This window comes from Glutamicibacter sp. JC586 (genome assembly GCF_009805585.1).
Classification (GTDB): Bacteria; Actinomycetota; Actinomycetes; order Actinomycetales; family Micrococcaceae; genus Glutamicibacter.
Genome location: NZ_VHIN01000005.1, coordinates 1 through 230,686, shown reverse-complemented (window position 1 = coordinate 230,686; position 230,686 = coordinate 1). Strand labels below are relative to the sequence as shown.

Annotated in this window: 204 protein-coding genes, 5 tRNA genes and 1 other RNA gene (1 of these 210 cut by a window edge); 121 read left to right on the top strand and 89 right to left on the bottom strand. The window is 54.5% G+C overall.

Annotated elements, in window-relative coordinates:
• Together FJV47_RS04595 and FJV47_RS04590 are read left to right on the top strand one after the other, a co-directional pair.
• Positions 1-214, top strand: partial view of a CDP-glycerol glycerophosphotransferase family protein gene (locus FJV47_RS04595; protein WP_159610485.1) — the 3' portion only. 1,061 nt of this gene lie to the left of the window's left edge; only the last 214 of its 1,275 coding nucleotides appear in the window; its start codon lies off the left edge, out of view; it ends in the stop codon at positions 212-214.
• Positions 215-371: 157 nt separating this feature from the next.
• Complete coding sequence (locus FJV47_RS04590) at positions 372-4,019, top strand: CDP-glycerol glycerophosphotransferase family protein (protein WP_159610483.1); 3,648 nt, start codon at positions 372-374, stop codon at positions 4,017-4,019.
• Positions 4,020-4,100: 81 nt separating this feature from the next.
• Here FJV47_RS04590 and FJV47_RS04585 read toward each other — a convergent pair whose 3' ends face one another.
• Together FJV47_RS04585 and FJV47_RS04580 are read right to left on the bottom strand one after the other, a co-directional pair.
• Positions 4,101-5,315 carry a CDP-glycerol glycerophosphotransferase family protein gene (locus FJV47_RS04585; RefSeq protein WP_159610481.1) on the bottom strand — a complete coding sequence of 405 codons (1,215 nt, stop codon included), beginning with the start codon at positions 5,313-5,315 and terminating at the stop codon, positions 4,101-4,103.
• 138 nt (positions 5,316-5,453) lie between these two features.
• Positions 5,454-6,689 carry a CDP-glycerol glycerophosphotransferase family protein gene (locus FJV47_RS04580; RefSeq protein WP_159610479.1) on the bottom strand — a complete coding sequence of 412 codons (1,236 nt, stop codon included), beginning with the start codon at positions 6,687-6,689 and terminating at the stop codon, positions 5,454-5,456.
• A 432-nt stretch (positions 6,690-7,121) separates the two neighbouring features.
• On the opposite strand from FJV47_RS04580, the gene FJV47_RS04575 reads away from it, so the two are divergent.
• From FJV47_RS04575 to mutM, 4 genes are read left to right on the top strand one after another with little or no spacing between them, the layout of a single operon-like run.
• Entirely contained in the window at positions 7,122-7,616 is a 495-nt protein-coding gene (locus FJV47_RS04575; protein WP_159610477.1) for a DUF177 domain-containing protein, read from the top strand.
• A gap of 30 nt (positions 7,617-7,646) precedes the next feature.
• On the top strand, positions 7,647-7,850 hold the full coding sequence (gene rpmF, locus FJV47_RS04570) for a 50S ribosomal protein L32 (RefSeq protein WP_060701450.1): 204 nt from the start codon (positions 7,647-7,649) through the stop codon (positions 7,848-7,850).
• Positions 7,851-7,874: 24 nt separating this feature from the next.
• On the top strand, positions 7,875-8,552 hold the full coding sequence (gene rnc, locus FJV47_RS04565) for a ribonuclease III (RefSeq protein WP_235026339.1): 678 nt from the start codon (positions 7,875-7,877) through the stop codon (positions 8,550-8,552).
• A 9-nt stretch (positions 8,553-8,561) separates the two neighbouring features.
• Positions 8,562-9,485: a bifunctional DNA-formamidopyrimidine glycosylase/DNA-(apurinic or apyrimidinic site) lyase gene (gene mutM, locus FJV47_RS04560; RefSeq protein ID WP_159610474.1), complete on the top strand. Its 924-nt coding sequence runs from the start codon at positions 8,562-8,564 to the stop codon at positions 9,483-9,485.
• Between the two features lie 212 nt (positions 9,486-9,697).
• On the opposite strand, the gene FJV47_RS04555 is transcribed toward mutM, so the two are convergent.
• Positions 9,698-10,513, bottom strand: coding sequence for a serine hydrolase (locus tag FJV47_RS04555; RefSeq protein ID WP_159610472.1), 816 nt, complete (start codon positions 10,511-10,513; stop codon positions 9,698-9,700).
• 149 nt (positions 10,514-10,662) lie between these two features.
• On the opposite strand from FJV47_RS04555, the gene smc reads away from it, so the two are divergent.
• The gene (gene smc / locus FJV47_RS04550; RefSeq protein WP_159610470.1) at positions 10,663-14,244 is read left to right on the top strand and encodes a chromosome segregation protein SMC; all 3,582 of its coding nucleotides are present in this window, start codon (positions 10,663-10,665) and stop codon (positions 14,242-14,244) included.
• Positions 14,245-14,282: 38 nt separating this feature from the next.
• Here the strand turns inward: smc and FJV47_RS04545 are convergent, their stop codons facing one another.
• Positions 14,283-15,890 (bottom strand): lipopolysaccharide assembly protein LapB, encoded by a 1,608-nt coding sequence (locus tag FJV47_RS04545; RefSeq protein ID WP_159610468.1) that lies wholly within the window; start codon positions 15,888-15,890, stop codon positions 14,283-14,285.
• Between the two features lie 290 nt (positions 15,891-16,180).
• Here FJV47_RS04545 and FJV47_RS04540 point away from each other — a divergent pair, with 290 nt between their 5' ends.
• On the top strand, positions 16,181-17,689 hold the full coding sequence (locus tag FJV47_RS04540; protein WP_159610466.1) for a glycosyltransferase: 1,509 nt from the start codon (positions 16,181-16,183) through the stop codon (positions 17,687-17,689).
• Between the two features lie 380 nt (positions 17,690-18,069).
• Positions 18,070-19,578 carry a glycosyltransferase gene (locus FJV47_RS04535; protein ID WP_159610464.1) on the top strand — a complete coding sequence of 503 codons (1,509 nt, stop codon included), beginning with the start codon at positions 18,070-18,072 and terminating at the stop codon, positions 19,576-19,578.
• 97 nt (positions 19,579-19,675) lie between these two features.
• Here FJV47_RS04535 and FJV47_RS04530 read toward each other — a convergent pair whose 3' ends face one another.
• A complete protein-coding gene (locus FJV47_RS04530; RefSeq protein WP_159610462.1) occupies positions 19,676-20,935 on the bottom strand; it encodes an MFS transporter in 1,260 nt (419 codons plus the stop codon).
• Positions 20,936-21,107: 172 nt separating this feature from the next.
• On the opposite strand from FJV47_RS04530, the gene ftsY reads away from it, so the two are divergent.
• The 8 genes from ftsY to FJV47_RS04490 all read left to right on the top strand — a co-directional run bounded on the left by ftsY (position 21,108) and on the right by FJV47_RS04490 (position 32,953).
• On the top strand, positions 21,108-22,280 hold the full coding sequence (ftsY, locus tag FJV47_RS04525; RefSeq protein ID WP_159610460.1) for a signal recognition particle-docking protein FtsY: 1,173 nt from the start codon (positions 21,108-21,110) through the stop codon (positions 22,278-22,280).
• A 406-nt stretch (positions 22,281-22,686) separates the two neighbouring features.
• Positions 22,687-24,264: an SH3 domain-containing protein gene (locus tag FJV47_RS04520; protein WP_159610458.1), complete on the top strand. Its 1,578-nt coding sequence runs from the start codon at positions 22,687-22,689 to the stop codon at positions 24,262-24,264.
• Positions 24,265-24,280: 16 nt separating this feature from the next.
• On the top strand, positions 24,281-24,961 hold the full coding sequence (locus tag FJV47_RS04515; protein ID WP_159610456.1) for a hypothetical protein: 681 nt from the start codon (positions 24,281-24,283) through the stop codon (positions 24,959-24,961).
• Between the two features lie 387 nt (positions 24,962-25,348).
• Positions 25,349-27,457, top strand: coding sequence for an acyltransferase family protein (locus FJV47_RS04510; protein WP_159610454.1), 2,109 nt, complete (start codon positions 25,349-25,351; stop codon positions 27,455-27,457).
• A gap of 180 nt (positions 27,458-27,637) precedes the next feature.
• Positions 27,638-28,297: a lipoprotein gene (locus FJV47_RS04505; protein ID WP_159610452.1), complete on the top strand. Its 660-nt coding sequence runs from the start codon at positions 27,638-27,640 to the stop codon at positions 28,295-28,297.
• 297 nt (positions 28,298-28,594) lie between these two features.
• The gene (locus FJV47_RS04500; RefSeq protein WP_159610450.1) at positions 28,595-29,815 is read left to right on the top strand and encodes an ammonium transporter; all 1,221 of its coding nucleotides are present in this window, start codon (positions 28,595-28,597) and stop codon (positions 29,813-29,815) included.
• Between the two features lie 228 nt (positions 29,816-30,043).
• Positions 30,044-31,606 (top strand): signal recognition particle protein, encoded by a 1,563-nt coding sequence (gene ffh, locus FJV47_RS04495; RefSeq protein ID WP_159610448.1) that lies wholly within the window; start codon positions 30,044-30,046, stop codon positions 31,604-31,606.
• A gap of 141 nt (positions 31,607-31,747) precedes the next feature.
• Positions 31,748-32,953, top strand: a complete 1,206-nt coding sequence (locus FJV47_RS04490) for a hypothetical protein (RefSeq protein ID WP_159610446.1) — start codon at positions 31,748-31,750, stop codon at positions 32,951-32,953.
• Positions 32,954-33,034: 81 nt separating this feature from the next.
• Here FJV47_RS04490 and FJV47_RS04485 read toward each other — a convergent pair whose 3' ends face one another.
• The gene (locus tag FJV47_RS04485; RefSeq protein WP_159610444.1) at positions 33,035-34,747 is read right to left on the bottom strand and encodes an AMP-binding protein; all 1,713 of its coding nucleotides are present in this window, start codon (positions 34,745-34,747) and stop codon (positions 33,035-33,037) included.
• A gap of 230 nt (positions 34,748-34,977) precedes the next feature.
• Here FJV47_RS04485 and FJV47_RS04480 point away from each other — a divergent pair, with 230 nt between their 5' ends.
• Positions 34,978-35,781: an IclR family transcriptional regulator gene (locus tag FJV47_RS04480; protein WP_159610442.1), complete on the top strand. Its 804-nt coding sequence runs from the start codon at positions 34,978-34,980 to the stop codon at positions 35,779-35,781.
• Here the strand turns inward: FJV47_RS04480 and FJV47_RS04475 are convergent.
• The 5 genes from FJV47_RS04475 to FJV47_RS04455 form a co-directional block, all read right to left on the bottom strand.
• Positions 35,778-36,722: a hydroxymethylglutaryl-CoA lyase gene (locus FJV47_RS04475; protein ID WP_159610440.1), complete on the bottom strand. Its 945-nt coding sequence runs from the start codon at positions 36,720-36,722 to the stop codon at positions 35,778-35,780. The two genes, FJV47_RS04480 and FJV47_RS04475, sit on opposite strands and share 4 nt — an antisense overlap.
• Positions 36,719-37,996, bottom strand: a complete 1,278-nt coding sequence (locus FJV47_RS04470) for a CaiB/BaiF CoA-transferase family protein (protein ID WP_159610438.1) — start codon at positions 37,994-37,996, stop codon at positions 36,719-36,721. Before FJV47_RS04470 ends, FJV47_RS04475 begins: the two co-directional genes overlap by 4 nt.
• A 31-nt stretch (positions 37,997-38,027) precedes the next feature.
• Positions 38,028-39,452, bottom strand: a complete 1,425-nt coding sequence (locus tag FJV47_RS04465) for a GntP family permease (RefSeq protein ID WP_159610436.1) — start codon at positions 39,450-39,452, stop codon at positions 38,028-38,030.
• Positions 39,453-39,924: 472 nt separating this feature from the next.
• Entirely contained in the window at positions 39,925-40,779 is an 855-nt protein-coding gene (locus FJV47_RS04460; protein ID WP_159610434.1) for a hypothetical protein, read from the bottom strand.
• 590 nt (positions 40,780-41,369) lie between these two features.
• Positions 41,370-43,076 carry an AMP-binding protein gene (locus tag FJV47_RS04455; RefSeq protein ID WP_159610432.1) on the bottom strand — a complete coding sequence of 569 codons (1,707 nt, stop codon included), beginning with the start codon at positions 43,074-43,076 and terminating at the stop codon, positions 41,370-41,372.
• Between the two features lie 159 nt (positions 43,077-43,235).
• Here FJV47_RS04455 and FJV47_RS04450 point away from each other — a divergent pair, with 159 nt between their 5' ends.
• Complete coding sequence (locus tag FJV47_RS04450) at positions 43,236-44,093, top strand: carbohydrate kinase family protein (RefSeq protein ID WP_159610430.1); 858 nt, start codon at positions 43,236-43,238, stop codon at positions 44,091-44,093.
• A 187-nt stretch (positions 44,094-44,280) separates the two neighbouring features.
• On the opposite strand, the gene FJV47_RS04445 is transcribed toward FJV47_RS04450, so the two are convergent.
• A complete protein-coding gene (locus FJV47_RS04445) occupies positions 44,281-45,414 on the bottom strand; it encodes a thermonuclease family protein (RefSeq protein WP_159610428.1) in 1,134 nt (377 codons plus the stop codon).
• Positions 45,415-45,706: 292 nt separating this feature from the next.
• On the opposite strand from FJV47_RS04445, the gene FJV47_RS04440 reads away from it, so the two are divergent.
• The gene (locus FJV47_RS04440; RefSeq protein WP_159610426.1) at positions 45,707-46,576 is read left to right on the top strand and encodes a VOC family protein; all 870 of its coding nucleotides are present in this window, start codon (positions 45,707-45,709) and stop codon (positions 46,574-46,576) included.
• Positions 46,577-46,599: 23 nt separating this feature from the next.
• Here the strand turns inward: FJV47_RS04440 and FJV47_RS04435 are convergent, their stop codons facing one another.
• The gene (locus tag FJV47_RS04435) at positions 46,600-47,379 is read right to left on the bottom strand and encodes a CatB-related O-acetyltransferase (RefSeq protein ID WP_159610424.1); all 780 of its coding nucleotides are present in this window, start codon (positions 47,377-47,379) and stop codon (positions 46,600-46,602) included.
• 18 nt (positions 47,380-47,397) lie between these two features.
• Positions 47,398-49,218, bottom strand: a complete 1,821-nt coding sequence (locus FJV47_RS04430; RefSeq protein WP_159610422.1) for a glycosyltransferase — start codon at positions 49,216-49,218, stop codon at positions 47,398-47,400.
• Between the two features lie 240 nt (positions 49,219-49,458).
• Here FJV47_RS04430 and FJV47_RS04425 point away from each other — a divergent pair, with 240 nt between their 5' ends.
• Positions 49,459-51,246, top strand: coding sequence for an HNH endonuclease signature motif containing protein (locus FJV47_RS04425; protein WP_159610421.1), 1,788 nt, complete (start codon positions 49,459-49,461; stop codon positions 51,244-51,246).
• 75 nt (positions 51,247-51,321) lie between these two features.
• On the opposite strand, the gene efeB is transcribed toward FJV47_RS04425, so the two are convergent.
• Genes efeB through efeU form a run of 3 tightly spaced genes read right to left on the bottom strand, consistent with a single transcriptional unit; the run spans position 51,322 to position 54,658 of the window.
• Positions 51,322-52,620: an iron uptake transporter deferrochelatase/peroxidase subunit gene (efeB, locus tag FJV47_RS04420; protein WP_159610419.1), complete on the bottom strand. Its 1,299-nt coding sequence runs from the start codon at positions 52,618-52,620 to the stop codon at positions 51,322-51,324.
• Positions 52,621-52,627: 7 nt separating this feature from the next.
• A complete protein-coding gene (gene efeO / locus FJV47_RS04415; RefSeq protein WP_159610417.1) occupies positions 52,628-53,779 on the bottom strand; it encodes an iron uptake system protein EfeO in 1,152 nt (383 codons plus the stop codon).
• 57 nt (positions 53,780-53,836) lie between these two features.
• Complete coding sequence (gene efeU / locus FJV47_RS04410; protein ID WP_159610415.1) at positions 53,837-54,658, bottom strand: iron uptake transporter permease EfeU; 822 nt, start codon at positions 54,656-54,658, stop codon at positions 53,837-53,839.
• 552 nt (positions 54,659-55,210) lie between these two features.
• Here efeU and rpsP point away from each other — a divergent pair.
• The 17 genes from rpsP to FJV47_RS04325 all read left to right on the top strand — a co-directional run bounded on the left by rpsP (position 55,211) and on the right by FJV47_RS04325 (position 69,743).
• Entirely contained in the window at positions 55,211-55,621 is a 411-nt protein-coding gene (rpsP, locus tag FJV47_RS04405; protein WP_159610413.1) for a 30S ribosomal protein S16, read from the top strand.
• A 2-nt stretch (positions 55,622-55,623) separates the two neighbouring features.
• Positions 55,624-55,866, top strand: a complete 243-nt coding sequence (locus FJV47_RS04400) for an RNA-binding protein (RefSeq protein WP_022876627.1) — start codon at positions 55,624-55,626, stop codon at positions 55,864-55,866.
• Positions 55,867-56,016: 150 nt separating this feature from the next.
• On the top strand, positions 56,017-56,550 hold the full coding sequence (rimM, locus tag FJV47_RS04395; RefSeq protein WP_159610411.1) for a ribosome maturation factor RimM: 534 nt from the start codon (positions 56,017-56,019) through the stop codon (positions 56,548-56,550).
• A gap of 4 nt (positions 56,551-56,554) precedes the next feature.
• Positions 56,555-57,412, top strand: a complete 858-nt coding sequence (gene trmD / locus FJV47_RS04390; protein ID WP_159610409.1) for a tRNA (guanosine(37)-N1)-methyltransferase TrmD — start codon at positions 56,555-56,557, stop codon at positions 57,410-57,412.
• Positions 57,413-57,674: 262 nt separating this feature from the next.
• On the top strand, positions 57,675-58,034 hold the full coding sequence (gene rplS, locus FJV47_RS04385) for a 50S ribosomal protein L19 (RefSeq protein WP_159610407.1): 360 nt from the start codon (positions 57,675-57,677) through the stop codon (positions 58,032-58,034).
• Between the two features lie 13 nt (positions 58,035-58,047).
• The gene (gene lepB / locus FJV47_RS04380) at positions 58,048-58,695 is read left to right on the top strand and encodes a signal peptidase I (protein ID WP_159610405.1); all 648 of its coding nucleotides are present in this window, start codon (positions 58,048-58,050) and stop codon (positions 58,693-58,695) included.
• A 433-nt stretch (positions 58,696-59,128) separates the two neighbouring features.
• Positions 59,129-61,363 (top strand): S1 family peptidase, encoded by a 2,235-nt coding sequence (locus FJV47_RS16415; RefSeq protein ID WP_200831942.1) that lies wholly within the window; start codon positions 59,129-59,131, stop codon positions 61,361-61,363.
• Positions 61,364-61,534: 171 nt separating this feature from the next.
• Positions 61,535-62,122, top strand: coding sequence for a hypothetical protein (locus FJV47_RS04370; RefSeq protein ID WP_159610403.1), 588 nt, complete (start codon positions 61,535-61,537; stop codon positions 62,120-62,122).
• Positions 62,123-62,289: 167 nt separating this feature from the next.
• Positions 62,290-62,994 carry a signal peptidase I gene (lepB, locus tag FJV47_RS04365; protein ID WP_235026338.1) on the top strand — a complete coding sequence of 235 codons (705 nt, stop codon included), beginning with the start codon at positions 62,290-62,292 and terminating at the stop codon, positions 62,992-62,994.
• A 1-nt stretch (position 62,995) separates the two neighbouring features.
• The gene (locus FJV47_RS04360; protein WP_159610399.1) at positions 62,996-63,733 is read left to right on the top strand and encodes a ribonuclease HII; all 738 of its coding nucleotides are present in this window, start codon (positions 62,996-62,998) and stop codon (positions 63,731-63,733) included.
• Entirely contained in the window at positions 63,733-64,053 is a 321-nt protein-coding gene (locus FJV47_RS04355) for a DUF2469 domain-containing protein (RefSeq protein ID WP_159610397.1), read from the top strand. The genes FJV47_RS04360 and FJV47_RS04355 overlap by 1 nt, the downstream gene beginning before the upstream one ends.
• Positions 64,054-64,165: 112 nt before the next feature.
• Positions 64,166-64,528 (top strand): YraN family protein, encoded by a 363-nt coding sequence (locus FJV47_RS04350; protein WP_159610395.1) that lies wholly within the window; start codon positions 64,166-64,168, stop codon positions 64,526-64,528.
• Positions 64,525-66,090, top strand: a complete 1,566-nt coding sequence (locus FJV47_RS04345) for a YifB family Mg chelatase-like AAA ATPase (protein ID WP_159610392.1) — start codon at positions 64,525-64,527, stop codon at positions 66,088-66,090. Before FJV47_RS04350 ends, FJV47_RS04345 begins: the two co-directional genes overlap by 4 nt.
• A gap of 10 nt (positions 66,091-66,100) precedes the next feature.
• Entirely contained in the window at positions 66,101-67,345 is a 1,245-nt protein-coding gene (gene dprA, locus FJV47_RS04340; protein WP_159610390.1) for a DNA-processing protein DprA, read from the top strand.
• A gap of 56 nt (positions 67,346-67,401) precedes the next feature.
• Complete coding sequence (locus tag FJV47_RS04335; protein WP_159610388.1) at positions 67,402-68,415, top strand: tyrosine recombinase XerC; 1,014 nt, start codon at positions 67,402-67,404, stop codon at positions 68,413-68,415.
• Positions 68,416-68,557: 142 nt separating this feature from the next.
• Positions 68,558-69,061, top strand: a complete 504-nt coding sequence (locus FJV47_RS04330; protein WP_159610386.1) for a DUF3145 domain-containing protein — start codon at positions 68,558-68,560, stop codon at positions 69,059-69,061.
• Positions 69,062-69,356: 295 nt separating this feature from the next.
• Positions 69,357-69,743 (top strand): VOC family protein, encoded by a 387-nt coding sequence (locus tag FJV47_RS04325; RefSeq protein ID WP_159610384.1) that lies wholly within the window; start codon positions 69,357-69,359, stop codon positions 69,741-69,743.
• Between the two features lie 8 nt (positions 69,744-69,751).
• Here FJV47_RS04325 and FJV47_RS04320 read toward each other — a convergent pair whose 3' ends face one another.
• The 6 genes from FJV47_RS04320 to aceE form a co-directional block, all read right to left on the bottom strand.
• On the bottom strand, positions 69,752-70,327 hold the full coding sequence (locus FJV47_RS04320) for a dihydrofolate reductase family protein (RefSeq protein ID WP_159610382.1): 576 nt from the start codon (positions 70,325-70,327) through the stop codon (positions 69,752-69,754).
• Between the two features lie 183 nt (positions 70,328-70,510).
• Positions 70,511-71,758: a beta-ketoacyl-ACP synthase II gene (gene fabF / locus FJV47_RS04315; RefSeq protein ID WP_159610380.1), complete on the bottom strand. Its 1,248-nt coding sequence runs from the start codon at positions 71,756-71,758 to the stop codon at positions 70,511-70,513.
• A gap of 107 nt (positions 71,759-71,865) precedes the next feature.
• Positions 71,866-72,111: an acyl carrier protein gene (locus tag FJV47_RS04310; protein WP_131088094.1), complete on the bottom strand. Its 246-nt coding sequence runs from the start codon at positions 72,109-72,111 to the stop codon at positions 71,866-71,868.
• A gap of 210 nt (positions 72,112-72,321) precedes the next feature.
• Positions 72,322-73,245 carry an ACP S-malonyltransferase gene (locus tag FJV47_RS04305; RefSeq protein WP_159610378.1) on the bottom strand — a complete coding sequence of 308 codons (924 nt, stop codon included), beginning with the start codon at positions 73,243-73,245 and terminating at the stop codon, positions 72,322-72,324.
• Between the two features lie 176 nt (positions 73,246-73,421).
• Entirely contained in the window at positions 73,422-74,630 is a 1,209-nt protein-coding gene (locus FJV47_RS04300) for a CdaR family transcriptional regulator (protein ID WP_159610376.1), read from the bottom strand.
• Positions 74,631-74,761: 131 nt separating this feature from the next.
• Positions 74,762-77,506, bottom strand: coding sequence for a pyruvate dehydrogenase (acetyl-transferring), homodimeric type (gene aceE / locus FJV47_RS04295; RefSeq protein WP_159610374.1), 2,745 nt, complete (start codon positions 77,504-77,506; stop codon positions 74,762-74,764).
• A 404-nt stretch (positions 77,507-77,910) separates the two neighbouring features.
• Between aceE and FJV47_RS04290 the strand changes: the two genes are divergently transcribed.
• The 3 genes from FJV47_RS04290 (at position 77,911) to FJV47_RS04280 (ending at position 78,930) form a co-directional block, all read left to right on the top strand.
• Positions 77,911-78,285: a DUF3052 domain-containing protein gene (locus FJV47_RS04290; RefSeq protein ID WP_159610945.1), complete on the top strand. Its 375-nt coding sequence runs from the start codon at positions 77,911-77,913 to the stop codon at positions 78,283-78,285.
• Positions 78,285-78,734 (top strand): redoxin domain-containing protein, encoded by a 450-nt coding sequence (locus FJV47_RS04285; protein ID WP_159610372.1) that lies wholly within the window; start codon positions 78,285-78,287, stop codon positions 78,732-78,734. Before FJV47_RS04290 ends, FJV47_RS04285 begins: the two co-directional genes overlap by 1 nt.
• A 120-nt stretch (positions 78,735-78,854) precedes the next feature.
• Positions 78,855-78,930, top strand: a tRNA-Val gene (locus FJV47_RS04280).
• 104 nt (positions 78,931-79,034) lie between these two features.
• Here the strand turns inward: FJV47_RS04280 and FJV47_RS04275 are convergent.
• On the bottom strand, positions 79,035-79,490 hold the full coding sequence (locus FJV47_RS04275; protein ID WP_159610370.1) for a hypothetical protein: 456 nt from the start codon (positions 79,488-79,490) through the stop codon (positions 79,035-79,037).
• Positions 79,491-79,715: 225 nt separating this feature from the next.
• Here FJV47_RS04275 and FJV47_RS04270 point away from each other — a divergent pair.
• Together FJV47_RS04270 and FJV47_RS04265 are read left to right on the top strand one after the other, a co-directional pair.
• A tRNA-Val gene (locus FJV47_RS04270) sits at positions 79,716-79,788 on the top strand.
• A gap of 985 nt (positions 79,789-80,773) precedes the next feature.
• On the top strand, positions 80,774-80,968 hold the full coding sequence (locus tag FJV47_RS04265) for a CsbD family protein (protein ID WP_159610368.1): 195 nt from the start codon (positions 80,774-80,776) through the stop codon (positions 80,966-80,968).
• A gap of 65 nt (positions 80,969-81,033) precedes the next feature.
• On the opposite strand, the gene FJV47_RS04260 is transcribed toward FJV47_RS04265, so the two are convergent.
• Positions 81,034-82,245 carry a glycosyltransferase gene (locus tag FJV47_RS04260; RefSeq protein ID WP_159610366.1) on the bottom strand — a complete coding sequence of 404 codons (1,212 nt, stop codon included), beginning with the start codon at positions 82,243-82,245 and terminating at the stop codon, positions 81,034-81,036.
• A 137-nt stretch (positions 82,246-82,382) separates the two neighbouring features.
• Between FJV47_RS04260 and FJV47_RS04255 the strand changes: the two genes are divergently transcribed.
• The 3 genes from FJV47_RS04255 (at position 82,383) to FJV47_RS04245 (ending at position 85,496) form a co-directional block, all read left to right on the top strand.
• Positions 82,383-82,955, top strand: a complete 573-nt coding sequence (locus tag FJV47_RS04255; protein ID WP_159610364.1) for a TetR/AcrR family transcriptional regulator — start codon at positions 82,383-82,385, stop codon at positions 82,953-82,955.
• Between the two features lie 100 nt (positions 82,956-83,055).
• Positions 83,056-84,225, top strand: a complete 1,170-nt coding sequence (gene argE / locus FJV47_RS04250) for an acetylornithine deacetylase (protein WP_235026336.1) — start codon at positions 83,056-83,058, stop codon at positions 84,223-84,225.
• Complete coding sequence (locus FJV47_RS04245; RefSeq protein WP_159610362.1) at positions 84,222-85,496, top strand: MFS transporter; 1,275 nt, start codon at positions 84,222-84,224, stop codon at positions 85,494-85,496. The genes argE and FJV47_RS04245 overlap by 4 nt, the downstream gene beginning before the upstream one ends.
• Positions 85,497-85,569: 73 nt before the next feature.
• On the opposite strand, the gene FJV47_RS04240 is transcribed toward FJV47_RS04245, so the two are convergent.
• Both FJV47_RS04240 and FJV47_RS04235 read right to left on the bottom strand, forming a co-directional pair.
• Positions 85,570-86,259, bottom strand: coding sequence for a hemolysin III family protein (locus FJV47_RS04240; RefSeq protein ID WP_200831941.1), 690 nt, complete (start codon positions 86,257-86,259; stop codon positions 85,570-85,572).
• A 186-nt stretch (positions 86,260-86,445) separates the two neighbouring features.
• Positions 86,446-86,706, bottom strand: coding sequence for a GlsB/YeaQ/YmgE family stress response membrane protein (locus FJV47_RS04235; protein ID WP_159610360.1), 261 nt, complete (start codon positions 86,704-86,706; stop codon positions 86,446-86,448).
• A gap of 319 nt (positions 86,707-87,025) precedes the next feature.
• Here FJV47_RS04235 and FJV47_RS04230 point away from each other — a divergent pair, with 319 nt between their 5' ends.
• Together FJV47_RS04230 and FJV47_RS04225 are read left to right on the top strand one after the other, a co-directional pair.
• Positions 87,026-87,547 carry a gluconokinase gene (locus FJV47_RS04230; protein WP_159610358.1) on the top strand — a complete coding sequence of 174 codons (522 nt, stop codon included), beginning with the start codon at positions 87,026-87,028 and terminating at the stop codon, positions 87,545-87,547.
• 46 nt (positions 87,548-87,593) lie between these two features.
• The gene (locus FJV47_RS04225) at positions 87,594-89,009 is read left to right on the top strand and encodes a GntP family permease (RefSeq protein ID WP_159610356.1); all 1,416 of its coding nucleotides are present in this window, start codon (positions 87,594-87,596) and stop codon (positions 89,007-89,009) included.
• Positions 89,010-89,114: 105 nt separating this feature from the next.
• Here the strand turns inward: FJV47_RS04225 and FJV47_RS04220 are convergent, their stop codons facing one another.
• On the bottom strand, positions 89,115-89,849 hold the full coding sequence (locus tag FJV47_RS04220) for a FadR/GntR family transcriptional regulator (protein ID WP_159610354.1): 735 nt from the start codon (positions 89,847-89,849) through the stop codon (positions 89,115-89,117).
• A gap of 206 nt (positions 89,850-90,055) precedes the next feature.
• Between FJV47_RS04220 and gndA the strand changes: the two genes are divergently transcribed.
• The 4 genes from gndA (at position 90,056) to FJV47_RS04200 (ending at position 95,464) form a co-directional block, all read left to right on the top strand.
• A complete protein-coding gene (gndA, locus tag FJV47_RS04215) occupies positions 90,056-91,495 on the top strand; it encodes an NADP-dependent phosphogluconate dehydrogenase (protein WP_159610352.1) in 1,440 nt (479 codons plus the stop codon).
• Between the two features lie 197 nt (positions 91,496-91,692).
• A complete protein-coding gene (locus tag FJV47_RS04210) occupies positions 91,693-92,688 on the top strand; it encodes a phosphodiester glycosidase family protein (protein ID WP_159610350.1) in 996 nt (331 codons plus the stop codon).
• Between the two features lie 4 nt (positions 92,689-92,692).
• Positions 92,693-93,790, top strand: a complete 1,098-nt coding sequence (locus FJV47_RS04205) for a bifunctional glycosyltransferase family 2/GtrA family protein (RefSeq protein ID WP_159610348.1) — start codon at positions 92,693-92,695, stop codon at positions 93,788-93,790.
• 66 nt (positions 93,791-93,856) lie between these two features.
• Positions 93,857-95,464: a carbohydrate-binding domain-containing protein gene (locus FJV47_RS04200; RefSeq protein ID WP_159610346.1), complete on the top strand. Its 1,608-nt coding sequence runs from the start codon at positions 93,857-93,859 to the stop codon at positions 95,462-95,464.
• 99 nt (positions 95,465-95,563) lie between these two features.
• Here FJV47_RS04200 and FJV47_RS04195 read toward each other — a convergent pair whose 3' ends face one another.
• Positions 95,564-96,148: a TetR/AcrR family transcriptional regulator gene (locus FJV47_RS04195; protein WP_159610344.1), complete on the bottom strand. Its 585-nt coding sequence runs from the start codon at positions 96,146-96,148 to the stop codon at positions 95,564-95,566.
• 98 nt (positions 96,149-96,246) lie between these two features.
• Here FJV47_RS04195 and FJV47_RS04190 point away from each other — a divergent pair, with 98 nt between their 5' ends.
• Both FJV47_RS04190 and FJV47_RS04185 read left to right on the top strand, forming a co-directional pair.
• Positions 96,247-96,633 carry a DUF1304 domain-containing protein gene (locus FJV47_RS04190; protein WP_159610342.1) on the top strand — a complete coding sequence of 129 codons (387 nt, stop codon included), beginning with the start codon at positions 96,247-96,249 and terminating at the stop codon, positions 96,631-96,633.
• 45 nt (positions 96,634-96,678) lie between these two features.
• Entirely contained in the window at positions 96,679-97,689 is a 1,011-nt protein-coding gene (locus FJV47_RS04185; protein ID WP_159610340.1) for an NADP-dependent oxidoreductase, read from the top strand.
• Between the two features lie 100 nt (positions 97,690-97,789).
• Here the strand turns inward: FJV47_RS04185 and FJV47_RS04180 are convergent, their stop codons facing one another.
• Both FJV47_RS04180 and FJV47_RS04175 read right to left on the bottom strand, forming a co-directional pair.
• Positions 97,790-98,305 (bottom strand): GNAT family N-acetyltransferase, encoded by a 516-nt coding sequence (locus tag FJV47_RS04180; protein WP_159610338.1) that lies wholly within the window; start codon positions 98,303-98,305, stop codon positions 97,790-97,792.
• The gene (locus FJV47_RS04175) at positions 98,302-100,569 is read right to left on the bottom strand and encodes an excinuclease ABC subunit UvrA (RefSeq protein WP_159610336.1); all 2,268 of its coding nucleotides are present in this window, start codon (positions 100,567-100,569) and stop codon (positions 98,302-98,304) included. Before FJV47_RS04175 ends, FJV47_RS04180 begins: the two co-directional genes overlap by 4 nt.
• 426 nt (positions 100,570-100,995) lie before the next feature.
• Here FJV47_RS04175 and FJV47_RS04170 point away from each other — a divergent pair, with 426 nt between their 5' ends.
• On the top strand, positions 100,996-102,279 hold the full coding sequence (locus tag FJV47_RS04170) for a dicarboxylate/amino acid:cation symporter (protein WP_159610334.1): 1,284 nt from the start codon (positions 100,996-100,998) through the stop codon (positions 102,277-102,279).
• 84 nt (positions 102,280-102,363) lie between these two features.
• On the opposite strand, the gene epsC is transcribed toward FJV47_RS04170, so the two are convergent.
• From epsC to msrA, 3 genes are all read right to left on the bottom strand, one after another.
• Positions 102,364-102,948 (bottom strand): serine O-acetyltransferase EpsC, encoded by a 585-nt coding sequence (epsC, locus tag FJV47_RS04165; protein WP_159610332.1) that lies wholly within the window; start codon positions 102,946-102,948, stop codon positions 102,364-102,366.
• A gap of 141 nt (positions 102,949-103,089) precedes the next feature.
• Positions 103,090-104,025, bottom strand: coding sequence for a cysteine synthase A (gene cysK, locus FJV47_RS04160; protein WP_159610330.1), 936 nt, complete (start codon positions 104,023-104,025; stop codon positions 103,090-103,092).
• A 127-nt stretch (positions 104,026-104,152) separates the two neighbouring features.
• The gene (msrA, locus tag FJV47_RS04155) at positions 104,153-104,773 is read right to left on the bottom strand and encodes a peptide-methionine (S)-S-oxide reductase MsrA (protein ID WP_159610328.1); all 621 of its coding nucleotides are present in this window, start codon (positions 104,771-104,773) and stop codon (positions 104,153-104,155) included.
• 39 nt (positions 104,774-104,812) lie between these two features.
• Here msrA and FJV47_RS04150 point away from each other — a divergent pair, with 39 nt between their 5' ends.
• Together FJV47_RS04150 and FJV47_RS04145 are read left to right on the top strand one after the other, a co-directional pair.
• Positions 104,813-105,763 carry a Nif3-like dinuclear metal center hexameric protein gene (locus FJV47_RS04150; protein WP_159610326.1) on the top strand — a complete coding sequence of 317 codons (951 nt, stop codon included), beginning with the start codon at positions 104,813-104,815 and terminating at the stop codon, positions 105,761-105,763.
• A gap of 12 nt (positions 105,764-105,775) precedes the next feature.
• Positions 105,776-106,174, top strand: coding sequence for a VOC family protein (locus FJV47_RS04145; RefSeq protein ID WP_159610324.1), 399 nt, complete (start codon positions 105,776-105,778; stop codon positions 106,172-106,174).
• 106 nt (positions 106,175-106,280) lie between these two features.
• On the opposite strand, the gene FJV47_RS04140 is transcribed toward FJV47_RS04145, so the two are convergent.
• The gene (locus FJV47_RS04140) at positions 106,281-107,060 is read right to left on the bottom strand and encodes a YaaA family protein (RefSeq protein ID WP_159610322.1); all 780 of its coding nucleotides are present in this window, start codon (positions 107,058-107,060) and stop codon (positions 106,281-106,283) included.
• A 123-nt stretch (positions 107,061-107,183) separates the two neighbouring features.
• Here FJV47_RS04140 and rnpB point away from each other — a divergent pair.
• From rnpB to FJV47_RS04125, 3 genes are all read left to right on the top strand, one after another.
• An RNA gene (rnpB, locus tag FJV47_RS04135) (RNase P RNA component class A) lies at positions 107,184-107,539 on the top strand.
• A gap of 200 nt (positions 107,540-107,739) precedes the next feature.
• Positions 107,740-109,197: a glyceraldehyde-3-phosphate dehydrogenase gene (locus tag FJV47_RS04130; protein ID WP_159610320.1), complete on the top strand. Its 1,458-nt coding sequence runs from the start codon at positions 107,740-107,742 to the stop codon at positions 109,195-109,197.
• 127 nt (positions 109,198-109,324) lie between these two features.
• A complete protein-coding gene (locus FJV47_RS04125) occupies positions 109,325-110,371 on the top strand; it encodes a winged helix DNA-binding domain-containing protein (protein WP_159610318.1) in 1,047 nt (348 codons plus the stop codon).
• A gap of 12 nt (positions 110,372-110,383) precedes the next feature.
• Here the strand turns inward: FJV47_RS04125 and def (FJV47_RS04120) are convergent, their stop codons facing one another.
• The 5 genes from def (FJV47_RS04120) to orn form a co-directional block, all read right to left on the bottom strand.
• Positions 110,384-110,956 (bottom strand): peptide deformylase, encoded by a 573-nt coding sequence (gene def / locus FJV47_RS04120; RefSeq protein WP_159610316.1) that lies wholly within the window; start codon positions 110,954-110,956, stop codon positions 110,384-110,386.
• A 24-nt stretch (positions 110,957-110,980) separates the two neighbouring features.
• The gene (locus tag FJV47_RS04115; protein WP_159610314.1) at positions 110,981-112,129 is read right to left on the bottom strand and encodes an acyl-CoA dehydrogenase family protein; all 1,149 of its coding nucleotides are present in this window, start codon (positions 112,127-112,129) and stop codon (positions 110,981-110,983) included.
• A 509-nt stretch (positions 112,130-112,638) separates the two neighbouring features.
• Positions 112,639-112,714 (bottom strand) — tRNA-His (locus tag FJV47_RS04110).
• A 309-nt stretch (positions 112,715-113,023) separates the two neighbouring features.
• Positions 113,024-113,099: transfer RNA gene (locus tag FJV47_RS04105), tRNA-His, on the bottom strand.
• Positions 113,100-113,253: 154 nt separating this feature from the next.
• Positions 113,254-113,868 (bottom strand): oligoribonuclease, encoded by a 615-nt coding sequence (orn, locus tag FJV47_RS04100; RefSeq protein ID WP_159610313.1) that lies wholly within the window; start codon positions 113,866-113,868, stop codon positions 113,254-113,256.
• Positions 113,869-114,080: 212 nt separating this feature from the next.
• On the opposite strand from orn, the gene mptB (FJV47_RS04095) reads away from it, so the two are divergent.
• The 7 genes from mptB (FJV47_RS04095) to FJV47_RS04065 all read left to right on the top strand — a co-directional run bounded on the left by mptB (FJV47_RS04095) (position 114,081) and on the right by FJV47_RS04065 (position 122,634).
• Positions 114,081-115,607 carry a polyprenol phosphomannose-dependent alpha 1,6 mannosyltransferase MptB gene (gene mptB / locus FJV47_RS04095; RefSeq protein ID WP_235026335.1) on the top strand — a complete coding sequence of 509 codons (1,527 nt, stop codon included), beginning with the start codon at positions 114,081-114,083 and terminating at the stop codon, positions 115,605-115,607.
• Positions 115,607-117,124, top strand: a complete 1,518-nt coding sequence (mptB, locus tag FJV47_RS04090) for a polyprenol phosphomannose-dependent alpha 1,6 mannosyltransferase MptB (RefSeq protein ID WP_159610311.1) — start codon at positions 115,607-115,609, stop codon at positions 117,122-117,124. The genes mptB (FJV47_RS04095) and mptB (FJV47_RS04090) overlap by 1 nt, the downstream gene beginning before the upstream one ends.
• A 70-nt stretch (positions 117,125-117,194) precedes the next feature.
• Positions 117,195-118,310 (top strand): VanZ family protein, encoded by a 1,116-nt coding sequence (locus FJV47_RS04085; protein ID WP_159610309.1) that lies wholly within the window; start codon positions 117,195-117,197, stop codon positions 118,308-118,310.
• Between the two features lie 110 nt (positions 118,311-118,420).
• Entirely contained in the window at positions 118,421-119,218 is a 798-nt protein-coding gene (locus FJV47_RS04080) for a DUF2637 domain-containing protein (RefSeq protein WP_159610307.1), read from the top strand.
• Positions 119,219-119,297: 79 nt separating this feature from the next.
• Complete coding sequence (locus FJV47_RS04075; RefSeq protein WP_159610305.1) at positions 119,298-120,395, top strand: GTP pyrophosphokinase family protein; 1,098 nt, start codon at positions 119,298-119,300, stop codon at positions 120,393-120,395.
• Positions 120,396-120,526: 131 nt separating this feature from the next.
• Positions 120,527-122,128 carry an ABC-F family ATP-binding cassette domain-containing protein gene (locus FJV47_RS04070; protein WP_159610303.1) on the top strand — a complete coding sequence of 534 codons (1,602 nt, stop codon included), beginning with the start codon at positions 120,527-120,529 and terminating at the stop codon, positions 122,126-122,128.
• Between the two features lie 200 nt (positions 122,129-122,328).
• Positions 122,329-122,634, top strand: a complete 306-nt coding sequence (locus tag FJV47_RS04065; protein ID WP_159610301.1) for a hypothetical protein — start codon at positions 122,329-122,331, stop codon at positions 122,632-122,634.
• An 18-nt stretch (positions 122,635-122,652) separates the two neighbouring features.
• Here the strand turns inward: FJV47_RS04065 and FJV47_RS04060 are convergent, their stop codons facing one another.
• The 3 genes from FJV47_RS04060 to FJV47_RS04050 are packed head-to-tail and all read right to left on the bottom strand — an operon-like array spanning position 122,653 to position 124,208.
• A complete protein-coding gene (locus tag FJV47_RS04060) occupies positions 122,653-123,558 on the bottom strand; it encodes an SURF1 family protein (protein ID WP_159610299.1) in 906 nt (301 codons plus the stop codon).
• On the bottom strand, positions 123,559-123,810 hold the full coding sequence (locus FJV47_RS04055) for an acetone carboxylase (protein WP_159610297.1): 252 nt from the start codon (positions 123,808-123,810) through the stop codon (positions 123,559-123,561).
• On the bottom strand, positions 123,810-124,208 hold the full coding sequence (locus FJV47_RS04050; protein ID WP_159610295.1) for a DUF3099 domain-containing protein: 399 nt from the start codon (positions 124,206-124,208) through the stop codon (positions 123,810-123,812). The genes FJV47_RS04055 and FJV47_RS04050 overlap by 1 nt, the downstream gene beginning before the upstream one ends.
• A gap of 214 nt (positions 124,209-124,422) precedes the next feature.
• Here FJV47_RS04050 and FJV47_RS04045 point away from each other — a divergent pair, with 214 nt between their 5' ends.
• Positions 124,423-125,145, top strand: a complete 723-nt coding sequence (locus FJV47_RS04045) for a beta-ketoacyl-ACP reductase (RefSeq protein ID WP_159610293.1) — start codon at positions 124,423-124,425, stop codon at positions 125,143-125,145.
• A gap of 67 nt (positions 125,146-125,212) precedes the next feature.
• Positions 125,213-125,962 carry an SDR family oxidoreductase gene (locus tag FJV47_RS04040; protein WP_159610291.1) on the top strand — a complete coding sequence of 250 codons (750 nt, stop codon included), beginning with the start codon at positions 125,213-125,215 and terminating at the stop codon, positions 125,960-125,962.
• A gap of 171 nt (positions 125,963-126,133) precedes the next feature.
• On the opposite strand, the gene FJV47_RS04035 is transcribed toward FJV47_RS04040, so the two are convergent.
• Both FJV47_RS04035 and serB read right to left on the bottom strand, forming a co-directional pair.
• Complete coding sequence (locus tag FJV47_RS04035; RefSeq protein WP_235026334.1) at positions 126,134-127,864, bottom strand: VanW family protein; 1,731 nt, start codon at positions 127,862-127,864, stop codon at positions 126,134-126,136.
• 162 nt (positions 127,865-128,026) lie between these two features.
• Positions 128,027-128,947: a phosphoserine phosphatase SerB gene (gene serB / locus FJV47_RS04030; RefSeq protein ID WP_159610289.1), complete on the bottom strand. Its 921-nt coding sequence runs from the start codon at positions 128,945-128,947 to the stop codon at positions 128,027-128,029.
• 123 nt (positions 128,948-129,070) lie between these two features.
• Between serB and FJV47_RS04025 the strand changes: the two genes are divergently transcribed.
• The 5 genes from FJV47_RS04025 to FJV47_RS04005 all read left to right on the top strand — a co-directional run bounded on the left by FJV47_RS04025 (position 129,071) and on the right by FJV47_RS04005 (position 133,144).
• Entirely contained in the window at positions 129,071-129,856 is a 786-nt protein-coding gene (locus FJV47_RS04025) for an ABC transporter ATP-binding protein (RefSeq protein WP_159610287.1), read from the top strand.
• A 29-nt stretch (positions 129,857-129,885) separates the two neighbouring features.
• A complete protein-coding gene (locus tag FJV47_RS04020) occupies positions 129,886-130,683 on the top strand; it encodes a sulfite exporter TauE/SafE family protein (protein ID WP_159610285.1) in 798 nt (265 codons plus the stop codon).
• A gap of 4 nt (positions 130,684-130,687) precedes the next feature.
• On the top strand, positions 130,688-131,521 hold the full coding sequence (locus FJV47_RS04015) for an RNA methyltransferase (RefSeq protein WP_159610284.1): 834 nt from the start codon (positions 130,688-130,690) through the stop codon (positions 131,519-131,521).
• A 147-nt stretch (positions 131,522-131,668) separates the two neighbouring features.
• Positions 131,669-131,926, top strand: a complete 258-nt coding sequence (locus FJV47_RS04010) for a type B 50S ribosomal protein L31 (RefSeq protein ID WP_159610282.1) — start codon at positions 131,669-131,671, stop codon at positions 131,924-131,926.
• Positions 131,927-132,088: 162 nt separating this feature from the next.
• Positions 132,089-133,144 carry a biotin/lipoate A/B protein ligase family protein gene (locus tag FJV47_RS04005; protein WP_159610280.1) on the top strand — a complete coding sequence of 352 codons (1,056 nt, stop codon included), beginning with the start codon at positions 132,089-132,091 and terminating at the stop codon, positions 133,142-133,144.
• A gap of 80 nt (positions 133,145-133,224) precedes the next feature.
• Here the strand turns inward: FJV47_RS04005 and pepN are convergent, their stop codons facing one another.
• Complete coding sequence (gene pepN, locus FJV47_RS04000; RefSeq protein ID WP_159610278.1) at positions 133,225-135,870, bottom strand: aminopeptidase N; 2,646 nt, start codon at positions 135,868-135,870, stop codon at positions 133,225-133,227.
• 368 nt (positions 135,871-136,238) lie between these two features.
• Here pepN and FJV47_RS03995 point away from each other — a divergent pair, with 368 nt between their 5' ends.
• Positions 136,239-136,802, top strand: a complete 564-nt coding sequence (locus FJV47_RS03995) for a hypothetical protein (protein WP_159610276.1) — start codon at positions 136,239-136,241, stop codon at positions 136,800-136,802.
• Here FJV47_RS03995 and FJV47_RS03990 read toward each other — a convergent pair.
• Positions 136,799-138,211, bottom strand: coding sequence for a PLP-dependent aminotransferase family protein (locus FJV47_RS03990; RefSeq protein WP_159610274.1), 1,413 nt, complete (start codon positions 138,209-138,211; stop codon positions 136,799-136,801). The genes FJV47_RS03995 and FJV47_RS03990 overlap by 4 nt on opposite strands.
• Between FJV47_RS03990 and FJV47_RS03985 the strand changes: the two genes are divergently transcribed.
• The 3 genes from FJV47_RS03985 (at position 138,210) to FJV47_RS03975 (ending at position 140,632) form a co-directional block, all read left to right on the top strand.
• The gene (locus FJV47_RS03985; protein ID WP_159610272.1) at positions 138,210-139,166 is read left to right on the top strand and encodes a DMT family transporter; all 957 of its coding nucleotides are present in this window, start codon (positions 138,210-138,212) and stop codon (positions 139,164-139,166) included. The two genes, FJV47_RS03990 and FJV47_RS03985, sit on opposite strands and share 2 nt — an antisense overlap.
• A 63-nt stretch (positions 139,167-139,229) precedes the next feature.
• Positions 139,230-140,123, top strand: coding sequence for a dihydrodipicolinate synthase family protein (locus FJV47_RS03980; RefSeq protein ID WP_159610935.1), 894 nt, complete (start codon positions 139,230-139,232; stop codon positions 140,121-140,123).
• 65 nt (positions 140,124-140,188) lie between these two features.
• Positions 140,189-140,632, top strand: a complete 444-nt coding sequence (locus FJV47_RS03975; RefSeq protein WP_159610270.1) for a VOC family protein — start codon at positions 140,189-140,191, stop codon at positions 140,630-140,632.
• Between the two features lie 77 nt (positions 140,633-140,709).
• Here the strand turns inward: FJV47_RS03975 and FJV47_RS03970 are convergent, their stop codons facing one another.
• Together FJV47_RS03970 and FJV47_RS03965 are read right to left on the bottom strand one after the other, a co-directional pair.
• Positions 140,710-142,725, bottom strand: a complete 2,016-nt coding sequence (locus FJV47_RS03970; protein WP_159610268.1) for an acyl-CoA dehydrogenase — start codon at positions 142,723-142,725, stop codon at positions 140,710-140,712.
• 47 nt (positions 142,726-142,772) lie between these two features.
• The gene (locus tag FJV47_RS03965; RefSeq protein ID WP_159610266.1) at positions 142,773-143,432 is read right to left on the bottom strand and encodes a TetR/AcrR family transcriptional regulator; all 660 of its coding nucleotides are present in this window, start codon (positions 143,430-143,432) and stop codon (positions 142,773-142,775) included.
• A gap of 73 nt (positions 143,433-143,505) precedes the next feature.
• Between FJV47_RS03965 and FJV47_RS03960 the strand changes: the two genes are divergently transcribed.
• Genes FJV47_RS03960 through FJV47_RS03950 form a run of 3 tightly spaced genes read left to right on the top strand, consistent with a single transcriptional unit; the run spans position 143,506 to position 147,000 of the window.
• The gene (locus FJV47_RS03960; protein WP_159610264.1) at positions 143,506-144,801 is read left to right on the top strand and encodes an acetyl-CoA C-acetyltransferase; all 1,296 of its coding nucleotides are present in this window, start codon (positions 143,506-143,508) and stop codon (positions 144,799-144,801) included.
• Entirely contained in the window at positions 144,801-146,138 is a 1,338-nt protein-coding gene (locus FJV47_RS03955; protein ID WP_159610262.1) for a 3-oxoacyl-ACP reductase, read from the top strand. The genes FJV47_RS03960 and FJV47_RS03955 overlap by 1 nt, the downstream gene beginning before the upstream one ends.
• Before the next feature lies 1 nt (position 146,139).
• Entirely contained in the window at positions 146,140-147,000 is an 861-nt protein-coding gene (locus FJV47_RS03950; RefSeq protein WP_159610260.1) for a MaoC/PaaZ C-terminal domain-containing protein, read from the top strand.
• A 59-nt stretch (positions 147,001-147,059) separates the two neighbouring features.
• On the opposite strand, the gene FJV47_RS03945 is transcribed toward FJV47_RS03950, so the two are convergent.
• The 5 genes from FJV47_RS03945 to FJV47_RS03925 form a co-directional block, all read right to left on the bottom strand.
• Entirely contained in the window at positions 147,060-148,181 is a 1,122-nt protein-coding gene (locus FJV47_RS03945; RefSeq protein WP_159610258.1) for a glycosyltransferase, read from the bottom strand.
• A 134-nt stretch (positions 148,182-148,315) separates the two neighbouring features.
• Positions 148,316-149,293: an alpha/beta fold hydrolase gene (locus FJV47_RS03940; protein ID WP_159610256.1), complete on the bottom strand. Its 978-nt coding sequence runs from the start codon at positions 149,291-149,293 to the stop codon at positions 148,316-148,318.
• A 76-nt stretch (positions 149,294-149,369) separates the two neighbouring features.
• Positions 149,370-149,454, bottom strand: a tRNA-Leu gene (locus FJV47_RS03935).
• A gap of 228 nt (positions 149,455-149,682) precedes the next feature.
• A complete protein-coding gene (locus FJV47_RS03930) occupies positions 149,683-150,330 on the bottom strand; it encodes an NADPH-dependent F420 reductase (protein WP_159610254.1) in 648 nt (215 codons plus the stop codon).
• 75 nt (positions 150,331-150,405) lie between these two features.
• Positions 150,406-151,689 carry an Nramp family divalent metal transporter gene (locus FJV47_RS03925; protein WP_159610252.1) on the bottom strand — a complete coding sequence of 428 codons (1,284 nt, stop codon included), beginning with the start codon at positions 151,687-151,689 and terminating at the stop codon, positions 150,406-150,408.
• A 245-nt stretch (positions 151,690-151,934) separates the two neighbouring features.
• Between FJV47_RS03925 and FJV47_RS03920 the strand changes: the two genes are divergently transcribed.
• From FJV47_RS03920 to FJV47_RS03900, 5 genes are all read left to right on the top strand, one after another.
• Positions 151,935-152,603, top strand: a complete 669-nt coding sequence (locus FJV47_RS03920) for a response regulator transcription factor (protein WP_159610933.1) — start codon at positions 151,935-151,937, stop codon at positions 152,601-152,603.
• Positions 152,600-154,033 carry a sensor histidine kinase KdpD gene (locus FJV47_RS03915; protein WP_159610250.1) on the top strand — a complete coding sequence of 478 codons (1,434 nt, stop codon included), beginning with the start codon at positions 152,600-152,602 and terminating at the stop codon, positions 154,031-154,033. The genes FJV47_RS03920 and FJV47_RS03915 overlap by 4 nt, the downstream gene beginning before the upstream one ends.
• Positions 154,026-155,003, top strand: coding sequence for a TAXI family TRAP transporter solute-binding subunit (locus FJV47_RS03910; protein WP_159610248.1), 978 nt, complete (start codon positions 154,026-154,028; stop codon positions 155,001-155,003). Before FJV47_RS03915 ends, FJV47_RS03910 begins: the two co-directional genes overlap by 8 nt.
• An 86-nt stretch (positions 155,004-155,089) precedes the next feature.
• A complete protein-coding gene (locus FJV47_RS03905) occupies positions 155,090-156,406 on the top strand; it encodes a M20/M25/M40 family metallo-hydrolase (protein WP_159610246.1) in 1,317 nt (438 codons plus the stop codon).
• 42 nt (positions 156,407-156,448) lie between these two features.
• Entirely contained in the window at positions 156,449-157,588 is a 1,140-nt protein-coding gene (locus FJV47_RS03900; protein WP_159610244.1) for an acyl-CoA dehydrogenase family protein, read from the top strand.
• A 31-nt stretch (positions 157,589-157,619) separates the two neighbouring features.
• Here the strand turns inward: FJV47_RS03900 and FJV47_RS16545 are convergent, their stop codons facing one another.
• The gene (locus FJV47_RS16545) at positions 157,620-157,796 is read right to left on the bottom strand and encodes a DUF5703 family protein (RefSeq protein WP_370514949.1); all 177 of its coding nucleotides are present in this window, start codon (positions 157,794-157,796) and stop codon (positions 157,620-157,622) included.
• Positions 157,797-157,903: 107 nt separating this feature from the next.
• Here FJV47_RS16545 and FJV47_RS03895 point away from each other — a divergent pair, with 107 nt between their 5' ends.
• The 3 genes from FJV47_RS03895 (at position 157,904) to mshC (ending at position 160,406) form a co-directional block, all read left to right on the top strand.
• On the top strand, positions 157,904-158,113 hold the full coding sequence (locus FJV47_RS03895; RefSeq protein ID WP_159610242.1) for a hypothetical protein: 210 nt from the start codon (positions 157,904-157,906) through the stop codon (positions 158,111-158,113).
• A 78-nt stretch (positions 158,114-158,191) separates the two neighbouring features.
• The gene (locus FJV47_RS03890; RefSeq protein ID WP_159610240.1) at positions 158,192-159,016 is read left to right on the top strand and encodes an undecaprenyl-diphosphate phosphatase; all 825 of its coding nucleotides are present in this window, start codon (positions 158,192-158,194) and stop codon (positions 159,014-159,016) included.
• A gap of 127 nt (positions 159,017-159,143) precedes the next feature.
• Positions 159,144-160,406, top strand: coding sequence for a cysteine--1-D-myo-inosityl 2-amino-2-deoxy-alpha-D-glucopyranoside ligase (gene mshC / locus FJV47_RS03885; protein WP_159610238.1), 1,263 nt, complete (start codon positions 159,144-159,146; stop codon positions 160,404-160,406).
• A 48-nt stretch (positions 160,407-160,454) separates the two neighbouring features.
• Here mshC and FJV47_RS03880 read toward each other — a convergent pair whose 3' ends face one another.
• Positions 160,455-161,363 carry a PAC2 family protein gene (locus FJV47_RS03880; RefSeq protein WP_159610236.1) on the bottom strand — a complete coding sequence of 303 codons (909 nt, stop codon included), beginning with the start codon at positions 161,361-161,363 and terminating at the stop codon, positions 160,455-160,457.
• A gap of 82 nt (positions 161,364-161,445) precedes the next feature.
• On the opposite strand from FJV47_RS03880, the gene FJV47_RS03875 reads away from it, so the two are divergent.
• The 16 genes from FJV47_RS03875 (at position 161,446) to FJV47_RS03800 (ending at position 180,227) form a co-directional block, all read left to right on the top strand.
• Positions 161,446-162,159 carry an HAD family phosphatase gene (locus tag FJV47_RS03875; protein WP_159610234.1) on the top strand — a complete coding sequence of 238 codons (714 nt, stop codon included), beginning with the start codon at positions 161,446-161,448 and terminating at the stop codon, positions 162,157-162,159.
• On the top strand, positions 162,156-163,283 hold the full coding sequence (locus FJV47_RS03870) for a site-2 protease family protein (protein WP_159610232.1): 1,128 nt from the start codon (positions 162,156-162,158) through the stop codon (positions 163,281-163,283). Before FJV47_RS03875 ends, FJV47_RS03870 begins: the two co-directional genes overlap by 4 nt.
• 44 nt (positions 163,284-163,327) lie before the next feature.
• A complete protein-coding gene (locus tag FJV47_RS03865) occupies positions 163,328-164,383 on the top strand; it encodes a tRNA (adenine-N1)-methyltransferase (protein ID WP_159610230.1) in 1,056 nt (351 codons plus the stop codon).
• Positions 164,384-164,601: 218 nt separating this feature from the next.
• A complete protein-coding gene (arc, locus tag FJV47_RS03860; protein ID WP_159610931.1) occupies positions 164,602-166,239 on the top strand; it encodes a proteasome ATPase in 1,638 nt (545 codons plus the stop codon).
• Positions 166,236-167,852, top strand: a complete 1,617-nt coding sequence (dop, locus tag FJV47_RS03855) for a depupylase/deamidase Dop (RefSeq protein ID WP_159610228.1) — start codon at positions 166,236-166,238, stop codon at positions 167,850-167,852. Before arc ends, dop begins: the two co-directional genes overlap by 4 nt.
• A 62-nt stretch (positions 167,853-167,914) precedes the next feature.
• A complete protein-coding gene (locus FJV47_RS03850; RefSeq protein WP_159610226.1) occupies positions 167,915-168,100 on the top strand; it encodes a ubiquitin-like protein Pup in 186 nt (61 codons plus the stop codon).
• 77 nt (positions 168,101-168,177) lie between these two features.
• Positions 168,178-169,551 carry a Pup--protein ligase gene (gene pafA / locus FJV47_RS03845; RefSeq protein WP_159610224.1) on the top strand — a complete coding sequence of 458 codons (1,374 nt, stop codon included), beginning with the start codon at positions 168,178-168,180 and terminating at the stop codon, positions 169,549-169,551.
• Between the two features lie 119 nt (positions 169,552-169,670).
• Positions 169,671-170,606 carry an FKBP-type peptidyl-prolyl cis-trans isomerase gene (locus tag FJV47_RS03840; protein WP_159610222.1) on the top strand — a complete coding sequence of 312 codons (936 nt, stop codon included), beginning with the start codon at positions 169,671-169,673 and terminating at the stop codon, positions 170,604-170,606.
• Between the two features lie 33 nt (positions 170,607-170,639).
• A complete protein-coding gene (locus tag FJV47_RS03835; RefSeq protein ID WP_159610220.1) occupies positions 170,640-171,035 on the top strand; it encodes an FKBP-type peptidyl-prolyl cis-trans isomerase in 396 nt (131 codons plus the stop codon).
• A 93-nt stretch (positions 171,036-171,128) separates the two neighbouring features.
• Complete coding sequence (locus tag FJV47_RS03830) at positions 171,129-173,126, top strand: YafY family protein (protein ID WP_159610218.1); 1,998 nt, start codon at positions 171,129-171,131, stop codon at positions 173,124-173,126.
• A gap of 48 nt (positions 173,127-173,174) precedes the next feature.
• Complete coding sequence (locus FJV47_RS03825; protein WP_159610216.1) at positions 173,175-173,489, top strand: hypothetical protein; 315 nt, start codon at positions 173,175-173,177, stop codon at positions 173,487-173,489.
• A 32-nt stretch (positions 173,490-173,521) separates the two neighbouring features.
• A complete protein-coding gene (gene tatA / locus FJV47_RS03820) occupies positions 173,522-173,737 on the top strand; it encodes a Sec-independent protein translocase subunit TatA (RefSeq protein WP_159610214.1) in 216 nt (71 codons plus the stop codon).
• 9 nt (positions 173,738-173,746) lie between these two features.
• Complete coding sequence (gene tatC / locus FJV47_RS03815; RefSeq protein ID WP_159610212.1) at positions 173,747-174,613, top strand: twin-arginine translocase subunit TatC; 867 nt, start codon at positions 173,747-173,749, stop codon at positions 174,611-174,613.
• 29 nt (positions 174,614-174,642) lie between these two features.
• Positions 174,643-177,426 (top strand): RNA helicase, encoded by a 2,784-nt coding sequence (locus FJV47_RS03810; protein ID WP_159610210.1) that lies wholly within the window; start codon positions 174,643-174,645, stop codon positions 177,424-177,426.
• Between the two features lie 63 nt (positions 177,427-177,489).
• The gene (locus FJV47_RS03805; protein ID WP_159610208.1) at positions 177,490-179,088 is read left to right on the top strand and encodes an amidohydrolase; all 1,599 of its coding nucleotides are present in this window, start codon (positions 177,490-177,492) and stop codon (positions 179,086-179,088) included.
• 410 nt (positions 179,089-179,498) lie between these two features.
• A complete protein-coding gene (locus FJV47_RS03800; protein ID WP_159610206.1) occupies positions 179,499-180,227 on the top strand; it encodes a polyprenol monophosphomannose synthase in 729 nt (242 codons plus the stop codon).
• A 197-nt stretch (positions 180,228-180,424) separates the two neighbouring features.
• Here the strand turns inward: FJV47_RS03800 and FJV47_RS03795 are convergent, their stop codons facing one another.
• The 6 genes from FJV47_RS03795 to zapE all read right to left on the bottom strand — a co-directional run bounded on the left by FJV47_RS03795 (position 180,425) and on the right by zapE (position 185,060).
• Positions 180,425-180,772, bottom strand: coding sequence for an RNA polymerase-binding protein RbpA (locus tag FJV47_RS03795; protein ID WP_159610204.1), 348 nt, complete (start codon positions 180,770-180,772; stop codon positions 180,425-180,427).
• Positions 180,773-180,952: 180 nt separating this feature from the next.
• The gene (locus FJV47_RS03790) at positions 180,953-181,885 is read right to left on the bottom strand and encodes an SPFH domain-containing protein (RefSeq protein ID WP_159610202.1); all 933 of its coding nucleotides are present in this window, start codon (positions 181,883-181,885) and stop codon (positions 180,953-180,955) included.
• Positions 181,886-181,938: 53 nt separating this feature from the next.
• Positions 181,939-182,415 (bottom strand): NfeD family protein, encoded by a 477-nt coding sequence (locus FJV47_RS03785; RefSeq protein WP_159610200.1) that lies wholly within the window; start codon positions 182,413-182,415, stop codon positions 181,939-181,941.
• A gap of 103 nt (positions 182,416-182,518) precedes the next feature.
• Entirely contained in the window at positions 182,519-183,370 is an 852-nt protein-coding gene (locus tag FJV47_RS03780; protein WP_159610198.1) for a putative RNA methyltransferase, read from the bottom strand.
• The gene (gene def / locus FJV47_RS03775) at positions 183,370-184,011 is read right to left on the bottom strand and encodes a peptide deformylase (protein WP_159610196.1); all 642 of its coding nucleotides are present in this window, start codon (positions 184,009-184,011) and stop codon (positions 183,370-183,372) included. The genes FJV47_RS03780 and def (FJV47_RS03775) overlap by 1 nt, the downstream gene beginning before the upstream one ends.
• The gene (gene zapE / locus FJV47_RS03770) at positions 184,008-185,060 is read right to left on the bottom strand and encodes a cell division protein ZapE (RefSeq protein WP_159610194.1); all 1,053 of its coding nucleotides are present in this window, start codon (positions 185,058-185,060) and stop codon (positions 184,008-184,010) included. Before zapE ends, def (FJV47_RS03775) begins: the two co-directional genes overlap by 4 nt.
• Before the next feature lie 319 nt (positions 185,061-185,379).
• Between zapE and FJV47_RS03765 the strand changes: the two genes are divergently transcribed.
• From FJV47_RS03765 to FJV47_RS03755, 3 genes are all read left to right on the top strand, one after another.
• Entirely contained in the window at positions 185,380-185,730 is a 351-nt protein-coding gene (locus tag FJV47_RS03765) for a metalloregulator ArsR/SmtB family transcription factor (protein ID WP_159610192.1), read from the top strand.
• Between the two features lie 513 nt (positions 185,731-186,243).
• Positions 186,244-186,705, top strand: a complete 462-nt coding sequence (locus FJV47_RS03760; protein WP_159610190.1) for a DUF3817 domain-containing protein — start codon at positions 186,244-186,246, stop codon at positions 186,703-186,705.
• A gap of 418 nt (positions 186,706-187,123) precedes the next feature.
• On the top strand, positions 187,124-187,507 hold the full coding sequence (locus tag FJV47_RS03755; RefSeq protein ID WP_159610188.1) for a DUF3054 domain-containing protein: 384 nt from the start codon (positions 187,124-187,126) through the stop codon (positions 187,505-187,507).
• Here FJV47_RS03755 and FJV47_RS03750 read toward each other — a convergent pair.
• Together FJV47_RS03750 and FJV47_RS03745 are read right to left on the bottom strand one after the other, a co-directional pair.
• Positions 187,487-188,029 (bottom strand): hypothetical protein, encoded by a 543-nt coding sequence (locus FJV47_RS03750; RefSeq protein WP_159610186.1) that lies wholly within the window; start codon positions 188,027-188,029, stop codon positions 187,487-187,489. The two genes, FJV47_RS03755 and FJV47_RS03750, sit on opposite strands and share 21 nt — an antisense overlap.
• Positions 188,030-188,626: a sigma factor-like helix-turn-helix DNA-binding protein gene (locus FJV47_RS03745; protein WP_159610184.1), complete on the bottom strand. Its 597-nt coding sequence runs from the start codon at positions 188,624-188,626 to the stop codon at positions 188,030-188,032.
• A 161-nt stretch (positions 188,627-188,787) separates the two neighbouring features.
• Here FJV47_RS03745 and FJV47_RS03740 point away from each other — a divergent pair, with 161 nt between their 5' ends.
• Complete coding sequence (locus tag FJV47_RS03740; protein WP_159610929.1) at positions 188,788-189,069, top strand: Lrp/AsnC family transcriptional regulator; 282 nt, start codon at positions 188,788-188,790, stop codon at positions 189,067-189,069.
• 79 nt (positions 189,070-189,148) lie between these two features.
• Here the strand turns inward: FJV47_RS03740 and trpD are convergent, their stop codons facing one another.
• Positions 189,149-190,216, bottom strand: coding sequence for an anthranilate phosphoribosyltransferase (trpD, locus tag FJV47_RS03735; protein ID WP_255474740.1), 1,068 nt, complete (start codon positions 190,214-190,216; stop codon positions 189,149-189,151).
• Positions 190,217-190,502: 286 nt separating this feature from the next.
• On the opposite strand from trpD, the gene FJV47_RS03730 reads away from it, so the two are divergent.
• The 4 genes from FJV47_RS03730 to FJV47_RS03715 all read left to right on the top strand — a co-directional run bounded on the left by FJV47_RS03730 (position 190,503) and on the right by FJV47_RS03715 (position 194,804).
• Positions 190,503-191,141 carry a heme-copper oxidase subunit III gene (locus tag FJV47_RS03730; protein WP_159610180.1) on the top strand — a complete coding sequence of 213 codons (639 nt, stop codon included), beginning with the start codon at positions 190,503-190,505 and terminating at the stop codon, positions 191,139-191,141.
• Positions 191,142-191,217: 76 nt separating this feature from the next.
• A complete protein-coding gene (locus tag FJV47_RS03725; protein WP_159610178.1) occupies positions 191,218-192,012 on the top strand; it encodes a c-type cytochrome in 795 nt (264 codons plus the stop codon).
• A 69-nt stretch (positions 192,013-192,081) separates the two neighbouring features.
• Entirely contained in the window at positions 192,082-193,131 is a 1,050-nt protein-coding gene (locus tag FJV47_RS03720; protein WP_159610176.1) for a ubiquinol-cytochrome c reductase iron-sulfur subunit, read from the top strand.
• A gap of 2 nt (positions 193,132-193,133) precedes the next feature.
• Positions 193,134-194,804 carry a ubiquinol-cytochrome c reductase cytochrome b subunit gene (locus FJV47_RS03715; RefSeq protein ID WP_159610174.1) on the top strand — a complete coding sequence of 557 codons (1,671 nt, stop codon included), beginning with the start codon at positions 193,134-193,136 and terminating at the stop codon, positions 194,802-194,804.
• A gap of 343 nt (positions 194,805-195,147) precedes the next feature.
• Here FJV47_RS03715 and FJV47_RS03710 read toward each other — a convergent pair whose 3' ends face one another.
• The 6 genes from FJV47_RS03710 to FJV47_RS03685 all read right to left on the bottom strand — a co-directional run bounded on the left by FJV47_RS03710 (position 195,148) and on the right by FJV47_RS03685 (position 201,177).
• Positions 195,148-195,930, bottom strand: coding sequence for a GntR family transcriptional regulator (locus FJV47_RS03710; RefSeq protein ID WP_159610172.1), 783 nt, complete (start codon positions 195,928-195,930; stop codon positions 195,148-195,150).
• A gap of 109 nt (positions 195,931-196,039) precedes the next feature.
• Complete coding sequence (locus FJV47_RS03705) at positions 196,040-196,441, bottom strand: cytochrome c oxidase subunit 4 (RefSeq protein ID WP_159610170.1); 402 nt, start codon at positions 196,439-196,441, stop codon at positions 196,040-196,042.
• Between the two features lie 2 nt (positions 196,442-196,443).
• Positions 196,444-198,162, bottom strand: a complete 1,719-nt coding sequence (gene ctaD / locus FJV47_RS03700) for a cytochrome c oxidase subunit I (RefSeq protein WP_159610168.1) — start codon at positions 198,160-198,162, stop codon at positions 196,444-196,446.
• A 5-nt stretch (positions 198,163-198,167) separates the two neighbouring features.
• Complete coding sequence (gene coxB / locus FJV47_RS03695; protein ID WP_159610166.1) at positions 198,168-199,049, bottom strand: cytochrome c oxidase subunit II; 882 nt, start codon at positions 199,047-199,049, stop codon at positions 198,168-198,170.
• Between the two features lie 213 nt (positions 199,050-199,262).
• Positions 199,263-199,637 (bottom strand): iron-sulfur cluster assembly accessory protein, encoded by a 375-nt coding sequence (locus FJV47_RS03690; protein WP_159610164.1) that lies wholly within the window; start codon positions 199,635-199,637, stop codon positions 199,263-199,265.
• Positions 199,638-199,767: 130 nt separating this feature from the next.
• Positions 199,768-201,177 (bottom strand): dipeptidase, encoded by a 1,410-nt coding sequence (locus FJV47_RS03685; protein WP_159610162.1) that lies wholly within the window; start codon positions 201,175-201,177, stop codon positions 199,768-199,770.
• A 69-nt stretch (positions 201,178-201,246) separates the two neighbouring features.
• Between FJV47_RS03685 and FJV47_RS03680 the strand changes: the two genes are divergently transcribed.
• On the top strand, positions 201,247-201,840 hold the full coding sequence (locus FJV47_RS03680) for a DUF3043 domain-containing protein (RefSeq protein WP_159610160.1): 594 nt from the start codon (positions 201,247-201,249) through the stop codon (positions 201,838-201,840).
• A 281-nt stretch (positions 201,841-202,121) separates the two neighbouring features.
• Here FJV47_RS03680 and FJV47_RS03675 read toward each other — a convergent pair whose 3' ends face one another.
• Complete coding sequence (locus tag FJV47_RS03675) at positions 202,122-203,186, bottom strand: quinone-dependent dihydroorotate dehydrogenase (protein ID WP_159610158.1); 1,065 nt, start codon at positions 203,184-203,186, stop codon at positions 202,122-202,124.
• Between the two features lie 60 nt (positions 203,187-203,246).
• On the opposite strand from FJV47_RS03675, the gene FJV47_RS03670 reads away from it, so the two are divergent.
• Complete coding sequence (locus FJV47_RS03670; RefSeq protein WP_159610156.1) at positions 203,247-204,287, top strand: alpha/beta hydrolase; 1,041 nt, start codon at positions 203,247-203,249, stop codon at positions 204,285-204,287.
• A 1-nt stretch (position 204,288) separates the two neighbouring features.
• Here the strand turns inward: FJV47_RS03670 and FJV47_RS03665 are convergent, their stop codons facing one another.
• From FJV47_RS03665 to FJV47_RS03635, 7 genes are all read right to left on the bottom strand, one after another.
• A complete protein-coding gene (locus FJV47_RS03665; protein WP_159610154.1) occupies positions 204,289-205,095 on the bottom strand; it encodes an isoprenyl transferase in 807 nt (268 codons plus the stop codon).
• Positions 205,092-205,841, bottom strand: coding sequence for a DNA repair protein RecO (gene recO, locus FJV47_RS03660; protein WP_159610152.1), 750 nt, complete (start codon positions 205,839-205,841; stop codon positions 205,092-205,094). Before recO ends, FJV47_RS03665 begins: the two co-directional genes overlap by 4 nt.
• Positions 205,842-205,974: 133 nt before the next feature.
• On the bottom strand, positions 205,975-207,714 hold the full coding sequence (gene leuA / locus FJV47_RS03655; protein WP_159610150.1) for a 2-isopropylmalate synthase: 1,740 nt from the start codon (positions 207,712-207,714) through the stop codon (positions 205,975-205,977).
• A 297-nt stretch (positions 207,715-208,011) separates the two neighbouring features.
• Positions 208,012-208,974, bottom strand: coding sequence for a GTPase Era (era, locus tag FJV47_RS03650; protein ID WP_159610148.1), 963 nt, complete (start codon positions 208,972-208,974; stop codon positions 208,012-208,014).
• Positions 208,958-210,253, bottom strand: coding sequence for a hemolysin family protein (locus tag FJV47_RS03645; RefSeq protein ID WP_159610146.1), 1,296 nt, complete (start codon positions 210,251-210,253; stop codon positions 208,958-208,960). The genes era and FJV47_RS03645 overlap by 17 nt, the downstream gene beginning before the upstream one ends.
• 4 nt (positions 210,254-210,257) lie before the next feature.
• A complete protein-coding gene (ybeY, locus tag FJV47_RS03640) occupies positions 210,258-210,731 on the bottom strand; it encodes an rRNA maturation RNase YbeY (RefSeq protein ID WP_159610144.1) in 474 nt (157 codons plus the stop codon).
• Positions 210,728-211,756 (bottom strand): PhoH family protein, encoded by a 1,029-nt coding sequence (locus FJV47_RS03635; protein ID WP_159610142.1) that lies wholly within the window; start codon positions 211,754-211,756, stop codon positions 210,728-210,730. Before FJV47_RS03635 ends, ybeY begins: the two co-directional genes overlap by 4 nt.
• Positions 211,757-212,052: 296 nt before the next feature.
• On the opposite strand from FJV47_RS03635, the gene FJV47_RS03630 reads away from it, so the two are divergent.
• Positions 212,053-212,979 carry a GerMN domain-containing protein gene (locus tag FJV47_RS03630; protein WP_159610140.1) on the top strand — a complete coding sequence of 309 codons (927 nt, stop codon included), beginning with the start codon at positions 212,053-212,055 and terminating at the stop codon, positions 212,977-212,979.
• Between the two features lie 80 nt (positions 212,980-213,059).
• Here the strand turns inward: FJV47_RS03630 and FJV47_RS03625 are convergent, their stop codons facing one another.
• The 3 genes from FJV47_RS03625 to hrcA all read right to left on the bottom strand — a co-directional run bounded on the left by FJV47_RS03625 (position 213,060) and on the right by hrcA (position 216,043).
• Positions 213,060-213,833 (bottom strand): 16S rRNA (uracil(1498)-N(3))-methyltransferase, encoded by a 774-nt coding sequence (locus tag FJV47_RS03625; RefSeq protein WP_159610138.1) that lies wholly within the window; start codon positions 213,831-213,833, stop codon positions 213,060-213,062.
• 2 nt (positions 213,834-213,835) lie between these two features.
• The gene (dnaJ, locus tag FJV47_RS03620; protein ID WP_159610136.1) at positions 213,836-214,963 is read right to left on the bottom strand and encodes a molecular chaperone DnaJ; all 1,128 of its coding nucleotides are present in this window, start codon (positions 214,961-214,963) and stop codon (positions 213,836-213,838) included.
• Between the two features lie 66 nt (positions 214,964-215,029).
• A complete protein-coding gene (hrcA, locus tag FJV47_RS03615) occupies positions 215,030-216,043 on the bottom strand; it encodes a heat-inducible transcriptional repressor HrcA (RefSeq protein ID WP_159610134.1) in 1,014 nt (337 codons plus the stop codon).
• Positions 216,044-216,171: 128 nt separating this feature from the next.
• Here hrcA and FJV47_RS03610 point away from each other — a divergent pair, with 128 nt between their 5' ends.
• Positions 216,172-217,041 (top strand): DUF3097 domain-containing protein, encoded by an 870-nt coding sequence (locus FJV47_RS03610; protein ID WP_159610132.1) that lies wholly within the window; start codon positions 216,172-216,174, stop codon positions 217,039-217,041.
• Between the two features lie 91 nt (positions 217,042-217,132).
• Positions 217,133-217,534 carry a DUF4870 domain-containing protein gene (locus FJV47_RS03605; RefSeq protein WP_159610130.1) on the top strand — a complete coding sequence of 134 codons (402 nt, stop codon included), beginning with the start codon at positions 217,133-217,135 and terminating at the stop codon, positions 217,532-217,534.
• Between the two features lie 11 nt (positions 217,535-217,545).
• Here the strand turns inward: FJV47_RS03605 and hemW are convergent, their stop codons facing one another.
• Together hemW and lepA are read right to left on the bottom strand one after the other, a co-directional pair.
• Positions 217,546-218,775: a radical SAM family heme chaperone HemW gene (gene hemW / locus FJV47_RS03600; RefSeq protein ID WP_159610128.1), complete on the bottom strand. Its 1,230-nt coding sequence runs from the start codon at positions 218,773-218,775 to the stop codon at positions 217,546-217,548.
• Positions 218,776-220,623, bottom strand: a complete 1,848-nt coding sequence (lepA, locus tag FJV47_RS03595) for a translation elongation factor 4 (RefSeq protein ID WP_159610126.1) — start codon at positions 220,621-220,623, stop codon at positions 218,776-218,778.
• A 113-nt stretch (positions 220,624-220,736) separates the two neighbouring features.
• Between lepA and FJV47_RS03590 the strand changes: the two genes are divergently transcribed.
• Positions 220,737-221,297 carry a type II toxin-antitoxin system PemK/MazF family toxin gene (locus FJV47_RS03590; RefSeq protein ID WP_159610124.1) on the top strand — a complete coding sequence of 187 codons (561 nt, stop codon included), beginning with the start codon at positions 220,737-220,739 and terminating at the stop codon, positions 221,295-221,297.
• A gap of 170 nt (positions 221,298-221,467) precedes the next feature.
• Entirely contained in the window at positions 221,468-221,728 is a 261-nt protein-coding gene (gene rpsT / locus FJV47_RS03585) for a 30S ribosomal protein S20 (RefSeq protein ID WP_159610122.1), read from the top strand.
• 134 nt (positions 221,729-221,862) lie between these two features.
• Here the strand turns inward: rpsT and holA are convergent, their stop codons facing one another.
• The 5 genes from holA to leuS are packed head-to-tail and all read right to left on the bottom strand — an operon-like array spanning position 221,863 to position 229,275.
• Positions 221,863-222,855 (bottom strand): DNA polymerase III subunit delta, encoded by a 993-nt coding sequence (holA, locus tag FJV47_RS03580; protein ID WP_159610120.1) that lies wholly within the window; start codon positions 222,853-222,855, stop codon positions 221,863-221,865.
• A 34-nt stretch (positions 222,856-222,889) separates the two neighbouring features.
• On the bottom strand, positions 222,890-225,157 hold the full coding sequence (locus tag FJV47_RS03575) for a ComEC/Rec2 family competence protein (protein WP_159610118.1): 2,268 nt from the start codon (positions 225,155-225,157) through the stop codon (positions 222,890-222,892).
• On the bottom strand, positions 225,154-225,822 hold the full coding sequence (locus tag FJV47_RS03570) for a ComEA family DNA-binding protein (protein WP_159610116.1): 669 nt from the start codon (positions 225,820-225,822) through the stop codon (positions 225,154-225,156). Before FJV47_RS03570 ends, FJV47_RS03575 begins: the two co-directional genes overlap by 4 nt.
• A 15-nt stretch (positions 225,823-225,837) precedes the next feature.
• Complete coding sequence (locus FJV47_RS03565) at positions 225,838-226,776, bottom strand: DegV family protein (protein WP_159610114.1); 939 nt, start codon at positions 226,774-226,776, stop codon at positions 225,838-225,840.
• 9 nt (positions 226,777-226,785) lie between these two features.
• Complete coding sequence (gene leuS / locus FJV47_RS03560) at positions 226,786-229,275, bottom strand: leucine--tRNA ligase (RefSeq protein ID WP_200831940.1); 2,490 nt, start codon at positions 229,273-229,275, stop codon at positions 226,786-226,788.
• Positions 229,276-229,560: 285 nt separating this feature from the next.
• Here leuS and FJV47_RS03555 point away from each other — a divergent pair.
• Positions 229,561-230,686: hypothetical protein (locus FJV47_RS03555; RefSeq protein ID WP_200831939.1), on the top strand; the 1,126-nt coding region annotated here is incomplete at its 3' end.

The following is a 230,686-nucleotide window of genomic DNA, read 5'->3' as shown; positions in this document are numbered from 1 at the left end:
TGTAATCGATCAAGAAGCGCTGCCAGAGCTACCCGCTCTTCTTAACGATGCCTGGAGCATTGATGGTCATCGTGAACAGCGCCTTGAAATGCGCAAGTTCTACTTTGGGGATCTCAGCCGTGGTGAATCGACCAAGAAGTTCCAAGAATTCGTGCAGGAACTGATCGTTGAGCGCGAAGCGAACCTGGTCAATTTCCGTGGATGGCACAGCTAGAACGGAGCGCACTTTTCGATCCTTGAAACCAAACGCCAGCTGAGTACTGATTATTTTTTGCTGAGATGTCGTGGCGGTTTTGTCTGATTTCACTGCCCACGAAAGGTAGTCTTGGTCACTGGGTCACATAGTGGTGGTCGGGGTAACAGCAGTTACGATGACCCCACTGATGTTGGTCCTGCATGACTACAAGCTGGTCTTCCGGAAACTTGAACGGAAGGTCAGCCGAAACCTTGAAGGACTTTTCGTGGCAGTTGAAATTCGATCTATGCAAGACATTGCTCAGTCAGCGATGCAGTCTGTGCGTGCCCAACGTTTAAGGCGTAAGAAGTATCGCTACTACAAGGGATATCAAGAACTCGATATTACTGTTCGCGGGGATGCTTTACATCTAGACACCTGCGTCGCACATGATGTGCAGGCTATATCGGTTCTGCATGGTCGCAATATCGTCGATTCACTAACACCACTGTCCTCAAAAGTGGTTAAGGTCAATGAGCGAGAGCTTCATCAAGTCCATGCCGAGATTCCACTAGCGCCGTTGTTGGACCAATGGCACGATTATCGTGAATCGTTGGCCGGCCTCGCCACTACCGAAGAAGCAGATCTGGATCCCACCGACGTTGAAGACGACGACGTGGAATTGGGCGATGCAGAAGTCGAGGAAGCCGAAGACAACGATGTTGTTCTGGAAGATAACTTGTACTCCGGAACCGTTCGTCTTGCGCTGTCATTTACCGTAGATTTTGACGCTCTACCGCTAGGCATTGCTTGGCTGCAGCTGACTGAAGATGGTGAGTTGCTTCGCCGTAAAATTGTCCGTGAACAGTTGAACGCGGGTGAGTTGGTCCTTGACGGTCCAGTGATTGCTCACCGGATTTTGGGGCGGTTCCCTTCAACGCGCGTCAGTCAGGAACTGCTTTACGAGTCCCAAGAACGCAGCGTTGGCCTGTACATCAACAAAAAGGCCGAGGTCGCCTTGGCGATAAATCGTCCGCTGCGTTTTAGGCACCGAATCCGTACCGATATCACTCAGGTCCACGGCGGTACTCTCTCCTTGGGCGGCGTGCTGGATACACAAAGTGATCGCCTCTCTTCGGTAACTTTGCAACTGGTTGGTCGTAAATCGCAGTTCGCCGTTCGGACCCCGGTCAAGCTGAGCTTTGATGAGGATCTGGCCTCAAAGAGGTTCGGCCGCGCTATCTACAACTGGTCGGCTTCCTTGGACTTCGCATCGTTCGACTGGAGCGAGGTGGATCGTGGAGACAACTACGATCTCTATCTGCTGGTGTCCTCTCAAGCAGGAGGTGAGCCATCGCGCCTTCGTGTGACTCGCACTCCCTTCGCGGTTCGAAGCACCACACGGGCCGGTGCCATCACCGTCGGGGAGAAGACGCTTGCGATCTCCCCATACTTCACCTTTAAAGCCAAATCTACTTCGCTCATCCTCGAAGTATTCGACAAAGAGGCTTTTGCGGTATTGAAGGACGCACACCAGCGCAGTTTCCCCATCGACCAGCCGTCGGATGCAAAGCCCATCTGGATCATTGGTGAACTCTCCTATAAAGCTCAAGACAACGCCCTGCATTTGTTTAAGTACCTCCGTAATGAACGCCCAGATATCGATGCCTACTATGTCATCGATCAAAATGCTCCTGATTTGCGCAACTTTGAATCCATGGACCACGTTGTATTCCACGGAAGTAAAGAGCACTTTGAATTGGCGATTCGCGCCCAACGTTTTGTCGGTACTCACCACGCCGACTATCTTTACCCGACGCGGCACCACAGTTTCTCTTCACGGTGCCGAGCGACCCGCGTATTCTTGCAGCATGGTGTCATGGGCACTAAGTGGATGGTTCCGAACTACGGTAAGAATGCGCCAGGCTTCGCCACGGACTTGTTCATGGTTTCCTCGGAACGTGAGAAGCAGTACATCGTCAACGATTTTCTGTATTCGCCAGACGAAGTCAAAGTTACTGGCCTTTCTCGTTTTGATGCACTACTGGCCCCAGAGCCGGCAACCAATGAGAACCTGTTACTGATCATTCCAACCTGGCGTGACTGGTTGCAGAACGAAGAAGTTTTCCTAGAATCCGAATACTTGGAGCAATGGAAAAACCTACTGAACTCTGTTGAGCTCAAGAGACTCGTAGACAAACATGACTTGGAAGTCGTGTTCTGTCTTCATCCGAATATGATGCAGTTCAGGGATCACTTTGCCGGTGCTCCAGCACGTCTGATCGTTCAGGGTGAGGTTGATGTCCAGGAACTGATCAAAACCGCTGCGGTCATGGTGACCGACTATTCATCGGTGAATTTCGATTTCAGCTTCCTGCATAAACCGGTTCACTACTATCAGTTTGATCGTGCGCGTTTCTTGGGCCGCAATGGTTCGCACTTGAACTTGGACGAAGAATTGCCAGGACGCATTGCTTTTGACAGCGAAACGTTGCTTGCTGATCTTTCAGATACGCTGGACCGCGGCAAGGTGATGGAGGAGCAGTACCGTCAGCGTGCTGATGTCTTCCTGACCCATCAGGACCAAAACAACTCTCGTAGAGTCACCGCAGAAATTGAAGCAGCGCAGTTGCGCAGCAAACCAAGCTCAGGCTGGCGTGCTGAACTACCGGTGAGATTGAAGAATAAGTTCCGTCGGCACAAACGGTACTTCGAGATCATGGAAAAGGCTTTTAAGCTATACAAGCTTGCACCGATGGATGAAGACCTGATCATTTTTGAATCTGGTCTGGGCCGTCAGTACGGTGACTCGCCTCGTTATATCTATGAAGAATTAGTGCGACAGGGAGACACCCGTCGTAAGGTGTGGGTCTACTCGGGAAAGCACCGCTTCACCGACCCCTTGACCACAACCGTCAAACGATTATCTCCGGAATACTTCTGGCACTTGGCGCGCGCCAATTACTGGGTCAACAACCAAAATTTCCCTCATTATCTGCAACGCCGCACGAAGGGTGTATTTTTGCAGACGTGGCACGGGACTCCGCTGAAGCAAATGGCATTGGACGTCCGAGAAGTCCATGGCCGTGATGAGGGGTACCTCGAACGTGTCACTCGCGCGACACGTCAGTGGACTCACTTGATTTCTCCCTCGCGCTACACCAGCGACGTTATGCGTTCTGCCTACGCGTTTTCCGGTGAAGCTGTAGAGCTCGGTTATCCGAGAAACGATATCTTGACCGGTGAGGACGCCGAGCAGATTGAGCAACGGGTACGCGATGAACTGGCCATATCAGCTGGGATAAAGACGGTCCTGTACGCTCCGACGTTCCGGGATGACGCTTCTTCGAGCCGTGGCAAGTTCAGATTCGATCTGCCCATGGATTTGGAAGAATTCGACCGGCGTTTCGGCGAGGATACGATCCTGATGCTGCGTATGCACGTTTTGGTATCAAATGCAGTGTCAATTCCCGAGAGCTTACGGCATCGAATTATTGATGTTTCAAGTCATCCTGATATTCAGGAACTGTACCTAGCCTCGGACGTATTGATTACCGACTATTCCTCGGTCTTCTTTGACTACTCTTTGTTGCGTCGCCCGATTATCTTCTATGCATACGACCTAGAAAATTACCGAGACAACCTTCGTGGTTTTTACTTGGACTATGAGAGTGCGCTGCCCGGGCCAATCGTAGAAGAAGAACACGAGCTTTGGGATGTACTAGCTGCTGCCTTGGCTGGGAATGACCTGCCGGGAGTGGACCGAGAAGAATTCATCAGGAAGTTCGCTCCGCACGATGATGGCAATGCAGCACGACGCGTCATCGAACGCTTCTTCAAGTAAGAGGGATGCAAGGATTTCTTCAAATGCCAATGGCGTCAGTTCCTTTAGGGGACTGACGCCATTGGCCTGTAAGAAATTGGACTAGCCTTGCGTGGGGCTAGACTCATTCACTAGGGCGAGTGTTTGGTTGATGAATCGGTTCATGCTCGCACCTGGGGAAACATCACCGAAGTAATGGTTGACCAATTCTTGTTGCTTGAGGTTTTCCTGGCTCAGAGCCTTACGGGCCATCTGGCCAATCTGTTGCACGTCTGAAGCGCGCAGTTCGGGCAGATGCGTCAGCGCTGCCGAGTCGTCCACGGTGGCCTCAGCGGATACCGGTTTCGTGACGAACATGGGTTTTCCCGTGGCGAGGTAATCGTAAGCGACCGCAGAGATATCTGTAATGCAGAGATCCGCTACGGACCACTGCCATCCCCAATGCAGCGAATCGTCAACTATGTATTGAGCCTTAGAAGATTCGTTGTGTGCTTGCAGGCTGCTCGCAATTCGTTCCAACGTCTGCTTGTACGTCGTGCTGTTTTGTCCCGAACGTGGATGAGGCCTAAAGATGATGTTAAAACCGCCATCATTGATCAGCGCGTCGATGAGTTTTTCACCGTGGGACTGCACAGAACCGTATCTCATGGAAGGCCGGTCGCCTTCCCACGTTGGTGCGTAGAGGATGGTTGGCAGTTCGTTGGTGATCTGTACTGGCGCTGGATAGTCTACGTCAATCTGTGGCCGGCCGATTAGGCGGCAACGCGATGACGCATCGAAATTTCGAAGGTGTTTTTCCAAGCGGTCTTTGGCTGCTTGACCGGCAGAAAATACGTAATCGTAGGCCTTGAGCTGGTTGGACCACATATACGCCTTTTCGCTTTCGCCGTGGCAAACGAAAACGTGGTTAGGTTCATTAAAACGCAAGACTTGGAAATTGCGAATGTTCTGGTTGGGGTAGAGCACCACACGAAGATCCTGCGATTTCATCAGCCGCTCAACGTCTTTGATTGAGTCTGCATAGTGAACCGGCAGACGGCACTCCTTACGCAGATGTAATGCTGTCTCAGGGCTGCGCACGATAATGACGACTGGAACAAACTCAGCCAAGGCCATCAACGGTTCGTACCATTGCCGGACTTGATAGGCATTGATCATTTCATCGGGGAAGTGCAAGGCGACCTTGTACCGTCCAGCCCCGACAGGTAAATGGCGTAGTTCTGAAGCATGGGTCTGAATGAACTTGAGGTTCCGTCTTGTTGCGATGCTCGTTTGCATCTTGTCATAGACTTTACCGATGGTGCTTACTATGTTCATTTATGATCCCTCACCACTTAATTAGACGCATAATCAAGCATAATTCCCCAGATCAGTTATTTCGGGATCCTTGTTCAGAGTCGTTGTGTGTGAAGCGTAAATGACTCAGGCATCCGTACCTTCCCACTGAATTTAGTTCTAAGCGGCCCTGCGCAGCGGAAGTTTCTCCGACTGGATCTCGCCAACAACAAGCTTGAGCGATTCGGTAAGGAACCGATGCATGCTTTCGCCGTGCGTGACATCGCCAAAGTAGTACTCCACGATTTCGTTGAAGTCCGCATTCTCTTCCGCTAGGGCTCCACGAACTAACGAAGGAAGATTAGCGGCAACTTCGCAACTCAGCGCTGGGAGTTTGGACAAAGCCGGTGAGTCAGTCACCATGGCTTCACGAGCCACAGGTTTGGTCACGAACATCGGCTTTCCCGTTGCCAAGAAATCGTAGGCAGCGGCCGAAATATCTGTAATGCATGCGTCCGAGGCAGACCATTGCCACCCCCACTGCGAGGAGTCATCGAAGATCAATTGCGCGCCCGAGGCTACGTTGGCGGTTTCGAGCTTCTTGCGAATTCTGTCCACTGCTTTGCCGTAGGCATCAGAACTCATACCTGAGCGTGGGTGCGGACGGAAGATGATGTTGAACCCGCCGTCATTGATCAATGCCTCGACCAATTTCTCACCGTGAGAAACAACTGATCCATACTTCATCGAAGGGCGGTCGCCCTCCCATGTTGGGGCGTACAGCACAGTTGGCAGTTCAGGGTTCAGCGTCGTTGGAGCCGGGTATGTGACATCAATCTGAGGGCGCCCAATTAGACGCGTGCGTTTTTGGGTTTCGAAATTACGTAGATGCAAGGCCAAGCGGTCCTGGGCAGCCCTTCCGGCAGTAAAGACATAGTCATATGCCTTGAGCTGGTTGGACCACATGTAAGCCTTTTCGCTTTCGCCATGGCAGATGAACACATGATCAGGTTCGTTAAAGCGCATCATCTGGAAGTTACTGACATTTTGGTTAACGTAGAACACCAACCGCAGGTCCTGCGAATCAACGAGTCGTTCGACATCTTCGATAGATGGCGCGTAGTGAACCGGCAGTGGGCATTCTTCACGTAAAGCTAGTGCGGTATCGGGGCGTCGAACAATGACAACTATGGGCAAGAATTCAGCCAGACGTTTCATTGGTTCGTACCACTGACGAATCTGATAAGCGTTGATCATCTCGTCGGCGAAGTACACGGCAACCTTGTATCGGTCCTCCCCGGTGGGAGCGTGAAAAAGTTCGGTTGCGTGATGATCAATGAAGTTTCTTTGACGCCTAGTGGCAAGGAACCGGGAGGCATGGCTTGTCACCTTATTCAAGGTATGAAACACCTTCATCTCTAATCCTTTACCACTAGTAATGCCCTGTTTCTCACAAGCATAAGGTGGAGAAGTAGTTAGGGGCTGTCGACATGCCTTGAAATCTCTATGTACCTAGCGAATTCGGAGCTTATGACCTAAATTCCCTCAGGTAGCGCGTTCCTCAGTTAGTAAATTTCGATAGTTGAGCGTTAAGCGATGGTGTTGCGGTTCTCTGACTTAAACTTGTTGCTGCGATATGCTGTGGTGAGTGCAACACCAACATCTAGGTTCTTTGGCTGGTTTCAGTTTGGGAACTTGGGTCGCGGCAAGCTAAGATGAAATGTCGGACTATGTTTAGTAGGAGTCATCATTAGCGAAAAGCGTTCTGATCGATCGTCACATGACGCACTCGATCGCAACTCGCCACTGGTTTTTTCAACCAGGGATCTCGGCCGTTCGCCGGGCTCTATGGAGACTCTCAACGTGCAGGTTCCGGCACCCGCAGATGTGGGAAACGCACTCATCGGCATTCGTGGAGGATCTGAGCTTGACTTAGATCTTCGCCTTGAAGCCGTGCATGAAGGAATTTTGGTATCGGGTACCGCTACAGCGCAAATTGCTGGGGAATGTGGACGATGCCTAGATCCTATCGAGTACGACTACGAGGCTGATATTCAAGAGCTCTTCTACTATGAAGAGAGCGAAGAATTCGAAGACGATGATGATGTGGATCAGTATTGGGTAGTCGGTGACTTGATTGACATCGATCCGGTATTGCGGAGCGCAGTGGTTACCGCCCTGCCGTTCCAGCCGGTTTGCCGGGAAGATTGCTTGGGGCTCTGCAATGAATGCGGAATCAACCTCAACGATGAACCTGAGCATCACCATGAAGTACTTGACCCACGTTGGGCAGCGCTAGCGCAGCTGTCCGACACAGTCACTGAAGATAGTGACAAAAACTAAAACGTTAGACTAGAGAGAAGAGAAGTAGTCGTGGCTGTTCCAAAGCGGAAGATGTCCCGTGCGAATACTCGTGCCCGCCGTTCTCAGTGGAAGGCTACCGCACCGAGCTTGGTGAAGACCGTTGAAAACGGTCGCGTAACCTACAGCCTGCCTCACCAGGCAAAGGTTGTCACTGACTCGGCTGGTACCGAACTGTTCCTTGAGTACAAGGGTCGCAAGGTCGCTGACGTCTAAGACATGTCTTCACAAGAAGAACTAATGAAGCGTCTCGGAATCAATATTGATTCCGAGACGTTTCGTCTTGCATTTACCCATCGCTCGTATTCTTACGAAAACGGTGGCATTCCAACCAACGAACGTCTTGAATTTCTTGGCGACTCGATCCTTGGTTTTTGCGTAGCTGAATACCTCTACGCAAAGTTCCCAGATCTAGCTGAGGGAGATCTCGCCAAACGTCGAGCCGCAATTGTCAGCACCCGAGCCTTGGCCATTATCGCTCGCGACTTGGAAGTAGGGGAGCACTTGCTCTTGGGACGAGGCGAAGCTCAGTCCAACGGAGCTGACAAGTCCTCCATCTTGGCCGACACCATGGAAGCGGTCCTAGGCGCTACATACCTGATTCAAGGTATGGACGCTGCGCGTGCCTTTGTTCTGCGCTTTGTCACACCATTGCTTGAAGACCCCCGGTTGGTCGGTGCGACCACTGACTGGAAGACAGTGATCCAAGAAGTAGTAGCATCGCAAAAAATGGGGGAGCTGCGCTACGACGTTGAAGGCTCAGGTCCAGACCACGCCCGTACCTACCTGGCGGTTCTGCGTATTGCCGACAAGGGCTATGGCCAAGGTCAAGGCCCGTCCAAAAAAGAAGCTGAACAGGAAGCCGCCCGCCAAACATGGCTGCAGCTAAACCCTGGTCAGCAGATTCCTCAGCGTTAAGCACGGCCCGTGCCTGAACTCCCAGAAGTTGAAGTAGTCCGCCGAGGAATAGAGAAGTGGGTTCGCACCCGCACGGTTGAATCCGTACAGGTGTTGGACCCACGTTCTGTACGTCGTCACGTTGACGGTGTTCTTGACTTTGAAGAATCCTTAACCGGTTGCACCATTTCTTCGGTGGGACGCCGAGGGAAATTTTTGTGGCTCGGATTGGCCGGCCTCGAATCTGAGACAGTTCTCATGGCACATCTGGGTATGAGCGGACAGCTTCTTGTTGAAGGGGCGGAGGCCCCTGACGAGAAGCACTTGAAAGTACGGCTTTCGTTAAGTCAAGCCAAGGATTACCCCGACGAACTACGTTTTATCGATCAGCGTATCTTTGGCGGAATGTTCTTATCCTCGTTGGTTCCCACCAAGGACGGATTGCCCGGAGGCGTTGGAGTCCAAGAACCACTGATCCCGCAGGCAGCCGCGCACATTGCTCGCGACGTCTTGGATCCCTATCGCAGTGCCGAAGACCTCTATGTTGCTCTGCGTAAACGCAGCACTGAACTTAAGCGGGCGATCCTTGACCAGGCCGTGATCTCAGGTGTTGGAAATATCTATGCCGATGAAGCTTTATGGCAATCGAAGCTGTCCGGTCTGCGTAAGACTGCAACCATCAGGCGACCAGAAGTACAGCGACTGAACGAGGCACTGATCGACGTGATGACTCGCGCTCTAGCAGCCGGCGGTACCAGCTTTGACTCTCTCTATGTAAACGTCAACGGAGCCAGCGGTTATTTTGCTAGATCGCTTAACGCCTACGGTCGTGAGGGCAAATTTTGCCTGCGCTGCGTCGAAAACGGGGTGGCCTCGGTGATCCGCAGGGACGCGTTCATGGGCCGTTCCTCCTATACTTGCCCGGTGTGCCAGCCACGTCCTCGTGTGCGCTAGATAAATTTTCGGCTAAAACCCCGAGGGGTGAACTGTTAATGAGTTCGAGATAGAGAATCTCGGAGGCCTCGAACCGAGAACATGACTTTTCAAGTACATGGTGACATCACTCCCGATGCGTAACGCGCCTATGGCTAAGACATGCACGGAAGAGACCGCGCAATGTATTAGCGACTGCCCCTCAACGAGTCGTTAAAGAGCAGCCGCTCGTATCAGGCAGTAAGTGAACGAAGTACTTGCTCATTAAACGGAGCCCACGCATCAACGGCCCACTGACCAAAGTTCTTGTCGGTCAAGGTCACGCAAGCCAAACGGTGCTCGGGATCTACCCACAAGAAAGTGCCGGACTGACCGAAATGTCCGAAAGTGCTGGCCGGGTGACTGGCGCCAGTCCAATGTGGGTTTTTGGTGGATCGAATCTCAAAGCCTAGGCCCCAGTCATTAGGATTCTGCCGACCGTAGCCAGGCAAGATGCCCGCCAAATTTTCGAAGTGAACGTGAGTTGCGTTATCCAAGGTCTCTTTGGCAACGATGGTGGGGCTCAAAAGTTCAGAAGCAAATTTGGCTAGGTCTGCCGCGGTCGATTTACCGTCCTTGGCGCAACTGCCAGCAATCTCGGTTTGAGTCATTCCTAGCGGCTCAAAGACAGCTTCTCTGGCGTAGTCAGCCATGCTGATTCCGGTCTGTGCTTCTAGATGCTCAGCAAGCTTCTCAAAACCCGTATTGGAGTATCCTCGTTTGGTGCCCACGGCATAACGAATCGTTTCCGAATCAAAGTCATATCCTGCGGTGTGAGCCAGCAAGTGGTGCACTGTAGAACCTTCGGGGCCGGCCGGCTCATCAAGACTGATAGCTTCTTCTTCCAAGGCTACGAGGAAGGTGTAGGCGCTAAGTAGTTTGGTCACTGAGGCAAGAGCGTAAACACGCGAGGTATCACCGTGCTGGTCAACGACCGAACCCTGCCCATCAATCACCACGCAGACTGCGTTCTCGGATGGCCACTGCTCGATCTGGCTCAGAATGCTCATTGAATGATCTATCCCTCGATATTTCTTGACTGATATTGCGAGCAGAATCAGAAAAACCCAAGCACGCTTCGCTAGAATTGCGTGAAGGATCGAGTGTTACTACCCAAACCAACCATAACCATCTGAGCCAAACTTAGGAACTTCGCACCGTGCATCTAAAGACTCTCACCGTTCGCGGCTTCAAGTCTTTTGCGTCGGCGACAACCTTTGACTTTGAGCCAGGCGTCACTGCCGTAGTTGGCCCCAACGGGTCAGGCAAGTCCAACGTTGTTGATGCGCTTGCTTGGGTTATGGGGGAGCAAGGTGCCAAGACACTGCGCGGCGGGAAAATGGAAGACGTTATCTTCGCCGGCACCTCGGGGCGTGCGCCCCTGGGTCGTGCCCACGTATCGCTGACCATCGACAATGCCGATGGCCAGCTACCTATTGATTACGCTGAAGTTACCATTTCGCGCACACTCTTCCGTGCTGGTGGCTCAGAATATGCCATCAATGGAAACTCCTGCCGTCTACTTGATATTCAAGAGCTACTCTCCGACTCAGGTCTCGGACGAGAGATGCACGTCATTGTTGGGCAAGGGCAGCTAGACAGAATTCTGCACGCAACTGCAGAAGACCGCCGTGGCTTCATTGAAGAAGCCGCAGGTGTGCTCAAGCACCGTCGCAGAAAAGAAAAGACCCTGCGCAAGCTTCAGGCGATGCAGGGAAATCTTGATCGGTTGGAAGACCTCAACGCTGAAGTTCGGCGTCAGCTGGCACCACTTGGACGTCAGGCAAAGATTGCCCGCCGTGCACAGACCGTTCAACACGACGTCCGAGATGCAAAATCGCGCCTGCTGGCAGATGACCTAGTCTCACTGAATAATAAACTCGCTCAAGACATTGATGACGAATCGCAGATTCAAGCTCAACAGCAAGAAGCTTCTTCACGTCTTGAACGCGTCAAGAAGCACATCACCGAGCTGAATACTCAGCTTGAAGAAGTGACGCCACGGCTGGGGAAGATCCAAGACACTTGGGTAGCACTCAACACCCAGGCAGAACGCTACCGCTCACTCGCCGCTCTAGCTCGCGAACGCAGCAAGCTACTTGAGAGCAATGAGACACACTTTGATTCCAGTCGAGACCCAGAGCGTTTAGAAGCTCAAGCCCAGCGGGTCAGCGAAGAACTCGAAGAGCTAGAAGAAGCCGTAGAAGACCGACACGAAATTCTCGCCGAAGCCGTTGAAGCCAAAGAAGCTGCGGAAGAAGAATCCCGTGCGGAACAACAGCGTATGGCCGCGATGCTCCGTGCTGCCGCAGACCGCCGCGAGGGCATGTCTCGACTGGCCTCTCAAGTCGCTTCAGCTCGAAGCCGCGTAGATGTCACTCGGGCAGAAATCGTGCGCCTTGAAGAAAGCGTGCAGTCCTTTGACACGGACCTCGAACTGGATCAGCGTTCCCACGATGAAGTCAGCGCTGACTTGGAAACACAACTGGCCGGCGAAGAAGCTCTAAACGCGACATATGAAATCGCTAATCAAACGTATTCTGAGCTAGCCGAAACACAGCAGCACGATACACAGCGCGAACGAGAACTCAGCGTTCGCGTATCTGGTCTGCGTTCGAGACTCGAAGCACTGAAGCTGAACACCAAAGCCGATGATCAGTCCTCCAGGCTATTGCAGGAAGCCTCGCAGTCCCTACTGGGTCGTCTTGGCGAACTTCTTACGGTCAATAGCGGCTATGAGCAAGCCGTCGCTGCCATCTTGCGCGATAACGCAGAAGCACTTGTGGCCATCGACGTGCACCGTGCGCAGGAACTCCTAGAACAACTACATTCCGAAAGCGCCAGCGCCGTCTTCCTTCACGCACAAAATTCTGTAGTGCCAAAGACAACGCCCAAGGTCACCTCGGCCATTAGCGCTCGCGAAGTTGTCTCGGGACCGACGGAACTCAGCAGTCTGCTGGACCAACTGTTTGCCGGACACTACGTGATCGAGGAGCTGAGCCAAGGGCATCTGGCGCTCGCCGAGAACCCGGCAGCACAACTCACTACCCTTGACGGCACCACCTTGTCAGCGGTGCGAAGTTCTGTGGGTGATGCCGCGGGCGCGTCACTTATTGCGCAGCAGGCCATGGTGGAACAGACTGAAACCGAGCTCGCGGAGTGCCAAGAAGAACTTGCACAGGTCGAAGAGCGGATCGCTGAGCGTTCCCCGAATCTGTCTGTCGCGCAGCAAGATCAAGACGACGCGCGAAGTGCATTGGCCGAATCAGATACGACCATTGATGAGCTCAGCTCGTACCTTGCACGTCTGGGCGAGAAGTTAAGAAATGCGCAGGCTGATAAGCAGAAGCTTGTTCAGCGTCTTGATACTTCAAGAGAAAAACTTGAAATCGAGCAGGAGTCTCTTGAAGAGATTACTGAGCGTATGGAAATGGCTTCCTCAGATCAAGAGGAAGATACCATCGATGATGCGGCCCGCGCGGCCCTGGCTGATGCTGCTGCGGCGGCACGCCAGCAGGAACTCGAAGCACGGTTGGCATTACGTAGTAGCGAAGAACGTGTGACAGCTTTGCGTTCGCGCGTTGAAGGTTTGCGCCGAACTGCGGCAGCTGAGCGAAACCACCGTGAAGTAGCTGCGCGCCGAGCAGAACAGCGACAGGCTCAGGCCACTAATGCTGCTCGAATCGAAAAGGCCGCTGAACGGGTACTGCGCTTTATCGAAGTCTCGGTTTCCATGGCGGGGCAAGAACGCGAAGAACTATCAGCCAAGAAGTCCGAAGTTGATCAGTTGCTTGGCAGCCAGCGTACCGAGGCTGAACAGCTCTCAGCGGAGTTGGCTCGCCTGGCTGACGCTGTGCATAGGGATGAGATGGCGCGTGCTGAACTGCGGATGCGTATCGAAAACCTAGAAACCAAAGCCCTTGAAGATCTGGGCTTCACCCCCGATCATCTCATTGCTAATTTTGGTCCAGATCAGCTAATTCCTGAAGCTATTGACGATGATGATAAATGGGGAGCCCTTCGTCAGAATGTTGATGAAGATGGCAATCCATTGGGCACAAAACCCTTTGATCGTGTTGAGCAAGAGAAGCGTTTGAAAAAGGCTGAGCGTGATCTTGCTGCCCTAGGCAAAGTTAACCCGCTGGCTCTTGAAGAGTTTGCCGCCTTGGAAGAGCGCCACAAGTTCCTTTCTGGTCAGCTTGAAGATCTCAAGAAATCCCGTGGGGACTTGGAACAGATCATTGCAGATGTAGACGCACATGTGGAGTTGGTGTTTACCGAGGCCTATAACGACACTGCTGTTCAGTTTAAACGCATCTTTGACCGACTTTTCCCTGGGGGAGAAGGTCAGCTTGTGCTCACCGATCCGGAGCATATGCTCACCACGGGTATTGAGGTGGAAGCCCGTCCTGCAGGTAAAAAGATCAAGCGACTTTCCCTGCTCTCCGGCGGCGAGCGGTCGCTGACCGCGGTGGCTCTGCTGGTTGCCATCTTCAAAGCACGCCCTTCTCCGTTCTACGTGATGGACGAGGTTGAAGCAGCGCTAGACGATATGAACCTGGGCCGATTGATCACGATTTTTGAAGAGCTACGCGAATCATCGCAGCTGATCGTGATCACCCACCAGAAGAAGACCATGGAGATTGCTGACGCGCTTTATGGTGTGACCATGCAAGGTGATGGTGTCACCACAGTGATCGGCCAGAAGATGGAGCGAGACAGCGCGAGCCGTAGCGCCTAGCGACCTGCACCGTGATGGCAGACATCAGCGATAATCCGCTACCTGGTAGTTACTGAGCTGATCGCTGCACGTCGGGTGATCAACATACGCACGGCTTCCAGACGCTGCTGCGTGCGCACTTGTTGCGGGGCCAAACGAACCGCTTCTTGCATTGCTCTCTCTGCTTCAATCAATAGTCCGGATTTGATCAGGCATTCGCCCCAGCGCAAAAAGATTTCGGGTCTTTCTGGTGCTAACCGACTGGCCTGCTCCATGGCCAAGGCGGCCTGTTCGTAGTCCTTCCGCGCTGCATAAACGTAGCTGAGCCGAACTCGATATTGAGACCTATCAGGCGCCAAGGTTATGGCTTGATTTATGGACAGTTCGGCGTCACCCAAAGACTTGGCAGCGAGTTGCCATTCGCCCAGGCGCAGAAAATACTCGGGCTTCAGAGGCGCCAGTGCGATGGCTTGGTTCATGGCAGCGATTGCTTCGGTCCAGCGTTCTTGACCGGCCAATGCATAACTCAGATGTACCTGTGTTGCCGGATGCGCCCCGTTGTGTTTGATTGAGCTGTTCAGTGAGAGCTCTGCTTCTCGGCACCGGTCTGCTTTGATTAGCAACTCTCCGAGACGCCGATGAACGTCTGCGTTGTTTGGTGCGTATCTAACAGCTCGGCGGATCGCTCGAATAGCATCGGAGAGGTTTCCCTGCTTTTCATGGATACGACTGAGTCGAGCATGAGCTTGCGCGTGGGATGGAGTAATACCAACCGCGCGTTCAAACGCAAGTTTCGCTTCTTCCAGTTGATCAGCCTTAATTAGTAGCTCTCCTAGCCGGAATGGTAGGCGGGCGAGCTTAGGATTCATTGACTCAGCAGTGTGCATGTCGGCAATTGCTGCCATCAGATCCCCAGCGAGTGCATGGACAGCTGACCGCTTCTCATGAGGATAGTGGGTCAATTCTGTGTTGGCCTCGACGACTCGGTAGAAATTCTCAAGGTTGAATTCTCCGTGAGCGATTTCGCTCACCAGTCGCTTGAGCTTATATGTGTCGTTTAGGAAGAAGGACACTGGGTGTCCGCCGTATTCCAATGGTACGAGCGTTCCGTTGGTCATTCGTTCTATGCAGCGTGCGTGCTCTACGTCGATAGTATCCGGGCAGTAGAAAACGTAACCCAGGGCTTCACGGCATTCACCTGAACGAATGAAGTTGTATTTGAAGTCGAAAAGATGGCTTTCGTCGCCCCAACGGTCATCGGGCACTTCGCCGTCCGTGGAAATATCGTACAACGGGGACAGCGCGATGAATTTCTCGGCGCCGAGCTTAGAAGCGAAGCTGATAGCGGCCATGCCACCCATACTTCCACCATAAGTCACGAGTGTCGTTCCTTTAGCACGTTCTTTGATGATGTCAATAATAATTTCTATTTCTTCGGACTGATACCAATGATTTTTACTGCGCTTAACCAAAAATTCATTTAGACCTAGTTGCGCAAATATACCTCGCCCGTATCCGCCTTCGAATGCGCTTGGAATCACCGCGTCCATATATTTGTTTCTAGCTTCAAAAGTGACGATTGATATGGGGAAACCACCGTCATGGTAATCGAGTGAGAGGTCTTGTCCGGAAAATAGTTCTACGTGTTTAATGGATTTCTTTTGCATGCCTAAACAATAGCGACCTTTGTTTCGATCAATCAATTCATTAAGGAGGCGTGACGGGTTTTCAAGTGGTGAATCCCGCAGCCGGTGCATTGGCGGCATTTGTCGTCCGCAGACACGCATCTGCTTCTAGCTGTTGGATGAAAATTCGGTGTGAATCGTTATTGATTTGTAACCTGCCTACTCAGATGCCAAATTCGTCCTTTTGTTGACATTTGTCGCATGGCAGACGAGCCTATAATTTAGGTAGATATACGTCGAACCTGTAACGGTTCCAAATACTTGAGAATCTGATGGCCCTGTTTAGACTGCGCAGTAAGACCAAAGACAATGAAGTCCCTAGCTCGCAACAGTTTTCGATGCCCATACACCGTGCGCACGATAGCAATGCAGCGCCTAGGACTGATGATCCCAACGAGGCGAACGTGATTGCGGATGCGTCAAATCCGGGAGGGACAAACGAGCGGCCAGAGGACGTCATTGTCAGCGTCGTCATTCCCGTCTATAACTCCATGCCGTACCTGACCGAGTTGATGAACTCTTTGGAGATGCAAGACCTAGATAAGGCACTTTTTGAAGTCATCGCCGTTGACGATGGCTCCACGGATTTTGGAGGTGACATACTTGATGCTTACGAGAAGCGCAATTCCAATTTCTTTGTTGTGCACCAAGCCAATAGTGGCTGGCCTGGTAAACCACGCAATGTTGGTATGGCCAAAGCTCGAGGTCAATACGTATTCTTCGTAGACGGTGATGACCGCCTCGGACCCGAGGCCCTGCGCAGGATGACAACCTACGCGCGAAAACATGATGTTGATGTTCTTGTCCCAAAAATGGTTGGCATTGATGGTCGCCGTGCCCCGGTGAAACTATTTGAACGCACTATTCGAGATGTTTCGTACGACTTCATCTTGCGTACGTTGTCTCCGCAGAAGATGGTCCGCAAGTCTCTTCTTGATGCTCACGGCATACGCTTCATCGAGGAAAAAGTCCGGTTAGAAGACGGCATGGTCATGGTTGAAGCCTATTCCGTCGCCAATCGGATCAGCATCCTGGCCGACTATAACTACTATGAAATTCGCCGTCGCTCGGATGGCCAAAACATCAGTACTCAGCAAATTGAGCCTGCAGGATATGTTTCATCGCTGAGTAAGATCGCACAGGCCGTGAAAGTTCATGCTGGCGACGACATTGAAGTAGGCCGAAAGCAGATCGCGGGACTGTTCAAGCGAAAAGGGCTTAGCTTCTATAGGGGACAGCGGTTCTTGCGCTTGGATGAAGCACAGCGAACCTCATGGGTTCGGAGCCACGCTACCTTCCTTGAGCGGTTTGGGCTCACAGATCCTGAAGCAACTTTTAATAAGCAAGACGCATTGCGTGTCCGTGCGATTCTTGACTGCGATCTAAGCGCTCTGGAGCGCTTAGCGCAGCAAGAAGTAGAAGCTCAGCGACCCCCTGAAGCGGTGCGCATCGAAGTAACTGAAGAGTTAGTTGAGCTCACTGTTGAATTCCCAGCCGAAGGCCCGCGACCTGTTAGTGCACGCGTTACGGATCGAGACTCGGCGGCCCAACTAGAAACTGAGATTTCGATTGATACCGTGGACTCAATCTTGACGGCGCGTTTTATCCGCGAGGCCATATTGAGCTCGGTGACGCGCCTGGGAGACATATTTCTTGTGTACCCAGATGCTTCGACAAAGAGAATTAAGTTGGGCCAAAAGGTGAGCACGAGGGATGCGGGCGGAATCCGTGTTTACGGTACCGGCAATGGGTTCTTAAGTCTGGACCGACGAAGGGCCTAATGGCCATGTTCGATGATTTTGAATTTCGCCGGATTCTGTTGTTGCGACGACACGGTTTCTCGGAGTGAGGCATCCGCGTTGTACGGAGCACGAACTAGTGTCTTCGGTGTAACCATTTCGCGCCTGGCAAAGTCTTACTCTTTGACTCGTTACTCTCGTTTCTGACGTCTTTCTGACGTCGATTATGATAGTTTCGATTATTATTCAACGGCAGATCAACTTCTTGGCGCTACCCGTCCCACCAGCGTTATGAAATTGTAACCATACTAATCAGATGGGGGATGCGACACTGTGAGTCAAGGTCGATAGTTGTGTAATTCTGTATATAATTAGCATAGAAATACACTGAGCCTGGCTGGCTTCTAAGTAATGGGAAATTGATGGCGCTGTTTAGAAAACGTAGTAAAACTACTGGTGGCAGTACACCTTTGGAATCGAAGGTTCTAGAGCAAGCAGAACCAGCTCCGCAGGATCCTGTTGATCGTGTCAACAAAGCCGCGGTGGAAGAAGTAGGTTCTGAGCGGGTAGAAAGTGCAGAGCTGAACAAGCCTGAAGGCATTTTTGTTAGTGTCGTTATCCCTGTCTACAACTCAATGCCCTACCTGACCGAGCTCCTGAATTCTCTTGAACTGCAGGATCTGGACAAGAGCCTGTACGAAGTGATCGCGGTCAACGATGGATCTACCGATTTCGGTGGTGAAATCTTGGATGTCTACGCTAAACGTAATGCGAACTTCACCGTTGTTCATCAAGAAAACAGTGGATGGCCTGGTAAGCCGCGCAATGTGGGAACCGCAATGGCCAAAGGCGAATACGTTTTCTATGCTGATTCGGACGATACATTGGGTACCGAAGCTCTTCGACGTATGCGCGACTTCGCGCTCAAACACGATGTGGACGTACTCGCTCCAAAGTTGGTGCCGGTTGGCGGGCGTGTGATCCGTACGTCGCTTTTCGCATCGACTCAAGTAGATGTGCCGCTTGAATCGATCTTTGCCACTCTGATGCCTCAGAAGCTCATCCGTCGCCAAATGATCCTCGACAATGATCTACGTTTTGCCGAAGAAAAGGTCCGGCTTGAAGATGGCATGGTCTTAGCAGGGTGCTACCTGCACGCCAAACGGGTTAGCGTCCTTGCAGACTATGAGTACTACTACATTCGTGAACGCGGCGACGGAAACAACATCAGCGCCCAGCCTTTTGAGCCAGTGGGTTACGTCGAATCCATGACTCACATCAGCAATACCATACGCAATAACACCGTAGACGATCCAGAGTTGGGTCGCCGTTTGATCGCGGGATTGTTCAAACGCAAGGGTTTGAAATTCTTCGTGGGAGAGCGTTTCTTGAAATACCGCGATGCTCGCGCCAAGATGTGGATCTCAGCATTCGGCCCGTATGTTCAAGAATTCCTTGCCGAACGTACCGACGAAGTGCTCAGTGACCACGATGCGGCTAAGTCGTTGGCAATAATTGCCGGGGACCATGAGGAGCTCAAGAGACTAGCCAAGTTGGATGACCAAGTTGCGGTTCGACCGGAGCTTGTTAAGTCCGTTAACAAGAGCGATCGGCTTGAATTGCATCTTGTTGCACCAAAGATCGGCCCTTCGCCACGAGCCATCTACCTAGACGAACGTGACAGCGAACGTCGGCTTGAGTTTCCGGTCAAGCATCTAGGCGGCGAAAAGTACCTCGCCCAAATTTCCTTCGCGGACTTGTCATCAGCTTCGCTCGCAATTACTGACGCACATGTGAAATTCGACCACGCTGAAACTCGACGCATCCGCGTTCCATCCGAAGTTAAAGATTTGGTATTTGCAGGAGCGCGCGTTTATCGTACCGTGAACGGCCTGCTGAGTATTGATCTTCGAAAGTCCAAGTTCGTCTAAAGATTTTCGAACAAAAGAGGGATTGGGCGAACACCTTTGATGGGTGTTCGCCCAATCTTTTTGCATCTAGTCGCGTCAGTTGATCGACGCTAGCTGACTATTGTAGGGGCTTCGTTTCTTCGTTGGTGTCTACAGGTTTGATCGTTCGAGGCACAAAGCTCCAACCGATGAGACCAACAAGTGCAATGAGAGCTGAAAGCCCAAATGCGATTTCGTAATTGAAGGAATCGGCCAGGAAACCGGCAAGTAGCGGGCCGATAATTGCGCCAAGGTCCTGGCACATCTGGAATCCAGCCAACGCCTTGCCACCATTACGTCCCGTTCCAATCACGTCAGAGACCGAGGCCTGTTGCGCTGGACCAAGGATGCCGCCGCCAAAGCCAGCAAAGATTGAACAGATAACGAAACCGGCTTCAGTGGTGAAGATCCCCATGGAGCCGATAGACAGCAACAGCAATGTCAGCCCGAGCATGACAGGGATCTTGCGTCCTACTTTGTCGGTGAGTTTTCCGGAGAAGAGCAGGGCGAGACCATTGCCGATAGCGAAGAGTGCCATGGACAAACCGGCAATCGTGGTTCCCAATCCTTGACCAAATACCGCCACAGCGAACAGCGGGATCATGCTGTTCCTGATGCCAAAAGCTAACCAGCCGTAGCTGAATCCAGAAAATAGAGCTGCGCGGTATGCAGGGGATTTCAGAGCTTCACCGGTGGTGACAACCTCAATAGCTGCACGAGTTTTCTTGGGGTCCACGGCATCACGATCAAGATCGCGCCTACGTCCCAGCGCAAAGTAAACCACTGCTGCCGCGATAACCAGTGCGGTGCCATAAATGAAAAATGGAACGCGCATGCCTAAGGGAGCGAGCACAGTACCGAGCACCGGGCCGGCAACATTTCCTAGCAAGAAAGCGCCGGCATATAGTCCGGAGATCCGGCCACGCGAAGCTTCGGGGGAGAGCCTGGAGATCAGTGCCATGGCTGAAATGGTGAACATTGTCGATCCGAAGCCACCAAGACCTCGGGCTATCAGTAACTGGGTGTAGTCCTGAACAAAACCGCACAGCAAGGTTGATAGGGCGACGAGTAATACACCGGTGACATAGATACGAGGTTCACCGAGTTTTCCTACCAGCGCTCCTGCTACCGGAGCGAAGATCAATCGGGTGAAGGCAAAGATACTGACAATAACGCTGGCCGCTGCGGCGCCCACGTCAAAGCTCACCGCGTATTGAGGCAGAATCGGTGCGATCAATCCGAAGCCAAGGGCGATGATGAAGGCTGCCACCAGAAGTACGCCGATTTCCCGTGGAATCGGTGCTCGTGCTTTGGTACTGCGAGTGAAAAATTTGTTCATTGCTGTTGGCCTGAGAAGCTCAGACCTGCCAGCCTTTCTGAGCAACGGTAATGATTGGGCAGAGACTGACTAAGTCTATGTTCTGAATCGTTGTTGAAGCATCGATTTTTCCGTGCTTTGTGCGACATATCCGCGCGTGGTAACTCACAGAAGGTATGAGACGATTAAACACGTGTCTGATTCGCTAACTTTAACAATTATCATTGTCGCGGTTGTTGCCGTGGTGGCCATTGGTGTCATTGCCTTTGTCACCAAGGGGCGCAAGCCGAAGACTCCATATACTTCTGAGCGTGACGCTGACGACGTCTCAGCTGGCCAGGGTGCCCAGAGCACTGCTGAAGAGGCAACTAGTGGTGGCGATACTGCCATCGCGGTTGAAGAACCGGTTTTCCCTGCAGCGCCTCAGCTTGATGTTCCTGAACCAGTGCAGGGCCGCCTTGCTCGACTGCGTGCCCGTCTGACCAAGTCCAACAATATGTTCTCCAAGGGTCTGCTGGCTCTGCTGAGCCAGGACACCATTGATGAGGATGTCTGGGAGGAAATCGAAGAGAACCTGCTAATGGCAGATCTCGGTACCGAACCTGCCCTGGAACTGGTCGACGCGCTGCGTGAACGCGTAAAGATCGAAGGAAGCAAGGCCCCAGCGCGGGTCAAGGCCATGCTTCGTGAAGAGTTGCTTAAACTTGTAGATCCAACCCTGGATCGTAGTTACCTGCCCGAGCCGCATGCGGACCGCCCGAGTATCATCATGGTGGTCGGCGTTAACGGCGTAGGTAAGACCACCACCATCGGCAAGATGGCGCGTGTTCTGGTTGCCGAGGATAAGGACGTACTCCTGGGCGCTGCCGATACCTTCCGTGCCGCGGCTGCCGAGCAGCTGGCAACCTGGGGCGACCGTGTTGGCGTTCCGACTGTACGGTCGGACATCGATGGTGCGGATCCTGCCTCGGTGGCATTCGAGGCTGTTTCTGCTGGTATTGATCAGGAAGTCGACATCGTCATGATCGACACCGCAGGTCGCCTTCAGAACAAGGTCGGACTCATGGACGAGCTGGGCAAGATCAAGCGCGTCGTTGAGAAGAAGGCAGCTATTGACGAGGTTCTGCTCGTATTGGACGCCACTACCGGCCAGAATGGTCTGCAACAGGCCAAAGTGTTCTCGGAAGTTGTCAACGTCTCCGGAATCGTCCTGACCAAACTGGACGGTACTGCCAAGGGCGGCATCGTCGTGGCCATTCAGCGTCAGTTGGGTGTGCCAGTGAAGCTCGTGGGGCTGGGTGAAGGCCCAGATGACCTAGCTCCGTTCAATCCAGAAGACTTTGTTGACGCTTTGCTAGAAGGCTAAGCAAGCATCAAATTAGTCCGGTTTAGGCTCCGCCATTGGCGGAGCCTTTGCTGTCTCTACTAGTTGGCCAGCTGAACCGAGGGTAACGATTTTGTCTCAAAAAGTCGTGGACGACGGTGGTGGAATTTCTTGTCGTTGGCAGAAACAGGCAATAAAAAATAAACGCATCATGAATACTCTCAAGTGACACGAGTTGTTACTCATGGGCTTGTGGCCACTCCTCTTGCGAATGCGTGCAATTGGATCCTGGTATAGCTGGCACCTGCTGTCTTAAAATATAAAGAACTGATTAACGCCTTGTACTGCGCATCGGTCGGGCATATTCTTCAAGTTAAGCGTCCGCTTGGATGCATCATGTCCGGAAACATCACTCACACTTTCGGCTAGAACTTGAGGGCAAAGTCCGATGCAAAAGGAAGAACTCAACTATCAACGTGCGTTGATTGCAGTACTCGGAGTGGCTTCGCTATTCCTTGTGTTGCTTGGGTCAACGAATGCGCATGCTTCAACGCTGGGCCAGGGGGTCCACGTCCACTTGGGAGCGTATGACCCAGAAAACGCCCCGCCGTCTAAATACATCAAGAAAGTCACCGAAACCAAAACCACGGAGAACCTGAATCTAAGGAAATCGGCATCGACGAGTAGCCAGTCTCTTGGCATTATGCCGAAGGGAACAATCGTTCAACTGACCGGCAACAAGTCAGGTACTTGGAGTCAACTTAAATGGGGTTCCAAGACGGGCTGGTCAGCAAGCCAGTATCTGAGCACTCGGGCGTATACGAAAGACGATTCGGTTCGATACATGACGCGATTTACCTCTATATATGCGACCGCTGCACGGAGCACGAAAATCGGAGCGGTCAATTTCCGCAGTCAAGTAAGCTTGCTCGATGTTAGTGGTACGAGTTCCCATATCAAGACCGGTAGCTATCACGGATGGGTGGACTCCAAAAATTTGACACGTACTCGCCCAGCCAAACAGTACCGTTATGTTCAAAAAAGTGGCAGTACCTACCTTGGGATAGATCCGAAAACCGATACCTATGCGGGACGGGTTCACCATGGGGAAAAATACGAATATCGACGGTGGGATGGAACTAACCGTCGCGACGAGATCAACGTCAACGGGCGCTGGGTCTGGACCAGTGTCACGAACCGCGACTATGTAGCTCCGCAGTATAGGTACGCTCAAAGTAATGGCTCCGTCTATAGTGCAGCTTCAAAAACCAACTCCAAAGTTGTCGGAACGATTAGCAAGGGAACGAAAGTGCGCTGGGGCGCGTGGGACGCTTCGAACAGACGCGATGAAATCAATCTGAACGGTAAGTGGGTCTGGGCTTCAAATACTGACCGGAAAAAACCAGCAGACCCAATTCCCCCTGCAATCGACGTCAAAAACTATGACAGGTTTACTACCGGGCTATTGACGCTACGAAAGAATCCTGTCTCGAATTCCACCTCGGCCGGAAGCGTTAAAAAGGGCTGGAAGGTCACCGTAACTCACAAGGCGGAAGGCGGATGGGTACGAATCAGCGCAGGTTCGGTTACTGGTTGGATCAAGGAATCTGGAAACTTGCGGAGGCATGGTCCGTACTCGGTAGCCGTCTATGGGACCCTGCGAACGGGCCAGTCTGCATACAACGTCATGTCAGGATTCCAGCAAAAGAATACGAATCAGCGGCTGAGTAGTTCCTCCCTGTATCAACTGTGGAACAAGAACTGGACATTCCTCACTAACGGTCCAAAAACTGTAGTGGCGGAGCAATTCCAGTATTCGGATGCCAAGGGGCCGGCAATGCTAAAGAAGCTGGACATCTACGAAGGTCAACTGAAATATCAAGGCAGACCAATGTATACCCGCCAGAATGTTCCTCTCAATGGTGACACTGAATCCTGGACTTATAAGACCACTTCTTTCTCGGAAAAGGTAGTCAAAAACTCGGGACGCTACATATCATCCGGCGACTTCCTGAAGCGTTCTTAGATAAGAGGACTGAACGATGACCAAGTTCAACGCGCAAAACGAGCAATGCAACAGCCAGAAGCGCAAGATTGCCTGGGTGCTCGGTTCGACGGTAGCTGTCGCGACCGTGTCCGTGGGGCTAATTTTGGGTAATAACTATTACTCAGCACAAGCTGGCCCGACCACGCAGAAATTACAGGACAACCTTGCTGATGTAGCTAAGTCAGATGCACAGACGGGTGAAGAGGTGAAAGTTGATACTCAGGCCCAGGTGATCAAAAGCCTTGGGCAACCGGGAAAACTGACGGTTGACGGAACAACCAAGCCGTCCTTTGAGATTACCGTTCACAGCGTCAAAGTGCTCAACTCCTGCACGCTTCGTGGGTTCGGGGAAAAGATTTCGCCAGAAAACAAGAAGTTTCTCCTACTGGATGTTAGTGCCAAGCTGGCGGAGTCTGCTGAAAAAGTGGTGAAGGAGGACATCGCATTGATGCCTTTGGATGCCTCGGCGTTTGGCGTATCGCCGGGGCGAAACCGTGGTGTTGTTTATGATCTGAATACGGTTGCAGCCTTTTCTTGTGACGTGGACAAGGCGCTAGATATTGCGGTGGGCGCAGGGGATGAGATTCGCGGCAACGTCATTCTGGACTCGCCGTATGCTAACGGTCAGGTTGTTTATGACCCGGACAAAACCGGTGGCTGGACCTGGAGCTACTAAAATCCTACGCCGTGAGAAGGGCCCGGACTTCACAGATATGTGAATGCCGGGCCGTTCTTCTTGCTCATGCGTGAGATCAACGCCAGAAACCCTGTTTTTGAATTACGACACGCCTGAGTCATTCAAGTGCTGTGCGTCACGTTTGCGCGCTATCTGCCAGTGAATAGTTAATCATATTCCTAGTCAGGTATTGGCTCGCTTGCGGATTGCGCTAGTTTATCGGGCGATTTGATCTCTACTACGGTCGATTTATCAGTTTTCGGTCAGAAACTCAGGCAAGGATGGTTCGCGAGCAACGGCGATTCAAGACTATGGAGGCCTGCTCCGCTAGCAAAAGCCAGACGGTAAAGGACTCATCTCGACGTGTCGTCAAATCAAGATTTACCCATGCCCGTAAAGCAGGACCGCACACCGCGAGGGTTCCGCGCTGATATCCAGGGCTTGCGTGCCATAGCTGTTGGCATTGTGGTGCTGTACCACTTCTGGGGCCATTATCTGCCCGGAGGTTTTGTCGGTGTTGACGTTTTCTTTGTCATCTCCGGTTTCCTCATCACCTCTCACCTGATTTCAAAACCGCCACAGAACTTGGTTGATGTTGGCAAATTCTGGATGAGGCGCGTTAAGCGACTCATTCCCGCATCATTCTTGGTGATCTTCTGTAGTGTGCTGGGCATCTGGCTATTTGCACCGCAGACCGTGTGGCAAGACTGGGGCTTGCAGGCAGTCGCGGCGACTTTCTATTTCCAAAACTGGTTCCTTGCAGTGACAAAAGTTGATTATCTCGCTGAGGGGGATGCGCCGAGCCCTTTTCAACACTTCTGGTCGCTGTCTACTGAAGAGCAGTTCTACTTCGTCTGGCCTATCCTCATTGGGCTGTTAATCTGGGCCGCAGTTAAGTACAAGAAGAACTCCGGTCAGGTCGTGTTGGCCGGTATCGGCCTAATCTTCCTGATTTCTATCGGATATTCGCTGTATGCCACGGCAACCACTCCGGGCAGCGCCTACTTCTCAACTTTCACTCGCGCGTGGGAATTTTCGGCCGGGGCATTGGTGGCCGCGTTAGGCGCGAAGGCGCACTCAGCCAAGAACGACATCTTCAGCTTGATCGGCTCTTGGGGCGGCGTCATTGCAATTGCGTTTAGCGCGTTGGCCTTCACTGGCGATATGCCATTCCCTGGTTACATAGCGATCATTCCCGTATTCGGCACCTCGCTAATACTGCTGACTAACTCAACGCACAAGTATTCGCCGAACGTCTTCCTGAATACCAAGCTGTTCCAATTCTTCGGCGATAACTCCTATGCCCTGTACCTATGGCATTGGCCGTTGTTGGTCCTGGTTCCGTTCTTGGTGGACGACTTCAAATGGCCACAGAAAATCTTGGCGTTGTCCCTGGCGCTGATCCTGTCGGTCTTGACTCAGAAGCTAGTTGAAGTTCGCTTCCGAAAACTCATCGATACATCCCGGCTGCTCACTGCTCCACGGTTCCTCACCGCAGGAAGCCTCATTTTGGCATTGTTCGCCGGTGCTTTTTACCTGACCAGCACCAACGTCGCCAAGGACGCTCAGGACATCGATAAGGCACTGGCGCAGGTTGAGCGCACGGTTGGAAAGTCCTGCTTTGGGGCAGCAGCATTAGCTGATGCATGTGGCAAACCAGAGGCCGCAGAATCGCCTAACCAGCAGGTTGCACCTGCGCCGATTGCAGCCAAAACTGACAAACCTTTGGTCTACCGCGACGATTGCTTTGCCAGCGACAAGACCAACTTCAAGGAACGCCCGGTGTGCCATTACGGCAAGGGGAAAATCAAGGTCGCATTGGTGGGTAATTCCCACGCGGGTCAGTGGTTCCCTGCGCTCGATAGCCTCGCCCAGAAAAGCGACTGGCAAATCGACACCTATCTGGCAAGTCGATGCGCAATTATGGGTGAAAACCAAGTCTTTGAGGACCCGGCCAGTTCAAAGGGCTGTGGCGATCTGGGCTCGTGGGTGACAGGTCAATTCAAGAAGAACGACTACGACCTGGTTATCAGCGTCAACCGCCAGTCCGTCCCGCTGAGCGGACAGAGCATGGATTCCTCTGAAGTACCCGCCACCAAGGCATACGAAAAAATCCTCAAGCAATGGAGCGATACCGGTGCCAAGGTAGTCGTTGTAAGGGACACACCATTCCCCGGTACCACTATCGACAATGCACCAGACTGTGCGGCGGCTAATTCGGAGGATCTGAGCGAATGTAGCGGATCAGCCGATTCATGGATTCCGATGGATCCGCAGTTTGACGCGGTGAAGGCGATAAATGACCCAAACATTACGTCTGTGGACATGAATGACCAGTTGTGCGAAGCCGGTCGGTGCTACACCGTGGTCGGTGGGGTGTTGGCCTATTGGGATCACTCTCATTTGACCGCGACGTATTCGGAGTTGCTAGCGCAGACACTTGGCTCTCGTATTCAGAAGTCATTGGACTCAGACAAGCTGTTTACAGCTTCGTAGGACATTCTCAAGCCTGTTCTAATGACGCGCAATACTGCCACCGAGTCCAAGCTCGGTGGCAGTATTGCGTCTTGAGCCCCCTTTTCGAATCCAAACTGTCCTACCCCGCTGTCATGATCAGCAGTACCCGGATGCTATGGGGGCATCCGGGTACTCGCACCCATGAATTGGAGTAGGACCATGAAGAGGTTCTTCATCGCAGTGACCGCAGTCGCTGTTGCATTTTCCTTGAGCGCCTGTGGCGTTTCTAGCGATGACTTCGAAGCTGCCCAGGCGTCGGCTTCTTCCTTGGCATCGGACAAGCAAGCACTCGAGGCCGAACTAGCAGAAACTAAAACAACTCTGGCTACGGTTCAAGACGAAGCCGATACTTTGCGTGCCGCGGAAGACGAACGTGTAGCGAAGCAAGAAGCTGACACGGCTCGCAAGGCTGAAGAGAAGAAAGCCAAAGAGGCCGCCGAAAAGGCACAAAAGGAAAAAGAGAATAAGGCAAAGGAAGTCACCAAACGCCAGCTCGCTCAAATTGTGAAAAATCCCGATTCGCACGTGGACGAGAACGTCATCATTTACGCACGAATCACACAGTTCGATTCTGGGACAGGACCGTGCACATTCCGTGCTGACGTGAGCCAGGCGTTAGTGGGGAAGTACGACTATGAACATAACTCAATGTTCGCCGCCGGCGATGGCATTTCCGATTGCAAGGAATTGGATGATTTTGTCGCTGATGATCTTGTGAAGATCACCGCAACGGTCACTGGTTCGCTGACTTATGACACCACTATTGGCGGTTCAACTACCGTCCCGATGTTCAAAGTAGTCAAGATCAAACGCTCCTAGAGGCAGTGTGAATTCATAAAGGTTCGGGTCAACCGATGTTTCTCATCAGCTGGCCCGAACCTTTCTGTGTAAATTCGCATATTTTGGTGAATGAGGCGAAACAGGGTCGAAACACAGCAGAGAACCAAACGTTACTTAAATGGGTGACTTGATACACACTCGAAACGAATCGGCGAGTGTATCGAAACATCGGTGCCGAAGAATAGTACTCAACAACGGGCCGATGGACACCGCAGTTCTGCAGTAGGGCCCGACTCGCCACTGATACACCGAACACCTTGAGGGGAAGTGATCCAGATGGAGTTGGATGTTGCCAGCTTATGGATCCTGATAGCAGCCGCACTTGTCTTGATGATGACACCGGCACTGGGAATTTTTTACGGCGGTATGACCCGCTCTACCGGCGTCGTGAACATGATGCTGATGAGCTTCTCCGCCGCAGCAATCACCGCAGTAGTTTGGGTACTTTGGGGGTACTCGTTCTCAGCAGGTGAGCCGACCATCGCAGGAATCGTCGGAAACCCAATCAGTGATTTTGCCATGCACAACACTGAACAAGCAGATCTGCTTTCAGCTGGCTTCTCTGGCACCTTCGCCATGATCTCCGTAGCCATTATCTCCGGTGCCATTGCTGACCGCGCTCGCTTCGCACCATGGTTGTTCTTCATTCCACTGTGGGTCACCCTGGTATATGCACCAGTTGCCTTCTGGGTATGGGGTGGCGGCATCCTCTCTGCCGATGGCGCACTGGGCAAGATCTTCGGTGAAGCAATTGACTTCGCCGGTGGGGCAGTAGTCCACACCAACGCAGGTATCGCAGCTCTTGTTCTCGCACTCAAGCTCGGTCAGCGTCACAACTTCCACGATCGCCCACAGCCACACAACACCCCACTGGTGATGCTCGGCGCAGGCCTACTGTGGTTCGGCTGGTTCGGGTTCAACGCCGGCGCAGCAACCACCATCGAGCAGGCCGGTTTGATCTGGATCAATACTTTCGCTGCCCCAGGTGCCGCGGTTCTTGGTTGGGTTCTCGTTGAGAAGCTACGCGGAGAACGTGCAAGCTCGGTAGGCGTAGCCTCCGGTCTGGTCGCCGGCTTGGTAGCCATCACCCCATCGTGTGCAGACTTGGCCCCATGGGCAGCATTGCTTCTCGGTGTTCTGGCTGGTGCTGGTTCGGCATGGGCAGTGAACCTGAAGTGGAAGCTCGGCTACGACGACTCGCTCGACGTGGTTGGCGTTCACCTGGTCTCCGGCATCATCGGTACCTTGTTCCTCGGCTTCTTCGCACTGCCAACCGAGGAAAGCGCGGGCGGCCTATTCTACGGTGGTGGACTGTCCCAGCTGGTTGCTCAGTTCGTCACCCTGGCAGTAGTCATGATCTTCTCGGCAGTTATGACCTGGATCATCGCAACAGTCATCGGAAAGTTCAGCCCATGGCGAGTATCAGCTGATATCGAAATCGCCGGTATCGACGCAGCAGAACACAACGACGCAGGTTACCAGCTGGCTACTAAGTAACGAGGTGGGATCTGAAAAATAAGATGAAACAAATCAAGGGGTAGAACACCAGCAACGGTGTTCGGGAAACCGCCGGTGGGCCATGCAGCCACCGGCGGTTTCTTTTGTTACCCGACGCATTGATGTGGGGCTGGTTAGATCGCGCCGTGATTCTTGATATTCTTATAAGTCGAGTCCTGTGCGTTTTTGATACGCACCACAAGACCTATCGAAAGAAGTGCCCGGCACGTGTTTAATTCACTTTCCGATCGCCTGACAGCAACCTTCAAAAACCTGCGCGGCAAGGGTCGCCTGACTGAAGCAGACATTGACGGTACCGTCCGCGAAATCCGTCGCGCCCTGCTCGACGCTGACGTTGCCGTCTCGGTGGTCCGCGCCTTTGTGGCACAGGTGAAGGAACGTGCCCTAGGCGCCGAGGTCTCCGAGTCCCTGAACCCAGGCCAGCAGGTCGTCAAGATTGTCAACGAAGAACTCGTAGGCATCCTTGGTGGCGAAACTCGCCGCTTGAACCTGGCCAAGAACCCTCCAACGGTGATCATGCTCGCCGGTCTGCAGGGTGCAGGTAAGACCACCCTGGCCGGTAAATTGGCTAAGCACCTAAAGTCTGAGGGGCATACCCCGATGCTGGTGGCCTGTGACCTTCAGCGTCCTAACGCTGTTAAGCAGTTGCAGATCAACGGTGAGCGCGCTGGTGTACCTGTTTACGCTCCGCATCCGGGTGTCTCCTCCGAGTTTGATACACCTACCGGAGATCCGGTAGCAGTGGCCCGTGACGGTATTGCCGAAGCTAAGGCCAAGCTGCACGACGTAGTCATCGTTGATACCGCCGGCCGTTTGGGCGTTGACACCGAAATGATGGCTCAGGCAGCGAACATTCGTGCCGCCATCAACCCTGATGAAGTTCTCTTTGTCATTGACGCCATGATCGGTCAGGATGCGGTGAATACCGCACAGGCCTTCCATGAGGGTGTCGACTTCACCGGTGTGGTCCTCTCCAAGCTTGATGGCGACGCCCGCGGTGGTGCAGCCCTGTCGGTAGCTTCGGTGACCGGCAAGCCGGTGATGTTCGCGTCCACCGGTGAAAACCTGGACGACTTCGAGATCTTCCACCCAGACCGTATGGCTTCGCGCATCCTGGACATGGGCGACGTCATGACGCTCATCGAACAGGCTGAGAAGAACTGGGACAAGGGCGAAGCCGAGCGTATGGCGAAGAAGTTCGCCGACCAGGAAGACTTCACCCTGGACGACTTCCTCGCTCAGATGGCCCAGATCAAGAAGATGGGCTCGATGAAGAAGCTGCTGGGCATGATGCCCGGCGCACAGATTTCCCGTCAGCAGCTCGAACAGTTCGATGAGCGTCAGATTGATCGTGTGGAAGCCATCGTTCGCTCGATGACCCAGCATGAGCGTGTGGCACCAAAGATCATCAACGGCTCGCGTCGTGCACGTATCGCCAAGGGTTCCGGTGTTTCGGTCTCCGAGGTTAACCAGATGCTTGAGCGTTTCACCGAAGCGCAGAAGATGATGAAGAAGATGGCTTCCGGTGGCGGTATCCCAGGCATGCCAGGGGCAGGTAAGGGCGCTGCCCGCAAGGCGAAGGCCAAGGGTAAGGGCAAGAAGCAGCAGAAGTTCGGTAACCCAGCCAAGGCCGCCCAGGCTCAGCTGGATGCCCAGAACAAGAAGTCTGCAGCTCCTTCGGGTTCGGCTTTCGGTGCTGGTGCCAATCAGGACTTTGATCCATCAAGCCTGAACCTGCCTGCCGGTTTCGAGAAATACTTGGGTAAGTAAGTAGTACTTCGGTCTTATCGACCATCCAACGCGCCAAGAGGAACTTTGTGTCCACTTGGCGCGTTGTTCTTTTGAGGTCCTGCACGTCAAACTAGAAATAAGCGTGACCTACCGATCCGGCGACGAAAGGGAATAGCCTTCGTGGATTCTTCTCAGTTCAACTACCTCAACCTTGAGTTCATCTTCCTCGGCGACCTGCCAGAAGCAGTCCAAATTGTACGCAGCGCTCTGGCCGACCGACGCCTGCTCGGATTCATTGGGGGAGCTGTCCAGCGACAGAAGGCCACCGAGGTGATGGCCGAAGTAGCGACCGTGAGTGAAGCCCGTGACGCGGTCCTCTATCGAGTGGATGCCAATGGCAAACTTCGCGAAGGCTCTCGCGTGACCAAACTTGTTCACGAGCTGAAGAATTCCACCGGCGCGGCTTACGTCTTGGTTGATGGTGAAGAAATAGACGGTCCCACCCCGGAAGAAGATATTCTCGGTGAGCCAGGGGCCACCAACGAGTTGCTTCACGGCGCGAAGCTCAAGGCTTCCGAAATTCTTATGGCCGGCGGGTTCGACGATAACCAATTCACCGTGTGGAACAGCGACTCGGGGTTAATGGTCAGTCCAAAGTACGCGGTCTTCCCACCATATATTTCGCGCTCCAGTCGCCCGTTCTTGTCACTGAACCGTACCGGAAATGTCATCATGGCCACTGTTGAAGCCAAGCGAGGGCGCCGGGAGCTATTCGGTCCGTCCCTGACATTGTTCTTGGATCTGGATCGTCAGGTGATTCTGGAGCCTACTGCCGATTCGCCGGCTGCTGTTCGATTAGCCGAGCTTGACGCGATGATCAGAGGTATTGACGAGGAAACCGTTGAGTTGATTGCAGAACTGCTCAGCGATCAAGCTCAGCGTGAACAAGCTCTTAAACTCCTGACGAACCCGACGGACCTTGCTGGGGTCAAGAAGCTTGTGGGCTTATTCGGATTCGACTCACGCAGCGTGGATTACCTCACCGGTCGTCCGATTCCTGAAGATCACCGAGTGCTAAGAACCGGCGGACTGTTTAGGACTCTTCGTGCCGTGATGAGCGAGCAGGAACGTGAAGCCACCGGGATCTCGCGTATCTTCTTCCGCGGTGGCTGGAGCCCTAAGGCGCTGATGGTATCGGGCGCAGCGGTCTTGGCCTCGGGCGCGGCTGTACATGCGGTGTTGGCCAAGAGCCAGAAATTTGCGTGGCTTCCCAAACCTGCCCGTGGGCTGTTGATGCTCGCCTGGTATGCCGACGGTGCGTTTTACCTTGGCAAAGGCGTTGTCAACACGCTCAAGGAAAAGGATGAGCCCTCACCCAAGAAGTAGGACTGATCTGCCGTAATACAGCGCTGGCCCCAAACAACTTTAGGTTGCTCGGGGCCAGCGGTGTATTTAGCGGTACATCCTTTAACTGCGCTTCTTCAGTTCTGGGAAGTCAGCGTCGCGGAATTCTCCTGCCGGAACTTTGCCCGCTGCGTGTTGTTCCTCTTCGGCGAGGCGTAGTTCCACTCGTCGGATCTTCCCGGAAATGGTCTTGGGAAGCTCCGAGAATTCCAGCCGGCGGATGCGTTTGTACGCAGCCAAATGCTCGCGGCAGAAGCCAAGAATGTCTTGGGCGGTCTGCGCACTTGGCTCATACCCAGCAGCAAGAACTACGAAGGCCTTGGGCACCGAAAGTTTCAGCGGATCAGGTGAGGGGACTACCGCAACCTCTGCCACCGCGGGATGCTCCAGCACTACGGATTCAAGCTCAAAGGGACTGAGCTTGTAGTCGCTGGATTTGAACACGTCGTCGGCGCGACCGATGTAGGTCAGTATTCCTTCTGCATCGCGCTCGGCGATATCACCGGTATGGTAAACACCGTCCTTGATCACTTCGTCGGTCTTCTGCGCATCATCGAAGTAACCTTTCATCAGCCCCACTTGGCGAGGATCTACGCGTAGGCAGATTTCGCCGACTTCTGCGACCTGGCCGGTGGTTGGATTGCGCAGTTCAACGTCGTAGCCGGGCATCGGTCTTCCCATGGCTCCGACCTTGACCGGTGAGCCAGGAGAGTTGGCGATTTGCACCGTTGTCTCGGTCTGACCGTAGCCATCGCGAATCACTTGGCCCCAGGCCTTTCGGACCTGATCGATCACTTCAGCGTTCAGCGGTTCTCCAGCAGAGATCAGCTTGTGTGGTGGATTTTTTAGCGTTGAAAGATCCGCCTGGATCAGGTAGCGCCAGACGGTTGGCGGGGCACAGAAACTGGTGACATTCTCCTTGTCCATCTGATGCATCAGTGCCAAGGGGTCGAAGCGTTCGTAGTTAAAAACAAAGACAGTGGCTTCTGCGATCCAGGGGCCGAAGAAGTTTGACCATGCGTGCTTTCCCCAACCAGGCGAGGCAACATTCAGATGCACATCGCCTGGTTCAACCCCGATCCAAAACATTGTCGCCAAGTGACCCACCGGATAGGAAGTGTGAGTGTGCTGGACCAGCTTGGGCTGGGAAGTTGTTCCCGAGGTGAAGTAGAGCAGTAGGTTTTCATCTGCTCGGGTAGGGGTATCCAGTGAGAACTCAGCGGGAGATTGATACGAATCTGCATAGTTCAAGTTGCCCTCATGTGCTTCGCCGCCAACCTGAACAAGACTGTAGTCACCTGGAACCTCTTGCAGCTTAACGAGTTGGTCTTCACTGGTGATCACCCAATTGGCCTTGCCACGCTCGATTCGGTCGGCTAGGTCCTCGCTGGTGACTTGGGTGGTGGTAGGGATGATGGCCGCGCCCAGCTTCATCCCGGCGAGCATCGTTTCCCATAGCGCGACCTCGTTGCCCAGCATCAGGATTGTGGTGTCGCCTCGCTGAAGACCTTGGTCCGATAGCCAGCGGGCCACCTGGGTGGAGCGTAGTGATAATTGTGCCCACGAGTAGCGGGCCGAACTGCCATCGGGCTGCGTGAGAATCAGGGCGGGTTGATCGGCGCGTTTCGGATCAGCGGCTACGGCGTCAAACCAGTCGTAGGCGAAGTTGAAGTCAGTGAATTCTGGCCAGGTGAACTCGGCGCGTGCCCTGTCATAGTCATCCCGGGCCGCTAAGAGCAGATCGCGGGCGGCTCGGAACTTCTCGGTATTGTTCATCGCAGTCCTTCATTCGTGGGGCACCCATGCCCTCACATCTCATGGTTCTTCACTACCAAATATACGATAATGATCAGTGATAACGAATTGTTTCGTCATTGTGCGTGGTGTTATTGGCTTGATTGCCGGTATTTGCTTAATGATTCCTTAGAAGAACTATCAAAGTGGCATGTTTGTTCATCACCATGAGCAGTTGGACGGTGGTCCTTGGATGGTCTAGCGTCTGTTTTATGCCAAAGGATCAGACCCCGGCCAAGACACAGAATCCACTTCTTGTGCTGGGAAAAATCAGCTCCATCCTTGATGCGTTTTCCCTTCGTCACCCGGTGCTCTCGCTGGCTGATCTTCGCGAAGCGACGTCTATGCCTTCCTCGACCGTGCAACGGCTGGTTGCCAACCTTGTTGAGCAAGGCTTCCTAGACCGGGACGGGGATGGGTACCGGATCGGCATGAAGATGGCATATTGGGCCGCCCCTGCCACCCGCGGCAAGGAAGTACTTGACGTCATTAATCCACTGCTTAGCGAGCTTCGTGATGCCACCGGGGAGACCGTCTGTCTTTTCCGCGCCGAACAGTCTTATCGAGTCTGCGTAGGCATCGCCGAAACTCGCCATGTATTGCGTCGTGAAATGCATTTGGGGGAGTTGGCTCCGCTGCATGCTGGTTCGGCGGGTCGGGTGCTGCTGGCCTGGAAACCCGAATTGATGCAGCGGCTGGTTCAGGACTCGCTGGAACCGTTAACGTCCTTGACGATCACGGGACTTGATGACCTGCAAAGCGCAGTTGATGCCACGCTCGCCGATGGTTTTGCCATCACCACCGGCGAGCGCGAAAGTGGAGCTTCTGGATTGTCGGCCCCCATTTTTGATTCCTCGGCCGGTTTGGTGGCTGCGGTGACCATTAGCGGACCGACACTGCGTATGTCTCAAGAGGTGTGTGAATCGTGGGTTGAACCGTTGTTGGAGACTGCGGAGCGTATGACTCGTCTGATCGGTGGACGTTTCCCTGGGGAGAGTCATCGACCGGCCGGCTAGTGTTTGATAACCCAGTCAAAGGCGTGGGCTTTGGATCTGGCGCCTTGGGCCGATTTTGAGCGGTTCTCTTCGCCGAGCTCTGCCAAGAGGTGTTCGGAGAGTTTGACGAGGTCACCGAAACGCTGTGGGGTGAGCCATTCTGGTTGTGTTGCGAAAAGGATGTCCTCGCTGGAGGTGTTGCCGCTGGCTCCTGGGGCGAAGGGGCAGCCGCCTAGTCCGCCCAGGGCGCCGTCGATGACGTCGGCGCCGGCACCGATGGCCGCTAGGGTGTTGGCTACTCCCAGTCCCCAGGTGTCGTGGCCGTGGAAGATGATTCGTCGTGCGGGGGAGTTGGCTTTGACGTTGCTGATCAGTGAGGCTACTTGGGCTGGGACTGCTTGTCCGAGGGTGTCGGCGATGACGATGTCGCAGGTGCCTTCGGTGCGTGGGTCATTGGCGATCTCTAGTACCCGTGCTTCTGGAATCTGTCCTTCAAAGGGGCAGGTGAAGGCGGTGGCCAGGCACAGTTGGATGCGTCCATTTACTGCCTTGGCGTAGCTGATGGCTTCGGGCAACGCCGCCAGGCTGTCCTCGGTACTGCGGGAGACATTTGCTTGGTTGTGAGACTCGGAGACCGAGAGGCAGTATTGGAAGTTGGTGATGCCGGCTTTGGCTGCTTTAGCTACGTGTCCCGGGGTGGCCACCCAGATCCAGCAGTGGGCGAGTTCTTCTGCGGTGAGCGCGTGGGCGACTTCCAAGGTATTGGCCATGGGTGGAACAAGATCGGCGCGGGCCATGGAGCCAAGTTCGATTTCTTGCACGCCTAGGCGCAACAATTCCCTGACGGTGTTGATCTTTTCTTGGGTGGACAGGAGCTTGCCAGTCAGCTGTAGTCCGTCGCGTAGGGTGACATCTCTCAGGATTGCGGTGGGAGTGAAGGTGTAGTTCTGGGTGGAGTTCATGGTTGGCTCGTTTCGCTGGTGCTGGCGTTGTTGATCTTTTCTTGGGTGTAGCCGAGCAGTTGCCCCAGTACTTGCTCGGTATGTTCGCCTAAGTCTGGTCCGAGGTTGCGGATCGGCAGGGAGGTTCCGCCCATGACCGGGACGATGCCGGGGAAACCGATCCCGCTCAAGGTTTCTTCTCCGGTAGAGACTTCAAGGTGTTGGATCATATTGCGGGCTTGGTATTGCGGTTCGTTGTTAATATCCCCGGCGGTGTAGATCGGACCGGCGGGCACACCTGCGCCGTCGAGGATTTCTAGTGCTTCGTGCGAGCTGAGGGTTCCGCTCCAGGCGCTGATGGCAGCGTCGAGCATTTCGCGGGCCTCCCAGCGTTGCTTGTTGGAGGCCAGTTGCGGGTCATCTGCTAGGTCTTCGCGGCCGATGGCCTGCATGTAGCGCTTGAAGATTCCGTCCCCGTTGCCGGCCACCACGATGCTTGCCCCGTCGCTACAGAGGTAGGCGTTGGAAGGAGCGATGCCTTCCATTCGTCCGCCGGTGCGGGTCCGGGTTTCTCCGTAGGCGCTGTGATCGGGGATGAGGGATTCCATCATGGAGAACATGGCCTCGTGCAAGGCGACGTCGATGACCCGGTGATCCAGATTCAACGGTGGTTTGTTGGTGCTGCGCTGATTGTTGCGTTCGAACAGTGCCATCACCGCGCCAAAGGCTGCGTAGAGTCCTGCGATGGAATCTCCAATGGAGACGCCCACGCGCACCGGTGCGCGGTCGGGGTCTCCCACGAGGTTGCGGAAGCCACTGAAGGCTTCGGCGACGGCGGCAAATCCGGGACGCTGGGATAGCGGACCGGTTTGGCCAAAGGCTGAGACGCGGGTGATCACCAGATCTGGGTTGGCGGCACTGAGTTCTTCTGGTCCTAACCCCCATTTTTCTAGCGTGCCCGGGCGGAAGTTTTCGAGCAGGACATCGCATTCTTTGACCAGGTCTAGTACCGCGGCTCGTCCAGCTTCGCTGCGTAGGTCGAGCACGATCGACTTCTTGTTGCGGTTCAGGGTGCGGTAAAGCATCGAAACGGTGCCCTTTTTTAGCCGCCAATTGCGTAGTTCGTCGCCGGTGCCGGGGCGTTCGACCTTGATCACTTCCGCACCGAAGTCGGCTAAAAGTCGTCCTGCGGTGGGTGCGGCGATGTAGTTGCCAAGTTCAAGAACGCGCACTCCAGATAGGGGTGCGATCGGTTCACTGGTGGGTTCTTCGCTGCTTCGAGCTGACTGGCTCATGAAGTGACTCCTAGATAGGTAGCGACCGGGATTAGATGAAGATGCTCATGACAAGGACCAGCCCCAGGGCGATGACCGAGGCTACCGAGACGCCGACGGTGACCGTTTTCAGGGCGCCACGCACGGTTTGACCTAATAGGGATTGCAAGAGCCAGAAAGTATTAGAGGTTACGTGGATCATGAATAATGATCCGGCACCTGCGGCCAGGGCGATCAATACCGGATCTAAGCCCAACGCTGGGGCGATCGGGGCCAGCATGCCCGCGGCGGTGATTGCTGAGAGGGTGACCGAACCAACCGCGATGTGCAGCACTGCAGCGATGACCCAGACGACGACCAAGGGGGCTACTGCGCTGGCGCTGAAGAAGCCGCCGAGGATATCGCCCAAGCCGGCCGCTGCCACGGTGGCGGCCAAGGATCCACCGGCGCCGGTTAGGAGCAGGATCTGCCCGCTATCTTTGAAGCCACCGGTGATTGCTTCGTCTAAGCCCTTCTGGCCCAGATCCTTGCGTCCAATGATGGTGGTACCAATCAATCCGATCAGTAGCGCGACCACAGGATTTCCCAGTAGCTCCAGCACCCCGTTGTTGATCTTGACGATTTCAGCGATGGCTCCTGCTGCAATGAGGATTAGTGAGAGCAATAGGGGAGTGAACAGCAGTAGTAGTGGAGTTTCGCGTTGTGAATCTTTATCGGTGGCTAGTTTCAGCGCGCCCGCTTGGCCCTGTGATGGCTCGGGCTGCCCGGGCGTTGTGCCACTGCTCGGGATCTGATTGCCGGAGCTTTGTGGGTAGTCCTGTTCATCGAAGACATTTTGCTCATCACGCGCTGGCTTCCAGAACCCACGGCTGAACAAGAACGACATAACAAGCACGGCCAAGATGACCGTTGGCACTACGAGGACTAACCCGCAGATCAGCATCGTTCCCAGTGGGACGCCGAGTACCCCGGCCACGGCAAGTGCACCGACGCCTGGCACCATGAAGATGATGCCACATTCTAGGGAGATGGCCATGGCAGTAGCGAGCCTGGCCGTGCCCATCGGCCCGATCTTGCTCGCCATACGCCGAGCTAACGGTGCTGAAATGACAATCAGGACATCAACAAAGATCGACTGAAGTACGGTACTCATGGCCACAGCCATTGAATAGGGTAGGTACTTAGGGCCAAAGACGCTCAGTAGTCGTTCTACCAGTCGCCGGATCGCTCCGACCTCGTTCAGGATGGAGCCCATCAGCACGCCGAAGGCGATCAGCAACCCGACTTCCATCATGATGTCGCCAAAGCCTTGGGTGATGGTTTCGACGGTCTTCGTGATTCCTAGTCCGGTGCTCAGACCAAGATACAAAGAGCCGAGTACCAAGCCAATGACGGGATTGACCTTAAATTTCACGATCAGCAGCACGGTGGCAAGTACTGCCACTGCGGTGTTGATCAGAATTGCGGTATCTGACATGGTGGATCCGATCTGCAGGGTAAAACGCTTTCTAGTGAGCTAGGTCACTAATCTTCGACTCATAGTATGAGTTGTAACCCACGATGTAAACTTCATGTCGCCCATTGGTCATCAGTGACAGGTAATCTTCTGCCTTCAAAAAGCAATGGGCTGCGCGGTGACACCCCGCTACGCCCGTCATGACGAGCCGTGGGCATCTAGGTGTTCCCTACTGCGATGCAATGAAATGGGCGCAGGGATACCATCCTCAACTAGGTGCTCTTGATGCAGGCGTTCATCGAGTCGGCGTAGCGACGCCTCGCAGTGCTGTTTAAAGCTGCAAGTTGCTTGGCTTTTATCGGAGGGGCACCGCTCAAGAATGAGCCACTGATCGTTTGCCAACAAATTTGAATGTCCGCAATTCTGGACCAACCCACACGGGCTCACGAGAAATATGGGCCCGGTTGGGACCCATATTCACGTGCCATTCAGATTAGTGCTGGCGTCGATTTCTTTGATTGATCAACACCAAGGTGCCCGCCAGTAGAATTGCGAACCCTAGTCCCACCGCGGACAGTGAGTTCCAGCCAGTAGTGGCAAGTGGCCCCGGTGTCTCTTGGGGTGTTGAAGGTGCGATTGTTGCGTCCTTGGTTGGTTCCGTGCTTTTGTTTGGCTCTGAGCTCTGGGTAGGTTCTCCGGCTGTAGGGGAAGGGGTCGGAGTTGAAGATTCGCTCCCGGTGAGAATAGTCAGGGGAATGTTAAAAAGTTCATCACCGTCGGCGCTCAGCCCGCGCAAAGTGTATTTGCCGTCCGGCGTTGTCTTGAGTGTGCCAACCTCTAAAGAGGCGCTGCACCTAGAGTCGATAACCACCTGATGTGAATCAGTGACATTTTGTTCGAGCATAAAGTCAACGGGATTTGATTCAGCGTTGATAAGTCCAAGAACGATTTTCTGATTAGGCTCCGCACCCGTCAGATTTAGCTGGGTCTGTTTACCAGGGTTGAGCTTGGATTTTTCTAACGTAGCCTTTAGATTACCTTCGCAGGTGGAATCTGCCCCGCGAAAGATATACAGGGGGTGGGTCGCCTGACGTCCCGCTTCATCGAAGATGTAAACGTCGCCCTCGCCGAGAGGGGCTTCGTCTGGAATAGTGAATTCAAATCTGACGATGCCATCTTTGTCGACAAGTTGATTCAGCGTGTGCCAAACGTTATTTCCGTTCTCCGTGCGAAACTCAATAGTCACGGTTGAACCTGACTCAAAGTACGCTGCCTCTATTGTGATGGTGTCACCCACGGAGGGTTCATCGTCAAAGACAATCCAGGGTTCATCTTCGGAATCGGTCAAAGCGCCGTCGCTGATGTCGCTGGCAGATTCGGTCGTTGCCTCTGCGCTGGCGGTAGGGCTGACGGTGGATCCTGGCGACGATTCTTCAGTTGTTGCTGTCGGAGATATTGATTCAGTAGGTGCTGTTGATTGCGTAGCAGTTTCTGAGGGAAGCTCGGTTGGCATTACCGATTCTGTCGGAGTTAGGACTGTAGCAGACTCCTGTTCTATAGGCGGCGACACAGTTACCATCGAAGTGAGGCTTGGGGACGATGAGTCAGACGACGTGGCCCAGCCGGGGGTGGCTGTGACGGCTATCAGGGTGAGCGCTGACAGAGAGGCTAGCCAATGCCTTTTTCTGCTCGATGAGCTTGTCCGATTCTTCCGCATCTCGAACTGTGATTGGCGACCCATACTGCCATCTCCCTTGAAGGCTTGCATCTTTTCCGCGAGTGAGGGCTTAATCTACTCTCATGTATTACGGCTATCAAGGGTAGAAGTGGCCGTTGTGCTGCCAACCCAACGGCCGGGGCTCGGTAGTTATACCTGAGATGACCCCGGCGATGGATGAGCTAAGTACTGTGTCGGCCAACCTGCGAATGATCGGAAGCCTAGGACTTTAAGCTAGGGAAATCCGTGTCCTTATATTCGGTCCCGGCCACCTCGCCACCAGCAAAGCGCTGCTCTTCGGCCTGACGTAACTCCACGCGGCGAATCTTGCCCGAGATAGTCTTGGGCAACTGCGCAAATTCAATGCGCCGTACCCGTTTGAACGCCGAAAGATGCTCACGGCAATGCGCCAAAATCGACTCGGCCAACTCTGCTCCGGCCTCGAAGCTTGAGGTGGGAACGATATAAGCTTTTGGCACGCTCAAGCGCAATTCATCCGGCGCCGGAACTACGGCGGCCTCGGCCACCCCGGGGTGCTCGATCAACACGGACTCTAACTCAAACGGGCTGATCTTGTAGTCGCTGGACTTGAACACGTCATCAGCCCGGCCAACATAAGTCAGGACCCCGCGCTCATCACGTTCTGCAATATCACCGGTGTGATACACCCCGTTGCGCATTACTTCACTGGTCTTCTCGGGATTCTCGAAGTACCCCTTCATCAGCCCCAGCGGACGCACGTCGGTGAGCAAACATATTTCACCTAGGTCGCCGCGCTCGCCGGTGGCCGGATCGATCAACACGACCTCGTAGCCTGGCATCTCGCGTCCCATCGCCCCAATGGTCACTGGCTCGCCTGGTGGATTGGCGATCTGTACCGTGGTTTCAGTCTGGCCGAATCCGTCGCGAATGACCTGACCCCACGACCTGTGCACTTGGTCGATCACTTCAGCGTTCAGTGGCTCACCGGCGGACACCAGCTTTTGCGGAGCGTTTTTCAGTGCGCTCAAATCAGCCTGAATCAGCAGTCGCCACACGGTTGGCGGTGCGCAGAAACTGGTGACCTTTTCCTTGTCCATTTGGTCCATCAGTGCAATCGGATCAAAACGCTCGTAGTTGTAAAGGAAGACTGTGGCTTCGGCGATCCACGGGGCAAAGAGATTGGACCAGGCGTGCTTGGCCCAGCCCGGCGACGCCACGTTCAGGTGTACATCCCCAGGTTCAAGACCAATCCAGAACATTGTGCTCAGGTGCCCGACGGGATACGAAGTATGTGTGTGCTCTACGAGCTTGGCCTTAGAAGTGGTGCCTGAGGTGAAATAACGCAACAGCGTTTCATCTGCACGGGTAGGGGAGTCGAGCTGGAAGCTGGGCTCTGCTCGTTCTGACTGGGCGAAGTCCAAAATGCCTTCGGTAGCCGTGCCGCCAATCTGGATTAGCGTGTAGTCCCCGGGCACAGTGTCGAATTTTGCCATCTCAGATTCATTGGTGATCACCCAGCGAACGTGGCCGCGATCGATCCTGTCCGCCAGATCCGTCGGGGTTAATTGGGTGGTGCAGGGGATAAGGACCGCACCGAGCTTGATTCCGGCGAGCATGGACTCCCACAATTCCACCTGATTGCCGAGCATCACCGCAATGGTATCGCCGCGTGCTACCCCACAATCGCTGAGCCATCGTGCAACTTGTGTGGAGCGCGCGGAGAGTTCTGCCCAGGTGCGGCGAGTTGAGCTTCCATCACGTTCGGTGATGATCAGTGCTGGCGTCTGTGCGCGTTGTGGATCCTTGGCGACCTGATCAAACCAGTCGAAGCCGAAGTTAAACTCAGTAAATTCTGGCCAACTAAACTCGGCGCGTGCCCTGGTGTAATCGGTGCGCAGTTCAAGCAGTCGGTCACGGGCTGCACGGAATTCTTCGGTAACGCTCACAATAAAACCTTCTGTCGCTGGGAAGATCTACACCTCCGCAACGACACAAAGGACGATGTGAGGAGGGTCACTCGCTAATATACTTTGAAGTCCTAGTAATTGAAAGTGATCTTGCGTCAGAGTATTGATTCCACCGAGCGAGCATGTATTGAATAAATCATGAGCAAACAGCCCAGGGTCCTTGTGTGTGGACCGGCAAGTTGGAATCAGATTATTGAACTTGAGCGATTGCCCGATCCGCAGCCACAGCAACTTGTTGCCCGCAACGCGTGGCATACCGTGGGCGGAACCTCTGCTGGTAAAGCGTTGCACCTAAGTTCGCTCGGTGTTTCCACCGCACTCTTTGCTTCGATCGGTGAAGATCAGTCGGGGAACAAGCTTCGAGAAGTACTCGTATCTGCGGGCCTTGATCTTCATTTAGTACCCAGTGAAACCACTGAACAGCATGTCAATCTCATGTCCCAGGGGCAGCGCATTTCAATTTATGTTGCTACCCCGTCTGCTGCATCGAACGCTGACGTTGAGGCGGTGGTGGCTCGGATGAGCGAGGCTGACCTCGCGGTGATTGACCTCAGTGAACTTGGATTACGCCTCATCGAGCGCATGGGCAAGAGTGCGATACCACTGTGGGTTGATCTGCATGACTACGACGGCATGACAGAATTTCACCAGCCATTCCTTGGCGCGGCTGCCGTTGTTTTTATGAATGACGATGCGACTGATGACCCATGGGAACTATTGGGCACGTGCCTGAACCGCGGCCCCGAATTGGCCATTTGCACCCTCGGGCCACGAGGTGCGATGGCAATGGATCGTCATGGGCAACGCTGGAAGGTGGCCGCTCGCGAAGTGGCGGTGGTGGATACCAATGGTGCGGGTGATGCCTTCATGGCTGGCTTCCTGGCCGCATATTTGCGAGCCGAATCGGTGCAAGAGTGCTTGGAGGCTGCTTCCGATTCGGCCGCGGTGGCATTATCGAGCCGACACCTGCACCCCATTATTGAGAAATTGATTTAGGCGTCCTAAGCATCAATTGGAAAGGAAAAGTTCATTCATGCAAGCCTGCATGGGGTTGGTGTCGCGGAATGTTGTGCTCGAATCTGACTTGAGGCTTGTGGAAGTAGGATCAAAATGAATTCCCGCACTGCACGAGCAGTCCGGGAATTCAGATCTTATCGTTTATTGCAACCTTGTCATTGTTGACTTAGCCGCAAGGTTTCCAGGTTTTGCCGCCCGGGGCGTAGCAACGTGGTCCGTTGTAGTTCTTAGGGACCGAGGATTTTGGTGGCGTCTGTACCTTTGGCGTGGCACGTTTGGGCGCCACATATTTCGGCGTGGACGTTCTCGGTGTGAGCTTCTTGGGAGCCGCGTACTTTGGTGCCGCGGCTTTATGCCGGGCGGCCGCCTTTTGCTGTTCTGCGCGCTGCTCAGCGGCTCGTTCCTCCGCCTTGGCGAGTGCCTTCGCCCTTGCTGCAGCTTCGCGCTTCGCTTCTTCTTCAGCCTGCTTCTTCGCCTTGGCTTCGGCGGCCTTTTTCTTTTGCTCTTTCTCTTTGGCGGCCAGAGATTTCTGCTGACGGGTGTGCTGGGCTTCGACCTTCTTTGTTTCCGAGGTTAATTCGCTGAGCATCGTCACCGACTTCTTGAAGGTTGTCGCCAGAAGAATTGCGGTGACTGGATGTGTGTCAGCGGTGTTTGCTTCTAATGCTTTGCCCGTGGCGACCCCGGCCGCAACCGCTGCCGCTGCTAGTTCTGCTGAGGATGCGGCCTCTTGAGCTGTATCGGCCGCATCGGTCGGCACTTGTGCCAATTGGTCCACAGTGCCGGTCACTCGCGCCGGGATGGTGCATGAAATGTTAGTACTAAATAGCCCGGCGTTGTCGTCCTGCGCCGCCTGCTGTGCGTCTAATATTTCTTGGTAGTACTTCGTATTGGGCTCAAATTTGACGGCAACTCCCAAACCAGCGGCTGCAATTGACCGGTTGATAAACTCGTCGTCTTTGAATACCGCGGCCAAGGTTCGACCATAGCGGTCTTCGCGCTCGAGGTCATACTTCAGCTTGACCTTGTCCCCGGGCTTGAGCAGAGATTTAAGATGATCGGATGCTTCGGGGCCGAGGCATTCCACGGGCTTGTTGGGGTCGAGAGTCTCCGGGGTATCGATGTTCAGTAGACGGACACGTGTTTCATTGCCTGCGATCTGCATGTCAACGGTGTCGCCGTCGATAACGCGGGTGACTGTCCCGCGGTTGTCGGAATTCAGGTTACTGGCGTAGATAACTCCGCCAGTTGCCAGAGTTGCGACGAGAATTGTCGATACCCAAGCTGTAGTTGTCTTCACTTGTGGTGGTCCTTGCGGTGCGAATGATGGCCATCTGATGCTGAGGCCAATGGGTTGAGTGATTCCCATAGAATATCCAGCTTTATTGAAGACTCAAACTTATTCCGCGCACCAGTACTCCTCGCGGACGTTCGTAGTGGTGCCCGGTCTGTGGCCGTGCCGTTATTGCTCTAGCGCCACTCAGAACTAAAAGGTGTGACGAGCAGAGCATCGGAAATTACTTGAAGCATCAACTAAATCGGAGTACGGTGAAGATCAACAAGAACTACTGAACAGAAACAAGGGAGCGGTCATGACCATGCTCAAAGAAGACAAACTTGCAGCGGCAACGCATATGAACGCCGTACAGCTCAAAGTTGGCGACATGAAAATGATGAGCAACTACTACCAAAAAGCCTTGGGACTTGAAGTGCTCACCGAAACTGCCGAAGGTACTGTGCTGGGCCGCGGAACTCAGGAACTAGTTAACCTGCACAACGCTCCGGGCCTTCAGCTGCCATCGCGCAGCGAAGCCGGTCTGTTCCATACCGCACTGCTCTTTGACACACAGGCCGATCTAGCCGCCACCGTACTTTCTGCCGCACAATTTGATCAGAGCACGTTTGTCGGAAGCTCAGATCATTTGGTCTCCGAAGCGTTCTACTTCACCGATCCAGAAGGTAACGGTATTGAACTGTACTTCGATCGGCCACGCGAAGGCTGGACGTGGAAAAACGGCGAGGTAGCCATGGATACCATCTATCTGGATCCCAATGCCTACCTCAGCGCGCACCTAAGCGAACAGGCCATTGCCTCCCAGCGTTCAACTGCCGCCGATATTGGCCACGTGCACCTGCAGGTAGGCGATACAGCCACCGCCCGAGCGTTCTACGTCAACACCCTCGGCTTCGACGAGACCACCGCGCTCGGGGATCAAGCACTGTTCGTCTCAGCCGGCGGATATCACCACCATATGGCCATGAATGTGTGGAACTCCCGCGGCGCTGGCCCACGTAAAGACACCCTGGGCCTGGGCGAAGTGTTGATCAACGTTCCTACGCAAGAAGAGATCGGCAAACTCTCCGAGCGACTAAGCTTCGCCAAGGTAAACCATCACCACACCGGTGCAGAACTACGCTTCAATGATCCATGGAACAACCAACTGCACGTGGCAGTGGGCTAAATTACCGGGCTCAGTTCCAGGCTCTACTTCTGCGCGGCTAAGTACCCGGCGATCACCTTCGCGGTTAATGGATCGGTTCGTAGGGGAGTCAGGCCCCCTTCTTCGCGGCCCTGGAGAACTTGGGTTGCGAAGACCTGGGGGTGATTGACCTCAAATCGGGTCAGATCCTCCGGGGCGAACTCCCACCAAGCCGAGTCCTGTAGGGCTTGGACGATCTGCGGATCGAACCGGTCTTTGATCTTCTGCGCCGGCAACCCGCCCACCACGGTATACGGGGCGACATCTTTGGTAACCACCGAGTTAGAGGCGATCACCGCCCCGTCGCCAATCGTGATGCCATGACCCAGGCTGACCTTTTCGCCGATCCACACGTCGTTGCCGATCGTGATCGCTCCCTGTTTGTAGTCGAACGAGGTGCTTTCAAGTTGTACGCCGCGGTCGTGAGAGTAGGTGTCGGCCAGCAGCCGCTGGTTGTAAAACACCGGGCTGGTGGAGGCCCACTCAAGCGGGTGACGAGCACCCATCACGCTCATGCCCTTGGCGATCGAGGTGTAACGCCCCACGCTAATCGACCTGTGCAACTTCGAATGTGTATAAGAAAATTCGCCCATGCGTGGCAGTGCCGTACCCGAGGTACCCCAAAAGGTGGTGTAGGGGTATAGCTCTAGGTCTTTCTCATAGCTCACCTGTGTGGTGGGCGCGTAGCTGGCCCCGGACTTTTCCACGCTATCTACGCCACGTCCGGCCAGCAAGATTCGGTACCGACCGAGCAAGGGTTGCAGATCGGACATCGCAATTTTCATCGCTTTGAGCTCAACTCCTTACTGTTCTGGCTTAAAAGAAAGATTATTGTGGCTGGTGAAGTACGGTAGCACCCGCGAATTCTCCACGCCCAAACGCTTCATCCCCAGACTGCCTGCCACCGAGAAGCGCAAGAACACGTCGGTGGGGTTCTGTTCACCGCGCGCAGCATGAACCCCAGCCTGATCGATCGCAAACAGCGCCCGCGGTCCAGCAACCTCACTGGCCGGATAAACTTTCACCTCGCGCTGATCACGACGGTCCAAAATCACCAGTTCGAACTTCGCGCCACGCGGGACCTGGGCCCCATGATTGACCTCGATGGACAAGGCCCCGTGATCGAGGAACTCTACGGACTTTAGCTGCGCCGAAAATTCGGGCAATTGCGCACGGGGACCTAGCTGCTTGAGCTTGGCTGTAATGTTCATGGTTTCCTCCCACTGCGAGAGCACATCTCGCGCAGTGTACTGATGGGCAAAATCTTTGGCGTTGGCACTGAGCCGTGCTGCCAACTGCGGGTCGCGCATTATCTGTTCGGTGCGATCGGCCATGGCCTGGATATCGCCGCGGGCGACCAAAAAACCATTCACGCCATTCTCGATGCTGTCGCTGGGGCCAAAGTTGATGTCGAAGGACACCGGGATGCATCCCTGGCTTTGAGCTTCGAGCAACACCAGTGCCTGCCCCTCATTACTCGAGGTAAAAAGCTGGATGGTGCTACTGGCAAAAAGTTGTGGCAACTGATCGGAGAACCCGTGGAAGATCACCGCATCACCCACGCCGAGTTCGTCGGTCAATTCTTCAAGGTTCTTGCGTTGCGACCCATCTCCGAGAACATTAAGCACCGGGTTCAATCCGCGCTTAACCAGTTCGGCTACCACCTTGATCGCTGCCGCGACATTCTTATTGGTGGTCAGCGATCCGGCGGCGATCAGCTGGTTTGGTTGGCGTGCTGGAGCATCTGGTCCACCGGCCAGGTCGTCCAGGGCGCTGGTTTTGATCGGATTGGGGATCACAAAGGTGTTTTGCTCATCTCCAAAGCGGCGGTTATAGCTGTGCCGCTGCGCCTCGGTCAGGAACACAAACCCGTCCCAATTATGGCGTTGTTCAATCACCGGAGCATGTGGCTCGGAGAGTTTACCGGTGATCAGGCTTTCGCCCTTAGCCACGTGCACACTGTGGAAGGCATAGAGTTTGGGCACGATCGAAGTTTTCCAGTTTCCAAGCTTCGCCGCGGTGAATTTACTGTCTACGACCACTAAGGTTTTCTCACGATCTACCAGCTGGTTCAACCAATGCCGGTAGAAGGCAGGCGCACTAGCAAAACGTGCGGCAATTTTCCCGTCACGATCGAGGACTTCGATGATCCGCCGGTTTTTTCCGGCCGTGTCGGCAAAGCGAGTATCGATCAAAAAGGTACTGCCATCCTTGCGCAAAAATCGGGTCTGCGTAGTGGCATGATCGGGTCCAGCGGTGCTGCGTTGGCTCAACGCTAGGTGTGGCTCATCGGGGTAGTACTCGGTGCGTTGTAGCGCAAAATTCTGCTCTGCTGGCTCGGCCTTGCGCGCTGGCACCACGTCCTGCGGGGCGATCTCATGCTGCGCCAAATAGAAATACGGATTCAGCACCTGCACCTTCGGATCCAACTTGCCGCGTTGAATCAAATATTCGACGGTTTCTGGCAGCTGCGGGTCATTATTGAAGGTCACGATGAACGAGCGGCCGTATCGCTGAGCAAAAAGCCCCGCACGTTGTGTGCACACCGTAGTCATGCCCCCAAATTCACGTTCAAGCTTCCACGTGACCATGTAGGCATCTAGTTCATCGCTGGGCAAACTCACTGCGGTATTCCTCCGGTCGATCTGCAACTTCTGCCAAACGCCGGCACCCCGCAGGCCACCAGCGTATCCACGTTGTACTCTACCGTCGCCCAACTTCTGCGCCCGGCGTTTTGGCCACCTGGTCAGCAACCTGCCACCGCCCAAACAGCGACCATACAGCAACCATCGATTTCGCACCGCTTATGCACAGTCAGGATTTTCCTGCGTTCGAACCACGTGGGTGCCACGCATGATGACACCATGAGCATTCATCAGTTGGCCTCCACCCTGGCCGCACTACGTGCCAGCCTCGCCGGGAATTTTCCCCGTGGGGCTACCGTAGTGCTGCTAGAAATCATGGCCGCCTGCCTCACCTTGCTGCTCTCGCTCTCACAGCAGCTACGCGCCAGCACCGACCCACGCATCGCCGCGGCCCACGCGCAACTGATCGAAAGCTTGTTCCGCTACACCCTGCGCGAACAACTTCACTGCGCCATCCAGCTGGAATCTACCGGCGCCCACCTTTTAACCGATGACGATCTAAGAGCCCTGCGCACGGGCATCACCGACTTCTCCCGGCCCGCCCAACAGCACACCGGCCGTGCTCACTACCTGAACACGGCAGATTTCACGGCCAACTGGTTGAAATTGAACCCACACGAAGCCCTGACCCGAGTCGCCGACGCCCATCTTCTGATCGCCCGTCGCACCATGGATGGCACCACCATCGCCCCGCGTCTGGCCAAACTTGCTGACCTGTTTCTCCGCGACGATGAGCTCGATCCTCGCTTGGTCGCCCGCGCTGTGCGCACCCTAGATAGTTTTGAACCGACGGACAGGTGTTTTCAAGGCGAACCGATGGCACCCACCGCCCGCCACGAAGACGGCCAACTATTAGAGGATCACGCGGTGACCCTGCTGGCTGAACCAGACCGCGCCACCCGAGAAACCCTGGTCAACAAATTTCTGAGCGCCGAGCGCACAGCCCGCAAGAGCACCAAAGTCCCAGACTGTGGACTGTTCTGGCAAGGCGAGGTAGGGGAGCGGGACATCTATAAGCTGGTGGTTGGTGGCAGTCAGCGTGAAGAGCTGCGCTCCCACACCGCGCAGAGTGATAATCCGCGCACCGATGCCGGCAAGTCCGCACGCACTGCTTCTTCCGCAGATTCTTCCGCAGATTCTTCCGCTGACTCTTCCGCGGGCACCAATCCCCATGCCGACCACGCCAGGAGCACCGAGAACACCGACAACGCCAACACGGCCCAAAACAACGCCGCCGCGGACACGTCAAAAGAAGATTCGCCCCATGACACCGACGAACTGTTCAGCAGCAACGAACCGATGCCACCCTGGGCCCAAGACCCACACAAACAGTCGCACCAAGAGGCTTCTCACGACTCGGACCAACCATTGTTCGACGATGAAGAACAAGCCCACAAGGTTGTTAATCCCCATTTGGGTATTCCCGGCGACGCTCACGTTTCGGTGCCTCAACGCCGGTTGAACGCACTGATCGCGGCCCTGAAGAATACCGCTGCGGGCAACACAAACAAGACGGTCACTCCCAAGGTTGTCATCCACATCAACCTCGAGTCCCTGACGGACCTGAAAAACCCGGACCGACTCACCTCCATCACAGAACACGGACTGAAACTAGGCCCGGCCGACACCAGCCAGCTGGTCTGCCAAGGCGAAATTTTCAGGGTGATCTTCGGCCCCAACTCACAACCGTTGGACGTCGGACGATCACAACGGTTCTTCACCGAGGCGATGAAGCGCGCCATTTTTGCTCGCGATCGAGGTTGCATCGTCCCGGGCTGTACTGCACCGGTGGAAATGCTCGAGTACCACCACAACGACTGGTGGGAAAACGGTGGTGGCACGAGCGTTCACAACGGCAGTTGTCTGTGCCGCGCCCATCACCACGCCGTTCACGCCGGACTGCTCAAACTTGTCATAGTGAACTCGCTGGCCCACATCGTGCTGCCCAAACATCTTGACCCGCAGCAAACTCCGCAACGAAACCGTCTGAACCTCGTTGCCTCGTAACCACCAGTAGCCACGCGAAGCCTCATAGTCACGTTTGGCACCGTAACGCCACCTGCGGAGGAAGCCGCGAGAAACTTACCCCTCGAACAACCCCTGGCCCAAATATTCACCCTCGCGAACACCCGGCGGGATCGCAAACAACCCAGAACTGGTATTGCGCAGGTATTCGGTCATTGCGTCATTCGCGCTCATGGCTTGCTGGATCGGGACAAAGTGGGTGCGCACATCGTTCATGAACGCGATGAAAAACAGCCCGGCGTCTAGTCGTCCCAATCCGTCCGATCCGTCCGTGTAGTTAAATCCGCGACGCAGCATGCGCGCACCTCCGTGAGTGCTGGGATGCACCACCGCCATATGCGAGTCTTTGGGGATAATCGGTCCGGCACTGCCGGCCATCGCAAAATCTGGCGTCGTAAACTCATCGCCGCCGGATAGCGGAGCCCCGGTACCCTTGAGGCGACCCACCAGATTCTCTTGTTCGCCCAAGGTAGAACGATCCCAAGTTTCAATGTGCATGCGAATCCGGCGGGTCACCATGTAACTTCCGCCCACCAGCCAAGGCTGATCGGTGCCACCGGTGCCCACCCACACATGTTTATCCAGGTCCTCGGCTTCTTCGGCGAGGATGTTATTCGTCCCGTCCTTAAAGCCGAACAGGTTGCGTGGGGTACTTTGCACCGTGCTGGTTTTGGAGGTGCGCCCAAAGCCAATCTGCGACCACCGCACGTTCGCGGTGCCAAACGCCAATCGGGCCAGATTGCGGATGGCATGCACCGCCACTTGCGGATCATCGGCGCAGGCCTGAACAATCAGATCGCCGTTGCTGCGTTGCTCCTCAATCATGTCCCCACGGAAATGCGGTAACTCGATCAACGCCGCAGGCAGCTTTCCTTCCAACCCGAAACGCGACTTCCCGTCCTTACTAAAGAGCGTGCGACCAAAGCCGACGGTCACGCTCAGCCGCGATGCCGAGAGCCCGATCGCCTCACCGGTATCTTCAGGCGGAGCGTCGTAAGAACCATCTAGCGCACCGGTTTGTCCCACGGGCGCACCTTGCATCATCTGCGCTATGGCACTGGTCCACACTTTGAGAAGTTCGATCAGCTCCGCACGCGTTTCAGCTTGCACGTCAAAGGCTGCGGTGTGCATCCTGTCCTGGGCCTCGGTGACGATGCCAGATTGGTGCTCACCATAAAACCCCACCTGATCTTCGAGCGCTGCTACCTGATTGGTCTGGGCGTAAGCCTTGTGGCCCAAGGCTCCCAAGGCGATTCCGGCTCCGCCGATTCCCATTGATGACAGGAGGAATCGACGGTTGATCTTGGCTCCAGCGCCAGCCTCAGCACCCGTCTGATCATTTCGTTCATCTACCATGGGACGTTTACTTCACTACCGCAGCGGTCAGCTTGGATAACGGTTCGCTCAACGCGTCCACGCCTGAAGCAAGCTCCTTGACCTGAGCATCACTCAACTCCTGGTAGTACACAAAACCATCACCCATACGATAAGCATCAAGTTGCTTCTGCAACGCAGCAAACTTCTTCTTCAATTGCTCATCCAGGGCGCTATCGCTCTCGGCCAACAGCGGCTGCAGGTCCTGATAGGCGATCTTCGCGCCCTCAACGTTGGCCTGGAAATCCCACAGGTCCGTGTGCGAGAACGTCTCCTCCTCACCGGTCACCTTACCCGTGGCGACTTCGTCGAGCAGCGACTTGGCGCCGTTTGCCAATTGATCGGTAGTGAACTGCAATTTCTGCGTCCGATCGTAGAGTTCCTTGGTGTTCTTCACCATGCCCTCGGCGATCTTGGTGCGTTCGGCCTTGCTCATTTTGTCTTTGCCAGTGGCCGCCCAGAGGTCTTTTTCTGCGCGGTGCCACCCGGTGAACTCATCACCCTTTTCTAGGTCGGCTTCGCGGGCATCCAAAATCGGGTCCAAGTCTCCAAAGGACTCAGCCACTGGTTCAATCCGCTCCCAGTGCATGCGAGTGGGCGCGTACAGGCTCTTGGCCAGCTGCTCATCTCCAGCCGCAAACGCGTCAGCAAATTTCTCGGTTCCCCGCACCAGCTGCTCAGTCTGGTCCTTGACATAGGCCGCGTACTGATCGGTTGCCGTTTTCTGTAGGGACGCGCGGTCTGCTGAGACTTCTGTCCCGTCGCCGCCCTCGTTGATGGCGAAATCAGCGCGTATGCCGTCGCCGACCATGCCTGGCTTGCAGGCGGTGAAGTACTTGCCCGCCGGTGCCATCACCACCAAGTCGCGGCTCACGCCCGGGCCGATGTTTTCCACTTCGCCGACGATCCGCTGCCCGTCTTCTGCCAGCAGGTAGAACTCGGTGACCGCGGAGCCTTCGTTTTTCACGTTAAACTTCAGGGTCCCACCGTCAGCTGAATTGCTGGACACCTTGCATGCCTCAGCGGTACTGACCACCGAAATCGACCCATCGGAGGTAGCCGCCGCGTTATTGTCCGTGCATCCGCTCAGTGCCAGCGCGCCGAGAGTGAGAATGGTGGAGGAGGCAAAAATCTTGTTCATGACAAACCTGTTCCTGTCTGGAGTAAAAGAGTTTGAGGTCAAAGGGAGAAGAATAATTTAGGAGCGCGCCATCTCGGGACGAGCAAATGCCTTGCGCAAATAAAGGAACATCACCGGCACCACGTAAGCTACCCAAACCACAGCTTCGAGCCAGGTGGTTGCGGGGGAGAAATTGAAGACGCCCTTGAGTATCGTGCCGAGCACCGAACCTGGAGCCACCACATGCGAAACATCGAATGCCAGGTGATGCAGCCCTGGCAGAATTCCTGCCTCTTGTAAATCGTGAACGCCATAAGCCAGCACACCGCCGGCAACGATCACTAAAATTACACCGGTCACCGAGAAGAATTTAGAGAGGCTGATTTTCAGCACTCCGCGGTTCAGTAAAATTCCCAGGACCACGGCGGTGATGATGCCCAAGAATGCTCCAAGCAGCGGTTGCCAGGTTTCCCCGGTGGCCCGAGCCGCCGCCCAGAGGAACAGCGCCGTCTCCAGTCCTTCGCGGCCAACCGATAGCGCTCCGACCAGAACTAGTCCCACCATAGATCCTTCAGCCACGCGATCTACCTGGGATTTCAGGTCACTATTAAGCGTTTTGGAAGCTGAGGCCATCCAGAAAATCATCCAGGTCACTAACCCCACGGCGAAAATCGATAGGCTACCGCCGATCATCTCCTGAGCTTCAAAGGTCAACCCCTTGGGCCCGAAGGTCAACAGCGCCCCAAACCCGAGCGAGACCAGCACCGCGCACAGGATGCCAACCCAAATCCGTGGCAGTAGATGACGGCGACCGCTCTTGGTGAGGTACGCGATGAGCAGTACGACGATGAGCACTGCTTCAAGACCTTCGCGCAGGCCAATCAGATAATTTCCGATCATGGGGTTCGACTTTCACAGATCCGCGTTCCGCGAGACGGATGCCGATCGCGGGTTCTGAAGCCGGCCAATCTCAGATGCCAGATGATTCACACGGTCAACGAAAAATAAGGTTAGCCTAAACACACGTCGGCTAAAAACACTCAAGTGGTTATGGGACTTATTTAGTTTTCTCCACTATTTCAGGCCAGAATCCGCAGCGCGACAAGAACAATCGAGCAATAGTAAAGAGCTCCATGAGCTATTTTTCGGTCACTCACACAAATCGGCTACGGTGTAGGTACGCTCTTCGCGCCGTATCAGTTCTGGACCAGAAAGATGCTGCAGTGGATCGCGCCAGCGGCGTGATGAACCTCATGACTCCAATGCGACGCGCGTGCAAATTAGAGTTGGCCAGCGTGCCCGCTCTCTGGCATAATTGCAGGGTACTCGATTTGATTCGGCCCCTCTCTCCGCGTCAAGTCCTGTCCCTTTTAGAGTTTGATCAGTAAGGCCTGCCCCACAGGTGCTAAACATTGAGCTCGACCATGTTGAGAAACAGGAGTGACCACTACAGTGGCCGTTAAAATTCGTCTGAAGCGCTTCGGTAAGATGCGCGCACCTTTCTACCGCGTTGTTGTCATGGACTCCCGCGCTAAGCGCGATGGCCGTGCCATCGAGGAGATCGGTAAGTACCACCCAACCGAGAACCCATCGGTTATCGAGATCGATTCGGATCGTGCACAGTACTGGCTGTCCGTTGGCGCTCAGCCAACCGAGCAGGTACACGCACTGCTGAAGATCACCGGTGACTGGCAGAAGTTCAAGGGCATCGATGGCCAGGAAGGCACCTACAAGGTTGCCGAGCCTAAGCCAGAGTTCGTTGCTCCTGACAAGGGTTCTGTGATCCTGCCAGAGGCAATCACCAAGAAGGCTGAAAAGCCAGCTGCTGAAGAGGCAGAGGCCGAAGCTACCGAGGCTGAGTAACAGTGCTCGTTGACGCGCTCGACCATATGGTTCGCGGCATCGTCGAGGAACCGGAAGACGTCAAGGTCGCCTTGAAGTCCACCCGCCGCGGCGATTTGCTCGAAGTTCGGGTCAACCCTGAAGATCTCGGTCGTGTGATCGGACGTCAGGGTCGCACCGCACGAGCACTGCGCACCGTCATGGCAGCGCTGGCCAAAGAGTCGGTTCGTGTTGATGTAATCGACACCGACCGTCGCCGCGGCTAAGCCACTGCAGCTGACCTTTAGTTGGCATCATTTCGAAAGGAGTTTCCGTCCTACTTGCGACGGAAACTCCTTTCGTGTTTCACCCCCAATAAGCCCCACCAAGCGATATCACGCCGGCCCACCCCGGAACAGCAGAAAGAGCAGCAGACTATGCGATTGCAGGTTGCCCGCATCGGCAAGCCCCACGGCATCCGTGGCGAAGTCACCGTTCAGGTCCAGACCGATAATCCCGAAGAGCGCTTCACTCCCGGCACTGAAATTATCGTGGTTGACGGCCCGGTCAAAACCCTCACGGTGAAGAACGCCCGCTGGAACAAGACCATTCTGCTGCTCTCCTTCAAAGAGATCGCCGACCGCAACCAGGCCGAAACCCTGCGTGGCGCGCGTCTGGAAATCGACGTGTCTGACGCGCCGGAAGACGATTCCGACGAGTGGTACGAGCACGAGTTGCTGGATCTGAAGGTCATGCTCGATGGTCAGCAGGTCGGTATCATCACCGGTCTTCGCACCAACCCTGCCCAGGATCTGCTGGTTTTTGAGGACAACGAAGGTGAGGAAATCTACCTGCCCTTCGTTGATGAATTCGTTCCCGAAATCGATCCTGAAGCTGGCATCGTTCGTATCACCCCACCTGCAGGCTTGCTCACCTTGAACACCGCCGACGACGAGCAGGAAGAGCGCTAAACCCATGCGTCTAGATGTCATCTCGATCTTCCCTGAGTACCTGCAGCCACTCTCGCTCTCGCTGATCGGCCGCGCCGCTCAAGACGGTATCTTGGATCTAAATCTGACCAACCTGCGCGACTTCACCGAAGACAAGCACCGCAAGGTCGACGACACCCCGTACGGCGGGGGAGCCGGTATGGTCATGATGCCCGAGCCGTGGGGGCAAGCCCTCGACTCGGTACGTCCTGCCAACGCCACCGGCCCCAAGCCAACTTTGATCGTCCCTTCACCAGCTGGCACAGTTTTTAATCAACAAATGGCCTACGACCTGGCCGAAGAAGAGCACCTGGTCTTCGCCTGCGGTCGGTATGAAGGTATCGATGAACGCGTGATGGACTACGCGCACGAGAACTTCAACGTCATCCCGGTCTCCATCGGCGACTATGTGCTTAATGGGGGAGAAGTAGCGGTGATGGTCATGGTGGAAGCCATCGCCCGCCTGATCCCCGGGGTGATCGGCAACCCAGAATCATTGGTTGAGGAATCTCATTCCGACGTACTGCTCGAATACCCGGTCTACACCAAGCCCGCCTCCTGGCGCGGCCGCGACGTGCCCGAGGTGTTGCTCGGTGGCAACCATCAACGCGCGGGACGTTTCCGCCGCGACGAGCAGATTAAGCGGACCGCCGCCCGACGCCCGGATTTGATAGAGCAGCTCGACGTGCAATCGCTGAATCGCAAGGACCGCGACGCGCTGTGGCACAACGGTTTTGCAGTGGTCGACGGGGTCATCACCCCGAAGGCACAGCTTGACTGGGCCACCGGCGCGGGAACCGAGGCGCAAACTGCCACCGCAGTTGACCCGGAATCGGCCAGCTGAATCGAGCTAAGAGGCCAACATCACGACCCGAACAATTCCGGCAGACTCGCGTGAGCTAGTTAGATACGGCATAATTGTTTCTTGGTGTGTTTTTGTCTGGCTCCTGCCGCAGGGGGAAGACCGGATTAAAAAGAACCACCGCATCGATTGCTAGAGCCAATCGGTGGTAAACGTTCCGGGGAGTTCGCTTTGGCCTTTGGCCGGCGAAGAACCCCGCTACGAGGATTCGGTGACCTGCGGCATTGATCCTAGGAGATGCACCATGCATATTCTTGACTCTGTTGATTCAGCTTCGTTGCGTTCAGACGTTCCTGCTTTCGGTCCTGGCGACACCCTGAAGGTGCACGTCAACATCATCGAAGGTAAGAACTCGCGTGTTCAGGTATTCCAGGGCTACGTTCTTGGCCGCCAGGGCGAAGGTGTTCGCGAAACCTTCACCGTCCGCAAGGTTTCCTTCGGTACCGGTGTTGAGCGTACCTTCCCAGTACACTCCCCAATCATCGACAAGATTGAGGTTGTGTCCAAGGGCGACGTACGCCGTGCCAAGCTGTACTACATGCGTGATCGTCACGGTAAGGCTGCTCGCATCCGCGAGAAGCGTGACTTCAACACTAAGAAGTAATCTGCGTTCCTTGATGAACCAGACTGCACGCGTTCAGCGAGCAACTTTGAAGCGCCGGGCCCTTTCTTGGGTCTGGCGCTTCGCCGTACTCGCCATCATCCTTGGCCTGCTAGCCACTATTATTTTCCGTGCGAACGTGATCGACCTGTTCCATATCGACTCCAATTCGATGCAGCCTACGATCAATCCGGGTCAAAGCATCGCCGTCGACCGCCGCGCCTACAAGCACTCCGATCCGCAACGCGGGGATGTCATAGTCTTCGACGGTCGCGGCTCGTTCCTGCCCTATGCCAAAGCGAGTTTCGCCGACGATCTGCTCGGCGCACTGAGCTTGACCGACACCGGCAGCAAATACGTTAAGCGTGTCATCGGCGTGGGTGGAGACACTGTTGAATGCAAAGGCACCCCATGCCATGTCACGGTCAACGGCCAACCCGTTGATGAGCCCTACCTCTTTGACGGCGACGCACCCAGCGAACAGGCCTTCTCGGTGCAGGTTCCTGAAGGGAGACTATGGGTGATGGGCGATCATCGATCCACCTCTAAAGACTCTCGCTCCTTACTTGGCGCCAGCGGTGGCGGCATGATCAGTATTGAGCGCGTCACCGGAAAAGCTACCAACATTATCTGGCCACTAGACCAGCGATCGGCGATCCACTGAGCGCGAATGATGCAAGGGCAGTAGAACCAGCCAAGTGGCGCTAGGTGACGAGAAAACTCGTCATCTAGCGCCACTTTTTTCATTTTGCATGTATTTTTCGGAAATCTTTTGCTCGCACACCCGAACCTGTGTGTTTGGTATGCGTTTTTTACCCTACCGTACAGGTCACATTCAGCTGACTAGGCGCTAGAAAGAGTACTCCAATCTTAAACTAATTGAGTAACGATGCGAGATGTGACGTAGTCGAATTTAAGCCACACCATCTGACTAGGTGTTTTCCGATTCAAGATTTATATTTTTGGTGGATTCCGGGTTGAAAACCGCGCGCAAGTGCCGCTATTGTTTCATTTTGGTAACAACACCTGTGCTTAGAGGTGTGCCCTGAGGTAGGGGCCGCGCTAGCACTCGCACCAAAAATGTGGGAGAAGCATTAATGCCAAATCCAAATAAGAAGACTGCGCAACGAGGCCTTGTTGCTGCAGCCGCTACCGCTTTGGTAGTTGGCAGTAGCTTCATGCCGGCCGTCGCAGCGCCAGAGGCGAGCAGCTCAGCTTCGCCGTCCTCTTCGCCAAATCTCAGCGCATCGGCCTCACCATCAGCCACGAACACCGCGGTCGACACCGAAGGCTTGGATAAGGCCGTCGAGCGCGACCTCGGAAAGACTGTCGAGGAATTCGTCGAAGAAGGCAAGTCCAACGAGGCCGCATCGAAGGTCCGTGACGAGCTGAAGTCGAAGGGCGTCGAAGCCACCGCATCCGTCAAGGATGGCAAGGCCGAGATTACCGTCGAGAAGAAAGATGCCAGCAAAGCCAAGGAAGTTATCAAGGCCTCTGCTGCTCCGGCACCTATCGTACTTACCGAAGTTGATTCTTCGGTGAAGACGGTAGACAAGGTCTACACCGAACTGCTGGCTAATATCGAACCATCCGAAATTAAGCGCATCACCGCGATCCTTCGAACCAACGACGGTTTGAAGATCTACGCGAAGGACTTCGATAAGAAGGAATCAAAAGCCGAGCTGAAGTCCAAGTCTGCTGGTTCATCTTCTGACAAACTCACCATCGAACAATTCGTCGGTGAAGCCACCCACGTTGAGGGCGAAGTCAGCTCGGGTACAGCCAAGACTTCTGCTGCTGAAGACGTCTATGGTGCGTTGGGCTATGCAATGGACCCATCGGGGCAACCTAGCCAGAAATCCACGGTCTGCTCGCTTGGTTTTAACGCATGGAATGCCGACGGCGGTGACGCAGTTATTTCTGCCGGGCACTGCACCAGTGATGGAACCACTAAGATTCTCGGACTAGCCGAGCAATCGACTCCAGGCCAGTCCCCAACCTTGGGATTGAAACTGGGAACCTTTGGGTTTAGCCAGTTTGGTGGTCCAAACAACGCAGGATTCACTCCAGAAGAGCTGAACTCAATGACTGACGAAGAGTTCAACGCTATCAAGCCAGGTACTGATATTTCTGTCATCGACGATATCAATCCAGCTTTGAACCTGCACCCAGCAGTTTCTAAGTGGGCCAATGGCAAAGAGCCTCGCGACGAGGTATTCAACGTGACTGGAACTTCCAAGGCAGTTGTTGGTTCTGAAGTTTGCTCTTCGGGACGTACCACGGGTTGGAGCTGCGCCACGATTTTCGGTGAAGGTGTCTTCTTCGTTGGTGGCGCTAATGGAACCGTTCGCCCCGTGCAAGGTTTCGCTAGTGATAACGCAGGACAGTCTGTGCTCGATCAGGGTGACTCCGGCGGATCGGCCCTCATTGGTAGCAACGCAGTAGGTATCAATTCTGCTAACTCTGCAGGCGATGATGGTGTCGAAAATACTTCCGATGATATCGCCATGTTCACTTCGCTGAGCGATGTCTTCGATAAGGGATACATTGCCGGATATGCAGTGAAGTTGTTCATCAACGCACCAACTCTAACTACCGAAAATGGCGCCGAGGTTGAACCAGGAGATTCAGTTTCCGGTAACGTCAAGGACGTTGCTAGCGGAACCAAGGTTGATGTCATCGTTGATGGCAAGGTCGTGGATACCGTAACTGTTGATGCCAAGGGTAACTTCAAGTTCAGTGCGCCAGATAAGGAAGGGACTTACTCCTTCACTTTGCAGGCACATAAGGGCTTCGACAAGTCAGCAGCAACTGAGGGTAACGTAGTCGTCGTGGCTCCAGCGCCTACTCCTACGCCAACTGAGCCTACCGAGCCAACTGAGCCTACCGAGCCGACTGAGCCAACTGAGCCTACCGAGCCGACTCAGCCAACTGAGCCTACCGAGCCAACTGAGCCGACTCAGCCAACTGAGCCTACCGAGCCGACTGAGCCTACCGAGCCGACTCAGCCAACTGAGCCTACGGAACCGACTCAGCCAACTGAGCCTACTGAGGAGCCTAGCGAGTCGGCAACCCCTTCGGAAGAACCTTCCGAGAGCGAGAAGTCCGAGGACCCAACTCCAACCGAAACCGAAGAGTCCTCCGAAGCACCACAGGATGACAACTCGGAAGAGCCAACCAAGTCCGCAACGCCAAAGGAAACTCCTAAGAACGAGGATCCACTGGCTGACACCGGATCGAGCAGCGCTCCGTTGATCGCTGCAGGTGGCGCACTGGCCCTGGCCGGCGCGATGTTCCTCCTGCTACGTCGCGGCAATCGTCGCCACGGCTAGAGAATGAACCACTAGCAGGTTCTCGTAACCGCTAAAAATGTCCCGCTACTTCATCATTGGTAGCGGGACATTTTTAGTTGATGTACATGTGATTCACCGAATGCTTTACGAAAAGCGCGTTAACCTGAACCTAGACGGGTCGCGGTGACGCGAAGATACTGAGGTAGAAAAATGAACTTCAACACAAGGACTTCCCGTACGCCGCTGGCACTGGCGTCGACGGCGCTGATGGCGAGCCTACTCCTTTCCGGTTGCGGCCAGGAAGCGGATCCGGGCACCAAGGAATCCTCCAGTGCTGAATCCAGCGCATCTTCTCAACCTTCCCAGAGCGCAAGCGAGAAAACTGTGGACCAAAATGCACTGCTGGAGACCAACGATAAGCTCTCCGAAGAATTGGGCGATGCCTATGTCCAGGGTTGGATTGAGGACGGAAAGCTACACGTCTCAACCACTGATGAAGCGCAGAAGAACACCATCGAACAGGCCGGCGCGGTCAGTCACGTGGTCGACTTCAGTCGTGAAGAACTGCGCGAAGCGATCAATAAAATCATGCGCTGGCAGGGACAACAACAAAACCCAATCAACAGTGCGATCCATGCCTACATGCTCAACCCCGAAACCGGTGGCATCACGCTGTCCGTCGACAAAGGACAGCTAGACAAAGTTAAAGAGTTGATCGCTGCGGATAAACCCATCGGCGATATCCCGATCGACTATAAGGGCAGTAGCGGAATCTTGTCGCCGGCAGCCACACAATAATGCGCAGAGAATCCGCCTAATGGCGCATTAACGGCCAGTCTCCCACGGGGGCTGGCCGTTCAAGCGTGAATAAGGCAACTGGCCGTGACGGTCCAATGACTAGACGGACCTATTGGGGCACGTAAGATGGTGGATGTTACGCGAAAATGGAAGGTACCAATCAAACTGTGAGCGCCGCACCAGCTGAAAATCCCCGCGAACCGGGACCGGTATACAAGTTATGGCGCTTCGCCCGCGAAATCGTCATCATCGTAGTGATCGCACTGCTGCTCTCGTTTGTGATCAAGACCTTCTTCTTCCGCGCCTATTACATTCCGTCGGGCTCCATGGAACATACTTTGGAGGTCAACGACAGGATCTTCGCCAATCTGATGGTCCCCGGCCCCTTTGAGCTTGAGCGTGGCGACGTGGTGGTCTTCCGCGATGACTTGGGATGGCTGCCACCGCTTGAACAAGCACCTTCCGCCTTCCAAAATGTTCTTTCCTTCGTTGGTATCCTGCCTGCTGCTGACGAACAGTACCTCGTCAAACGCCTCATCGGCATGCCGGGGGACACTGTTGAATACGACGCTGCCGTCGGCAAGTTGAAAGTCAATGGGGAAGCGATTGACGAGCCCTACATTTACAGTGGCAATAAGCCCTCTGATATGGAATTCTCCGTCACGGTGCCTGAAGGAAAAATTTGGGTGATGGGCGATCATCGTGCTGCCAGTGCTGACTCGCGCTTCCACACGGACATCCAGGGTGGTTTTGTCGACATGGATTCGGTCGCCGGGCGCGCGTCGATTATCTCCTGGCCTGTCTCGCGTTGGGGCACCGTGGATTCGCACGAAGAAGTCTTCGCCAACGTTCCCGCACCGACGGCCAAATAGCGTGCCAGCAGCCAAAACTCAGGCGAAAAATCAGCCCACCACGCTCGAACATGAACGCGCCTTAGCCGCACATCACGGGGCACGTTTCATCGGCGCGGTCGACGAGGTGGGGCGCGGTGCGCTAGCCGGGCCGATCACCGTAGGGATGAGCGTGATCGACATTCACACGGTGACCGAATTCCCTCAGCTTCGTGACTCCAAACTGCTCCGCCCAGAAGTCAGAGTTCAATTGGTGCCACAGGTGCACGAATGGGTCGTGGGCTACGGTGTGGGGCACGCTTCGGCGCAGGAAATCGATGAACTTGGTGTCACCGCTGCGCTGCGACTAGCTGGCACCCGCGCGGCAGCGGCCAGCGCGGTGGCGCCAGAAGCGATCCTGCTCGATGGCAGCTATGACTGGCTCACCGCACCAGAGGCTGACCTCTTTGACCTTTTAGCCGACGATCGAGAGTCGGTGGGATTGCATGTACCGGTGAAGACCATCATCAAGGGCGACATGATCTGCCAAGCAATCGCCGCGGCTTCCATCCTGGCCAAGGTCGAGCGTGATCAGATTATGGTCGAGTTGGCCGGTGAACATCCAAGCTTCGGCTGGGAGATCAACAAGGGTTATGCCACCGCTGCCCATCGTGCGGCGATCGAGCACCAAGGACCCTGCGACTACCATCGTAAGAGTTGGAACTTGACTTCGCAGGCCAATACGGCCCAAGGTGAAGCCACAACAAAGAAAGCAAAGTGATGGCTGGCGACGACCTGGAAAATTACGAGTCCGATATGGAACTACAGCTGTACCGCGAGTACAAAACCGTGGTGGGGCTCTTTAATTATGTGGTTGAAACCGAGCGACGCTTCTATCTGGCCAATCAGGTGGACGTGAAAACCCTGAGCAATGCCGGCGAGGTGTACTTCGAATTGACCCTTACCGACGCATGGGTGTGGGATATTTACCGGCAGGGCCGCTTTGTGAAGGCGGTTAAGGTGCTCACCTTCAAGGACGTCAACGTCGAAGAGCTGAACCGTGACGAGATTGAGATCCCCAAAGAGGGCATCGACTCCTAATCACGCTGTGCCGCTGCTGTGAGTAATCCACAGTTCGCTCCCGTGTTCCCAGATCCGTACCCGATCGCCTGCAAGATGTTTGAACCAAGAGTTCGAACATCAAGGAGCGATCATGCGCACTGCTGCACAGCGATTAGGTGCGGCCGGAGAAACCGCCGCCGCACAGTACCTCAGCGCTAACCAGTACCAGATTCTTGACCGCAACTGGCGCTGTTCGGCCGGCGAGCTCGACGCGGTGGCTAGGGCCAGCAACGGGCAGATTGTGGCTATTGAGGTCAAGACCAGGTCCTCGCAGCGTTTCGGTACCGGATTTGATGCGATCAACGCGCAAAAGTATCGTCGCCTGTACAAATTGCTGATCCTCTGGGCCCAAGCGCACCGGATTTTCATCGCCCAGCCGCGTATCGACATCGTTGAGGTGTACCCGGTGGGCGATCAATTCCGTTTCCAACTGCACACCTCGGTGCAGGCATGAGTACCGCCCGCACCAGCGCTGTGGCCATCCACGGAGTTAATCTCTCGTTGATTGAAGTGGAAGCCGACCTGGGGAACGGAATCCCCGGGTTCATCATCTTGGGTCTTCCCGATGCCTGCCTGAATGAAGCGCGCGAACGCATCAAAGCGGCCGCCCGTAACACCGGAATTCCACTGGCTAACCGCAAGCTCACGGTGAATCTGACCCCGGCCACGTTGCCCAAATATGGTTCGGGCTTTGACCTTGCGATCCTCACCGCCGCATTGGCCGCAGATCAACAAATAGTCACCAGCCCCACCACGTTGTACTTGGCCGAACTTGGCTTGGATGGAACCCTGCGCCCGGTACCAGGGGTCCTACCCGCGGTCCAACTCGCTAAAGACCGAGGCCTTGAACGTGTCATTGTCGCCGAGGCAAATGCCCAAGAAGCTCGTCTCGTCCCCGGCATCCAGGTGATTTCGGCACAACACCTAGGCCAGGTGCTCGAATATTGTGGTGCACCGCGAGAAGTGTTGAGCACCTATTTACACCATCCACGCCTGGCTCCGAGCTTGGTGACAGAACAAAACCGCAGTGCTGTTTCTGGCGCCCAAGCTGACGACGCGGACTTGGAACTGGTCAATGGGCAAAACGAGGCCAGACTCGCGTTAGAACTTGCTGCGGCCGGAGGGCACCACCTGATCATGGTTGGTCCAGCTGGCGCCGGAAAAACGATGCTCGCCAAATGTCTGCCCACCATCATGCCGCCACTAGATGACCAACAGGCGCTAGAAGCGACCGCCGTGAACTCAATCACCCAGGGTGCGTTGAAAGAGATGACAGCCCTGCAACGCACCCCACCGTTTATTGCCCCGCACCACACCGCTTCACTCTCGGCGCTGATCGGCGGTGGCACCTCCCAGCTGGTTCCAGGTGCCATCACCCGCGCCCATCAAGGAATCCTCTTTCTCGACGAAGCGGCCCAGTTTAATTCCGGTGTACTTGACGCCTTGCGACAACCCATCGAAGAAGGTTTTATCAACTTGGCCAGAGCTAAAGGCCATCAACGTTTACCCGCTCGCTTTCAGTTGGTGTTGGCCTCCAATCCGTGTCCATGCGGCCGTAACTATGGCACTGGGACCAGCTGTACCTGTACCCCGATGGCCCGTCGTCGCTATTTTGCCCGGCTCTCGGGCCCGATCCTTGACCGAGTAGATCTACAAGTACGGGTTAATCCAGTGTCGCAATCCCAACTACTGCACAACACCCCAAACGAGTCCAGCGCGAGGGTACGAGAACGAGTGCTGGCCACCCGAGAACGCAGCCAGGGTCGTCTTGAACGTTTCGGCGTGAGCTGTAACGCGCAGATCCCCACCCAAGTATTGCGTCAAGAACTGAAATATCCGACCAAAACTCAGCGGGCCTTAGAAGAGCTGGCGACGCGGCGGGGGCTCTCGGCTCGCGGAATCCATCGGCTTTTACGTGTGGCGTGGACCGTTGCGGATCAGCAAAATCATGCCGCACCCACCGATGACGATTTAGCGATTGCCGCGCATCTGCGCCAAAGCCTAGAAAACAGTTAGGACCTTCTTGATGTTACGCAACCAGATGACTCGCACAGCGCTCACCAATGTCTCTCAAGAGCGGTTGGTCATGGCGCACCTCAATCAGCTCATCGAGCCCAATGACTTTACTTCTAACGCGCTGTTGGAATTGATGAGCCCGGTTGAACTGCTGGATTTGGTGAAATGCCAAGACCACGTGCCACAGGGACTGAAAGGCCAGGTTGATGACATTCTCGGGTTTAAGCCCTCATCAAATATGGCTCAAGACCTCAAAGTTGCATTGACCCGTTGGCGTAAGCGCCTGCCCTTAGCTAACCCACAAGCGGCTTTGGACACGGCGAGTCGAAATGGTGGGGGATTGCTGCTGAATACCGACCCTGGCTGGCCTGAGCAGCTCAATGAGCTAAATCTTGGGCGACCGATGTGCCTATGGTGGAGGGCGAAAAACCCGCAACTACTTTCCGGCCAAGACCTGACGCGCAACGTGGCCATCGTCGGGTCACGCGATGCAAGTGAGTATGGCGACCAAGTGACCTTTGACCTTTCCCGCACATTGGCATTGCGTGGGTACACCATTGTTTCGGGTGGTGCCTATGGAATTGATGCAAGCGCTCATCGCGCCGCGTTGAGCGTCGCCGAATGGAACCAGTCCAACCCGCCGACCATTGCGGTAATGGCCGGTGGGATCGATCGGCTCTACCCTTCGGGAAACAGCAACCTTCTCAACCAAGTGATCCTCCGCGGTGTCTTGCTCTCCGAGGTACCCCCGGGGACCACCTCGGCACGTTTCAGATTCCTGAACCGCAACCGTATTATCGCTGCGTTGAGCCGACTGGTCATCGTCACGGAGGCCAGGCATCGGTCCGGGGCGTTGAATACGGTCAGCCACGCGGTGGAATTGAACCGCGAAGTAGCAGCGGTTCCGGGCAGCGTATTCGCCCCTAACTCGGCTGGCTGTCATCGCCTGATAGCTGAAGGCAGCGCCGCCCTGCTCACTAGCCCGCAGGAAGCTTTGCAACTAGTTGGGGCCGAACAAACGCCACAGCCAGATGTGGAGCAATCCGGTATGGAACGACCGACAGATCGGTTGGGCCGGAATGAAGGCATGGTTTATGACTGCATGTCCTTTGCTCGGGGCATCGTCATCGATGAAATCTCGGCGCGTAGTGGCGTTCCGGTGATCCAAACCTTGCAGGCAGTGGGCCGGCTCGAAGCTCTGGGAATGGCCAGTACCGACGGCATGACGTGGAAACTGGTGCATCAGGGTAGCTAGCGCGGTACTGGCTTGCTGAGCCTGGATCTGGTCGAATTCCGGTAAGCTCGGTGGTGATGAAGCAAGATCCAGCCACCGATGGACCAACCGGCTTTTCGGCAAAATTCGCCGAACCTGTTGCTGACTATCTTCAATTCCTGCAGCTCGAACGTGGCCGTAGCGAGAACACGTTGCGGGCCTACGACGTTGACCTGCGCAATTTGGGGCAGTACCTCAAAGACCACGGCGGGGATCCAACGTTAAAGCAGATCTCGGTGGACATGCTGCGGGACTGGCTCGCCTACCTTCACGATTCTCAGATTTCACGTACCACCATGGCGCGTCGAATCTCTGCTGTGAAGAACTTTTTCGCTTGGGCGCTGAAACATAAATTGGTGGAAACGGACCCTGCGTTGCGGTTGGCTGCACCCAAAAAGGAACGTCGCCTGCCTCATGTGCTTCAGCCAAGCCAGATCGATCGGCTTTTGTCGCCGGAATTGAACCAGCACCCATCACAGGTCGATTCGGCTTCTACAACTGCTACGGATCAGGCAGAACCCGAAAAGAATGATGTCACAGCCTTGGCCGTAGGTGCCCGCGACAAAGTTATTGCGGAGTTGCTCTACGCTTCTGGGCTGCGCATTAGTGAGCTCGTGGCGCTGGATATTGCCGACATTGATTTTGAACGACGGACACTGAAGGTATTGGGTAAAGGCAACAAGGAGCGGATGGTTCCTTTTGGTAAACCTGCTGAAAGGGTCATCGTAGATTGGATTCGCTCTCATAGGCGTGTTCTAGCATCCGATCAGGCTCAGGATGCCTTGCTCGTTGGGGTACGCGGCGGGCGGCTGAATGTCAGGCAAGCTCGAGGCGTCATTGCCACGGCGCTAAAATCCTTGGGGGACACCTCGGCCAGCGGTCCGCACGCACTTCGTCATACCGTGGCCACGCACCTTTTGGATGGTGGCGCGGATCTCAGAGCGGTGCAAGAATTTCTTGGTCATGCATCCTTGGCCACCACTCAGCTCTACACCCACGTTTCGGTGGACCGGTTGCGTCAGAGTTATCGCCAGGCCCATCCGCGCGCCTGACTAATTGGTAGTTTTCTGGAAAGTTTGCTTCTCGGGTGGCGAAAAGTGCCCTTCATCGGGCAAAATAGAACTATCGGAAGGCGATGACACCGGATCGATGTTGACGTAGGGGAAGACGATCAACACCGTAACGGAGGATGGCATGTCTGCACCGATGACCAGAGGCGTGATATTTGTACATTCCGCCCCTGCAGCGCTATGCCCACATCTGGAATGGGCAATTGGGTCCGTGCTAGGAACGCCGGTCAAGATGGACTGGACCGAACAGCAAGTGGCACCCGGATTTTGTCGCGCCGAAATTGAGTGGGTTGGACCCCAAGGCACCGGCGCGCTGCTCACCAGCGAGATGCACGGTTGGCAGCACCTACGTTTTGAAATCACCGAGGATCCCAGCCCAGGCGCGGACGGAAGCCGTTGGTCGGTCACTCCTGATCTCGGAATTTTTCACGCAACGGTAGATGTAGTGGGCAACATCGTGGTCAGCGAAGAACGAATCCGCTGGGCCTATGAAAAAGGCGATGGCAACCCATCAATCTTCTACCAGGAGATGTCCGTCGCTCTCGGCGAAGCCTGGGATGAAGAACTTGAACCCTTCCGCCATGCTGGGGACGAGGCCCCAGTTCGATGGCTCAACCAGGTGGTATAACTACTGGTTATTAAGTCTCTGGGTGAGTTTTCGACTGCATCCAGTGAATCGGCGGTGGTGCGCCGGTTGTTACCCAAGGCTTCGGGATCCCATCGGGGTCCCGAAGTCGGTTTAAACCCGCTGGTGTTCATGACACTTGGCTAGAGGACAGATGATGCTAGGCTTGGTGGCGATGAAGACCAGTCAGGCTGCAAGCAGCCATTCCCGGAACGGCCATCTGGTCGTTACCTGATTCGCGCGCCTCCCCGTGGCCCAACGCTCGAAATGTTGGACACTTAAGACCTTAAGGGGAGAAATGACCGCACAGTTTAACCACACAATTATTGCCTCAACCAACACGGTTCAGATGGCCGAGTTCTATCTGGATCTGCTTGAAGCTCATTCTGAGCCGGGGTGGGGCCCGTTTAGTAACATCAGTCTTGACGGTGGAGTGATGTTGCAATTTGCGACGCCACCCATCGAATTTCCGCCACAACACTACGCATTTTTACTCAGCGAGGATCATTTTGATCGGGCCTACCGAAAAATCTGTGACGCCGGCCTCGAGCACTGGGCCGACCCACAGAGAAAGCAGCCGGGGATGATCAACCATGAGCATGGGGGACGGGGTGTGTATCTATTGGATCCTTCGGGACACTATCTCGAACTATTGACCAAGCCCTACCTACCGTTCAGCGGGTAATTCCTGAGCTATCGAATGACGTCGAAGACGTTTTTCTGAATGCCGTTTGAATAGACCTGAGAGTCAATGAGCGTAAGTTTCTGAGCGTCCAAGGTCTCTTGGGTGAACAGCCTTTTACCTGAGCCGAGCAAAACCGGGAAGACCAAAAGGTTGTACCGGTCGATCAACTGATGTTCCTGGAGCGAACGCACTAAGGTGGCAGAGCCGTGGATGCTGATCGCGCCACCCTCGCCGGCCCGCAACCGTGCCACGTCGGCGATGGATCGCAAAATGGTGGTCTCCCCCCAATTATCTACCAGGTCACTTTTGGTCAGGGTGGAGGAGAGCACATATTTTGGCATGGCGTTGTACATGGGAAATTGTTCGTCCATAGTTGGCCACACCGGGGCAAACGCTTGGTAGCTCACGCGACCAAGGAGCATGGCGCTGGCCTCAGATTGTTCAGTGCCTTTGAGCTCGTAGGCTGAAGGGTCGAACTCAACACTGTTCATGGTCCAACCGGCATTGTGATACCCCGGTTCTCCGCCGGGCGCTTCAACAACGCCATCAAGGGATATGAACGAGGTCGCAATAAGCTGGCGCATGGTGAAAGCTCCTAGGTGGGCGATCGGTGGCCCGAGCGAGAACGAAAATATGGCTTCATGCAAAGACTAGCACCCGACTCTACTGGAAATGCGACCAGGCGCTTAAACCAGAAATGGGCTGGTCCTAGGAAACAAATTCCTGGGACCAGCCCATTACTTTCAGCTGCGAGCAGCTGAAAATGACTAGACGCTACGGATTGCGACAACCGCGTTGTGGCCGCCGAAACCGAAGGAGTTATTCAACGCAACGATGCTGCCTTCAGCTGGAAGTGCCTGAGGCTCGCCGGTAACAACCTTCAGTGGGATCGCTGGATCTTGGTTGTCCAGGTTGATCGTCACCGGAGTGGTGCGGTGGTACACGGCCAGCGCGCACAGGACGGACTCGACTGCGCCGGATGCGCCAAGCAGGTGACCCATCTGTGACTTCGTTGCCGAAACCCAGACGTTATCGAGCTGGTCGCCCAAGGCATTCTTCAACGCAGTGTACTCCGGTGCATCGCCCACAGGCGTGGAGGTGGCGTGCGCGTTTACGTGCACGACGTCCTCGGGCTGAATGCGGCCGTCGTACATTGCTGCCTTCAGCGCGCGGGTTGCGCCGGAGCCATCTGGATCCGGTGCGGTGATGTGGTGCGCGTCGGAAGTCACGGAGGAACCGGCCAGCTCGGCGTAGATACGAGCGCCACGTGCCAGTGCGTGCTCTTCGGATTCGAGCACCAGTGCACCAGCTCCTTCACCCATAACAAAGCCGTCGCGGTCGGTGTCGTACGGACGCGAGGCCTTAGCAGGGTCATCATTACGACGCGAGAGTGCGTGCATGGAAGCGAAAGCAGCCATCGGCATCGGGTGAATGGCCGCCTCTGCGCCACCAACCATCACGACATCGGCCTTGCCCGAACGGATCAGTTCCAGACCAACGTGCATGGCTTCGGTGCCCGAAGCACACGCCGAAACAGGGGTGTGAGCCCCACCAGCGGCACCCAGATCCAGCGAAACTGCGGCGGCTGGGCCGTTAGGCATCAACATTGGCACGGTCATTGGCAGCACTCGACGTGGGCCCTTTTCGCGCAGGGTGTCCCAAGCGTTGAGCAGAGTCCACACACCGCCGATGCCGGTAGCAAAGGCCACGGCCAGCTTGTTGTGATCGATCTCCTCTTTGTTTAGGCCCGAGTCGGCCCAGGCTTCACGCGAGGCGATGACAGCGAACTGGGTTGAGGGGTCCATACGCTTAGTTTCCGGGCGCGAAAGCACCTCGGCTGGCTGAACGGAAGCACGCGCAGCGAAGGTGACCGGCAGGTCGTATTCCTTTACCCAGTCATCTTCCAAGGTTGCGGCGCCGGAGACGCCCTTCAAAGCGTTCTCCCAGAGGGTGGGGACGTCCCCGCCGATTGGGGTGGTGGCTCCGAGACCGGTGATCACTACTTTGCGCGCCATCATCAAACTCTCTACTGTGCGAATTGAAATTTAGGGGGCCGGCTTCACGTACCGGCCGATGTGCACGGCGTACCCATGCAACGGTAGTGGCGATAAACGCCGAAGGCTTAGGCCTGTGCGCCGGCGATGAAGCTTACTGCGTCGCCTACGGTCTTCAGGTTCTTTACTTCTTCGTCCGGAATCTTAACGTCGAACTTCTCTTCTGCCTCTACCACGATGGTCATCATCGAGATCGAGTCGATGTCCAGGTCCTCGGTGAAGGACTTGTCCAGCTGCACGTCTGCTTCGTCCAGGCCGGTCTCAGAGTTGACGATTTCGGCGAGGCCCGCCAGGATTTCTTCGTTGCTAGCCATGGATGGCTCCTTTTCTTCAGTTACCGGAGGACTCCGGTGTTCGTAGTGGCCGATCAGCTCCCAAATGACGGGAGAGTTCACGAACCGGTTTGCAAAAACTGCGGTGCATCAAGATGCTGTGCAGTTTCGTCGCTTTAAAGCTTAGGTCAGAGATGAGCTTGCCGGTCGCATCATGGCGGGTAAGGCGCGCAAATCTTTGAGTTCGATCCGCTAGTTGCTGGTGTGCTCGGCGATGAACGCCTGGGCAGCTTCTAGATCGGCAGGGGACTTGACGGCGAGGGTTTTGACACCCTTCAGGCCGCGGCGCGCCAGGCCCACCAAGGTACCTGCCGGAGCCAGCTCCAACACACCACTCACGCCTGCTTCGGCCAACGATTTCATGCACAGATCCCAACGGACCGGGCGGGAAACCTGGGCGACTAGGGAATCGAGGTTGGCGTTACCGTTAGTTACCGGCTGCCCATCAAAGTTGGAGAGCAGGGTGGTTGCTGGATCTTTGGGGGAGATGGTCGCAGCCAGCTCGGAGAGAGTACCCACCGCTGGTTGCATATGTGCGGTGTGGAATGCGCCAGCGACCTTCAATGGAATAACGCGAGCCTTGGCAGGAGGGTTTTCGCCCAGAGCGGCCAACTGCTCAAGGGTGCCTGCAGCAACAATCTGTCCACCACCGTTGGCATTGGCTGGGGTGAGCCCGTGGGATTCAAGGGCAGTCAGAACCTCATCAGGATCTCCGCCGAGGACCGCGGCCATTCCGGTCGGGGTAGCAGCGGCAGCTTCAGCCATAGCGTTGGCGCGGACCTTGACGAAGTTCATTGCGTCGGCTTCATCCAGCGCACCTGCGAGGGCTGAAGCGGTGATTTCGCCAACTGAGTGACCGGCAAGAATTACGCCTTCTGGAAGGTTGTTTCCGAACAGCGCCCGTGCGGTGACAAGGCCAGCGGCGACGATCAGCGGCTGAGCGACGGCGGTGTCCTTGATGGTTTCTTCGTCAGAGACGGTGCCATGGGCGGTGAGGTCGCGCTCGGTAATCTGGCTCAGGGCTGCCAAATGATCGGCAACACCTTCAACTTCGAGCCATTCGGCGAGGAAACCTGGGGTCTGGGAGCCCTGTCCAGGGCAAACAATTGCTAACACTCTTACAGCTTTCCAAATTTTAGGAGCTTTTGGCGCTTCAATTGCGTACCAAGCTCATGGTGACTGTTTGTAGGATCTCTACAAAAGCTTATCTTATGGTCCGTAAAAGTTCCCATGTAATGCGCCATAGGCGTAGAACCGAGTGTCCTGCGTCTCGTGGGTTCTTTGGGTGAAGCCTACAAGTTTGATTCTCTCAGCCGCCCGTAGAGCAACGCTGACTGGAGTACAAAAGCATCACGCGGGACCAGTGGGTCCCAGCCGGTGACTTCGGTGACTCGTTTGAGTCGGTATCGCACGGTATTGGCATGTACAAATAGTTCACGCGCGGTCCCTTCCAGGGAATGGCCCAGAGCCAGGTAGCTGGAGAGGGTATCAAGTAGGCCATTGGAGGCCTGTAGTAGTGGGTCGAAGACCTGTTCGATCAGCGCTGTGCGGGCTAGATTGTCCCCATTAGCTGCGCGCTCTGGCCACAGGTCATCGGTGCTGACCGGGTTAGGGGCTTGAGACCATGCGTGGGCAGCGGTGTATCCGGCCACCGCGGCCACTGCGGCATGGTGCATCTCTTTGACCGTGGGCGCCAAGGGGGAGTAGACCACCGGACCGTGCCCGAAGAAGCGGGTGAAGCGGGTCAGATCGACATCCTCAAATTTGGTGTCCGAGAGCATCAGTACCGAACGATCGCCCAGCACTCCCACCAAGGAGTCGCGGGAGTAACGCGTGGCTACTCGCCGTAGCGTCGCCACAAACGTCGCGGAATTCGCGGTGGGTGTGGCGCCAACCAGAATGCGAATGTTCTTTTGTGACCGCCAGCCGATCGCTGCGATGCGTGAGGCCAGCGAGTCATGGGGTTCACCGTGCAGTACCGCATCAACCACGTGGGCTTCGAGCCGCGAATCCCAAGCGCCGCGGGTTTCGGCAGCCCGCGCGTAGACCTCAGCGGCGGCGAAGGCGACCTCTCGTGAGTAACGTAGTACCGCTTCACGCAAGGCGGCTTGTTCGGACTCGGTGGCGATATCTGGGACTTGCGATTCGACCACGTCCACGATGGTGCGCAACAATCCCAAGGCTTTTTGTAGCGAGATGGAGCGGGTTAATTCGGTGGGGGCGGCACCAAAAACGTCGGTGACTACCCAGGCTGGGGTATTGGTGGGATCTTCATACCAGGAAACAAAGGTGGAGATTCCCTTTTGTGCGATCAAGCCGAGGGCGGCGCGTTCGTTGGGATCCAATGAGCGATACCAAGGCAGCTGCTGGTCCAGGTACTTTAGCGCCGTGGTCGAGAGAACACCGATGTGGCTTTTTAGGCGCTTGAGCGTTTGGGCGCTGGGCGCCTGCGAGTGAATGGATCGGTTTTTCGGTGCGAGGGCATCGAGTTCTGGACTCATGGGTTTAAGCTTAGTGATTTTTCTGCGCGCATGTGAACGTGCGGGCAAGTTATTAAAGTACTGCCCCCGCCAGACCATCCGGTCTGGCGGGGGCAGTAGCAGCTCTGGATCACAAACCCAGCCTGCTTTGCTTAGGCGTCGCCGCCAGCGTTGCCGGACTTGCCGGCATTTGGGTTGTTCAGATCGTACTTGGCGTGGGCCTTTACTGCGGTATCTGCAGGGATTTCGCCACGCACGACCAGGGCCTGCAAGGTCTGGACAACCAGCGAGTGGGCATCGATCTTGAAGAAGCGACGCGCTGCAGCACGGGTGTCCGAGAAGCCGAATCCGTCGGCGCCCAAGGTGTGGAATTCACCTGGGACGTATGGGCGAATCTGCTCTGGCACTGCGCGCATGTAGTCGGTGGTCGCGATGACTGGGCCCGGGGTGGACTCCAACTTAGACGTCACGTACGGGGTACGGCGAGCCTTGGAAGGATCGACCAGGACTTCGTCGTCGGCGTTCATACCGTCACGAGCCAGTTCGTTCCAAGAAGTGACCGACCATACGTCAGCCGATACGCCCCACTCGTCGGCCAAGATCTGCTGAGCTTCCAACGCCCAAGGCACGGCCACACCGGAGGCCAGCAGCTGTGCGCGTGGGCCGTCGGTGGTAGCTTCCTTGAGCAAGTGGATGCCCTTGATGATGCCCTCAACGTCAACGGTTTCCGGTTCAGCTGGCTGGCTGATTGGCTCGTTGTACACGGTCAAGTAGTACATCACGTTTGGATCGGCGTGAGTTCCGCCGTACATACGCTCCAGACCGGAACGCATGATGTGGCCAATTTCGTAACCGTAGGCAGGATCGTAGGTGATTACCGATGGGTTGGTCGAGGCTAGAATCGGCGAGTGACCATCAGCGTGCTGCAGGCCTTCACCGGTCAGGGTGGTGCGCCCGGCGGTAGCGCCGATGATGAAGCCACGGGTCATCTGGTCCCCGGCGGCCCAGAACTGATCGCCGGTGCGCTGGAAGCCGAACATCGAGTAGAACACGTAGATCGGGATCAGCGGTTCATCGTGGGTCGAGTAGCTGGTGCCTGCAGCGGTGAACGCTGCTACGGCGCCGGCTTCGTTGATGCCCGGGTGGATCAGCTGGCCCTGAGGGGACTCCTTGTAGGCCAATACCAAGTCGCGGTCCACGGACAGGTAGTTCTGACCGGCTGGGTTGTAGATCTTCGCGGTAGGGAAGAAGGAGTCCATGCCGAAGGTGCGCGATTCGTCGGGGACGATCGGCACAATGCGGTGACCGAATTCCTTGTCGCGCATCAGATCCTTGAGCAGACGCACGAAGGCCATGGTGGTGGCTGCCTGTTGCTTGCCCGAGCCACGCTTGGCGATGGCGTAAGCCTTGTCACCAGGAAGTGGAAGCTTGACTGAAGTTTCCTTGCGGCGGGTTGGTACTGCACCACCCAGAGCTGCACGGCGTTCCATCATGTACTTGTACTCGGCCGAATCTTCGGCTGGGCGGAAGTACGGTGGCGAGTACAGATCGGCTTCGAGCTGCTCGTCGGTGATAGGGATACGCAGGTGATCGCGGAAGCCCTTGAGGTCCTCCATGGTCAGCTTCTTCATCTGGTGGGTCGCATTGCGAGCTTCGAAGTGCGAACCTAGGCCATAACCCTTAACGGTCTTGGCCAAAATGACAGTTGGCTTGCCCTTGAACTCAACGGCAGCCTTGTAGGCGGCGTAAACCTTGTGGTAGTCGTGGCCACCACGCTTCAGATTCCAGATCTCGTCGTCGGTCATATCAGCAACCAATTCCTTGGTTTCTGGACGCTGACCGAAGAAGTGCTCACGCACGAAGGCACCGGACTCAGCCTTGTAGGTTTGGTAGTCGCCATCCGGGGTCTGGTTCATGATGTCAACCAGGGCGTTGGTCTTGTCTGCTTCGAGCAGAGCATCCCATTCGCGACCCCAGGTAACCTTGATGACGTTCCAGCCAGCACCGCGGAAGAACGCTTCGAGTTCCTGCATGATCTTGCCGTTACCGCGAACTGGGCCATCAAGACGCTGCAGGTTGCAGTTAATGACGAAGTTCAGGTTGTCCAGCTTTTCATTGGCTGCCAGCTGCAGGAAACCACGTGCTTCTGGCTCGTCCATTTCGCCGTCGCCGAGGAAAGCCCAGACCTGCTGGTCGGAAGTGTCCTTGATACCGCGGTTCTGCAGGTAGCGGTTCAGCTGTGCCTGGTAGATAGCGTTAGCTGGACCAATACCCATGGACACGGTTGGGAATTCCCAGAAGTCCGGAAGCGAGCGTGGGTGTGGATAGGAAGGAAGGGCGTGGCCCTCCTTTGACTTTTCCTGACGGAAGCCGTCCATGTCCTCTTCGGACAAACGTCCTTCGAGGAAGGCGCGTGCGTACATACCCGGGGAAGCGTGACCCTGGAAGAAGACCTGGTCGCCACCGCCTGGGTGGTTCTTGCCGCGGAAGAAGTGGTTGAAGCCCACTTCGTACAGGGTGGCTGCACCAGCGTAGGTGGAGATGTGTCCGCCAACGCCGATGGCTGGGTTCTGGGCACGGTGCACCATGATGGCTGCATTCCAACGCATGAAAGCGCGGTAGCGGCGTTCGATGGCTTCATCGCCCGGGAAGTCTGGTTCCTGATCGACAGGAATAGTGTTCACGTAGTCGGTGGTGGTCACGTGGGGGACGCCCACGGACTTGGCACCTGCACGCTGTAGTAGCGAGCGAATAATGAACTGAGCACGCTCGGTGCCCTGGGACTCTACAAGAGAGTCAAACGAGTCCATCCATTCCTGAGTTTCCTCAGGGTCCTGATCTGATAGCTGGTAAGTCAACCCGCTACGGATCTGGGAGATGTGTTCCTCTACAGCCACGGAAGCTCCTTGATTGAATTGCGGCTCCGCTACGTTGCAGTTTTGCACTGCGATGCAACGGTTGTGGGACAACGGGTGCAGTAACACTGGAGTGATGTGCACTGTCGGTTCATATGACACTCTAGTGTCATTTGTGGGGGCTTGGGAGCATGATTACGCCCCAAAATCAGCATAAATATGACATTTGATGTGACTTGAGCCATATCGTATAGGTGCTATCGTCAATAAGCACCTGTCAGTATGAACTGAGGCACGAAGTTATGGGTTATATTTGTTCGGCGTGTTATCGCTACAGCGCTTGAATGGAACGAGAAAACCGTGTTTCGTTGGTAGTAACGCTTTGCACCAGCAGGAGGAATGAAGTGAGCGACGCCGTATCGGCAAACTTGGAGCCCGCTAAAAAGATGGGCTTCGTAAATGACAACCTTATTCAGGAACTGGGTTACGACGATGACGTGGATTACGATCTGCGTGATTCGATCGAGGAACTGATTGGTTCAGAACTGCTCACCGAAGAGGATCATGACGTTGTCGACGCAGTTATCTTCTGGTGGCGCGATGGCGACGGAGACTTAGTTGACGCATTGATGGACGCGCTCAACTGCTTGGACGAAACTGGCATCGTGTGGTTGCTGACACCCAAGCAGGGCCGCGAAGGTCATGTGTCCCCAGCACTTATTCAGCAGGAGGCCCCTAGCGCTGGCCTGCATGTGACGACCAGTGAAGGGGTTTCGGAGGACTGGTCTGCAGTTCGCCTCGCCCCACGTAAGAAGAACTAATGATTCAAGCAGGTTCGCGCCTGTTCGAATTCTCGCTGCCCAATCAATATGGCGAGACGATTACCAGCACCGACCTTTCTGAAGGTCGCGTGCTGGTTGTCTTTTATCCGTGGGCATTTTCGCGAGTCTGCGGTTCAGAGCTAGAAGCACTCCAGGTTGAGCACGCGTACTTTACGGATCATCAGGTGCGCGTGGTGGCGATTTCGGTCGACCATAAATTCACCCTACGCAACTACGCAGAGTCCCTGGGTATTGAATTCGATTTACTCGCTGATTTTTGGCCACATGGAGAAGTGGCGCGTAAGGCGGATGCTTTTGACGATCGGATTGGTGTGGCCACCAGGCTCTCGTTGTGGGTAGTTGATGGAATCGTGCGCGAGGTTTTCAGTTCTCCAATGACCGAAGCACGAAGCGTGGAAGCCTACAAAGTGGCGATAGAGGGGCGATAGCCCGGGGTTTGATGCACCATGTGTTCCAGTTCACCCTAAATAGTGTCCTTCTCGATTTGCGGGAACTGAAAAACCTATGTAAAGTTATTCCTCGTTGGCTTGCAAAAGTAAACATGGTTAGGGCCTTTAGCTCAGCTGGTAGAGCGTCACGTTTACACCGTGAATGTCATCGGTTCGATCCCGGTAGGGCCCACCAAATAAAAAATCCTCGATCCATTCGGATCGAGGATTTTTTATTTTCGGAATTGTTGCAGTTGCGGACCAGACTTCGGCCGGAATGATTCAAGCGCGAATAAGTTGCTATTCAGTTTTGCTCAGCCGCACGGTCGTCGTTGTCCCCATGATTCCTGCTTCGTAGGAAATTTCGCCGTTTTCGTAGGTAAACTTCTTAGTCTCGTCGCCTGAAGCTAGCATGGCACTTTCGGTTGCTTCTTGATCACGTTTGGATGTCCAGGAGTGGGATTCAGCACCAGATGTTGGCGCTTCAAAGCTTCCCACCCAATAAAGCGACTTTGTATCTTCGTTGTTCGTCACCCAATTGATGGTGATGGTTTCACCATCAATTGTCGCCGCTTGGTATGCATCGTTACTTTCGGAATTTTTCTGCTTCCAATCTCCGGTGAGATCGGCGGGTTGGAGCACTTCCTTGGGTGCGGGCGTTGGCGTGCCTGACTGTACGGATCCGGGGGAGTTTGAACCGCAGGCACAGAGTATTAGGCAAAGGGTGATGGTTAGTGGCATGCGTGTGGTCTTCATGCTCTCAGTTTGTCGGACATCACCGACACTTTAGTGAGGTAGCTTGGTGGGTCGGCACCGGTTTAGGAATGCTTGGGGGCCAAGGGAGATATTTAGTGATGCGTGGCACTCTTTTGGAAATATAGCCCGTTCAATTTGCCAAGTCAGTCCGGTATGTACTAAATTATTTCTTGTTGCAGAAAACAGAATGAAGCAAAGAGATTTGCTCCGTGAGTTGCTGCAGGAGGGCCTTTAGCTCAGCTGGTAGAGCGTCACGTTTACACCGTGAATGTCATCGGTTCGATCCCGGTAGGGCCCACAATAGCGAAACCCGTTGTTTCTTATCTTTATGATGAGGGGCAGCGGGTTTTTGCCGTCAATCCTCAACGGTGGTGTTATCGCATCAGGGCCAAAACTTTTACGTTGACCCCTTTCTGGACCTTGCTCAATGTTGACCGGACTCTGGGATACTATTCTGCCCCATGTTTGCATTGAAAAATCGAGGGCTTAGTCGCCCGGGACTTTCGTTGCATAGAGGAATGCTGTTGAGTGCTGCAGTAACCCACTTTTATACCGTCGTCTCGCGGCTGGTCCTGCAGCTATTTTGCCGCCATTCGGGATGCTGGTTGCACACCTTCGAAGGCGTAGTTGCGTAACGTCGAACTGGCACGCATTTTTGGGTACCAAGTGCAGGTTTTGGTATCAGTGGAAATGTCTCCTCTGACTACAGTGCCGCCTCTGACTGTTCGTGGACGGTCGCCTTGATGACGTGCTTATTGCTACGCGGCCAAAGTCTGTGATTGTTTTCCGGTATGGAACTCGGCGAAAATGTTGTCACCTTTGTACTGCGGACCATTTCCCGAAAACTGCCGACACCGTGTTGATTGTGGGAGCTGGTGCGATAGGCACGGTGTGGGATTTCCAGTTTTCCATTGTCCGCTTCACCGCCATTGGAAAATTGCAAGGAACCGGCGAATCGTGCGGCTTCGTCCAGCTCATCGCGTAGGCGCTGAAAAGGGAGCACTTTGACGTGCGCATCATTGGATCAGATGTTGCTGGGTAACTCCCTGAGCTCACAATTGCGCAATAGTTTGAACTACGAAAAGTCGATTTAGCTTGGAATGATCACATGATCAATCTCTAGAAACTTCGGAGAAGAGTAATCGGAGATACTTGAGACTGATCCGCATCGAAATTTCAAGTATGTTCAGTTAATGCGAAGTAATCGAACAGCTCATTCTTGAAAACCGCGGGTAACGTAGAACTTGTTCGTTGTTCGATCAAATTCTAGAGGAGTACATTTGATGGGTTTAGGCGATAAAATCAAGAACAAGGCCCAGGAAGCATCGGGCAAGATTAAAGAATCCGTTGGAGACGCAACCAACAATGAGGATCTGCAAGCTGAAGGCGTGAAGGATCAAGCCGCAGCTAAGACGAAGCAGGCCGGTGAAGCTGTCAAGGACGCAGCCAAAGACGTTCGCGACGACTTCAGTAAATAGCATTTAACGCATTAAGGGCACCCGCCATATTTTGGTGGGTGCCCTTTCTGCGCATGCGGGCGCGGTCAGTAGCATTCTAGAAACCTCGCGACTGTCAGGGCGCTGTCATTTTCGGCAGCCAGTTTGGCGGAAATGAGTGTGGCACCCTGGGTGTACCGTGGATTCGTCACCGCCTCATCGATGGCCGAGGCCAAAGACTCCGTGCTCAATTTTTTATAAGGCAGTGGGGCTACCGCGGCACCTAGGGAGTGAATTCGTTCAGCCCAGAAGGGCTGGTCTGTAAATATTGGTACCGGTACCGTTGGGACGCCAGCACGCAATCCGGCGGCCGTGGTTCCGGCTCCGGCATGATGAACGACGGCCGCGACCTGCGGGAATAACCATTGATGAGGCACCTCGTCAATGCCCAATACATTGGGCTCGTTGATTTCGCCGGCGCCTTGAATGATGGTTCGACGACCGGTGCGCTGGGCAACATCTAAAAGGAAATCTGGGCCTAGTGCATCGGTGCTGCCAAAGCCGAGGAATACCGGAGGTTCACCTGCGGATAGGAAATCGCGTAGCGCCTTTGAAGCTGTCCATGACGGATCGAAAGTCGGCCACCAGTAACCGCAGTTGATTACGTTCTCGTGCCAGCCTGCGGATCGCGGTACAACGGCGGAGCTGAAGCCGTTAAGAATCGGCTGGCTGGTCTTCCGTCGAAGTCGATCTGACACTGCACGGCTTCGCTTAGGTAACCCCAATTCTGCCCGGATACGTGCAGTTGGCGCATCGTAAGGCGACTTTGACGCGGTGAATAACCGGTGTAGAGCTTTGTTCCCGAAACTGCCAAAGCTCCGGGCGGTGCCAAGAGCCATTGGAGCGTAATCACCGCTGGGCTCGGTAGGTTGCAAATGTGCACCGATCGCTGGAACCCCGAGTGCCTCGGCAATGTCATAGGCAAAAGGTGCTACGGAATTGGCAAAAATCATGTCTACACCGTGCTCGGCAGCCTGCAGTGTTCCAGTGGCCGCTTGATCAAAGTATGAACGAAGTTCGTCAAGGTAATGCCGTAAGTCCTTGGCGGTGGTTTTTGTGCCAGGAGCTGCTGGCTTGACCATCGCGCCCATGTCACCGGGCAGCTCGCGGAAAGCGCAACCAGAGGGGGTTACGAGTTCGCGGTACGCACCATCGGAGGCAATCGCGACATCAATTCCGTACGCACTAAGTCTCTGGCCTAGACCTGCCATCGGTGCGACGTCGCCACGGGTGCCCGGCGTGATCATCAACAAGCGCATGCTACTCCTGTAAAATTAATTGCGAACAGTGTTCGCGTTTAACTATACAGTCTTGAGGAGTTCACCCCGTGGCCCAAAAATCGACCCAAAACACGACGGGTCCTAAGCCTCAGTACTCCCGTGAAAGAATCATTGAAGTGGCCATTTCTTTGGCTGATACTCGGGGAATTGATGCTGTATCGATCAGAGCGATTGCCTCGAACCTCGGAACCGGTGCAGCCTCGTTATATCGTTATGTGAAGTCTTTCGACGAGCTGACCGGGCTGATGGTAGATCGAGTCAGTGCCGAGTATGACTTTTCAACGTGCACCGGTCCAGCAATTGAGCAACTGTTGGATATTGCGCGGCAAGGACGACGCATCATGCGCCACCATCCGTGGGTTCCGTTGATTGTCCTGCAAAAACAAGTGATGACCCCCAATGCCTTGGCTTATCTTGAGCAGGGATTGATTGCTTTAAGTCATACGACGTTAGGGGCTGCGGAAAAACTGCACACCATCGCCATGCTGAATTCAATAACAGCTACTTTTACTCTCTATGAGATCAACCAGGACGAGCATGCCGGCAGTTCGGTATCCAGCGAGCCCTTGGAACTTGGTGCTTATCCGCACCTACTTCAGGTCGTTGGGCAGATACAACACCCCATGGATCTTGATAGCGCATTCGAGCGAGCAATCGTTACCTATCTGCAGGGGATGGGCATTAAGTAGCGGGAAACTACATCGCCTTAGTATGAAATCTTCTATGTGTAGGTGACATGGTATGACAGCATGAAATCAGTGTAATGAAGCCGAGTACTCAGGAGTTGTTGTGGCTACACCGTCCGAAGCCAGCATGAAAGAAATCCGCGAACTGATCGCTGTTGACACTACTAGTCGCGATTCCAACCTGCCGCTGATAGAGAATGTTGTCGAGAAACTTCAAGCATACGGAGTAGAGTCCTCGCTGATCTACAACGAGGAGAGAACCAAAGCAAATCTGTTGGCGACGATTCCAGCCAGCGACGGTACACGAACCGGCGGCATCGTACTCTCCGGGCATACCGACGTTGTGCCGGTGGATGGACAGAACTGGAGTAGTGACCCCTTCAGTGCCGAAGTTCGCGGAGACAAGTTATTCGGCCGCGGTACCTGCGATATGAAGGGGTACCTCGGGGTCATTTTGGCCAAACTCGATCAACTCACCAAAGCTGAGCTGTCCGAACCAATCCACCTTGCGCTCTCTTATGACGAAGAAGTCGGTTGTGTGGGCGCTGTCGGCCTAGTGGAAAAGATCGTCGCCGAACAGTTGGCTCCACGCGGATGTTTTGTTGGTGAACCATCAAGCATGCGTGCGATTCGCGGGCACAAGTCGATGAACGTCTTCAAAGTGCAATTTAACGGAGTTGCGGCACACTCATCGTTGCCATCCGAGGGTGTTAATGCGATTTCTTACGCACTGCGTTTTGCGCGATTTGTTGAGGAAATCTCCGCCGAATTGCGAACCAACGGGCCGCGGGATGATGCGTTCATTGAGCCAACCACCACGATGAACGTCAACAAATTTGATGCAGGCATCGCAGTGAATACCATCCCGTCAGAGGCGGTGGTGTTCTTTGAATACCGTTCGTTGGCAGTGGTTGATCGTGAAGCGCTGACCAACCGATTCCGAGAGGAAGCCAAGCGGTTAGAAGCAGAGATGAAAGAGCAAGAAGAATCATGCTCCGTCAGCTTGGAGCAGCAGGCGGGTGCCCCTGGGTTGAACACCGAGCCGGAAGAGGAAATCGTGGCCTTCGCCGCTGCTTGTGGAGCGCACGCCACCGACGAAAAAGTTACCTACGGTACCGAGGCTGGACTGTTCCAAGCTGCAGGGATTCCAACTGTTGTCTGCGGTCCTGGCGATATTGCGCAGGCCCATGCTCCGAATGAATACGTTTTGCTTGAGCAACTTGTTCAGTGCGAGAACTTCATTGATTCGTTGATCGGGCAACTCAGCCGATGAGTAATGCGATTCAAGCTACACCGCAACAGCTGAAGATGGCCCGAAAGGCTGTGGTCTCCAGCTCCATTGGTGCCGCCCTGGAATGGTTCGACATCATTGTTTACGCCACCTTCGCAACAACCATCGCCAAGGTTTTCTATCCGGATTCGGACCCTACCTTTGCGTTAATCCTGACTTTTGCAACTTTTGCGATTTCTTATCTGATCCGTCCATTGGGCGGAATGGTGCTGGGTAGTTATGCCGATCGGAGGGGGCGAAAGAAGGCGCTGACCCTGACCTTGGGCCTGATGATGCTCGGTACGCTGATCATGGCAGTCGCACCACCCTTTGAAAAGGTCGGGGTGGCCGGGGCACTGATCATCTTGCTTTCACGGTTGATTCAGGGGTTCTCTGCCGGCGGTGAGTTCGGCACAGCGACGGCATTCCTGATTGAAACTGCTCCGCACAAGAAGGCTTACTACTCCTCATGGCAGGTCGCCAGCCAAGGTGCCTCGATGATGTTGGCTTCGGCGTTTGGCTACTTTCTGACAACCGGTTTAAGTGCTCAGGACTTGCAATCATGGGGATGGCGAGTACCGTTCTTCGTTGGTCTGCTGATCGGCCCGGTAGGACTTTATATCCGTGCCCGATTGGAAGAGACTGAAGAGTTCACCAGCGCTGCGAAGGAGAAATTCCCGCTCGGGACACTGTTTAAGGAACACTACGGCAGGCTGTTGGCCGGGGTAGGCGTCATCGGTGTGGCCACCATTTCGGTGTACCTGATCTTGTTCATGCCCACATTCGCCGTCAATAATCTCGGGATTCCGGGAGATGCTGCCTTCCTCGGCGGCATCGCTGCAGGTGTGATCACCCTGTGTGGCGTACCTTTGGTTGGGCACCTAGCCGACCGGGTGGGACCAGCAAAGGTGATGACCTATGCAGCGCTGGCGGCTTTTATCCTTGCCTATCCGATGTTTAAGCTCATGACATCGACTCCAAGTATTGTCGTCATGGTTGTAGTGATCGCGATATTGGGCGTGATCATGTCCTTCTACTTTGGGCCTATGCCAGCGTTGCTTTCCGGTTTGTTCCCGGCTTCGATTCGCGGATCGGGGCTTTCGGTGACTTATAACGTCGGTGTCACCTTGCTTGGAGGTATCGCGCCTTTGGTACTGACTTGGTTATTAAAGGCGACTGGTTCTTTGGACGCACCGAGTATCTACTACATGGTTATCGCAGTGATCTCATTGGTTGGTTTGTTCTTTGTCCGACGACGCTACGGTCAGCGATAGATCTAAGGAAAAACGCTGCGGGGTCCGCTCATGAGAGCTGACCCCGCAGCGTATTTTTCTGCCGGAATTGTGGTTAGATAGCCACTAGAAGTACCGCGGTCCAGTGGCAGAGGAATGCAATTATGGTACAGGCATGAAACAGCTCGTGGAACCCGAAAATGGTTGGCAGGGGATTGGGGCGTTTAGTTGCGTAGAACACCGCGCCCACAGTGTAGGCCAATCCACCAGCGAGAATCAGGACTAACACCGCAGGGTTAGCTGCCCAGAACGCGGGAAGCTGCATCACGGCACCCCAACCGAGCAGAATGTACAAGCTCACGCCCACCCAACGTGGAGCGGTAGGCCAGATAGTTTTGATGAGAATACCGGCTAAAGCGCCGGCCCAGATGATCGACAGGACAATGATCGCCTGTTTGCCTGGCAATGTCAGCGCAGCGACCGGCGTATAGGTTCCGGCAATCAACAAAAAGATATTTGCGTGATCGGCCCTGCGGAACAAACCCATAATCTTATCGGTCCAGTTACCGCGGTGATATAACGCTGAGGTGCCAAAGAGCAAAATGGAGCACAAGGCGAAGACGGCGCTGGTCCATTCGGCCAAGTGTCCATCGGCCAGCACGATCAACACGAGGTTCATGATGATGATTGCCGGCGTCGACCACGCATGAATTAAACCTCGCCAACGCGTTCGCTCGGTGCCCACCGACAAAAATTTCTTGGGGGAGCGAGTTGGGGTCTCGGGCATCATGGGTTCAATAGCCAAGGGATTCCTTCGTGGTCGTGCTCGGGGCATGATCCCCAGTGTTTGAAGTCTACGGGAGATAGCTGGGTTGAGGCTGTGCCAAATAGACCCTCAGGCACGCGAAAGCCCGCCGATTGCCACTGAAAATTCAGCGACAATCGGCGGGCTCGGTGCTTGATGCGAGGGATTAAAACTCAGGGGTACGAGCTACGCTCGCTTCTTGGTGATAAATCCCCAGATAAGCAAAACAATCAAGGAGCCACCGATGGCAAGGATCCAGCTCCATAGAGAGAAGAATCCGCTGACGCCCTTACCGGTGATGGCACTGCCAATCCAGCCTCCGATTAAAGCGCCGACGACACCTAGCAGCAACGTAGCGATCCATCCGCCGCCTTGCTTACCTGGCAAGATTGCCTTCGCGATAGCGCCAGCAATCAAGCCCAAAACTATCCATCCAATGAATCCCATGATTCGCTCCAATGGTCATGTTCTGTAGCGGCCGGGTTTGACCACTCATTTGTGACAATACATGGGTTTGAGCTGGGCTTCCACAGTTCCCACGGGGAAATTCCTACTTTTCGCACAGGAGTTTCAACGAGTGGTTGAAGGTCTGCCGTGCGGAGTCGCCTAATTGGGATCTGACCTGAGTCTTGAATTGGTTTGTTACTTCGCGCACCAGAAATGGTTGACACTGATGGTTTGCGCTCTTAGTCTTGTTAAATCAGATTTTATACAATCTAACTATCCTTAAGTCTGATATTAGGTTTGCACACGACGGAGTGAAAACATGAGTGAACTGGTCCCGCCCATTGTCGTTATGGGTGTTTCGGGCAGCGGCAAGTCAACCATCGGTCAGATGCTTGCTGACGCATTACATCGCGAATTTATAGACGGCGATAGCTTGCACCCGGAGTCCAACAGGCAAAAAATGGCGGCGGGCCAAGCACTAAATGATGATGACCGTGAGCCTTGGCTACGCGTGATCGGCCAGAAACTTGCCGATGGTAGCGCCCAGGGCGAACCATTGGTCATTGCTTGCTCCGCACTCAAACGCAAGTACCGTGACCTTATTCGTGGTCTGGAACCAGCAACTGTATTCGTTCACCTCTGCGGCGGATCCACACTCATTCGCGATCGTATGAATGCTCGTTCCCACGAATACATGCCTTCGTCGCTGCTGGATAGTCAGTTGGCTACTCTGGAGCAGCCTGAACCTGACGAAGCAGTGCTCTCTGCAGAAATTACCCAGGCCCCTGAGGATATTGTGCGTCAGCTAGTCGCTGACTTCACCGCTGTCAATCACGCCTAATCCATCAGCCGAATCTGGCGTGGATTTCCATTGATCAAGGACGACAATGACAACTGAGCTCGAACTAAACTGGACGCTGGGTACCCCCGGCCTCCTAGGCCTAGCAGTGGCGGCGGTTGCCCTGCTGCTGGTGCTGATTATCAAATTCCGTGTCCACGCTTTCGTGGCACTGGTACTGACCAGCTTGCTCACCGCAATCGCTGCGGGCATCCCTGCCGGATCGGTAATTACAACGCTCACTAGCGGGTTCGGATCAACCTTGGCCAGCGTGGCCTTGTTGGTCGGACTCGGGGCAATGCTTGGTCGCATGCTGGAAACCAGTGGCGGCGCAGAGGTCATGACCAACTGGTTGATCTCCAAATTTGGAGAGAAGCGGGCTCCGCTGGCCCTCTCCGTGGCATCGCTGCTCTTCGGCTTCCCGATCTTCTTTGACGCTGGCCTTGTGGTCATGCTGCCAATTATCTTCACCGTCGCCCGTCGCCTTGGCGGATCGGTATTGTTCTACGCGATTCCTGCAGCTACCGCATTCTCGGTAATGCACGTTTTCGTTCCACCACACCCAGGGCCAGTAGCCGCCTCCGGTCTTCTTGAAGCCAACGTTGGCCTGGTTCTTGTATTGGGCCTATTGGTTGCTATCCCTACTTGGTTCTTCGCCGGTCACCTTTTCGGTAAGTTCGTCGGCAAGAAGTTCGACCTTCCTGTTCCAAATATTTTGGATGCCGCCTTGGGCAATGGATCAAGCAAGGATGACTTCAAGTCATCGCCATCAGTAGGCACCGTCTTTAGCCTGCTGTTGCTGCCATTGATTCTGATCTTCCTGAACACCGGTTTGAACATGCTTGGCAGCGCCGGCGTTGTCGACCCAGAGGCAGCCTGGGTAACTTGGTTGCGTTTGTTCGGTGAAACCCCGGTCGCCCTATTGATTACCGTGCTCTTGGGTATGGTTCTGCTTGGTTTCCGTAAGGGTAAGGACAAGACCCTGATCGAGACCGTAGTCGACTCGGCTCTGGGCCCAGTCTGTTCGATCATTCTGATCACCGGCGCTGGTGGCATGTTCGGTGGCGTTCTGCGCGCCAGTGGCATCGGCAACGCGATTGCTGATTCGCTTCAGGCAGTAGGCATGCCACTGATTATTGCTGGCTTCCTGATCGCAGCAATCGTTCGTTTGGCTCAGGGCTCGGCCACCGTGGCATTGACCACCGCTGCTGCAATTGTTCAGCCGGCCGTTCTCGCTGACAGCTCGCTGACCGCATTCCAGGTCGCCACCATGGTTCTTGCCTTGGCAGCGGGCTCGGTCTTCGCTGGCCACGTGAACGACTCGGGCTTCTGGCTGGTTTCGCGCTTCCTGAACATGGATGTATCCACCACGTTGCGCGTTTGGACCGTTGGCCAGGCACTGGTCTCGGTCGTGGGTTTTGTCTTCGTTATGGTGCTTTACGGTTTGGCTACCGTGCTGGCCTAGCGGTTAAAAGCACAACCTAAAAATCCGCTACTACTCGCGATGAACTTCGTGAATAGTAGCGGATTTTGTTTAATCAGTTGCCGGTTGATGCCCCGGCTTCGATGCTTAGCGCGGTTCTTTCGGTGGATCAACGAACACACGGGGTTGCCCTTCCCAGAGGCTGCAAATCTCATTGTGGGTTCTGCGCATAATGCTTTCCATATTTTTCCGTGCCCCGGCCGAGTCGGAGTTTGAAATCGCATCCGAAACGGACTGGTGCCAAAGCAACGCTTCCTCGTGAGGGCGTTCAGGCATAAGTCCGAGTTCGGTACGACCGCGCAAGATCGCGCCGATTGGGGTGGCTAGATTGGCAAACATCTCGTTGCCGGACGCTGCAAGAACCAAGGAGTGGAAGCGAATGTCCAGTTCCAAGAATTTGTGAAGGTCACCTTGACGACCGTAGTGGCTCATCTGCGCTGAAATCATCATCAGTTCCTTGCGCATATTCTCAGGTGCGACCTCAGCGGCCAGTTCGGCCGCCATTGGTTCCACCGAAATACGAAGTTCAGTCAAGGAACGAAGTTGCGTTCCTTTTTGTTCGCTGACCAGACGCCAACGGATGACTTGAGTGTCGTAGGGGTTCCATGACTCAGCACCCAGAACGCGAATACCCACCCGCTTGGTGCTGGTGACTAGCCCCGACTGAGCCAGTACCCGAATGGCTTCACGAATCACAGAACGTGAAACTTGGAGTTTTTCTTCGAGTTCAGCGGCTAGCAGAATCGATCCACGGGGGATCTGTCCGCCCACGATGCGGGAACCGAGGTGCTCAACCACATGAGCGTGCAGACTAGTTGACATACAGATAGTTTAGCCAAGGACTTGGTTCAAACCGCGATACGCGCTGTGGCTTCGAGCAATAAATATGTTTTAACATCTGACTTACACTGTGAATCGCGTGGTGCGACGAGTACGATAGAAAGGTCACGTGGTCGTGATTCAGGGGCCATGTTTAATTGGTCTCTGTTAACGGCACACCTCCCCGTAATTGATGGAGACTTATTTTTATGCCTGCACAGATTGGTGTCACAGGTCTGGCCGTCATGGGCGCAAACCTCGCCCGTAACTTCGCCCGCAATGGCTACACTGTCGCCCTGCACAACCGCTCAGTTGGTAAGACTGACGCATTGCTTGAGGCACACGGCGATGAAGGCGACTTCATCCGCACCGAGAGCCTCGAAGAACTGGTTGCAAACCTTGAAACCCCACGTCGTGTTTTGATCATGGTCAAGGCTGGCGGCCCAGTGGATTCGGTCATCGACCAGCTGGTTCCATTGCTTGAAGAAGGCGACATCGTCATTGACGCTGGTAACTCGCACTATTCCGACACTCGTCGCCGCGAAGCTGCGCTGAACGAGAAGGGCCTGCACTTTGTCGGCGTTGGTGTTTCCGGCGGTGAAGAGGGAGCATTGCTCGGCCCATCGATCATGCCAGGTGGTTCGGAAGAGTCCTACAAGGCACTGGGCCCAATGCTGGAAAAGATCGCGGCCAAGGCCGACGATGGCACCCCTTGCTGTGCCTGGGTTTCCACCGATGGCGCTGGCCACTTCGTCAAGATGGTGCACAACGGCATTGAGTACGCCGACATGCAGGTTATCGGCGAAGCATACGACCTTCTGCGCAACGCAGCAGGAATCGAGCCAGCCAAGCAGGCCGAAATCTTCAACGAGTGGAACCAGGGCGAGCTCTCCAGCTTCCTGATCGAGATCACCGCAGAAGTTTTGGGTCACACCGACGCTGCCACCGGCCAGCCGCTGATTGACGTTATCCAGGACTCCGCTGGACAGAAGGGCACCGGTCGTTGGACCGTTCAGTCCGGGCTGGACATGGGCTCGCCTGTTTCGGCTATCGCCGAATCAGTCTTCGCTCGTTCGCTGTCCTCCCAGCGCGATATTCGCGCTGTGGGCCAGAAGGTACTGGGCGCGGAAACCAGCGAGGTAACCCTGCCAGAGAACTTCGTTGAAGACGTGCGTCAGGCGTTGTTTGCATCGAAGCTGGTTTCCTACGCACAGGGAATCGATATGCTCACCTCGGCCGCTGGTGAATACAACTGGGATCTCAAGCTCGACGAAATCGCTGGCCTGTGGCGTGAAGGTTGCATCATCCGTGCAGCCCTGCTGAAGGACATCACTGCTGCTTACTCGGCTAACGAAAAGCCAGAGAACCTGTTGTTCGCTCCAGCCTTTGCTGAAGCAATCACCAAGGCTGTTCCGGCATGGCGTCGTGTAGTCGCTGTTGCAGTACAGCTGGGCATCCCTGCTCCAGTGTTCTCTTCGTCGCTGGCTTACTACGACGGTCTTCGTAGCGAGCGCCTGCCAGCAGCACTGACCCAGGGTCTGCGCGACTTCTTCGGTGCGCACACCTACCGTCGCACCGACAAGGAAGGCACGTTCCATACCTTGTGGAGCGGCGACCGTTCGGAAATTGCTGCAGAGGACACTCACTAGAGTTTCCACAGCTAAAACCGACCTTTATTCTAAGGAAATCCTTAGAATAAAGGTCGGCTTTTTCTTTAAGGGATTCGCATCACAGATCTAAAAATTCCGTGAGATTCTAGGAAATTTTCGCGGTTGAATTCTCATTCATGGAAAACACCTAAGTAGATCGAGATCTGCTAACAGGTAACCACCATATAAATTTTCCTATGACGAATTCACCAGAACAGCAGCCCACCAGAGCACAGCAACTAACCGCCGAAAAAACTTCGAAGAGTAAAAAGCCTTCCCGCAGAACCGTTCTCATTGGCTCACTGGCCGTACTTGCCGGCGCCGGAGGTGGGGCAGGGTGGGCACTTGACCGCTTCGTGGTAGAGCATGTTGAGCAAACTGGGATATCAAGTGCCGCGGCATCAACTGCCAGTACTGCCTCTGACACTGCGGCAAAGATTACCGATACCAGCTACACCTCAGACCTTGCGAAAATCAATATCACCAAGACGTCGACCGGTAGTGGTAGCAGTCAGGTTACATATTTTGCGGCCGACATTAAGCTCAGCGAAGGTACCGTCCTAGGTTCGGCCTTCGCTAAGGACAGTTTTGGTGAGAACATCACCGAAACCACCAGCACCATCGCAGAGAACAATAACGCGATCTTCGCGATCAACGGCGATTACTACGGTTTCAGGGACACCGGAATCGTCATCCGTAATGGTGTGGCCTACCGAGATAAAGGCGCCCGCGAGGGGCTGGCGTTCTACAAAGACGGCAGTGTTAAAACCTATGACGAAACCACTACTAGTGCTGATGCTCTAGTGGCTGATGGCGTCTGGCAGACGCTTTCCTTCGGTCCTACGGTCGTGAAGGATTCCAAACAAGTGGACGGTATTGATCAGGTAGAGGTCGATACTAACTTCGGAAATCACTCAATCCAAGGCCAACAGCCTCGTACGGCAATCGGTGTCATCGATGACAACCACTTCGTTTTTGTGGTGGTTGATGGACGGTCAGAAGGGTATAGCGTCGGCGTCACCATGCCTGAACTTGCGCAAATCATGCTCGATTTGGGCTGTGAAACTGCGTACAACATCGACGGTGGCGGTTCATCGACCATGTACTTCAACGGCAGTTTGGTCAATAATCCACTCGGCCGTAATCAGGAACGCGGAACCTCAGACATACTGTTCATCGCGGGACAGGGGTAGAACAATGATTATCTTGATCCCCGCATTCGAACCGGATGAAAAGCTCAATAACCTCATTGACTCCCTAGAGTTAGAGCGCAATGAAACGATACTGGTCGTAGTCGATGACGGTAGCGGACCTCAGTCAGAACAAATCTTCGCTCATGCTCAACGTCAAGGTGCGATTCTTGTCCAGCATCCTGTCAACCGGGGTAAGGGGGTTGCGCTCAAGACCGGATTCAGCTTTATCATCGAAAACTTCCCAGGACATGATGTCGTGACGGCCGACTGTGATGGTCAACATGCCGCAGAAGACATCTACGCTGTTGCGCGGGCTACGGGGCAGAATAACAGCATCGTTCTGGGAGAACGCGAGTTCTCAGGTGCGATTCCGCTGCGAAGTCGCTTCGGGAATAAGATGACCGCATTGTTCTTTGCGCTCTCAACAGGAACGTGGCTCAACGACACCCAAACCGGCCTGCGTGGATTCCCTGCGGGTATCCTTGGATGGCTGGGCAACGTGGTCGGCGAGCGCTACGAGTATGAGCTGAACATGCTTCTTGAAGCACGTCGGAACAACATCGGGCTAGACCGGGTCAAGATTCAGACGATTTATCTGAATGACAACGAAAGTTCTCACTTTCGCCCAATCAGAGACTCCTTACGCATCTATGCACCACTCTTGAAGTTCTCCGCGTCATCCTTGGCTGGATTTGCCGTAGATACGGTGTTGTTGCTGATCTTCACCGCAATGTTCGGTCATCTTTTGCCTGCAGTGGTCTTGGCGCGTATCGGTAGTGCGGCTGTCAACTTCTGGATCAATCGCCAGCTGGTCTTCACGGAGGGGCGGTCGCTGCCTCTGCGCTCGACCCTCAGCCGATACGCGTTGCTAGCGGTAGTCCTTCTGGCCTTGAATTATGAGTTGTTGACACTTCTTTCTTCTGTCGGCACGCCACTGTTACTGGCCAAGATAGTAACGGAAATTGTGTTGTTCTTGGTGAGCTTTTCGGTGCAGAAACGCTTCTTGTTCCGAAAGAAATCTCGTAAGTCGCCAGCGTTTCAACATTCACAAGCGAGGCATTTAGTGAATACAGAGTCGCCACAGGGAACTATTGAAAAATAGTTATATACCCTCCGATAAGCAAATGTTAATTGCTTCTAATCCTTTTTGAATGTAGAAAGAATGCTCATGAAACCCTCATTCCGAATCAAGACCCTGAGCTCAGTTGCGGCACTATCTTTAGCATTGACAATGACCGGATGCGCCACCAGCGGTAGCGGTACCACCGTTTCTGATGTCATCAACGCTTCGAGTAGTGCAAGTACCGCCTCCACGGTGGCATCGAGCAGCAGCACCGAAACTGATACTTCATCAGTCTCAGCAGCAGACGTTTCAGAAGATACCCACTTTGATGAAGACGATTTGCAGTGGGACGCTGAGAAAGAAACAACCGTGAATCTGGCTGATGGCGCAAGCAAAGCCTCGGGGACTGACGCGGACAAAGTTGCTGTTGATGGTGATACTGTCACGATCAGCGCAGCGGGTACCTACCGAATTTCAGGTGAGCTCAGTGATGGCAAGATCGTGGTGGCTGCTGGCAAGGAAGATGTCGTGCGGATCATCCTAGATGATGCTTCGATCACCAGCTCAACTGGATCCGCGATTGAAGTAGATGAATCCAATGAGACTCTGCTCTACCTTGAAAAGGGCACTAGCAACTCGGTCTCGGATGCCAGCACATATGCGGATACCACTGAGGACGCCGCCAACGCGGCGATTTACTCGATGGCGGATCTCACGATTGCCGGAGAAGGTTCACTGGCGGTCAACGGTAACTACCAGGATGGAATCGTCAGCAAGGACGGCTTGGTGATCGCTTCGGGGAACCTGAATGTCACTGCCGCCGATGACGGTATCAAAGGCAAAGACTATGTGGCCATGCTCGGTGGCAACATCGAGATTACAGCTGCTGAAGACGGCATCAAGTCGACCAACGACACCGACGAAGATCGCGGCTGGCTCCATCAGTATGGTGGTCAGCTCAGTGTCGCTGCGGGCGATGACGGCATCAAGGCAGAGCAAGTCTTGACCCTAAGTGGTGGCACTGCCACAGTTAGCAAGTCCAACGAGGGTCTTGAAGCGCCAACCGTCAACCTCTCCGGTGCCACGGTCAACGTCACTGCCACCGACGATGGTGTCAATGCGACCGTTGGTCGTACTGACACTGAAACCCAAGGCGGCGGTGGAGGAATGGATACTGCCCAAGATGCACACCTGATCATTTCTGGCGGTAAGGTCACGGTCACAGCAGAGGGTGACGGACTGGACTCTAACGGTGATATCTCGGTGACTGGCGGAACGACCGTCGTGAATGGTCCAACAAACGGGGGAAATGGGGCGCTTGATTCCAACGGAGACATCTCGGTCGATGGTGGCGTACTCATTGCGGCCGGTAGTGATGGAATGGCCGAAGGACTTAGCGACAGCTCTAAGCAGTCCGGTGTCCAAGCTTCGCTGGGTACCACCGTTGAAGCAGGAACTGTCATCCACATCGTTGATTCCAACGACAAGGTAGTAGCAAGTTTTGTCACAACCAAGAGCACTGCCAATGTCGTGTATTCGAGTTCGGAGATTGTTGACGGTGACAGCTACAGCATCTACTCCGGTGGTTCGGCCGATGTTGAGGCTGGTCTGGGCACCGGAAGTATCGCGGATGCTACCAAGGTTGCTACTGCGACTGCAGGCGAGTTTGAGTCCGGAATGGGTGGCATGGGCGCTCGTCCTGGTATTCAGTAAGGCAGGCTAACTTCGAGGGTGTTTCATAAGTGAACCCCGTTGTCCCAATCATGAGCTGGGGCAACGGGGTTCACTGTCGTTTCGGGGTAAAGGGGCGCTTTAGTGTTCACTGATGACTAAGGTTTTGGCATCTGCCAGTAAGGTGCGGGCCTGTTCTGGAGCGATGCGCACCAGGGCGAATGCGGCGACTACAAGACCGGTTACGGTGGAGGCGAGGCGTTGTTGAACGCTTGGGTCTAGATCACTTCGAGCGGCTTGAATACCTAGGCTAAAGGCTTCTTCTAGCTCTTCTCTATAGGCCTGGACGACTTGGGAAACATGAGAGTCTGCCGACAGTGGTGAATTGGCGGTGTTGATCAGTAGGCAGCCGTTGCACGTTGGAAGCGCCTCAGGTTGACCAAATACTGCGATCAGTCCGTCTAGGTATTCGGTGAGCGCCTCGGGGCTAACTTCCTGAGCGGTGAGCTGCTGCAGTCTTGGGCGGACAATTTCGTCGAGGTAACTCTGCACTGCCGCGTCGAATAGGCCCCTCTTGGATCCGAACGAGTTGTAGATGCTTGACCTGCTCAGTCCGGTGGCTGATTCTAGCTCCGGGATGGAGGCTGCTTCAAAACCCTTGGACCAGAACAGGGAACGAGCTTTTTTGATGACAGTGGTGCTGTCAAAGGCTAGTGTTCTTGCCATCACATACCCTTTCTACTTTCGGAAACGACCATTACAGTATATATTGAAATGGACGTTACAGAAACCCACTTTCTCTGAACCTTTAGGAGCTGTTCATCATGATCATCACCGCACTCGTGTTGGCCACCTTGGCTGCATTGCTTCACGTGTACATCTTCTTCATGGAATCCCTGTGGTGGACCACAGACAAGGTGCGAGCTACCTTTGGCTCGACCTTAGAAGAAGCCGAAGCTACTAAAGAGATGGCCTTCAACCAAGGCTTTTACAACTTGTTCCTCGCAATTGCCACACTGGCTGGCGTCATCTTCCACATTGCAGGACAGGCAACCATCGGCTCGACCCTGATCTTCACCGGAACCGGCTCGATGTTGCTGGCAGCCCTTGTTCTGATCATCTCTAGCCCATCTAAGGCGTCAGCTGCTATCAAGCAGGGCGTCTTCCCATTGCTCGCGGTGATCGCATTGATCATCGGCGTAGCACTCTAAATTTTCACACCCGAAAAAATTCGAAAAGGAAAGGTACTCATCACCATGAGCGAAACCACCAGTACACAGATCCACCTCGCCAGCCGCCCAACTGGATGGCCAACGCAGCAGAACTTCTCCGTTGAGCATGTAGAACTTGCTGACTTGAAGGCCGGCGAAGTTCGTGTACGCAATGAATTCGTCTCCGTCGACCCTTATATGCGTGGTCGCATGAACGACACCCGCTCGTACGTGAAGCCATTCCAGATCGGTGAGCAGATTGCCGGCGGAGCCGTAGGGCGCGTCATCGCTTCAGAAGACAGCTCCTTGCCAGTGGACACCCTGGTCCTGCACCAGCTGGGCTGGTCGGACCTAGCGCAGGGTCCTGCCGCCAGCTTCAAGGAAATCCCTGACCTACCAGGCGTGCCAAACTCGTTGCGCTTGCACATCCTGGGCATGACCGGATTGACCGCATATGTAGGGCTGAAAGCCGTTGCAGGCCTGGTCGAGGGCGAAACAGTCTTTATCTCCGGAGCCGCCGGTGCAGTGGGCACCGCAGCTGGTCAGATCGCTAAGCTGATGGGTGCCAAGCGCGTCATTGGCTCAGCAGGTAGCGCCGAAAAGGTTGAATTGCTGACCACCAAGTACGGTTACGACGCAGCGTTCAACTACAAGGACGGCGACGTTCGCGGTCAGCTAGCTGCTGCAGCACCCGAAGGCATCGACGTATTCTTCGACAACGTAGGTGGCGACCACCTTGAAGCAGCATTGGCTGCCTTCAACGACGGTGGCCGTGCAGCACTGTGTGGAGCTATCTCCAGCTACAACACCACCGAGAAGACCCCAGGCCCAGACAACATGGCAAACCTGATTACTCGTGGCCTAAAAATGCAGGGCTTTACCCTCTCCAGCTACCTGAACTACGGCGAAGAATTCTCCCAGGTCATGGGTCAGTGGTTCGCCGAAGGCAAGATCTCCTACGATGAGACCATCGTGGACGGCGTAGAAAACACTGTTCAGGCATTCGTGGACATGATGGGCGGCGCCAACACCGGCAAGATGCTCGTTCGCATCTAACTGATCAAACACTAAGTTTGTCACACACAGCGGGGCCAACCGGAAAGATCCGGTTGGCCCCGCTGTTGGCTTATTTTGAACCGATCTGTAGTTGGTTCAGCTATACGGGGTTGGGTGTGCGCACCATGCGCGCATCGGTGATCAGCGGGGCCGCCGGGTCCTGGACCACTGGGCCATCAAAAACAAATCCGTTGCGCCGGTAGAATGCGATTGCCCGAGGGTTTTGCTCAGCAACCCACAGCATTGCCGGCTGATTTGAGAGCACAGAGTCCAGCAACTGCTGGCCGACACCAACGCCATGGTGATCGTTAAGCACATACAGGTTGTACAGCTGGCGTTTAACGCCCTCCGGAACGTCGTGCTCGTCTACAGAGCTGGGCGCAGCAAAGGCAAAACCCACCAATTTATTCTGCTCGTCGTGGGCAACCGATACGTGGAAGTTCGGGTTTGAGTCACTAAGGATTTGTTGCCGTTGCTTCACCCGTTGCTGTGAATGCGCATCATCAAAGAAGCCGGCGGGCAATAGCTCGGAATATGTTTGTTTCCAGCATTCAACATGCAACGCGGCCAGCTCATTGGTATCGGCCAGTAACGGTTGTCTTAAAGAAAATCTCACTTGGCACCGCTGGCATACTCGTCGAGATGGATGCCGGTCAAAGTGCCTGAGACACTCAACGCTTCTGGAGTACCTTCAAAGACAATCTGGCCACCTTCGTGCCCCGCACCGGGTCCAAGATCAATTACCCAATCGGAATGGGCGACCACCGCGAGGTGATGTTCAATGACGATCACCGTATTGCCTTCGTCGACCATTTCATCCAATAAGCCCAAGAGGTTTTGAACATCTGCCAAATGCAGGCCAGTTGTTGGCTCATCCAAGACGTAGGTGCCAGAGCCCTTCCCCAAATTAATCGCCAGCTTAATGCGCTGACGTTCACCGCCCGAGAGGGTACTCAGGCGCTGACCCAATTTCAGATAGCCCAAACCGACCTGATTCAGGCGCGTCAGCATGGCCTTAGCCTTGGGAATTTTCAGTTGCTCTAGAGCTTGCTCCATACTCAGGTCTAGGACCTGAGAAATGTTCAACCCATCCAGGGTGTAGTTCAGCACCTCGGCGGTAAAACGAGTACCCTCACACATCTCACAAGGCAGGGCAACCCCGGCCATCGAGGCGAGATCAGTATAGGTGAACCCAACGCCCTTGCAATTCGGGCAAGCCCCTTCAGAATTGGCGCTAAACAGGGCTGGCTTGACCGAATTAGCTTTTGCGAAGGAGGCACGGATTGGATCCATGATTCCGGTATAAGTTGCCGGATTCGAGCGACGCGATCCACGAATAGCACTTTGATCTACAACAGCCACGTTCTCACGCTTGGAAATCGTCGAATGAATTAACGTGGACTTACCTGATCCAGCAACACCGGTCACTGCACATAAGACTCCAGTGGGAATCTCGACATTCAAGTTTTTGAGGTTGTGTTTGTCAGCCCCTTGAACCTGAATCGCTCCGGTAGCAGTTCGCACCGCCTCCTTGAGCGGAACGCGCGTAGCAAAATGCTGACCGGTCAGTGAGTCGCTGGCCAACAATCCAGTAACATCTCCGCTGTAGCGCAACGTTCCACCGTGGGTACCAGCGCCAGGGCCCAGATCAATCACATGATCGGCAATCTTGATGACCTCAGGCTTGTGCTCCACAACCAAAACTGTATTGCCTTTATCCCGTAGATTGGCTAGCAGTCCGTTCATGCGCTGAATATCGTGCGGATGAAGCCCCACAGTTGGCTCATCAAACACGTAAGTGACATCAGAGAGAGCGCTACCCAGGTGCCGAATCATCTTCACGCGTTGCGCTTCACCGCCTGAGAGCGTGCCGGCAGGACGCTCCAATGACAGGTATCCCAAGCCCAACTCCACCATCGAATTGAGCACGGCAATAAGGTTTGAAATCAGGGGAGCAGCGTCAGGAATCTGAATAGTGGCCAATACATCGGCAAGTTCGGATACCTGCATTGCGGTCATATCCGAGATGCGCAGGGAATTGATTTTCGAAGCGCGCGCTTTTTCACTCAACCGCGAACCGTCACATACCGTGCAGGGCGCTGTGGTTGAAATACGATCGATCCAATCACGAATATGCGCTTGCTTGATTTCACGACCGGAGAGGATGTAATTGGACTTGATGCGAGTGATGAGTCCCGAGTAACTCATATTTGCACCGTTGAGTTTCACCTTGCCATCCTCGGCATACAGCATGCGATCAAGCATGTCCCGGGGCATATCCTTCAGCTTGATATCAAGATCAGGTTCGGTGCCTGCGGTGAGGGTTTGCCACAACCAGGCTCCTGGAGCGAAATTGGGGGCCTTGATAGCTCCCTCGTTCAGGGTCTTGTCCCAGTCCAAAAGCTCATCAAGATCAATGCTGGCTTCGGTGCCAAATCCTTCACACGCTGGGCAGGCGCCCTGACCCAAGTTGAAAGAATACGCCCCCGCGCCACCGGCGCTAGGGGTTGAATAACGAGAGTAAAGAACACGCAGTAATGAATAGGCATCGGTGGCGGTACCTACCGTTGAACGAGAATTCGAACCCATACGTTCTTGATCAACCACGATCGCGGCCGACAAGTTTTCTAAGACTTCAACGTCAGGTCGGGGCATCGAGGGCATAAAGGATTGAACGAACGAGGTATAAGTTTCGTTGATTAAACGTTGTGATTCAGCGGCAATCGTGCCGAAGACCAGCGAGGACTTCCCCGAACCCGAGACACCGGTAAAGGCAGTGATTCGTCGCTTCGGAATATCGACATCAATGCCCTTGAGATTGTTTTCGCGGGCCTGGCGAACTCGGATCATGTCGTGGCTATCAGCGGGATGCACATTCATAAGCACAACATTACTCAGACCTACGTAGCAACGGATGTAAATCCTGACAGAGACATGATCATTCCCAACAGGTCACTACGTTCATCTCATACGCCGTGGCTCAAGCGCTCGCCGAAAAGCGTACAAGCAGATCTGTTTGTTCATGGTTTGGGTACAAGCGCTTAATTCTCGAACTTATTTCAGATGCAATGTACCAAGCGTATATTCCACTCGCGTCACTGTAGCGCCGAAGAATTCGAATATTATCGACGGATCATAAGAAGTTGCAGGCAAACATTCGAAATTTCAGAGGACTGTGGCGATTCTTCTCAGATTCATAATCTTTCCGTGTTGCACTGTGCCTACTATCATTGTCGAGGCGTGTGCCACAACACATCGGTGGCTTACCAAGACATCGCTCTGATCCCGAACCAACGAAGGACCTTCATGAAGCTGTTGAAATCAATACCACTGCTTGGCTGGGTACTCCTTGCCATAGTCCTTGGCATTCTCTTGGGCCCCGTGATGCCGGTTTGGTTAGGAAGTGCGTTCCTGACCTACAACTCGATCTTCTCTGGCTTTTTGAACTTTGTCGTTCCGCTGATCATCTTTGGCCTGGTGGCACCAGCCATCGCGGAGCTGGGTAAGGGAGCCGGCAAGTGGTTGGGTATTACTGCTGCTCTGGCCTATGGATCGACCGTGGCTGCAGGATTGCTGGCCTACGTGGTGAGTCGTTGGCTCTTTACGAATTCGCTGTCCGGTGGCGGGCTAGAAGCCATTGGTGAAGGCGAAGGTTCGGGCTTTAAAGCGTTCTTCACTTTGGCCAGCAGTGCAGGGGATTCCGCGACTGAGATTGTGCTGCCCCCTGCATTTGACGTTATGACCGCGTTGGTTTTGGCGTTCATGATTGGCTTGGGCATGACCGCGTTCCGTTCCACAGTCTTGTTCCGTGGGATCGTCGAATTCCGTACCATCATCGAAATGGTTATTCGACGCATTGTTGTTCCTGCCCTGCCGCTGTTCATTTTCGGCATCTTCCTGGACCTTTCGGCCAGCGGTAGCGCCGTCGTTGTTGTCACCAAATTCCTTCTTGTGGCTGTGGTGTCTTTCGCGCTGACCCTGGTCGTATTGCTCGCGCAATATTCGGTTGCCGGTTCAATGAACAAGCGCAATCCGCTCAAGGCACTGTGGGGCATGCGCGATGCCTACTTCACCGCTTTGGGTACCTCGTCTTCGGCGGCAACCATCCCAGTGACCTTGGCCTCCACCAAGAAAAATGGTGTCTCCGATGCGGTAGCCGGCTTCGTGGTGCCATTGTGTGCCACCATTCACCTATCGGGTTCGATGGTGAAAATTACTTGCTTCTCCATCGCGGTACTACTGCTTACCGGTGGAGATGTTTCCTTCGGTGCCTACTTCCCATTCATCCTGATGCTCGGTGTCATGATGGTTGCTGCTCCGGGTGTTCCAGGCGGCGCCATCGCCGCGGCTTCCGGCTTGCTCGGCCAGATGCTCGGATTTGGTGATGTTGAAGTCGGGCTGATGTTCGCCGCTTACATCGCCTTGGATAGTTTCGGCACCGCGACCAACGTGACCGGCGACGGAGCGATGGCAATGATCATGCAGAAGTTGACCAATGGAAAGTTGGGCACCGCGCCACAGAGCCAAGACGACGAGATTGTTGAGTTCGCTGACGGCAGTCACAGCGAATCACATCGTGTAGCGGAATAGATTTTCAGCGGAAAACAGGAAAAAACGACGGTGGCTCGTACCAAATTGGTACGAGCCACCGTCGCGTTTAATTGCTAGAAGAAGCTAGATCCACATCGCAGGATCGATGTACTCCGCAGGGTCAACTGCAGGCTTACGTTCCTCGGGAGTACGAGGACGGTTCTGTGCTGGAATGCCAGTCACAATCGATCCCTCGGGAGCATCTTTCACTACGACCGCGTTAGCTCCAACGGCCGAGTCAGCACCAATAACAATCGGTCCGAGCACCTTGGCGCCGGCGCCAATGACCACTCTGTCGCCAATGGTTGGGTGACGTTTGACCTTTGCCAGCGAGCGGCCGCCCAGGGTTACCCCGTGGTACAGCATGACGTCCTCACCGATTTCGGCAGTCTCGCCGATAACGATGCCCATGCCATGGTCAATGAAGAAGCGACGTCCAATGGTGGCGCCGGGGTGGATCTCAATACCAGTCAGCGCGCGTGCACCCTGAGAGATCAGGCGCGCTACGCCCTTGGTCGAAGGGTTCTGCCAGAGCTTATGTGCAACGCGGTGCGCCCAAATGGCGTGCAACCCGGAATACACGAAAAAGTTTTCGGTATCGCTGCGTGCCGCAGGGTCGTGCTGTCGAGCTGTGGCTAGGTCTTCACGCAGACGGGAGAAAAAACTCATGAATACTACCTTAGGGGTTGCGGTTCGCTGTGGTGGAATTCGAAGTCGTCACACAGCAAATCGGCGCGAGCTGCACCGATTAAGGTCTCAATTAGACCAACGGTGGCTCGCGCCGATTTATTCTAACTTTCCGAAACTTCTTTAGCCACGGATGTCGTCGAAGAGCAGGGTGGAAATGTAGCGCTCACCGAAGTCAGGAACAATGGTGACGATTCGCTTGCCAGCGTTTTCTTCGCGAGCTGCTAGCTGAAGTGCGCCCCAAACCGCTGCGCCGGCCGAGATACCGCCAAGGATGCCTTCCTTCACGCCCAGTGCGCGTGCGGTGGCTACCGAATCTTCGATGCTTGCATCTAGAACTTCGTCGTACAGTTCGGTGTCGAGAACCTCAGGGATGAAGTTCGCGCCAAGACCCTGGATCTTGTGTGGGCCTGGCTTGCCACCGTTAAGGATCGGCGAATCCTTTGGCTCTACGGCAACAACCTTCAGATTAGGGTTCTTTTCCTTCAGGAAACGACCAGCGCCGGTGATGGTGCCACCGGTACCGATACCTGCAACGAGGATGTCAACCTGGCCATCGGTGTCTTCCCAGATTTCTGGGCCGGTGGTGTCAGAGTGGATCTGTGGGTTAGCGGAGTTCGCGAACTGCTGTGCCCACACGGCGTTCTCTGAAGTAGCGACGATTTCCTTGGCCTTCTCCACGGCACCGCGCATGCCATCCGCGCCTGGGGTCAGTACGATCTCAGCACCGTAGGCACGCAGCATGACACGACGTTCGGTGGACATGGTTTCAGGCATGGTCAGGATGACCTTGTAGCCACGGGCTGCGCCAACCATGGCCAGAGCGATACCGGTGTTACCCGAGGTACCTTCAACGATGGTGCCGCCTGGCTTCAGCGCGCCGGACTTTTCTGCGGCGTCGACGATTGCGACACCGATACGGTCCTTGACCGAGTTAGCTGGGTTGTAGAATTCCAGCTTCACAGCGACGTTGCCGGCCAGGCCTTCGTCAAGACGGTTCAGCTTCACCAGCGGGGTGCGGCCGATAACTTCGGTGACGTTGTTGTAAATCTTGCCCATGTTTTATGCAGTCCTTACGTGACTCATTGCTGCCGCGATCACTGGCGGCGAGTTACTTACAGAAATCCGGCTCGGTGGCACGAAAATCTAGAGGTTCGTTTCTAACCCTAGTAGCCATGTCCTCAAGCTAAGCTTCGTTGAGCCATTGTGCGTAATATTTCCTCACTTTTGCGAGCTTTGGATCGATGATGACCCGACAATAACCGACATTTTGGTTCTCCGAGTAGTAATCTTGGTGAATTTGCTCCGCGGGGTAGAAATCTTTCGACTCTTCTATTGTGGTGACGATCGGATTCGGGTACAGAGGGGCGAATTTTTCGATGGCCTGGTTAAACAGCTCTCGTTGCTCATCGTCCAAGGGGAACATCGCGGAACGGTACTGGGTGCCTACGTCGTAGCCTTGACGGTTGAGCGTGGTTGGGTCGTGCACCGTGAAAAACATGTCCAAGATGACTTCTGCTGGCACAACCTGCGGGTCAAAAATGACCGCGACGCCTTCCGCATGACCGGTAGTGCCGGTGCAGACTTGGTGATAGTTCGGGGCGCTGGTGTGTCCACCGATGTAGCCGGAAACTACTGCGTGCACGCCACGAGTTCGCTGGTAGACGGCGTCTAGGCACCAGAAGCAACCGCCGGCCAAGACGAAGGTTGTTAGCTTGGTGCCGTTGTGCTCCAGTGTGGGAACAAATTGATGTGGTGATTGAAGGCTGAGAATACTCACACAGTTCACAACGATGCGGCGTTGCATTATGTTCCATCCACAGGCCCACCGCGTAGGGTTGGTGGCATGCAGAGCAAGGCAAATAACTCGCAAGACCCAGACAAGAAGCCGTCAGCCGCTCAGGCTGCGACGCTCAAGCCGGTATCTGACGAAGAAGTGAAGCAGCCATCGGATGGGGCTCCGGCTGCGGCTACTTTGGGCAACGTACTTGAAGCGGTGGAGGAGCTTTGGCCTAAAACCTTGGCCGAAGATTGGGACGCTGTCGGTTTGGTGACCGGACGTAGCAGCCAACAAGTCACTAAAATCGTCATGGCAGTTGATCCCACCTCCGAGGTGATTGAAGATGCCATCCAGCGTGGGGCGGATCTACTGATCACCCATCATCCTTTGCTTCTTCGTGGCGTCACTCAGGTGGCTGGCACCAGCTTTAAGGGCGAAGCGATTCATCGGCTTATTGAAACCGGAACTGCGTTACTCACTGCGCACACCAACGCTGATAATGCCATCGGGGGAGTCAATGATGCTCTGGCCGATGCTTTCGGGCTAAAAGATTGTGTGCCACTGGTTCATTCCAAGGACGGCCTTCCTGAAGAAGGTTTAGGTCGAGTTGGTTACTTGGACAAGCCAATGAAGCTAGAGGATTTCGCTGAACGGGTGTATACGGTACTGCCAGCCGTTGCTGGGGGCGTTCGTGTCGCCGGTGAACGTTCGGGAATTATCCGTAAGGTCGCCCTCTGCGGTGGTGCCGGTGACTCCTTGTTTGATGCAGTGCGTTCGCATGAAGCAGATGTGTATGTCACGGCCGATCTACGTCATCACCCTGCCAGCGAAGCACGCGAGGCGGCCAACGGTGGCTTCCCATACTTGATTGACGTTTCGCATTTCGCCTCGGAGTGGGTGTGGCTTTCAGCTGGCGCCCGCGCCTTACAGAATGTACTCAACGACCTGGGTCACGCAGTGGAAATTGAGGTTTCACAGATTAATTCGGATCCATGGGACTTTGTCCTAACCCCATAGACAGGCTCGCGCATGTTGCACCACTTGGAAATCTGGGTTGATGATTTAGCAGCGAGTTCGGCATCCCTAGGCTGGCTATTGACCCGTCTTGGATACCGAGTTCAGTCCGATTGGTCCAACGGGATCAGCTACGCTCTCGATGGATTTTATATCGTGCTGGAATCAGGCCCGGATGTTCGACATCAACCTCATGATCGGCGCACTCCAGGTTTAAATCATCTCGCTTTTAGTTTGCCCAGTAGCCTCGATGTGGAAGAAATGGCTAGCGAATCCTACGTGCATGGATTTTCTTTGATGTTTGCAGAGAAACATCCGTTTGCCGGAGGTAGCCATCACTATGCTGCGTACTTAGAAGACGAATCAGGTTTTGAGGTTGAACTGGTAGCGGTAGTGCACCGGGATGATGAGTAACGCAACAAACAAAACAATCAAAGAGACCGCCCCGAACACGGCAACCAGTAATGGTTCTGAGGCGTGTTAAAGGCGGTCCTTGTTTTTGTGGCGGCTTGTGCCACCATTATCTGACGGTGGTGAACTGGTGATCTTCGGGTAGCAAGATGTTTAGTGCCATCGTCTTCTTGTCTTCAACAAGAGCAGCTTCCCACTTGGTTTGAATCAGCTCAAGGAGCTCTGAGGCAGTCTTTGGTGCTGTCTTTTGCTGAACCAAGAACCGTGCAACTTCGCCGCGCGTGTGTTTGGCGAAATGCGACACTACCTTAGGTGTCCCATTGCGTAATTGGTATACATTCACCGCCACACTATTTCCATAACTCGGTTTGTAGGCTGCCGCGTAGGTACTCGAACGAGCATCAATGATCAGTTGATCTTTAGCCGCAGCGTCCAGTACGGGCGTGAGCCGCTTTTTCCACCAGGTTGCCATCTTCCCCAGCGGTTCAAGCTTTACAGACATGGACAATCGATACGGTGGAATGCGATCGTCGAAGCGTACTGCGCCCCACAGCGCGGAAAACACAACGATACTTTCATCAGCGCGCTGTTTTGCCGTCTCATCTAGTGACGCATAATTAAGGGCTTCAAAAAGGACCCCCGAGTAGATGTCGTGTGCCTTGGCTGCCGGTTCGGTGTGCAAATTGATATTGCGAGCAACCTCGTTGGCGAGGGAAGCGCCAACACCTAAAATATCCATTGCATCTTCGCGGGCGGAGGCATTAGACAGGGCGTCAATCACGAGTCGACGCTCATCGGTCAGTTCAGCAAAGGACAGGTTATCCAGGTCAAAAGCAGATCCCTGCGCATGAGCGGTTTTACCTTCAGAAGGTGGCAACAAGATAAGCACGCCTTCCAGCCTATCGGAATCCGATCGGCAACCTGTGTTGGTGAATTCTGATGAGTGTTGTGTTGTAGAGCTCGCGAACCCTGTCGGTTCGGGTAAAGCTTCGGGGCTAGAATAGTTAACGAATGGGATGGCCAGACGGTCGCGTGGCAAGTAATTGCCCCGAGGAACGTCCGGGCTCCATAGAACAGGGTGGTGGGTAACGCCCACTCGGGGTAACCCGCAGGCTAGTGCCACAGAAAATAGACCGCCAGGTTCTCCTGGTAAGGGTGAAACGGTGGTGTAAGAGACCACCAGCACCCCAAGTGATTGGGGTGGCTAGGTAAACCCCACTCGGAGCAAGGTCAGACAGACTGCGTTATGAGGGCTGTTCGCCCCATGCAGTCGGGTGGACCGCTAGAGGCTGTTGGCAACGGCAGTCGTAGATAGATGACCGTCCCGCTTCGGCGAGACAAAACCCGGCGTATCGGCTATCCCATTCATACCCTTTCCTCAATGCTCTAGTGAGATGATTCACAGCACTTCGTGCCTGGAAAATTTCTGCGCAGTTTAGAATGGAAAGCGTACTTAGTACTTACGAGGATGATCCTGTGACCTCGTACCACCGCAAAAGCAATGGTGCTTCCCACGGTGCCAACCGACTTTATGGATCTGTAAGTCGGCTGAATTGGAAGGATTTCCTTTGACCCAGCAGTCTGTCGTCGCCCAGCAAGAATGGAGCGGGCGCGAAGAGCTCGCCGAGGCCATGATTCCACTGATCGGACGCTTGTACCGCAAGAACAATGTGGTGCCCTCCGTTTATGGCCGCAAGTTGATCAATCAGTCTTCAATCGACATCATCAAGGCCCACCGCGTAGTGCGCCGTATTGATGGCGAAGAGCTAAGCCTGAAGGCAACCAAGGCAATTCTTGACGAAATTGAGAACCTCAATGTTGGCTCAGTCGCCGTTGACCTGGGCCGTTTGAACAAGAAGTTCAATGAATCTGGTTCGGTTGACCTGAAGGCATTCCTCAGTGATGAATTGGGTGAAAAAGTCGGTCAGGCCGGTGCTACGGACGCAGAACCAAAGGACGTAGTGCTCTACGGATTTGGTCGCATTGGTCGTTTGCTCGCTCGCATTCTGATTGAACGTGGCGGCTACGGTTTGCGTTTGCGGGCCATCGTTGTGCGCAAGGGCTCAGATGACGACATCGTCAAGCGTGCTTCGCTTCTTCGTCGTGACTCGGTTCACGGTCGCTTTGAAGGCTCGATCACCGTCGATGAGGAAAACAACACCATCCTCGCCAACGGAACCCTGATCAAGGTGATCTACTCGAACGATCCAGCTACGGTTGATTACACCGAGTTCGGCATCGACAACGCCATCGTCGTGGATAACACCGGCCGTTGGCGCGATGAGGCCGGATTGTCCCAGCACTTGCAGGCCAAGGGTGTGGCTCGCGTGCTGTTGACTGCTCCGGGTAAGGGCGATCTGAAGAATATCGTTCACGGCATTAACGATTCTTGGATCACCGCTGAGGACAAGATCGTCACCGCAGCATCGTGCACCACCAACGCCATCACCCCAGTGCTCAAGGCGTTGAACGACAAGTTCGGTGTTTCCCACGGTCACGTTGAGACGGTTCACTCGTTCACCAACGACCAGAACTTGATCGATAACTTCCATAAGGGTGAGCGACGCGGTCGCGCAGCAGCCTTGAACATGGTGATCACCGAAACCGGCGCCGCCAAAGCTGTGGCGAAGGCGTTGCCAGAGTTCGAAGGCAAGCTGACCGGTAACGCGATCCGCGTACCGACCCCAGATGTCTCCATGGCGATCTTGAACCTCAACCTTGAGAACGAGACCACCAAGGAGGAACTGAACGCTTACCTGCGTGAAACCTCGCTGACCTCCAGCCTGCACAAGCAGATCGACTACATCGATTCGCCTGAGGTTGTTTCCACCGACTTCGTTGGCTCGCGCCGCGCCGGCATCGTTGACGGCCTTGCCACCATCGTCTCGGGCAAGAACGCTGTTGTTTACGTTTGGTACGACAACGAGTTCGGTTACTCCTGCCAGGTAGTGCGCGTGATCGAATCGATCGCTGGCACCCACCCAGTAGCAGTTCCAAACCTGAAGGCTGAAGCGCTCAGCGTCTAAAGCCGAACTCGGTCAACGTCCGGGACCCTACCGCGCATCTTTGTGTGCGGAAGGGTCCCGGTTCTCGTTTTAGCACAACCTTCGACCTGCTACGCTCAGCTGGGACACCAAAAGATTGGGCTTGGGCATGAAACGAGAACGGTTGTTAGGCGCACGGATGCTCAGCCAGAAACTGCGTGAACCATCAACGAACCTTCTCGATGCTGCACAGCATATGCTGGCAATTCAGTCTCAGGATTTCAGCGCAGGAAGATACGCGCTGGCTCAGCGGGTAGCCTCGGCTCCAAGCAGGGATGAAGTTAACGCGTTATTCGATGGTGGGCAATTGGTCCGCTCCTGGACCATGCGAGGCACCTTGCATATCTGCAGGGCACAAGATGCCAAATGGCTGGTGCGTGAAGCTAGGGAACGCACGCTGAAAACCGCAGCAACAAACCTGCGCGCGCTACAGATCGATCTACCAACCATAGAACGTGCCACTAATCTCGTCACCCATCTGCTGATGAGCGTCCAACGAGCTAGTCGAGCCACGATCTACGCAGAACTTGAAAGTCATGGAATTCAGACCGGTAAACAGCGGGGCTCGCACATCCTGTTGGTTTTGGTTCAAGAAGGTCTCATCTGTTTGGGGCCTATACCCGCTGATGCCAAACTGATCGCTCAGGACTACGTATTGGTAGATCAGTGGATTACCCAACACCATCAGCCCGCAGCACCGCTGCAGGAGCTCTTGCTACGTTACCTAGGATCACATGGGCCAGCCACCGTGCGCGGTGCCGCCTGGTATACGGGGCAAACATTGACCACGATGCGTCAGGTGGCCAAAGACGTGGCGCAGAACTTGGTAGCTGTGGGACAAGACTCGCGGGGTGAGGACTACTTAGTTGTCGCCGATTCCGCGGCGCATCAGGAACTAGAAGCTGGTGAGGTAGGGGAGCTTCCCCAACGCCTGCTCGGCCCATTCGACGAATACTACCTGTCCACCGCCGATCGTGAACTAATCGCCGACCCGGCGATGCAGCGCGCGATCCTACCTGCCAATAATGGGATGTTCAACGCTTTCTGGATCCAACACGGGCGGGCCACACACTTGTGGGATGCAAATGTAGCGCCGACCGATTCACTCGGTTCGGCGCTACATCAGCGATATCTCGACTTCAGGACTGCTAACTAGGCAGCCAAGAAGCTAGTGACCAAACGGGTCCTCATCAGTGCCTGGCAACCAGGTATTACCAGGCACGCCCCAGCCTAAGGCCTTCTTGGCTTTCTTCCACCGCTTGTCCCAGCGTGGCTGAAGCTTGTCTACGTAGAGCAAACCATCAAGGTGGTCGTACTCATGCTGCATGACCCGGGCGAACCAATCATGAGCCTCAAACGAGATGGGGTTTCCAAATTCGTCGAAACCTTCCACCTTGGCGTACTCGGCACGCTTGAGCGGATAGTTTAGCCCTGGGACTGACAAGCAGCCTTCGGACTCGTCATCAACGTCTGGGGCAGCTTGAGAGACCTTAGAAAGGGTCAGCTTAGGATTGATCACCACACCACGTTCAGGGGCGGTGTCTTGATCGGCAAACACGTAGGTGAACAGGCGTAGACCGATACCAACCTGTGGAGCGGCCAGTCCCACGCCGTGGGCTTCATCCATAGTCACGTGCATGTCAGCAACCAGCTGACGTAGCTCGTCGTTGAACTCGGTGACTTCTACTGCGCGAGAATGAAGAACAGGCTCTCCATAAACTGTGATCTGCCGGATTGGCACGTGATCAGGTCCTTTCAAAAGTGCTTAAAGTGCTCGTCCAATAGTTTCACGCATGATCTCACTTGTGCCACCGAAGATGGTCAATAAGCGAGCAGCGGTGAAGGACTGAGCAATAGGGTACTCCATGATGTATCCGTAGCCCCCGTGAATCTGCAATGCCTTATCTGAAAGCTTCTTTGCGCTCTCACTTGCCCAAAGCTTCACTTCGGCGGCCTCTTCGGCGCTGAGTTCGCCGGCGTTAAACGCTAGAACGGCCTGGTCTACAAAGGTCTGGGTGACATGCGACTCAGTTTTGAGGTTAGCCAATTCAAACCGGGTGTTCTGGTACTGCGTGAGCGCTTGCCCGAACGTAGAGCGGTTCGCAGCGTGCTCCAAGGCCTGAGCAAAGGAAGCGCTGCAGATTGCCGAGGCAGCTACCGCAATAGCCAAGCGCGCTTGAGGTAACTGTTCCTTCACGTAGGCCAGCCCCTGACCAATTTCACCAATACGATCAGCGTCAGAAACCTTGACCTCATCGAAGAACAATTCGGCGGTGTCCGAAGCACGTAGGCCCATCTTGTCGAAAGGATTACCGTTGCTGTAACCCTCGGAACGCTCAACCATAAACAGCGAGAACGAGGTGGCCGTGGCGCGACCACTTTCACCATCAGTACGTGCCAGCACCAAAGCAGCATCGCCAAAGGCGCCGTTACCGATGAAGGTCTTCTGGCCGCTGAGCAACCAGTTATCGCCATCACGTACAGCTTTGGTGCGAACGGCACGAAGATCCGAACCTGCACCTGGCTCGGTGAACGCACAAGAGGTAATCGTGGAGCCGTCCACCATGCGCGGCAACCACTTAGCCTTCAACTCATCGGTACCGTAATTGATCAGATACGGCAGGACTAGATCATCGTGCAAGTGGAAAGCCAAGGCCAGTGCTAGATGCCCTGCGCGAACAAACTCTTCGTCAAGCACCACACGGAAGCGGTAGTCATCAATGCCCATACCTCCGAACTCTTCCGGAACGGCCAGCCCCAGCAAGCCATTCTCACCTGCAGACTGCCACACCTCACGCGGAATCTGGTGGTCCTTCTCCCACTGGGCGTATTTTCCGGAGACTTCACGAGCATTGAACTCCGTAGCCAATTCACGGAACTGCTCGTGGTCTTCTTCAAGAAGTGCGCGTTTCACAGGGGGAGTACCTTTCGGTGGATTTGACGTAGGCAAAAGGGCACGCGGGCCTGCCAAAGTACAACATCCATTATGGTTGCTCAGGCCGAGCCCTGCCTATTTAAGCCGTGAAACATTGCATCAAGTCGCAAAATATCGCCTCAAGTATCGAAAAACACGGGGATAGACCCCAAAAAATAATCGATTCGAACATAGTTTCGAACGCTTACTAGTGCCCCGGAATCATGGTGTGAGAGCAGGGCTGCGGGTCATTTGGATCCAGCGCTCGCCGAGTGCGTGGCGATGAGCAAAGTTAATGGATCGACACTATTTGGCTGGATCGGCATCGCGCTCGCGGTAGCTTTGTGGTTGATTGCTCATTGGACGTTTGAGGTTTCTGATCAATACGCATTGCCCCGCGCCCTGAGCTGCATCTGCGTGAATGCTTGCTCTTGGGAGGGGCGGGGTGGCTGCGGTGAACGCAAAAAGACTCGATTCAAAACCTAAGCTTTGGATCGAGTCTTTTGATCTGGGGTGAGTAACGGGGTTTGAACCCGCGACCTTCTGGACCACAACCAGACGCTCTACCGACTGAGCTATACCCACCATGTTTACTTTGATACTAGTCAAAAGCCTTGCGGTTGATGATTGCGTATCGAGCAACTAAAAATACTATACACGTAAATGCCTGTTCAATACCAATTCTGTAGGGGAGCTACGGCTCATTGTGATCAGTGGCTCGTTTACTCAAGGGAAGCTGGTGTGCACGCTGTACTGAAAGGTCAACTAAGGTTCGTTGGGATCGGGGAATTGGCTCTGAACTTGAACGGGGTCGATGGCTGACTGGTTCAATTCCGCCCGTGGGACTGCAAAAGGTCCAATCGAAAACCGAAGTTTCAAATTGGACCTTTTGATTGGGGTGAGTAACGGGGTTTGAACCCGCGACCTTCTGGACCACAACCAGACGCTCTACCGACTGAGCTATACCCACCATGTTCACTTCAATACTAGTCAGAATGCGTTTGCTAACCGACTTTGTATCTGGCAACGAGAAATACTATACACATATTTCACGCTCATTAGCCAATTGAGAGCTCCCCGAAGTGCTGTGCAGTGCATCACCTGCACTCCGGGGTTGACCGCGACTATTTGTCGAGGCCAGTTGCAATCTGAGTCGCGATAGCCTGGGCGGTCTCGGTGTCCGGGCCCGGGGTCGGCACCATCGTGGCCTTGCGGTAGTACCGCAACTCATTGATGGAGTCCTGAATATCACCTAGAGCTCTGTGGTTGCCCGTCTTCGCAGGTGCTGACGCGTACGCCTGCGGGTACCAGCGACGGTTCAGTTCTTTGAGCGTAGATACATCAATGATTCGGTAGTGCAGATGTTCGATGACCTTAGGCATGTCACGGGCCAAGAAGTTCTTGTCGGTGCCAACTGAATTGCCACCGAGCAGAGCCTTATTGGATTCAGGGACGTGCTTCTTGATGTAGTCCATTACCAGGGTCTGGGCCGCTTCCATGGTGATGCCCGATTCGAGTTCGGGTAGCAGTCCGCTGACGGTGTGCATATTGCGAACGAAATCGTTCATCTGTGCCAAAGCTGCGTCTGCAGGCTTGATAACGACCTGGATTCCTTCATCAACAACTTCCAGTTCTGAATCGGTGATCAGCACTGCTACTTCGATCAGTGCGTCGTTGACCAGGTCTAGTCCCGTCATTTCGCAGTCGATCCATACAATTTTTTCTGAATTACTAGCCACATGACCAATCTACACTTGCTCCGGGGTTGTGGGGGAGCGCACGATGCGAAAGCCCAGAAAGAAACAGTGTCATGCCCTAACCGTGCGGTGGGCTGATGCTAAAATCGACAGAGAATTCTGGCCGCTGAAATGCCCTCTGTCTGGTGCGTTTTTGATGCGACGATGGCCCAGAAATTCATGATTTTTGGTCCGCTACAGCACGAGGTGTCAGTGTGTCAGCCAGCAACATAGAAGCAGTGCGCTCCCAGCCAGACGCTGGAGTGAACAAGACGTTGCTCAGCGGCGTCATCGGTGCTTCGCTGATACTTTTTGGCTCATTTGGCACCGGCTGGTTAGCTAGCGTTTCCCCGCTGAACCGTGACCCCTTCTTCATCATGTTGCGCACCGAATCAGCTGGCGTGGTGCTGTCTGTGATTCTGTTGGCCCTTGGCTGTTGGGTGCTCTTTCGGTCATGGTGGCGCTTAGGACAGAAACTTCGCGACTGGGGCGAAGGTTCGCTCAAAGTAGTACGACGTGCAGTGTGGCTGTGGAGCATCCCCATGTTAGTCGCCCTGCCGATCATGAGCCGCGACGTCTTTGCCTATCTCGGTCAGGGTAGATTGGTCCAAGCCGGCCAAGATCCGTATGTAGACGGTATCTCAAGTCTGAACAACTGGTTCCAACTAGGAACCGATACGATGTGGGCCCAAGACGGAACCCCCTATGGTCCACTGTTTCTTTCCATCGAATTTTTGGTTGCCAAACTGGTTGGCGGTTCCACGGACGCCGCCATCCTAGCGTTCCGCGCCATCGCATTTGTTGGTGTTCTTCTGTGCTTGCACTTTGTTCCAAAACTTGCTGGACTGCACGGTGTATCCGCTGCCAAGGCAACATGGATGACCGTTGCCAACCCACTGTTTCTCGTAAACTTTGTCGCCAGTGCTCACAATGATGCTTTGATGACTGGACTGTCCGTGTGGGCTGTTTATCTGGCATGCAAGCGTCATGGGTTCTGGGCGATTGTTGTTTTGGCAGCCTCCATCGGCGTCAAGCCAATTACCTTAGTACTTTTGCCGTTTATTGGTCTGCTCTGGGCAGGGCCGGAGGCAAAGTGGCCAAAGCGTATCTTGTACTGGGTCTATTCCGGCGTAATTTTCCTGGCATTGATGACCGTGGTCGGTTGGTTGAATGGCTATTGGTTCGGCTGGCTCGATGTCATGCTGCACTACAAGGGCACAGGCTTCTCGATCTTCGCGCCGTTGGGTTTGATGTCCGTTGCGATGACCAGCATCTTCCACTCCTTCGGACTCGATTCCAGCGGTGTGCTGCCAACGATCAGTACCATTGGGCGTCTCCTTGGTGTGGGCGTGGCCATCGTACTGATGTTCCGCGGTAAGTACTCACACCTAGTGCAACGCATGGCGATCGCCTACACGGCGATCGTGGTGCTCTCTCCAGTGATTCAGCCGTGGTACCTGCTTTGGCTATTGCCATTCTTCGCCGTCACCGGACTTCGCGATGATTGGCAGATGCTATGGCTTCACCTGACAACGATATTCTTCCTTGCCTATCAGGCAGCCGACCAGATATTCGTCTGGCAGTTCTTGCAAGAATCCCTCGTGCCTCGCGTTCAGCTGATCTCTTGGGGCCTGTCTGTCGCCTGCGCCGTCTACCTCGTGTTCTTTGATCCGAAAACCAAGTCGATTTGCCCAGATCTACTCAGCTCGACAAATTGGCTTAAAAAGGAAAAGAAAGCATAGTGGCTGTGCTGGAAATTCGTCGGAAACTACACGGGGAAAGCCTGCGCTCGCTTGGCTGGCAGGGCTTTGCGGCCTCGGTGATGATCACCGTCGCCTCCTGGGGAGTCGGCTGGTTTCCACGTAATCAACTTTCACCCATAGCTAGAAGCGGTTTCTTCATAGAATTCCGCACAGAAGCTGGCGGCGTGATCACTTGCATCGTGTTAATGGCGGTGGGCATGGTGTGGTTAACCCGAACGTGGATCCTCACTCGTCCTAAGGTTCAGAAAGCAACCGAAATAACCTCGGGGCAATTGGGCAAGCTCATCACCTTGTGGTCAGCGCCGCTGATCTTCAGCTTCCCGATTCTCAGCCGTGACGTCTATTCATACCTTGCCCAGGGCCGAATGCTGCACGCGGACAAATCCCCATACCTCGAAGGGGTTTCCGCTTTACCTGGCTGGTTCGACGGGGGATCGGACGGCCTCTGGGCCCAATCGCCCTCACCCTACGGCCCCTTCTTTTTGGTACTGTCACGAATCATCTTTTTTGTCTCCAATGGCATTCCCGAAATCGGCGTGGGCTTGCTGCGAATTGTCGCCGCCTTGGGGGTCTTGGGCTGCTATCACTTCACCACCAAGCTAGCCAAAAAAATGGGGCAGAACCCAAACTGGGCCAATTGGGCGATTGTTGGCAACCCGCTGTTCTTACTGACCACGATTGGCGGGGTCCATAACGACGCATTGATGATTGCCGGAGTCTTTAGTGCCTTGGCCTACGCCTATGATCGTCGAGCCGTCGCCTCAACCATGGCACTTGCAATTGCGGTCTCGGTGAAGCCCATCGTACTTTTGGCCTTACCTTTTATCGGCCTGATCCTGCTCAACAAGAATCCTTCCAAGCGCGCCCGTTGGATCGTGTGGCTCAAGGTCTCCCTCTTGTCGCTGATTTGGCTGACTATCATTGGAGCAGTAACGAACCTCTGGTTTGGCTGGGTGCCTGCGATGTTTAGTGCCGGTGACGCTGCATTCCCGTACGCACCGGTGGGATTGATCGGATGGAGCATGAGTCAACTTGTTGGCATGCTCGGTGGAAATGGCGCACTGGTTAACAGCATCATCGTTCAGCTGTTCCAATTATTTGCGCTAGCTATAGTCGCACGCCTTGCGCTGGTTAAAAACATCTCGAATCCTGTGCGACTGACTGCTTGGTCGTTGTCCGCCGTAGTCTTACTCGCTCCGATCATTCAGCCTTGGTACGTTCTTTGGCTGATGGCGTTTTTCGCCATCTCCCACCGCGTGTCGTGGTCATCAGAAAAGTTGATGATCTATGTCTCCACCTTGATCTTGATCGCAGTTTTTGTTGACCAGTTGTCCATTGAACAATGGCACACAGCTTGGCTCATGAAGACTTTCGCAGGTGTGCTGGCGGTCTTACTATTTGCGGGATTGTTCAGCTGCGACTCAATCACCAGACGGATCCTTGATGGGCCATCCGGGCCACTGGACAGCGCAGAACGTCGAGGCAAAAAAGGCTAGAACGCCAAAATCACATCCCTGGGCACAGCGTTTACCCTGTAGCGTCCGTTTAGATTGAACTATGCAAACAATGTTCTGGCCCGCAGCCGTAGCCATGCTCGGCGGTGCGTTCTTTTTGGGTGCTGCAGGTATTTTTCTGCTGGCCCTGCAGTACCGCCGTCACGGAAGACTATCGTGGCGTAGAACCATTACTACCGCTGCTGCCGCCGTGTATGGATTCGGTTTATTCAGTTACACGATGTTGCCGTTACCCACTTCACGTGCCGCCTCTTGTGTTCCGGGTCGTGGAATTCCGCAGCTGCGCCCGGGGCACTTAGTAAACGACTTTCAACTGACCATTGCCGAGCAAGGCTTACGTGGTTTTGCCACCAGCTTTACCTTGTGGCAGGTAATCTTCAACGTCATCCTCTTTATGCCGCTAGGTATCCTTGCCGTGCGTTGGCTCAGAGGAAATGTCTTGACCGCGATGGTGCTCGGCTTTGCCGCTTCGCTGGCCATTGAGTTGACCCAGTACACCGGAATTTGGGGATTATATGACTGTGCCTATCGGGTGGCTGACGTTGACGATGTCATCACGAACACGGCTGGCGCTTTTACCGGCGCAATTTTCGCTTACTTGCCCCTTTTCAGTTTCCTCACCGGTCCAAAAGAAGGCAATGCGCGTTATGCCGCTCCGCGCAGGGTCAACCGTGCACGCCGGGTTCTCGCGAACGTTTTTGACTTGGCCATCACAACTGGCGCCGTGTTTGTGATCACTGGTGCGTTGTCCCTTGTGGAAAAACTAGGTGGTCCAGCGGCCAATGAACAATTGATGAATCTCTGGATTCCTGTCGTGGTAGTTTTCCTGGTCTTCCTCTTACCTACCCTCACCCCAGGACGTGCGTCACTGGGCCAACGCTGTGCTTGGTTAATGATTGTCGGTGAAAACGGTGGACCGGCCCTAGCCTGGCGAGCTGTATTGCGTAGTGTTCTTGGGTTTGGTGGGATCACGTTCCTATTCCAAATTTCAACCAGTCTCACGGATTTAAGTCCATACCCGGCGCTAAATATGCTGCTCACCGTTTACATGGTGCTCAGCGCAGTCATCTTCCTGAGCGATTCACAATTGAGGGGACTGGCAGGCAAGGTCAGCAAGACCGGCTTTATTGACCGTCGAGCAATTAGACCTGCCGCGCAAGAGCACTGATCGTGTGGGGCTAAAATGTAATCTGATGGCTTTTTGACCAGTACCTTAGGGCTATCAACTCGCTTTCGACGACATATCCGAATATTGAGAAGTTAGGTCAGCCCTGCAGCATGGAAGAAAATAAGCCCGACGTCCCGAACGAACCGCACAAGGCAGTCCTAGGTACCGCTGTCGGTGCGACGGTTCTGATCGCCATTGGCGCATTCGTCTTGTCGTTCGCAGCACTGACCGACCTCGCTGAGCGCTCGGGCATTAGCCCCCGTTTGGCCTGGATCTGGCCAATCATCATTGACGGTATGATCGTTGCTGCCACCGTGGCCATCGTTGCCCTAAACGGCTTTAGTCGTAGGGCCATGGTTTATCCATGGTCGCTGTTGTTCTTTGGCGCGATTGTGTCCACGGCAGCGAACTCGACGCACGCAATTCTTACCGTTGATTCCATTGAAAATGGTGTGCCTGCGCTAGTGTCGGCTCTCGTTGCTGCAATGCCTCCAATCGTTCTTTTGGCCATCACTCACTTGACCGTGCATATGTACCAGAAGAAGTCTGAGGCCGCGAAGCTTCGAGCCGAACTGGAGTATGACGAAGAGCAAGCCAACGCTGAGAAGTACGGGGTCGCTTATGACGATGGTTACAGCGCGGCTCTTACCGATGCCCAAACCGCAGAGGCGGAGCGTCTGACTGAACTTGAGCAAGAGCACCAAGATGCCTTAGCCCGTGCTCGTGCAGAGGGTATCGCCAGCGCACGTGCTGATGCCAAGACTGCCAGTGCCAAGGCCACCGCTCAGTCTGCGACCCAGGCTAAGGATGCGCAGCAGAATGCGGCACCTAAGACCATGCAGGGTAAGACGGTTGAAGACAAGGCGCCATTGTTTGACGACATGGCCAAGCGTCTTTCCCGTCCGTAAGTTCACCTAGTGATTCCCGGCCGGATTGAATAACCATAAGGACTAGAACGACGAGCAGAATAGCTACGGGGAGGCAGTAATGACAGTTTCAAATAATGATCAGGAGCACGATGAGTTCTCTGAAAATATTGCGACCGCCGTTGAACAGTACAAGTCTGTCAGCGGTGAACTGAATACCGTCATGTCGGCCATGAAGGCCAAGATCCGAAGACTATTTGCCCAAAGCGATGTCCAACCATTGTTTATTACCGGCCGGGTTAAATCTGCTCAGTCGTTTACTGCCAAGGCCTCGCGCCGGCTGCAGGAAACCTCCGAGAGCGCACCGGTTTTGGAATTTCCCAACCCCTTGCGCGAAATCCATGACATGGTCGGAATCCGCATCATCGTCATGTTGCCCCATGAAATTCAACAGGTTGCGAGCCTGATCAAATCGCATCGAGATTCCTTCGATTGCCGCAGCGACCGTGAGAAAGATATTGGTTCGGTTGAGTCAGGAACCTACGGTTACTCCTCGCGACACCTCTTGCTGAAAACGCGTAGCGAACCAACGGTTCGCAAATTCCAGGAAGCTTTGGGCAAGCCGGTAGTAGCCAGCGGAAACTTTGTTTTTGAAGTCCAGATCCGCACAGTGCTGCAGCACGCATGGAGCGAAATGGAACATGACATTCGGTTTAAGCACCCGGGGGAGGCCGCATGGAATCCACAGATCGATCGTCACTTCACGGCCACCGCGGCGATGCTGGAAACCGTGGAAGACTACTTCACTGATATTGACGAGCTGTACCACCGATTAAATGGTTATCATGACCAGCAAGGCTCTGGTGCGGAGCCGTTGACGAGCGAAAAAATCGGCGAGATTTGGCAGACCCTGTTGCCACACGTGGACCGTAAGCGAGATGACGATTGGTCCTGGGCTGCGGAACTGCTCGACGCTCATGATATTAACCAAACTTGGCAACTGGCCCAGTTGCTGGATGCCAATGTGGTGACTGACGTTCGTGCTGCGCTGGATCACCGTTATTCGCCAGGACCAGACCGTCTGCTCGATGACGTGTTGCTGTGGAGATTTGGTAAGGAACACATCGATAAGACCAGTGGCGGTGACCTTCGTCGTGAAGGTTCATTGCGTCGTCGGCTCATCCAAATGAAGGATTACCGCTCTCAACTGGGCGGTTAGGCTCGTAGGTTCGGCGGTGGATTGTTAGTTTATGCACTTTCCACCAGCGGTTTAGCCTGTGGCTAGTAGACTAGTTAAGTTGCCCAATAACGGGCCAAAATCTTTTTTCCCGCGTGAAAGGGCCACACCATATGATTTCCGTAGCCAACCTTGAGCTACGCGTCGGCGCCCGCTTGCTGATGGACGAAGTAAACTTCCGCATCGACAAGGGCGACAAGATCGGACTGGTGGGCCGTAACGGTGCCGGAAAGACGACCATGACCAAGGTCCTCGCCGGCGAAACCCAGCCTGCATCGGGCGAAGTAATCCACAAGGGTTCTATCGGATACCTACCGCAGGATCCAAAGACTCCGGATATGGAACAGCTGGCACGCGACCGTATCCTGGGCGCCCGTGGACTCGACGTAGTACTTGGCAAATTGGCCAAGAACCGTGAAGAGATGGCGAGCGAAGATCCAGCAATTTCCGAAAAGGCCATGCGCCGATACGACCGACTGGAAGCAGAGTTCCTCGCCGCCGGTGGTTACGCAGCCGAGTCTGAAGCTGCCGCAATTTGTGCCAACTTGGATTTGCCGGACCGCATCCTAGATCAGCCGCTGCGCACCCTCTCGGGTGGTCAGCGCCGTCGTGTGGAACTGGCTCGAATCCTGTACTCGGATGCTGAGACCCTACTACTTGATGAGCCAACTAACCACTTGGACGTTGACTCGATTATGTGGCTTCGCGATTTCATCAAGAACTACGCAGGTGGCGTATTGATGATCAGCCACGACACCGGGCTGATGGAAGAGACCGTTAACAAGGTGCTTAACCTTGATGCCAACCGTGGTGTTGTTGACGTTTACAACATGAACTGGAAGCGCTACAAGATCCAGCGCGAAACCGATGAGCGTGCCCGTAAGCGCGAGCGTGCCAATATCGAGAAGAAGGCGTCTGTGCTGCAGGCCCAGGCACAGAAAATGAAGGCCCGTGCCTCGGGTGCCTCTGCCGCGCAGTCCATGCTTAAGCGTGTGGACCGTATGCTTTCTGGCCTTCAGGAAGAACGGGCTACCGATAAGGTCGCAGCCCTGCGCTTCCCAGATCCAGCACCGTGCGGTAAGACCCCGATGATGGCGGAAGGCTTGTCCAAGGCCTACGGTTCTTTGGAAATCTTCAACGATGTCTCGCTCGCGATTGACCGAGGATCAAAGGTAGTGATTCTGGGACTCAACGGTGCCGGTAAGACCACCTTGTTGCGCATGCTCGCTGGTGTCTCCGAGCCGGATACCGGAAGAATTATCCCTGGTCACGGTTTGAAGATCGGTTACTTCGCGCAGGAACACGACACCTTGGATCAGGAAGCTACGGTACTGGAAAACATGCGTCGTAATGCACCAGATCACTTGAATGACGCCGATGTGCGTTCGATTCTTGGTTCGTTCTTGTTCGTTGGCGACGATGTGTCTAAGCCTGCCGGCGTACTTTCTGGTGGCGAAAAGACTCGTCTAGCTCTGGCAACCATCGTGGCCTCTAGCGCCAACGTTTTGCTCCTTGACGAGCCGACTAACAACTTGGACCCAGCTTCACGTGCCGAGGTTTTGGGCGCACTGTCCACCTTCCCCGGTGCAGTAGTCATGGTTAGCCACGATGAGGGCGCAGTGCTTTCCCTGAAGCCAGAACGTGTAGTGATCCTGCCCGACGGTGACGAGGATCTGTTTAGCGAAGATTACCTGGAACTGGTTTCCCTGACCTAAGAATTTTCGCTCAACCGCGGTTTCTCGTAGGCTTGGCGCAACACCACTAAATTGGGATGTGCCAAGCCATGCGTTTATTTACAGGCAGTTTTGGATTTGTTGCGGTCATATTGCTCGCGGCGTCTCTGGGGGTCGGCAGTTGCTCACGTCCCGTACCTGATGACGTTAACGCACAATGGGAATTATCAAACCCTCAAAAGGTGAGCGCTCAGAGCGAAAGCCTTGATTTGAAGGTCACCCGCATTGGTTGTGCTTCTGGGTTCACGGGAGACATCACCGTCACACAGGTGAATTACTCCACGGAAAACGTCGCGGTAGGCATTGTGGTGGAGCCGCTGAAGGACCGGGCTCAAACCTGTCAGTCGAATCAGACAGTGTCCTACACCCTAGATCTTTCAGAGCCACTGGGGGAACGCACATTGATTGATCTATCTTGTGCCGAAACCAGTGACGCGGACGGGAGCACTGCAAACTGCCAGTCCGAAGCCGTCCGTTGGAAACCCTAGATCCACTGTTTTGCCCAGTTATTTGTGCTCTGGGCTAGAATCTGTCGACTGATCAAGGAGTGCGTCTTCGATGGCTTCATCGGTCAATGTACCGTCGCGACGGAATTTCTTTTCTTCAGCGTGGCGAACCTTACGCACCTTGTGGACTGGTTCATCAAACCCCAGAGCCTTGGCCTCGGCTAATTCGGCGGCATCTTCTGCGTTGAGCTTCTTCTGCTGTCGCGCGGCGTACCAGAAACCAACAAAGGCCAACACACCGAAGATATACCACTGAATTTCGTAGGAGAGATGTGGACCCTCATCCATGTCCGGAGCATCAAGTGGTTGAGGAGCAACCTTAGGAGATGGATCTTCTTCATAGGTGATGCCGTAGGCGCCCCGGGCAATGTCGTAGTTCAGGTGTGATGCGTAGTCTTCTAGCTGAATCGAGGCCAGCTGACCTTCGGGGGCGCCACGATTTAGACGTACTTCCGAGGGCTTCAAGCGAGCTTGAACGGTGACCTGTCCCGTAGGTGGTGCTGGCACAGAGTCGGGGTGACCGCTTTCTTTGTCACCAATTGGAAGGTATCCACGGTCGAGGATGACTACTTCACCAGATGTGGTCTTAAAAGGTACAAGAACCTCGTATCCTGGACGGCCCGCCTTGATGCGGTTACGCACGATATAAGTGTCATCGCTCAGATAAGTCCCGGTTAGCGAGACAGTCATCCAGATCTTTTCGTCCGGAAGCTGCTTGAACTTAGCCAGCGCTTGTTTACCTGAGACTGGATCAGCAAAGTAGTTGCGGTTCACGCGTTCGATACCGGTAAGAACTTCGTCCCTACGGTTTGCTTGCCAATTGCCTAAGCTAATGCACGCGGTGGCGAAAATTGCCACCAGGACTAACCAGCCTACCCAACGGGTGCTTGCTAGAAATCGGTACATTTACTCAGTGCCTCCTGAGGTGCTCGATAGTGGCAAAGTTTCTCGGTGCAGCAGGCGTTCCTTGAGATAGGTTTCCAACCATTCCAGGTGTTCTGGGCAGGCCAACCAAATCTTGCGACGCTCAGGAGTATGAATCTTGGGATTATTCCAGAGCAATTGATGCTCTGCGAGATTACGGCAACCCTTCCTGGAGCACTGGACTTCGGTCGGCGATTGCGGTTGGGATTGCCCCAGGGAACCTAGTAAATCCACTAGTCCTCTTTCTCAGTGCTACTGGGCTGATCAACAAAAGTTCCGTCAATCACATCGTCATTCTCGTAAGAAGCGTGTTGTGCGGTGGGAGGAGCGGCAAGTTGTTCTGGCTCCGGGGCCTTGTAAAACTCGGCAGGCGGCTCGCGCTTAGTCAGATCGGCACCACCATTGGCGACGACTACTGCGACATACGGAAGGACTACTGCACCTGCGACAAAGACCCATCGCAGCCAGCCATCAAAGAAAAAGGCCAAGACGAAGCAAATCATGCGGACGGTCATCGAAATCGTGTACTTGCGCACACGGGTATCGCGCTCAGAGGTGTGCGATTCACGCGCTTCGGTGATGCGGTGAACGCCCGGCTGATCAGAATCGTGATTCGTGGGCTGGGATGACATGTAAAGACTTCACTTTGCTGTACGGGAACTACCTCCATTGTCTCACTTGTGGCACAAAGAGAGTAATTTCTACGCGCTGTCGAAGCGGTAAAACTGGTCGGTAACTAATAGGATTGATCACGGAGAAGCTACTTAACTAGGCAAAGTGCGCTAGACGAGGCCCCGATCACACACGTCGGGCACGCCTACCGAAGCGTATGAATGGAGAAATACATTGACTACGGAACCAACCACCGGCCGCAGCGTCCTCGTTACTGGCGGCAATCGTGGCATCGGACTTGCGATTGCTCGTGCCTTCGAAGCCAACGGCGATAAGGTAGCGATCACCTACCGCAGCGGTGAAGTTCCTGAAGGACTCTTGGGCGTCAAGGCTGACGTTACCGACTACGCTTCCATTGACGAAGCGTTCAAAGAAGTTGAAGCCGCTCATGGCCCGGTCGAAGTTCTTATCGCCAACGCTGGGGTCACCAAAGACACCTTACTATTGCGCATGAGTGAAGATGACTTCACTTCCGTGATCGATACCAACCTGACCGGGGCTTTCCGCGTGATCAAGCGCGCAAGTAAGGGCATGTTGCGTCTGAAGAAAGGCCGAGTTGTGTTGATCTCTTCGGTCGTAGGCCTCTACGGATCACCTGGTCAGATCAATTACTCGGCTTCCAAGTCCGGCTTAGTCGGCATTGCCCGTTCGCTAACTCGTGAACTAGGTTCGCGTGGCATCACTGCCAACGTTGTTGCGCCTGGCTTCATCAACACCGAGATGACCGCGGTGCTACCAGAAGAAACCCAGAAGGGGTACCTGGCTAGCATTCCTGCCAACCGTTTCGCAGAGCCCGAAGAAGTTGCCAACGTTGTTCGCTGGGTCGCCAGCGACGAGGCAGCGTATATTTCCGGTGCTGTGATCCCTGTTGACGGCGGCTTAGGCATGGGCCACTAAGAATTTTCGTTGCTCCAAAGTGTGGGCACAAACTAATTTTCCCGAAGAATTAAGGAGAACACTGAACATGAGCGAATACAAAGGTGCCGTAGTTACCGGTTCCTCCCGCGGCATTGGCGCTGTTACTGCGCAGCTGTTGGCAGAACAGGGCATTGGCGTCGTAGTGAACTACCGCGCGAAGGCTCCACGGGCCAATAAGATCGTCGCAGCAATCGAGGAAAAGGGCGGCAAGGCCGTTGCTGTCGGTTCGGATTTGACCACTGCTGAAGGCCCGCAGGCTCTAGTTGATGCTGCCGTTGAGAACTTCGGTTCCCTAGATGTGTTGGTGCTCAACGCGTCAGGTGGCATGGAGACGTCCCTGGGTGAAAACTACGCTTTGCGTTTGAACCGTGACGCTCAGGTTGCCATGCTCACCGCAGCATTGCCAAAGATGAGTGAAGGTGGCCGCGTTGTCTTCGTGACCAGCCACCAGGCACACTTCATCAATGAGGTTTCCACCATGGGAGCTTATGACGAGGTTGCCAAGTCCAAGCGTGCTGGCGAAGATGCACTGCGCGAAATGATCCCACAGCTCAGCGAAAAGAACATCAGCTTTGTTGTCGTATCCGGTGACATGATCGAAGGTACCATTACCGCGACCCTGCTGAACCGCATGGAGCCAGGTGCCATTGACGCTCGTCGTGAAGCAGCAGGCAAGCTATACTCCGTTGAAGAATTTGGCGCAGAAGTAGCCAAGATGGTGTTCGCCGAGGTTGAGACCGGACACACCGAGCTAGTTGGCGGCGCAGGGGACTTCCTGGAGCAGGCAGGCAAGTAGTCCGGGTCCAGAACCAATAAAGGCTGGTGTTCAACATCCATGGGGATGTTGAACACCAGCCTTTATTCATTCCCATCGTTGCGATCAGGTTCAACAAGAGTGAGCACAAAGGAAAATCGCCGGGTGCCCCGCCATGTGGGGCACCCGGCGATCATTACTTAGAACACGTTGTTATGGTTTTTCACCACAAACGATCTTGTTCCATGGGCTGTAGGTCCAGGTCTTCTTATCCGCTGGAAGCTTCTTTGATCCATCGATGGCCTCGCGGTATCGAGTGATATCGATGGTGAAGCCCTTCTGTCCACCGGACTCGGAAACACACTTTTCAGCGTTGTTGTACTTGGTCTCAGGGTCGGTCTTGTTGTACTGACCTGAGCTTTTCTGAGTGACCTTCCAGTACTTGGTGGACCACAGTCGGGTATGTACGGCATCCCCGTCGACCCAAGCCTGAACCATGACACCGTAAGGAGTATTGTTCTGCCAGACCATATCGACCTGACCTTCCCACAGCGTGGCTTCACGGCCTGCTGGGTAGCGGTCGAACCAGCGGGAGTGTGGCTTGTGAGTGATGTCATCGTAGCCGGCTAGGAAACCAACGTTGTACATTTGGGTGGAAATCTGAGAGAGGCCACCACCGACGGCTTCAGAGCTGAATCCGTTCTCAACAACACCCGAGGTGTAGTAACCATTAGCCTCGGTGATCGGACCCAGGGTTTTTAAAAGTGAGAACTGTTCACCGGGCTTGACGATAACCCCGGTTACCCGCGCAGATCCGGCCTTGAGGTTCTTGGTTCGCACCGTATCTGAAGCCGGGTAAGGGGTCGAAAAGTCTACGATCGGTTCCTTGACGCCCAGCTTCTCGGCATCTGCGGTGGTAAAGTCCGCCTCCGTTTCGGTCATCTTGACCGTCGCAGTCCGATCCGCAGTGGCGGTCGCGGCCAACACCTTGGCCCCTAGGCCATCGGTTTCTAGCGAAATGCCGTTGGTCGACTTTGTAATCGAAGGTTTGCCATCTTTTAGGGTGATCTTTGCGTCTTTGGCGGTGCTAGAAAGATCTGTTCCCTTGGTGGCCGCGTTGTACAACTTCTTATCATCCAAGGTGAGGGCAGGTTTGCCATCCTTGGCTGAGTAGGTTGCTGCGCTGATGATGTCAGCAGTTGAAACGGTCGCCTTCTTGTCACCTGAATCCAAGGTGACCTTGTCTTTGAGCAACGCCTTGACCTGATCGTCGTAGAAGGCCTGCAAATCATTTTCGGAGACTTCAGGCTTTTTCACGTCGGCAGGCAACTCAATAGCAGCACCATCAAGAGACCAATCATCACTGATCTTTTTAACGGCATCATCGGTGTTCAACTCAACCCCGTCAGCCGGCTTGGTCAGCTTCGCCTCACCATCGGCAAACTCGATCGTTCCTTCAGTCGCTTTAGCATTGGCCTTTTTGGCCAGAGCTTCAACTTGTGTCTTGAGCTTGTCCTGATCGACTTCGAGGTCAGGGGTGACCTTGTAGTCGTTCGTCAGTCGTTCATAGAGCTTGACTGGGTTTACCTCGTAGGTGGTGAGGTCATTAACAGTGTTTTCAATACTCAAGCTCATGCCCGCCTTGGCTGGATCAAGCTCATAGTCTTTGCCGTTGACCTTTAGCGCCACTGGCTTTTGAGCCAGGGGAGTTGCAACCTTGGCAAGTTCTGCCTGAGCTTCGTCCTTGTTCATGGAACCGATATTGACACCGGCGACCGAAGCGTTGGCTGGAACCTGCGAGCTGATGACCGCTGCGGCTCCGAAGTATGCGGCGGTGAGGGCAACGGCGCAGGAGCCGCCGATGATCCAAGGCTTGGCCTTGCTCTTCGACTTCTTCTTGTTAGAAGACGCTGCTGGATTAGAGTCCTGAGGTGGGGTCTGCACTGGTATTAGAGTTCTTTCGAAAGCGTATAGATGTTGCCGCTCGGTCGAGGTATCTACCACAGGCCATTAATGCGTCATTCAAAATACTATCTGCTGGAGCAACTGAACACCGTGCCGTAAGGGCCTGATGTACCGAATTGTTATCTAGTTGTCGGGAAACAACTAGCTAAGGTCGTTGAGCACCAGGTCTGCAATGACGTCCAGGCGAGAAAAATCCAGACGCACATCGGCTTGATCTCGTAACGCTGGCTTGGCATTAAAGGCGATACCCAAGCTCGCAGCAGCGACCATGGCAAGATCATTGGCACCGTCACCGGCCGCGATTGTCGCAGACAGTGGGATGCGGTGCTCTTCGGACCATTGGCGCAGCTTTGTTTCCTTCATGGCACGGTCAACGATGTCTCCATGAACGGTTCCATCCAGTACGCCGTCGGTGATTCCCAAGGTGTTGGCCAAAGCATGATCAAGGTTCAAGGTTTCTGCCAGTGGGTCAAGAATCTGCTGGAACCCGCCGGAAACTACGGCAACTTTATGGCCGGCTGCATGGAATCTGCGTACCAATGAAGCCGCGCCGTCGGAGAGGATGATGCGCTGACCGACCTCTTGTAATACCGAATCTGGAAGACCTTTGAGAGTGGCGACTCGTTGGACCAGTGATTGTGCGAAGTCCAACTCACCGCGCATCGCGGCCTCGGTGACTTCGGCGACTTCTTTTTCGCGTCCCGCGTGAGCCGCAAGCAGCTCGATGACTTCTTGTTTGATCAAGGTGGAATCTACGTCCATGAGCAAGAGCAGTTGCCCAGCTTCGCTGATCTCGTCCGGAACGACGGCGAGGCAGACATCCGAGTAACTCATATTGCCAGCAGCGACCTGATTGTCGATGAAGGCACTGGAGGCCTGCTGTAACTCACCTCGTTCTGCCGCAGATAAATGTATCTTCGCTACTAGACGGTCCTCGCTGATGTTGATCAACTTTTCGTTGACCTCCGAAATGAGGTCTTCAGCGACGGCTTGTTCCAAGAGACTAAGGAACTGTTCGCGTGGCAGGGAAGGGCGAGAGACAAATACTAGTGAAGAAGCCATGTAACTAATTTTCGTTGATGCAACGATTACGACCAAACATGACGGCACTGACCGGGGGATAAACGGCGAATTGGCGGTGATTCAATTAGTTAATTGGCACCGAAAAGTCTAGTCTTGAATACCATGAGCGAAGTGCTAACTTTCAAAGATGTCAGCGTGGTACGCGGACGAAAAGAACTGCTCAAGGACGTGTCCTGGGAAGTTAAAGAAGGACAACGATGGATCGTGCTGGGCGCCAACGGCGCCGGCAAATCGACCCTCATGAATATTGCGGCCGCTCGGTTGCATCCCACCCGCGGCACCGCTGGAATTCTTGGCGAACAGCTCGGCCGAGTTTCAGTATTTGACCTGCGTCCGCTGATCGGATTGAGCTCGGCGTTGGTGGCCAACTCAATTCCCGCCAGCGAGACTGCTTTGAACGTAGTGGTCACTGCCGCCTATGGCACGACCGGTCGATGGCGTGAGCAATACGAGAAGATGGATGAGCGACGAGCCTTCCAACTCTTGCACCAGTGGGGAATGTCCACCTTCATGAACCAGCCGTTTGGCAAGCTTTCCGAGGGGGAACGAAAGCGCGTACTGATTGCTCGCGCACTCATGACTGATCCGGAGCTGATGATTCTTGATGAGCCTGCTGCGGGATTGGACCTGGCGGGCCGCGAGGAACTTGTCGCCCAGATGACGCAATTGGCGGCGGACGAAGACGCGCCTGCGCTAGTTCTCGTTACCCACCACCTCGAAGAAATTCCTTCAGGGTTCACCCACATTTTGATGATGCGCGAGGGCCAGGTCATTGCCTCAGGTGAACTGGAATCAACGCTGACCGAGGAGAATCTGGAAGCGACGTACGGGTTGAAGCTATCGCTTCGCCGTGACGGTGGGCGATTCTCGGCTTTTGCCAAGATCTAAAACGAACTATCTGAAGGGGATCACTGCCCGTGGTTGAATTTTGGCGTGAAGCCCTGATCTTTATAGGCGGCCTCTGGGCCGGAACGATCAATACAGTTGTTGGTTCCGGCACTTTGGTTACCTTCCCTATTCTTGTTGCGTTAGGAACTGCGCCGGTTAACGCCGTTGTTTCCAACGCTATGGGTCTTGTCGCTGGAGGATTCTCTGGTGCGTGGGGCTATCGCAGGGAAGCGGCAAGTGTTAAGAAAACCTTGCTTAAACTCATTCCCGTCTCGCTTGTCGGAGGGCTCATAGGCTCACTGTTGCTGCTTAGCCTACCCGAGAGTGTTTTCGGAATTGTTGCCCCAGTACTGTTGATCTGTGCGCTGGTCCTAGTGATTTTCCAACCTCGTTTAGCGAAGTGGGCCAAGACTCGACAGGCCGCCCGGGGTGGCACGGATCCAACTGGGGCGGATCGAGCCAGGATTCCATTGATCTTGTACATCTTGGTCTTTGTTATCGGTGTGTACGGTGGTTACTTCACCGCAGCTCAAGGTGTACTGCTGATGGCTGTTTTTGGAGTGTTCCTTCAAGCCTCGTTGCAACAGTCCAATGCAATCAAGGTCATTCTTTCGTTGATCGTTAACCTGATGGCAGCGGTGATGTATCTCGTCATTGCACCGGAACGAATCAACTGGCTCATTGTCTTGCTGATCGCTGTGGGATCGCTCATTGGTGGATTCATCGGTGCCAAGATCGGACGCAAGCTCTCTCCGGGCTGGCTCCGTGGAATTATCGTTGTCCTTGGGCTAATAGCCCTTACCAACATGATCATTAAGTTGCTGTAGAACCGTGAACGATATTGTGAATCCCGAACGCATCTTGCATGTAGAAGATCTTGAGGATCCTCGGCTTGATGAGTACCTTAGGCTGTCCGAAGCTCATTTGCGAATGCGCACTGATGTGGAAAACGGGCTCTATATTGCCGAGAGCACCAAAGTTGTTCAGCGAGCAATCAATGCCGGACATGTTCCTCGTAGTTTCTTGCTTGCAGCAAAGCACTTGGGCCAACTGACTGAAGAATTCAACAAATATCCCGACGCTCCAATCTTTATCGGAGACGACAAGCAACTTGAAGACTTGGTTGGTTTTCATTTGCACCGTGGTGCGATGGCATCCATGAACCGTCCTGAGTCACTGGACTTAGACCAGGTTCTCGCAACGAGTACTCGAATTGCCATTCTTGAAGACGTAGCGGACCACACCAATTTGGGTGCGATTATTCGTTCAGCTTCCGGCCTGGGCATAGACGCGGTTCTGCTGACGCCCAAGTGTGTTGATCCGTGGTACCGACGTAGTGCGCGAGTTTCGATGGGAACGGTCTTTGACCTGCCGTGGGTACGCTTGGAAAACTGGCCCATGGATATTCACAGGCTCAAGTCTCATGGGTACGAATTATTGGCCATGGAACTTACGGATGACGCTGTAGCGCTCAACGATGTTCGCATTGAGTCTGGTGAAAAAATCGCCATGATCTTAGGCAATGAAGGTCGGGGAGTTACGCAGGAAGCTCTGGATCTTGCTGACCGTACGGTCATCATTCCCATGCACCGCGAAGTCGATTCGTTGAATGTGGGTGCTGCAAGCGCGATTGCGTTCTGGCATTTGTGCTCCGCACCACGGTAGTAAGGTTCTCTGACGGAGCAATTGTGCGATAGGATGTAATGTCTGTGTGTTGCGAGTTCTCTCCTGAGCGTAGCTTCGCCGGACTTCATTTCCGAGTAAGTAGCTGCTGGCAAAATCCAGTGGCCATAAACATAAAGGTGTATAGCTATGAAGGCTGATATCCATCCAAATTACGCCGCTGTGGTATTCAACGACCTGGCATCCGGCGAAAAGATCCTGACTCGTTCGACCGCAACTTCGAACAAGACCATCGAGTGGGAAGACGGCAACACTTACCCAGTGATTGACGTTGAAATCTCGGCTGCTTCGCACCCGTTCTACACCGGTAAGCAGCGCATCATGGACACCGCTGGTCGTGTCGAGCGCTTCAACGCCCGCTTCAAGGGCTTCGGCGGCAAGAAGTAATACTTCGCCCCTCGCAAGCTTTACGCGGCGCGCTTCCCATTGCGGGAAGCGCGCCGCTGTTGCTTTAACTACCAGAGTAGGCCTAAGGAATTGCCAGCTGCCTTGATGTGATCTATGTCCATGTAAATGGGGGTAAACGTTGCTCAGGGATAGACTGGGGACATGATGCATCATGGTGAGTACAAGGTAGTCGGTGGCAAATTAGTCGTAGTCGATCTGGACAGTAACGACGGAAAAATCACTAACGTTTCACTTAACGGAGACTTCTTCCTAGAGCCTGACGAAGCGTTAGAGGATCTCAACGCAGCGGTGCTCGGACTGCCCACCGATGCCAGCCATAGCACCATCCGCGATGCAGTTACCAAAAACTTACGCGAGGGCGCAGTATTGTTTGGTTTTGATGCCGATGCTGTGGCCCGAGTTGTACGCCGTGCGCTGGGTCACGCCACCAAATGGGAAGATCATCAGTGGGAAGTGCTGGGTCCAGAGATTATCCCAATTGCTGAACAGGTGGCCTTGGACGAAGTTCTCACCCGTCAGATTGCCCAAGGTGTACGCAAGCCAACGATTCGTTTCTGGGATTGGAACGAAGGAGCAGTAGTTATTGGATCCTTCCAGTCGCTGAAAAACGAAGTCGACATGGAACAAGCCCAGAACTACGGGATCAAAGTTGTTCGCCGTATTTCTGGTGGCGGTGCCATGTTTATGGAAGCCGGCAACTGCATCACCTACTCGCTATATGCCCCTGAGTCTTTGGTGGACGGCATGAGCTTTGCTGATTCATACCCCTACCTCGATGAGTGGGTCATGCAGGCGCTGGAAAGTATCGGTCTTAAAGCCCATTACAAGCCGCTGAATGACATTGCTACTGAGGCCGGAAAAATTGGTGGAGCTGCACAAAAACGACTGGCTAATGGAGCAATGCTGCACCACGTGACGATGAGCTACGACATTGACGCTGAGAAAATGATGCAGGTTCTTCGTATTGGTCGTGAGAAGATCTCGGACAAGGGGATTACCTCAGCGGTGAAGCGTGTAGATCCGTTGAAATCTCAAACAGAGTTGGGTCGTTTGGAGATCATCAAGATCATGATGGAAACTTTCGCACAGCGCACTGGCGCCCAACCAGCACAGATCGATGAGGATACTCGTGCCGCCGCTAGGAAGCTGGCTGAAACTAAATTTGATACCGAGCAATGGACTGCACGAGTTCCTTAACCTCAACACGCTACAAAGTAAAAAGAGCCCAGAGTTCTCGATGGCACATCATCGAGAAATCTGGGCTCCAGTTTGATCCGTTAGCGACTGGTTCGACTGAATGCCTGTGCGTTCAACGAACGTTCTAGCTCTGCGCGTTCTTCCAGGAGGATTCGCTTTAATGCGTTAGGAGCTTGGTCATTTTCATCGAGCCATTTGGTGGCGGAGACCAACGCTTGATTCTGTTCAACTGATCCGTCCAAGTCCTGATGTCCTGGGAACAGGCCTTCGATGACACGGGTGGAGAATTCCATGCTCATTGTTTCGAATACTGGCAGGATAGCTGCCCAGAATCGAGTCTCAAAAGGAGCCAGCAGCGAAGCGGAACCCAGCGAGAATCCTAGAGCTGTGGCTGAAAGAGCATCGTTGGATAATGATGACCTCTCATCGCGGGCCATGAGAACGGTATCAAATGCGCTTTCCTTAACCTGGGCATCTGGTCGGGCGGCTAGGGCCGTGCGAAGCGCATTGTTAGCGATGCTCGTTGGGTTGGCTTGAGCTGCAGCCTGCATCTGTGCTTCGGCTGTAGCATCTAGACGCCCGGAAGCGGCTAGCGCAATATACGAGTTCCATAGCAGCTGCTCATCAACGGTGACGTTAAGACGGTTAGGCTGCTCGCCTAAGAACGCGTCGATCACCTCGTTCGCAACGCCCGATCGAGCGAGCCGAGTTAAGGCCCGAGCAGTGGTGGTCTGTTGATCGCTACCGGATTCGAAGACGCCAAGCCAGCCAGTCAAGACCTTCACGGCTTCGTTGCGTAGCTCTGCACGCATTTCAGGAGCAACGTACTTGCTAATGGAGTCAACCAGTTGATTCGTTAATACGGTGAACACGCCGGCATCGGTAACGGTGTGAGCATGCGCCAAAATCGCTCTTGCGTAACTTTGTGCGTCCAAGGTCGCCGAGCGTACAGCGTCCCACAGCGAAGCCCAGCAAGTGGCTCGCGGCAAGGAGTCGGTTAGTCCTGAGAGGTGATTGAGCAAGGTAGTCCGTGAAGCTGCGTCAAATTCAATCAGGGCGTAAGTCTGGTCGTCATCGTTGGGCAACATCAGATCTGGAACTGTCCTACCAACAAGGAATTCAAGTTCAACCGACGCTCCGGATAGTTCTACCGGCACCGAATCGGTACGTACTAGTTTTCCTTCGCGGAGTTCGTAAGCGCCGACGCTGAGAACATGCGGGCGAACGATTTTCTGGCCGGTCACCGGGTCGGTACCAAACTGATCTAGCTGGGCAGCTTCAATCAGGCCATTGTCGTCGGTTGAATAGCTGATCTTCAGTTTGGGTACGCCGCTAGTCTTCAACCAGGCCTCGGCCCATCCACGCATATCGCGTCCGCTGGCAGTTTCCAAGGCCTGTAGGAAATCTTCGAGCGAAGTATTTGAGTATGCGTGTTTGCGGAAGTAAGCGCGTGCGGCATCGCGGAAAGCTTCTTCGCCAACAAAGGCGGCGAGCTGTTTGAGCACACTGGCACCCTTGGCATAGGTGATGCCATCAAAATTCTGATCGGCTGCTAGAAGATCGGGGATGTCGGCCACGATTGGGTGTGTGGTTGGCATCTGATCAGCCACATAAGCCCACGCCTTGCGTCGGGCAGCGAAAGTAGTCCACGCGGTGGTGAAGTCGGTGGCCTGATCATTGGCCAAGGTGCCGATGTAGTCAGCAAACGATTCTTTGAGCCAGAGGTCGTCCCACCATTTCATGGTGACCAAGTCGCCGAACCACATATGCGCCATTTCGTGCATGATGGTGTTGCCACGCTGTTCATATTGGGCTTCGGTTGCGCGCGAGGTGAAGACGTAACTTTCGGTGAATGTCACCAGGCCAGGGTTTTCCATGGCGCCCAAGTTGTATTCGGGTACGAACGCCGAATCATATTTGCCCCATGGGTAGGGGTAGTCAAAGAGCCCATGGTAGTAGTCCAGTCCACGACTGGTGAGTTCCAGAATCTGTGCTCCATCAAAGTGCTCGGCCAGAGAAGCGCGGCAGGTGGCCGCCATCTCGATGACCAGCTGTTCACCATCGGGCAAGGTTTGCACGTTTTGGGCGCGCTCAACATGGTAGGGACCGGCCAGAACTGCGGTGATATAGCTGGAAATTGGTGGAGTGGGGGAGCAAGCGACAGTTTTGGTGCCATCTTCGTTTTGGGCTTCATCAACGATTGGCTGGTTGCTGGCTAGGTGCCAGCCCGCTGGGCCTGTGAGGGTAAAACGGAAGCTAGTTTTCAGATCTGGTTGTTCGAAGCAGGCGAAGACTCGACGTGCTTCTGAAGGTTCGAACTGGGTGTAGAGGTAAGTCTCGCCGTCTTGAGGATCAACAAATCGGTGAAGTCCTTCGCCCGAGCGTGAGTACAGTGCCTGCCCGGTAATTTTTACGGTATTGGGCACATCAACGCGCAAATTATCCAGGTAGATTCTGGCATCGAGTACTGCGTTAGACAGATCAATTGGTGTTCCGTTGACCAAAACTTCTTCCACGGACTCGTGAATGAAGTCAATGAAAGTATCGGCTCGTTTGGAGGAGAAATTCAGCGTGGTGACCGAGGTGAAACTGGTAGCTGAAATGTCGCTGGCGTTGCTTAGATCCAGTTGTACTTCGGCGAAGTGCCACGTGATGTTTTCAGCGCGCCAAGCCGCCTCGTCGCGTCGCAGGTTTTCATTAGGTGCATAGCGTTCTAAAGTGTCCACCATTACAGCTTAGCTGTGAAACGAATGTTTGAGACCTAGGTGCGACTACTAATTCATCTGACCCCCAAGGTTGAAAGAGCGCTTGGCCGGTACAACTCGACTCCCGCGGAACTGGTCAAAATCGATGATCGGGAGGTTCGGTAATCTTGGCCTAAATCCAACAGACCCTTGATGTTGACATTGACATTGACCTTGAAGTTTCGGGGTAGTGGATTGGTACCGTAATAACTCATCAGGCAAGTAATGCCGTCGGGTTTGATGAAGAGATGTGCGGCTAGCTCAGCTGCTTGCACTCGTGTTTCGTGCAAATCAAGAACTGACCTACGCTTAAGTTCAGCAACTTATCCCTGCACGATCGGAGTAAATCAGTGGACACCTTCATCAAAGGCCCTTCCAAGCGAGATGTAGCCGGCATGAAAGCCGCGTTTGGTGAAGTAGAAGTCGGCGATGTGATCTCGGTGCTCTATAAGACCGCTCGTTTCGGCAATTTTTTGATCACCGGTGCAGCCCACGCCACGGTTCTTGACGATGTGATGGTCGGAGGGCTTAATGCGGCGGCGGCAAAGAAAAAGGCGAAGGATGTTGATGGTGCTGAGGTAATGCAGCGCCAACCCGATAAAGACGTCCGCGCCTTCCCCGCTACCTTTGATGGCGAATTTTCGCCTGAAAAAATCGAGGTATCTGAGTTGAACCACGGTGACCTCGTCGTTGCTTCCTTTGCGCAGAGCCCCTACGGCGACTTTGTAGTCACCGGTGTGGTGACCGAAGCGCAAAACGATCATGACTACCTGATGGTTGGCCCATGGATCTTGAAAACTACCGATGGCAAGGCTCCGCGTTTACTGTCCGTGCAGTGTGTGGCCACCGGTGGCAACCATGTTGCGCCTGTGCCAACTCGTCGTGGTTTGGTCGAAGTTGATGGTTTGGCCTAACCCCACTGGATATTGAGGGCCTCACCGAGAATTCTGGCACCTTCGTCAAAGGCGCCAGGATTCGGCCCGGAATAGTTCAGGCGCAAAAATTGACCAGATTCTTCTGCCGGGAACCAGCTTGCCCCAGCGGCGATCGCCAGCCTACGAGATTCGCAGTCTCGTTCTAGTTGTCGCAGGTTGGTCCCATCGGGTAGCTGAACCCAGAGATTTAAACCGCCAGACGGGACTGACTGTAAATGGGCTTGAGGAACATGTCGATCAAGGGCGCCAATCAACTGATCTCGTCGATTAGCCAACTGCGTACGTAAAGAGCGAAGGTGCGTTCCCCAACCTGGCTGGGTAACTACGTCTAACGCGACTGCTTGTAACGGGCCGCTGACGTACATCGACTGGGCTTGGTTGTCGGCCAAAATACGATCACGTGCTGGCCCACGCGCAATGAGTCCTGCTACTCGAACTGCAGGGGAAACGCTCTTAGTCAGGGAGCGCAGATAAACCACGTGCCCGGTGTCATCACGTGCGGCTAGCGGGGATGATTCCGTGCTGATCCCAAAATCTTTGGCCCAATCGTCTTCGATCAAAAACGCGCCGCGTGCTTTGACGATCTCTAAAACACGTTCTGCCACGGTTGCTGGCCACTGTGCGCCGGTGGGGTTTGCAAAATTGGGGTGGGCGTAGAACGCTCGTGCCCCCGTGCGCTCAAAAGCACGATCAAGTTCTTCGGTGTCTGGTCCATGAGGCCCAGCCGGCACAGGTATCAAAGTCACGCCGACTTGTGACGCTGCCATGATCGCGCCCCAGTAGGTGGGCGACTCTATGAGCATGGGTTCTCCCTCGCCGACCAAGGCGCGGAAAATCGACCCTAGGCCACTCTGGCTTCCAGGCAAGATCACAACGTCACGGGCCGTGGGTGCGCCTAGGCCAGGCATCAAATGTTCGTTGAGCTCAGAGGCGAACCACGCTTGCAGTTCCGGCAGTCCGGCTGCCTCGGTGCGCTGGAGAACTGACTCAGTTCGGGCTATGCGTGCGAATGCCGACTTTACTAGTCTTTGGGGCAGTAATTCGTGGTCAGGGTAACCAGAATGGAGGGCGATCACGTCATTGGGGAAAGCCCGCTGAGTCGGATGAACTTGCGGTAGATGGTTACGGGGAGTGCCTAACGCAGCGGTCTGCCACGCGTAGTCGTTCGGGCGGGTGACCGGCACGGAGCGCACAAATGTCCCGATTCCTGGGCGGGATTCAACCAGGCCCTGAGAAATGAGGGTTCGAAGCGCCTTTTGAACTGTCACAGGACTGATCTCGTACTCTGCTACCAATTCTCGTGTTGATGGAAGTTGAGCCCCTGCAGGGGCTGACGAAATCCATTCACGTAGTTTCGTAACCAGTCGGTCACTGCTACTGTTAAACATGAAGCACAATAGTACCGCTACTCAAGAGAAGTCCCAAGCGCTACTTACTGCCGCACCTGGTCTAGTCTGGGGTTTGCTTGGAGTTGGCGCTTTTTCGCTAACTGTCCCGTTGACGCGCATTGCAGTGTCAGGTGGCGGAATGGATCCGCTATTCGTGGGGTCTGGTCGCGCCGTCATCGCGGCGCTCTTAGCGGCAGTGTCGCTCTGGATCACAGGGCAGAAACGCCCAAGTATGAGGCAGTGTATCCGGCTCGGCGTGGTTGCTATTGGAGTAGTCGCCGGTTTCCCCCTATTGACGTCGTTTGCTATGACGTCCGTTCCGGCGAGTCATGGTGCGGTGGTTATTGCGCTCCTTCCAGCTGCCACCGCAGTCGCTTCGGCACTTCGAACCAAAGAGCGACCAAGAACGGCATTCTGGCTAGCCGCTGGCCTCGGGGCCCTCGTCGCAGTCTTATTCGCTGCAATTAATGGTGGTGGCGTAGCCGGCCTACATGGCGCGGACTTTTTGCTTTTTATTGCGGTGGTAGTCTGCTCCATGGGTTATGCAGAGGGCGGGCTACTTGCCAGAGAACTTGGTGCGTGGCAAACAATTTCGTGGGCATTGGTTCTCGCCTCGCCCGTCATGGCTTCATTGACCGCGCTTAGTTTGAGTCATGGCGTACCGTCAGCTAGCTTTTCTGGCTGGGTAAGCTTTGCCTACCTTGGTGTCGTGAGCATGTTTCTGGGTTTTATCGCCTGGTACCGCGGGCTTGGACTGGGGCCGATGTCACTAGTCAGCCAGGTTCAATTGGCTCAACCAGTCTTGACTTTGGGATGGGCTTCGATATTGCTGGGGGAACACCTCGGTTGGAGTACCGTCGTTGGAGGCCTGGCGGTGATTGCGTGTGCACTGTTGGCCGTGCGCACGAGAAACGTTGACTCCACGGTTCCTGAAGTTCTAGCCGTGGACCGTTAGGCACGTCATCGCCACTAGTCTGTCTATTGAAATCTACTGAGAAATATTGGAGTCGCATTGAAACTGTTTACCGGCTTGAGCGCGTTCCCACTGACCCCAATGAAAAACGACTGCGTGGACGAACAGTCGTTTAGCAATCTGATACTGAGACTGGCAAAAGCGGGTGTTGATTCACTGACGGCCCTAGGATCTACTGGCTCTTATATGTACTTGAGTCGTACTGAACGGGCCCGTGTGGCGCACCTAGCGGTGGAGCATGCCGGTGGCATTCCAGTACTAGTTGGCGTCGGCGCGATGCGCACAGCACACGTCCTGGAAAATATCGATGACGCCAGGGCTGCTGGTGCAGCGGGGATTCTGGTTGCACCTGTCGGCTATCAAAAAATGAATGATGAAGAGGTGTTCGAACTATTTCGTGCCGTGACGAACCATAGCGAGCTGCCGATCGTTGTTTATGACAATCCGGGGACAACGCACTTCACGTTCAGTGTCGAGCTCTACGAGCGTATTGCAGCGCTTCCGGGAATCGCTTCCATTAAGATTCCGGGTGTTCCCTCCGGAAACGTAGCGGCGAAGGCCCATATTGATGCAATTCGTAAGGTCATTCCGGAACACGTCAGCATTGGAGTCTCGGGTGATGCGTTCGGCGCTGCCGGACTTATTGCGGGCTGCGATGCGTGGTACAGCGTAATCGGTGGAACACTTCCCGAACCAGCGCTGGAGATCACCAGGGCGACACAAGAACAGGATTTTCAACAGGCCACCAAACGCTCGGATCAGCTAAATCCGCTTTGGGAGCTGTTTGCTGAGCTAGGTGGCAGCCTTCGGGTGACCGCCGCCATTGCTGAACAGCTTGGTCTCGTGGAGCGTGACTGCCTACCTCGGCCACTTCAAGGTCTGGAGAGTTCCCAGCGAGTTCGAGTTGCACAAGTACTACAGGAGCTTTTCGTTTCTTAGTATCGTCTCTAGAGTTGACGCTATTGATTGTGTCCAGCTGTCAGGGCGATGAAAGGTTAATTCTTGTGGCACGCATTCTGAGATTTGATCATGTTGGTATTACCGTGGCTGACATCGAGGAAGTCGCGAGATTCTTTGTCAGCTTGGGACTACGTGTTGAAGGGAGAGCTGATGGGTTGGAAGGCGACTTTCTTGAAACCGTTAGTGGAGTTCCCAACTCACGAACGAATATTGTGATGCTTAAAGCGCCTGACTGCGAAGTAGGTATTGAGCTCTCTAGCTTCGAGAAACCCGAACATGGTCCTGGTCAACCGAACGCTATGGCTAACGAGCTAGGGTTGCGGTCACTTGCCTTCGAAGTCGACGATATTGTGGCCACCGTCGCTGAGTTAGGGGAACAAGGATTTGAGTTGATCGGCGGTATAGGCGAGTACGTAGGTGAGTGGAAGATGGCCTATATCAGAGGACCCGAAGGCCTGATCGTCGCCCTAGCTCAACGCCTTTCGTGAATTGAGCACAATTAAAGAGTAAGGTGCCCGCATTCAAAATGAATGTGGGCACCTTACTGCAGTGCTGACTTTTGCTATTAGACCGAAGACTTCTTTAGCGACTTCTCACTGATCGGTGCGTTGTCGCTGGCGCGCAGGGTTCTGAAATATGCCATCGCCTCGTCCTGTCGCTCAGACTCTCCACCGGATGAGATATCCGCGCGCAGGTGATCCTGGGTGTACCCGAAAGCATCCACCAAATCCTGCGCGTGTGGACGCAAACGGGCCAACAAGCGGTTAATGTAGCCCGGTAGTGTGCGTGCACGTTGCATCGAGAGGAATCCGTTGCCGAGGTACCAGCCCAGGTCCTCCTCGATCAGGCTCAAGGTGAAGACATCCCGCAACCAAGTGAGTACTTCGTGGGTTGTAGGGTCATCGATCTTCTCCAGAGCTGCGGTGAATGCTTCCCAGCGTAAGAGCTGACCGTGGTCGCGAGCGGCAGAGATCAACAGGTCCTGATTTTCGTTGAACGCTGCGGCTCCCTTGGCCTTGTCCTTTCCTGCGCTTCGAAGGGCGTTGGCCACTTCGGCAACCTTGGCCTTAATACGTCCGGTGAGAAGGGCGCGCTGGTTCTCGACATCTTTGAAGAAGTTGGCGCTCTTGCGTTCATCTGAAATGTCAGCGAACGCTTGGCCGACTCCGCGAAGACCCGAGCGGTTCAATGCAGTGTTGCCGACCTGCTTGGCGGCAAATAGGGCCATAGCGCCGTTATCAAGTTTGCGGAATTCGGAGGCATAGTCGGTGAGCAAACGCTTGCCGACCAACTGAAGTAGGACGTTATTGTCGCCTTCAAATGTCACATAAACATCAAGGTCCTGGTAGAGCTGAGTGAAGCGGTTCTTAGCGATGAACCCGGAGCCGCCGCAGGCTTCACGAGTTTCTTGAAGTGTGTCCAAGGCATCCCACGTGCTCAATGGCTTCAATGCCGCGGCAAGGGTTTCGAGATCCTGACGATCATCGTCACTGTCGGCGCGTCCGGAGAAGACCGCGTCAAATTTATCCAGTAGGCCGTCATGGGCGAAAGAGGACGCATAGGTGCGGGCAATGCGCGTGATCAGTCGTCGCTGATGACGCTGGTAATCCAACAAGGTGGTTTCTTCAATGTCCGAGGTGGAATTGAATTGGCGGCGTTGGTTTCCGTAGGTGACTGCGATCTGCAGTCCAATCTTTGATGCGCTGGTGGCTGCGCCATCCAAAGAAACGCGCCCCTGGACAAGGGTGCCGAGCATCGTGAAGAAACGACGGCCGGAAGAAGCAATAGGGGAGGAGTACTCACCATTCTCATCCACGTTTCCATAGCGGTTGAGCAGGTTGGTGCGTGGCACGCGGACATTGGTGAAGTGCAGGCGTCCGTTATCGATGCCGTTCAAACCACCTTTCAATCCGTCGTCTTCACCGCCGATGCCTTCGTAGAAGTTGCCCTGTTCGTCACGAATTGGAACATAGAAGCAGTGAACGCCGTGGTTGACACCCTTGGTAATCAGCTGCGCAAAGACGGTAGCTGCCTTCCCGTGCAGGGCAGCATTTCCGAGGAACTCTTTCCAAGCCGCCTTGAAAGGAGTGTGGATGATAAATTCATCGGTTTCTTCATCGTAGGTCGCGGTGGTGGCCACGGCGGCAACGTCGGAACCATGGCCGATTTCAGTCATGGCAAAGGCACCGGGGGTCTGCAAATTCAGTGCCTCTGGAAGCCATTTCTCATGGTGTTCTTCGGTACCTAGGTGAAGGATAGCGCCCGCAAAGAGACCCCACTGAACACCGGCTTTAATCTGCAAGGAGGGGTCGGCCGCAACGAGTTCTTCGAACGATGCGATGGATCCACCGTGATCGTCGTATCCACCAAACTTCTTGGGGAAGGCGCGCTGGACTGCTTCTTCTTCAACCAGCAGGCTGAGCTGACCCAAGACTCGCTCGCGGTGTGCGTCCATCGCCAGTGATGGGTCGCGCTGCAACTCTGGACGGGCGGCGCGTGCGCGCGAAGCTTTACGCACTTCTGCGTAGGGGCCGAGGAGCTGTTCAGCTAGGGCAGTGACGTTGATGCGGTTCTCGCTCATGACGTACCTTTCATTCTTTGATGAGTCGCTGTGAGATGTGTAGATATTTAGTTGCGGGTCTGAACTGACGTTGAGGCGATGCCGTAGGCCAGCCAATTAGTGAGTTCTTGTGCCATCGCTTCTAAGCTCGGCTTTGAGTCGGAAGCTGGTTGGCGTAGCCATTGTTCGCCCGTAGCGCGAACCATTCCCAAGGCGGCCCTTGGCCAGAAGCTCAGTGCAGCTGGAGTGGCTTGTTGGTCGTAGAGCTTTAGAAGCCGAACGCTGATGAGGTTGGATGCTTCATCGAAAAAATCGTTCAGCGCTCCCGCCGATTCATCATCTGGTGATCTCTGCGCGCCAGTGACGAAGTAGTACAGATTTGGGCTGTTTGTGGCCAGTTCGAGGTAGGCAGTAACCATGGCGTGTAAGGAGCTAAGCTCCTGATCCTTCGCCAAAGCCGCGGCGATCACTCGGTCACGGAAGTCGTTGATGACTTTTGCACTTAGTGCTTGGCGTAGCCCTTCCTTGTCGCCAAAGTACCGGTAGTACACGGGCTTGGAAGTTTTTGCATGACTAGCAATGTCCTCCATGGAAACCTGTGGGCCGAGCTTATGCACTGCTTTACGGGCGAGCTTAAGTAGTTCTTCGTGCCGGGCGGTGCGATGCGCCTGCCAGCGTACGGATCGACCGTCGGCCTCAACCTCTAATTCTTCAGTGATCTTGTTCACGTAACTCACAGTATCATGTACTCTTAGTTACAGTAATACGTGTCACAACAATCTTTGTAGGAGTTTTTTGAACATGAGCCAGCAGTCTGCGCGCAACGCCGTAATTATCGGCGGCAACCGTATCCCTTTCGCCCGCTCCAACACCGCCTACGTCAACGCATCTAACCAAGACATGTTCACCGCAGCGCTTGAAGGTCTCGTCGCACGCTTCGGTTTGCAAGGTGAACGCATTGGAGCAGTCAGCGGTGGTGCGGTGCTAAAGCACTCCAAAGATTTCAATTTGATTCGTGAGTCCGTACTCGGCTCAACGCTGGATCACTCAACCCCTGCTTATGATGTTCAGATGGCGTGTGCCACCGGCATGGAAGCCATTGGCTCTCTAGCGAACAAGATCAAGCTCGGTCAGCTGGAATCAGCGATTGGTGGCGGAGTTGATACCACCTCTGATGCACCAATTGCTGTATCCGAGTCCCTACGGGGCATTCTCCTAGAGCTTTCTCGTGCACGCAGCACTAAAGCTAAGCTCGCTGCCCTGGCCAAGATCCGTCCTTCACACCTGGCACCGAACGCGCCTGGCACGGGGGAGCCGCGGACCGGATTGTCCATGGGCGACCACCAGTCGCAGACCACCAAAGCATGGGGCATTACCCGTGAAGCTCAGGATGAACTTGCGTTGGCCAGCCACAAGAACTTAGCCGCCGCTTATGACCGCGGATTCTTCAACGATTTGATCACTCCTTTCAACGGGCTGTCCAAGGACAACAACATGCGAGCCGATTCCACGATGGAGAAGCTGGGTAAGCTCAAGCCCGCATTCGGCAAAAATCTGGGTGAGTCCGCAACGATGACCGCAGGTAACTCAACTCCGTTGACTGACGGAGCATCTGCCGTTCTACTCGGTAGTGAAGAGTATGCGCAGAGCCACGATCTACCGATGCTTGCTAACTTCGTCGACTTTGAAGCAGCTGCAGTGGATTTCGTTCACGGAGCTGAAGGACTTTTGATGGCACCGGCCTACGCCACTGCACGTCTGCTTAAGCGCAACAACTTGAGCTTGCAGGACTTTGATTTCTACGAAATTCACGAGGCCTTTGCCGGCACTGTACTCTCAACCCTCAAGGCATGGGAAGACGAAGAGTTCTGCCGGGAGAAGCTCGGACTAGATGCACCGCTGGGTGCCATCGATCGTACTAAGCTCAATGTGAATGGATCATCGCTGGCCGCGGGACACCCATTCGCAGCCACCGGTGGACGCATTATTGCCAGCACCGCAAAGATGCTGCATGAAAAGGGAACCGGACGCGCATTGATTTCCGTGTGTGCTGCAGGCGGGCAGGGCGTCGTAGCAATCTTGGAGGCACGTAGCTAATGACTGATAAGTACATGGAACTGGTCAACACCGGGGCAACAAAAAAACTCGCAAAGCTCCTTGGGCTACCTCGACCACCGCGTCTTCGCCGTTATTCCGAGCAAGGACCTCTGCTACCCGGACCACTTCTGGTGTTGGGCAATAGCGCACGAGCACAAGAACTGAGCGACACCTTGGTTTCTTGGGGATTGGATGTCTGTCGACATGATGCGGGAGATGCCAAGCTAGGCGGACTTTTATTACTTCTGGATGAGCTCGTTCATCCAGAAGAACTCTCACCGATTATGCTTGCTGCCGGTCGGGCACTGCGACAGTTGCTTCCAGGAGCTCGTGTGGTTTCCTTCTCACGCCCTGCAACGGCAGACGATGAACCAGCAGTCGCGGCCGTACGCCAGGGCATTGACGGCATCATGCGTTCAGTGGGCCGAGAAATGCGTGGCGGAGCAACTGCTAATGGCATCGTGTTGGAAAATTCCACGTCTATTCTCAGCCCAAGCGCTTTGGCGTCCTTGCAATTCTTCTTCTCCGGACGCAGTGCCTACGTCGACGGCCAGTTCCTGAGAGTTCGAAATGACCAAGGCGTACTGGCAGAAGATTTCACCAAGCCGCTAACCGGCAAGGTCGCTGTGGTCACAGGTGCAGCGCGGGGTATTGGCGCTGCCATTGCAAAGACTTTAGCTCGCGACGGTGCGCAAGTTGTTGTAGTGGATATGCCCCAAGCCGGAGATTCCTTGGTCAAGGTAGCTAACGCTATTGGAGCCACCACTCTTCAGCTGGATGTCACGGCCGCGGACGCTGCACAACAAATCATGGACCACGCAATTGGCCGACATGGTTCTTTAGACTTGGTTATTCATAACGCTGGCATTACGCGCGATAAGCTTCTGGCCAATATGGATGCAGGTCGCTGGGACTCGGTGATCGCTGTGAACATTGCTTCCCAGCTACGCATGAACGAGGCATTCCTCAAAGCAGGCTTGCCGAATCTTCGTATCGTTTCATTGGCCTCAACCTCTGGCATTGCGGGTAACCGTGGGCAGAGTAACTACGCGGCTTCAAAGGGCGGTGTTATCGGCATGGTGCGTTCTAGTGCCAAGCTGTTCGAAACTAACGGCGGTTCTATCGCCGCCGTAGCGCCCGGGTTCATCGAGACCGATATGACCTCCAAGATTCCTCTTGGCACGCGCACCGTGGCACGTATGGTGCTCCCATCGTTGATGCAGGGTGGTCTTCCACAAGATGTGGCCGAAGCGATCAGCTTCTTGGGATCGGATGCGGCAGCTGGTCTTAATGGTCAGGTACTTCGTGTCTGCGGACAGTCACTAGTTGGTGCATAACGTGAGCGCCAAAATCGTTTCTGAAATTCCTTCAATGGCGACTGTGTACGCCAGTGCGGTGAAAACTTTGGGGCGTAAGCCAAAGAACCCAAAGCTTCCACAAACCGTGTTGGTTTTCCAAGGCGCTACCGCAGATCTGGAGAAGCTCCAGGATTTCCGTAAAGCAGTCAACGCTCCAATGAATGCGGTTTTACCAAGCCTGTATGTGCACTCGCTAGCGTTTCCGCTTGCCATGTCATTGATGTTGCGCAATGATTTTCCCTTGCCCTTGCTGGGAATGATTCATTTGAGCAATCACGTGAGCGTTTCCCAACCATTGGGAGAGGACGAATCTTTCGATATCGAAGTTCATAGTGAAAATCTGACCTCTCATGCAAAGGGTGTTACCTGCGATCTGGTGATTCGAATCGTCGTGGACGGTCAAGACCGGATGCTAATGCGAAGTACATTTTTGGCTAAGGGCGTCAAACTCTCGGATGCGCAACCAGTAACTATTGAGCATCCAGAGTTCGCGGCTCCTATTCGAACTGCCCAATGGAAGCTTGATAGCGGCACAGGGCGTCGGTGGGCCAAGGTAGCGGGGGACTATAACCCGATTCACCTTTCGGCTTTGAGCGCCAAAGCCTTGGGGATGCCCAGTGCCATCGCACACGGAATCTACATGGCGGCCCGTGTATTGGCAGGGATTGAACCGGGCGCTGGGACCTACCAGTGGAGCATTGAATTCAAAACTCCAGTAGTACTACCTGCAACGGTAGATCTGGGGTTTAGACGGAACGCAACGGGATATACAGTCGACGCGTGGCACGCCCGCAAGGGTAAACCGCACTTTGAACTGGAACTTATTTCCCAGAGCAACTAATGGGAAAGCACTGGACTCCAAATGGCTCCGGGAGCCTGGAGCCCAGTGCTTTTGCCTATTTAGTTTTGATAAGGCATCGGTGTATAACGGTAACTGGCGAGCGTGGAGACCCCTGCTCGTTCCCACGTGAATAGCCCAGAATGTTTCAGTGCCCCATGCCCGGCAGCTGTAATCATCTGTGGGTTACGTGCAAGTTCAATCAGCTTCTTGGACCACAGCTCAGCATCAGGTTCATCCATGAGCCACCCTGAGACCTCGTCGCTCACTGCGTAGGCCAACCCGCCCACCGCATTGGCGATGACCGGGGTACCACAAGCCTGAGCCTCGGCAGCAACCAGACCAAAAGTCTCCGAGAGTGATGGCACAGCGACAACGTCAGCATTGGCGAATGCGAGGGCCAGTTTACTTGGTTCCAAAGGGTCGTAAAAACGGACTACATCCGTTAAGCCTTCAGTACTCACCAGGGCCTTCAAATCGTAGTCGGCGCTGCCCGAGAGAGAACCGAAAAGAGATGCTGTGATACGTAACTCTGGTGCTTTGCGGCGTGCTGTGCCCATGGCTTGCAGTAAGAGATGCGCGCCCTTCAACCGTTGCATCCGGCCGGCATAGACCAGATGAAGATCGTCGTCGCCGAGCGGCCGGTGGACCTTGTCTTGGTTGGGGTGGAAGATCCGGTGGTTGACGCCGGGCAGGACTACATCTAGTTTTTTTGAGTCAACATCGTAGAAGCGCTTTAGTTGTTGAGCTTCAACAGGGGTATTGGCAATAATCCGTGAGCAACCGCGCAATAATTGCTTCTCGGCAACTTTTCTTTGCTCAGACTCGGCAATGCCGGATTCAAATTCCTTGGCTGCCGCGGAGGTATGCATCGAAACAATAAGTGGAACAGACCAGCGCTTTGCTAAATCGAGCCCAACCATTCCTGATAGCCAGTAATGAGCGTGAACGATGTCAATCTTGAGCTGTTCTAGATGTGCGGCAATTGCTTCAATCGACGGTTCAATCATGGTCGCCAACTCTTCTTTAGAGAGGGACCTTCCAGCAGCGATTTGTATTTGATGCATCCAGACGCCCTCTGCGACCTGAATTGATTCAGTCTCACCAGCTGTGCGAGTAATCATGTGAACTTCGTGTCCCAAAGCCCCCAAGGAGAAGGAAAGATTCTGAATATAGACGTTCATGCCTCCAGCATCGCCTTGCCCTGGTTGGTGCATCGGCGAAGTATGCAAAGACAGCATGGCTATGCGCATCGTTGTTTGCTCCAAAGATTAGCGGACCGACAGAGTTTTTCCGTCACAAATCCTTCTAGATGCTATCAAGAAGCATGATTAATCATTTTCAAGTTGGCGTTTGTCCAAAGCTCCACCATCTCAGCTCCACCGTGTCCATCGGCGTCAACGACATGAAGTTCAGAGCCCGGCCAATCTACATGTAGTTTCCATGCAGTGCTTGTCGGGCTTGAAACGTCGCTGCGGCCGTGAATGAAAATCGCTGGCAGGTTCTGGAGACGATCCAAGTTTTCTAAAATCGGCGGGTCACAGAACCCATCGCGGGCCCAAAATAACGTAGTTAGGCGGGTCATGGTGTGCCGAAAAGTTGTATCTTCCCATCGAGGATCCCGCTTGACTTCTCCTGAACCCAAGGAGATATGAGTGTCTTCCCATAGCGCCCATTCATGCGATGCCTTATCGCGAAGTTGTAGATCCGGTGACCACAACATGTCGGCATAAGCTTCTACCAACCTAATTCTGCCGGCATCATAAGCCGGTGCGTGTTGTTGCGCGAAGGATGAGAGCCGGTGCCATGCTTCGGGATAGATTGCACCCATTGACTCGGTGATCCATTGGACTTCTCGACGGCTAGTGGTGGTTACGGCGAAGAGCACGAGACCGACTACTCGCTGCGGATGAGCTTGCGCATAAGCTAGCGCGAGGGTTGTTCCCCAAGAGACACCGTTGATGATCCACCGATCGATACCTAGAGACACGCGAAGTGCCTCGATGTCTTCGATGAATTTTTGAGTCGAAAATTGACTCTTGGGCACGCAAGGATCAGCAGCCGAAGGGCTGGATCGTCCGCAGCCGCGTTGTTCAAAGCCGATGAGTCGAGTTCGATTAAGATCCCAACGCTGCCGGTATCCGGATGATCCTAACGTGCCACCTGGTCCGCCGTGTAAGTGCAATGCCGGAACACCATTGGGGGTGCCGAATTCTTCCCAATACAACCGGTGCCCGTCGTTCACTTCCAAGAAACCGGACGAGGACGGCGTGGATGTTTCGGCTTGTACAGACATCTTCAAAGCTTAGTGTAGTGGTGCAAAAACAAAAAAGAATTCCCGGTTGACCGTAGTCAACCGGGAATTCTACCTGTGCGCGAAAGGGGACTTGAACCCCTACCCTCTTATCGAGGACTAGCACCTCAAGCTAGCGCGTCTACCTATTCCGCCACCCGCGCAGGTTACTTGTTGTCTGCGTTGTTATCGCTGGCAACGAAGTAAAACTTTACCAGCCATGTCGGAAGATTTCCAATCGGCGAACTCGGTATCGTGCGTACGGAAAATTCCCGTAAATTCGCGGGAAAATCAAGGTCTGAGTAGTGACTTCAGTGGAAAATTCGGTTTTGAGTGTCAAGCGTCACACGTATTTTGCATTCATGGCCTAGTGAACAGCGGTTTTTACTGCGCTAGGCACCTCTCGAAGCATCGATTCGGCGCAGTAGCTCCATGTGTCCCAGTACCTCATTGAAGATTTCGCTGTCTGGCTCCAGGTATTTGCCGTAGGAAAGCTTGGGAAGCTGTACTGCGCAGAATCCGAGTTGTTCTACTAGCTCGGCGATCACCTGAGAGTCTTCTGAACTGTCTGATGCGATAGCTAGCGCTCGTTGTGATGCCGCTTTGGAACCTCGGTCCGTGTCCATATCCCAGTGACTGATGTGATTAAGTGACTTAACGATGCGGGATCCACTGAAATGCTCGGAGAGAGCTTCCGAACTAGTTAGGCCACGATCAAGTGCGTTTTCGAGCCAGCTTGGAATGGGTTCGTCTTGCCAGCGGTTGGTTGCATCCACCAGCAAAATGCCTGACAAGGTTTCTGGATTGAGGTCGTCCAGCTCCTCCTGGGGGACCATGAGGACTACTAGTTCTACATCGTCAGCGATTTCGGAGGCCTCAACTGCCTGGGCTTTGGGCGCATATTGAGCCAGATGGTATTTCATCATGCGAGGTGGACGGGATCCGGCGATGTTGACGTCAATGCCGCCAGCGGCCGCCGCTCGGGCTAGGGCTGTACCGGCGCGACCTGCCCCCAGAATGCCGATTTTCTTGATGCTCATAAACTTCAGCTTAACTGCCGGAGCCGTCGCCTATTGTGCAATATTGGGCGACGGCTCGGTGGGATCAGGCGGAGCCTAACCCGCCCAGAGTGGGGAAAGCGACTTATAAAGTTGCTGCACGCCAAGGACGATGAACAACACGGCCGTAATGGCCAATGCGGTATTGGTGTGCCAACGGTTGGCCCACTGCTTAGGAATTCGTTTGCCGTTGAGCAGCCCCAATAATGTGACGGCCAAGAATGGCATGAACAAGGCACCCAGAACACCGTAGGCAAGGATCAGCGCGATTGGTTTATCCAGCAGGAATAGCACCATCGGTGGGAAGGTGAGCCACAGGACGTAAAACTTGAAGTACTTGCCGCCGGTCATCGTGTCCGGGTGATTTGCTGGGCGCTTACGCATATGACCCCAGAAATCGGCGAACATTAGTGAAACGCCATTCCACACACCGATGATCGAAGAGAAGGAAGCGGCCCAGAAGCCAATGAGGAATCCGTTGCCGACTACGGCGCCATATTTCTGACGCAAGACTTCGGAAAGGTCAAGTAGTCCTTCGTCGCTGCCGGAGATAGCCACGCCTGCTGACTGAACAACTTCGGCGCCAACAATCAGCATTGCGATGACAAATACGCCGGTCATTACGTAGGCCATGGAGTTGTCGATGCGCATCACGCGCATCCACTTAGGGGAGTACCAGCCTTTTTCACGCAGCCAGTATCCGTAGGCTGCCAAGGTGATCGTTCCACCGACACCGCCGGCCAAAGCCAAGGTGTAGACCACGCCGCCCGAAGGGATCATAGGGATCAACCCGGTCAGCATATTCGGTACGTTGGGAACCGCGATAACGGCCAAGCCAACTACGGTGACAAACATGATGCCCACGAGTACCGCTGTGATCTTTTCAAAGAAGTGATAACGGCCAAACCAGACCATCACGAAGCCCAAGAGGCCCATGAGTACAGCCCAAATCTTCAAATCCACCGCCGGCATGAGTGCGGCAAGAGGCAAGGCAGCGGAGCTCATGGCGGTAGCGCCGTAAACAAAGCCCCAAATGATGATGTAGGGCCCGAAGTACCAGGTAGTCCATTTTCCTAGGGACTTCCATCCCTCGAAGATGGTCTTGCCGGTGGCGAGGGTGTAGCGGCCAGCGCCTTCAACCAACACGATCTTTAGAATGACGCCCAGGATGACCGCCCAGAGCAAGGCGTACCCGTACTGGCTACCAGCGACGAGGGTGGCAACCATGTCAGCAGCGCCAACCCCTGTCGCAGCGACAACTAATCCGGGCCCGATGATTTTCCAGCGTGGTGGCCCGTCGCTTTCGATTTGGGCACCGGGCGCCTGCGTACTTTCACTCATTAAGTCATTCCTTTGCTCACCGTGCGAGTCGCCTGACACCCATCTACAGTGATGTGTGCCACAAGCGCTTGAGATCGCTATCAATACTGGTAGTGATTTGCGTTACTCGCAAACTGAAAGGCAAGTACTAACACTTTCTTAGGACTTGAGAACCAGCAAGGAGAGCCGCCCCTCCGGCGCTTGTTAGAGTTAATGCGTCAAAGAGGAACGAGTCGATGACTCGCAAAGCTAGGGGTGATGATACCGTGCAGCTGTTGATCGTCGAAGACGACCAGGCCCTAGCGGACGCCCTTCGCGACGCAGTGACAACTTCGGGACATCAAGCCATTCACGTTTCCAGCGGTGCTGATGCATTGTTACGTCATCAGCAAGCAGAGCTGATACTTCTTGACCTTGGGTTGCCGGATATTCACGGTCTGGATGTTTTACGCAAACTGAGGCTAGTTAGCGAAGTGCCGGTGATCGTTCTGACTGCTCAGGACGACGAACGCAGCGTCGTCCGTGGATTGCGCCAGGGCGCGGACGACTATCTCATTAAACCCATCGGGCTAAGTGTCCTGCTAGCAAGAATTGAAGCAGTTGCCCGGCGCTCTCGACTAAATACGCACGCCGCAGAAGCACGCATTGTTGCCGGTCCACTAGTGATTGACTTTGATAAGCATGAGGCAACGCTCTTCGGGAGAGGTTTGGGACTGACCGCCAAGGAGTTCGAGTTGCTCAGTCTCTTGGCCCAGCATGCCGGCTCGGTAGTGACACGTGAACAAATTCTTGACCAGCTCTGGGGAGACGCGTTTCTTGCGGTATCTCGCTCGCTGGATGTTCACCTCACAGGCCTTAGGGCTAAGTTGGAAAGCCCTGGAATGATCGTTAATGTACGCGGTGTTGGCTACCGACTTGAGGTCGCTCAACGATGAGATTGCGAGTGCTTTTGGTGCTCGGAGCGCTGATTAGCGTGATCGTGGTTCTGGTGTGCGCTGCCCTAGCCCAGGGCGTCAGCCGCGACGAGACCGTCAGCATTCAAGTTAACCGTCTGGCATCGCTGGCTCGTTTCGTTCAACTATCTTCGCAGGCCCAAAGCGATGATGACTTGTACATGCTTCAGCTAGAGATGAATACCTATTCTGAGCTCTATGACGAGGCTTTACTGATTGTTCATAATGGCAGACAACTCGTTTCAGGGGACATCAAGCCGAGCGATCGAAACGTTCAAGAAGCGATTTACACTGCGGGGCTCAATCTCGAGCAGAGCAAGATTTCAGAGATCAATCCTTTCAGCCACGAACAGATCTTGATAACGCGGCCTTTCGGCAACTCTGCTCAAGTGCTTGGGTCGGTAACGATGCAAGTCAACTTAGAGCAGGCGAGATTGCGAGTGCTGCAAAAAACAGCCGCGCTGGTCTTGATAACACTGAGTATCGGAGCGGGTTTTCTCTTGCTTGCGGACCGTCTGACGGCATGGGTATTGCGCCCGGTCCACTCACTAGACGACGCAGTTCAGCGATTGTCTAAAACTAAACGTCCAGTAGCTCTAGAAGAAGTAGGTCCACCCGAGCTTCGTCAGTTGTCCCGATCCGTGAGTCAGATGGCCCAAGCAATGGCCACTAGCCTACAACAGCAACGGGAACTGATCGCTGAGACGTCGCATCAACTTCGCAACCCGGTCGCCGCCTTGCGACTACGCGTAGACCTACTGAAAATGCGGCTGTCGAAACCTGAAGACGTCGAGGGGCTACAAGCCGTTGAGCTAGAACTTGGCCGGGTCGAGTCACTATTGGACGGGGTCCTTCGGCTGGCCACGGCAGAGCATCGACTCAATGAACAGGCCGCGGATCAATCATTGCCTAGGGATCAACGAAAACTTGAACGTATCGACGCTGAACAGATTCTTATTGAAGAAGTCGAACGGCAATCCCTGAGGGCTGAGCAATCAGGAAATCAGCTGATGGTTGAGGCGAGTAAAAAGTCCTCAGGCCCAGTCCTAGCCTGGGGTAATGGATTTGAGTTGCAGCAGATGCTTGCCGAGCTGCTTTCCAACGCGATCAAATATGCGCCAGGGGTGCTGATTAATTTGAACGTTCAGGAATTTGAACGAACGGTCGAAATTCAAGTTCAGGATCATGGGCCGGGGATGAGCGCCACCGATTTAGAGCATGTGGGGGAAAGATTCTGGCGCGGGAGCACCGTGAGCTCTAGTCCTGGTACCGGACTAGGCATTGCAATTGTTGATCGGCTCGCACGGGCCAATGGAGGAGAACTGAAATTGGCTTCGGAGCAGGGATCGGGGCTTTGTGCCACGATCTCGTTGCGTCGGGTCACCAAGGCTGAGGAGGTCGAGGATGAGTAGTAACCGAAACGTACTCAAGCGGCGCACCTTGATCCAGTGTCTTCTTGCTCTTCCAATGGGTGCCGCCTCGTTGGGTCTTACCTCGTGTACTGCACCGAAGCCCACCAACCATCTGGTGATTGCATCAGGCGAAGAAGGCGGTAGATACATTGAATTCGCCCAATTGCTGTCTAGAGCCATGCTTGACGCGGACGTCACTGAACAAACTGACGTGCTCAAGACTCAGGGGTCGTTTCAAAACCTCCAGCTACTGGCTGATGGCAAAGCCCAACTTGCTTTGGGTCTGGGCGACACCGTCGCGCAATTCAACAACAATCGGGAGCCTGAAGAACGGCTGGTGGCACTCGGGCGGATATATCAGAACTATTTCCATTGCATCGTCAGTGCTGATAGTGGGATCGGTGCCTTTGAAGAACTGGAGAAGCGTAAAATCGGTGCCGGTGCCGCTGGCTCTGGCACGTGGGTGACAGGGCAAAGAATCTTGCAAGCAGCAGGGCTCAAGAACGCTTCGAACGCTCCGGTTGAGCTGAAACTGGGATACGGTTCGGGGATTCATGCGCTACGTCAAGGAACGATCGACGCTCTGTTCCTCTTTGGAGGAATGCCTGTCACGTCATTATCTAAGTTGGCTTCAGAACGTAAGCTGAAGCTCCTAGATGTCTCAGCAGTTCTCCCGACACTACGCGAGACTTACCCCGGGCTCTATGACCAGGTGGTCATCCCTCAAAATACCTACCCCAACACTGAAGGCGTCAACACCATTGGCGTCAGCAATCTGCTGATGACACGCAAAGACTTGCCTGACAGCACCGCCGCGGCAATCGTGCAAATGCTCGCTACGCGCTCGACCATGCTGATTCCCGAAGGTAGCGAGGGAATCCAAAGTTTGACTCCCGACTCATTGATCAGTACCTCCGGTCAACAACTGCATCCCGGGGCTCGGAAAGCCTACGAAAAATTACATGGGTAGGAGTTTCGTTTCCCCTGCTGAAGACGAAACGCCAATCGCGCACTAGGGTGGGCAATAGAACAACTGCTGCGAAAGGTTCTTAGAGGATGACTACTGCTACTGCCATTAAACGTATGGAACAAGAAGCTATAGACATCTGCCAAGACCTCATCAGAATTGATACAACAAACTTCGGCGGCAATAAAGGAGCGGGGGAACTTGAAGCCGCACAATACGTGGTGCACCGCTTGGCTGAGGCAGGCATCGATTCTACGATCTATGAGTCTGCCCCTGGTAGAGCAAACGTTGTCTTCCGAATTATCGGTACCGATAGTACATTGCCGGCCTTAATTGTGCACGGACACCTGGATGTTGTGCCAGCGATCGCCGAAGAGTGGAGCGTGGATCCGTTCGGAGCGCAGATCATCGACAAAATGATCTGGGGGCGCGGGGCAGTGGACATGAAGAATATGGATGCCATGATTCTCGCCGCCATCTTGCACCTTCACCGTGAAAATATTGCTCCTCGCCGAGACCTCGTCATTGCCTTCTTTGCGGATGAAGAAGCAGGCGGCGACTATGGTGCCGGCTGGATGGTGAAGAATCATCCAGAGCTTTTCGCCGGTGCTACCGAAGCCATTAGTGAAGTCGGCGGATTCTCGGTGGACATAAATGGGCGCCGGGCCTATATGCTTCAAACTGCTGAAAAGGGGATTGCGTGGCTCAAACTCACCGCGCAGGGGATGGCTGGGCACGGTTCGCAGATCAACGGTGATAATGCGGTCACCAACCTTGCTGGGGCGGTCCATCGTATAGGCGAGCACCAATGGCCGTTGTCCTACACGAAGACCACTACTGCATTGATGGAACAAGTCGCCGAGTTGGCAGGTCTGGAGTTCGATCCGCAGAAGCCACAACCACTGTTAGAAGCCATGGGTAATGTCTCTCGATTTGTCGGAGCCACGCTGCAAAACACGGCCAATCCCTCGGCTTTGCAAGCAGGATACAAGCACAACGTCATCCCAGGACAAGCTGAAGCGCTCATTGATTGCCGTACCTTGCCTGAAGAACATGAAGCTACCTTGGAAACGCTGCGTGAATTGGCTGGGGCGGGCGTCGAACTGTCCATGGTTCATGAGCAAGACTCCTTGGAAGTTCCTTTTGCCGGTGAACTTGTGGACAGCATGGTGCAGTCCTTGTTGGAGCAAGACCCAGAAGCAATTGTGCTGCCGTATATGCTCTCCGGAGGAACCGATAACAAATGGCTGGCTACTCTGGGGATTACGGGCTACGGTTTTGCGCCGTTGCAACTTCCGGCCGAACTTGATTTCACGGGAATGTTCCATGGGGTAGACGAACGGGTCCCGGTGGACTCTATCAAGTTCGGTGTGCGCGTTTTAGAGAATCTATTGCGCACCTATTAAATTCGTCGTGCCCCAGCCCCAACAATTTTCAGGAGTAGAACGTTGAGTATTGAGTCGATTCTTTCGGACGAGCTGTTGGAACGATTTCGCGAACGCGCCTCGATCTACGATGCAGAAAACACTTTCTGCACCGAGGACTTTGAAGAATTGGTCTCTCTCGGTTACCTCAAAGCACTGATCCCTGTTGAGCTTGGGGGACTGGGCTGGGATTTTGAACAGCTGGCTCTGGCCCAACGTCGACTGGCAACAGCCGCTCCTGCAACCGCATTGGCAGTTAATATGCACCAGGTGTGGGCCGGAGTCGCCCACCTACTCGCAGCGCGCGGTGATGACCGCCTGAACATGGTGACTGACTGGATCGCGCAAGGTGAGGTGATGGCCTTCGGAATCTCTGAGCCAGGTAACGACTCTGTGCTTTTTGACTCAAAGACCCAAGCCGTAACTGGTGACGACGGATCAGTGACCTTCAACGGTATGAAAATCTTCACCTCGCTCTCGCCAGCGTACACACGCCTCGGGGTCTTCGGTAAAGACGAATCTAGTAATGAGCTAGTCCATGGATTTGTCGCCAAGGGTCCAGGAGTGAAATCGATGGGAGATTGGAACACCCTTGGCATGCGGGCCAGCCAATCACACTCGACCAAACTAGAGAACGCAGTGGCGCCCAAGGACTGGGTTCATAGCCGACTAGCACTTGGGCCAAATCCCGATCTTTTGGTCTTCGGAATTTTTGCTTCCTTCCTAACGCTGACGGCAAGTGTCTACGTTGGCATCGCTGACCGGGCTGTAATATTAGCGCGCCACTGGCTAAACAAGAAAGTACGTCATGACGGCACCAAGTATTCACAAGACGTACGTTCTCGAGATTTACTCTCGGAAGCGGCGATGCGCCTGATCTCTTTGGACGCGCTACAACGCGTGATTGCTGGAGACCTGGAAGCGGTCGTTGATCACGGTGATCAGTGGTTCCCGAAGCTTGTTACATTGCGTACTGTTGCAGGGCAAAGTGCCAGGGAGAATGTACAGGTCCTAGGTCAAATCATCGGTGGCGGCGGATATTTCAGAGGATCCGAGTTCGAAAGGTTATACCGCGACGTGCAAGCTAGCTGGTACCACCCTTCCAACGCCGCTTCGGCTGCCAACACCGTCGCTTCTTGGCTTCTTGGGCCGCTCCATGACTAGTCACGGCGCAATGTAGTCAATGAAGTAAGAGCTAATCCAGTGGTGGAAGGGTGCTTCGTATCCGCATGACTCGCCGGCGAAGCCAGTATTTATAAGCTCCACCTTCGTAACGGCAGGTGCGCATCAGTTCCCACTTGCCGTTGTCGGCGTGCTCTCGTATTGCTGCGCGGGCTATGTGCACCGGTTCGGTGGGAAACGACGTGATCACCAAATACTCGAAACGCTGCTCGTCTGAATGATGCAGCGGTGGCTTAATTCTTTCTTGAAGCACTTTGCCCCCTATCTAAAGAACCTTTTGCGTTGTAGCGTAATGCCATGAGCACTGATCCTAGCTTTGCACTGCAGTCACTGATTGCACGTCTCGAACAACACCTTGCTGTTGTTTCGCAGAGTCGTGGCGCCGCGGAAGCGTCCGTTGATGCGGCTTTCGGTGCGCTCGCGGATGCGTTTGAAGACTACGAAGATGCGCTCTACGACCAATATTCTGAACTTTTGCCTTTCACCATACCCTCAGAAGATCAGTGAGTACGACCACGGGGTGAATTTTGACCCAAATGTGTTTTTGAGGCGGGTTCCACGGCGGCGGTGAAGTAATGTCGAGGGGTGAATTGGTTTGAAGCAGCATTTCTCGGATTGATCCAGGGCCTGACCGAGTTCCTCCCGATCTCGTCCTCAGCGCACCTCCGTATCGTTGGTGAACTCCTACCCAACGCCCAAGACCCCGGTGCAGCCTTTACGGCTATCACCCAGTTGGGTACCGAAACCGCAGTAATCTTGTTCTTCTGGCGAGACATAGTGCGAATCATTGGTGCCTGGTGCAAAGCTATCGTTGGCAAGGTTCCACACTCGGATCCTGACGCGAAGATGGGCTGGCTAATTATTGTCGGTTCTATCCCCATCGCGGTCCTTGGTCTGTTGCTCCAGGACTACATTGATACCAACTTCCGCTCACTGTGGCTGGCCGCCACGACATTAGTGGTCTTCGGTCTCTTCTTGGCACTAGCGGATCATTACGGCAAGGAAAAGTCGGGACTAGACCAGCTCACGGTCAAGCATGGCGTGTTCTATGGTCTAGCGCAGGCCATGGCACTGATTCCTGGCGTATCACGCTCTGGCGGAACGATCACCGCAGGTTTGCTCATGGGCTACACCCGTGAAGCCGCTGCCCGCTACTCATTCTTGCTCGCGATTCCAGCGGTCTACGCTTCCGGTCTGTACAAGCTGGTGAAGTCCTTGGACGAACCAGGTGTCTACACCCTGGCACAAACGGGTTTGGCTACGGCCATCGCTTTTGTCGTTGGCTTCTTCATCGTTGGTTGGTTCTTGAAGTTCGTCTCCACCCACTCCTACCGGTTCTTTGTCTGGTACCGCATCCTGTTGGGATTCGTACTCTTTGTTGCTCTGGGCTTTGGCTGGATCAACGCATAATCCAAAAAATTGGAGATGTCCGTGGATCGCTTCACGGACATCTCTGCGTTAACGGGAATAAACCTAGTCCTGCTTCACTTGGACTTAAAGGAAGAAAATCGTCGCATCTGCGAAAGGACGTACATCAGTGCACGCGTGGAAAAACCCTGAGGTGCCTCAGGTGGTTGGTTCAGCACCAATACTGGAACTCTTTAATACCGCCACAGGTAACCTGCAGGCCACCGCACCTGCGGATGCTGCTACTGCCGACGCTAGTATGTACGTCTGCGGGATCACCCCGTACGATGCCACCCATATGGGCCATGCCTCGACGTATGTCACCTTTGACCTGGTGCACCGCACCTGGCTTGATAGCGGGCGAAGCGTTGCATACTCACAAAACATTACGGATGTGGATGATCCGCTGTTAGAACGAGCAAACGCTAACGGTGTGGACTGGCGAGATCTTGCCGAAGAGCAGGTTCAGCTCTTCCGCGACGACATGGAAGCCCTCAACGTGATTCCGCCACAGAATTACATTGGCGCCGTCGAGTCGATTCAATGGCTGGTTCCTGTGGTGGAAGAACTGTTAGAAGCTGACCTTGCTTACCGGGTGCCGGCCGGTGCTGACGGTGTTGAAGGAGATATCTACTTCGATACCTATGCAGCGCAGAACGACGCGTGGAAACTGGGTTCGGTTTCTAACTACGACCGCGAGACTATGCTTGGTTTCTTCGCCGAGCGTGGTGGAGATCCGCAACGCACCGGTAAGCGAGACGCTCTGGACCCACTGCTGTGGCGTGCGGCTCGTGACGGCGAACCTTCATGGGACGGCGGCAAACTGGGGACTGGTCGCCCAGGCTGGCATATTGAGTGCTCAGTCATTGCTCGCAAGACCCTGCCGGCTCCGTTCACGGTTCAAGGTGGCGGGTCGGATCTGATCTTCCCACACCACGAATTCTCGGCCGCGCACGCTGCAGCCAGCGACCAGCATGAACTTGCGCAAACGTACGTTCACACCGGCATGGTCGGCTTGGACGGCGAAAAGATGAGCAAGTCCCTGGGCAACCTTGTTTTGGTTTCCAAGCTTCGCGCAGCAGGTGTTGAACCGGTAACCATTCGTGCAGTGCTGCTCTCGCAGCACTACCGTACCGATTGGTTCTGGACCGACGAATTGCTCGCCACAGCTCAAGGACGCGTCGCTGCGTGGCGTGAACGCCTTAAGGTAGCCTCCGAACAGGAAGCTACCGAGTTGCTCAACAGTATTCGCACTCACATGGCAAATGATCTAGACGCACCAGCAGCTTTGAATGCTATCGATCAGTGGGCAGCAAAACCATCAGCAAATCTCGGTGACGGTGCGCAGCTTTTGCGTGATGGGATCGACGCACTTCTTGGTCTTAAACTCTAGTAATTGCCTTGCCCAGGGAAGGGCAACTGGTTATTTCAGGGACCGGCTTCACGCTTCGAAGTCGGTCCCTGATCCATCCGGACGGAACTTGCCACGTCGGCGTAGATAGCGCTCGAATTCGCGTGCGATTGATTCGCCGCTGGCCTCGGGCAAATCGCTAGTATCCGTGGCCTCTTCGAGCTGTTTCACGTACTTAGCAACGTCCGGATCCGCTGCCGCTAGTTCATCAACCCCATGCTTCCAAGCCAAGGCATCCTCACGTAGCTGCTGGGCGGTCAAGGTCACCGGCAATAATTCTTCGAGCAGCTCAATGAGGGCCAGTTGGACTCGTGGACTCGGAGACTGCGCCACATAGTGCGATAGCTGAGCCCAGAGTGACATGTAGGGAATCTGTCGACGTTGGAACTCCATGCCCAGAATTGATGGAATTCCGGTGGGTCCTTCGTAATCAGAAGGCTTGACGTTGAAATACTCCTGGAATCCAGCATCGTCGCTGGTCAGCGAAGTCGGTACCGGTCGGGTGTGGGGAACATCCGCCAACAGTGCACCGAGGGTCACGATTGCCTGTGCATTATGCGCTTGAGCCACATCGAGAATTTGTGCGCAGAAGCTTTGCCACTTGAACGTGGGTTCCACACCTAGAACAACCAAAAGATCCGCCGCTGCCTGGGGGAGATCGATCTTATATATTTCGGTGCGTGGCCATTCCACCACCGCACCGTGTTCGGTACGGCGAGTCTTGGGGCGGGAAAATTGATAGTCGTAAAAGTCATCTTCCCCGATGGTGCAGATGAGTTCGAAGGTTTGATCCTCCAACAGTAGGCGCACCGCATCGCTGGCCGCTGAGCCGGCATCATTCCATCCTTCAAAGGCTGCTACGACGATAGTGGGGCGAATCTCATGATCACTCTGGGCAACATAGGTATTCAGCGTTGGGGTGTGGAAATCCTTGTTCATTGAAAACTCCTATCCAGCGTTTTAGCCCACAGCGTGGCTTGCCAAAGCGGCTTAGCCCCACTCTTCCATCTAGAATGGACTCATGCCAAGCACCAGTTTTGACTTTAATTCCGGCCCACACTCCATGACACCGCAAGCTGTCCTATGGGATATGGACGGCACCTTGATCGACACCGAGCCATATTGGATCGCTGCCGAGGAAGAATTGGTAGCCGCACATGGTGGGCGTTGGAGCGAAGAACAGGGCCTGTCATTGGTAGGCAGCGCCCTTCCCAACTCGGCACGAGTTCTCCAAGAAGCTGGGGTCAAACTTGATTCGCGCCAAATCATAGATTTGCTCAGTACCGAGGTGATCGCCGGTCTTCAGCGCGAAATTCCTTGGCGTCCAGGAGCCAAAGAATTGTTGATGGCCTGTACTGAAGCGGGGATACCGCAGGCCTTGGTCACGATGTCTGAACGTAGCATCGTGAATGAGCTGTTGGCACAGCTTCCGGAAGGCACTTTTCAAGCAACTGTGACCGGCGAAGAAGTTAGTCAAGGTAAGCCACATCCAGAACCTTACCTTCGTGGTCTTGAACTGCTAAGTGAAGCTCTTGATCAGCAACTCGTTGCTACACGGTGCATCGGATTTGAAGATTCGGTACCTGGAATCGCTGCTGCTTCTGCCGCTGGCTTGCATGCAGTACTTATTCCTAATGCGATTGATCCAGGCGAGGGAAATTGGCGCCGCATCAAAAGTCTAGAAGATGTGAACGTAGAAGAAATGACTCGATGGTTGGTGCAGGTTAACGCGTGAGCGAAACTTCAGAACAAGCTCCCGGAATAAAGCTCGGTCGTATTGCCGGGGTTCCGGTATATCTTTCGAGCTCATGGTTCATTATCACGGCTGTAATTACCATATCCGTGGGGCTTCAGCTTTCTCGGACCCAGTGGATTCCGGCCCTTAACGCCTACCTCATGGGTTTCGCCTGTGCTGTAGTCATTGCCGTGGCGGTACTGATCCATGAGGTCGCTCACGCGATGACGGCACGTGCTTTTAAATGGCCAGATGCCCATATTGTGCTCACGCTCATGGGTGGACACACCCAGTTTGGATCGTTCAAAGCTAAGCCCGGTGCGTCCTTATGGGTGGCCTTGTCGGGACCCGTATCAAACTTTGTGCTGGCCGGTATTGGCTGGCTGGTGCTTCAGAACGTTGAAGTGAGCGTCTACGCCAAACTGCTCTTGGACTTCTTCATCTACTCCAACTTATTGCTCGGCGGATTTAACGCACTACCGGGACTTCCCCTAGATGGAGGTCGGCTGGTCGAATCGATTGTTTGGAAAGCTACCGGATCCCAATTTAAGGGCACGATCGCCTCGAGTTGGGTTGGCCGGGTTATCGCCATCGGTGTTGTCTTTTTCTTCGTGGCGTTCCCCTACCTTCGCGGGCAAGAAGTACAAATCATCACCGCTGTTGTTGGGCTGATGGTGGCGATCTTTATGTGGCAGGCAACCACGTCGCTGATTGCGCATTCAAAGATGATGCTGAACCTTCCCACCGTGATTGCCTCAGATCTCATGACCCCGGCTTCGGCAATGCTGTCGCACGTAATGGTTTCAGACGTGTTAGCCAGGCAAAGTCAGCGCGAGGGCTCGATTATCCTCGTGGATGCTCAAGGCATGCCCGTAGGCGTTGTTGATACCCACGCACTGTCACGAGTCGATGCGTCGAACGCTAACCAGGTTCCTGCCCTTGCAGTGTCCAGAGCGTTGGGCCAGGGAGCCATAGTGGCCCAAGAATCCGATGGACGTGCACTCATTGACTACTTAGCCAGCGTTGAATCGGCGGAATATGCGGTGATTAGTGGCCAAGGACATGTTGTCGGGTTGCTGCATCAGCGCGATATCGTCAAAGCCGTTACCGGCCGGCGCAAGTAAACTTTAAAAAACTGAATTAAGCATCAAGAAAAGGACCACCCCCAGTGAGCGAAGCCATCACCCCGGCGCCCCATGGTGCGGCAGCCCGACGCGGACCATTCCGCGTAGGCGACCGCGTACAGTTGACCGACGAAAAGCGTCGAATCAATACGATCACCTTGCAAAACGGTGGTGAATTCCATACCCATAAGGGTGTGTTGCCGCATGAGGCCATCATTGGTTTGCCTGAAGGTTCGGTGATCGAGAATATTGATGGATTCCGCTATCAGGCGCTTCGCCCACTTGCAAAAGACTTTGTGCTCTCCATGCCGCGTGGAGCGACGGTGGTCTACCCGAAAGACGCCGCACAGATTGTGCAGTTCGGCGATATTTTCCCGGGTGCACGCGTAGTTGAGGCCGGCGTGGGCTCGGGCGCATTGTCCATTTCTCTCTTGCGTGCCGTCGGCGACGAGGGATTCCTGCACTCCTTTGAGCGACGTGAAGAATTCGCCGATATTGCCCGCGGCAACGTCTCCACCGTATTTGGTGGAGACCATCCTTCATGGAAGATCTCCATTGGAGATTTCCAGGACAAGGTAGTAGAGCTCGAAGAGCCAGCAAGTGTTGACCGAGTCGTGCTGGATATGCTCAGCCCTTGGGAATGCCTAGATGCTGTTGCAACCGTTCTTGCTCCGGGTGGCGTTTGGACCAACTACGTTTCTTCGGTGACTCAGATGTCACGCGTGGTCGAAGCCATTCGTGCATCGGGTCAGTTTACTGAGCCTGAATGTTTCGAAACGCTTGTACGTGGCTGGCACGTGGACGGTTTGGCTGTTCGCCCGGACCACCGCATGGTGGCGCACACTGCTTTCTTGATCACGTGCCGCCGGTTGGCGGACTCGGCAGACGGTATTCCCAAGGCCAAGAGAATCAAAGAACATTCTTACTCTTCCGAAGACCTGAGCGCGTGGACACGAGACCACGATGATCAAGAGTGGAGCGCAGAAGCTCTGGGTGAGCGTGGAATTTCAGACAAGAAACTGCGTCGCGCTGCTCGTGACGCAAACCAGTCTGTACGCGTGCGTGATGCTCTGAATTCAGAAAAATCAGAAGATAACTAGATAGCTAGATTTTCACATAGTGAGACATTGCGTCTCACTATGTGACTTCGGGCCCTGAGTGTTCCGCACTCGGGGCCCGAAGTTCTTAGGATGGAATCAAGACGGTGCGCCGAGTGCCGGAAAAACTCGTTGCTAGGCGGCTAGCAACGACGTTGCAAGTTGGGAGTTGGAACGTGAACGAACACCACGAGACAGAACAATTGGCAGAACGTCTGCAAATGACCGAACGCCAAGTTAATGTACTGCGCGATAAGAATCGCAATCTCGACAAGCAACTTTCCGGGCTAAGCGGCAACAACCAGCGACTAGTTGCGTTACTAGAGACCACGCGCGAGCAAATCATTACCTTGAAAGCAGCGCTGGAAAAAGACGGAGACACCCCCTTTAGCCATGGCACGGTCGTTGCCAAACATCCGCGCAAGCATCCTGAGCCAGGTCAGGGTATCGAATCCACCGGCGTCCAAAGCGTTGATGTTGTCTACTCCGGACGCAAAATGCGCGTCACGGTGAGCCCATTGATGGACTTTGACTCGGTTCTCATTGGTCAGCAGGTCTTGCTGAACGAAGCTCTTGTCGTCGTTGCTGCTTTAGGATTTGAAGAAACCGGTGAACTGGTCACTGTCAAAGAGCTACTAGACGAGAATCTTGCAGTGGTTATGGCACGAGCCGACGACCAGCGAGTTATTGAATTGGCCGACCCGCTGCGTAAAACTCATTTGCGCGTTGGCGACCAGCTCACCGTAGATTCACGAAGTGGTATGGCGGTGAGCCGTGTACAGCTCACAGACATGCAATCGCTGGTTCTCGAGGAAGTGCCGGAAATTGCCTATTCCGATATTGGCGGGCTGAACTCGCAAATCGAAGCGATCAAAGACTCAGTTGAATTGCCGTTCACTCACCCAGAGCTCTACCGTGAGCACGGGTTGAGTGCGCCAAAGGGGATCCTACTTTATGGCCCTCCAGGCTGCGGCAAGACTCTGATTGCCAAAGCCGTAGCCCACTCTTTGTCACAGCGTGTGCTCGAGCGCAAGGAAGGCAACAGCACCCGCAGCTACTTCTTGAATATCAAGGGCCCGGAGCTGTTAGATAAGTACGTGGGTGAGACCGAACGACACATTCGATTGATCTTTGCCAGAGCACGCGAGAAGGCACTGCACGGTGACCCAGTCGTGGTCTTCTTCGACGAAATGGAGGCGCTGTTCCGCACACGTGGCACCGGTGTTTCTTCCGATGTGGAGACCACTATTGTTCCCCAACTATTGGCAGAAATTGACGGAGTTGAACGCTTGGATAACGTGATTGTTATCGGCGCTTCAAACCGTGAGGACATGATTGACCCCGCCATTTTGCGTCCAGGTCGTCTGGACGTGAAGATCAAAATTCGACGCCCTGATGCAGAGGGAGCAGCCGAGATCTTTAGCAAATACCTGACCACCAAACTCCCGTTGCATCAAGACGAGCTGGCGGCCGATGCGGATGATGCGGCTGCTACGATTCGGCGCATGATTGATTCGACTGTGTCGGAAATGTATTCCACAGACCGGATCAACGAGTTCTTGGAGGTCACCTATGTGACCGGAGAAACCGAGATCCTCTATTTCAAGGATTTTGCCTCGGGCGCGGTAATTCACAACATCGTTGACCGGGCCAAGAAGCACGCGATCAAAGCCCTGATTACCGGTGGAGACCGCGGGTTAAAAATGGAGTACTTGTCCCGTGCAGTTCGAGAAGAATTCGCTGAACACGAAGACATGCCAAACACCACTAACCCGGATGATTGGGCTCGTATTTCAGGACGCAAGGGGGAGCGGATTAGCAACATTCGTTCCTTGGTTACTCACGAGGCCACCTCATGAGCGCGCGTCGTCTGGTCGGACTAGAGACTGAATACGGGATTATTCGCCCACAAATGCCCAACGCCAATGCCACGGTGCTCTCGGCCCAGATTGTTGACGCCTACGCTCAACTAGTTGCGCAGCAAAATTCAAGCGCAATGGCAGCACGCTGGGACTATGCGGACGAGTCGCCTTTGCAGGACGTTCGTGGTTTTTCTATCTCTCGTGAGCAGGCCCACCCTAGTCAGCTGACTGATGTTGAGCCAGGGCTAGTAGAATCTGGAATCTGGACTGCTGAGTCCATCGCTTTGGATGGCAATGACGCCCGTGTTGGGTCTACTTTGTACCAAGAGAAAGACTCAACAGAAGTTGTCATGAACATGGTTCTGGGCAATGGCGCCAGGCTCTACGTTGACCACGCGCACCCAGAGTACTCCAGCCCAGAATCGCTAACTCCACGGGCAGCAGTTCTGTGGGATCAAGCGGGTGATGAGGTGATGCGACGCGCAGCAGCGACGGCACAACGTTTGGGCGGTGGCGAATTACTGCTATACAAGAACAACACCGACAACAAGTCTGTCTCCTACGGTTCTCATGAGAATTACCTACTTCCGCGAGAAGTAGAATTCTCCTCCATCGTCAAGGGATTAACTCCGTTCTTCGCGAGTCGACAAATTTTCTGTGGTTCCGGGCGAGTGGGACAGGGCATGCTCGGCCAAAAGGCGGCCTTCCAGATCTCGCAACGTGCTGATTTTTTTGAAGCTGAAGTTGGTCTAGAGACGACGATCAACCGACCCATCATCAATACACGTGACGAGCCGCATGCCAACTGGGACAAATATCGTCGATTGCATGTGATCATCGGGGATGCAAACCTGGGCCAGATTTCGACCTTACTCCGAGTAGGCACGACCAATCTGGTGCTCTCGCTGATTGAAGCGAACATGGCACCGGACATTGAGCTGGCCGAACCAGTTCAAGCGCTCCAACAAATTAGTCATGACCCTTCGCTGAAGACTGCCGTGAGGCTCCGAGATGGTCGAGAACTTACAGCCATTGAGATTCAGTGGCTCTATTTCGAGGCCAGTCAAAAGTATTGTGCTGCTCGTGGAATTGATGATCCGGATACCGCAGAAATTCTGGAACGCTGGCAGAACATTCTAGACATCTTAGAACGCGATCCATTGGAAGCGTCGGATCAAATTGATTGGATCGCAAAGTACAAGCTGATCAATGGATTCGCCGACCGACACCAGTTGTCACTTGCCGACCCTAGGGTCGCAATGATGGATTTGCAATGGGCCGATCTGCGCACAGAGAAGGGTTTGTATTATCGCCTAGCGGCTCGAGGTGCGATGCAAACGCTCTTTAGCCAAGACGAAATCAATCAAGCAGTGACGAACCCACCCGAAGACACCCGCGCTTATCTGCGGGGGATGGCCCTACAACGCTATGCGCCCTACGTGATTGCAGCGAACTGGGACGCATTGTCCTTTGCAGTGCCAGGTGCTCGGCAGATCAGTCGTTTCCACATGGCCGAACCACTCGGCGGGACGCGAAAGAGCGTAGGAGATCTATTCGATGCTGAGCTGCAGATTTCGGAGTTCATTGATGAATTGGCTCGACGCCGATAATCAGCGCAGAATAGGTATGAATCTCAGTTCATAGACGTGATTTTAGATTTTAGGAGATAGTAATGACTCAGGAAAGCTTCTCAGCTCGCCGCGCAAGCCAGAATCAGTCGCAGGAAGCTGAAGAGATTCAAGTTAACACCAACGCACAATCCGCTGGCGTTGATGACCTGCTCGACGAAATCGACTCGGTTCTTGAGTCTAACGCCGAGGAATTTGTTCGTGGCTTTGTACAAAAAGGTGGACAGTAGTCCCGCAATGCCGGCAGGGCATTGATCAACTGACATCAACTCAAATTATCTGTGCAGTCGAGGGGAAGTAACCACGCGTGGATCGCAGAATTTTCGGTCTTGAAACGGAATTCGGACTGACCTATGTCCCATCGGACGGGCGTCGGCTGACTCCCGAAGATGCGGCGAGGCACCTGTTTAAGCCCGTAGTCAACTGGGGGCGAAGCTCGAACGTGTTCCTCGAAAACGGTTCACGGCTCTATCTAGATGTCGGCTCGCACCCTGAATATGCAACAGCTGAATGCGATCAACTCAGTCAGCTGATCGCCCATGACCGTGCCGGTGAAGCCTTCATGCTTGATCTGGTAGATCAAGCCGAAGATCAATTATTGGATGAAGGCCACGAAGGCCGAATCTATATGTTCAAGAACAACGTTGATTCGGCGGGCAATTCGTACGGATGCCACGAGAACTATCTGATTCCCCGCAAGATTGAGTTTAAGCGACTTGCCGATATGCTCATTCCGTTTTTGGTCACTCGACAGCTACTATGTGGCGCAGGGCACCTGATTACCGAAGATGAGCAGACGAACTTTGTGTTCTCCCAACGCGCCGACCACATGTGGGAAGGCGTATCCTCAGCAACCACCCGCTCGCGACCCATCATCAATACGCGCGACGAGCCACACGCTGACGCGGAGTATCACCGACGTTTACACGTCATCGTGGGCGACTCAAGTATGAGTGAGACAACCCAGCTGCTCAAGATTGGTGCCACAGACCTGGTGCTGCGCCTCATCGAATCTGGCGAAATTTATCATGACCTTCGTCTTGAAAACCCGATTCGTTCAATTCGCCAGATTTCCCATGACTTCGACGGGCAGACCGTCGTGCGGCTGATGGGTGGCGACGAACCTACAGCTCTGCAAATTCAGTGGATTCTTTTTGAATCCGTTAAAGAATTTGTGGCACGCCACGGGGCTCATCATGATCAGGTTGATACGGTGCTTGAGCTCTGGGAACGTACGCTCAGGGCAATTGAAACTCAAGATTATTCGCTGATCGACAAAGACATCGACTGGGCCATCAAGCACAAGTTGTTGATGGGTTATGCCCAGAAGAATTCGCTTGAACTGTCCTCACCACGACTGGCTCAACTAAATCTGACCTATCATGATATCGATCCAGCACGAGGACTATTCCACTTGCTCAAACGGCGTGGTCTAGCATCCAGCGTAGTGAGCGACATCGAGATTCGCGATGCAGTGAATAACCCTCCGGCCACGACACGCGCTGCGATAAGAAGTAAATTTATTCGCGCTGCACGTGCCAACGGGCGACGCTACAGCGCCGACTGGGTTCACATGAAATATGAGGACGAACCCGGAGGAATTGTGCTGTGTAAAGACCCCTTCGCGATCAACGATCCCGAGGTCGACAAGCTTATAGAGATGATGAGTCAGCGGGCTTAACCAGCAGGCGGAAAGACTTTTCACAGCTAATTTACCTAGGGTAGTAGCAGTGAGTTTGATGCTCGTGTGCCCAGCGCCCGAGCAAATATTCAATTTTTGATTTCAACGAAAGAAGATTCGTGCGAAAAGTATTGGCATTGTGCGCAACAGCTTCGGTTCTAGCCCTGGCAGCTTGCGGTTCTGGTTCCTCGTCTGACCTGTCCAAGATTTCGGTAAAGCCAGCATCCGACGACAAGACGGCGCCAGAGGTTTCCTTCGATACTCCATTCACTACGGAGAAAGATGAGGCGGTGAATATCAAGCAGGGCGACGGTGCTGACGTCAACCCTGGAGATACCGTTTCCATCAAGTCAGGACTGTACAAGACTATTGACGGCTTGTCCGCTGGCGATAACTTCACCGGTACCGCAACAGACATGACTGTGGATGACTCGATGAAGCAGCAAATGCCTGAGCTTTACGATCGTTTGTCTGACTCGAAGGTGGGCGACTGGATCGCCTACTCCACCGTTGAAGGCACGACACAGGCTGACGGTAGCGTGGCGGAACCAGCCGAGGGAGCCAAGGCTGAACGCATCATCGTTTTGCACATTGAAGACAGCACTGCTGCCAGCGGCACCATGAGCAAGGATGAGGTCGCAAAGCAGAAGAAGGAAGGCAAACTTCCTACCGTCAAGGTCACCGATGGCACGCCAAAAATCACCATCCCGAAGGACACTGAAGCTCCGAAGGACTTGGCCGTCGATGTCCTCGAAGAGGGCAAGGGCGAAGCAGCAACCGCCACTTCAAAGGTCAAGGCAAAGTACACGGGTGTTACTTGGGCCGACGGTAAAGAATTCGACGGAAACTTCGGTAAGGATTCCACCGAATTCTCGCTCGACGGCGTGATCAAGGGCTGGACCGAAGGTATGACTGGTCTGAAGGCTGGTTCCAAGGTACTGCTGACTATTCCTGCCGATAAGGCCTACGGAAATACTTCCAGCAACGGTTCGCCAACGGGAACCCTCGTGTTTTACGTAGAATTGGAATCTGTTACTGCTGCTGACAGCAAGTAATCGTCTTAACCACGACTGAGAAAGGCCGTGACTATGTCGTTCGGAGAACGCAACTACGACCGCACCAAGCCGGAAATCGACTTCCCCGGCACCGACGCACCAGAAGAACTGGTCATCACTGACCTAATCGAAGGTACCGGCGCAGAGGTTACTCCTGGCACCACCGTTCAGGCACACTACGTAGGTGTTGCTTGGTCCACCGGTGAAGAATTTGATTCCTCATGGAACCGTGGAGAGACCTTAGACTTCCCAGTTGGAGTCGGCATGGTCATCCAGGGTTGGGACCAGGGTCTACTGGGCATGAAGGTCGGCGGTCGTCGCCGCCTGGACATTCCTTCAGATCTTGCCTACGGCGAGCGTGGCGCCCCAGGTGCTATTGCTCCTAATGAAGCACTGATCTTCGTAGTGGACCTCATCGGTACCAAGTAGTTCAGTGATTTCCTCATGGCCCCGATATAACAATCGGGGCCATGACTGTCTTAATAGTCCTCACTGGCACAGAAAGTTGGTTAGTCTAAGCAGGTGAGTACAAAGCAATCCAGTGGACCTAGTAAGGCCGAACGCCTCACTAGCCTCATTTATGCGCTGGCTACCAAGTCCCGGAAATTTAACGCCGAGCGAATCGGTGAGTATCTTGTGCCTGAAGGCTCAGCGGATACACGTGAAAAGGCACTTGATCGTCTCAAAGAAGAAATTCGCAATGACTTTGGTCTGCAACTGAACAAAGAAATCATCGACGGCGTTCCTTTTTACAGTCTGGATACGACCGACTGGTTCCTGCCCCCGGTAAACTTCAGCCCAGCCGAGGCCGGCATGATTGCTTTGGCTGCGACCCTCTGGAAAGACTCCAAGCTTCAGACTCTCGGGCTCAACGCAGCAGCTCGTGTCACCGGTCAGGTCGATGCGATGACGCCAGTTTCGCCGCTAGCCGGATCTTTAGTTCCACGCTTGTCGATGGATGAACCAAACTTCAAGGACTGCGCGTTGGCAGTGTTCAACCGCAAGCCACTGAAGTTTTCCTACATATCCTCGCAGAGCGCTCAGACCGAACGCACTGTCGATGTATGGGGAATTGGTCAGCGCTACGGCAACTGGTACTTCACTGGCTTCGATCACAGCCGTGAGGATATTCGTGTGTTTCGCCTATCGCGAGTACAGGGAAATTTCACCAATTTCCGACACAACGGAAGCACGAGTAAATATCATCCGCGCCCTGATGACTTCTCAATGAATCAGGTGTTACTGGACTTCGACCGCAAGCATCCAGGACATATCGCCACCATCAAACTTCACCGTGATGAAGCGATCCCGTTGCGCGCCCAAGCGCTGAATGGAAACGCTGATAGCGCGGATCTTCAGATTGGTTACTCGGACCCAGAATCTTTTGCTGCAGAACTTGCAGCCTATGGGCCGGCAGTTCAGGTGCTTGCGCCAGAAGAACTAGCGCAGAAAGTACTACAGCGCTTGAACTCTGCCAAATCTGCGCAAACTGCACAACATGGTATGAGTGATTACGCCTCTGTGAAGTTCCGTCCCAACAGGGCCACGGGTCGGGGGACCACCACCACTCAGGTGATGCGGAATATTGACATGATTCAGTACGTCGCAGCCAACGGTGCGGTGGAAATCGAAGAACTAGCGGCTCGTTATTCTCTGAGCGTCTCCAAAGTCCGTGAAGAGTTGGCCATGATCATGATGTGCGGTGTGCCTAATGGCCAACATGACGAATTGATCAACGTTAACGATGGCGACTTAGAATCTGACACAGTCACGATTTCTAACGCTGCGCTGCTAGCTGAACCACAAAAGCTTGCGCCGATGGAGGCTGTAGCCGTTCTGGGTGGTTTAAACGCGCTGGCCAGCATCCCAGAGTTTGAACATCAAGATGTGTTGGCCTCCGCCCTGGCTAAAGTCAACTCTGCGGTGGCTCGCTTTGAGGGATGGAACGGTGCACTGGGATTTGCGCTGTCCAAGGCGCGCGAAAACGACATTCCGCAACAACTCGTTCAAGCTGTCAAGAATCATCGTGTGCTGCGTCTTGATTACTACTCCGCAAGTTCTCGTACGCACCAATTACGCGATGTCGAGCCGGTTCGGATGATTGAAGACGGGTCCACACAGTACTTGCGAGCCTGGTGTCGAACCCGTGAGAGCATGCTAACTTTCCGAGTCGATCGAGTACTGAGTGCGCAAACGCTGGATGAACACTTCGTGGCAGGACAGCGACATGAAGATCAACAAGATGTTCAGATTCACTACCAGGCCCAAGCCGAAGATCTAGAAGTCATTCTCCATATTGACGCCGAAATACTACCGGTCATTGAGGCGTTCCACCCAGTTTCCTGGTCGACAGGAAAGATTGATAACGGGTATTTGGCGACGGTTCGCTTCTCAGATCATCAGGTCGCGGCACCATTGATCGCACGACATGGCGGTAAACTAACTGTGGTCTCTCCTGACGCTACGCGCGAACAAGTTGTGCTGTGGTTGGACGAGGCCATCAGAATGTATGAGGATTGATAGATGCTTCCTTGGTGGTTTTGGATCCTGTTGTGGACTGTCCTAGTTTTGGCAACTCTGCTCGTCGCCGTGCTTGCTGGTTTTAGGCTGTTCAAGCGCGGCATGTCAGTCGTTGATGCCTTGGGCGCGGCTGCAGATCACGTTAGTTCCGGACTGAGCACCCCAGGCACCGTCGTCGAGTACGACCAGAGTTCCCGACGCTATCCGCACGGAACCGATGCAACGCACGGTGATCCTGAAGAAATTCGGGCTTTACGCACGACAGGCAAGGCGGAACGGATCGAGGCGCGCCGCGTGCGTCGTGTGACTCGTCGAGCCCAACGTGGCCAAGCTCAAAACATGCGGGATCTTCACCTGTTCTGACGTAGACTTTAGTTTGAGAGAAGGGAAATCACATGGGTGGTTTACAGGGATGGCATATCGTCATCATTATCGTTTTGGCATTGCTTCTTTTTGGCGCTCCTAAGCTTCCAGGTTTGGCACGCTCCATGGGTCAGTCACTGCGCATTTTTAAGTCCGAAGTGCGTCAGATGAAGGATGATGATCCAAAATCTGAAACTGTTGACGGTACCGTCAACGATCAGAATCCAAACGAAAAGAACAACTCGTAGATTTCCTCAGTGGCAACAGATAAAGACAAGACACCGCGCACCAAGAAAAAGCGGGTCAAGAACGATGAAGGGCGGATGTCTCTTAAAGAGCATCTGGTAGAAGCCCGAAACCGCCTTTTCATTTCGCTCATCGCGTTGGCGTTGGGTACCGTCGCGGGGTTTTTCCTTTACGACTGGCTTCTCGAACTGATTATCGCCCCGGTGCAGGCCGCGGGCGGATCAGTGAACTATACGGCCGTGATGTCGCCCTTCGACATCATGATCAAAGTCGCGCTGTTCGTCGGAATTCTCATCTCGTCGCCCGTCTGGCTGTATCAGTTATGGGCGTTTATCGTTCCGGGGCTGAAAAAGAACGAACGGCGACTGAGCTATAGCTTTGTTGCAGTATCCGTGCCACTGTTTATCGGTGGCGTCGCGATGGCATATTTCGTGTTGCCTTTCGCACTGCACTTCTTTATCAGCCTGGCTCCAGAAAACTCGCTCAACCTGATCAACATCAATGAGTATTTGCCGTTTATCATTCGGCTCTTACTTGCTTTTGGTTGTGCGATGCTCGTGCCTGTCCTCATGGTGGGGCTGAACATGGTTGGCGTGTTGCCGGCCAAGATCATCCTGAAAAACTGGCGAATCACTGTCTTCCTTATTGCCTTAGTAGCTGCGATGGCTGCTCCTGGCGGCGACGCGATTACGATGTTTGCCCTCGCAGGGCCATTGTTCCTCACCTTCGCCGGAGCTACCGTCTTCTGCTACTTCAACGACAAAAAGCGTGCAAAGAAACAGGCTGCTTTGGACGCTGAAAATGAGCGTTTGGCGCAGGGAAACTCCACGGACATTCAAGCGCCGAGCCCTATCGACGAACCTAACGCACAGCCGTAAATCACCGGCAAGAAAGAGAACGGCCACAAGTGACTTCACCCGCGGAACGATACGCGAATTCCAAGACACGGCAGGTCGAGCAGGGCACTGCATTACCTGATTTTCGTGCCAGCATCTCTTTTGATTTGGATCCGTTCCAAGCCGAAGCTTGCCAGAAAGTCACCGAAGGTCACAGCGTTCTAGTCGCTGCGCCCACCGGTGCCGGCAAGACTGTCGTTGGTGAGTTCGCTATATTCCAGGCTTTGCGAGAAAATCGCAAAGCTTTTTACACCACACCGATTAAGGCCCTGAGCAACCAGAAGTACTCTGAACTGGTGAACCGTTACGGTGCCCAACACGTTGGTCTGCTCACCGGCGATACCTCGATCAACTCTGAGGCCGAGATCGTCGTTATGACTACCGAAGTCCTGCGAAACATGCTTTACGCGGACTCGCAGACGCTTGACGGTTTGGGTTACGTCATCATGGACGAAGTCCATTATTTGGCAGATAAGTTCCGTGGCGCGGTGTGGGAAGAGGTCATCATCCACCTGCCCTCAAACGTCCAAATCATCTCACTTTCAGCAACAGTCTCAAACGCTGAAGAGTTTGGTGGATGGCTGGACACGGTGCGTGGACAGACCGACATTATTGTTTCTGAACACAGGCCTGTTCCGCTGTTCCAGCATGTGATGGTTGGTTCCAACGTTGTGGACCTCTTTGCTGAAGACGTTTCCTTTGACAAGGTTGCTGAAGGAGATGCTAAGGCCAGCGTTAATCCCGAGTTGCGTAAACTTGTTCGCACTCATAATTCAGGTGGTCGCGTCCAACGAGGCCGTGGCAAGGGTGGTCGAGGACCACAGCGCGGTTCTGGTCTTGGGCAACGAGTCAATCGTCCATCGGTGATTGGCAAACTTGACCGGGCGGGATTGCTGCCGGCAATCTTCTTCATTTTCTCTCGCAAGGGTTGCGACATGGCAGTGCAACAATGCGCCATGGCTGACCTTCGACTCACCACTAACGAAGAGGCTGCGGAAATTGCGCAGGCCCTAGACGAAGTCTCCTACCGGATTCCGAGCGAAGACCTCGACGTCCTGGAATTCTGGGCATGGCGTGACGGTCTAATCCGAGGATTCGCCTCACACCATGCAGGTTTACTTCCGATCTTCAAAGAGATCGTTGAAGACCTCTTTGCAAGAAATCTGATCAAGGTGGTGTTTGCTACAGAAACCCTGGCCCTAGGCGTGAACATGCCGGCGAGATCAGTGGTCCTTGAAAAGCTGGTGAAGTTTAATGGTGAGTCCCACGTACAAATTTCATCGGGGGAGTACACCCAGCTCACCGGTCGAGCCGGGCGACGCGGTATCGACGTTGAAGGACATTCCATTGTCGTATGGAACCCAGAACTCGAACCCGAAGCGCTAGCAGGTTTGGCCTCAAAGCGAACCTATCCGCTTAATTCATCGTTCCGCCCAACCTACAACATGTCCACAAACCTGCTGGCTCAATTCGGGCGTGAACAAACACGACAGATTCTGGAATCCTCCTTTGCCCAGTACCAAGCTGACCGTTCGGTGGTCGGCATGGCTCGACAGGTGCGTTCCAAAGAAGAATCACTAGCTGGCTACGCAAAGTCGATGGAATGCCATTTAGGTGACTTCACGGAGTACCTGAAATTGCAGCGAAACTTGGCCACTGCGGAAAAAACAGCAGCCAAGAGTCGGCGAACCGAGCGACGCTCGGCTGCTGAACGCTCCTTGCAAGCGGTGATCCGCGGCGACGTTGTAGATCTGCCAGGTGGCCGACGCTTCGGTCGCGCCGTCGTAGTTGAGCTAGATACAGCGATGTACAACCCACGCCATACTGTGCTTACCGAGGAAGGTCAGCTTCGTCGGCTTTCCTCCGATGACCTCAACGGTCCGGTTGAGATTATTTCCCGCATCCGCATTCCGAAAGGTTTCAGCGGCCGCGCCCCGAAGGAACGACGCGATCTAGCAGCGTCCCTTCGCAACGCAATCTACGAGGAACGTCCGCCACGTATAGACGCCCAGAGCTTCAATTATGCCGGGGCAGACTCCACAGAACGTGAAATCAACGAGCTGCGGATGCAACTCAAGGATCACCCCTGCCATTCCTGCTCCGAAAAAGACCAGCATATGCGTTGGGCTGATCGTTATTGGAAGTTGAAAAAGGATACTGACAAAGCCCGCCGGGCAATCCGCGGCCGGACCAATACCATCGCGACAGAATTCGACAAGGTCTGTAAGGTCCTCGAACAGTTCGACTACCTCACCGAAGCGCAAGGCGATGACGGGTTCAAGCTCACCGATTCCGGACGTCGGTTGCGACGGATCTACGGCGATCGAGACCTGCTCACCAGCCAAATCTTAGAAACTGGCAAGCTCACCAAGCTGAATTCTGATGAGCTCTGCGCGGTGGTGGCTAGCCTGGTATACCAAGCGCGTCGTGATGGCGACCGACCCGATCCAAAGATGCCAACGGATAAAATCGCGGACATCTGGAATAGTACGATCAAGATCTGGGCAGAACTCTCCGACGCCGAGGAAGCACTGAATCTTGATCCGACCGCGCCACCGGAATCCGGCTTGATTTGGCCGATGTACAAGTGGGCCAGAGGAGCAAGTCTGAACAGTGCGTTACGCGGCACGGATATGGCGCCCGGCGACTTCGTACGCTGGGCTAAGCAGGTCATCGACACCTTAGACCAGTTCGCCAAGAACTCGGATCTGCCGCCGATACTGGTGCGCAATGCCTACAAAGCCGTCGATCAGGTCAAGCGTGGCGTGGTGGCCTACTCAAATGTTTTGTCCTAGTGCCCTCGGGCGTGGGCAAGTGAAAAACTTACTAATCGTTGCACAAGAAAAGGAAGCACGCTGATGGCAAAAACACTGTACCGCAATGGGGCAGTTTATTCGGCCGCGGATCCGTTTGCGACCGCCATTGTTGTTGATGGCGACACGATTTCATGGCTTGGCGGTGAGGATGCAGCTGACCGCCACGCCGAGAACGTTGATGAAGTAATCGACCTTCGCGGGGGACTGGTGACTCCAGCCTTCGTTGAGTCCCACACCCACCTTGCCGCGTTGGGCCGGACCTTGTCCGGAGCGGACCTGAGTTCAGCCACGTCCGCCAGCTCGTTGTTGTCCCTCGTAGCAGCTCAAGGTCAAAAGTCCAGCAAGATCGTACTGGCCCACGGGTGGGACAACTCCGATTGGCGCGATAAGACTCTTCCCGAGTCGAATGATCTCACCAGCGCTACCGATGGTCGCTCCTATTACCTCGCCCGCCGAGATGTTCACAGCGCACTAGTGAATCAAGAACTCCTTGATTTCCTTGGCCTTGGAGATCTGAAGGCTGGACTCATTCTCGGATCTGAACACGACGAGGTACGGCTGGCGATTGCCAAGACTCAAAAAGCGGATCACGAATTTCAGCGTCTGGCCCTCGAACACTACGCTTCGCGCGGATTTGCCACCGTCGTGGAGATGGCGGCCCCGCAACTTGAAGGTCGCACCGCCCTGGATCAACTGTTGGCCGATGACCAGCCAAGTCTTCCTCAGGTGTACGCCTACTGGGGCAAAGCGGTGACGGATGCCGACGAGGCGGACGAACTCTTTGCTTCTTTCCCGAAAGGACGCTTGCTAGGTATCGGTGGTGATCTGAAGGTCGATGGATCTTTGGGCAGCCACACCGCCTATCTTCGTGAAGACTACAGCGACAAGCCGGGCCACAAGGGCACGTTGTACTTAGACAAAACAGATATCGCAGCCCACCTGATTGCTTGCAGCAGCCGTGGCATTCAGGCGTCATTCCACGTTATCGGTGACGGTGCATTGGATGAAGTCCTTGACGGATTTGATCTGGCAGCCCAAGAAATTGGTGTGCCAAAGCTACAAATGGCTCGCCATCGACTCGAACACGTTGAGATGGTTGACGACGCAACGCGCCAACGATTGCTGCAATATTCGATCACCGTGTCGATGCAGCCGGTATTCGATCAGACTTGGGGCGGTTCGAACGGCATGTACGCTCAGCGACTGGGGCAGCGTGCAGAGTCGATGAACAACCTCTCTGCGATGTTGTCCGCTGGTGTTCCGATGGTTTTGGGGTCAGACGCGCCGGTCACCACCGTTGATGGTTGGGAAGTTGTTCGGGCAGCGATGAATATGTCGAACTCCCACACCCGCATCTCCGCTCGTGCGGCCTTCTTGGCGCAGACTCGATCTACGTACCGCGCTATGGGCGAGATGAATCCATTGGCCGGACAGCTGGCTATCGGTGCACAAGCCACCTTCGCAGTGTGGACCGCCTCTGAGCTAGCTGTACAGACTCCAGATGTGCGTATTAGTTCCTGGAGCACCGATGCCAGAGCCGGCACCCCGATGCTACCGGTGGTGGACGAAGAAATCCCTGAATGCCTGCGCACCGTGCGTGCTGGCGTGACGATTTTTGACAATCTCGATACTGAAAATTAGCCGACAGCGAAACAATCGCTTCAGTCAGATCATTCTGGTGAACTAGCCTTTGACTTGTGAAGTCTAGATAAAGACTGAAGTCATTACATGGTTGACAGTGTGGGTGGGGTACCCACTAGGCTGAACTAAGCGCCTCTTCGTGATGCACAAGCATTGCGTTCGATACGACGCAAGTTGAACAACGATCCTCAGTGACCTTAGATAACATTTTGTGTGCCTCGAGCATGCAAGATAGGGCCGAAGTCACTGAGGATCGTTGTTTTATCCAGTGTCACCTAGGGCTTCACGAGTATTTTTGACTACAATTAGAACTTGGACTATCTCTTCCTACAGCCACGCGAGACATTAGCTTGTCTCAGTGCCCAGGAGGGGAGATCATTCTTGTTGCATACCCAGAAAGGTGCCGCCGAGTGCGCGTCATTACCATCATCCCGACCTATAACGAGCTGGAGTCACTCCCGCTAACAGTAGGACGGTTGCGCTCCGCCGTTCCGGATTCAGATGTCTTGATCGTTGACGACAATTCACCTGATGGCACTGGTGAACTTGCAGACAAGATGTCGGCGGATGATGCAAACATTCACGTTTTGCACCGCACCGGTAAAGATGGTTTGGGCGCTGCGTACATTGCCGGTTTCGAATGGGCCCTAGCGCGCGACTACGATGTTCTGGTCGAAATGGACGCCGACGGCTCGCATATGCCAGAACAACTACCACGCTTACTTGAGGCCAGTGAAGCTGGCGCCGATCTAGTGATCGGCTCACGCTGGGTCAAAGGTGGCGAGGTCGTGAACTGGCCATTGCTGCGCAAGGTCATTTCCCGCGGTGGCAGCTTCTACTCTCGCACCATGCTTGGATTGCCACTGCGCGATATCACCGCAGGTTACCGAGCATTTAAGCGCGAAACCTTGGAAGCAATCGATTTTGACGCCGTTGAATCACGTGGTTACGGCTTCCAGGTTGACATGACCTTCCGAGTTGCCATGCTACGCAAGAAGATCGTCGAAGTTCCAGTAACCTTCGTGGAGCGCGAACTTGGCGCTTCGAAGATGAGCGGAAATATTGTTTTTGAGGCAATGTGGAACGTGACCCGCTGGGGCATGGGTGCACGTTGGAAGAAGCTGACCTCAAAGAAGTAGATTTTATTTAGTGGTGCGTGCCCAGAACTGTGGGTGCGCACCACTTCTGTTTAACTTCAGTTCTGCATGAACTCTGCTCCATTGCCTGGGGAAAGTTGAGGGGCTGATTGCAGCAACCAAAATGTTGCGACAATCAGCCCCTCAAACGTGCCCAGGGCCGACACTACAGAACAAGTAGGGTCGGCGGTGGGGGAGAGCTAGACGGCTTCTCCACGAGCAGCACGTAGCTGCGTGAGGCGATCTGCCAAAGTCTTCTCTAGCTCTTCTTCACTGCGACGCTCCAGAAGCATGTCCCAGTGGGTACGAACTGGCTTTTCGTTGCTAACTTCTTCGGCGTGAGCTTCGCCGTGGACGAGCTTAGCTTCCTTGCCGTTCTTGGTGTGCCAAACGCCCGGAATTTCAGCTTCTGCTGCAAAGACAACGAAGACGGTCTCGCCGTCTTCGGTACGGTATTCCACACGCTGACGGGCAGCCGGCTCCACACCTGCCTCAGATTCCATGCTCTGTGCACCCAGGCGCATGCCTCGTAGGCTGCGATCGCTCATGATTTCCCTCCGCGATGTTTGAAGAATTCGCTAAACGTACCAACGTTTGATATCCGGAAATAATTCCGGCCGACCGGCGACCGTTTTCTCGAAGTACCAAAACATCCATTATACGCGTCTGCGGCGAGGCGCATTGCATGCACCTCGCCGCAGAACGCGATCTAGTTGTTTTAACTGCCCTTACTGGGCGTCACTTTGTGGGGCAGTAGGGGGAGTCGGCGCTGAAGAAGCACCGTTTCCACCTAAAGCTCCGCCAATGCCCTTCAGTGCCTCGGTGAGCTCACTAGGGATAACCCACAAGGTGTTTGAGGTACCTTCGGCAAGCTTTGGCAAGGTCTGCAGGTACTGGTAGGCCAGAAGTTCGTGATCCGGGCGACCAGCATGAATTGCGTCAAAGACCTTCTGAATAGCCTGTGCTTCACCATCAGCTCGAAGGATCGAAGACTGTGCGTCACCCTCGGCTTTTAGAATCTCAGCTTGACGCTGACCTTCGGCCGTGAGGATCGAAGACTGCTTGGTACCTTCGGCGGTCAGAATAGCGGCACGACGGTCACGTTCTGCACGCATCTGCTTCTCCATCGAGTCCTGGATGGACAGGGGTGGATCAATCGCCTTTAGCTCTACGCGGGAAACGCGGATTCCCCATTTGCCGGTAGCCTCATCCAAGACACCACGAAGCTGTCCGTTGATCTGGTCACGGCTGGTAAGAGCTTCTTCCAGGTTCAAGCCACCAACCACGTTACGCAAGGTCGTGGTGGTTAGCTGCTCGACAGCTTGGATGTAGTTTGCGATTTCATAGGTAGCCGCACGAGGCTCGGTGATCTGGAAGTAGACCACGGTATCGATGGAGACAACCAAGTTATCTTCGGTGATGACCGGCTGTGGCGGGAACGAGACAACCTGTTCACGCAGATCCAGTAGCGGCAAGAGGCGATCGACAAATGGGATCAGTAGCGTCAGGCCGGGGTTCAAGGTGCGGTTGTACTTGCCGAGACGTTCGACAATGCCAGCGCGTGCCTGCGGCACGATGCGTACACTGCGAAGTAGAACGACAATCACGAAGATTGCCAGAACGACAAGCACAACAGTCAAGCCGAAACCATTGTTATTCATGGACGTACTCACTTTCGTTGTGCCGGGTGATGAAAAAAATTTCTGAACTAGCTCTAGAAGTCCGGCTGCTCGGCGGGCTTTGAAGCAAGAAATGCGGTTGCCCCTTCAACACGGGAAACTACGGCATAGGTACCAGGCGACATGGTCGGCACGCTGGGTTCAGCCCGTGCAGTCCAGATCTCACCCTGAATCTTTGCCGAGCCTGAAAGCCGTGAAGTAGGTTCCAGGATTAACGCATCAGCGCCGATGAGACGTTCGATATTGGTCCTGTACCCGACCGGTGATTTCTTAAGATGCTTCATGGCGATGGGTCTAACCAGGAAGATCATTAGGAGTGAAACGAGGCAGAAAATCACTACCTGTAACCAGATCGGTCCGTTCAGCAGTGCTACGGTGACACCGCCGAGGGCACCGACTCCGAGCATGATGAAGTAGAGATCCAAAGAGAGCATCTCAATGATGGCCAGCAGTAAGAACAGCGCGAGCCAGATAACCCAAGCGTTACTTATGATCCACTCTGCTGTAGTCATGGAATCCACCCAATTTCTCCTAGGACAGGGCCACGTGCTTTGGCCGTTTCCTATATTCTGCCGTATGCACTATCAATATTGAGTAGTCATTTGGGGGTATCTTCTAGGCCTGTGGCGAGAAAATATGTACTCCAAATGATGCGGTCACTTCTTGTTGACCGAGGGAAGTAGCTTTGTCACGCAAGATTTGTGGGGAGAGGTGATGGCCGGCCGGACCCATAAACGCGAGATTGTACAAATCGACGGAATCCAGTTTCATCGTGTAGCTCAGATTTTCGGAAGCCATATGTTCCAATTGCTCGCCACCGAACTTTTCAACCAAAATTTCTTGCTTACCTTCAGCGACAGAGAGCATACCGAGCGGTTCAATGACCTCGTGAAGATGATCTGGCTGTCCAGTCACGACCAGGCATAACCCGTTGGGGCGAAGCACTCTTCGGAATTCTGCTGGGTTATGCGGCGCGAAGCAATTGAGTACGACATCGCGCGAGGCATCGGCAGTGGGAAGCCTGCGCCACACATCCCAGACCATCGCCAACGTTGAAGGAACCTTCGCTGCACGACGCATCGCATAACGCGAGATATCTAAGGCCAGTGCGTCATGAGTGGTGCTAGCCGTGGCGGTCAAGACTTCACCCAGGTAGTACCCGGTGCCGGCTCCGGCATCGAGGATATCTAATACGTCGCGGTGATGATGCTGATTAATCAGTTCAGCGAGACGTTGCGCCAACGGAGCGTAGTGGCCTTTGGCCTGAAAATCCTCTCTCGCCTGCACCATGGGGGCGGTGTCTTCGAGGAAGTTGGTCCCTTTACCGGTGAGGAAGTTGAAGTAGCCCTGCTTCGCCGCGTCAAAACGATGGCCGTTGGAGCAGGTAAGGGTCTTTTGACGCTCAATACTAAATACCAGGGGCAGTTCGCACACTGGACAGGTTGCGCTGGTGGTTTCCGGGGTCATTAGAAATTCAGTACCCGCCGTGCAGTGGGAAGGTCCAGCGCATCATGGCGCCACAATTCGCTCTCGTTGATCAACGAGCGAGTTTCGACCTTATCTACGTAGACGGTGCCGAAGAGGTGGTCGGTTTCGTGCTGAACGATGCGCGCTTGCCATCCGCTAAATGATCTTGTGTGCTGTTTCCCTGTGCGATCATCAAATGATGCTGAGATGTCCGCGGGTCGAGTAACTACGCCTTGGAATCCGTCAAAGGACAAACAACCCTCAAAGAACTCGGCCTGACGAGTAGATGAAGCGACATAAGTAGGGTTAAAAATTTCGAAGTATTCCAGAGGCTCGCGTTCACGTTCTAATGCGCTGGCTTCAGGAATTAGATAAAGATCTTCCAAAACTGCGATCTGCAGTGGGATGCCTACCTGCGGTGCCGCAAGGCCAACGCCAGGTGCGTCGTACATTGTCTGGCGCATTGCTTCGAGAAGTTCCTCAAGCATTTGGGCAGGAAGCTGGGCCTTGTATGCGGTCGCACGCTGCCTGAGAACCGGATGGCCCAATTGAACGATGGGCAGGACTCCGTTCTCGTCGGCGGCCTCCAACACTTCGCTGACGATTGATTGAATTTGCTGGGCCGTATATTCGTTAGTCATGATGAGGCGTTTGTCCGTTCGGTTTCGCGGCGTTCTAGCTGAGCCAGGCGGGAAGTGAGGCGAGCTTTTTCGGTGTCGTGAAGCATGTGCCCTAGTTCGGAAAGGTCGTCCTCGGCGTGCAGGTGAACTTCTATATCTTTGTCGTAAAAGACGTCGATGAGGTTTGCTAGGCGGCGTTCTTCGTCCATTGGCATGGTGGAACTAGAGGGAATCTTAGTAATGTGCCATCGTGAGTACCTGCTGGCTAGTTCCAAATAATCCGCGGTGTTGCGACGTGTCCGGCACATCTGATCGAAGCTAATCCAAACCGTGTCTTCGGTTAGAGCGTCGGCTTCAATCCGGTCGTAGCCAATTTCGATCAATACCGATTGGTTTGAATCGGGAAATTCTTGGGGGAGTCGTGTCAACGAGCCGGAACGGAATCCTGTTCGATCTGCTGCGCTAAGCTCGTCGAGGAATCTGTAATCTTGAGCGTTATCGAGTTCAAATACCTCGAAGTTTTGACGTATGTGTTCGATGGTTGGCTTTACCAAATGATGGAAGGTGTCGTCGTCAAGGAGTTTTTCGGGCCCGTAGTTTGACGTGGTAATCAGGCGGACGTTGTGTTCGCTACAGTACTTCACGAGTTTGCCCATGAGCATGGCGTCACCAGGTTCGGTGCAGTGGAACTCGTCGAAGACCAGTAGATCCACTCCGTGCAGTTCTCGCTCTAAGCCCTGGCTGAAGATGGCGCCCATGGGCTGTCCGGCCACGTGGTGTGTTGGTGAATTCAGCATTCTAAAGAACTCGTGGAAATGAAATCTTCTTGTGGTGCTGGCCGGTTGCAGAGCGACAAATGCATTCGTGATTAGTGTTTTGCCTCTGCCAGGAGGGCCGTAAATATAAACGCCCTGTCGGCCGTCAGTTGCCTGAGAGTCAATGAATCCTTCGAGAATCTCCACCAGGATGCGTTGACTTTGATCAGAATCAATCCCACGTGCCGTCAGAGCTTCAAGAAGGCTGTGGCGACGAGAAGTAGTCAAAGGGTCATGTGGCAACGATTCGGGCATAGTTAGATTTTGCCACCCTACGATTCAGCAACCAATTTTGGAAGGCTCAGATTGACGATGAATGATCCTTCGCGTCAATCGGCGGAATCTACGTTGCCATGAAAAGGTACTAGTTAGATATGGTTTAGTAAATATCGATACGGATGAATTATTCAGGGGAGCGACGTCCGTTTCCGTGCCGGCCCGCGAGTCTCATGCGAATCTGGGTCAACCCTATCGCTTTTTGATCCGACGTGACCATAATGGACGGACTCAAGGGAGTGATGCTCAGGGTGATGTGGCTATATTCCCGCGGTGTAACTCCGAAGGGAAAAGTTCGATGGCTGGTAGCTTTGGTCGTCTCGAAACTCGTGAAGGCATAATACCGAGTGATTTGACGGATATGAGCGTTCTTGTTCTCAAGACCATGGCGGATCCAATGCGCCTGCAAATGCTTTGGGCGCTGTGTCGTGAGGATCTGTCGTTGCCGGAGCTTGCGCAGCAAATTGGAGTGAGCCCGACGGTTGCCGGGCAATTCCTGTCGAAGCTGCGCGCAGCTAACGTACTGCAAGCCAACAAGTCTGGCCGACGAACGATCTATTCAATGCACGACGAGCGAACTCGTGAGTTCGTTTATCAGACCATCGACTTTGCTCGATACAGGCTCACTGTACAGGAATCTGTATCGTAGAAACGCACGTTTCAACACCGTACATGTCAGGTGTTTGGACGCTAAACGATCTACTTCTGACTAGGTTACTAGTAAGCCGATAATCTACATTATGTAAAGTAGTGGAAATCTGAGCTTCCCCCGCCATGCGTTATTGGTCCCGTATGACTGTTGATCCGGGCCGATGCAGTTTTCAGCCAGAGCTATAATTGCAAGCATTCTCGCTTGTGCAAAACCGATCGATTCGGACGCCGATCTTCAGAGCTGGGCTTAGAATCATGCAGGCCGGTTGGTCGACTGGAACGTTACTGCGCGGGAAAATCATGCGGGCGACCAAAGTCTTGGTTTCTGTTCTTGAACCTCTTAATAGAATCGGTAGCTAGCCTGGACTTGATAATGAATGTTCACAACTTGGTCGGTGGGAAAGCTGCGTGATGAGTCCGCCAAGTTATGGCCATCAGAATCTCGCGATAGGGTAGTTCATGACCAACGCCCTTTGCGCACTCCCCTATTTATAAGGACTGGCACCAACCCATGTCACCCAGTAGTTTGTACAAGACTGTTGCACGCGCGGAAGCTGTTACATGGGCTCTATTGATTATTGCCATGATTCTCAAATATGGATTCAAGGTCGGCGATTGGCCCGTGTCGATTGCAGGGTTTGTCCACGGTTTTGTGTTCCTGTCGTACATTGCTACTGCTGTACTCGTCGGCATGAATCAGCGTTGGCGTAAGCGTTTGATTCTTGGAGCTGCTGGCACGGCTTTTGTTCCGTTTCTTACGATCCCGTTCGACAAGTGGCTTGAACGCAAATCAAAGCTGGAGGGAGACTGGCGAACAGATGCCACGGATCACCCTGGCGATAAGTCGTGGCTTGACACCCTAATGCGATGGCTCGTGGCGCGCCCCGTACTGACATTTATTATCTTTTTTGTCGTCATCGTTGGTGTGTTTTCATCGATGCTGGTGATGGGCCCTCCTGGCGGTGGAAGCTAAAACTAGCTGCTGTCCGACGGCGCCAATTGATGAGCACTGAAGGTCAAGACTCATAGTGAACTGAGGATCAATCCGCCGAGCATACCCACCATCACGGACAGGAAACTGGCTAAGTGAATAAGGCTGGCGAGTACGAAAATTGCAGGGGCCGACTCCCCCGGCCGATTCGAAATTTAGTGAAATTTTGCACCAATCACACTCATTAGAGTTCCATCGCGTTGGGCATGAATAAATACTCGGTGGCAGCAGAGATCCTACGGGCCTAGCCTTCGCTTGGTTCCCACGGTGGTAGTTGACTTGAGAATCACCTCAAATATTCTAGCCAACCCTAAAGCCATCGTGGCCTGTGTCTGAACCGACAGCTCATATTTCGGGCAATGCTTAGTCGACTAAGTCTGCTCGTCTCTATGATTGAGGTATGAAGCAAAACATCAGTAGGTGGCCGCTGTTGGCGGTCGCCGACGTAGTACTTATTATTCTTTTCGCTCTGCTCGGACGTCGGGAACACGAGCATGGATTAGGCCTTGGCGGGATCCTGTTAACAGCTTTACCGTTCTTGATTGCCTATGTTGTTATGACCGCTGTGTCCAAACCTTGGGCGACGATCAACAAGTTCTGGCCAACCGGAATTCTCGTGTGGTTGGGAACCGTGGCAGTGGGCATGGCGCTGCGGATCTTGATGGGCAAGACAGCAGCTATCTCTTTTGTCATTGTGACACTCATTGTGCTTGGACTGTTTTTGCTCGGTCGGCGACTCGTGGCGCAATTGATCTCTCGACGATCACAAAAGCAGCAAGCCTAGTCCATAAGACCCGGCCGCGATGAGTCCGCTTGCGAATGTTCCCAAGATGAATTGTTCGGCAGCACGATGGTCCTTGAGTTCTGAGAAGCGCCCCAGTCCCTTGATGGCCATGACGATCGCGATCCCTTCCGGCCAGCTAGCCCATAGGCTGCCTAGGATAGCGGCCCGTTCTAGAAGTCCGATCCATAACCCACCACGAAGTGGGGATGGATCGGACTCGTCTTTCACAAGCGAAGAGTCATTTTTGGCGGCCAGCCGAAAGACCAACTCTGTAAATGGACCGCCGAAACTGATGGCAAAAACGGATGAAAGAACAACAACGTAGAACAGCGGCACGTTCGCACCTAAGGCCGAAACATTAGCTATCGCGGCAACCACCGCCGACGCTATAGCCAGAACACCTGCGATAGCTACCAGGATTTCTCTTCGGCCAACACGCGTTCCAACGTTAGCCCCCGAATAGGCAGCTAAACAAGAAAGAACGGTGGCGAAACCAAGACTGCTCCACGCGATCCAAAACATCTACGATTCCCCCAGCATTTTCAGTTGGCGAGTTAGGGACTTTGCTGCCTCATCCATCATTCGATTTGCTTCAAACCATAACGCCGCCGACAGGCGAGACGAGACAGCTTGCTGCGTGATTCCCAGTTCTTTCGCTATCTGCTGCTGGGTCAGACCTTCATCCGCTAAAGTCCCTGCCTCCCACGCGGTGGCTCGACGTTTAGAAATGATGCACGCGGTGAGTTGGAGTTCTGCTTCAAGCCGGGTGGCTTCATGGGAAGGACCATGGACCGCGAGATGAGCATTGGTGTTCTTCGCGCGTTCCACGGCAACGCGAGCATATTCAAAGGCCGGGCCCCGGCCGGCACGGGTCTCTTTTGGGAGCGGGGTCTCCACCTGACCGAATCCAAGACCGACGCTCCAGTCCCCCGAAGCAGCCATCATCACAGCAAGTCTGATGGCTTCCGACGCATCGTCCAATACGGCCTGAACTTCATCGCCAGCGGTACGCTCGAATTTGCGAACAACACTCACGGTGGCATTCGCTTGTTCAATGAGGGCTTGAACCTTGTCTTCGGAAGAACGAGAACGCCGCTGGTCAATAGTAAGTACGATCATGGAACAATTATATAACTTTGTAAACGTCTATACAATTTTATAAGCCTGTAACTTGATATGGGATCTCGATGATGCTGGCTCGCCCTCAGGCTATTTTCGACTAGAGTTGAAGCTAAGTAATAGGTCTTCACGATGGAGACCGCGTAGTGAAAGGCGCAGCAATGGTCACCGCATTCGTTATGATTCAAACTGCAAATGACAGCATCCCGGAGTGTGCCCAGCAGATCTCTGCAATATCGGGTATCAGTGAAGTCTACTCAGTGGCTGGTGATTGGGACCTGATTGCTGTGGCGCGAGTGCACAAGCACGAAGACTTGGCCGAAGTTATCGCCAACAAACTCTCTAAAATTCCTGGAATCCAAGGAACTCAGACCCACATTGCCTTCCGCGCATATTCGGATCATGACCTAGAGGCTGCCTTCTCTCTAGGTCTAGACGACTAAACTAGCGCTAAACAAATTCGCCTCCTGGAGGGTTGTAAACCAACTCACCAGGAGGCGAACTTGTAACTGAAAACAGTCTTTACTCCCCCACGATGTCCTGAGTTGTTCGCGACCAGGATTCAAGAACAGATTTTGCTGCTCCTGAATCGATGGACTGCGCAGCTTGATCTAGGGCGGTTCTCATGCGATCCACGAAGCTACCTTCACTGGAGAGATCGTAGGCAACCATTCCGGCGGCGGCGTTGAGCAATACGGCATCACGTACGGGACCGGTGGCGCCAGAAACTATGTCCTTTACAACCTGTGCATTATGTACAGTGTCGCCACCTCGTAGTTCCTCGATAGTCACCCGGTTGATGCCAAGTTCACGCGCATCAAAAGTGAACTCATTAACTTTGCCATCTCGGACTTCCCAGACCCGATTGGCCGCAGTGGTGGTGAGTTCATCAAGGCCATCGTCGCCACGGAACACCAGTCCCCGGGAACCACGGCTGGCTAGAACTCCAGCCATAATCGGCGCCATGGTCAGGGCGGAGCAACCAACAGCTGATGCAGACGGCAACGCCGGATTGGTCAGTGGACCCATGAAGTTGAACGCAGTTGGAACCCGCAGTTGTCGTCGCGCGCCGGCGACATGACGCATTGAAGGGTGGAATACATTGGCAAAGCAGAACGCAATTCCGACCTTGTTGTATACCTCTACAAGGCGCTCGATTGGTACGTCGAGACGAACCCCTAGCGCCTCCAACACGTCGGCGGATCCGGATGAAGACGACGATGCACGGTTACCGTGTTTAACTATGTTGATGCCGGCGCCGGCGCAGACCAAAGTTGCCATCGTTGAAATGTTGACGGTGTTTTGTCGATCGCCACCGGTTCCAACAATGTCTAATGTTTGTGCATCAATGTCCAGCGGTCTCGCGTTTGCGACCATTGAGTCGACCAAACCGGTCAATTCGGCAACTGTTTCGCCTTTTGAACGCAACGCAACTAGGAAGCCGGCGATCTGCACGTCGCTGGCTTCGCCGCTCATGATCTCATTCATAGCCCAAGCGGCCTGTTCGCGACTGAGATCGCCACCGCTAATCAGGGTGGCCAGAAGATCTGGCCACGTTGGGAACTTTTCGTATTCAAGGCTCGTTGACACAAATGAAAGCCTATCGAGCAAGCCACTACTCCCCCAATTGATGAAGCCAGCAGGTGTGGCATAAGTCGCTAAATCCCCAGAGAAATCAGGGATAAATAGGTCAGGCATATGTTGCGTAAGGGTTTGTTTCGCCAGACTCGCCGATGCAAGCTCTACGAATTGTAGAAAGAGTTTTCGTGATACTTCCGCGTGTTTCCGCGGTTGTTGTCGCTATGTGGTGCAAAAAACCTCCGACAACCCCTATTTGCATTGGTATCTGAGGGGCATTTAGAGACATAATGTCAGTGTGACAACTGCGACTCATGCCCCAAATACGACGGCGCCACATGCGCCGAACCGCCCAAACATGGTGTCGGTGGGAACGATGGTGTGGCTCTCCAGCGAGCTCATGTTCTTCGCCGCCCTCTTCGCCATGTACTTCAGCCTTCGGGCTGCCGCGCCCGAACTATGGGCGACTGAAACTGCCAAACTCAACGTGCCGTTTGCGCTGGTTAACACCTTGATTCTGGTGTCCAGCTCATTCTCGTGCCAGCTTGGTGTGTTCCGTGCCGAAGAATTCAAGCCTCGTCGTTCCGGCGGACTGTTCAACATCAAGGAATGGGGAATGATCGAATGGTTCATTCTTACCTTCATCCTTGGTTCGATCTTCGTCTCGGTACAGGCCTTTGAATACGTCACTCTCGTTCACGAGGGTGTAGCACTGAACTCGAACTCCTACGCTTCGGCCTTCTACATGACTACCGGCTTCCACGGACTTCACGTGACCGGTGGCCTGATTGCTTTCTTGCTGATCATTGGTCGTGCAATGTTGGCTAAGAAGTTTGGTCACTTCGAAGCAACGGGTTCCATCGTCGTGTCTTACTACTGGCACTTCGTTGACGTTGTTTGGATCGCTCTTTTCGCGATCATCTACTTCTTGAAGTAGCAGCTTCTAGTAATAGGTTGCCTCAACAAGAAGTACGGCAACATCACACCTAAGAAACTAAGTGAGGAACCAGCAAGTGAAGGCTCTTTCGAAAAAGCGCCGCCACCCGCTCGCCGCTGTGGCCCTGCTTCTGTTTGGATTGCTGATTACCGGCAGTCTCTACACCGCAGCAGGAAACATCAGCGAAGCGAAGGCCGCGGAGACCACCGCAGCATCGCAGTCCGATGTTGATTCTGGTCAAAAGCTTTTCGCCGCCAACTGTGCTACCTGCCACGGCATGCATGCCGAAGGTTCTGACTCCGGTCCATCGCTGATCGGCGTTGGCGCGGCGGCTGTCGACTTCCAGGTCGGCACTGGCCGTATGCCAATGCAGATGCAGGGCCCACAGGCTCAGGCTAAGCCAGCCCAGTTCGACGACAAGCAGATCTCTCAGCTGGCAGCTTATGTCGCCAGCCTGGGTGCAGGTCCGTCTGTCCCGGATGAAGAGTACCTAGATACCACCCAGGGCGACGCCGCTCATGGTGGAACTGTATTCCGTGTGAACTGCGCGATGTGCCACAACGCGGCAGCAGCCGGTGGTGCACTGACCCGTGGTAAGTTCGCCCCGACTTTGACGGGCGTCACCGAGAAGCACATCTACGAAGCGATGGCTACGGGCCCACAGAACATGCCAGTGTTCAACGATTCCAACATCACCCCAGACGAGAAGCGTGACGTGATCACCTTCCTGAAGACCATTGAAGCTAATGGTTCTGCTGGCGGCGCTGCCTTGGGTTCCTTGGGCCCGGTTGCTGAAGGTTTGTTCACCTGGACCGCTGGTCTAGGTATCATCATCGCCTTCACCATTTGGTTGACCTCGCGTCCTTCCTAAAGCAACGCGCGGCGCAAGCCGCAACATCACTACGTACATAAATTCCTAACAAAAGGATGAGAGAGAAACATGGGCGACCATAGTCACGGCAGTCCCGAAAACTCGGGCACCGTTGCTAAGGCTGACGATGTAGCTCAGGATCGTTTCCCCGATCCGGGCTTACCACCCCATCGTCCGCGTCTCGCAGATCGCGATCCGCGCGCAGCCAAGCGACACGAGCGTCAAGTAGCGCTCCTATTTACCATCTCCATCATCGGCACGCTCTTCTTCTTCGTGGCCTACTTCGTCCTGGGCCACCTGGGCGAGATGACTTTCGCTGAACTGCGTGTGCAGAACGCTGCACTGGGCTTGGGCACCGGCTTCGCGATGCTTGGCATCGGTGTAGGTGTTGTCCACTGGGCCAAGACCTTGATGCCAGATCACGAGCTCATGGAAATGCGCCACGAGATCAGCTCTGAGGCCGACCGTCAAGACGCCGTTGAGATCGTGGACACCATTGTCGAAGAATCCGGTATCAAGCGTCGTCCGCTGATTCGTAACACCCTGATTGGTGCCATCGCTTTGGCTCCAATTCCAGCCGTGTTTATGTTCCGCGACTTGGACCGCACCGGTAAGAACGCACACCAGATGATTGACCAAATGCGCCACACCATGTGGGACAAGGGTATTCGTCTGACTCGCGATCCTTCGGGCACCCCGATCAAGGCATCGGATGTTCAGATCGGTTCGGCGTTCCACGTTGTACCAGAGGGCATCGAAGAGACCGAAAACCCTCTCAATGAGAAGGCCAAGGCCGTGGTCCTGCTGATGCGTATGGATCCAGCCGAGATGCAGATCTCCGAGGGTCGCGAAGACTGGAACGTTGACGGCATCGTTGCGTACTCCAAGATTTGCACCCACGTTGGTTGCCCGATCGCACTGTACGAGCAGCACACGCACCACCTGCTGTGCCCTTGTCACCAGTCGACCTTCGACCTGACGCAGGAATGCAAGGTTGTCTTCGGTCCTGCGGGTCACGCATTGCCACAGCTGCCAATTACGGTTGACGCAGACGGCTACTTGGTTGCGCAGAGCGACTTCCACGAACCTGTTGGCCCTGCTTACTGGGAGCGTGGTTAATCATGAGTGCATCTAACGAATACACCCCATCGACCGCTACCGGTCGTATTGCGAACTTCGTTGATTCCCGCGTTGGTGCCTCTGGCATCATCAAGGAGTTCGGTCGCAAGATCTTCCCGGATCACTGGTCATTCATGTTCGGTGAAGTCGCAATGTACACCTTCGTACTGTTGCTACTTTCGGGCACCTTCCTGACCTTCTTCTTCGATCCATCGATGGCCCACGTGGTCTACGACGGTTCGTATGTGCCAATGAAGGGCCTTGGAATGTCCACGGCTATGGCCTCCACCATGGACATCTCGTTCGATGTTCGCGGTGGCCTGTTCATGCGTCAGGTTCACCACTGGTCGGCACTGCTCTTCGTAGCATCGCTGTCCGTGCACATGCTGCGCGTATTCTTCACCGGTGCCTTCCGTCGCCCACGTGAATTGAACTGGGTTGTTGGTGGCGTTCTGTTGATCATGGGTATGGCCGCTGGCTTCACCGGCTACTCCCTGCCCGATGATCTGCTTTCCGGTAACGGTCTGCGTATTATCGACGGCGTTATGAAGGCGTTGCCAATCGTTGGTACTTACCTGTCGATGTTCTTCTTCGGTGGCGAGTTCCCAGGCGAGCATGTCATTCAGCGTCTGTACTCGCTGCACATCATGATCGTTCCTGCAGTGATCATCTTGCTGATCGTTATCCACCTGTTCATGGTTGTGACCCACAAGCACACCCAGTACCCTGGTCCAGGCCGCACCAACGACAACGTTGTTGGCTTCCCAGTTGGTCCTGTTTACGCTGCAAAGGCCGGTGGATTCTTCTTCATCGTCTTCGGTATCGTTGCCCTGATCGCTGGCCTCTTCCAGATAAACCCGATCTGGAACTATGGACCGTATGACCCATCCCCTGTTTCGGCTGGTACCCAGCCTGACTGGTACATCGGTTTTGTTGACGGCGCGTTGCGTCTGATGCCAGGTGTTCTTGGAAACTTCAGCTTCGAGTGGAACATTCCGTTCCCTTGGGGAACCAATACTCTGGTTCTCTCGGTTCTGTTGCCTGCACTGGTTCCTGCTGGCGCAATCTTCGCGGTCATGTTCGCATGGCCATGGATTGAGCGTTGGGTAACCAAGGACAACCGCGAACACCACCTGCTGGATCGTCCACGTAATGCTCCATTCCGTACCGCAATGGGCATGGCCGGTGTGACCTTGTACAGCGTGATGTGGGCAGCTGCATCCTCTGACTTGATCGCAACTCACTTCCACGTGGCACTGAACGATGTGACCTACTGGTTGCGTGCGCTGTTCTTCCTTGGCCCAATCTTCGCCTTCTGGTTGACTCGCCGTATCTGTCTTTCGCTGCAGCGCAAGGATCGCGAGATCGTCTTGCACGGCCGTGAAGCTGGAATCATCCAGATGTCCCCTGAAGGTGCATTCACAGAGAAGCACGAAGAGATCGACGTTTACAAGCGTTACCTCTTGACCAACTTCGTGGATCGCCAGTACATCCCGGCAGAGCCTGACGCCGCGGGTCACATCTCCGGTTCGGAGAAGCGCCGCGCAATGATCTCGAAGTTCTTCTTCGAAGATCGCGTCGCACCGGTAACCCCATCGGAACTGGAAGCAGCACATGCCGCTCACGGTCACCATGAGGTTGAGGGCGACAAAGCAGACTCGATCGAGAAGTAATTCCGACTCGCGTTAGTCACAAAAACCGGGACACACCACAAGGTGTGTCCCGGTTTTCTTTAACCCACAAGCAAAAGCCGTCAGCGGTGCTCTAAGGCTATCTCGTGACTGCCTGTGAGTATCTGAGTATATTTAGAGATCTCTCAGCTCTCAGAGCACTGCAGCGCCCGAAGGAACCCATTGGATCGGTCGCCAGTAGCCCACAGTTCTGATTCGGTCTCAGGAACCGCTCACCGGCGCTAATGCAACAAGCTGGTTGAAGCGGCGATAGCTGGGCTAACTCCCCCGCTATATTTCCACGAAGGCAATGCGATGAAGTCTAAACGCAGCGTTCCTGGTCGACTCAGAAGTCCTCAGAGTACCGTGGCGTCCTTGTACCGACACGCTGCAGTGGCACGAAGAGCTTGTAACGATCTGAGCGGTAGAGAGAAACAGAGTAGTCGGCGAGCCGCTCGCCTATGTAGGCATACCTGGTGATCTGAAGTAGTGGGAAACCCGGCTCGACACCCAACAGTTGCGCTTGTCGCTTGCTCGCAGCTGTACTTTCGACCTGGTCCTCGCCCCATTCCAAAAGGATCCCATAGCGCTCGTGGAGCGCCTGATACAACTTTGACGGGGGCTCAGCGTCAACGAAGCCGGGTACCAGATCCGCCGGCATGTAATTTTCATCCAAGCTCATTGGCGTGCCGTCGGCCAGTAGCAGACGTTTGAACTGAACTACCGGGGTACCCTCCTCCAGCATGAGTTGCAGGGCAAGGTTTGCGTTGGACTTGATTTCAGCGAATTCCAGAACGTGGGCATCAGGCACCATGCCACGGCGCATCATGTCCTCAGAGTAGGAATGTAGCCTGACTCGCAGGTCGAGTTTTTCTGGAACAACAAAAGTCCCGATGCCCACTACGCGTTTGAGAACCTGTTCATCGACTAACGCATCGATGGCCTGCCTGATGGTTTTTCTTGCTACGCCAAAGTGCTCTGCCAACTCACGTTCAGGTGGCAGCTTATGCCCTGGCTTGCAAGCTTCGCGGGCGTGGGTCTTGAGGATCTCGCGGATCTGCCGGTACTTGCTCTGTTTGCTGGTGGGATCAAGGTGGGCCTCAACTTTAGGTTGCGGGGCGTGACGCATACTTGACCTCTTACTGTGAGCTAAGACGAAACAGTCGTATCGACCTTACTGATATTAAAAGACTAATGGGGTGACAAGCAATTGCTTGTCACCCCATTAGGTGTACTGCTTAGTGTGCGTGGTCTCCACGGCTGTATTCATAAACCCAGCCAGTGATACCTACAACGGCCAATCCTGCACCGATGTAGAAGACCCACCAGCCAACTGCGAGGCCCAAGAAGCCAATTGCAGCGGAACCAGCAAGCACTAGTGGCCACCAGCTCCAAGGCGAGAACATTCCGATGTCACCGGCGTTCTCGTGGATCTCGCCGTCAACACGATCTTCGGGACGAGGGCCAACACGCTTGGCGGTGAACATCAGGTACCAGCCAACCATGGCTGAAAGGCCTACCAACATTATCAGCCCCATAAGGCCAGCCCATTCGCTCCAATTGGTCATGTAGCCGTAAACGACTGCAATTGGTGCGAAGAAGAAAACGCCACCTAGGAAAATCCAAGATTCAATTTTCATCGTTACACGTCCTTCTGATCAGCAGGGCCGAAGATCTTTGCAACAGGAGTTTCCGGGGTAACTCGGCCGCTCAGTTCCGGGTGGTGCAGATCCAAAGCTGGACGCTCTGAACGGATGCGTGGAATCGAGTGGAAGTTGTGACGTGGTGGTGGGCAGGAAGTTGCCCACTCCAGCGATGCGCCGAAGCCCCAAGGATCGTCAACTTCAACCTTCTTGGCGTTTCGGTGGGTTACCCACACGTTCCAGAAGAATGGAATCATCGATGCACCCAGGATGAATGCGAAGACGGTCGATACCTGGTTCATGGTGGTGAACCCATCTTCAGGCATGTAGTCGGCGTAACGACGCGGCATACCCATGACACCCAACCAGTGCTGGATGAGGAAGGTTCCATGGAAGCCGATGAACAGCATCCAGAAGTGAATCTTGCCAAGGCGCTCGTTGAGCATCTTGCCGGTCCACTTTGGCCACCAGAAGTAGAAGCCAGCGAACATTGCGAAGACCACGGTACCGAAGACTACGTAGTGGAAGTGTGCAACCACGAAGTAGGAGTCAGATACGTGGAAGTCCAATGCAGGTGCTGAAAGGATAATACCGGTCAGACCACCGAACAAGAAGGTGATCATGAAGCCGATGCTCCACAGCATTGGGGTTTCGAAAGTAATCGAGCCGCGCCATAGGGTACCGATCCAGTTGAAGAACTTCACACCGGTTGGTACAGCGATCAGCATGGTCATGAATCCGAAGAACGGAAGCATTACCGAGCCGGTGACGTACATGTGGTGTGCCCACACCGAAACCGACAATGCAGCAATCGAGATGGTCGCGAAGACCAGACCCTTGTAGCCGAAGATTGGCTTGCGGCTGAATACTGGGAAGATCTCAGAAACGATGCCGAAGAACGGCAAAGCAATGATGTAAACCTCTGGGTGTCCGAAGAACCAGAACAAGTGCTGCCATAGGACGGCACCCCCATTGTCAGGATCGAAGATGTGAGCGCCAAAACGACGGTCTGCACCCAGTGCGAACAACGCAGCTGCCAATGGTGGGAACGCCATCAGAACCAGCAACGAAGTGATCAAGGTGTTCCACGAGAAGATCGACATGCGCCACATGGTCATACCAGGAGCGCGAAGGCAGATGATCGTAGTGATGAAGTTGACGGCACCCAAGATGGTACCGAAGCCCGACAGAGCCAAACCGAAGACCCAAAGGTCACCGCCGACACCTGGCGAGAAGGTGGTGTTCGAAAGTGGAGCGTAAGCGAACCAGCCGAAGCTTGCTGCACCCTGTGGGGTGAGGTAGCCAGCCAGAGCGATTGCCGATCCCATTGCGAAGAACCAGAAAGCCAATGCGTTCAGACGTGGGAAGGCCACATCCGGGGAACCGATCTGCAAAGGCATCATGACGTTAGCGAAACCGGCGAACAGTGGAGTAGCAAACATCAGAAGCATCACGGTGCCGTGCATCGTGAAGAGCTGGTTGTATTGTTCCTTGGTCTGCAGGATCTGCATACCTGGTTCAAAAAGTTCTGCACGAATCAGCAGCGCCATAACGCCACCAACGCAGAACAGGATGAACGAGCTAATCAGGTACATGTACCCGATCTTCTTGTGGTCAGTCGAAGTTATGTAGTCGACAAAGATGCGACCCTTCGACTTTGGGACCACGGCCGAGGAAATCGAATTGAAGTCATCAGATGCATATTCAAAAGTTGACATAACGATTACTCTCCTTCCCCGTGCGTAACTACTTTGCCGTTCACGGCGTCTGGCTGACGGTCGTACTCTTCACCGATGTGTCCATCGTCCATCTTGGCAAGCTGAGCCTTGAACTCTGCTTCGCTGACGACCTTGACGTTGAACAACATTTCGGAGTGGTACTCACCGCAAAGCTCTGCGCACTTACCGTCATAGTTACCTTCAACCTGTGGGGTGAGGTAGATATGGTTGGTCTTGCCCGGGATCATATCCAGCTTCTGCAAGAAGGCTGGTACCCAGAACGAGTGAATAACGTCGCGGCTGTTCAGATCCAGCTGTACCGACTTGCCTGCTGGCAAGTACAAGGTTGGTAGCTCTTCGCGAGCACCTTCCGAGCCATCGGTGTGCAGGTGAGCCTGAGTGCCAGCGAAGTGCTTCTCAGTTCCCTGGTAGCTGTAGTTGAAGTCCCAAGACCACTGCTTGGCACGAACGTCTACAACGAGCTGAGAATCAACAGGCTTGTTGATGCTCTTCTCAAGGGTGTTGTTGAAGCTAAAGAAGACTAGAACAAGGACCAAAGGAATGGCCGTGTAGAAGATCTCCAGTGGCATGTTGTAGCTCAGCTGACGTGGGTAACCAGTGTCAGTCTTACGGCGGCGGTAAGCGACGATGCACCAGAGCATCAATCCCCAGGTCAAAACACCGATGACGACCACGGCAATCCACGAGTGAACCCAGAAGTCCTGGATTGCACCGGTGTGGTTGGTGGTGTCGCGCTCCACGTTTGGGAGCCAACCGCGTTTTGCCTCCGCTGAACATCCCGTCAAAAGCAGTGCGCCAGTGCCAACTAACGCCAAGACTTTGGCTTTAGCAGACCCGCGACTGCCGGTTCGGTCTTGCGAACTCACAGACGGCCCTTCCTCTTTGTTGGTGCAGAATGTGGTCTTCATAAGTCACCTCGTGGTTTAACGAGTTGCACAGTGAGGTGGCTCACGAAGAGAAACATAGTTTTACTACTTAACGTAGAGCTTACCCTCTTAGGGGTCAGAATGCCGAAAAACGCCGCTGTTCTAACGAGAAATTTCTTCAACGTTTGAACAGCGGCGTTAGTTCCCTTAGGCCTAGTGGAAAGAGTCTCCACAAGCGCAAGAGCCGGAAGCCGTTGGGTTATCGATAGTGAAGCCCTGCTTCGAGATGGTGTCCTCGAAGTCGATCGATGCACCAGCAAGGTACGGGACGCTCATCTTGTCCACGATGACCTCGACACCATCGAAGTTACGTACAGCGTCTCCGTCGAGCATTCGCTCGTCAAAGTACAGCTGGTAAATCAGGCCCGAGCAGCCACCAGGCTGAACGGCGATGCGCAGACGAAGATCGTCGCGACCTTCCTGCTCCAACAGTGAACGCACCTTCTCGGCGGCCACGTCGGAAATGTTTACCTCGTGGGTTGGCAACTCGGTTGGGTCACCCTTGGTTTGGTCAACAGCTGCAGTCATGATTTCCTCCCATACTGCTCGTTGTGGCGTCCACCTCAGGGTATCCCCGAGACTTAGCCCTTGTTCTTGCTACTATCCTACGTCGCAACCGCTAGGATTTCTCCCCTTGTGTCACAACGCATGACGCGCTCTATAGTCCTTCGACGTTGATCTTGGCTAGCAGTAAGGCTTCAGCCTCGATTGCATGCTGGAAGTCTCCTAGATGAAGCGACTCGTTGGCTGAATGAGCACGCGAATCTGGATCTTCCACGCCGGTCACGAGGATCTGCGCTTTCGGGAACACGTCCAGCAAATCGGCGATGAATGGAATGGACCCGCCCAACCCCATGTTGACTGGTACAACGCCCCAGGCTTGTTCCAAGGCCCAGCGAGCAGTGTCATTGGCCGAAGCATTTAGATCGGCCTTGTACGCGCTACCCGCCTCGGTCGCGTTGAAGTCAACCTGAGCGCCACGAAGATCCACTCCCCTGACGTGCTCCTCGAGGGCAGTCAGCGCCTTCGAGGGATCTTGCCCCGGAGCCAAGCGCATCGAAACCTTAAATCGCGTTTGAGCGATGAGAGTATTCGATGACTGATCAACGCTAGGCATATCAATTCCAATGACGCTCAGCGCAGGTTTATTCCACAAGCGATCGGTGATTTTTCCTGTGCCCGCGAGCTTGAAGGATTCCAGGACACCTGAATCGCTTCTGAATTGCTCTTCATCAAAGTCAACGTCGGCTGATTCATTGGAGACCAAGCCCTTGACCGCAACAGATCCATCTTCATCATGGAAAGTGGAAATGAGCTTGGCCGCCAGCAATGGAGCATCCAAAATAGGTCCACCGAACATCCCTGAGTGCACCGCGTGGTTCAGCGACCGCACGGTAATTTCCGCTGCACACATGCCGCGCAAAGAGCTGGTTAGTGCAGGAGTCCCTACAGCCCAGTTGCTCGAGTCTGCGACGACAATAACATCGGCTGCAAGCTTGTCTTGATGGGCTTCGAGGAAGTTGCGGAAGGAAGGGGAACCTGCCTCTTCTTCGCCTTCGAAGAAGTAGGTGACCCCCACGCCGAAGTCGCTCACAAGATCCAACACTGCACGCAAGGCAGCGATGTGAACCATGATGCCAGCCTTATCGTCAGCGGCTCCGCGACCGAAAAGACGGTCACCAACCTTGGTGGCCTCGAAGACGGGGGTGTTCCAGTCGGCTTCATTGCCGGGAGGCTGGACGTCATGGTGTGCGTATAACAGCACCGTTGGCTTGCCCGCGGCGGCCGGGCGTCGTGCTACTACAGCCGGCGCCCCCATAGCTCCGTTCTCGGCTGGTTCGCGAAGGATTTCTACGGTCTCCATGCCGGCGTTTTTCGCCAACTCAGCTACCGCTTTGGCGGACTTTTCGAGATTCTGTGGATCGAATGAATCCCAAGCAATGCTCGGGATGGAAACCAAAGTCTTGAGTTCTTCAAGGATCTGCTCGAAGTGTGTATCAATATGGTTCTTGAGTGACTGGACATCGACACCGTTCGTTGCGGCATCGAAGGTTGAATTTGTGCTCATATGTTCAGCCTAGCAATTCATCGGGTAGTGAATGTCACGTGGGCGACTATTTCCCGCTAAGATAGAGGGGTGTTTGGACGTAAGAAGGATGAACCTCAATCCCCCGTAAATGTACAGCCCGTAGAGCAGGCTCCGGAATCAACGGATGGCCGTAAAACGGGGCCAACGCCCAAGCGCAGCGCGCAGGAGGCAAATCGTCAACGGCCCCTAGTGCCGACTGACCGCAAGGCTGCCAAGGAAGCGGAGCGTCAACGGCGCATCGAAGCGCAAAACCGTCTGCGCTTGGCTAACGAAACCGGTGACGAGCGCTACCTGATGCCTCGTGATCAAGGCGAACAGAAGCGATATACGCGCAATTTCATTGACGCGCGCTGGATGTTTGGCGAATTCATGATGTTTATCATCTTGGCCTTCTTGGTTGTCTCACTGGTATTCCAACGAAACCTTTCAATTCAGGTCATCGTGCAGATCGCCCTGTGGGTTGTTATCGCACTGATTATCGTTGAAGCGATCTTTACATCAATCGTGCTCAAGCGTCGCCTCGTAGCGAAGTTTGGCCATATGGATCGAGGTATTCGCATGTACGCAGCAATGCGTGGAATGCAGTTCCGCAAGCTTCGTTTGCCGAAGCCACAGGTCGCCCGAGGCGCCAAAATTCACTAATTAGGTTGCTGTCAACCACTAAGGGACAAGCTCGCGTGAGCTTGTCCCTTTTCTAATGTCCACCGAGCTTGCCATACAAGCTTTAAACATAGTTTTTCTACTTACAAGGTTTTTTGATGCCGGCAACTCTCGATCGGTGGAAACCTCAATATCTTTGTACTCCTGCATCCGAAGCAGTCTCTGTCGATCTTGTATTTGCTGATACAAAAACAGCGGGGCGGAAGAATCCGATGATTCTCCCGTCCCGCGGTCCTTTTGTAGCCTGAGTGTCGCGATGCTGATTACAGCAAGCGTTCCAGGCCCTTATTAATCGAGCGTGCCCAGAATGGTCCTTCGTACAAGAACGCCGTGTAACCTTGCACAAGATTTGCGCCTGCGTCCAAACGATCCTTTACGTCCTGTGCATTTTCAACACCACCGACGGCGATCAGTGCCATGTCTTCAGGAACCAAGGAGCGTAGTTGACGTAGCACCTGCAATGACCGCTGCTTCAAAGGCGCACCGGAGAGGCCGCCAGCACCGATTTCCTGGACCTTTGCGTCATCGCTCTTAAGTCCATCGCGGCCAATAGTCGTATTGGTTGCAATGATTCCGTCGAGTTTAAGTTCGGTGGCCAACTGGGCGACCTCAGCGACATCTTCATCACTCAAATCAGGCGCGATCTTAACCAGCAGCGGAATATGACGACCCGAGACGTTGTCTGCCAGCTCGCCCACCTGCGTGAGTAATGGTCGAAGCGACTCCACGCTTTGTAGTAGTCGTAGCCCTGGGGTGTTCGGGCTTGAAACGTTGACCACCAGGTAGTCGGCATGGATTGCCAACTGACGAGTCGACGCTAGGTAATCCCCTACCGCATCTTCGAGTTCAACGACTTTGGTCTTGCCAATGTTGACACCGATCACCGGGCGCGTATCACTGTAATCAGCTTTGAGTGACTGACGTGCATTTGCCACGCGTGCAGTGACGCGCTCGGCGCCTTCGTTGTTGAAACCCATGCGGTTGATTACTGCTCGGTCATCAACCAGACGGAAGAGGCGTGGTTGTGGATTGCCTGGCTGTGGCTGACCGGTGATGGTACCGATCTCCACATGACCGAAACCAATATCGCTGAGAGCTACGATCCCAGTGGCACCCTTGTCGAATCCGGCGGCCAAGCCAAATGGTGACGGGAAGTCGATACCCATGACCGTTCGCTTCAGCTGAGGTGCTGGAGCAAAGAACTTTCGGGTTAATTTAGTTAGCCCTGCGCGCTGCGCAATCTTGATGGCGTTGAATGCAAAATGATGAGCCTGCTCGGGATCCATTTTGGTGAACACATGTTTGAAGACCAGTGGGTATAAGCGCATACATTCATTTTCCCGTGAATTACCTCCATCAGCCAACTCGAGGTGGGTAGTATTCAGGATATGAAGTTGCCTCTCAGCCCGGCCAGCGAGACGTGGCCAGACTATCTGAGCTCAACTGCCGCAGAGCAGTGGGCGCCGGACCCGATGGGACCGGACATTGAGCAACGAACATTTGATTTTGGATTTGATGATGAAGGCCCAGCACTAGCGACACTGGTTCGCTACTCGCCCGCAGGCTGGCGACAACAGCTCGGGAGAAGAGCTCAGGGCATTGTGCTGAGCATCCATGGTTGGAGCGACTACTTTTACAATCGGGAACTGGCAGCATTCTGGCACGCGCAGGGCTACCATTTTTATGCGCTAGACCTTCGGCGTCATGGGCGCAGCCTCCGAGCCGAACATCAGCTTCCTGGATATGTAGACGATCTTTCGGTTTTTGATCAGGAAATCGAGGCCGCCCTCAATCTCATGACAGCGGAGCATCCTCGTCTGCCGGTTGTGGCACAGGGCCACTCCACCGGTGGGCTAATTTTGAGTTTGTGGATCGCTCGGACTCAACCAAGAATTCAGGCGCTAGTGCTTAATTCGCCTTGGCTTGAATTTCAAGGAACCGCATTTCTGCGGATCCCCATCCACGGACTGATGGAGGCCATCACCAGAACCAATCCACGGCGAAAGCTCATGGGTCCAGAATTCGATCATTATTGGCAGTCGCTGAGCAGCCAAGGGCAAGGGCAATGGGACGTCCACCGATTATGGCGACCCAGACTGGCGTTCCCAAATACGGCGGGATGGCTCAAGACGATCTTTGAAGGTCACGCGATGGTGGCAAAAGGTCTGGGACTGAAACTTCCCGTACTGGTCATGACCTCAGACCGCACCCATATCGGTGCAAGCTACTCCCCCGATATGCAACATTGCGATTCGGTAATCGACGTACAACAGACCCGAACACGTGCGGCAAAGTTAGGTAGCTTTGTCACACTGTGTGAGGTGTCAGGCGCCATGCACGATGTCTTTACCTCTGCTGAACCCGCTCGTGCTTTGGCATATCAAGATCTAGGGCTCTGGCTGAGGATGATCGGAAGCTCGCGGAAGTAGCCTAACCCTGAGGTTTATCCACGGCGCCGCCGTACCGACGATCGCGTCGTGCATATTGCTCAACCGCGGTAAATAGTGTTCGCCGATCAACATCTGGCCATAACTGATCTAAGAAAACCATCTCTGCATAAGCGGACTGCCAAAGCAAAAAGTTGCTTGTTCTCTGCTCACCGCTGGTACGCAAAAACAGATCGACATCCGGCAACTCTGGAGCATGGAGGTACTTAGCAATAGTCTTCTCACCAGCTGAACTGGCACGAAGCTTTCCGTCTGCCACATCTTTGGCGATAGCACTGACGGCATCACCGATTTCGGCCCGACCACCGTAATTGACGCACATCGTCAACTGACATCCCAGGTTCTGTTCTGTAGCTTCCTCAGCGACCCTCAGTTCGTTGATGACCGATTTCCAGAGCTTTGGTTCGCGACCGGACCAACGAATTCTTACACCCCAGGAATTGAGAGTGTCGCGCTGTCGACGCAGAACGTCGCGAGAAAAGCCCATGAGAAAACGAACTTCTTCCGGGCTTCGCTTCCAGTTCTCAGTCGAGAAAGCATACACAGATACATACTTGATACCCATCTCGATGGCACCAGCAATCACGTCAAGCAAGGCAGCCTCACCGGCGCGGTGTCCCTCGGTACGTGGCAAGCCGCGCTGATTGGCCCATCGTCCGTTGCCGTCCATCACGATGGCTACGTGTTGTGGAATCAGTTCACGTGGGATAGCTGGCATCAGAGGATTAGCCGGATGTGCAAAAGGTGCCACAGGACCTGGACGGCCGGTAATCTTGGGAAGTTTTTTCAATTTCTCTCCACGAGACGTAGGGAAGTTACTGCGCGTTCAAGGTGCCACTGCAAATAGTTTGCCACGATGTCCGCTGCCTGCTGACGCGCGCGCGGGCCTGCTTGGGCAACTGTGTCCCAGTCGCCTACGAGCAACGCTTGTAAGTACTCAATGGTGATCGGATGCGGCGAAAGTGAACCGGCTGGCCGGCAATCTGCGCACACCACCCCGCCAAGTTGAACGTGCACAGATTGATGGGGGCCGGGTTTGCCACACCGTACACAATCGGTGAAAGAAGGTGCCCAACCGGCTAACGCTAGGGCACGCAAAATGTACGAGTCCAGTACGGCGCCGGAATCCACTCGGTGTTTAGAGAGTAACGCGATCGCACCGTGGAACAGGCGGTACTGTTCGGCGATGTTGTCGCTTTCGGCTTCCAGAAGCTTCTCTGCGATTTCGGCCATTGCATTGGCTACGGTATAGCTCGGGTAGTCCGCCACGAGTAAATGTCCATATGAGCTTTGCAATTGCGCTTGCGAGACGATATCCAGATTTCTGCCCATCACCAGCAGTGCCCGAACCTCCATAAAAGGTTCCAGCGTGGCGCCAAGCCTTGAGGACGTGCGGCGCACGCCCTTGGCAACCGCTCGAACTATTCCAGTAGGCGTAAGCAAAGTGATGATTCTATCCGCTTCGCCCAGCTTATGGGTACGTAAGACCAGACCACGGGTGTGGTAACTTTTCGAAGCGAAACCTGATCTGGACACGAAGAATATTCTCCCACTACCCCGATGAAACTGCGCAATTAGCGGTAGTCCGAGTGTCGTCAAGGCATAAAAATAGCGTGCGTAGAGGCACGAAGAATTTGGCTTCGTGCCCCCACACACGCGGGGCTAATGGCTAGGCCGCGTCGCGGATCGCGCGATTCACTGCCGAAACCACTGCCTTCAGGGCTGCGATATTGGTGTTGGTATCCATACCGATGCCCCACAGGATGCGATCTCCTACGGCACATTCAACAAAGGCTGCTGCGCTAGCGTTGCCACCTTCGCTCATGGCGTGTTCGGTGTAATCCAAGACGCGTAAGTCGACTCCGTCTTCATTGAGCAGCTTCACCAACGCTGAGAGAGGACCATTACCCTGGGCGCTTCGCTCGTGAGCGACCCCGTCGATCATCAGTTTGGTGTCGAGTTTAAAGCTGCCGTCTTCGGCTGAAGTAGCTGTGGCCGAAGCGATTTCGTAGTGGCCCCATGGCTTCAGCTCCGAATCCTTGGAAACCGGCAGGTACTCATCTTGGAAGACGTTCCAGATGTGCGCCGAGGAGATCTCGCCGCCCTCGGTATCGGTCTTGCGCTGGATTACTCCGGAGAACTCGATTTGTGCACGACGCGGCAGATCCAAGTTGTAGTCGTTCTTCAGCAGGTAGGCCACGCCACCCTTGCCGGACTGCGAATTCACGCGGATCACGGCTTCATAGGAACGGCCAATATCCTTTGGATCGATCGGCAGGTACGGTACGGCCCACACCAGATCGTTGACTTCCTTGCCTTCTGCCGTCGCCTTGGACTCCATCGACTCCAGGCCCTTCTTGATCGCATCCTGGTGTGATCCGGAGAATGCGGTGAAGACCAAGTCGCCACCGTATGGGCTACGCTCTGGTACCGGCAGCTGGTTGCAGTATTCAACGGTGCGACGGATGTGGTCCATGTCGGAGAAGTCGATTTCAGGATCCACTCCCTGCCCGAACATGTTCATGCCCAAGGTGACCAGGTCGACGTTACCTGTACGCTCACCATTGCCAAACAGGCAGCCTTCGATGCGGTCTGCACCGGCCAGGTAGCCGAGTTCCGCGGCAGCAACACCAGTGCCACGGTCATTGTGTGGGTGCAGCGAGAGGATGATCGAATCTCGGTTAGCCAGGTTGCGGTGCATCCATTCAATAGAGTCCGCGTAGACATTTGGGGTGGCCATTTCCACGGTGGCTGGCAGGTTCAAGATCATCTTGTTTTCTGGAGTGGCTTCCAGAACTTCGGCCACTGCCTCGGAAATGCGCTTGGCGAAGGCCAACTCGGTACCGGTGTAAGACTCTGGTGAGTACTCGTAGGTGATCTTGGTTCCGGTCAGCTGTTCTTCGTACTTCTTGCACAGCCGCGCGCCTTGGACGGCGATGTCCACGATGCCATCTTCGTCCTGGCGGAAGACCACTTCGCGCTGCAGGATTGAGGTGGAGTTGTACAGGTGAACGATGGCCTGCTTGGCGCCCTCGAGTGCCTCATAGGTGCGTTCGATCAGGTGTTCTCGGGACTGGGTCAGCACCTGGATGGTGACATCGTCAGGAATGCCTCGCTCAATGAGCTGACGTACAAAGTCAAAGTCGGTTTGCGACGCTGATGGGAAGCCAACTTCGATCTCCTTGTAGCCCATTTGGACCAGCAGGTCGAACATCTTGTGCTTGCGTTCAGGGCTCATCGGATCGATCAGGGCCTGGTTTCCGTCACGCAGATCAACGGCACACCAGCGTGGGGCCTTGGTGATGTACTTGTCGGGCCAGGTACGATCAGGAAGATTGACTTCGATCTGGTCCTGGAATGGAACATACTTGTGGATTGGCATGTTCGTGGATTTCTGCATGTTCTGCATTTCGGTGTGTCCCCTAGACAAAAATAGTGCTTAGTTTGTGGGGCCAGACAAGAGCTACTCCGCGACGAGGGGTCGGCCTGTAGACCACTAACGGTCCTTTGGATCCTCGCAGCGGCTAAGTAGTAGTAGAAGAAGCTCGAAATGCACGAGTTGAGCATAACACCGAGTGTTCGGCTCGGTTCAAACTCATGTCGTCGCTGTGTCACATTGTGGACACAACCGGCATGCTCGATCGTTTAAAGCATTTATCCCCGGGGGCCTGGGTAGACCACCGGGGATAAAGAAACTCCGAGACGATTAGAAGCCTAGGCGTCCAAGTTGCTTGGGATCGCGCTGCCAGTCCTTGGCAACTTTCACGTGCAGGTCAAGGTAAACCTTGGTGCCCAGCAACTTTTCGATACCCGCACGCGCATTGGAGCCGACTTCGCGCAGACGCGAGCCACCTCGGCCAATGACGATAGCCTTCTGGCTGGAGCGTTCCACGAAGAGCGAGACGTGAATGTCGATCAACGGGTTATTTTCATTGCGACCTTCGCGCGGAATCATTTCCTCAACCACTACGGCCAGCGAGTGTGGCAGTTCGTCACGAACGCCTTCCAGGGCTGCCTCACGAATCAGTTCGGCCACCATCTTGGCCTCTGGCTCGTCGGTGAGCTCGCCGTCTGGATACAGTGGTGGGCCCTTGGGTAGCTGCTCAACTAGTACGTTGGCAACTTCCTGAACCTGGAATTCCTTCACCGCAGAGACCGGGACAATGGCGGCGAAGCCATTCTCCCCAAAGTTTTGGGTCCCCATTTCTGCCACGGCGATCAGCTGCTGGGCCAATTGTTCGCGGTCGACCAGGTCTGCCTTGGTCACCAATGCAACGATCGGCTTGCGTTGCAGTTGGGCTAGTTGGGTGGCGATATAACGGTCGCCCGGACCAATTTTTTCGTTCGCGGGGATGCAAAAACCAATGGCGTCAACTTCGGAGAGGGTCTCTGCTACCAGGTCATTGAGGCGTTGGCCCAGCAGGGTGCGCGGACGGTGCAGGCCTGGGGTATCAACCAAAATGAGCTGAGCATCTTCTCGGTGCACGATGCCGCGGATAGTGTGGCGCGTGGTCTGTGGCTTGGCCGAGGTGATAGCGACTTTCTGGCCAACCAATGCGTTGGTCAACGTCGATTTTCCGGCGTTTGGTCGTCCAACGAAAGAGGTGAAACCGGAACGGTAGTTCTCAGGCCACCCGCTGGCCGCTAGTAGGTTATGGTTTTCGCTCATGTGCGGAATCCTCGTCGTTCTCAATATGGTCGGATGCGTCTGTCACAAGACGCTCTACATGGATTTTGCCAATGCGGTTTCGTCGCCCAGCTAAGGCAACTACGGTCAACCGCAGACCGTTGACGTCGGCTGTAGAGCCGAGGACCGGAACCGATTCTAAGGCCTTGGACAACAGGCCACCAACGGTGTCTACATCTTCCTCGTCGATGTGCATGTCGAAGTGATCGGCAATGTCGTCAATCGCAGCTGAGGCAACAGCAAACAATGATCCATCTGGATTTTCGATCAGCTCGGTCCTCGATCGATCATACTCGTCGTCGATCTCACCAACGATTTCCTCTAAGAGATCTTCAAGCGTCACCAGTCCGGCAGTTCCACCGTACTCGTCCACGACGATGGCCAAGTGGATTGATTCTTGCTGAAGTTCCTGAAGCAGCTCGGCAGCAGATTTTGATTCCGGAACAAAACGGACCTTGCGGGCCAAATCTGCCAGTCCTTGAGCCTGCTGCAGACCGTGGATTTCTCGGATCAGGTCCTTGAGGTAGATGATGCCTTGAATGTCATCAGTGTCTTCGCCGATCAGCGGGATACGCGAATAGCCCGAGGCGATGAACAGTTCCATGGCGCTGTGCAAAGATTCTTTTTCGGTAAAGACCACCATGTCGGTACGTGGCACCATAACCGAGCGCACGCTGGTTTCTTCCAAATCGATGACCGACGAAATCAGCTCCGCTGAGTCTTCGTCTAGGTCTTCTCCCTCGGAAGCGCGATCCACCAGATCGCGCAGGCGCTCCTTGCCCAGGTAGCCTGCTTCATCTGTGCCGCCTGGGCTTAACGCCTTCGCGATCGAGGCCAACCAATCGGTCACCGGTCCTAAAACCACACGCAATAACCGAACCAACGGTGCGGTGTTTTGTACAACGCCCTCAGCGTTAGATCGACCATAACGTCGTGGCGAAACACTGACCAAAACGAATCCTAGGGCCGCCATTGCGATGGTCGAGATCAGGCCGATGAGCCATATGTTTTCAATCCACTGCGACACCAATAATGCCACCGCTACCGCCGAGGCGGTTTCAAACCAGATGCGCCAGAATTTGATGGCTTGTGCATGGGTTTCGGTGTCGTCCAAAATTGCCGACAGCGACTTTGAGTTAGATTCCGCGCGCAGACGTTCAGCTGCGTGCCGAGACAATGCGTAGAAGGCTGAATCCGCGGCGGTTAGCACGGCGGAACAGGCCATAAAAACCAAGGCAAGAATCAGCAAAAGTATTTCCACGGGGTTATTCCACCGTTTCCTTCGGAGCAGGGCGTCCGGTGTAGGCCTCAAGCAATTTGCGCTGCAAGGTGAACATTTCTTCTTTTTCGGCAGGCTCCATGTGGTCGAAACCCATCAGGTGCAAAAGGCCGTGTGTGGTTAGAAGCAGGATCTCATCATGGGTGCTGTGCCCACCAGCTGTGGCCTGAGCCTCGGCGACGGTCGGGCAGATGACGATATCGCCAAGGATGCCGTTCTCCCCCGGGGCTTTGGCAGTGCCTGGACGCAACTCATCCATGGGAAAGCTCATGACGTCCGTTGGACCTTCAAGATCCATCCACTCAACGTGTAAGGCACTCATGGCGTCTTCATCGATGAAAACTACCGATACTTCCGTTTCAGGATGCAGGAACATGGCTTTGAGTACCGATTCGGCCAAGTTGGAAACGTCTTGCAAATCGACGTCGTACTCGGTTTCGTTATTTACTTCAATGCTCATTTGCTGCGCCGTCCCCGGTTGTGGTCTTTGCGTTGGGTTTCATCCCAACTGTCGTAAGCAGAAACAATGTCCGCGATCAAACGATGGCGAACAACATCAGAGGCATCCAGCCGGCACAAACTAATGTCTTGGATTCCTTCTAGGACCTCGCTAGCCATGCGAAGGCCAGAAACGGTGTTGCCGGGCAGATCAACCTGGGTGATATCGCCAGTGACCACCATCTTCGAGCCGAAGCCCAGACGAGTCAAGAACATCTTCATCTGTTCACTGGTCGTGTTCTGAGCTTCATCCAGAATCACAAAAGCGTCGTTCAAGGTGCGTCCACGCATATAGGCAAGTGGGGCCACCTCAATAGTTCCCGCTTCAAGCAATTGCGGAATGGTTTCCGGATTCACCATGTCATGCAACGCGTCATAGAGCGGGCGAAGATAAGGGTCGATTTTGTCGGTGAGCGAACCAGGTAGGAACCCAAGCTTCTCGCCGGCTTCAACGGCTGGTCGAGTCAAGATAATTCGACTCACTTGCTTGTCTTGCAGAGCTGCAACGGCCATAGCCATGGCGAGGAAGGTTTTTCCGGTACCCGCAGGGCCGATACCGAAAGTAATGGTCGAGTCTTCAATGGCGTCGACGTAGCTCTTTTGGTTCACGGTCTTGGGACGAATAGAGCGGCCACGTCCTGAGAGGATTTTTAGACCCAATACATCGGTAGGTGCATCTGGGTTGCCAGCACCGAGCATCTTGATGATTTGCTCAATGGTTTCCGCGCTCATGCGTGAGCCACGTGCAGCTAGTGAACGAGCCTCTTCTGCAACTCGCTGAGCTTTGCGCACTTGCTGAGGGTCGCCCACCAGAACCAAAGTCTGGCCGTTGGGGCGGAAGCCAACCAGCGGGTAAGCGCCGGAGAGAATTCGCAGGAGCTCATCATTCGCGCCCAAGGTGGCAATCATGAGTTCAGCTGTTTCAAAACTGATGGTGAGCGATGCGGAATCACTTTCCGCTTGCGTCTTGTTCTGTTCAACGTGCATGCAGCGCTTGTTGCCCCTTTTGTGAGCTTGGTGGTGATGTTACTTTGTCCTTGGTTCCATTCTATCCAGTCATCGAGAATTAGAGTGAAAATTCAGGTCTCAGCGTAAGATCGGAACCTGAAAGTAATCTTGAATGAACCTAATGAGAGCAGGTCGCAAAGGTATAGATTTGGTTACGGATTAGTAGGCTTGCTACTTTTTGTGCCGTTTTGAACGATTGTTATGGCAAGCTATGACAGCGGCTCTAAAATGTTTTGGCGCCCCTTTGACGATATTTCCTCCTTGATTGGTATGTAGTGCACTCATTGTTCTCGCAGAAGATTCCGCGCCGGATCGGCGTTCTCGGAATCGCTGCAGCTCTCGTTGCTGCCGCTGGTTGCGGTCTAGCAAATCGTGAGAGCTCCTTTGAGATGCCCGCTAATGCCAGCGCAGAAACGATGAACGTCCCTGTGTCCGGGGACGCTAGTGAACAAATGGATGTACTCACCCGACTGCCGGTCTACTGGCTGGAAAACACTGAATCGGGTGTCTTCCTGTACCGCGAATATCTCGACGATACTCGGCACAGTGAACCGATTGGTGACGCGATCTGGACCTTACTTTCCGCTGACCCGGCTGCACCTCATCGCTACACGCTGATGAAGCCGTCAGACGAAATTGGCGTGTCCATCAGCAATACCAATGTTATTACCTTGGATCTTCCAGCGAAGGTCTTTAGTGCGCACCTCGACGAGGGGCTTTCTGAACGGTCAATACAGCAGCTGGTCTTTACCGCAACCGCGGCGGCGGCTAGTTCTGGACTGCTGGTGGGCCAGGCCCCGGCCACAGTGAAGATCTTGGTCGACGGAAAGGCCAACGCGGCCGTCTTTGGCGGACATCGCCTCAAGGACGCATATGAACGCAAAACAGAGTTCATGGCACCAATCTGGGTGATTGACCCGCAGTTTGGAACCACCCTGGACGATGAAAAAGTGACGTTCAACGGTCGCACTACAAAATTTGATATCGGCACATTCTATTCGCTGCAGAAGAAAGACGCCGACGGAAAGCTCAGCATAATCACTGCCCAAAAGCAGGTCATCGACGGCAAGATTCAAGATGACGGTTCGTTCAGCCTCGTTGAGCGACTCTCCCCCGGGTCTTACCAATTAAGTTTCTGGGGTGTTGAATCTGGCTCGGACGCCAAGATCGGCGAAGTATCGACGGAATTTGTAGTTAAGTAGCGTCCAAGATCTCACCGGCTCAACAAGATTGGGACAAAAATATCGTGGGTACCGATGGGTACCCACGATATTTTCTTAATCTAAATTTCGCCCAGTAAGTGCCGGATGAGGACCAACGCTGCAGGTCCAGCCGTGGAAGCCCGCAACACGTGCTGCCCCAATAAGGCGGGGAGCGCCCCTGCCTCGACGAAGGCAGCGAGCTCGGTATCTGAGATGCCACCTTCTGGGCCAACAATCATGATCACTTTCTGTCCTGGATGGGCACCAGCCAACCAGTCAGTGACATGAAGTGATACCGACTTCTCGGCCTGTTCATGTAGCACCAAGACGAGGGCTCCGGAACCTACTTCAGCAGCAATGGATTTGGCCAGCTCTTTTGAGTTAGCCAACTCAATAACCTCGGGTTCGAAGGCACGCCGGGACTGCTTCTGCGCCGAACGCACCTGGGCTCGCCATTTCGCCAAAGCCTTGTCCGCTTTGGCAGCATTCCATCGAACGACCGAGCGATCAGCCTGCCAGGGACGAACCGCCAACACTCCGAGTTCGACGGCCGATTCAACAGCCTGTAAATCGCGGTCACCCTTGGACAAGGCCTGAATCAGCGTCACCGGGTGCTCGCTGAGGGCCTCTTGGGACCTACGCAGCACCGAGGCACTGAGGAAGTCCTTGCCCGTTGACAGAACCTCTACACTCAGGCGAAGACCTTGCCCGTCCAGCAAGTCCAGTTGCTCGCCAACGGTGACACGTTTGACGGTCACCGCGTGGTGGGCTTCGGCACCCGTGAGTTCCAAGGTGTCCCCCGGCACTGCGTTCTGAGCCAGGTCAGCGTCAATGACAAAGCTGTGGTTGCTCATCCTTAGCGCTGGTTCAGCTTGTCGCGCAGACGCGAGAACATGCCGCCAGAGTGCTCGACACGTCCTGCGCTCATTTCCTCACCGCGCAGCTTCGCCAACTGCTGTAGCAAGTCGCGCTGGGCAGCATCGAGCTTGGTTGGGGTCTCGACTTGTAGGTGGACGATGATGTCTCCGCGCTTGCCGCCACGCAGACGTGGAACACCAAGGCCTGGCAGGGTGACAGTGTCGCCGTCCTGGGCACCGGATTCAACATTGATTGCCTGTTCGCCATCAAAGGTTTCCAGCTTCAATTCTGAGCCCAATGCGGCGGCCGTCATCGGCAGGCTGATCTTAGCGTGCAGGTCGGTCTGGACACGTTCGAAGACCTTGTGACGACGTACATCGACCTCAACAAATAGGTTGCCGTTGGGGCCACCGCCGGGGCCTGCTTCGCCCTGTCCGCGTAACTGGATACGGGTTCCCGAATCCACACCCGCTGGAACGTTCAGCGACTTTGAGACGTGCTCGCGCACGCGTCCCTCACCGTTGCACTCCAAGCAAGGGTCGGGAATGGTGGTGCCGAATCCGCGGCATGCTGCACAGGTTTCTACGGTCATCATTTGGCCCAGGAACGAACGCACTGGGCGCTGGACCTGACCGGCACCATGGCAAATATCGCAGGTAACCGGGCTGGTTCCCTCGCGAGTGCATGAACCGTTGCAGGTCTTGCAAGTTACTGCGGTTTCCATCTCCAACGGGTACACAGTGCCCTTGACTGCATCTTCCAAGTCAATGGTGATGGTGATTAGCGCGTCGCGACCCGGCTGAGTGCGTGATGCTGGACCCTGTGCTTGGCCACCGCCGAAGAACTGTTCGAAGATGTCCCCGAACCCGCCGAAGCCCTGGCCGCCGGCGCCACCAAAGCCTGGGTGACCGTTGCCGTTTTCGTCGCCGGTCGCATCGTAGTTGGCCCGCTTTGTCTGATCGGAAAGGATCTCGTAAGCGTGGGTTACCGCTTTAAACTTATCTGCAGCGTCCTCGCCAGGGTTCACGTCCGGGTGCAGCTTACGCGCCAGCTTACGGTAGGCACTCTTGATTTCCTGCGGGGTCGCGTCCTGGGCAACGCCCAAGGTCTCGTAATGCGAGCTCACGTTGTTCGCCGTGTCCTTTCCTAAAAATGCACAATTCAAATAAAGCTGGTTCACTCACCAGCGTTGTTAGTTCGCCAAAATCTTCGACAGGTAGCGGGCTACCGCCCGCACCGAAGCCATTGAGGTCGGATAATTCATCCTTGTAGGACCAAGCACGCCCAGCTTGTTACGCACATCCGAACCGTAGGTGGTGGCAATCACCGCCGCTTCAGAAAGCTGACCATAGTGGTGCTCGGTGCCGATCGCCACGGCCACACCACGCGAATCCGCCTCTAGCTCGGAGAACAATTTAAGTAACACTACCTGTTCCTCCAGAGCCTCCAGCACCGGTGTAATGCTCAGTGGGAAGTCGCCTTCCACACGGGCCAGATTTGCTGTACCCGAGAGAATAATGCGCTGTGTGTTGGCTGCCTGCGCCATTTCCTCCAGCGACAGCAAAACACTATCAACCAATGGATCGGATTGCTGTTGGGTATTCAGGCCGGCACGACTAAGTCTTCCGATTAAGTCTGCCAGTTGTACACCCTCGAAGCTGTTCAATAGCCACAGCTTCAGATCTGAGAGCTCCGTGTCCGAGTAGAGTCGAGTTACCGACATCATGCGCTGATCCACGGTTCCATTGGACGCAATCATCACCATCAGTACCTGAGTGCTGCCCAGACCGACCAGCTCGAGGTTTTTCAGCGACGCCATGTCATAGTGCGGTACCTGAATCATCGCGACTTGATTGGTTAGTCGCGCTAGGAGCCGCACCGTGCTTTTGAGCATCTCGTCAAGGTCATTGGAACTATCCAAGATCTTGTTAATAGCATCGCGTTCGGCCCGCGAGAGCGGCTTGAGCTCACCAATCTCGTCGACAAATCGCCGATAACCCTTTTCGGTAGGGATACGCCCCGAGGAAGTATGCGGGGCTGCAATGAGCCCTTCTTCTTCGAGCAGGGCCATGTCGTTCCTGATGGTCGCGGCACTGACGCCGAGGTTGTGCCGGTCGAGCAGTGCCTTTGAGCCAACTGGCTCACGGGATTGGACGTAGTCCTCCACGATTGCTCGCAGAACATCCAAACGCCTTAGCTCACTCACAACAGCACCTCCTTGCATTCCCCGTGTGAAGGGTTTGGCACTCTAACCTGTCAAGTGCCAAGTCTAATACGTTCGACGGTTGCTAGCATTGGTTTTTGAGCGTATTCGATCACAGCGAAAGGCCGTACGTGGCAAATTACTCCTGGGGACCGCAAGATCTGAGTGCACCCGCACCCAAAAAACTCCGCCAGGTCCCCATCGAACGGGGCATGATTCTTGAAGATGTTTCCTCTGGGTGGGTCGGTGAAATTATTAGTACCGAAAAATCCGGTGGCATGCGCGTCATCGTCTTGGAAGACCGGCATGGCAAGTCACGCTCCTTCCAAGCCGGATTCGGTTTCCTATTGGAGGGCGAGGCGGTAGAAATGGTCGACCCCGTAGCCAAATCCGCTGCCCCCAGAAATCTGGTCTCGGCCTCGGGATCCCGAGCAGTGGCCGGGCTCAAGGCACGTGAAGCCAGAGCCAGCCGTATTTGGGTTGAAGGTAAACACGACGCAGAGCTCGTTGAAAAAGTCTGGGGTCATGATCTACGTGTCGAGGGTATTGTCGTGGAGCCACTACACGGTGTTGACGATCTCGCGGGCGCAATCCGAGACTTTGCCCCATCCAGTCAACGACGACTCGGTATTCTGGTCGATCACTTGGTTGCCGGTTCTAAAGAATCCCACATTGTGGCCGAGGCGCTGAAAGTTCCCGGAGCGGCCAACAACGTCCTGATTCTGGGACATCCGTACATTGACGTATGGCAGGCCATCAAACCTTCCACCCTGGGCATCAAAGCATGGCCAGTGATCCCTAAGGGAACCGATTGGAAGACCGGAATACTCTCGGCTTTCGGCTGGCCCCATGAAACGGCAGAGGACATCGGTATTGGCTGGCAGCGGTTGCTGTCCACCGTTTCGCACTACGGACAGCTCGAACCCCAGCTGTTGGGCCGGATTGAAGAATTGATCGATTTCCTCACGACCGAAGATTATGGTTACCTAGCAAATAACTAATAGTTGGATTTGCCAGTGGCAAAGTCACGGTCTGCGTGCACGACCCGGCTATGATTAACTACGAAATGCCAGCCTAAAGCAAGGAATAACAGTGACTTCAGGTCAGAAGCAGTCATCGGACGAATCTCGCTTTGAGGGCTCCGTATCTTCTGCGCAGCCATTGACTCCTACCGAGGATCGTCAATGGTCAACGATGGCACACTTCGGCGCGGTACTCGGCTGCATTCCCTCGGCTATCATTTTTGCCGTATTCCGAGATCGTGGTCCATTCACCGCACAGGAATCCAAAGAAGCATTCAACTTCACTTTCCCACTGACAATCCTGGCGATCGTGCTCAACGTGCTTACGATCATTCCGGTCATTGGTTGGATCTTCTCCATCCTCGCCGTGGCATTGTGGGTCTTCATGACGGTTTCGGGTGCCATTGCGGCGATCCAGGCCAACAAGGGCAACCCTTACCGTTACAAGTACAACTTGCGCTTAATGAAGTAGAACGAGAGACTCTAGAAATCGAGAAGTTCTCGCACCACGAGGTCGGCTAATAGCCGGCCTCGTTGCGTTAACACCAATGTTCCGGCGAACGCAGCTTTCGGATCAATGAGCGAATCTGCGATCAAACCGGCAACTTTTTTGCGTCCGACTTCATCGAGCTCACTAATCTGCATTCCGGAACTCAGACGGGTCAGCAGCATCGTGCGTTCTAGCTGAACTGCGTCGGCGTCCGGATACTCTCGACCGTGTCCGGGTGAGATTCCTGCATCAATGCGTTGCTGATACGCCGCTGGATGTTTAACATTCCACCAGCGCAAACCACCCACATGAGAATGCGCTCCCGGTCCCGCGCCCCACCAGTCTCCGCCCTTCCAATAAGCGATATTATGCTGGCAGGCATTGGCTGGTGACTTGGCCCAGTTACTGACCTCATACCACGAGAAACCGGCGGCCGCGAACATGTCATCAGCCAATTGATACTTTTCAGCGTGATCGTCATCGTCGATATTCGGGACCTGGCCGCGACGAATCTGACCCGCTAACTTGGTACCTTCCTCGATGATCAACGCGTAGGCGGAAATATGATCCGGCTCGTAACTCAGAGCAGCCTCGATACTGGTGCGCCAGTCTGCAAGCGACTCCCCCGGAGTGCCATAAATCAGATCAACACTGACATCTAGGCCAGCCTCGCGGGCCCACGCAACGGCCTGTGGCACACGCTTGGGATCGTGAGTTCGCTCAAGGACCTTGAGCACGTGAGGTACCGCCGACTGCATGCCAAAGGACACGCGGGTGAAACCTCCATCTGCAAGTTCCTTTAAGCTCTCACGCGTTACCGAATCAGGGTTGGCTTCGGTGGTGACCTCAGCGCCCGGCTTCAGCCCGAATTCGTTGCGAATCTGTGCCAGCACGGATACTAGATCACTGGCTGGCAACAAGGTAGGGGTGCCACCGCCAAAAAAGACCGTTTCGATTTCACGGTGTGGCTGACCAGAACAATCCATCACCTCACGGGCGAAACGAATTTCTTGGGCCACTGTCGCCGCATAAGTTGCTTGGCTTGAGCCAGAACCTAGTTCGGTGGCGGTGTACGTATTGAAGTCGCAATAGCCGCAACGGACCGTGCAGAAAGGAATATGTACGTAAAAGGACATGGTCCGCTCCGTTGCCCCATGCGAACATGAGGCAGGGAGCAGACCATCGGCCGGAGCCGGATCGCCGTCAGGCAATACTGAAGGCATTTACTTCTTTTTCGGCTCGTCGGTGGAAAGGGCTGCAATGAAGGCTTCCTGTGGAACTTCCACGCGACCAACCATCTTCATGCGCTTCTTGCCTTCCTTCTGCTTTTCCAGAAGCTTGCGCTTTCGGCTAATGTCGCCGCCGTAGCACTTGGCCAGAACGTCCTTACGGATTGCGCGAATGTTTTCTCGGGCAATAATGCGCGAACCGATGGCAGCCTGAATTGGAACCTCAAACTGCTGGCGAGGAATCAGCTCGCGCAGCTTAGAAGTCATCATCGTGCCATAGGCATAGGCCTTATCTCGGTGCGTGATGGCACTGAACGCGTCCACCTGATCGCCTTGAAGCAAGATGTCTACCTTGACCAAATCGGCGACCTGCTCGCCGTCAGCCTTCCAATCCAGCGACGCGTACCCGCGAGTCTTGGACTTGAGCTGGTCGAAGAAGTCGAACACAATTTCCGCCAACGGGAGGTGGTAACGCATTTCAACGCGGTCTTCGGAAAGGTAGTCCATGCCGCGCATGGTGCCTCGTCGAGTTTGGCACAGTTCCATGACTGCGCCAATGAATTCACTGGGTGCCAAAATGGTCGCGGAGACCATTGGTTCATGAACTTCGAGGATCTTGCCGTCCGGGAACTCGGAAGGATTGGTCACCGTGATCATCGTCTTATCTTCAACCATGACCTCGTACACCACGTTCGGTGCCGTTGAGATCAGATCCAGATTGAACTCGGTTTCCAGACGCTGGCGAGTAATTTCTAGGTGCAGAAGACCGAGGAAGCCCACGCGGAAGCCAAAGCCCAACGCGACAGAAGTTTCTGGTTCATAGGTCAACGCCGCATCATTTAGCTGAAGTTTTTCTAGCGCGTCACGCAAAACTGGGTAGTCTGTGCCGTCCATTGGGTAAAGGCCGGAGAAGACCATTGGCTTGGCTTCTTCGTAACCGCCGAGCGAATCGCTAGCAGGTTTGTGGAAATTGGTGACCGTGTCACCCACCTTGGACTGGCGTACATCTTTCACACCGGTAATCAGGTAACCAACCTCGCCCACGCCTAAGCCCTTGGTTGGCTCCGGGTTCGGCGAAGAGACACCAATTTCCAACAGCTCGTGGGTGGTGCCAGTAGACATCATCTGGATCTTTTCGCGCGGTGAGAGCTTACCGTCAACCACACGAACATAGGTGACCACACCGCGGTAGGTGTCGTACACCGAGTCGAAGATCATCGCGCGGGCCGGAGCCTTGGCATCGCCAACGGGCGGTGGTAGCTGCTTGATGACCTCATCGAGCAAAGCTTCCACGCCTTCACCGGTCTTGCCCGAAACTTTCAGCACTTCCTCTGGCTCACAGCCGATAAGGTTCGCCAATTCTGCTGCGTACTTTTCCGGCTGAGCATTGGGAAGGTCGATCTTGTTGAGCACCGGAATAATGGTCAAGTCGCCTTCGATGGCCAGGTACAGGTTGGCGAGGGTCTGAGCCTCGATGCCCTGTGCTGCATCGACGAGCAAGATAGCGCCTTCACACGCCGCCAATGAACGTGAAACTTCGTAGGTGAAGTCGACGTGACCGGGAGTGTCGATCATGTTCAAGGCAAATGCGGTGCCGTCTTCAGATTCCCAGGGCATACGCACTGCCTGGGACTTAATGGTGATGCCGCGCTCGCGCTCAATATCCATGCGATCCAGATATTGGGCCTTCATATCGCGGGCCGAGACAACGCCGGTCAACTGCAACATACGGTCGGCCAAGGTGGACTTACCGTGGTCGATATGGGCAATGATGCAGAAGTTACGAATAAGCGACGGATCGGTCGCGGCAGGCACCTGAGCGGTGCGGGCCAATGGAGACACCTAAACAGACCTCACTAGCTGGCTAAAAAGACATAGTTGAATTAGCCTCCATTCTGTCATGATTTCCGAGTCATCACGTATTTCGACTGTCCGTAGCTGGTAGTTTGTCGTTCATGGCAGTGAATCCAGAGAAGATATTCCGTCTTGTGATGCGCGTGATCAAGCAGGTCAATTCGACTCGCGCCAAGACCTCAGGGAACAACAACCACCAAAACAATCGAACAGCCAGTGGCGGCACTCGAACTCCGTCGCCTCGCCAAAACACTGGTACATCGAATGCCAGCGGATATCCAGGCGACTACCGGGGCACTATTAATTACGAATACCAGCCGTCGATGGACGGTAACGCAGATCCAGGGGAAATTGTTTGGGGCTGGGTTCCTTATGAGGAGGACTACTCACAAGGCAAGGACCGCCCGGTGCTTATCGTAGGTCGCGACAATGGCTGGCTTTTGGGTCTCATGCTCACTAGCAAAGACAAGAATAATTCCAGTGTGCACAACCCTGATTACCTGGACATTGGCACCGGCGATTGGGATCGCGAGCGACGTCCGAGCGAAGTGAAGTTGGACCGCATTATTCGCCTGAGCGATCAGTCCGTACGCCGCGAAGGCGCAATCCTTGATAAAGAGCGATTCTCAATTGTGGTGAACGCCCTAAACGAACGCGGCTAATTACTCGTTGTAAAGGCCCGCTTCTGGTAGAGTTAATCCTTGTGTGTCGCGCAGGTTGGGCGACACGCCCCCTTCGGGTCGCCATAGGTGCCCCACACCGCTCAGTCGATGGCCTGAAGGATGAACCCTCTACCGACCGTATAAGACGATAAACGAGAGAGTTTATTAAAGTGGCTAACATCAAGTCCCAGAAGAAGCGTATCCTGACCAACGAAAAGGCACGTCTGCGTAACGTAGCTGTCCGTTCCGAGGTTAAGACCGTAATCCGTAACGTCAACGAGGCAGTAGTCGCCGGTGACAAGGAAAAGGCAACCGAGGCATTGCGCCTGGCTGGCAAGAAGCTCGACAAGGCTGTTAGCAAGGGTGTTCTGCACAAGAACAACGCTGCAAACCGCAAGTCGGCAATTGCCAAGAAGGTTAGCGCCCTCTAAGCCAAGCTTAGACTTCAGCTGGCCCTTCGAAACTTTCGAGTTTCGAAGGGCCAGTCTTTTTTAACTTTCTACTCGCCTAGCGCCGCGCGAGTGAATCTGGGCAAGACGCGTGCGGAATGAAGCAGATTTGGGAATTATCGTTTGGGTGCTTTGCCCGCGATAAACATGATGGCATGCTCCAAGGCATAGCCAGGTGAACGACTGCCGCCCTTAACCATGCGGTCAGTATTGGCGATCTGCTCAACGCACAAAGCCAGGTCGCTGCGCTTCCACCCGCGCGCTTGCTGCTGCGCCTGCTGAACTTGCCATGGAGCCATACCTAGCTCGGAGGCCAATGATGCCGCAGGCTCATTAACTCCGAGCACCTTAGCCAGCTGACGCACCTTCATAGCCAACGTCGCTACGATCGGAATCGGATCAGTTCCGGTACCCAAAGAATGCCGAAGAGTCCGCAGGGCCAGCTGAGCATTTCCAGAAATCGCTGCATCCGCGACCTTAAAGGCGGTGGCCTCAACTCGACCACCGTAGTAACGATCAACCGTGTCTTGGTCGATGGTGCCGGTGGTGTCTTGGATCAATTGCGAACAGCTGGAGCCAAGTTCGGCCAATGAATTACCAACCGCAGCCACCAATGCTTTCACGGCATCATTCGTGATTCGGCGTTTCGCAGATTTGAATTCTGCTTGCACGAACTCAATTTTCTCGGCATCTTTTTTCAACGGCTGACAGTTTACGATCAGTGCGCCCGCGCCCTTGATGGCATCGATGAGTTTCTTACCGCGCGTTCCGCCGGAGTAGTGCAGGATCAGCACATTCTCGGGAGCAGGGTCCTTGAGGTAACTCATGGCGTCCTTGAGGAAGTACTCATTCATTTGCGCCAGTTCGTGAACTTCTACGAGGTTGGCACTAGAGAACAACGACGAGCTCGTTGCTAAGAGCAGTTCGCCCGGTTCATACTTGGCAGCATCAAGCCGAGTCACCTGAATGTCCTCCCGCTGCGCAGCTTGGGAGCGGAGTAACTCAAAGGCACGGGAAGCCAAATAATCTTCTGAACCGCTAAGTAAAATCAACGGTTGAGGGGACAACTCCCGCCATGAGATGCCGGGGTTTGCTTGGGCGCGTGCCATCGAGCTCCTTCGTACTTCGATCGATACATTGATCCTACCGAACTGGCGAACCTAAGGAGGAACTTCTCACGCTCTGCTCCGTAAATGTGAGAAGCACCGTACCCGACTGATCGGTTCGGAAGATCTTGGCGCCAACTTCTTGGGCTGCCCTCAACGTTTCGGGATGTGGGTGTCCATAGGAATTATCTTTGCCGTCTGAGATCAGCAAGACTTCAGGGGAAATTTTCTCGATAATCTCGGTTCCACCATTTCGTGCACCGTGGTGTGAGGCTTTCAGGACGGCCGCCTCAGACTGCGGATAGCGTTGCAGAAGTTGGTGCATCGCATCAACCTCCATGTCCCCCGCGCTAAAAAAATCGACATTTCCACTTGGGCGATGAAACTGGAAACGCATAACTAACGAGGTGTCGTTGGGCTCGGCTCTTTTAGCCGCACTCGTATCTGGGCCAAAGACACGGTAGCTGACGGCGCCATGAGTTTCGCTTGATCCAGACTCCATTAGCTGCGCCCCCGGCCACTTTTCAAGTTCAAAGCCTGCCGACACCACGCGACGATCGATTTTGATGCCAGAAGATTCCAGCTGTGGCACTCCCCCAAAATGGTCGGCATGCGAATGCGTAATAAACACCGCTGGCAGTTCATCGATGTTCAACCGCCGCAAACACTGCACGACACCACTATCTGGCGGACCTGCATCTATTAACCACCCCTGGTGATTTCCCAAATTGATGACTAGGGCATCGCCCTGTCCTACGTCGCACATAGCTATATTCCAGTTTGAATCAACAGGAACTCGATAAAACAAGGTAGCCGGCAAGACCAAGGCCGCCGCGAAAACTAACAGTGCCCCCGTTAAACCTAGGGAGACTTGTCGCACCCTGACATGCTCCGTCTCGCGACCGGTAATGATCAAAGTGCATAAAACGGTGGCTAAGAAAATTGCCAAGAGTATTCCCGGGAGCCCTGATGGCCACGGGCGAGCTGCACCGGGGAGTTGGGTAGAAAACTGGGCTGTTCTACCAATAAATTCAGCAGGCAGCCCCGGGATCCATAATAGAAACTGCGCCACAGTGGGCAGCGCGGTACACAGCAGTAGACAGATCATTCCGACCATGGTGATCAGCGGTAATAAAGGGCCGACCACCAGATTGGTGGGAAGAGAGTACAAACTGAAATTCGCGTTCAGCGCGACGATTACCGGTAGACAGGTGAACTGCGCTGCGCAACAAATAGCGGTCAACTCTGCTAACCACGAAGGTAAGAACTGGAGGAAGATTTCGGTGAGGGCTGGAGAGAGCATGATGATCCCCAAAGTTGCTAGCACCGAGAGTGCAAAGGCTGGCTCCACGCCCAAACCGGGGTCAATCATCAGCAGGATCGTGGCACTCAGGGACAGAATCCCCAAGGAAACTTGTCCTCTTCCGGCCAACAGGGAAAGCACCGCAATGCTGCCCATGAGGCTGGCTCGAAGCACGCTAGGATCTGGTCCGACAAACCAGGTAAACAAGGCTACCGCGCCGATCATGAGTACCGCGCTGGGTGCTCGGGGAATAGAAAATACGCGCAACAACGACAAAATAATGGCCGCAATCAACGCGATGTTCGAACCGCTGACAGCCGTGAGGTGGCTCAGCCCGCTGGTCTTCATGGCTTCAGAGAGGGCATCGTCTTGCCCGGACCTGTCACCATAGAGCATTCCGGGTAGCAGCGCTTGAGCATTTTCGGGAAGGTGCTTTAGTGCGAGGGTGAATCGCTGTTTCAAATAGTCTGCCGCGTTCGATTGTGCTTCGGAGACAACCTTGGGTTCGCTGGTTGCGCGAGCCCACCATGCGAAGGTGCCAGCATCAGCTGGTTGTAGGCCCACGATGGTTTCAAAGGAACCGGTATGCGCTGGCAGCGGGTAGTCGACGCTTAAATAGATCGGTACTTGGCACTGCACCCATCCGGTCTGCTCCCAGTAGCTCTCGATGGTAGCCGCACCCTTAAGCGAGCCGTCCTTGGGTTTGATCGCCCGGTCATCAAAGCTGATCACAGCGCGTAGCTGTTGCTCCCCCGATTCTGGTAAGGCGCATTCTCGGTGTTGCGTCCCTATGAAGCCCACGGCCAGGGCACCCAATAGCAAGACAATAGCTCCGGTAAACCACGGGGTTGAATGGGCTGCATCATGTCGTTGCCGCAACAGCAAAGCCAGCAAGATCCCCAAGGCTAAGAGGACGATCAGCAACACTAACGGCGCAGGCTGAAAATAGGCTGCCGCCCACGCACCGGCAAGAAGCCACAGACCACGAAAATCGGTGTTCATGGCACCACCAAGTCGCCCAGTTTTTCCAACATGGCCGGACCAATCCCGGAGACTGCATCGAGTTCCTCTACGGTCTTGAAAGGTCCATTTTTGGTACGGAATTCGATAATGCGATCAGCTAGCGCCGGGCCGATTCCGGGGAGTTCTTGTAGGGCCTGTGCGTCGGCGCTGTTGATCGAAATTTTGGCCTCGGCACTGGGGACAGGCATTTGTTGGGCGGAGGAACTATCGCCGGTGCCAGGCAGGATGATCTGTTGCCCGTCGACCAGCTTGGCAGCCAAGTTCACCAATTGTGGCTGGGCTTTTGTGGTGGCTCCCCCGGCGGCCTGCACTGCATCGGTAATCCGAGACCCCTCAGGCAGTTGATAAACACCCGGTTTTTTGACCGCTCCCACCACGTGGACCGTCACCTGCGGAGCAACTGTCGCTTCAGAGGGAGCAGATGGACCGGGCGCTGCGGCCGAGGCGGAAGAGCTGGAAGTTGGATCGGCAGCCAACGGAACAGTTTCTAATTCGTTGGTCTTTGGCGGTGGGGCCAACAGAATGGAGATGGCGATCCAACCGAGCACCACGATGACCAACGCCAGCACCGCCACACGCGAAATCGCGAACCGCAGACGGCCCGGACGTGGCGCGTACTTGCTGAAAAAATCGTGACGGCCCATGTCCCAGAGTATGGGCTAAGGGTTGAGCGTCTCCGGGGTGTTATCGACCGGTTGTGGATCAAGGGTAGCGGCGCAGACTGCGAGTACTCCCATGCCGGTATGAGCCGCGAGGACCGAAGGCAAAGATTCAATCACTACCGGTTGGCAGCTAAACGGGGCCAGTTCAGTGGCGATCTCGGTGGCCAATTCTTGCGCGCCAAAATGCATCACACCAAGACGGGTGGCTCCACCGGCCTGCTTGGCATCGCGTAATGCGAGGGATACCAGTCGGGCCTGGGCGCGAGCAAAAGACCGCGGTTTTTCTAACGCGGTGATACTGCCCTGCTCGATCGTCAGGATGGGTTTGACGTTGAGCAGGTTGCCAAGGACCGAGGATACTGCGCTAATTCGCCCGCCACGGCGCAACTGCTCCAAGCTGGGCACAGCAAAGTACACCGTGTTTTCTGTGGCCTGTTCGACGATGGATTTTAGAACGTCGATCGGTGCCCCGCCATCGCGGGCATCGAGCACATCGGCCAAGGCAAAACCCAGTGGGAGGGCAACGGTGTGGGAATCCAGGACCGTGACCTGGTCCTGGAACTGAGTTGCGGCCAGCCGCGCTGCATCAACCGTGCCCGAAAGGCGCGAAGAAAAGTGGATGGAGAGCACCTGCTGGCAGCCAACCTCAAGCAGCGCACGATAAGCCCGCTCAAATTCCCCCGGGGCCGGGCGCGAGGTTTTAACACTTCTACCCATGGCCAGGCCCATCATTAGGGCCTGGGAATCATCACCCAAGACCTGGTTGTCCACAATGATGGGGACGTTGACCTCAATAAACCCGGGACGATCGCGGTAGGCTTCGGGCAGACAGGATGCCGAATCGCTCACGATCCCGATCAGGGGACGCGAAAGCCCGCGCGGGGCCAGCCACTTTGGTAGCCAACCCGCGCGCGAGCTTTTCCCTCGTTCGTTCATGAATCGAGCTTACGGGGCAGGAACTACGTTCACCAGCTTCGGCGCACGCACAATCACCTTCAGCGGCGCCTTGCCATCGAGCATCTTGATGACTGCTTCATGGGCCAGGGCCTGATCGCGCAGTTCATCCTCGCTAATGTCTACCGGAACCTCAAGGCGCGCACGAACCTTGCCCTTGATCTGTACGACGGCGGTGACGGTGTCATCGACCAGCAACGACTCATCAACTTCTGGCCAGGCGCTGGTGACAACGCTTGGCTCGTAGCCCAGTGCTTCCCACATGTCCTCGGCGGTGTACGGTGCGAACAGGCTCAGCAGCTGGGCGACCACGGTGGCTGCTTCACGCACTGCTGGGTCCGCGGCGCCGGCACCGGAGTCGATGGTCTTACGGGTGGCGTTGACCAGTTCCATGGTCTTGGCGATCACCACGTTGAACTTGCCCGAATCCAGCAGCTGCGCGGATTCATGCACGGTGCGGTGGGTGACCTGGCGCAGCGCCTTATCCCCGGTGGTGTAGTCAACGCCGACTTCACTGGTGGTGTCCTGGGCGATGCGCCAGGCGCGCGCCAAGAACTTCTGCGAGCCGAAAGGTGACACGTCGGCCCAGTCCACGTCGTCCTCTGGAGGCGAGGCGAAGACCATGGTCAGACGTACCGCGTCCACGCCGAACTTATCCAGCTGTTCGCCTAAGTCAACACCGTTGCCAAGGGACTTGCTCATGGCCTTGCCGCCGTTGAGTACCTGGCCCTGGTTCAACAGAGCGCTAAACGGCTCGTCGACGTCGATCAGGCCCAGATCATGCACAACCTTGGTGAAGAAGCGCGAGTAGAGCAGGTGCAAAATCGCGTGCTCAACACCGCCGACGTACTGACCCACTGGCATCCAGTCACGCACGGCCTTTGGATCAAACGGACCTTCGGTGTAGTTCGGGGAAACAAAGCGCAGGAAGTACCACGAGGAATCCACGAAGGTGTCCATGGTGTCGGTATCGCGCTTAGCATCCGCCCCGCACTTAGGGCAGGCGACGTTCACCCACTCTTCGGCGGCAGCCAGTGGGCTGGTGCCCTTGGGAGCCAATGCTTCGCCGCGCAGATTATCTGGCAGGCGTACCGGCAGCTGGTCATCAGGAACTGGAACCTCGCCACAATCGGCGCAGTGGATGATCGGGATTGGGGTACCCCAGAAGCGCTGACGGCTCAGCAGCCAGTCGCGCAGGCGGAAGTTGATGGTGTGCTTGCCGGTGCTGGCAGCTTCCACGATCTCGATTGCCTTGGCGATCGCTTCGGCTTTCTCCAACCCGGTCAGCTCACCGGAGTTGATCAGCTGGCCCTCACCTGCGGTGGCGGTGCCGGTCTCGATAGGGTCTTCCAACCCGGTTTCGACCACCACGCGTACTGGCAGGTCGAACTTCTTGGCGAAGTCCAGGTCGCGCTGGTCGTGAGCAGGCACGGCCATAATGGCGCCGGTGCCGTAGTCGGCCAGTACGTAGTCGGCAGCCCAGATCGGCAGCTTCTCACCGGAAAGTGGGTTGATGCCGTAACGGCCGGTGAACACGCCGGTCTTTTCACGCTCGGTGGACTGGCGTTCGATTTCGCTCAGCGCCTTGACCTGCTCCTGGTATTCCTCCAGGGCAGCGCGGTTTTCCTCGGTGACCAGTTCGCCAGCCAAGTCAGCGTCGGCGGCCACGACCATGAAGGTCGCACCGTACAGGGTGTCCGGGCGGGTGGTGAAGACCGGGATCTTTACCGCGCTCTGGGCTTCGGTTGCTTCAATTTCGAAGGTGACTTCTGCACCTTCGGAGCGGCCGATCCAGTTCTTCTGCATCAGCAGCACACGCTCAGGCCAGTGACCCTTGAGCTGCTCCATGTCGTTGAGCAGGCGATCAGCGTAATCGGTGATCTTGAAGTACCACTGGTTTAAGGACTTCTTAGTTACCGCGGTGCCACAACGTTCACAGGCGCCGTTGACGACCTGCTCGTTAGCCAGCACGGTCTGGTCCTTAGGGCACCAGTTCACCGGGTGGTCTTTGCGGTAGGCCAGGCCCTTCTCATAGAACTTGTTAAACAGCCACTGGGTCCAGCGGTAGTACTCAGGATCCGAAGTATGCAGGCGGCGATCCCAGTCCGCGGAAATGGCGTAGCGCCTAAAGCTGGCGGCCTGGGTGTCGATGTTCTTGTAGGTCCACTCAGCAGGGTGCGCATTGCGCTTGATCGCAGCATTTTCTGCCGGCAGGCCGAAGGAATCCCAGCCGATCGGGTGCATCACATCGTATCCGCGCAGGCGCCAGTAGCGTGAGACAACATCGCCCATGGCAAAAGCTTCGGCGTGACCCATGTGAAGGTCACCGGATGGGTAAGGGAACATGTCCAACACGTAGCGACGTTCCTTGCTGCCATCGTCGGCAGGCTTGAACACTTCTAGCTCGTCCCATACCGGCAGCCACTTGGACTCAATGTCCTTGAAGTCGTAGGTCCTAGGTTCGTTCGTCGATGATGTCACGCTGCTCTTCTCACACGCCTTGCAGAAATTTCCTATTGGAAAAACTTGTTTTTGGTTCCAGACATAACAAAAGCCCCCAAATTTCCACTCGGGGGTACGGCCGGTTGGCCGCGCTTAGGCTAGGTTGTGCTGGGAATTCATACCGCGATTCTATCGCATGTCACCCGGCCACGGGTGCATCGATGAAGCGCAAGATTCGACACAACCATTTTTGCTGAGCTGCTACTTCTCCACAATCGGCGCTTTGTTCCTCACCGGGTATTTTCCGTGTTCGATCATGGCCGTATGAACAGCTTGGCACTGATTGGACTCTTGCGCACCGCATGCAGCTCCCCGCTCATTCTTGGGCCGGGGCTTAGCGCGGCGATGCTTCTGCGTTTGGGGTACCTCATGCTTGCGCTGTTCACCGCCATCAGCGCGCTGGTACACCGTTGCGCAGATCCGCGCCTGGTCCTGGCGCACGGCGAGTTGGTTGAACGTTTCGCCGCGCAAATCCACAAAAGCCAACTGTGCGCTGCCCTCGATGCCGAAGTTACCGGTGCCCACGCGCTAAGTCTGCAGACCTATGCGGATTTGCGTCCCGTGCGATCACCGGGCCAAGAGGATGTCGAAGTTGAAGCACTGGTGAACGAGCAGGTATTTCGCGGGCAGCCGCAGCTGGTTTCCGGCCGAACCTGTTACAAAAATACTGGCGAGCTGCTAGCCGCATGGCACGGTATCCCCTATTTTGAGGCACAACAACGCCTTAATGACGCGCATCTACTGATCGGACGACGGAATGCTGAAGGACAGATCTGCGCACCACGTTTTGAGCATCTGGCTCAGCTTTATGCCGACGGTACCGCTAACCGACGCGCAGTGACCTCCGTAGCCCGTCAACTAGATCAGCTAGAACCCGAAGACACCACCTTTGAGGGAATACCAACCTCACTGGTGGCCCACGGTGTGGATGGCAAGACTCTGGATGAGTCCGCTGCGACGCTGTTACAGCAGCGCTCACCACGCGAGGCTCGGAAACAAATCAACGCCGACATCAAGACTTACAGGGAGCTCAACGGCAAAAACCTCCCGCCCAAGCTCGGTCTATTTATTCGCGGCGTCAAGTTTGGGGTGCACACCTTTCTGCTTCGTACCAACGCTACAGATGCTCAGTTGCTGCATTCGGTTGCGGCCCGTTCTGGTAATCCGCGAACCAAAGCTGGAAGGGCTGATCGTCGCCCCACACAGGACCGCGCCGCGGGCACTGATCCCGAGGTTTCAAACACGGACACGGACAAGGACGCGGATCAGGAAGACGCACAGTCTGCTCCATCAGCGCACGATGCGCCGGAATGGCTACGTAGCGATGAACCTATGCCACCATGGGCCGATGCCGATGCCGATGCCGATGCCGATGCCGATGCCGATGCCG

Bases quoted from the DNA above. Each gene is read 5' to 3' on its own strand.
- FJV47_RS04590 (WP_159610483.1), top strand. From the start codon at position 372: ATGACCCCACTGATGTTGGTCCTGCATGACTACAAGCTGGTCTTCCGG.
- FJV47_RS04585 (WP_159610481.1), bottom strand. From the start codon at position 5,315: ATGAACATAGTAAGCACCATCGGTAAAGTCTATGACAAGATGCAAACG.
- FJV47_RS04580 (WP_159610479.1), bottom strand. From the start codon at position 6,689: ATGAAGGTGTTTCATACCTTGAATAAGGTGACAAGCCATGCCTCCCGG.
- FJV47_RS04575 (WP_159610477.1), top strand. From the start codon at position 7,122: ATGGAGACTCTCAACGTGCAGGTTCCGGCACCCGCAGATGTGGGAAAC.
- rnc (WP_235026339.1), top strand. From the start codon at position 7,875: ATGAAGCGTCTCGGAATCAATATTGATTCCGAGACGTTTCGTCTTGCA.
- FJV47_RS04555 (WP_159610472.1), bottom strand. From the start codon at position 10,513: ATGAGCATTCTGAGCCAGATCGAGCAGTGGCCATCCGAGAACGCAGTC.
- FJV47_RS04545 (WP_159610468.1), bottom strand. From the start codon at position 15,890: ATGCAAAAGAAATCCATTAAACACGTAGAACTATTTTCCGGACAAGAC.
- FJV47_RS04540 (WP_159610466.1), top strand. From the start codon at position 16,181: ATGGCCCTGTTTAGACTGCGCAGTAAGACCAAAGACAATGAAGTCCCT.
- FJV47_RS04535 (WP_159610464.1), top strand. From the start codon at position 18,070: ATGGCGCTGTTTAGAAAACGTAGTAAAACTACTGGTGGCAGTACACCT.
- FJV47_RS04530 (WP_159610462.1), bottom strand. From the start codon at position 20,935: ATGAACAAATTTTTCACTCGCAGTACCAAAGCACGAGCACCGATTCCA.
- FJV47_RS04520 (WP_159610458.1), top strand. From the start codon at position 22,687: ATGCAAAAGGAAGAACTCAACTATCAACGTGCGTTGATTGCAGTACTC.
- FJV47_RS04515 (WP_159610456.1), top strand. From the start codon at position 24,281: ATGACCAAGTTCAACGCGCAAAACGAGCAATGCAACAGCCAGAAGCGC.
- FJV47_RS04510 (WP_159610454.1), top strand. From the start codon at position 25,349: ATGCCCGTAAAGCAGGACCGCACACCGCGAGGGTTCCGCGCTGATATC.
- FJV47_RS04505 (WP_159610452.1), top strand. From the start codon at position 27,638: ATGAAGAGGTTCTTCATCGCAGTGACCGCAGTCGCTGTTGCATTTTCC.
- FJV47_RS04500 (WP_159610450.1), top strand. From the start codon at position 28,595: ATGGAGTTGGATGTTGCCAGCTTATGGATCCTGATAGCAGCCGCACTT.
- FJV47_RS04485 (WP_159610444.1), bottom strand. From the start codon at position 34,747: ATGAACAATACCGAGAAGTTCCGAGCCGCCCGCGATCTGCTCTTAGCG.
- FJV47_RS04480 (WP_159610442.1), top strand. From the start codon at position 34,978: ATGCCAAAGGATCAGACCCCGGCCAAGACACAGAATCCACTTCTTGTG.
- FJV47_RS04475 (WP_159610440.1), bottom strand. From the start codon at position 36,722: ATGAACTCCACCCAGAACTACACCTTCACTCCCACCGCAATCCTGAGA.
- FJV47_RS04470 (WP_159610438.1), bottom strand. From the start codon at position 37,996: ATGAGCCAGTCAGCTCGAAGCAGCGAAGAACCCACCAGTGAACCGATC.
- FJV47_RS04465 (WP_159610436.1), bottom strand. From the start codon at position 39,452: ATGTCAGATACCGCAATTCTGATCAACACCGCAGTGGCAGTACTTGCC.
- FJV47_RS04450 (WP_159610430.1), top strand. From the start codon at position 43,236: ATGAGCAAACAGCCCAGGGTCCTTGTGTGTGGACCGGCAAGTTGGAAT.
- FJV47_RS04440 (WP_159610426.1), top strand. From the start codon at position 45,707: ATGACCATGCTCAAAGAAGACAAACTTGCAGCGGCAACGCATATGAAC.
- FJV47_RS04435 (WP_159610424.1), bottom strand. From the start codon at position 47,379: ATGAAAATTGCGATGTCCGATCTGCAACCCTTGCTCGGTCGGTACCGA.
- FJV47_RS04425 (WP_159610421.1), top strand. From the start codon at position 49,459: ATGAGCATTCATCAGTTGGCCTCCACCCTGGCCGCACTACGTGCCAGC.
- efeB (WP_159610419.1), bottom strand. From the start codon at position 52,620: ATGGTAGATGAACGAAATGATCAGACGGGTGCTGAGGCTGGCGCTGGA.
- efeO (WP_159610417.1), bottom strand. From the start codon at position 53,779: ATGAACAAGATTTTTGCCTCCTCCACCATTCTCACTCTCGGCGCGCTG.
- efeU (WP_159610415.1), bottom strand. From the start codon at position 54,658: ATGATCGGAAATTATCTGATTGGCCTGCGCGAAGGTCTTGAAGCAGTG.
- rimM (WP_159610411.1), top strand. From the start codon at position 56,017: ATGCGATTGCAGGTTGCCCGCATCGGCAAGCCCCACGGCATCCGTGGC.
- trmD (WP_159610409.1), top strand. From the start codon at position 56,555: ATGCGTCTAGATGTCATCTCGATCTTCCCTGAGTACCTGCAGCCACTC.
- rplS (WP_159610407.1), top strand. From the start codon at position 57,675: ATGCATATTCTTGACTCTGTTGATTCAGCTTCGTTGCGTTCAGACGTT.
- lepB (WP_159610405.1), top strand. From the start codon at position 58,048: ATGAACCAGACTGCACGCGTTCAGCGAGCAACTTTGAAGCGCCGGGCC.
- FJV47_RS16415 (WP_200831942.1), top strand. From the start codon at position 59,129: ATGCCAAATCCAAATAAGAAGACTGCGCAACGAGGCCTTGTTGCTGCA.
- FJV47_RS04370 (WP_159610403.1), top strand. From the start codon at position 61,535: ATGAACTTCAACACAAGGACTTCCCGTACGCCGCTGGCACTGGCGTCG.
- FJV47_RS04355 (WP_159610397.1), top strand. From the start codon at position 63,733: ATGGCTGGCGACGACCTGGAAAATTACGAGTCCGATATGGAACTACAG.
- FJV47_RS04350 (WP_159610395.1), top strand. From the start codon at position 64,166: ATGCGCACTGCTGCACAGCGATTAGGTGCGGCCGGAGAAACCGCCGCC.
- FJV47_RS04345 (WP_159610392.1), top strand. From the start codon at position 64,525: ATGAGTACCGCCCGCACCAGCGCTGTGGCCATCCACGGAGTTAATCTC.
- dprA (WP_159610390.1), top strand. From the start codon at position 66,101: ATGTTACGCAACCAGATGACTCGCACAGCGCTCACCAATGTCTCTCAA.
- FJV47_RS04335 (WP_159610388.1), top strand. From the start codon at position 67,402: ATGAAGCAAGATCCAGCCACCGATGGACCAACCGGCTTTTCGGCAAAA.
- FJV47_RS04330 (WP_159610386.1), top strand. From the start codon at position 68,558: ATGTCTGCACCGATGACCAGAGGCGTGATATTTGTACATTCCGCCCCT.
- FJV47_RS04325 (WP_159610384.1), top strand. From the start codon at position 69,357: ATGACCGCACAGTTTAACCACACAATTATTGCCTCAACCAACACGGTT.
- FJV47_RS04320 (WP_159610382.1), bottom strand. From the start codon at position 70,327: ATGCGCCAGCTTATTGCGACCTCGTTCATATCCCTTGATGGCGTTGTT.
- fabF (WP_159610380.1), bottom strand. From the start codon at position 71,758: ATGGCGCGCAAAGTAGTGATCACCGGTCTCGGAGCCACCACCCCAATC.
- FJV47_RS04310 (WP_131088094.1), bottom strand. From the start codon at position 72,111: ATGGCTAGCAACGAAGAAATCCTGGCGGGCCTCGCCGAAATCGTCAAC.
- FJV47_RS04300 (WP_159610376.1), bottom strand. From the start codon at position 74,630: ATGAGTCCAGAACTCGATGCCCTCGCACCGAAAAACCGATCCATTCAC.
- FJV47_RS04290 (WP_159610945.1), top strand. From the start codon at position 77,911: ATGGGCTTCGTAAATGACAACCTTATTCAGGAACTGGGTTACGACGAT.
- FJV47_RS04285 (WP_159610372.1), top strand. From the start codon at position 78,285: ATGATTCAAGCAGGTTCGCGCCTGTTCGAATTCTCGCTGCCCAATCAA.
- FJV47_RS04275 (WP_159610370.1), bottom strand. From the start codon at position 79,490: ATGAAGACCACACGCATGCCACTAACCATCACCCTTTGCCTAATACTC.
- FJV47_RS04265 (WP_159610368.1), top strand. From the start codon at position 80,774: ATGGGTTTAGGCGATAAAATCAAGAACAAGGCCCAGGAAGCATCGGGC.
- FJV47_RS04260 (WP_159610366.1), bottom strand. From the start codon at position 82,245: ATGCGCTTGTTGATGATCACGCCGGGCACCCGTGGCGACGTCGCACCG.
- FJV47_RS04245 (WP_159610362.1), top strand. From the start codon at position 84,222: ATGAGTAATGCGATTCAAGCTACACCGCAACAGCTGAAGATGGCCCGA.
- FJV47_RS04235 (WP_159610360.1), bottom strand. From the start codon at position 86,706: ATGGGATTCATTGGATGGATAGTTTTGGGCTTGATTGCTGGCGCTATC.
- FJV47_RS04230 (WP_159610358.1), top strand. From the start codon at position 87,026: ATGAGTGAACTGGTCCCGCCCATTGTCGTTATGGGTGTTTCGGGCAGC.
- FJV47_RS04225 (WP_159610356.1), top strand. From the start codon at position 87,594: ATGACAACTGAGCTCGAACTAAACTGGACGCTGGGTACCCCCGGCCTC.
- FJV47_RS04220 (WP_159610354.1), bottom strand. From the start codon at position 89,849: ATGTCAACTAGTCTGCACGCTCATGTGGTTGAGCACCTCGGTTCCCGC.
- gndA (WP_159610352.1), top strand. From the start codon at position 90,056: ATGCCTGCACAGATTGGTGTCACAGGTCTGGCCGTCATGGGCGCAAAC.
- FJV47_RS04210 (WP_159610350.1), top strand. From the start codon at position 91,693: ATGACGAATTCACCAGAACAGCAGCCCACCAGAGCACAGCAACTAACC.
- FJV47_RS04205 (WP_159610348.1), top strand. From the start codon at position 92,693: ATGATTATCTTGATCCCCGCATTCGAACCGGATGAAAAGCTCAATAAC.
- FJV47_RS04200 (WP_159610346.1), top strand. From the start codon at position 93,857: ATGAAACCCTCATTCCGAATCAAGACCCTGAGCTCAGTTGCGGCACTA.
- FJV47_RS04195 (WP_159610344.1), bottom strand. From the start codon at position 96,148: ATGGCAAGAACACTAGCCTTTGACAGCACCACTGTCATCAAAAAAGCT.
- FJV47_RS04190 (WP_159610342.1), top strand. From the start codon at position 96,247: ATGATCATCACCGCACTCGTGTTGGCCACCTTGGCTGCATTGCTTCAC.
- FJV47_RS04185 (WP_159610340.1), top strand. From the start codon at position 96,679: ATGAGCGAAACCACCAGTACACAGATCCACCTCGCCAGCCGCCCAACT.
- FJV47_RS04175 (WP_159610336.1), bottom strand. From the start codon at position 100,569: ATGAATGTGCATCCCGCTGATAGCCACGACATGATCCGAGTTCGCCAG.
- FJV47_RS04170 (WP_159610334.1), top strand. From the start codon at position 100,996: ATGAAGCTGTTGAAATCAATACCACTGCTTGGCTGGGTACTCCTTGCC.
- epsC (WP_159610332.1), bottom strand. From the start codon at position 102,948: ATGAGTTTTTTCTCCCGTCTGCGTGAAGACCTAGCCACAGCTCGACAG.
- cysK (WP_159610330.1), bottom strand. From the start codon at position 104,025: ATGGGCAAGATTTACAACAACGTCACCGAAGTTATCGGCCGCACCCCG.
- msrA (WP_159610328.1), bottom strand. From the start codon at position 104,773: ATGCAACGCCGCATCGTTGTGAACTGTGTGAGTATTCTCAGCCTTCAA.
- FJV47_RS04150 (WP_159610326.1), top strand. From the start codon at position 104,813: ATGCAGAGCAAGGCAAATAACTCGCAAGACCCAGACAAGAAGCCGTCA.
- FJV47_RS04145 (WP_159610324.1), top strand. From the start codon at position 105,776: ATGTTGCACCACTTGGAAATCTGGGTTGATGATTTAGCAGCGAGTTCG.
- FJV47_RS04125 (WP_159610318.1), top strand. From the start codon at position 109,325: ATGAAACGAGAACGGTTGTTAGGCGCACGGATGCTCAGCCAGAAACTG.
- FJV47_RS04085 (WP_159610309.1), top strand. From the start codon at position 117,195: ATGTTCTGGCCCGCAGCCGTAGCCATGCTCGGCGGTGCGTTCTTTTTG.
- FJV47_RS04080 (WP_159610307.1), top strand. From the start codon at position 118,421: ATGGAAGAAAATAAGCCCGACGTCCCGAACGAACCGCACAAGGCAGTC.
- FJV47_RS04075 (WP_159610305.1), top strand. From the start codon at position 119,298: ATGACAGTTTCAAATAATGATCAGGAGCACGATGAGTTCTCTGAAAAT.
- FJV47_RS04070 (WP_159610303.1), top strand. From the start codon at position 120,527: ATGATTTCCGTAGCCAACCTTGAGCTACGCGTCGGCGCCCGCTTGCTG.
- FJV47_RS04060 (WP_159610299.1), bottom strand. From the start codon at position 123,558: ATGTACCGATTTCTAGCAAGCACCCGTTGGGTAGGCTGGTTAGTCCTG.
- FJV47_RS04050 (WP_159610295.1), bottom strand. From the start codon at position 124,208: ATGTCATCCCAGCCCACGAATCACGATTCTGATCAGCCGGGCGTTCAC.
- FJV47_RS04040 (WP_159610291.1), top strand. From the start codon at position 125,213: ATGAGCGAATACAAAGGTGCCGTAGTTACCGGTTCCTCCCGCGGCATT.
- serB (WP_159610289.1), bottom strand. From the start codon at position 128,947: ATGGCTTCTTCACTAGTATTTGTCTCTCGCCCTTCCCTGCCACGCGAA.
- FJV47_RS04025 (WP_159610287.1), top strand. From the start codon at position 129,071: ATGAGCGAAGTGCTAACTTTCAAAGATGTCAGCGTGGTACGCGGACGA.
- FJV47_RS04010 (WP_159610282.1), top strand. From the start codon at position 131,669: ATGAAGGCTGATATCCATCCAAATTACGCCGCTGTGGTATTCAACGAC.
- FJV47_RS04005 (WP_159610280.1), top strand. From the start codon at position 132,089: ATGATGCATCATGGTGAGTACAAGGTAGTCGGTGGCAAATTAGTCGTA.
- FJV47_RS03985 (WP_159610272.1), top strand. From the start codon at position 138,210: ATGAAGCACAATAGTACCGCTACTCAAGAGAAGTCCCAAGCGCTACTT.
- FJV47_RS03990 (WP_159610274.1), bottom strand. From the start codon at position 138,211: ATGTTTAACAGTAGCAGTGACCGACTGGTTACGAAACTACGTGAATGG.
- FJV47_RS03970 (WP_159610268.1), bottom strand. From the start codon at position 142,725: ATGAGCGAGAACCGCATCAACGTCACTGCCCTAGCTGAACAGCTCCTC.
- FJV47_RS03960 (WP_159610264.1), top strand. From the start codon at position 143,506: ATGAGCCAGCAGTCTGCGCGCAACGCCGTAATTATCGGCGGCAACCGT.
- FJV47_RS03955 (WP_159610262.1), top strand. From the start codon at position 144,801: ATGACTGATAAGTACATGGAACTGGTCAACACCGGGGCAACAAAAAAA.
- FJV47_RS03945 (WP_159610258.1), bottom strand. From the start codon at position 148,181: ATGAACGTCTATATTCAGAATCTTTCCTTCTCCTTGGGGGCTTTGGGA.
- FJV47_RS03940 (WP_159610256.1), bottom strand. From the start codon at position 149,293: ATGTCTGTACAAGCCGAAACATCCACGCCGTCCTCGTCCGGTTTCTTG.
- FJV47_RS03930 (WP_159610254.1), bottom strand. From the start codon at position 150,330: ATGAGCATCAAGAAAATCGGCATTCTGGGGGCAGGTCGCGCCGGTACA.
- FJV47_RS03925 (WP_159610252.1), bottom strand. From the start codon at position 151,689: ATGAGTGAAAGTACGCAGGCGCCCGGTGCCCAAATCGAAAGCGACGGG.
- FJV47_RS03915 (WP_159610250.1), top strand. From the start codon at position 152,600: ATGAGATTGCGAGTGCTTTTGGTGCTCGGAGCGCTGATTAGCGTGATC.
- FJV47_RS03910 (WP_159610248.1), top strand. From the start codon at position 154,026: ATGAGTAGTAACCGAAACGTACTCAAGCGGCGCACCTTGATCCAGTGT.
- FJV47_RS03905 (WP_159610246.1), top strand. From the start codon at position 155,090: ATGACTACTGCTACTGCCATTAAACGTATGGAACAAGAAGCTATAGAC.
- FJV47_RS03895 (WP_159610242.1), top strand. From the start codon at position 157,904: ATGAGCACTGATCCTAGCTTTGCACTGCAGTCACTGATTGCACGTCTC.
- FJV47_RS03880 (WP_159610236.1), bottom strand. From the start codon at position 161,363: ATGAACAAGGATTTCCACACCCCAACGCTGAATACCTATGTTGCCCAG.
- FJV47_RS03875 (WP_159610234.1), top strand. From the start codon at position 161,446: ATGCCAAGCACCAGTTTTGACTTTAATTCCGGCCCACACTCCATGACA.
- arc (WP_159610931.1), top strand. From the start codon at position 164,602: ATGACCGAACGCCAAGTTAATGTACTGCGCGATAAGAATCGCAATCTC.
- dop (WP_159610228.1), top strand. From the start codon at position 166,236: ATGAGCGCGCGTCGTCTGGTCGGACTAGAGACTGAATACGGGATTATT.
- FJV47_RS03850 (WP_159610226.1), top strand. From the start codon at position 167,915: ATGACTCAGGAAAGCTTCTCAGCTCGCCGCGCAAGCCAGAATCAGTCG.
- FJV47_RS03835 (WP_159610220.1), top strand. From the start codon at position 170,640: ATGTCGTTCGGAGAACGCAACTACGACCGCACCAAGCCGGAAATCGAC.
- tatA (WP_159610214.1), top strand. From the start codon at position 173,522: ATGGGTGGTTTACAGGGATGGCATATCGTCATCATTATCGTTTTGGCA.
- FJV47_RS03805 (WP_159610208.1), top strand. From the start codon at position 177,490: ATGGCAAAAACACTGTACCGCAATGGGGCAGTTTATTCGGCCGCGGAT.
- FJV47_RS03795 (WP_159610204.1), bottom strand. From the start codon at position 180,772: ATGAGCGATCGCAGCCTACGAGGCATGCGCCTGGGTGCACAGAGCATG.
- FJV47_RS03790 (WP_159610202.1), bottom strand. From the start codon at position 181,885: ATGAATAACAATGGTTTCGGCTTGACTGTTGTGCTTGTCGTTCTGGCA.
- FJV47_RS03785 (WP_159610200.1), bottom strand. From the start codon at position 182,415: ATGACTACAGCAGAGTGGATCATAAGTAACGCTTGGGTTATCTGGCTC.
- FJV47_RS03780 (WP_159610198.1), bottom strand. From the start codon at position 183,370: ATGACCCCGGAAACCACCAGCGCAACCTGTCCAGTGTGCGAACTGCCC.
- def (WP_159610196.1), bottom strand. From the start codon at position 184,011: ATGACTAACGAATATACGGCCCAGCAAATTCAATCAATCGTCAGCGAA.
- zapE (WP_159610194.1), bottom strand. From the start codon at position 185,060: ATGCCCGAATCGTTGCCACATGACCCTTTGACTACTTCTCGTCGCCAC.
- FJV47_RS03765 (WP_159610192.1), top strand. From the start codon at position 185,380: ATGGCTGGTAGCTTTGGTCGTCTCGAAACTCGTGAAGGCATAATACCG.
- FJV47_RS03760 (WP_159610190.1), top strand. From the start codon at position 186,244: ATGTCACCCAGTAGTTTGTACAAGACTGTTGCACGCGCGGAAGCTGTT.
- FJV47_RS03755 (WP_159610188.1), top strand. From the start codon at position 187,124: ATGAAGCAAAACATCAGTAGGTGGCCGCTGTTGGCGGTCGCCGACGTA.
- FJV47_RS03750 (WP_159610186.1), bottom strand. From the start codon at position 188,029: ATGTTTTGGATCGCGTGGAGCAGTCTTGGTTTCGCCACCGTTCTTTCT.
- FJV47_RS03745 (WP_159610184.1), bottom strand. From the start codon at position 188,626: ATGATCGTACTTACTATTGACCAGCGGCGTTCTCGTTCTTCCGAAGAC.
- FJV47_RS03740 (WP_159610929.1), top strand. From the start codon at position 188,788: ATGGTCACCGCATTCGTTATGATTCAAACTGCAAATGACAGCATCCCG.
- FJV47_RS03720 (WP_159610176.1), top strand. From the start codon at position 192,082: ATGGGCGACCATAGTCACGGCAGTCCCGAAAACTCGGGCACCGTTGCT.
- FJV47_RS03715 (WP_159610174.1), top strand. From the start codon at position 193,134: ATGAGTGCATCTAACGAATACACCCCATCGACCGCTACCGGTCGTATT.
- FJV47_RS03710 (WP_159610172.1), bottom strand. From the start codon at position 195,930: ATGCGTCACGCCCCGCAACCTAAAGTTGAGGCCCACCTTGATCCCACC.
- FJV47_RS03705 (WP_159610170.1), bottom strand. From the start codon at position 196,441: ATGAAAATTGAATCTTGGATTTTCCTAGGTGGCGTTTTCTTCTTCGCA.
- ctaD (WP_159610168.1), bottom strand. From the start codon at position 198,162: ATGTCAACTTTTGAATATGCATCTGATGACTTCAATTCGATTTCCTCG.
- FJV47_RS03690 (WP_159610164.1), bottom strand. From the start codon at position 199,637: ATGACTGCAGCTGTTGACCAAACCAAGGGTGACCCAACCGAGTTGCCA.
- FJV47_RS03685 (WP_159610162.1), bottom strand. From the start codon at position 201,177: ATGAGCACAAATTCAACCTTCGATGCCGCAACGAACGGTGTCGATGTC.
- FJV47_RS03675 (WP_159610158.1), bottom strand. From the start codon at position 203,186: ATGCGCTTATACCCACTGGTCTTCAAACATGTGTTCACCAAAATGGAT.
- FJV47_RS03670 (WP_159610156.1), top strand. From the start codon at position 203,247: ATGAAGTTGCCTCTCAGCCCGGCCAGCGAGACGTGGCCAGACTATCTG.
- leuA (WP_159610150.1), bottom strand. From the start codon at position 207,714: ATGCAGAACATGCAGAAATCCACGAACATGCCAATCCACAAGTATGTT.
- era (WP_159610148.1), bottom strand. From the start codon at position 208,974: ATGAGCGAAAACCATAACCTACTAGCGGCCAGCGGGTGGCCTGAGAAC.
- ybeY (WP_159610144.1), bottom strand. From the start codon at position 210,731: ATGAGCATTGAAGTAAATAACGAAACCGAGTACGACGTCGATTTGCAA.
- FJV47_RS03635 (WP_159610142.1), bottom strand. From the start codon at position 211,756: ATGCACGTTGAACAGAACAAGACGCAAGCGGAAAGTGATTCCGCATCG.
- FJV47_RS03625 (WP_159610138.1), bottom strand. From the start codon at position 213,833: ATGAGCAACCACAGCTTTGTCATTGACGCTGACCTGGCTCAGAACGCA.
- hemW (WP_159610128.1), bottom strand. From the start codon at position 218,775: ATGCCTTCAGTATTGCCTGACGGCGATCCGGCTCCGGCCGATGGTCTG.
- FJV47_RS03590 (WP_159610124.1), top strand. From the start codon at position 220,737: ATGGCAGTGAATCCAGAGAAGATATTCCGTCTTGTGATGCGCGTGATC.
- holA (WP_159610120.1), bottom strand. From the start codon at position 222,855: ATGGCACGCGCCCAAGCAAACCCCGGCATCTCATGGCGGGAGTTGTCC.
- FJV47_RS03575 (WP_159610118.1), bottom strand. From the start codon at position 225,157: ATGAACACCGATTTTCGTGGTCTGTGGCTTCTTGCCGGTGCGTGGGCG.
- FJV47_RS03570 (WP_159610116.1), bottom strand. From the start codon at position 225,822: ATGGGCCGTCACGATTTTTTCAGCAAGTACGCGCCACGTCCGGGCCGT.
- FJV47_RS03565 (WP_159610114.1), bottom strand. From the start codon at position 226,776: ATGAACGAACGAGGGAAAAGCTCGCGCGCGGGTTGGCTACCAAAGTGG.